Annotated in this window: 216 protein-coding genes, 3 tRNA genes and 1 pseudogene (2 of these 220 only partly in view); 144 read left to right on the top strand and 76 right to left on the bottom strand. The window is 71.2% G+C overall.

All coding sequences use genetic code 11. The annotated features are described in order from the left end of the window. The 6 genes in view from F1C12_RS05445 to F1C12_RS05420 are tightly spaced (at most 19 nt apart) and all read right to left on the bottom strand, a layout consistent with a single transcriptional unit that may run on beyond the window. Positions 1-1276 carry the 5' portion of a glycosyltransferase family 2 protein gene (locus tag F1C12_RS05445; RefSeq protein ID WP_185277794.1) on the bottom strand. Its footprint begins 116 nt before the window's first position, so 1276 of the gene's 1392 nt are visible here — the first part of the coding sequence; its start codon is at positions 1274-1276; its stop codon lies off the left edge, out of view. Beyond that, complete coding sequence (locus F1C12_RS05440; RefSeq protein ID WP_185277793.1) at positions 1273-2487, bottom strand: MFS transporter; 1215 nt, start codon at positions 2485-2487, stop codon at positions 1273-1275. The genes F1C12_RS05445 and F1C12_RS05440 overlap by 4 nt, the downstream gene beginning before the upstream one ends. Further along, positions 2484-4025, bottom strand: a complete 1542-nt coding sequence (locus tag F1C12_RS05435) for a GMC oxidoreductase (protein ID WP_185277792.1) — start codon at positions 4023-4025, stop codon at positions 2484-2486. The genes F1C12_RS05440 and F1C12_RS05435 overlap by 4 nt, the downstream gene beginning before the upstream one ends. Further along, positions 4006-4686, bottom strand: a complete 681-nt coding sequence (locus F1C12_RS05430; protein ID WP_185277791.1) for an HAD family hydrolase — start codon at positions 4684-4686, stop codon at positions 4006-4008. Before F1C12_RS05430 ends, F1C12_RS05435 begins: the two co-directional genes overlap by 20 nt. Further along, positions 4683-6092: an adenylosuccinate synthase gene (locus tag F1C12_RS05425; protein ID WP_185277790.1), complete on the bottom strand. Its 1410-nt coding sequence runs from the start codon at positions 6090-6092 to the stop codon at positions 4683-4685. Before F1C12_RS05425 ends, F1C12_RS05430 begins: the two co-directional genes overlap by 4 nt. Positions 6093-6111: 19 nt before the next feature. After that, a complete protein-coding gene (locus F1C12_RS05420) occupies positions 6112-7002 on the bottom strand; it encodes a hypothetical protein (RefSeq protein ID WP_185277789.1) in 891 nt (296 codons plus the stop codon). Between the two features lie 399 nt (positions 7003-7401). Between F1C12_RS05420 and F1C12_RS05415 the strand changes: the two genes are divergently transcribed. Beyond that, on the top strand, positions 7402-7863 hold the full coding sequence (locus tag F1C12_RS05415; RefSeq protein ID WP_185277788.1) for a ribosomal maturation YjgA family protein: 462 nt from the start codon (positions 7402-7404) through the stop codon (positions 7861-7863). Here the strand turns inward: F1C12_RS05415 and F1C12_RS05410 are convergent. The 4 genes from F1C12_RS05410 to hisN all read right to left on the bottom strand — a co-directional run bounded on the left by F1C12_RS05410 (position 7766) and on the right by hisN (position 11827). After that, positions 7766-8752 (bottom strand): NAD(P)H-quinone oxidoreductase, encoded by a 987-nt coding sequence (locus tag F1C12_RS05410; protein WP_185277787.1) that lies wholly within the window; start codon positions 8750-8752, stop codon positions 7766-7768. The genes F1C12_RS05415 and F1C12_RS05410 overlap by 98 nt on opposite strands. Continuing rightward, positions 8752-9993: an ABC transporter permease gene (locus F1C12_RS05405; protein ID WP_185277786.1), complete on the bottom strand. Its 1242-nt coding sequence runs from the start codon at positions 9991-9993 to the stop codon at positions 8752-8754. The genes F1C12_RS05410 and F1C12_RS05405 overlap by 1 nt, the downstream gene beginning before the upstream one ends. Positions 9994-9995: 2 nt before the next feature. Further along, positions 9996-10871 carry an ABC transporter ATP-binding protein gene (locus tag F1C12_RS05400; protein WP_185278802.1) on the bottom strand — a complete coding sequence of 292 codons (876 nt, stop codon included), beginning with the start codon at positions 10869-10871 and terminating at the stop codon, positions 9996-9998. Positions 10872-11023: 152 nt separating this feature from the next. Further along, positions 11024-11827 (bottom strand): histidinol-phosphatase, encoded by an 804-nt coding sequence (hisN, locus tag F1C12_RS05395; RefSeq protein WP_185277785.1) that lies wholly within the window; start codon positions 11825-11827, stop codon positions 11024-11026. A 122-nt stretch (positions 11828-11949) separates the two neighbouring features. On the opposite strand from hisN, the gene F1C12_RS05390 reads away from it, so the two are divergent. The 3 genes from F1C12_RS05390 (at position 11950) to F1C12_RS05380 (ending at position 13377) form a co-directional block, all read left to right on the top strand. Then, positions 11950-12022 (top strand) — tRNA-Lys (locus tag F1C12_RS05390). A 141-nt stretch (positions 12023-12163) separates the two neighbouring features. After that, positions 12164-12964, top strand: a complete 801-nt coding sequence (locus tag F1C12_RS05385) for an alpha/beta fold hydrolase (protein ID WP_185277784.1) — start codon at positions 12164-12166, stop codon at positions 12962-12964. Continuing rightward, the gene (locus F1C12_RS05380) at positions 12961-13377 is read left to right on the top strand and encodes a Rid family hydrolase (RefSeq protein WP_185277783.1); all 417 of its coding nucleotides are present in this window, start codon (positions 12961-12963) and stop codon (positions 13375-13377) included. The genes F1C12_RS05385 and F1C12_RS05380 overlap by 4 nt, the downstream gene beginning before the upstream one ends. Before the next feature lie 13 nt (positions 13378-13390). Here the strand turns inward: F1C12_RS05380 and F1C12_RS05375 are convergent, their stop codons facing one another. After that, on the bottom strand, positions 13391-13912 hold the full coding sequence (locus F1C12_RS05375) for a hypothetical protein (protein WP_185277782.1): 522 nt from the start codon (positions 13910-13912) through the stop codon (positions 13391-13393). 150 nt (positions 13913-14062) lie between these two features. Here F1C12_RS05375 and F1C12_RS05370 point away from each other — a divergent pair, with 150 nt between their 5' ends. The 6 genes from F1C12_RS05370 (at position 14063) to F1C12_RS05345 (ending at position 18931) form a co-directional block, all read left to right on the top strand. Further along, on the top strand, positions 14063-15274 hold the full coding sequence (locus tag F1C12_RS05370; RefSeq protein WP_185277781.1) for a sensor histidine kinase: 1212 nt from the start codon (positions 14063-14065) through the stop codon (positions 15272-15274). Then, complete coding sequence (locus F1C12_RS05365; protein WP_185277780.1) at positions 15271-15906, top strand: response regulator; 636 nt, start codon at positions 15271-15273, stop codon at positions 15904-15906. Before F1C12_RS05370 ends, F1C12_RS05365 begins: the two co-directional genes overlap by 4 nt. A 55-nt stretch (positions 15907-15961) precedes the next feature. Next, positions 15962-16453 (top strand): SRPBCC family protein, encoded by a 492-nt coding sequence (locus tag F1C12_RS05360; protein WP_185277779.1) that lies wholly within the window; start codon positions 15962-15964, stop codon positions 16451-16453. Beyond that, positions 16450-17151 carry a class I SAM-dependent methyltransferase gene (locus F1C12_RS05355; protein WP_185277778.1) on the top strand — a complete coding sequence of 234 codons (702 nt, stop codon included), beginning with the start codon at positions 16450-16452 and terminating at the stop codon, positions 17149-17151. Before F1C12_RS05360 ends, F1C12_RS05355 begins: the two co-directional genes overlap by 4 nt. A 9-nt stretch (positions 17152-17160) precedes the next feature. Then, positions 17161-17604, top strand: a complete 444-nt coding sequence (locus tag F1C12_RS05350) for a hypothetical protein (protein WP_185277777.1) — start codon at positions 17161-17163, stop codon at positions 17602-17604. Positions 17605-17704: 100 nt separating this feature from the next. Beyond that, on the top strand, positions 17705-18931 hold the full coding sequence (locus F1C12_RS05345) for an MFS transporter (RefSeq protein WP_219732685.1): 1227 nt from the start codon (positions 17705-17707) through the stop codon (positions 18929-18931). 13 nt (positions 18932-18944) lie between these two features. On the opposite strand, the gene F1C12_RS05340 is transcribed toward F1C12_RS05345, so the two are convergent. The 4 genes from F1C12_RS05340 to F1C12_RS05325 form a co-directional block, all read right to left on the bottom strand. Next, entirely contained in the window at positions 18945-19706 is a 762-nt protein-coding gene (locus tag F1C12_RS05340; RefSeq protein ID WP_185277775.1) for an SDR family oxidoreductase, read from the bottom strand. A 19-nt stretch (positions 19707-19725) separates the two neighbouring features. Beyond that, positions 19726-20844: an AI-2E family transporter gene (locus F1C12_RS05335; protein WP_258046130.1), complete on the bottom strand. Its 1119-nt coding sequence runs from the start codon at positions 20842-20844 to the stop codon at positions 19726-19728. Between the two features lie 100 nt (positions 20845-20944). Then, positions 20945-21787, bottom strand: coding sequence for an NAD(P)-dependent oxidoreductase (locus F1C12_RS05330; protein WP_185277774.1), 843 nt, complete (start codon positions 21785-21787; stop codon positions 20945-20947). Positions 21788-22107: 320 nt separating this feature from the next. Next, positions 22108-22434, bottom strand: coding sequence for a hypothetical protein (locus tag F1C12_RS05325; protein WP_185277773.1), 327 nt, complete (start codon positions 22432-22434; stop codon positions 22108-22110). A gap of 134 nt (positions 22435-22568) precedes the next feature. Between F1C12_RS05325 and F1C12_RS05320 the strand changes: the two genes are divergently transcribed. Then, positions 22569-22787, top strand: a complete 219-nt coding sequence (locus F1C12_RS05320; protein ID WP_185277772.1) for a PLDc N-terminal domain-containing protein — start codon at positions 22569-22571, stop codon at positions 22785-22787. A 46-nt stretch (positions 22788-22833) separates the two neighbouring features. Here F1C12_RS05320 and F1C12_RS05315 read toward each other — a convergent pair whose 3' ends face one another. The 9 genes from F1C12_RS05315 to F1C12_RS05275 form a co-directional block, all read right to left on the bottom strand. After that, positions 22834-24087 carry an RNA polymerase sigma factor gene (locus F1C12_RS05315; protein WP_219732684.1) on the bottom strand — a complete coding sequence of 418 codons (1254 nt, stop codon included), beginning with the start codon at positions 24085-24087 and terminating at the stop codon, positions 22834-22836. Further along, complete coding sequence (locus tag F1C12_RS05310; RefSeq protein WP_185277771.1) at positions 24084-24422, bottom strand: YciI family protein; 339 nt, start codon at positions 24420-24422, stop codon at positions 24084-24086. Before F1C12_RS05310 ends, F1C12_RS05315 begins: the two co-directional genes overlap by 4 nt. Before the next feature lie 87 nt (positions 24423-24509). Further along, positions 24510-25526, bottom strand: coding sequence for a glycoside hydrolase family 130 protein (locus F1C12_RS05305; RefSeq protein ID WP_185278799.1), 1017 nt, complete (start codon positions 25524-25526; stop codon positions 24510-24512). 41 nt (positions 25527-25567) lie between these two features. Continuing rightward, positions 25568-26590, bottom strand: a complete 1023-nt coding sequence (locus F1C12_RS05300) for a glycoside hydrolase family 130 protein (RefSeq protein WP_185277770.1) — start codon at positions 26588-26590, stop codon at positions 25568-25570. 45 nt (positions 26591-26635) lie between these two features. Further along, entirely contained in the window at positions 26636-27562 is a 927-nt protein-coding gene (locus F1C12_RS05295; protein ID WP_374939554.1) for a carbohydrate ABC transporter permease, read from the bottom strand. Then, positions 27562-28518 carry a carbohydrate ABC transporter permease gene (locus F1C12_RS05290; RefSeq protein WP_185277769.1) on the bottom strand — a complete coding sequence of 319 codons (957 nt, stop codon included), beginning with the start codon at positions 28516-28518 and terminating at the stop codon, positions 27562-27564. The genes F1C12_RS05295 and F1C12_RS05290 overlap by 1 nt, the downstream gene beginning before the upstream one ends. Before the next feature lie 2 nt (positions 28519-28520). Then, positions 28521-29828: an ABC transporter substrate-binding protein gene (locus tag F1C12_RS05285; protein WP_185277768.1), complete on the bottom strand. Its 1308-nt coding sequence runs from the start codon at positions 29826-29828 to the stop codon at positions 28521-28523. Between the two features lie 22 nt (positions 29829-29850). After that, the gene (locus F1C12_RS05280; RefSeq protein WP_185277767.1) at positions 29851-30873 is read right to left on the bottom strand and encodes a LacI family DNA-binding transcriptional regulator; all 1023 of its coding nucleotides are present in this window, start codon (positions 30871-30873) and stop codon (positions 29851-29853) included. After that, on the bottom strand, positions 30870-32957 hold the full coding sequence (locus tag F1C12_RS05275) for a hypothetical protein (RefSeq protein ID WP_258046129.1): 2088 nt from the start codon (positions 32955-32957) through the stop codon (positions 30870-30872). The genes F1C12_RS05280 and F1C12_RS05275 overlap by 4 nt, the downstream gene beginning before the upstream one ends. A 213-nt stretch (positions 32958-33170) precedes the next feature. On the opposite strand from F1C12_RS05275, the gene F1C12_RS05270 reads away from it, so the two are divergent. Next, positions 33171-34292 (top strand): baeRF8 domain-containing protein, encoded by a 1122-nt coding sequence (locus F1C12_RS05270; protein ID WP_185277766.1) that lies wholly within the window; start codon positions 33171-33173, stop codon positions 34290-34292. 72 nt (positions 34293-34364) lie between these two features. On the opposite strand, the gene F1C12_RS05265 is transcribed toward F1C12_RS05270, so the two are convergent. Genes F1C12_RS05265 through F1C12_RS05255 form a run of 3 tightly spaced genes read right to left on the bottom strand, consistent with a single transcriptional unit; the run spans position 34365 to position 36957 of the window. Next, positions 34365-34883: a DUF2017 domain-containing protein gene (locus tag F1C12_RS05265; RefSeq protein WP_185277765.1), complete on the bottom strand. Its 519-nt coding sequence runs from the start codon at positions 34881-34883 to the stop codon at positions 34365-34367. Continuing rightward, positions 34880-35182 (bottom strand): ATP-dependent Clp protease adapter ClpS, encoded by a 303-nt coding sequence (clpS, locus tag F1C12_RS05260; RefSeq protein ID WP_219732683.1) that lies wholly within the window; start codon positions 35180-35182, stop codon positions 34880-34882. Before clpS ends, F1C12_RS05265 begins: the two co-directional genes overlap by 4 nt. Further along, positions 35179-36957: a glycoside hydrolase family 15 protein gene (locus tag F1C12_RS05255; RefSeq protein WP_185277764.1), complete on the bottom strand. Its 1779-nt coding sequence runs from the start codon at positions 36955-36957 to the stop codon at positions 35179-35181. The genes clpS and F1C12_RS05255 overlap by 4 nt, the downstream gene beginning before the upstream one ends. A gap of 29 nt (positions 36958-36986) precedes the next feature. Here F1C12_RS05255 and F1C12_RS05250 point away from each other — a divergent pair, with 29 nt between their 5' ends. Continuing rightward, positions 36987-38363, top strand: coding sequence for a glucose-6-phosphate dehydrogenase (locus F1C12_RS05250; protein ID WP_185277763.1), 1377 nt, complete (start codon positions 36987-36989; stop codon positions 38361-38363). A 25-nt stretch (positions 38364-38388) separates the two neighbouring features. Here F1C12_RS05250 and F1C12_RS05245 read toward each other — a convergent pair whose 3' ends face one another. Both F1C12_RS05245 and F1C12_RS05240 read right to left on the bottom strand, forming a co-directional pair. Next, positions 38389-38856, bottom strand: coding sequence for a hypothetical protein (locus tag F1C12_RS05245; RefSeq protein WP_258046128.1), 468 nt, complete (start codon positions 38854-38856; stop codon positions 38389-38391). A 98-nt stretch (positions 38857-38954) separates the two neighbouring features. Then, complete coding sequence (locus F1C12_RS05240) at positions 38955-39152, bottom strand: hypothetical protein (protein WP_185277762.1); 198 nt, start codon at positions 39150-39152, stop codon at positions 38955-38957. 76 nt (positions 39153-39228) lie between these two features. Here F1C12_RS05240 and F1C12_RS05235 point away from each other — a divergent pair, with 76 nt between their 5' ends. After that, positions 39229-40383, top strand: a complete 1155-nt coding sequence (locus F1C12_RS05235) for an SLC13 family permease (protein WP_185277761.1) — start codon at positions 39229-39231, stop codon at positions 40381-40383. A 6-nt stretch (positions 40384-40389) separates the two neighbouring features. Here F1C12_RS05235 and F1C12_RS05230 read toward each other — a convergent pair whose 3' ends face one another. Both F1C12_RS05230 and F1C12_RS05225 read right to left on the bottom strand, forming a co-directional pair. Continuing rightward, positions 40390-42366 carry a YhgE/Pip domain-containing protein gene (locus F1C12_RS05230; protein ID WP_185277760.1) on the bottom strand — a complete coding sequence of 659 codons (1977 nt, stop codon included), beginning with the start codon at positions 42364-42366 and terminating at the stop codon, positions 40390-40392. Beyond that, complete coding sequence (locus tag F1C12_RS05225; protein ID WP_185277759.1) at positions 42363-45293, bottom strand: MMPL family transporter; 2931 nt, start codon at positions 45291-45293, stop codon at positions 42363-42365. Before F1C12_RS05225 ends, F1C12_RS05230 begins: the two co-directional genes overlap by 4 nt. Positions 45294-45431: 138 nt before the next feature. On the opposite strand from F1C12_RS05225, the gene F1C12_RS05220 reads away from it, so the two are divergent. Together F1C12_RS05220 and F1C12_RS05215 are read left to right on the top strand one after the other, a co-directional pair. Continuing rightward, positions 45432-46094, top strand: coding sequence for a TetR/AcrR family transcriptional regulator (locus F1C12_RS05220; RefSeq protein ID WP_258046127.1), 663 nt, complete (start codon positions 45432-45434; stop codon positions 46092-46094). A 69-nt stretch (positions 46095-46163) separates the two neighbouring features. Next, on the top strand, positions 46164-47036 hold the full coding sequence (locus tag F1C12_RS05215; RefSeq protein ID WP_185277758.1) for an SGNH/GDSL hydrolase family protein: 873 nt from the start codon (positions 46164-46166) through the stop codon (positions 47034-47036). On the opposite strand, the gene F1C12_RS05210 is transcribed toward F1C12_RS05215, so the two are convergent. Beyond that, positions 46948-47865: a sugar phosphate isomerase/epimerase family protein gene (locus F1C12_RS05210; RefSeq protein ID WP_308458009.1), complete on the bottom strand. Its 918-nt coding sequence runs from the start codon at positions 47863-47865 to the stop codon at positions 46948-46950. The two genes, F1C12_RS05215 and F1C12_RS05210, sit on opposite strands and share 89 nt — an antisense overlap. A gap of 180 nt (positions 47866-48045) precedes the next feature. On the opposite strand from F1C12_RS05210, the gene otsA reads away from it, so the two are divergent. The 6 genes from otsA to ilvC all read left to right on the top strand — a co-directional run bounded on the left by otsA (position 48046) and on the right by ilvC (position 55619). After that, a complete protein-coding gene (gene otsA, locus F1C12_RS05205) occupies positions 48046-49518 on the top strand; it encodes an alpha,alpha-trehalose-phosphate synthase (UDP-forming) (RefSeq protein WP_185277756.1) in 1473 nt (490 codons plus the stop codon). A 30-nt stretch (positions 49519-49548) separates the two neighbouring features. After that, complete coding sequence (gene otsB / locus F1C12_RS05200) at positions 49549-50373, top strand: trehalose-phosphatase (protein ID WP_185277755.1); 825 nt, start codon at positions 49549-49551, stop codon at positions 50371-50373. A 113-nt stretch (positions 50374-50486) separates the two neighbouring features. After that, positions 50487-52181 carry a dihydroxy-acid dehydratase gene (gene ilvD / locus F1C12_RS05195; protein WP_185277754.1) on the top strand — a complete coding sequence of 565 codons (1695 nt, stop codon included), beginning with the start codon at positions 50487-50489 and terminating at the stop codon, positions 52179-52181. A 55-nt stretch (positions 52182-52236) separates the two neighbouring features. Further along, a complete protein-coding gene (locus F1C12_RS05190; RefSeq protein WP_185277753.1) occupies positions 52237-54042 on the top strand; it encodes an acetolactate synthase large subunit in 1806 nt (601 codons plus the stop codon). Between the two features lie 5 nt (positions 54043-54047). Next, positions 54048-54557, top strand: a complete 510-nt coding sequence (gene ilvN / locus F1C12_RS05185; protein WP_185277752.1) for an acetolactate synthase small subunit — start codon at positions 54048-54050, stop codon at positions 54555-54557. 33 nt (positions 54558-54590) lie between these two features. After that, a complete protein-coding gene (ilvC, locus tag F1C12_RS05180) occupies positions 54591-55619 on the top strand; it encodes a ketol-acid reductoisomerase (protein WP_185277751.1) in 1029 nt (342 codons plus the stop codon). Positions 55620-55688: 69 nt separating this feature from the next. On the opposite strand, the gene F1C12_RS05175 is transcribed toward ilvC, so the two are convergent. Continuing rightward, complete coding sequence (locus F1C12_RS05175) at positions 55689-55877, bottom strand: DUF1918 domain-containing protein (protein WP_185277750.1); 189 nt, start codon at positions 55875-55877, stop codon at positions 55689-55691. 84 nt (positions 55878-55961) lie between these two features. Between F1C12_RS05175 and F1C12_RS05170 the strand changes: the two genes are divergently transcribed. From F1C12_RS05170 to F1C12_RS05155, 4 genes are all read left to right on the top strand, one after another. Continuing rightward, complete coding sequence (locus F1C12_RS05170; protein WP_185277749.1) at positions 55962-56708, top strand: copper homeostasis protein CutC; 747 nt, start codon at positions 55962-55964, stop codon at positions 56706-56708. A 105-nt stretch (positions 56709-56813) separates the two neighbouring features. Continuing rightward, complete coding sequence (gene serA / locus F1C12_RS05165; protein ID WP_185277748.1) at positions 56814-58406, top strand: phosphoglycerate dehydrogenase; 1593 nt, start codon at positions 56814-56816, stop codon at positions 58404-58406. Positions 58407-58568: 162 nt separating this feature from the next. Continuing rightward, the gene (locus F1C12_RS05160) at positions 58569-58934 is read left to right on the top strand and encodes a YciI family protein (RefSeq protein ID WP_185277747.1); all 366 of its coding nucleotides are present in this window, start codon (positions 58569-58571) and stop codon (positions 58932-58934) included. Between the two features lie 43 nt (positions 58935-58977). Next, positions 58978-60225 carry an RNA polymerase sigma factor gene (locus F1C12_RS05155; RefSeq protein ID WP_185277746.1) on the top strand — a complete coding sequence of 416 codons (1248 nt, stop codon included), beginning with the start codon at positions 58978-58980 and terminating at the stop codon, positions 60223-60225. Between the two features lie 6 nt (positions 60226-60231). Here the strand turns inward: F1C12_RS05155 and F1C12_RS05150 are convergent, their stop codons facing one another. Beyond that, a complete protein-coding gene (locus F1C12_RS05150) occupies positions 60232-60813 on the bottom strand; it encodes a TetR/AcrR family transcriptional regulator (RefSeq protein WP_185277745.1) in 582 nt (193 codons plus the stop codon). A 122-nt stretch (positions 60814-60935) separates the two neighbouring features. Between F1C12_RS05150 and F1C12_RS05145 the strand changes: the two genes are divergently transcribed. From F1C12_RS05145 to F1C12_RS05135, 3 genes are all read left to right on the top strand, one after another. After that, the gene (locus F1C12_RS05145) at positions 60936-62498 is read left to right on the top strand and encodes an MFS transporter (protein WP_185277744.1); all 1563 of its coding nucleotides are present in this window, start codon (positions 60936-60938) and stop codon (positions 62496-62498) included. A gap of 71 nt (positions 62499-62569) precedes the next feature. Continuing rightward, positions 62570-63625 (top strand): 3-isopropylmalate dehydrogenase, encoded by a 1056-nt coding sequence (locus tag F1C12_RS05140; RefSeq protein ID WP_185277742.1) that lies wholly within the window; start codon positions 62570-62572, stop codon positions 63623-63625. A 23-nt stretch (positions 63626-63648) separates the two neighbouring features. Beyond that, positions 63649-64779 carry a branched-chain amino acid aminotransferase gene (locus F1C12_RS05135; RefSeq protein WP_185277741.1) on the top strand — a complete coding sequence of 377 codons (1131 nt, stop codon included), beginning with the start codon at positions 63649-63651 and terminating at the stop codon, positions 64777-64779. An 87-nt stretch (positions 64780-64866) separates the two neighbouring features. Here F1C12_RS05135 and F1C12_RS05130 read toward each other — a convergent pair whose 3' ends face one another. Continuing rightward, positions 64867-65970 carry an aminotransferase class V-fold PLP-dependent enzyme gene (locus tag F1C12_RS05130; protein ID WP_185277739.1) on the bottom strand — a complete coding sequence of 368 codons (1104 nt, stop codon included), beginning with the start codon at positions 65968-65970 and terminating at the stop codon, positions 64867-64869. Positions 65971-66052: 82 nt separating this feature from the next. Here F1C12_RS05130 and F1C12_RS05125 point away from each other — a divergent pair, with 82 nt between their 5' ends. The 5 genes from F1C12_RS05125 to F1C12_RS05105 are packed head-to-tail and all read left to right on the top strand — an operon-like array spanning position 66053 to position 71152. Further along, on the top strand, positions 66053-66994 hold the full coding sequence (locus tag F1C12_RS05125; RefSeq protein ID WP_185277737.1) for a LysR family transcriptional regulator: 942 nt from the start codon (positions 66053-66055) through the stop codon (positions 66992-66994). Between the two features lie 20 nt (positions 66995-67014). Continuing rightward, on the top strand, positions 67015-67893 hold the full coding sequence (locus F1C12_RS05120) for a ketopantoate reductase family protein (RefSeq protein ID WP_185277736.1): 879 nt from the start codon (positions 67015-67017) through the stop codon (positions 67891-67893). Beyond that, positions 67890-68675: a fumarylacetoacetate hydrolase family protein gene (locus F1C12_RS05115; protein ID WP_185277734.1), complete on the top strand. Its 786-nt coding sequence runs from the start codon at positions 67890-67892 to the stop codon at positions 68673-68675. The genes F1C12_RS05120 and F1C12_RS05115 overlap by 4 nt, the downstream gene beginning before the upstream one ends. Before the next feature lie 12 nt (positions 68676-68687). Next, the gene (gene gltX / locus F1C12_RS05110; RefSeq protein ID WP_185277733.1) at positions 68688-70205 is read left to right on the top strand and encodes a glutamate--tRNA ligase; all 1518 of its coding nucleotides are present in this window, start codon (positions 68688-68690) and stop codon (positions 70203-70205) included. A gap of 8 nt (positions 70206-70213) precedes the next feature. Then, positions 70214-71152, top strand: a complete 939-nt coding sequence (locus F1C12_RS05105) for an NAD(P)/FAD-dependent oxidoreductase (RefSeq protein ID WP_185277731.1) — start codon at positions 70214-70216, stop codon at positions 71150-71152. A 76-nt stretch (positions 71153-71228) separates the two neighbouring features. On the opposite strand, the gene F1C12_RS05100 is transcribed toward F1C12_RS05105, so the two are convergent. Further along, positions 71229-71675, bottom strand: a complete 447-nt coding sequence (locus F1C12_RS05100) for a MarR family winged helix-turn-helix transcriptional regulator (protein ID WP_185277730.1) — start codon at positions 71673-71675, stop codon at positions 71229-71231. Between the two features lie 93 nt (positions 71676-71768). On the opposite strand from F1C12_RS05100, the gene F1C12_RS05095 reads away from it, so the two are divergent. The 3 genes from F1C12_RS05095 (at position 71769) to F1C12_RS05085 (ending at position 74154) form a co-directional block, all read left to right on the top strand. Further along, a complete protein-coding gene (locus F1C12_RS05095; RefSeq protein ID WP_185277728.1) occupies positions 71769-72848 on the top strand; it encodes a hypothetical protein in 1080 nt (359 codons plus the stop codon). 105 nt (positions 72849-72953) lie between these two features. Beyond that, positions 72954-73025: transfer RNA gene (locus F1C12_RS05090), tRNA-Gln, on the top strand. A 307-nt stretch (positions 73026-73332) separates the two neighbouring features. Next, positions 73333-74154: a hypothetical protein gene (locus tag F1C12_RS05085; protein ID WP_185277727.1), complete on the top strand. Its 822-nt coding sequence runs from the start codon at positions 73333-73335 to the stop codon at positions 74152-74154. A gap of 215 nt (positions 74155-74369) precedes the next feature. On the opposite strand, the gene F1C12_RS05080 is transcribed toward F1C12_RS05085, so the two are convergent. The 5 genes from F1C12_RS05080 to F1C12_RS22655 all read right to left on the bottom strand — a co-directional run bounded on the left by F1C12_RS05080 (position 74370) and on the right by F1C12_RS22655 (position 77514). Continuing rightward, positions 74370-74657: a hypothetical protein gene (locus F1C12_RS05080; RefSeq protein WP_185277725.1), complete on the bottom strand. Its 288-nt coding sequence runs from the start codon at positions 74655-74657 to the stop codon at positions 74370-74372. Positions 74658-74808: 151 nt separating this feature from the next. Beyond that, positions 74809-75258, bottom strand: coding sequence for a GNAT family N-acetyltransferase (locus tag F1C12_RS05075; protein WP_185277724.1), 450 nt, complete (start codon positions 75256-75258; stop codon positions 74809-74811). A gap of 46 nt (positions 75259-75304) precedes the next feature. Continuing rightward, on the bottom strand, positions 75305-75808 hold the full coding sequence (locus F1C12_RS05070) for a DUF7544 domain-containing protein (RefSeq protein ID WP_185277722.1): 504 nt from the start codon (positions 75806-75808) through the stop codon (positions 75305-75307). A 31-nt stretch (positions 75809-75839) separates the two neighbouring features. Then, positions 75840-76310, bottom strand: a complete 471-nt coding sequence (locus F1C12_RS22585; protein ID WP_219732682.1) for a DUF2510 domain-containing protein — start codon at positions 76308-76310, stop codon at positions 75840-75842. Between the two features lie 277 nt (positions 76311-76587). Further along, positions 76588-77514 (bottom strand): hypothetical protein, encoded by a 927-nt coding sequence (locus F1C12_RS22655; RefSeq protein ID WP_258046126.1) that lies wholly within the window; start codon positions 77512-77514, stop codon positions 76588-76590. A gap of 198 nt (positions 77515-77712) precedes the next feature. On the opposite strand from F1C12_RS22655, the gene F1C12_RS05055 reads away from it, so the two are divergent. Next, positions 77713-78180 (top strand): hypothetical protein, encoded by a 468-nt coding sequence (locus F1C12_RS05055; protein WP_185277720.1) that lies wholly within the window; start codon positions 77713-77715, stop codon positions 78178-78180. Between the two features lie 50 nt (positions 78181-78230). Here the strand turns inward: F1C12_RS05055 and F1C12_RS05050 are convergent, their stop codons facing one another. The 3 genes from F1C12_RS05050 to F1C12_RS05040 all read right to left on the bottom strand — a co-directional run bounded on the left by F1C12_RS05050 (position 78231) and on the right by F1C12_RS05040 (position 80701). Continuing rightward, complete coding sequence (locus tag F1C12_RS05050; protein ID WP_185277719.1) at positions 78231-78368, bottom strand: hypothetical protein; 138 nt, start codon at positions 78366-78368, stop codon at positions 78231-78233. Positions 78369-78459: 91 nt separating this feature from the next. Further along, entirely contained in the window at positions 78460-80415 is a 1956-nt protein-coding gene (locus tag F1C12_RS05045) for an MSCRAMM family protein (RefSeq protein ID WP_258046125.1), read from the bottom strand. 88 nt (positions 80416-80503) lie between these two features. Further along, positions 80504-80701, bottom strand: coding sequence for a hypothetical protein (locus tag F1C12_RS05040; RefSeq protein WP_185277717.1), 198 nt, complete (start codon positions 80699-80701; stop codon positions 80504-80506). A 98-nt stretch (positions 80702-80799) separates the two neighbouring features. Here F1C12_RS05040 and F1C12_RS05035 point away from each other — a divergent pair, with 98 nt between their 5' ends. Beyond that, entirely contained in the window at positions 80800-82080 is a 1281-nt protein-coding gene (locus tag F1C12_RS05035; protein ID WP_185277716.1) for a SufS family cysteine desulfurase, read from the top strand. Further along, a complete protein-coding gene (sufU, locus tag F1C12_RS05030) occupies positions 82077-82514 on the top strand; it encodes a Fe-S cluster assembly sulfur transfer protein SufU (RefSeq protein WP_185277714.1) in 438 nt (145 codons plus the stop codon). Before F1C12_RS05035 ends, sufU begins: the two co-directional genes overlap by 4 nt. Before the next feature lie 10 nt (positions 82515-82524). Here the strand turns inward: sufU and F1C12_RS05025 are convergent, their stop codons facing one another. Continuing rightward, positions 82525-82806: a hypothetical protein gene (locus tag F1C12_RS05025; protein WP_185277713.1), complete on the bottom strand. Its 282-nt coding sequence runs from the start codon at positions 82804-82806 to the stop codon at positions 82525-82527. A gap of 116 nt (positions 82807-82922) precedes the next feature. Then, positions 82923-83417 (bottom strand): MarR family winged helix-turn-helix transcriptional regulator, encoded by a 495-nt coding sequence (locus tag F1C12_RS05020; protein ID WP_185277712.1) that lies wholly within the window; start codon positions 83415-83417, stop codon positions 82923-82925. A gap of 30 nt (positions 83418-83447) precedes the next feature. On the opposite strand from F1C12_RS05020, the pseudogene F1C12_RS05015 reads away from it, so the two are divergent. Further along, a pseudogene (locus tag F1C12_RS05015) lies at positions 83448-84212 on the top strand (EamA family transporter); the annotation flags it as partial. A 101-nt stretch (positions 84213-84313) separates the two neighbouring features. Here the strand turns inward: F1C12_RS05015 and F1C12_RS05010 are convergent. Beyond that, positions 84314-85282, bottom strand: coding sequence for a Dyp-type peroxidase (locus F1C12_RS05010; protein WP_185277710.1), 969 nt, complete (start codon positions 85280-85282; stop codon positions 84314-84316). Between the two features lie 369 nt (positions 85283-85651). Between F1C12_RS05010 and F1C12_RS05005 the strand changes: the two genes are divergently transcribed. From F1C12_RS05005 to F1C12_RS04995, 3 genes are read left to right on the top strand one after another with little or no spacing between them, the layout of a single operon-like run. After that, on the top strand, positions 85652-86971 hold the full coding sequence (locus F1C12_RS05005) for a quaternary amine ABC transporter ATP-binding protein (RefSeq protein WP_185277709.1): 1320 nt from the start codon (positions 85652-85654) through the stop codon (positions 86969-86971). Beyond that, positions 86968-88683 carry an ABC transporter permease/substrate binding protein gene (locus F1C12_RS22830; protein ID WP_219732681.1) on the top strand — a complete coding sequence of 572 codons (1716 nt, stop codon included), beginning with the start codon at positions 86968-86970 and terminating at the stop codon, positions 88681-88683. The genes F1C12_RS05005 and F1C12_RS22830 overlap by 4 nt, the downstream gene beginning before the upstream one ends. 45 nt (positions 88684-88728) lie before the next feature. Further along, positions 88729-89601, top strand: coding sequence for a metal-dependent hydrolase (locus F1C12_RS04995; protein ID WP_185277708.1), 873 nt, complete (start codon positions 88729-88731; stop codon positions 89599-89601). Positions 89602-89604: 3 nt separating this feature from the next. Here F1C12_RS04995 and F1C12_RS04990 read toward each other — a convergent pair whose 3' ends face one another. The 3 genes from F1C12_RS04990 to F1C12_RS04980 form a co-directional block, all read right to left on the bottom strand. Continuing rightward, a complete protein-coding gene (locus F1C12_RS04990) occupies positions 89605-90408 on the bottom strand; it encodes a nuclease-related domain-containing protein (protein ID WP_258046124.1) in 804 nt (267 codons plus the stop codon). Positions 90409-90472: 64 nt separating this feature from the next. After that, positions 90473-90718 carry a hypothetical protein gene (locus tag F1C12_RS04985; RefSeq protein WP_185277706.1) on the bottom strand — a complete coding sequence of 82 codons (246 nt, stop codon included), beginning with the start codon at positions 90716-90718 and terminating at the stop codon, positions 90473-90475. Between the two features lie 46 nt (positions 90719-90764). After that, entirely contained in the window at positions 90765-91013 is a 249-nt protein-coding gene (locus tag F1C12_RS04980; RefSeq protein WP_185277705.1) for an SCO4226 family nickel-binding protein, read from the bottom strand. A gap of 137 nt (positions 91014-91150) precedes the next feature. On the opposite strand from F1C12_RS04980, the gene F1C12_RS04975 reads away from it, so the two are divergent. Both F1C12_RS04975 and F1C12_RS04970 read left to right on the top strand, forming a co-directional pair. Beyond that, positions 91151-93994, top strand: a complete 2844-nt coding sequence (locus F1C12_RS04975; RefSeq protein ID WP_185277703.1) for a helix-turn-helix transcriptional regulator — start codon at positions 91151-91153, stop codon at positions 93992-93994. Positions 93995-94046: 52 nt separating this feature from the next. Then, on the top strand, positions 94047-94310 hold the full coding sequence (locus tag F1C12_RS04970; RefSeq protein ID WP_258046123.1) for a hypothetical protein: 264 nt from the start codon (positions 94047-94049) through the stop codon (positions 94308-94310). On the opposite strand, the gene F1C12_RS04965 is transcribed toward F1C12_RS04970, so the two are convergent. Together F1C12_RS04965 and F1C12_RS04960 are read right to left on the bottom strand one after the other, a co-directional pair. Then, a complete protein-coding gene (locus F1C12_RS04965; RefSeq protein ID WP_185277701.1) occupies positions 94298-95692 on the bottom strand; it encodes a cryptochrome/photolyase family protein in 1395 nt (464 codons plus the stop codon). The two genes, F1C12_RS04970 and F1C12_RS04965, sit on opposite strands and share 13 nt — an antisense overlap. 49 nt (positions 95693-95741) lie before the next feature. Further along, positions 95742-96380, bottom strand: coding sequence for an MBL fold metallo-hydrolase (locus F1C12_RS04960; protein ID WP_185277700.1), 639 nt, complete (start codon positions 96378-96380; stop codon positions 95742-95744). 88 nt (positions 96381-96468) lie between these two features. Here F1C12_RS04960 and F1C12_RS04955 point away from each other — a divergent pair, with 88 nt between their 5' ends. The 3 genes from F1C12_RS04955 to F1C12_RS04945 all read left to right on the top strand — a co-directional run bounded on the left by F1C12_RS04955 (position 96469) and on the right by F1C12_RS04945 (position 98424). Then, positions 96469-97383, top strand: coding sequence for a diacylglycerol kinase family protein (locus F1C12_RS04955; RefSeq protein ID WP_185277699.1), 915 nt, complete (start codon positions 96469-96471; stop codon positions 97381-97383). An 83-nt stretch (positions 97384-97466) separates the two neighbouring features. Next, positions 97467-97542, top strand: a tRNA-Glu gene (locus F1C12_RS04950). Positions 97543-97620: 78 nt separating this feature from the next. Further along, the gene (locus F1C12_RS04945) at positions 97621-98424 is read left to right on the top strand and encodes an MBL fold metallo-hydrolase (RefSeq protein ID WP_185277697.1); all 804 of its coding nucleotides are present in this window, start codon (positions 97621-97623) and stop codon (positions 98422-98424) included. A 59-nt stretch (positions 98425-98483) separates the two neighbouring features. On the opposite strand, the gene F1C12_RS04940 is transcribed toward F1C12_RS04945, so the two are convergent. Beyond that, on the bottom strand, positions 98484-98696 hold the full coding sequence (locus F1C12_RS04940) for a KTSC domain-containing protein (protein WP_185277696.1): 213 nt from the start codon (positions 98694-98696) through the stop codon (positions 98484-98486). Positions 98697-98876: 180 nt separating this feature from the next. On the opposite strand from F1C12_RS04940, the gene F1C12_RS04935 reads away from it, so the two are divergent. From F1C12_RS04935 to F1C12_RS04860, 16 genes are all read left to right on the top strand, one after another. Continuing rightward, on the top strand, positions 98877-99947 hold the full coding sequence (locus F1C12_RS04935) for a TerC family protein (RefSeq protein WP_185277695.1): 1071 nt from the start codon (positions 98877-98879) through the stop codon (positions 99945-99947). Further along, the gene (locus F1C12_RS04930; RefSeq protein WP_185277694.1) at positions 99944-100753 is read left to right on the top strand and encodes a PP2C family protein-serine/threonine phosphatase; all 810 of its coding nucleotides are present in this window, start codon (positions 99944-99946) and stop codon (positions 100751-100753) included. The genes F1C12_RS04935 and F1C12_RS04930 overlap by 4 nt, the downstream gene beginning before the upstream one ends. A gap of 6 nt (positions 100754-100759) precedes the next feature. Continuing rightward, entirely contained in the window at positions 100760-101962 is a 1203-nt protein-coding gene (locus tag F1C12_RS04925; RefSeq protein ID WP_185277693.1) for an FHA domain-containing protein, read from the top strand. Positions 101963-101972: 10 nt separating this feature from the next. Beyond that, the gene (locus F1C12_RS04920) at positions 101973-103628 is read left to right on the top strand and encodes a serine/threonine-protein kinase (RefSeq protein ID WP_258046122.1); all 1656 of its coding nucleotides are present in this window, start codon (positions 101973-101975) and stop codon (positions 103626-103628) included. Beyond that, positions 103625-104335: a hypothetical protein gene (locus tag F1C12_RS04915; protein ID WP_374939553.1), complete on the top strand. Its 711-nt coding sequence runs from the start codon at positions 103625-103627 to the stop codon at positions 104333-104335. The genes F1C12_RS04920 and F1C12_RS04915 overlap by 4 nt, the downstream gene beginning before the upstream one ends. A 111-nt stretch (positions 104336-104446) precedes the next feature. Continuing rightward, positions 104447-109717, top strand: coding sequence for an Ig-like domain-containing protein (locus F1C12_RS04910; protein ID WP_185277691.1), 5271 nt, complete (start codon positions 104447-104449; stop codon positions 109715-109717). A gap of 55 nt (positions 109718-109772) precedes the next feature. Further along, the gene (locus F1C12_RS04905) at positions 109773-110735 is read left to right on the top strand and encodes an AAA family ATPase (protein WP_185278788.1); all 963 of its coding nucleotides are present in this window, start codon (positions 109773-109775) and stop codon (positions 110733-110735) included. Next, entirely contained in the window at positions 110732-112054 is a 1323-nt protein-coding gene (locus F1C12_RS04900; RefSeq protein WP_185277690.1) for a DUF58 domain-containing protein, read from the top strand. Before F1C12_RS04905 ends, F1C12_RS04900 begins: the two co-directional genes overlap by 4 nt. Further along, positions 112051-114345, top strand: a complete 2295-nt coding sequence (locus F1C12_RS04895; RefSeq protein ID WP_185277689.1) for a transglutaminase family protein — start codon at positions 112051-112053, stop codon at positions 114343-114345. Before F1C12_RS04900 ends, F1C12_RS04895 begins: the two co-directional genes overlap by 4 nt. Before the next feature lie 31 nt (positions 114346-114376). Further along, complete coding sequence (locus F1C12_RS04890) at positions 114377-114886, top strand: FHA domain-containing protein (protein ID WP_185277688.1); 510 nt, start codon at positions 114377-114379, stop codon at positions 114884-114886. 165 nt (positions 114887-115051) lie between these two features. Continuing rightward, positions 115052-116548 carry a 3-isopropylmalate dehydratase large subunit gene (gene leuC / locus F1C12_RS04885; protein WP_185277687.1) on the top strand — a complete coding sequence of 499 codons (1497 nt, stop codon included), beginning with the start codon at positions 115052-115054 and terminating at the stop codon, positions 116546-116548. Beyond that, entirely contained in the window at positions 116548-117147 is a 600-nt protein-coding gene (gene leuD, locus F1C12_RS04880) for a 3-isopropylmalate dehydratase small subunit (RefSeq protein WP_185277686.1), read from the top strand. The genes leuC and leuD overlap by 1 nt, the downstream gene beginning before the upstream one ends. Beyond that, positions 117144-118514, top strand: coding sequence for a UDP-N-acetylglucosamine 1-carboxyvinyltransferase (murA, locus tag F1C12_RS04875; protein ID WP_185277685.1), 1371 nt, complete (start codon positions 117144-117146; stop codon positions 118512-118514). The genes leuD and murA overlap by 4 nt, the downstream gene beginning before the upstream one ends. A gap of 16 nt (positions 118515-118530) precedes the next feature. Next, positions 118531-119334, top strand: coding sequence for a lysophospholipid acyltransferase family protein (locus tag F1C12_RS04870; RefSeq protein ID WP_185277684.1), 804 nt, complete (start codon positions 118531-118533; stop codon positions 119332-119334). Further along, complete coding sequence (locus F1C12_RS04865; RefSeq protein WP_185277683.1) at positions 119327-120484, top strand: NAD(P)H-dependent glycerol-3-phosphate dehydrogenase; 1158 nt, start codon at positions 119327-119329, stop codon at positions 120482-120484. The genes F1C12_RS04870 and F1C12_RS04865 overlap by 8 nt, the downstream gene beginning before the upstream one ends. After that, entirely contained in the window at positions 120381-121472 is a 1092-nt protein-coding gene (locus tag F1C12_RS04860; protein ID WP_185277682.1) for a D-alanine--D-alanine ligase family protein, read from the top strand. The genes F1C12_RS04865 and F1C12_RS04860 overlap by 104 nt, the downstream gene beginning before the upstream one ends. Positions 121473-121694: 222 nt before the next feature. Here the strand turns inward: F1C12_RS04860 and F1C12_RS04855 are convergent, their stop codons facing one another. After that, complete coding sequence (locus F1C12_RS04855; protein WP_185277681.1) at positions 121695-122210, bottom strand: DUF3515 family protein; 516 nt, start codon at positions 122208-122210, stop codon at positions 121695-121697. Positions 122211-122236: 26 nt separating this feature from the next. On the opposite strand from F1C12_RS04855, the gene F1C12_RS04850 reads away from it, so the two are divergent. After that, positions 122237-123232 carry a thiamine-phosphate kinase gene (locus tag F1C12_RS04850; RefSeq protein WP_185277680.1) on the top strand — a complete coding sequence of 332 codons (996 nt, stop codon included), beginning with the start codon at positions 122237-122239 and terminating at the stop codon, positions 123230-123232. 90 nt (positions 123233-123322) lie between these two features. Here F1C12_RS04850 and rsmD read toward each other — a convergent pair whose 3' ends face one another. Continuing rightward, the gene (gene rsmD, locus F1C12_RS04845; protein WP_185277679.1) at positions 123323-123898 is read right to left on the bottom strand and encodes a 16S rRNA (guanine(966)-N(2))-methyltransferase RsmD; all 576 of its coding nucleotides are present in this window, start codon (positions 123896-123898) and stop codon (positions 123323-123325) included. A 48-nt stretch (positions 123899-123946) separates the two neighbouring features. Here rsmD and F1C12_RS04840 point away from each other — a divergent pair, with 48 nt between their 5' ends. The 10 genes from F1C12_RS04840 (at position 123947) to mutM (ending at position 134703) form a co-directional block, all read left to right on the top strand. Then, positions 123947-124720 carry a tetratricopeptide repeat protein gene (locus F1C12_RS04840; protein WP_185277678.1) on the top strand — a complete coding sequence of 258 codons (774 nt, stop codon included), beginning with the start codon at positions 123947-123949 and terminating at the stop codon, positions 124718-124720. Further along, a complete protein-coding gene (locus F1C12_RS04835) occupies positions 124717-126930 on the top strand; it encodes an ATP-dependent DNA helicase RecG (protein WP_185277677.1) in 2214 nt (737 codons plus the stop codon). Before F1C12_RS04840 ends, F1C12_RS04835 begins: the two co-directional genes overlap by 4 nt. Before the next feature lie 89 nt (positions 126931-127019). Next, positions 127020-127502, top strand: a complete 483-nt coding sequence (gene coaD / locus F1C12_RS04830; RefSeq protein WP_185277676.1) for a pantetheine-phosphate adenylyltransferase — start codon at positions 127020-127022, stop codon at positions 127500-127502. 13 nt (positions 127503-127515) lie between these two features. After that, a complete protein-coding gene (locus F1C12_RS04825; RefSeq protein WP_258046120.1) occupies positions 127516-128631 on the top strand; it encodes an AAA family ATPase in 1116 nt (371 codons plus the stop codon). Between the two features lie 3 nt (positions 128632-128634). Continuing rightward, positions 128635-129987, top strand: a complete 1353-nt coding sequence (locus tag F1C12_RS04820) for a DUF58 domain-containing protein (RefSeq protein ID WP_185277675.1) — start codon at positions 128635-128637, stop codon at positions 129985-129987. Next, positions 129980-132244, top strand: coding sequence for a transglutaminase family protein (locus tag F1C12_RS04815; protein ID WP_185277674.1), 2265 nt, complete (start codon positions 129980-129982; stop codon positions 132242-132244). Before F1C12_RS04820 ends, F1C12_RS04815 begins: the two co-directional genes overlap by 8 nt. A 77-nt stretch (positions 132245-132321) precedes the next feature. Continuing rightward, the gene (locus tag F1C12_RS04810; protein ID WP_374939574.1) at positions 132322-132828 is read left to right on the top strand and encodes a YceD family protein; all 507 of its coding nucleotides are present in this window, start codon (positions 132322-132324) and stop codon (positions 132826-132828) included. A 2-nt stretch (positions 132829-132830) separates the two neighbouring features. Beyond that, complete coding sequence (gene rpmF, locus F1C12_RS04805) at positions 132831-133034, top strand: 50S ribosomal protein L32 (RefSeq protein ID WP_055919953.1); 204 nt, start codon at positions 132831-132833, stop codon at positions 133032-133034. Between the two features lie 54 nt (positions 133035-133088). After that, positions 133089-133802 (top strand): ribonuclease III, encoded by a 714-nt coding sequence (gene rnc, locus F1C12_RS04800; protein WP_185277673.1) that lies wholly within the window; start codon positions 133089-133091, stop codon positions 133800-133802. Beyond that, positions 133780-134703: a bifunctional DNA-formamidopyrimidine glycosylase/DNA-(apurinic or apyrimidinic site) lyase gene (mutM, locus tag F1C12_RS04795; protein ID WP_185277672.1), complete on the top strand. Its 924-nt coding sequence runs from the start codon at positions 133780-133782 to the stop codon at positions 134701-134703. The genes rnc and mutM overlap by 23 nt, the downstream gene beginning before the upstream one ends. 192 nt (positions 134704-134895) lie before the next feature. Here mutM and F1C12_RS04790 read toward each other — a convergent pair whose 3' ends face one another. Then, positions 134896-135381: an SRPBCC family protein gene (locus F1C12_RS04790; RefSeq protein WP_185277671.1), complete on the bottom strand. Its 486-nt coding sequence runs from the start codon at positions 135379-135381 to the stop codon at positions 134896-134898. A 408-nt stretch (positions 135382-135789) separates the two neighbouring features. On the opposite strand from F1C12_RS04790, the gene F1C12_RS04785 reads away from it, so the two are divergent. From F1C12_RS04785 to F1C12_RS04775, 3 genes are all read left to right on the top strand, one after another. Then, the gene (locus F1C12_RS04785; protein WP_185277670.1) at positions 135790-136260 is read left to right on the top strand and encodes a DUF2867 domain-containing protein; all 471 of its coding nucleotides are present in this window, start codon (positions 135790-135792) and stop codon (positions 136258-136260) included. 133 nt (positions 136261-136393) lie between these two features. Further along, positions 136394-136627, top strand: a complete 234-nt coding sequence (locus F1C12_RS04780) for a type II toxin-antitoxin system ParD family antitoxin (RefSeq protein WP_185277669.1) — start codon at positions 136394-136396, stop codon at positions 136625-136627. Then, on the top strand, positions 136624-136914 hold the full coding sequence (locus F1C12_RS04775; protein WP_185277668.1) for a type II toxin-antitoxin system RelE/ParE family toxin: 291 nt from the start codon (positions 136624-136626) through the stop codon (positions 136912-136914). The genes F1C12_RS04780 and F1C12_RS04775 overlap by 4 nt, the downstream gene beginning before the upstream one ends. Before the next feature lie 13 nt (positions 136915-136927). On the opposite strand, the gene F1C12_RS04770 is transcribed toward F1C12_RS04775, so the two are convergent. Continuing rightward, positions 136928-137998, bottom strand: a complete 1071-nt coding sequence (locus F1C12_RS04770) for a GNAT family N-acetyltransferase (RefSeq protein ID WP_258046119.1) — start codon at positions 137996-137998, stop codon at positions 136928-136930. A gap of 341 nt (positions 137999-138339) precedes the next feature. On the opposite strand from F1C12_RS04770, the gene F1C12_RS04765 reads away from it, so the two are divergent. The 6 genes from F1C12_RS04765 to smc all read left to right on the top strand — a co-directional run bounded on the left by F1C12_RS04765 (position 138340) and on the right by smc (position 147048). Beyond that, on the top strand, positions 138340-139446 hold the full coding sequence (locus F1C12_RS04765) for a branched-chain amino acid ABC transporter substrate-binding protein (RefSeq protein WP_258046118.1): 1107 nt from the start codon (positions 138340-138342) through the stop codon (positions 139444-139446). Positions 139447-139570: 124 nt separating this feature from the next. After that, positions 139571-140581 carry a branched-chain amino acid ABC transporter permease gene (locus tag F1C12_RS04760; protein WP_185277666.1) on the top strand — a complete coding sequence of 337 codons (1011 nt, stop codon included), beginning with the start codon at positions 139571-139573 and terminating at the stop codon, positions 140579-140581. Further along, a complete protein-coding gene (locus F1C12_RS04755) occupies positions 140578-141738 on the top strand; it encodes a branched-chain amino acid ABC transporter permease (protein ID WP_258046117.1) in 1161 nt (386 codons plus the stop codon). Before F1C12_RS04760 ends, F1C12_RS04755 begins: the two co-directional genes overlap by 4 nt. Next, on the top strand, positions 141735-142661 hold the full coding sequence (locus tag F1C12_RS04750) for an ABC transporter ATP-binding protein (protein WP_185277665.1): 927 nt from the start codon (positions 141735-141737) through the stop codon (positions 142659-142661). The genes F1C12_RS04755 and F1C12_RS04750 overlap by 4 nt, the downstream gene beginning before the upstream one ends. Continuing rightward, on the top strand, positions 142648-143361 hold the full coding sequence (locus F1C12_RS04745) for an ABC transporter ATP-binding protein (protein WP_185277664.1): 714 nt from the start codon (positions 142648-142650) through the stop codon (positions 143359-143361). The genes F1C12_RS04750 and F1C12_RS04745 overlap by 14 nt, the downstream gene beginning before the upstream one ends. 120 nt (positions 143362-143481) lie before the next feature. Then, positions 143482-147048, top strand: a complete 3567-nt coding sequence (gene smc / locus F1C12_RS04740) for a chromosome segregation protein SMC (protein WP_185277663.1) — start codon at positions 143482-143484, stop codon at positions 147046-147048. Here the strand turns inward: smc and F1C12_RS04735 are convergent. Beyond that, positions 147045-147830 (bottom strand): CHAD domain-containing protein, encoded by a 786-nt coding sequence (locus tag F1C12_RS04735; protein WP_185277662.1) that lies wholly within the window; start codon positions 147828-147830, stop codon positions 147045-147047. The two genes, smc and F1C12_RS04735, sit on opposite strands and share 4 nt — an antisense overlap. A 29-nt stretch (positions 147831-147859) precedes the next feature. Between F1C12_RS04735 and ftsY the strand changes: the two genes are divergently transcribed. The 3 genes from ftsY to ffh are packed head-to-tail and all read left to right on the top strand — an operon-like array spanning position 147860 to position 150861. After that, on the top strand, positions 147860-148735 hold the full coding sequence (ftsY, locus tag F1C12_RS04730; RefSeq protein WP_185277661.1) for a signal recognition particle-docking protein FtsY: 876 nt from the start codon (positions 147860-147862) through the stop codon (positions 148733-148735). Between the two features lie 13 nt (positions 148736-148748). Further along, positions 148749-149249 (top strand): DUF2004 domain-containing protein, encoded by a 501-nt coding sequence (locus F1C12_RS04725; RefSeq protein ID WP_185277660.1) that lies wholly within the window; start codon positions 148749-148751, stop codon positions 149247-149249. A 43-nt stretch (positions 149250-149292) separates the two neighbouring features. Next, positions 149293-150861 carry a signal recognition particle protein gene (ffh, locus tag F1C12_RS04720; RefSeq protein ID WP_185277659.1) on the top strand — a complete coding sequence of 523 codons (1569 nt, stop codon included), beginning with the start codon at positions 149293-149295 and terminating at the stop codon, positions 150859-150861. A 49-nt stretch (positions 150862-150910) separates the two neighbouring features. Here the strand turns inward: ffh and F1C12_RS04715 are convergent, their stop codons facing one another. From F1C12_RS04715 to F1C12_RS04705, 3 genes are all read right to left on the bottom strand, one after another. Then, entirely contained in the window at positions 150911-151603 is a 693-nt protein-coding gene (locus F1C12_RS04715) for an SGNH/GDSL hydrolase family protein (RefSeq protein WP_258046116.1), read from the bottom strand. A gap of 70 nt (positions 151604-151673) precedes the next feature. Next, the gene (locus F1C12_RS04710; RefSeq protein WP_185277658.1) at positions 151674-152348 is read right to left on the bottom strand and encodes an SGNH/GDSL hydrolase family protein; all 675 of its coding nucleotides are present in this window, start codon (positions 152346-152348) and stop codon (positions 151674-151676) included. Between the two features lie 44 nt (positions 152349-152392). Beyond that, positions 152393-153565, bottom strand: coding sequence for a glutamate--cysteine ligase (locus F1C12_RS04705; protein WP_185277657.1), 1173 nt, complete (start codon positions 153563-153565; stop codon positions 152393-152395). A gap of 206 nt (positions 153566-153771) precedes the next feature. Here F1C12_RS04705 and rpsP point away from each other — a divergent pair, with 206 nt between their 5' ends. From rpsP to F1C12_RS04685, 4 genes are read left to right on the top strand one after another with little or no spacing between them, the layout of a single operon-like run. Further along, positions 153772-154245, top strand: coding sequence for a 30S ribosomal protein S16 (gene rpsP / locus F1C12_RS04700; RefSeq protein ID WP_185277656.1), 474 nt, complete (start codon positions 153772-153774; stop codon positions 154243-154245). A gap of 4 nt (positions 154246-154249) precedes the next feature. Continuing rightward, positions 154250-154480, top strand: coding sequence for an RNA-binding protein (locus tag F1C12_RS04695; protein WP_179606430.1), 231 nt, complete (start codon positions 154250-154252; stop codon positions 154478-154480). 1 nt (position 154481) lies between these two features. Beyond that, the gene (gene rimM / locus F1C12_RS04690) at positions 154482-155156 is read left to right on the top strand and encodes a ribosome maturation factor RimM (protein ID WP_258046115.1); all 675 of its coding nucleotides are present in this window, start codon (positions 154482-154484) and stop codon (positions 155154-155156) included. Between the two features lies 1 nt (position 155157). Beyond that, on the top strand, positions 155158-155553 hold the full coding sequence (locus F1C12_RS04685; protein WP_185277655.1) for a type II toxin-antitoxin system VapC family toxin: 396 nt from the start codon (positions 155158-155160) through the stop codon (positions 155551-155553). On the opposite strand, the gene F1C12_RS04680 is transcribed toward F1C12_RS04685, so the two are convergent. Next, positions 155550-156212: a GntR family transcriptional regulator gene (locus F1C12_RS04680; protein WP_185277654.1), complete on the bottom strand. Its 663-nt coding sequence runs from the start codon at positions 156210-156212 to the stop codon at positions 155550-155552. The genes F1C12_RS04685 and F1C12_RS04680 overlap by 4 nt on opposite strands. A gap of 50 nt (positions 156213-156262) precedes the next feature. On the opposite strand from F1C12_RS04680, the gene F1C12_RS04675 reads away from it, so the two are divergent. Then, positions 156263-157495 (top strand): MFS transporter, encoded by a 1233-nt coding sequence (locus F1C12_RS04675; protein WP_185277653.1) that lies wholly within the window; start codon positions 156263-156265, stop codon positions 157493-157495. Between the two features lie 10 nt (positions 157496-157505). After that, the gene (trmD, locus tag F1C12_RS04670) at positions 157506-158189 is read left to right on the top strand and encodes a tRNA (guanosine(37)-N1)-methyltransferase TrmD (RefSeq protein WP_185277652.1); all 684 of its coding nucleotides are present in this window, start codon (positions 157506-157508) and stop codon (positions 158187-158189) included. A gap of 3 nt (positions 158190-158192) precedes the next feature. Here the strand turns inward: trmD and map are convergent, their stop codons facing one another. Then, positions 158193-158957 (bottom strand): type I methionyl aminopeptidase, encoded by a 765-nt coding sequence (map, locus tag F1C12_RS04665; RefSeq protein WP_185277651.1) that lies wholly within the window; start codon positions 158955-158957, stop codon positions 158193-158195. 116 nt (positions 158958-159073) lie between these two features. On the opposite strand from map, the gene F1C12_RS04660 reads away from it, so the two are divergent. The 8 genes from F1C12_RS04660 to dprA all read left to right on the top strand — a co-directional run bounded on the left by F1C12_RS04660 (position 159074) and on the right by dprA (position 165292). Next, positions 159074-159568, top strand: coding sequence for a hypothetical protein (locus F1C12_RS04660; RefSeq protein ID WP_185277650.1), 495 nt, complete (start codon positions 159074-159076; stop codon positions 159566-159568). A gap of 215 nt (positions 159569-159783) precedes the next feature. Continuing rightward, entirely contained in the window at positions 159784-160131 is a 348-nt protein-coding gene (gene rplS / locus F1C12_RS04655) for a 50S ribosomal protein L19 (protein ID WP_179606412.1), read from the top strand. An 82-nt stretch (positions 160132-160213) separates the two neighbouring features. After that, positions 160214-160957 carry a signal peptidase I gene (gene lepB / locus F1C12_RS04650; RefSeq protein WP_185277649.1) on the top strand — a complete coding sequence of 248 codons (744 nt, stop codon included), beginning with the start codon at positions 160214-160216 and terminating at the stop codon, positions 160955-160957. Next, positions 160957-161619, top strand: a complete 663-nt coding sequence (locus tag F1C12_RS04645; RefSeq protein ID WP_185278783.1) for a ribonuclease HII — start codon at positions 160957-160959, stop codon at positions 161617-161619. Before lepB ends, F1C12_RS04645 begins: the two co-directional genes overlap by 1 nt. Before the next feature lie 26 nt (positions 161620-161645). Then, a complete protein-coding gene (locus F1C12_RS04640; RefSeq protein ID WP_018190696.1) occupies positions 161646-161969 on the top strand; it encodes a DUF2469 family protein in 324 nt (107 codons plus the stop codon). A 122-nt stretch (positions 161970-162091) separates the two neighbouring features. Next, the gene (locus F1C12_RS04635) at positions 162092-162448 is read left to right on the top strand and encodes a YraN family protein (RefSeq protein ID WP_185277648.1); all 357 of its coding nucleotides are present in this window, start codon (positions 162092-162094) and stop codon (positions 162446-162448) included. Further along, a complete protein-coding gene (locus F1C12_RS04630; RefSeq protein ID WP_185277647.1) occupies positions 162448-163989 on the top strand; it encodes a YifB family Mg chelatase-like AAA ATPase in 1542 nt (513 codons plus the stop codon). Before F1C12_RS04635 ends, F1C12_RS04630 begins: the two co-directional genes overlap by 1 nt. A 238-nt stretch (positions 163990-164227) precedes the next feature. Further along, complete coding sequence (gene dprA / locus F1C12_RS04625; protein ID WP_185277646.1) at positions 164228-165292, top strand: DNA-processing protein DprA; 1065 nt, start codon at positions 164228-164230, stop codon at positions 165290-165292. Positions 165293-165660: 368 nt separating this feature from the next. Here dprA and F1C12_RS04620 read toward each other — a convergent pair whose 3' ends face one another. Further along, positions 165661-166458, bottom strand: a complete 798-nt coding sequence (locus tag F1C12_RS04620; protein WP_185277645.1) for a class I SAM-dependent methyltransferase — start codon at positions 166456-166458, stop codon at positions 165661-165663. A 128-nt stretch (positions 166459-166586) separates the two neighbouring features. Between F1C12_RS04620 and F1C12_RS04615 the strand changes: the two genes are divergently transcribed. Then, a complete protein-coding gene (locus F1C12_RS04615) occupies positions 166587-167564 on the top strand; it encodes a tyrosine recombinase XerC (RefSeq protein WP_185278782.1) in 978 nt (325 codons plus the stop codon). On the opposite strand, the gene F1C12_RS04610 is transcribed toward F1C12_RS04615, so the two are convergent. After that, positions 167537-168292, bottom strand: coding sequence for a murein hydrolase activator EnvC family protein (locus tag F1C12_RS04610; protein WP_258046113.1), 756 nt, complete (start codon positions 168290-168292; stop codon positions 167537-167539). The two genes, F1C12_RS04615 and F1C12_RS04610, sit on opposite strands and share 28 nt — an antisense overlap. A 298-nt stretch (positions 168293-168590) precedes the next feature. Here F1C12_RS04610 and F1C12_RS04605 point away from each other — a divergent pair, with 298 nt between their 5' ends. The 8 genes from F1C12_RS04605 to F1C12_RS04570 all read left to right on the top strand — a co-directional run bounded on the left by F1C12_RS04605 (position 168591) and on the right by F1C12_RS04570 (position 175879). Beyond that, the gene (locus F1C12_RS04605) at positions 168591-170033 is read left to right on the top strand and encodes a sugar porter family MFS transporter (protein ID WP_258046234.1); all 1443 of its coding nucleotides are present in this window, start codon (positions 168591-168593) and stop codon (positions 170031-170033) included. Positions 170034-170296: 263 nt separating this feature from the next. Further along, positions 170297-171187: a 30S ribosomal protein S2 gene (gene rpsB / locus F1C12_RS04600; protein ID WP_185277643.1), complete on the top strand. Its 891-nt coding sequence runs from the start codon at positions 170297-170299 to the stop codon at positions 171185-171187. 42 nt (positions 171188-171229) lie between these two features. Beyond that, on the top strand, positions 171230-172060 hold the full coding sequence (gene tsf, locus F1C12_RS04595) for a translation elongation factor Ts (RefSeq protein ID WP_185277642.1): 831 nt from the start codon (positions 171230-171232) through the stop codon (positions 172058-172060). A 125-nt stretch (positions 172061-172185) separates the two neighbouring features. Further along, entirely contained in the window at positions 172186-172899 is a 714-nt protein-coding gene (gene pyrH, locus F1C12_RS04590) for a UMP kinase (protein WP_185277641.1), read from the top strand. An 89-nt stretch (positions 172900-172988) separates the two neighbouring features. Further along, positions 172989-173543 (top strand): ribosome recycling factor, encoded by a 555-nt coding sequence (frr, locus tag F1C12_RS04585; protein ID WP_185277640.1) that lies wholly within the window; start codon positions 172989-172991, stop codon positions 173541-173543. Further along, a complete protein-coding gene (locus F1C12_RS04580) occupies positions 173544-174545 on the top strand; it encodes a phosphatidate cytidylyltransferase (RefSeq protein ID WP_185277639.1) in 1002 nt (333 codons plus the stop codon). Positions 174546-174557: 12 nt separating this feature from the next. Next, a complete protein-coding gene (locus F1C12_RS04575; protein WP_185277638.1) occupies positions 174558-175106 on the top strand; it encodes a DivIVA domain-containing protein in 549 nt (182 codons plus the stop codon). A 71-nt stretch (positions 175107-175177) separates the two neighbouring features. Next, a complete protein-coding gene (locus tag F1C12_RS04570; RefSeq protein WP_185277637.1) occupies positions 175178-175879 on the top strand; it encodes a lytic transglycosylase domain-containing protein in 702 nt (233 codons plus the stop codon). A gap of 10 nt (positions 175880-175889) precedes the next feature. Here F1C12_RS04570 and F1C12_RS04565 read toward each other — a convergent pair whose 3' ends face one another. Continuing rightward, on the bottom strand, positions 175890-176579 hold the full coding sequence (locus F1C12_RS04565) for a hypothetical protein (RefSeq protein WP_185277636.1): 690 nt from the start codon (positions 176577-176579) through the stop codon (positions 175890-175892). Between the two features lie 62 nt (positions 176580-176641). On the opposite strand from F1C12_RS04565, the gene F1C12_RS04560 reads away from it, so the two are divergent. Both F1C12_RS04560 and F1C12_RS04555 read left to right on the top strand, forming a co-directional pair. Next, on the top strand, positions 176642-176941 hold the full coding sequence (locus F1C12_RS04560) for a hypothetical protein (protein WP_185277635.1): 300 nt from the start codon (positions 176642-176644) through the stop codon (positions 176939-176941). 17 nt (positions 176942-176958) lie between these two features. After that, on the top strand, positions 176959-177696 hold the full coding sequence (locus F1C12_RS04555) for an alpha/beta hydrolase (RefSeq protein ID WP_185277634.1): 738 nt from the start codon (positions 176959-176961) through the stop codon (positions 177694-177696). 34 nt (positions 177697-177730) lie between these two features. Here F1C12_RS04555 and F1C12_RS04550 read toward each other — a convergent pair whose 3' ends face one another. Continuing rightward, on the bottom strand, positions 177731-178768 hold the full coding sequence (locus tag F1C12_RS04550) for an AI-2E family transporter (RefSeq protein WP_185277633.1): 1038 nt from the start codon (positions 178766-178768) through the stop codon (positions 177731-177733). A gap of 38 nt (positions 178769-178806) precedes the next feature. Next, the gene (locus F1C12_RS04545; RefSeq protein WP_258046112.1) at positions 178807-182067 is read right to left on the bottom strand and encodes an apolipoprotein A-IV repeat region-like domain-containing protein; all 3261 of its coding nucleotides are present in this window, start codon (positions 182065-182067) and stop codon (positions 178807-178809) included. A gap of 183 nt (positions 182068-182250) precedes the next feature. Here F1C12_RS04545 and F1C12_RS04540 point away from each other — a divergent pair, with 183 nt between their 5' ends. From F1C12_RS04540 to F1C12_RS04530, 3 genes are all read left to right on the top strand, one after another. Beyond that, complete coding sequence (locus tag F1C12_RS04540; RefSeq protein ID WP_185277631.1) at positions 182251-184131, top strand: hypothetical protein; 1881 nt, start codon at positions 182251-182253, stop codon at positions 184129-184131. A gap of 54 nt (positions 184132-184185) precedes the next feature. Then, positions 184186-185154: a tetratricopeptide repeat protein gene (locus F1C12_RS04535; RefSeq protein ID WP_185277630.1), complete on the top strand. Its 969-nt coding sequence runs from the start codon at positions 184186-184188 to the stop codon at positions 185152-185154. Between the two features lie 72 nt (positions 185155-185226). Beyond that, entirely contained in the window at positions 185227-186012 is a 786-nt protein-coding gene (locus F1C12_RS04530; protein WP_185277629.1) for an SDR family oxidoreductase, read from the top strand. Between the two features lie 3 nt (positions 186013-186015). Here F1C12_RS04530 and glgB read toward each other — a convergent pair whose 3' ends face one another. Next, on the bottom strand, positions 186016-188223 hold the full coding sequence (gene glgB / locus F1C12_RS04525) for a 1,4-alpha-glucan branching protein GlgB (RefSeq protein WP_185277628.1): 2208 nt from the start codon (positions 188221-188223) through the stop codon (positions 186016-186018). Beyond that, entirely contained in the window at positions 188220-190298 is a 2079-nt protein-coding gene (locus F1C12_RS04520) for an alpha-1,4-glucan--maltose-1-phosphate maltosyltransferase (RefSeq protein WP_185277627.1), read from the bottom strand. Before F1C12_RS04520 ends, glgB begins: the two co-directional genes overlap by 4 nt. Before the next feature lie 82 nt (positions 190299-190380). Between F1C12_RS04520 and glgP the strand changes: the two genes are divergently transcribed. Then, complete coding sequence (gene glgP / locus F1C12_RS04515) at positions 190381-192948, top strand: alpha-glucan family phosphorylase (RefSeq protein WP_185278780.1); 2568 nt, start codon at positions 190381-190383, stop codon at positions 192946-192948. 24 nt (positions 192949-192972) lie between these two features. Here glgP and ybaK read toward each other — a convergent pair whose 3' ends face one another. Both ybaK and glgX read right to left on the bottom strand, forming a co-directional pair. Further along, positions 192973-193461 carry a Cys-tRNA(Pro) deacylase gene (gene ybaK / locus F1C12_RS04510; RefSeq protein WP_185277626.1) on the bottom strand — a complete coding sequence of 163 codons (489 nt, stop codon included), beginning with the start codon at positions 193459-193461 and terminating at the stop codon, positions 192973-192975. Further along, complete coding sequence (gene glgX, locus F1C12_RS04505; RefSeq protein WP_185277625.1) at positions 193461-195587, bottom strand: glycogen debranching protein GlgX; 2127 nt, start codon at positions 195585-195587, stop codon at positions 193461-193463. The genes ybaK and glgX overlap by 1 nt, the downstream gene beginning before the upstream one ends. 48 nt (positions 195588-195635) lie before the next feature. Between glgX and F1C12_RS04500 the strand changes: the two genes are divergently transcribed. The 14 genes from F1C12_RS04500 (at position 195636) to F1C12_RS04435 (ending at position 211852) form a co-directional block, all read left to right on the top strand. Beyond that, positions 195636-196835: a cysteine desulfurase family protein gene (locus F1C12_RS04500; RefSeq protein WP_185277624.1), complete on the top strand. Its 1200-nt coding sequence runs from the start codon at positions 195636-195638 to the stop codon at positions 196833-196835. Between the two features lie 12 nt (positions 196836-196847). Continuing rightward, a complete protein-coding gene (locus tag F1C12_RS04495; RefSeq protein ID WP_185277623.1) occupies positions 196848-197033 on the top strand; it encodes a hypothetical protein in 186 nt (61 codons plus the stop codon). Positions 197034-197077: 44 nt separating this feature from the next. Continuing rightward, positions 197078-198178, top strand: coding sequence for a tRNA 2-thiouridine(34) synthase MnmA (mnmA, locus tag F1C12_RS04490; protein WP_219732680.1), 1101 nt, complete (start codon positions 197078-197080; stop codon positions 198176-198178). 237 nt (positions 198179-198415) lie between these two features. Next, positions 198416-200656, top strand: a complete 2241-nt coding sequence (gene ligA / locus F1C12_RS04485) for an NAD-dependent DNA ligase LigA (protein WP_185277622.1) — start codon at positions 198416-198418, stop codon at positions 200654-200656. Between the two features lie 223 nt (positions 200657-200879). Next, complete coding sequence (locus tag F1C12_RS04480; protein WP_185277621.1) at positions 200880-202139, top strand: alpha/beta hydrolase; 1260 nt, start codon at positions 200880-200882, stop codon at positions 202137-202139. A 39-nt stretch (positions 202140-202178) separates the two neighbouring features. After that, entirely contained in the window at positions 202179-203948 is a 1770-nt protein-coding gene (locus F1C12_RS04475) for an alkaline phosphatase family protein (RefSeq protein ID WP_185277620.1), read from the top strand. 38 nt (positions 203949-203986) lie between these two features. Further along, on the top strand, positions 203987-204283 hold the full coding sequence (gene gatC, locus F1C12_RS04470; RefSeq protein ID WP_185277619.1) for an Asp-tRNA(Asn)/Glu-tRNA(Gln) amidotransferase subunit GatC: 297 nt from the start codon (positions 203987-203989) through the stop codon (positions 204281-204283). A gap of 2 nt (positions 204284-204285) precedes the next feature. Further along, the gene (gatA, locus tag F1C12_RS04465; RefSeq protein WP_185277618.1) at positions 204286-205833 is read left to right on the top strand and encodes an Asp-tRNA(Asn)/Glu-tRNA(Gln) amidotransferase subunit GatA; all 1548 of its coding nucleotides are present in this window, start codon (positions 204286-204288) and stop codon (positions 205831-205833) included. Beyond that, a complete protein-coding gene (gatB, locus tag F1C12_RS04460) occupies positions 205833-207332 on the top strand; it encodes an Asp-tRNA(Asn)/Glu-tRNA(Gln) amidotransferase subunit GatB (RefSeq protein WP_185277617.1) in 1500 nt (499 codons plus the stop codon). The genes gatA and gatB overlap by 1 nt, the downstream gene beginning before the upstream one ends. Then, complete coding sequence (locus tag F1C12_RS04455; protein ID WP_258046111.1) at positions 207329-207865, top strand: GNAT family N-acetyltransferase; 537 nt, start codon at positions 207329-207331, stop codon at positions 207863-207865. The genes gatB and F1C12_RS04455 overlap by 4 nt, the downstream gene beginning before the upstream one ends. 134 nt (positions 207866-207999) lie before the next feature. Then, a complete protein-coding gene (locus F1C12_RS04450; RefSeq protein WP_185277616.1) occupies positions 208000-208575 on the top strand; it encodes a YbaK/EbsC family protein in 576 nt (191 codons plus the stop codon). Continuing rightward, positions 208572-209492, top strand: coding sequence for an oxygenase MpaB family protein (locus F1C12_RS04445; protein ID WP_185277615.1), 921 nt, complete (start codon positions 208572-208574; stop codon positions 209490-209492). The genes F1C12_RS04450 and F1C12_RS04445 overlap by 4 nt, the downstream gene beginning before the upstream one ends. Before the next feature lie 114 nt (positions 209493-209606). Beyond that, on the top strand, positions 209607-211364 hold the full coding sequence (locus F1C12_RS04440) for an APC family permease (protein ID WP_185277614.1): 1758 nt from the start codon (positions 209607-209609) through the stop codon (positions 211362-211364). Between the two features lie 53 nt (positions 211365-211417). Then, on the top strand, positions 211418-211852 hold the full coding sequence (locus tag F1C12_RS04435; protein WP_185278777.1) for a PaaI family thioesterase: 435 nt from the start codon (positions 211418-211420) through the stop codon (positions 211850-211852). Positions 211853-211871: 19 nt separating this feature from the next. On the opposite strand, the gene F1C12_RS04430 is transcribed toward F1C12_RS04435, so the two are convergent. Next, positions 211872-213575, bottom strand: coding sequence for a long-chain-fatty-acid--CoA ligase (locus F1C12_RS04430; RefSeq protein WP_258046110.1), 1704 nt, complete (start codon positions 213573-213575; stop codon positions 211872-211874). 10 nt (positions 213576-213585) lie between these two features. After that, positions 213586-214251, bottom strand: coding sequence for an SDR family oxidoreductase (locus F1C12_RS04425; RefSeq protein ID WP_185277612.1), 666 nt, complete (start codon positions 214249-214251; stop codon positions 213586-213588). An 86-nt stretch (positions 214252-214337) separates the two neighbouring features. Between F1C12_RS04425 and F1C12_RS04420 the strand changes: the two genes are divergently transcribed. The 6 genes from F1C12_RS04420 (at position 214338) to F1C12_RS04395 (ending at position 217569) form a co-directional block, all read left to right on the top strand. Then, positions 214338-214661 carry a DUF6412 domain-containing protein gene (locus F1C12_RS04420; protein WP_185277611.1) on the top strand — a complete coding sequence of 108 codons (324 nt, stop codon included), beginning with the start codon at positions 214338-214340 and terminating at the stop codon, positions 214659-214661. Positions 214662-214746: 85 nt separating this feature from the next. Next, complete coding sequence (locus F1C12_RS04415) at positions 214747-215508, top strand: YidC/Oxa1 family membrane protein insertase (RefSeq protein WP_185277610.1); 762 nt, start codon at positions 214747-214749, stop codon at positions 215506-215508. Beyond that, positions 215427-216041, top strand: a complete 615-nt coding sequence (locus F1C12_RS04410; protein WP_258046109.1) for a GNAT family N-acetyltransferase — start codon at positions 215427-215429, stop codon at positions 216039-216041. Before F1C12_RS04415 ends, F1C12_RS04410 begins: the two co-directional genes overlap by 82 nt. Next, positions 216028-216339, top strand: coding sequence for a hypothetical protein (locus F1C12_RS04405; RefSeq protein ID WP_258046108.1), 312 nt, complete (start codon positions 216028-216030; stop codon positions 216337-216339). Before F1C12_RS04410 ends, F1C12_RS04405 begins: the two co-directional genes overlap by 14 nt. A gap of 2 nt (positions 216340-216341) precedes the next feature. Beyond that, entirely contained in the window at positions 216342-216878 is a 537-nt protein-coding gene (locus tag F1C12_RS04400; protein WP_185277609.1) for a DUF1697 domain-containing protein, read from the top strand. Between the two features lie 64 nt (positions 216879-216942). After that, positions 216943-217569: a hypothetical protein gene (locus F1C12_RS04395; RefSeq protein WP_185277608.1), complete on the top strand. Its 627-nt coding sequence runs from the start codon at positions 216943-216945 to the stop codon at positions 217567-217569. Between the two features lie 9 nt (positions 217570-217578). Here F1C12_RS04395 and F1C12_RS04390 read toward each other — a convergent pair whose 3' ends face one another. After that, complete coding sequence (locus F1C12_RS04390) at positions 217579-218583, bottom strand: aldo/keto reductase family protein (RefSeq protein ID WP_185277607.1); 1005 nt, start codon at positions 218581-218583, stop codon at positions 217579-217581. 104 nt (positions 218584-218687) lie between these two features. On the opposite strand from F1C12_RS04390, the gene F1C12_RS04385 reads away from it, so the two are divergent. From F1C12_RS04385 to F1C12_RS04355, 7 genes are all read left to right on the top strand, one after another. Continuing rightward, positions 218688-219962, top strand: coding sequence for a DNA polymerase IV (locus F1C12_RS04385; protein ID WP_258046107.1), 1275 nt, complete (start codon positions 218688-218690; stop codon positions 219960-219962). 63 nt (positions 219963-220025) lie between these two features. Beyond that, positions 220026-220355 carry a GerW family sporulation protein gene (locus tag F1C12_RS04380; RefSeq protein WP_185277606.1) on the top strand — a complete coding sequence of 110 codons (330 nt, stop codon included), beginning with the start codon at positions 220026-220028 and terminating at the stop codon, positions 220353-220355. A gap of 179 nt (positions 220356-220534) precedes the next feature. Next, positions 220535-221155: an ECF transporter S component gene (locus F1C12_RS04375; protein WP_185277605.1), complete on the top strand. Its 621-nt coding sequence runs from the start codon at positions 220535-220537 to the stop codon at positions 221153-221155. A gap of 19 nt (positions 221156-221174) precedes the next feature. Next, on the top strand, positions 221175-222707 hold the full coding sequence (locus F1C12_RS04370) for an ABC transporter ATP-binding protein (protein ID WP_185277604.1): 1533 nt from the start codon (positions 221175-221177) through the stop codon (positions 222705-222707). Then, positions 222704-223483: an energy-coupling factor transporter transmembrane component T family protein gene (locus F1C12_RS04365; RefSeq protein ID WP_185277603.1), complete on the top strand. Its 780-nt coding sequence runs from the start codon at positions 222704-222706 to the stop codon at positions 223481-223483. Before F1C12_RS04370 ends, F1C12_RS04365 begins: the two co-directional genes overlap by 4 nt. Beyond that, the gene (locus F1C12_RS04360) at positions 223467-224099 is read left to right on the top strand and encodes an ATP-binding protein (RefSeq protein WP_258046106.1); all 633 of its coding nucleotides are present in this window, start codon (positions 223467-223469) and stop codon (positions 224097-224099) included. Before F1C12_RS04365 ends, F1C12_RS04360 begins: the two co-directional genes overlap by 17 nt. Further along, positions 224096-224362, top strand: a complete 267-nt coding sequence (locus tag F1C12_RS04355) for a hypothetical protein (RefSeq protein WP_185277602.1) — start codon at positions 224096-224098, stop codon at positions 224360-224362. Before F1C12_RS04360 ends, F1C12_RS04355 begins: the two co-directional genes overlap by 4 nt. Positions 224363-224441: 79 nt before the next feature. Here the strand turns inward: F1C12_RS04355 and F1C12_RS04350 are convergent, their stop codons facing one another. Continuing rightward, positions 224442-224949 carry the final stretch of a DUF7507 domain-containing protein gene (locus tag F1C12_RS04350; RefSeq protein WP_185277601.1) on the bottom strand. 1700 nt of this gene lie beyond the right edge of the window, so the window shows 508 of its 2208 coding nt (coding positions 1701-2208); its start codon lies beyond the right edge, outside the window; the stop codon is at positions 224442-224444.

Below are 224949 nucleotides of genomic sequence, written 5' to 3'. Positions count from 1 at the left end.
TGTTGCGCGTCATCGACCACACGAGCACCGCGCACGGCAACGAGAAGATCTCGCCGAAGCGAAGCCGGGAGTGGCCGGTGCCGAGAAGGCGGAGGGCTCTCCGGATGAACAGAACGCTGAGACCGGCAGAAACGATGGGAATCGCGGCGAGCCATAGCTGACCAAGCAGGATCCCACAGAGAGCGAGAAACCAATACGGTGCCGGAGCCAGGAGGAAGCAGCCTGCACTGCGATAGAGCGATGCTGCTCGCTGAAGCTCATATCGGAAGACGCCGCGTGCCCGGAAACGCGGATGAAGTCGGTGGAAATTGACGACATCCGCCATTCCCGAGAACCAATAGCGCTTCTGGGCTGTGACCGCGACGGCCGTCGAGGGTGATTCGGTGTCTTCCATGATCGTGACGGGGACGACCGGCACCCTCAGGAGGGAGAGCCGAAAGCCGAGCTCGAGATCCTCGCACGGAGTTCGAGTGCTCAAACCCTCGAGAGTGAGAGCTCGATCGAGGCGCAGGACGAGCCCGTGGCCCTTCAGATGATAGGAATGGCCGAGCGGTTGGGGGCGAGAACGAGCACTGTTCCTACGATGGAGGTCGAACTCGAAGCCCAGGGCCCAGCGGGTCTGATAATAGGCGGCTCCGAGCGCGTACCAACCGGACGCGCCGCGCATGAGATCGGCATTCCGGAGCGACGTGTAATTCAGCTGGAGGACCTCGGGCAGGTCCCGCGCCACGATCGTGTCGCCGAGGGCACACACGGTGTCCGGCGACGCCGTCGAGTCGGCGTTGTAGGCGACGACGTATGCCTGAGCTTCGCTTCCTACCACTTCGGCCGCGATTCTGCGCATCCCGTAATTGAAAGCCGATGCCATGCTCGGCACTGGGGACGGATCCACAAGGACGCGTGAACCCGCGACGTCAGCGCAGAGTCGTTCGGCGATGGTCCGCGTGCAGTCTTGGTCGGAGGCCTTCGGCTCGTCGGTGATGGAGGTGACCACGGTGATCTGGGCCCGATAGGGCGAACGCTCGATCGAGCGCTGAAGGGCTGCGAAGGTCGCGGGAAGCGCATCGACCTCCTGGTACGCAGGAATGACGAAATGAAGGTCGACTGCTCGATCGGATTCCTTCGCACGAGCGGCGACCGCAGCCCGCTCGGACGTGAATAGGTGAGGCAGCCTCCACATTCTGACCAGATAGGCGCTGTTTCGCACCAAGGTCAACGCAGCTACGAGCACTGCCGCAACGAGCAGCGGAATGTGCAGTTGTGGGTCGTCGATCACGTCGTTCCTTGATTCGCACTTCGGGATGCCGATCGCGTCACCGCGGCAAGAGTCCCGACGGATCCGAGCAGGGCGACTAACACGCCGGCGGACCATGCCACAGCAGATGTGAGGCCGAGCGCTTGCCAAAGCTGCCCCATGAGCCCGTTCGTGATGGCCATGGTGACCCCCGTCGCCGAGCCGACAAGGGAGGTGGCGGTGGCGCGAATGGAGTCGGGAAACGTGGCCTGCGCCCAGACCGCCAGGGTCGTGAGCGCTATTCCGATCAGGAATTCGGCGAGAACATACGCCACGATCGCACCGACCGCGCCCAGCAGCACGAGGGCGAGGGAGGCGTTCACAATCGACAGCGTCGCGCCCACCACCACCTCGGGCGAGCATCGACGTGTCCATCGGGTCGTCCACGCTCCTGCGGCTGTGGACAGAGTGAGGACAAGGAGCACAATTCCCAGAAGGCCGGCATCGAAGCCGACGACGTCGACCGTCATCGGTTGCCACGTGAGGATGACGATGGCCAGATCGATCGCCGCGAGCACGCTGAGGGCCAGGAGGAGCCGCCCTTTGCGAGAAAGAATGTAGCGGACTCCCCGCTGCATCGAACGACCGATGGGTGACCCGGAACGACGAGGAGAGTCAGGCCAGGTGAAGGTTACCCAGACCGCGGCGGTGACGAGCAGGCCTCCAGAAATCGCAATGGAGACTCCATCGGCCATCGCCCACCCTGCGAGAGCCACGAGGACCGCCCCCAGCGCAGCCGAGGCCCAGCGGATTGTCTCAGAGCCTCGGATGGCGTGTTCGCCGTGATGCGACAGCCCTTCCGAGTTCAAAGTGTTGACCAGCAGTGCTGTGGATGCTCCGCTGTAGAGGGCAAGCCCACCCGACCAGAGCAGGATCGCCGCTGCGAACACCGCGGGATTCGACGCCACGGAGAAGACGAGCAACCCGGCCCCCCACAGGGCGAGGCCGCAGCTCACGAGTCGCTTGTGTCCGAATCGATCCCCCCAAGCGCCGCTCGGAGTCTCGATGAGCAGCGCCGTCACGGCGGTCAGCGACAACAAGCCGCCAACCAGTGCAGCGCCGAGGCCGCGCTGTCCCATGAGCGTGACAAAGGTCGCACCGAAGATGAAGTCGGCGACCGCGACAGTGCCAGTGAGAACCCATACTTTGACGATCAGCGATCTGGTGGTGCGATGCTTCAGACGCTCGCTCATCCGGAGACCATGTGGGACTGCTCCAGGGTCCGGGAGAGGCGACGAGAGAGCGCAACCATCGTAAGGAAGGGATTCCAAGAACCGCGTGTGGGAAATGCCGCGCCTCCGAGAACGTAGACATTGGAGGACCCGCGAAGTCGCCCGTCTTCGTCGGTCACGGCGCCGGACGATTCGTTGCCCATCCAGAGTGTTCCCGTTTCATGGAAGGCGAAGGGCATCCGTCGGGATTCAAGCCGCGACACCCACGTTCGGCTGGTTCTCTCCCAGTATTCGATGCTCGCTCCTCCGGACAGGCGGTCGAGAATCTGATCAGCGCATTCGTCTAGCGAATCCCACGCTTCACTATCGGCGGTGTCCAAATGGAAGCGACCGACGGTGATGTCACTATCGATTTCGATGCGGCTGGCGTCGGGAGCGCTGCCCTTGCCCGCGATCTCCGCGAGTCCGTGGACTATCAGAACCACATGGTTCTCATCGGTCACCAATGCGGGGGTTTCGTCGCCGAACATGTCCGGCATCAGCCGGTAGACGCGCTCGAGGTCGCGATCGCGATCGGTTGTCGCAACGGCCGAGACATGAAGATGAAACTCACGTTGTTCTGTGCGACCGTCGACGTAGAGCGCCGCCAGCTCTGGGCCTTCGGTCGAGAGACCCGCAAACGCATCACGCGGGATCCTGCACATGAAGAAACTCGCCGAGTTGGCCGCGAGGTTCCTCCCGGCGTGCCCCGCGTCCACCGTGTTCTGGGAACGGAGGACGAGTCCGGTCGCCTCCGACGTGCCGAGCGCGAGAATTAGCGCCGCGTCCCCGATATCGAGCGATCCCAAGGACGTGGATACGTGCGTGATGGACCCGTGGTGCCCCACGAGTTGCTCGACGAAGCACGAGGTGACGATGTCGAACGCAGGAGCCTCGGACGCGGCGCGGAGCAGCGGTCCGATCGCGCTGAACTTGGACGTCATCCCACTCGCATCCTCAGGATGCGCCAATGGCGCATCGAGTTCCTCCGGTCGGCGTGGGGTGAGTAGATGAGGGTTCCGTCGACTGACATCGAAGACACGATCCCGAAGCTGCTCATGAAGGCTGCCGAACTCTGCTGCGAGCGAAGTCGCGGGTCGTGCGCCCAACCACGATCGTGCTTCCTCCCAGTGATCGTCCAAGTCGTCGACGATCGATTCTGGCCAACGCCGGAGGTGATCGCGGGAAGGCTCCGGGACGGAGCCGCTCCAAACGAGCGTCCGCCCACCAAGAAATGGCACTTGCGAAACCAAGTCAAGCTCTCCCTCCGACCGCCACGGTGTCGCCGCGGCGGCAGACATGAGCGGCTGGAAAGCAACCCCGAGATTCTGTACATGGCTCGGCAGCAGAAACGAGCCTTGTTCCAGGACCAGAATCCGCGCTGTCGGGCGCCGAGCCAGGACCCCGGTGACGAAGGCCGCCGCAGTACCTCCTCCGCCGAGGACGACGTAGTCGTAACGACGTTTGCACGCTACGTCGAACGAGACAGTGAGATGTGAATCAGCGGTCAGGCGAGTCATGCATGCTCCTTTCGTCGCGAAATGCAGTGTCGGCCAGCTCGAGGATTGCGGTCGCGTCGAGTCGGGGGAGACGTACGTGAGCTGCCTTTGCGGCCGCCTGGCTGGTGGCCCCGACGGCGACGGCGAGATCCGCTTCACGAAACATGGGGACGTCAGCGGTGCCATCGCCCACGGCAAGCGTGTGCTCGCTTCCGAACTTCTGGATCAGTTCGCGTGCACGGCATCCTTTGTCGCTCTCATGGACCTCGAGAATCGCACCGCCTGTGCAGATGCCGTCTTCAGTCGACAGGTCGTTCGCTATGCAGGCGTCGATCGGAAACCGTTGTTCGATCGTGTTCGTCAACACGCGCAGCCCCGTCGAGATCAGAGCGATGCGATAGCCCCGTTCCCGAAGTCCGTCGAACAGTTCTGGCACCCCGTCGCTCAGCGGGATGTCTTCTGCGATGCTTGCCAGCTCCGGATAGCTGACTCCAGCAAGCAGCTGTGCGTCGAGCTGACAGAACTCGTCGTAGCCGATTTCGCCCGCGACGAACCTCTTGAGGTTGTCGGCTCCCTGTGGCGACCAGCGGTTCTTCGCTTCGAGGAGGTGCTGCCAAATGGACCGGATGGGAGTCAGCGTTCCATCGACGTCGAAGAGTGCGAGGCGGCTCTTGGCGGTCATTGCGCGACGAGCCCGTCGATCGAGGTGCCCGTTCGGACGAGCATGTCGGTGTCACGCGGACCGACCGTGACCGCTCCAACCTCCACGGAGAGCTGCTCCTCGACGAAAGCGACGAACTCCCGTGCCTTGACAGGCAGTCCCTCGAACGACTGCGTGCCGGTGGTTGGTTGAAGCCATCCGTCGAAGTACCGGAAGATCGGCCGACAGCGCTCGAGGGACTCGTGTTCTGCGTCGAATTCGATCACTGTGTCACCATCACGCTCGTATCCGACGCACACGCCGATCTTCTCGAAGGTGTCGAGAACGTCGAGCTTCGTGATCGCCACGCTCGTGAATCGGTTCACCTCAATGGCCCAGCGAGCCTGGACCAGATCCAGCCAGCCGCATCGTCGTTGGCGCCCGGTGGTCGTTCCGAATTCGTCACCTTCCAAGCGAAGGCGGTCCCCCAGGTCGGAAAGGTCCTCGGAGACGAACGCGCCGTTCCCGACCATGGTCTGGTATGCCTTGAGCACTCCGATTCGATGATCGATCTGATGCGGGTGGAATCCTGCTCCTGACCCAACCGAGTGAACCGCGGTCGGAGAAGTCGTGACGTAAGGGTAGATCCCGTGTTCCAGATCGATCAGAGGACCTTGCGCTCCCTCGAACAGGACCGAATGATCCGTAGCGACGAGATCTTCGATGAGTCGAGCAGAGTCGACTTCTCTTGTGAGCGCCACATCGCGGTAGCGGCGAACCCACTCGACATTTCGCTCGACCTCGTACTCGGGCAGGTCGAAGAACTGGACCGCTTCGCGGATCCTCTTCTCGATGAGCTTCGGATCGGCGAGGTCGTGGACCCGTAGACCGATCCGGTTCACCTTGCAGACGTTCGCTGGGCCGATCCCTCTCCGCGTGGTCCCGATCGCGGACCCAGTGCCCTCACGCGCGGCTTCCTGGCGGTCGTCGACCGATCGGTGAAGGGGCAAGATGAGGTGAGCGCGCCCACTCACGAAGACGCGGCCGCCTATACCCGGCGCGAACTCCTCGAAGCTCGTCAACTCGGACGCGAGACGTTCGAGGTTGATCAGGACTCCGTTGGCCAGAACGCCGATCACATTCGGGTGCCGCATTCCCGACGGTAGGAGGTGATTCTTCACCACCGTTTCTGAGCCGTCGGAGGCTTGGAAGACCGTAGTGTGGCCGGCGTTGTCGCCGCCTTGCACCCGGACGACCACGCCGTGCTGCGCGGCGAGGCGGTCTGTCATCGCCCCTTTGCCGCCATCCCCTTGTTGCAGGTCGCCGATCCAGGTGGCGGCCGGCGCGCTACTGGGCCGGAGGCCTTGCCTTCGGAGACGTCCAAGTCTCTCCTCTCGCCGCTGTGCAAGCTGTGCGCTCACGTACTGCGCGTCGATGACGGTCTCCATCTGTTCCCCCTTGTGTCCGTTATCGCTGAGCCGGTTCCAACCGAGCCATGCCGGCCTCGAGGCCCGCGTGCGTTCCCGCCGCCACCAATGGCTGAAGTAGCGACGTCACAGCGTCCAACCGGTGGACTGGCACGATTCGTCGGAGCCCACCCGGCCCGAGGGTGCGGAGAGCTTCGCCGACACGCACCGACTCGAGAGCGCGAGGGACCGGCGAGAGGCCGCCGAGAGCGACGCCGATGAGGTACGCGGTCCGCCAGAGTTCGCGTTGGATAATCGCGCTCACTGTGTCGGAGAGTTCGTCTCGATCGACGAGCGCGCGAGACCAGTCTTCGAATGTGCGGTCAGCGACGTCCCTGGAGATCTCAAGCAACGCGAACGCCGGCTCCGATCGCAACCGACGCCAGCCGTCGGCGCTCGCTGAGTCCGGGACGAAGAGCGCGGCCTGTTGATCCCACCAGTCGTAGTACGGGACGACAGTGGGTCTGAAAACAAAACCGCCCACTGGTCGGTCAAGGCGATCGGTGAAACGCACAGCTCGTCGGATTCCCATGATGGAGTTGCCGACCAGGCTGTCCTCGCTGTCGTGTTGCAGAGGGCCGTCAACAGGAGCGATGGTCTCGATGCCTGCCGACCGCAGATACTCGAACAGCACCACGTCGTCCGGTACGTCGGTCGTCGATCGACTCGCCGCGAATTCGTCGAGGCCACGGGCGACATCGGCGGGGACGACGAGTCCGACCGTCGGTACGTAGTCATCGACAACCGCGGTCCAGTCAGCATCAGTGGCAGCAGCGAGGCGCGCGGCGGTCGCCGTGCGTGAGCCCCATTCGACGAAGAGGGAGATCGCGTCCTTCGGTCTAGCGGCGACCAGTTTCAGGACTCGCTCCTCGAAGTCTCCGGCTGTCGCCACGTCATCCTGGAGGACCAAGTGATGCGTCGCCCGCGGCGACACCGCCGCCCAAGCAACGCGCGCTGTACGCCAAGCGGAAGGAGGTCCTTCGGGATCGGGATCCATCACAATGCGGAGATCGAGCCCCGGGTGGCGCGATTGGAGAGCCAGTGCCGCGTCGAGTCGACGTGGATGGGTCATAATCACGGCCGAAAGGATCACGGATGGTGCTCGTGTCACTGCGTCCTCGTTGTGCTCATTCGACCGAAGGTCGAGTTGGTTCTAGCTCAAATTTAGAGTGTAACAAGGTGAACATACAAATTGGAGTGTTATCAACGTGTCGGCCTCGTCACTGCGACGTACTCCGAACTCCATCGCACGCCGGACGCGAGTAGGGTGGGACGCCAATACGCTCAGGTTGTGCCCTCCGTCTCCCGCCGCCGCATCTTCCTGATCGTGGCCGCGGTCGCCACCATCGCAGCCGGCCTGACCGTCCACGAGACGGTCGACAGCTGGGCCGGCGCGTTCGCGGGAGACGCGCTTTACGCGGTGCTGCTGTTCGTGCTGGTCGCCGTCGCGGCGCCGCGGGCGCCGAGTGCGGTCGTGGGTGGGGTCGCGTTCGCGCTCAGCGCTGTCGTCGAGTTCACGCAGCTCACGGGCGTGCCCGCGCATCTGTCCGCGACGGTCCCCGGCGTCGAGCTGGTGCTCGGCTCGACCTTCCAGCGGAGCGATCTGCTCGCCTACGCGATCGGCGCCGCGCTAGCGGCCGCGGTCGACGCGGCGGTCAGGAGACGCGCAGCAGGATCTTCCCGAGGTGCGCGGACGACTCCATCCTCCGATGCGCCTGCGCCGCGTCCGCCAGCGGGAACACCGAGTCGATGACCGGGCGCACGTCGCCGGACGCCAGCAGCGGCCAGACGTGCTCGCGCACGGCGGCGACGATCCCGACCCGTTCGGCGAGCGGACGGGCGCGCATCGTCGTGCCCTGGAGGCGGGCGCGCTTGCTCATCAGGAGGCCCATGTCCACGGCGGCCGGGGTGCGGTCGCGGACCGCGATCGACATGATGCGGCCTCCGGTGGCGAGGGCGTCCAGGTCGCGGGCGATGTACGCGCCGCCGACGATGTCGAGCACGACGTCCGTCCCGCGGCCGTCGGTGAAGGCGCGCACGGCCGCCACGAAGTCGTCGGTGCGGTAGTCGACGGCGGCGTCCGCGCCGAGGCCGCGGCAGAAGGCGGCCTTCTCGGGGCTGCCGGCGGTCGCGATGACGGGCGAGCCGAGCGCGTGGGCGAGCTGGATGGCCATGCTGCCGATTCCGCTGGAGCCGCCGTGCACCAGCAGCGTCTCGCCGGGCGCGAGCGCGCCGAGGTCGAACACGTTCGACCAGACGGTGGCGGCGACCTCCGGGAGACCGGCGGCCTCCACCGGGTCCACGCCGGGCGGGACCGGGAGGACCAGTCCGGCGTCGACCGTGACGTACTCGGCGTAGCCGCCGCCGGGGAGCAGTGCGCAGACGAGGTCGCCCTCGCTCCAACGGCCGGGTTCGACGTCAGGGCCGACCGCGTCGATGACGCCGGAGGCCTCCAGGCCGGGCCACTCCGGGGCGCCGGGCGGCGGCGGGTAGAAGCCGCGGCGCTGACTGAGGTCGGCGCCGTTCAGCCCGGCCGCGATCACGCGGATCCGGACCTCGCCGGGGCCGGGCTGCGGCTCGGGGACGTCGGCGACGGTCAGGACCTCCGCGTCACCGGGCTGCGGCACGACCACGGCGCGCATCAGCGTGCCGCCGATCCGGTGGCCGCCTTGCGCCCCAGCACGTCCGTGATGCGCACCTTGCTGGAGTACTCGATCGACCCGTAGCGGAACAGCCGCACGGCCAGCCGGAGCACGATGAGCGCGAGGATGAACAGCTCGGCGATGATGATGATCGCCTGCCAGAGCGGCAGCGACCCGAACGCGTTGAGGATGAGCGCGGTGATCGGAGCCGTGAACGGGAAGTAGGCCAGGACCTGCAAGATCGGCGCCTCGGGCGTGCTGACCGCGTAGCTGGCTGCATAGATCGGGATGACGACCGCGAAGATCACGACCGAGAAGAACGGCGCGGCGTCCTTCGCGGTCGGCATGACCGCGCCGACGGCGACGAGCGTCCCGGTGAACAGCGCGAATCCGCCGATCGTGATGAGAGCGCCGACGATCATCTTCTGCGGGTCGAACACCAGCGAGCTCAGGTCGAGGTTCGGGATGGAGAGCTGGTCGCGGAAGAACAGATAGCCGATCACGACCGGCAGGGCGAACACCGCTATCTGGATGATCCCGACCGCGAACAGTGAGATCACTTTGCCGACGAGCAGATTCGTCGGGTTGATCGTCGTCAGAATCATCTCGGTGACCCGGTTCTCCTTCTCCTCCAGCGTGGAGTTCAGCATCTGGTTGCCGAGGAAGACGATCACGACGAAGAACGCGGCCAAAAAGATCAGCGGCGGGAGGATGCCCTCGAAGCCCGGGGCGACCGCGCCGTCCTTGAACGTGGTGGTGGCGGTGTTCGTCTCGCCGCGCAGGATCGCGACGTCCACCGGGCTGTCCAGCTTCTTCTCCACGCTGGTCGACAGCAGCGACTGGGCGACGGCGGAGTACTTGTTGTTCGCGAAGACGCCGGCGTCGGCGCCGTAGACCTTGATGGTCTGCTTCGACGGGTCGGCCGGGTAGTCGAAGAAGGCCGGGGTGCCGCCGATCTGCACCTCCTCGACGCCCTCGGAGCTGCTCGCGATCTGCTTGCCGCCGTACTCCTGCGCGGTCGCAGGGTCGACCAGCCCGGACGCGTCGACGTAGAGGAAGTCGAAGCGCTGGTTCTTCTGCTGGTCGGCGGTGTTGGCGCTGGAGGCGTTCGCTGAGATGACGAGCGCTCCGAGTCCGAAGATGAGCAGCGGCATGATCAGCGTCACCGCCCAGAAGCTGCGCTTCTTGATCGTGCGGGTGAACTCGAACCCGATGACGGTGGAGAGGTTGTGGCGGGCCATGGTCAGTCCTCCTGGCGGCTCTCGGCGCCGTAGACCTCGACGAAGATGTCGTCCAGGGATTTGCGGGTGGGAGCGAAGCGCGTGATGTGGAGGCCGGCCTCCACGAGGCCGCGCAGGATCGCCGCGGTGTCGGCGTCGTTCGCGACCTCCAGCTCGGCGTGCCCGTTCTCGTCCTTCGCGACGCGGTAGGCCGCGGAGGCGGGGATCGTGCCGTCGTGATCGACGTGGACGAGGGTGCCGCCGAACTGCTCCTGCACCTCCGAGACGGTGCCGTAGGCGCGCGAGACGCCGTCTTTCAGGAGGATGACACGGTCGCAGAGCCGCTCGACCTCCTCCATCTGGTGGGTCACCATCATCACCGTCGATCCGGCGCGCTTCTGGTCGTCGATGATGTCCATGAGCAGGCGCCGGTTGACAGGGTCGAAGCCCTTCGTCGGCTCGTCCAGGATCAGCAGTTCGGGCTGGTTCATGATCGTGACGCCGAGCTGGACCTTCTGCTGCTGACCGCCGGAGAGCTTGTCGAGCCGGACCTTCTCCTTGTCGCCGATGCCCACGCGCTCCAGGTACTCGCTCGACCAGCGCCGCGCCTTCTCGGCGCCGAGACCCTTCAGCCGGCCGAAGTAGACCATCACGTCGATGACGGACTCCTTCTTGTAGAGGCCGCGCTCCTCCGGCAAGTAGCCGAGCCGTTCGCCGGCCTCCGGGGAGAAGTCCTTGCCGTCGATGTGCAGGACGCCGGCGGTCGGCTGGTAGATGCCGAGCAACGCGCGGATGGTCGTGGTCTTGCCCGACCCGTTGCTGCCGAGGAAGCCGAACGTCTCACCGCGGACGATGTCGAAGGAGAGGTCGCGGATGACGGTGGTCCGCCCGAAGTCCATGCGGAAGCCGGCGATGTGCACGAGGGGCTCGTCGGTGTGGGTGCTCACAGGGTCGAGCCTATTGGGTGGAGTGCGGCGCGGTCGCGGGATGCGGAGGCTATGAAAGTGTTTGCGGGCGTTCGCCGCTCTGCGCGGCGGGGCCGGCGGCGGCGCTACGCGAGCGCGTCGAGCAGGGCCCGGTGCAGCAGCCCGTTCGAGGCGAGCGACGACCCGTGCGACGGCCCCGGCTCGCCGGTCACGGAGGTGAACGTGCCGCCGGCCTCCTCCACGATCGGGATGAGCGCGGCCAGGTCGTAGGTCTTCACGTCGAACTCGCCCACGGCGTCCAGCAGCCCCTCGGCCAGCAGCATGTACGACCACATGTCGCCGTACGCGCGGTCCCGCCACACCCGGCGGGTGAGGGCGACGAGCCGGTCGAGGTAGCCGGCCTGATCCCACTGGGCTATGCTCTGGAAGCTGATCGACGCGTTCGCGAGGTCGTCGACGGCGGACACCCGGATCCGCCGCGGCTCGGCGCCCGGCGCGTCGGTCGTCCACGCGCCGCCGCCCGCCGCAGCCCACCAGCGCTTGCCGAGGGCGGGGGAGCTGACGACGCCGAGGACGGGTGTGCCGTTCTCGGCGAGCGCGATGAGCGTGCCCCAGACCGGCACGCCGCGCAGGTAGTTGGAGGTCCCGTCGATCGGGTCGAGGATCCACTGCCGTGCGGTGTCGCCCTCCGTGCCGTACTCCTCGCCGAGGATCCCGTCGCCCGGGCGCTCGGCGGCCAGCGCCTCCCGGACGGCCCGCTCGACGGCCAGGTCGGCCTCCGTGACGAACGTGCGGTCGGGCTTGGTGTCGACGTGGAGACCGCGCTCGCGGAAATGCGCGGAGGAGATCGAGTCGGCGAGATCGGCGAGCCGCTGCGCGAGCGCCAGGTCGTCGGAGTGGAGCGGAGCGGTGTCGCGAGCGTCGGTCACGCCAGGAGCCTAGCGGGCCGCCGCGGGGACACGCCCGGGCTGCCATGGGTGCTGCACTCGATTGGCGTCGCGCCCGGCGCGGATGCTAGTGTTGAGCCTCGGTCCGGGAAACCGGAACGAATGCGCCTCTAGCTCAATCGGCAGAGCAATTGACTCTTAATCAATGGGTTCAGGGTTCAAGTCCCTGGGGGCGCACCCAACACCGCAGGTGGCGAGAAGCCCCCGATTCCGTGGAGACACCGGTCGGGGGCTTTTTCGTTTCATCGATTGGATCGGCGACTCGGACGAGCATCCTCGCCCTCCCCGCTCACGATCCCCGCGCGGCATAATGCCCGCATGCGGCGCATCCCGCTCTCCACCGGTGTCACCCTGGCCGTGCAGGAGTCCGGCCGGGGCGCGCCGGTCGTGCTGCTTCATGCTTGGGGCGAGACGCACCGCTCGTTCGACCGGCTCGTGCCGCTGCTCCCGGGGGACCTCCGGCTCGTCGTGCCCGATCTGCGCGGCGTCGGTGAGAGCGACAAGCCGGACGGCGGGTACTCGGTGGAGGATGCTGCTGGGGATGTCGTCGCCCTCCTGGACGAGCTTGGCCTTCACGACGGCTGGCTGCTCGGCACCTCCAGCGGCGGCTACCTCGCGCAACAGGTCGCGGTCCAGCATCCCGAACGCGTGCGCGGGCTGGTGCTGGTCGGGGCGCCGAGCGATCTGCGCGGGCAGGTCCCGCGGGCGCTCGCGGGTGAGCTCGCGGCGTTCCACGATCCCGTCACCCCGGACGACATCCGCGCCGTCAACCAAGCGCTTCCGCTGCATGCGCCGGTTCCGGACGGCTTCCTCGCCGATCAGGCCGACGCGGCGCTGACCATTCCGCGCGCGGTGTGGCTCGCGGGGATCGAAGGGCTCGTCACCGCCGAGCCGCCGCTGCGGCGCGGGACGATCGTCGCTCCGGCGCTGGTCCTGTGGGGTGCGGAGGACGACATCCTCCCGGAAACGCAAGCGCACGAGCTGGCCGCGGCGATCGGCGGCAGCCGGCTGGTGATCTACGAAGCGACCGGGCACCTCGTGCTCTGGGAGCGGCCCGGGAGGGTCGCGGAGGATGCGGCGGCGTTCATCGCCGCGCACGAGGGAGGGAGCCCACCATGACGACGCTCAGTATCGGCCCGCACCGCGACGCGATCGTGCCCGCGTTCTGGCGGCCGTTCTTCGAGAGCTCCGGCGTGCCCGCCGCCCTCCGCGACGGCGACACCCTCCACGTCACCGGCCACACCGGCGAGGACGAGGACCTGTCGTTCTCCCCGGACAGTGCCCACCAGATCCGCCGCACGTTCCTGAACCTCGACGCGACGCTCCGGGAGGCCGGGTTCGGCTGGGCGGACGTCGTCGAGCTCCGGTCGTTCCACGTCGGGATCCGTGGTCAGGGGGAGGCGCTGCTCGCGATCGCCGGGGAATTCCTGCCGCGACCGTTCCCGGCCTGGACCGCCGTCGGCGTGGCCGAGCTCTGGGACGAGGGGTCGGTCGTCGAAGTGGCGTGCACGGCGGTGCGGCGGGCGCGGTGATCCGCCGCGGAGACTAGGACCAGGTCAGCGGAGCCACTGCCACCACCGGCTCGGTGCAGTCCGGGTCGCCGTCGCGGTGCTGACGCACGACCACGACGGCCGCGAAACGCGGGACGGTGGAGCCGAGCTCCGACGCCGACGCGAACGGGAAGCGGGAGGCCGGACCGCCGGGCGTTCCTCCGACGCTCGCCGTGGCGGCGGCCTCCGGGACGCAGGAGGCCAGCTCGGCGGGGTCCGCGTCCACCAGGAGGAGCCGGAGCTGGTCCGCACCCGAGTGGAAGGAGTCGAGTGTCAGCACGAGGGCGCCGTCGGCGCTCTCCACGGCGACGCGACCGGACACCCCGTTCGCCGGGGTGAAGGCGCCGACGGCCAGGTCACGTGACGCGGGCGCGGTCGCGCCGGGCGACCCTGATGCGGCCGGTGGCGCGCCGGAGGGCTGCCCGCCCGTCGGCGCGCTCGCCGCAGCGGAGCACCCGCTCAACAGAAGCGCTGCGGCCGTCGTCGCGATCCAGGCGCGCGCGAACTTCGAACTCATGGTTCCCCCCATCCGCCGCATCACCGCGACGTCCCCGCAGCCTAGCGGCTGAGCGGGGCGTCCGCCCTCCCGTTCCGCCCGCTCCGCCCCAGGGCTGATTTCCGCGCGGAGATCCGCCGGCTCACCCCCCGGTCGCCCTAGCGTGTCGGTATGAGTTCGCTTCTGCAACGCAGCCGCTGGCTGTTCGAGCCGGCGCTCGCCGTGGTCTTCTTCGTCTTCTGGGCGATCGACCTCGTCGGACGGCATCAGCTCGGGCCGGGGATGCTCCGCAACGAGGTGCCGTTCTGGGGCGCCCTCCTCCTGCTGGCCGTCGCGATCGGGGTCTCGCACCTCCAGCCCATCCTCGCGATGGCGATCGGGACGGCGATCCTGCTCGGCCAGCTGCTCTTCCCGCAAGCGATCTTCGAAGAGCCGCTGGCCTACCTCGGTTACGCGTTCGTCATCCTCGTCGTCGCCGCGGAGGTCCACGGCCGGATGCGCGTGGGCGCCCTCGTCTTCGCGATCGGGAGCGGCCTCTCCGCGGCCGGGCTGCTCGCCTGGTGGCTGGGTGTCGGCCGGGGCGATGCGGCGGCGCGCGCCATGTTCTTCGTCCTGTGCGCCTCCGCCGCGGCGATCGCCTGGCTGATCGGCACACTGATCGGTGTCTGGCTCCGCAAGCGGAACAGCGAGCTCGAGCTCGAACGCGCGACGGTCGAGCTGCGCGCGGCCGAGACCGAGGCGTTCGTGTCGGGCGAGCGCGAGCGCATCGCGCAGGACGTCCACGACATCATGGCGCACTCGCTGTCGGTGATCCTCGCCCAGGCCGACGGCGCACGCCTGCTGGCCGAGGAGCGTCCCGCGGCGGTGGCCCCGTCCCTGGCGACCATCGCCTCCACGGCTCGCTCGTCGCTGACGGAGGTCCGGGTGCTGATCGAGACGCTGGTGGGCTCGCCGGACGGTCCGGAGCATCCCGGGATGGCCGACCTGGACGAGCTGGTGGCCCGGCTCGGCGGCGCGGGACTGACCGTCACGCTCGAACGCTTCGGGGAGCGCGGGGACCTCACGGCCGCGCAGGAGCTCGCGGTCTACCGGATCGTCCAGGAGGGCCTGACGAACGCGCTCAAGCACGCCGGCCCCGGGGCGGCGGCACGTCTCGCTCTCGACGAGCGCGACGACGGCGTGTCCCTCTCGCTCGCCTCCCGGCCCGGGGTCGCGCGGGGTCCCGCGCCCCAGAACGCCTCGGGTCGCGGACTGATCGGGATGCGCGAACGGGCCAGGCTCGCCGGCGGCTGGCTGGACGCGGGACCGGACGACGACGTCCCAGGCGGCTTCCTCGTGACCGCCTACATCCCGGCGGCCGGCCGGGTGGAGGCGACCGCATGATCCGGGTGGCCGTGGCCGACGATCAGCCGCTGTTCTGCGCGGGCCTCCAGATGATGATCGAGTCGCAGCAGGACCTCGCGTTCGCCGGGGCGGCGCCGGACGGCCTCCAGGCGGTCGAGCTGGCGCGCTCCGGCCGTCCGGACGTGATGCTCATGGACATCCGGATGCCGGTCATGGACGGCATCGCGGCCACGCGCGCGATCCGCGGCGGAGCGTCGTCGGAGCGGCCCCGGATCGTCGTCCTCACGACCTTCGACCGCGACGAGGCGGTGGCGTCCGCGCTCCGGGCCGGAGCCGACGGGTTCCTGCTCAAGGACGCGACGCCCGACTTCATCCTCGCCGCGATCCGCACCGTCCACGAAGGCCACTCGGTCATCGCCCCGAAGTCGACGAGCGAGCTGCTGCGCACGCTCGCGCGCCGGCGGCCGGAGGCGATCGAGCCGCTGTCCGTGCGGGAGAAGGAGGTGTTCCTGCTCGCGGCGCGGGGCCTCAGCAACGGCGAGATCGGCCGGACGGCGTTCATCTCCGACGCGACGGTGAAGTCGCACATCCGGAGCATCCTCGCCAAGCTGGCGCTCACCTCCCGGGTGCAGCTCGTCGCCTTCGCGTACGAGAACGGCCTCGTGCGCTGAGGTGTGAACCGTTCGCCCCTCCCATCCCGTGTACTCCACAGGAGGGACGCACGCCGTGACGACCCCGCGGCCCCGCACCATGACGATCCGCACCGAGAGCCGTATCGTCGTCGCCGGCAGCGTCCGGGACGTGTGGGACTACCTGTGCGACGTCGGGCGCTGGGCGGAGTGGGCGCCGACCGTGCTCGAGTGCCGGGTCCGCGGCGGCAGGCCGCTCGAGACCGGCGCGATCATCGAGCAGCGGGCGCGCGACTTCCGGACGGAGCATCGCCGCATCGAGCGGGTGACCGTCGTGGAGGCGCCGCACGCGATGGCGTTCGCCGGGACCATCGGGTCGTCCCCCGCGCGGTGGGGGATGGAGGTGCTGCCGGCGGGCGAGGACAGCACCGACGCCATCATGTGGGTGGAGGCAGATCTCAGGAACGTCATGCGCGTCATCCCCGGCGGCATCCTCCGGCGCCGGATCCAGCGCACCAGCGACATCGAGATGGCCGCGATCAAGGCCGCCGTTGAGGCCGATGTGCAGGCGGGCGCGGGGTCGCCGTGACGCGGGTGGACGGCGCAGAGCGACTGATCGCGGTGTACCGGCGGAAGGCCGCGCACTACGACGTCACGTCGCGGCTGTACCCGGTGCCGGGCTACCCGCAGCGGTCGCAGCGGCTGCGGGCCGTGCGGGCGCTCGGCCTCCGCCCCGGCGCGACCGTGGTCGAGATCGCGTGCGGCACCGGACTGAACTTCCCGCTGCTGGAGGACGCGATCGGCCCGGGCGGGCGGCTCATCGGCGTGGACCTGACCGATGCGATGCTCGAGCGCGCGCGGCGGCGGGTCGCCGAGCACGGCTGGCGGAACGTCGAGCTGGTGCAGGCCGACGCCGCTGCGTTCGCGTTCCCGGCCGGGGTGGACGCGATCCTGTCGACGTACGCGCTCACGCAGGTCCCCGAGTGCGGCACCGTGGTCGCACACGGTGCGGAGGCGCTCGTGCCCGGCGGCCGCTGGGCGGTGCTCGACCTGAAGACGCCGGACCGGACGCCCGCCTGGCTGGCGCGGGTCGGGGTCGCCGCCGTGGGGAGGTCTGCCTCGCTCGACGAATGGATGCGGCGGCGGCCGTGGGAGGCGATCCGGGCGGCGATGCGGGCGGGGCTGGACGACGCGGCGTGGGAGGAACTGTGCTTCGGGACGGCGTTCCTGGCGGCCGGGGAGGCAGGGCCGGCCGGGGAGGCAGGGCCGGGCGGCCCGGCACGCTAGATTCGCAGCATGCCGACTCCGCGCGCCGCCAGCCGACGGATCCGCGTGCGCCCGAGGGTCATCGTCGCCGGGCTCGCGATCCTGGCGGTGGCCGGCGCGCTCGCCGTGGCGTACGTCCTCCTGAACCCGTCGGTCCTCCCGCCGCGCAGCCCCGTCCCGGTCGCGACCGCGCCGATGTCGACCGTCGCCCGCACCTACATGGCGGCCGCGCAGAGTCAGGACTGCGGGATGACCCGGGCGCTCACCACCTCCAACACCTGGTCGTGGTGCGGGAACCCGCGGCTGCTCGCTTATCGCTTCGTCGCCCGCACCGGCGCGGACGGCGAATGCATGGCCTACGACGTCACTATCGACAGCAGCAACCCGTCCATGGCGAGCGGCACCGAGCCCTGGTCGCTGTGCTTCCGGCAGACGAAGGACGGCTGGCGGCTGTGGGATCAAGGCCAGGGATAGGCGCGACCCGCGCGGTTGCGCCGGCGGCGTTCAGCGCCTACCATCGCAAAAACCGTCCGAAAGACGGTTTCATGCCCGTTCGATGGAGACCCCGGCCCCGATGACCGATCAGCTCACCCGCACCCCGTCCGTTCTGCGGGTCGTGCTGGCCTCCCCGCTCTACCGCGGCGCGACCATAGCCCTGTTCCTCTCGGGGCTCGGCTTCTCGGCTGCGGCTCCGCAGATCGCGCAATTCCTGGTCAAGGATCTCGGCGCCTCGCTCACCACGGCGGGGCTCTACTACCTCACCAACCTCACCGCGCCGGTCGCGGGATATCTGATCGGGCGGCGGTCCGATCGCACCGGCCGCCGGCTCGGCCTGTTCCGGATCTGCGCGGTGGCCGGGTTCCTCGGCTGGCTCGCGATCGCCTTCTCCGGCGCGCTGTGGCTGCCGTTCGTGATCAGCGCGGTCGTGCTCGGGTTCGCGGGGGCGGCGACCTCCCAGCTGTTCGCGGCGATCCACGACGAGCTCGCGGCTGCGCCGACCTCCGCGGCGGACGGCGTGGTGTCCGTCGTCCGGATGGCGCTCACGCTCGGCTGGGTCGTCGGCCCGGTCGCGGGCGCCTTCCTCGCGGCGCAGGCGGGGCTGCGCGCGATGCTGGTGGCGACCGCCGTCTGCACGCTCGCCCAGATCCTCCCGCTCGGGACGCTGCGCGAGCGGGTGGACACGGCGGCCGATACCGGCGAGAACGGTGTCACACGCTCCGCGCACGTGCCGCTGCGGGCGATGGCCGCCCTGCTCGCGTTCACGGGGCTGTTCATCCTGGTCTACGCGGGCGAGCCCATCAAGTACGCGTACCTGCCGATCTACATGAACGACCAGCTGCACTTCCCGGCGGCGCTCAGCGGCGCGATCATCGGCATCCAGCCGCTGGTGGAACTGGCGTTGATGCCGCTGGCGGTGGTGGTCGCGCGCCGGATGGGGATGCTGCCGCTGATGGTGCTCGGCGCGCTTTTCGGCGTCGGCGCGAACCTCCTGTTCGCCACGACGGGGACCGCGCTCGGCCTGTTCGCCGGCCAGATCCTGATGGGCGGCGTCTGGGGCGTCTTCGCCGGCCTCGGGATCATCGTCGCGCAGCGGCTCCTGCCGACCGCGATCGCGACGGCCTCCGCGATCTACCTGAGCGCGCCGGCGCTCAGCTCGGCGCTGGGCGGCCTTGCGGGCGGGCTGGGAGCTGGAGCACTCGGGCTGCCGCTGGTGTTCGTCATCCCGGCCGGCCTGGCGCTGGCGGCGGCGGTGGGACTCCTGGCGCTGAACCGGCGCGTAGGGGAGCGCGTGCGAGGCTGAGCGCCCGCTCCGGCTACCAGGGCAGCACGCCGTAGCCGCCCTCGCCCTCCCGCAGCCAGAGGTGTCCCCACAGCACACCGGACGGCCCGTCGTCGGGCAGGGTCGCCAGGTGGACGCTCGGCTCGGCGCCGTCCTCGACCGAGCGGATGCCGCGGTGGTCGTTGAAGTCGGTGGCCGTGAAGCCGGGGTTGGCGGCGTTCACCTTGATCCGGGTGTCCTTCAGCTCCTTGGCGTACATCGCGGTGAGCATGTTGACCGCCGCCTTGGACGACGGGTACTGCGCGGACGCCGGCATGTCGTAGAGCGGGCTGGCCGGGTCCGACTGGGAGCCGATCGAGCCGACCTCGCTCGACACATTGACGATGCGTCCCGCCTCGGAGCGGCGCAGCAGCGGCAGCATCGCGTTGGTGACGGCGACCAGGCCGAAGACGTTGATGTCGTAGATCGCCCGCATGTCCTCCAGGGACGTCGCGCTGGCGAGCGCGCGCTGCCGGGAGACGGTGGCGCTGCCCGCATTGTTGACCAGCACGTCGAGACGGCCGAACTCCGCGCCGATCCACTCGGCGGCGCGTGCGATCGAGTCGCCCTCCGTCACGTCCAGCTGCACGAATCGCGCGTCCGCGCCGCCGTCGCGCAGTGCGGCCTCCGCCTCCAGCCCGCGCTGCTCGTCCCGCGCTCCGACGAGCACGGTCATCCCGAGCTCGCCGAGCCGCCGGGCCGTCTCGAAGCCGATTCCTTTGTTCGCGCCCGTGATGAGGGCGATCGTCGTGGTCACCCGGTGGACTCTACGCCTGTCACGAGCGGTCCTTCCGCGGCATCACGACCTCCTTGATGATCAGGATGATTCCGGCGGAGATCGGGATGGCGACCAGCGCGCCGGGGAGGCCGAACAGCGTCGAGCCGGCGAGCGCCGAGATGAGGACGACCGATCCGGGCACCTGCACCGCCTTGCCCATCACCTTCGGAGTGAGGATGTATGCCTCCACCTGCATGTAGATCAGCATGAAGACCAGCACGACGATCGCGCTCACCGGCGAGTGGATCAGCGCGAGCACAGTCATCAGGATCGTGGTGAGCACGGTGCCGATCAGGGGGATGAGCGTGATGAAGAACGCCGCGAGCGCGATCAGGAACGCGCCGGGCACCCCGGTGACCAGCAGCAGGATGAGGCTGTAGGTCGCGTTGAAGAACGCGAGGATCACCATCCCGCTCAGGTACTTGCCGAAGTTCTGCAGGATCCGCTCGGTGTAGCCCTCGAACTGCTCCCGGTGCGACTTGCGCACCAGGTGGTAGAGCGAGGCCTTGGTGGAGTCGTAGGAGGCGATGAAGTAGATCGTCAGGATGGCGATGAAGAAGCCGGTCGTGAAGCCGTTCAGCACCGAGAGGCCGACGCCGACCAGGCCGTTGCCGATGTTCGCCCAGGTCTGCGGGTTCTTCACCTGGTCGGAGACCCAGGTGAGGGCCTGGCCGAGGACGCCGTTGCTGGCTTCGTTCGTGCTGTCGAACCAGCCTTCGGCGCGCAGCTTCTCGACCTCCGCCGGGATGGCCGTCGCGAGGTTCGTGATCTGCTGCACGATCAGCGGGACGACCACCCAGATGATGGCGACGAGCACGCCGACGATGAGCAGGATGACGGTGACGATCGCCCAGGCCCGCTTCATCCCGTGCCGCTGGAACCAGCGGATCAGCGGGTCGAGGCCGACGGTCGCGAAGGCGGCGAGGAACACCGAGAAGATGATCGAGCGGAGGCCGTAGAGCATGTAGCCGGTGGCGACCGCGCCGAGCGCGCCGAGGGTGACCACGAAGCCGAACAGCAGCGGGCTGCGCTTCAGGAGCGGCGCGCTGCCGGTGTCGCTGCCTGCGCCCGCGTCGTGCACGTGCATGCGCCGCTCCGGCGACTGGATGAAACGCATGGCCCCCGCCTCTCGGTCCCGGCGTATATTTCACGCCTTGCGCCGAGCGTAGGGGGCCGGGAGTCGGGGTCACAAGCCGACTCGCTCTGCGGAGGCGTGCTCAGCGGTCGCGCGCGATGACCGAGAAGTCCATCCCGCCCTGACCGGCGTCGATCGCGCGCTGCAGCTCGGCGGCGACCAGGGCGACAGCCGGGAGCGGCACGTCGGCGGTCGCGAGCATGAGGCGGGCGTCCTTCGCGAGGGCGTCGGCCGTGAACTGGGCGTCGTCGTAGTCGCCCGCGGTCACGAGCGGTCCCTTCATCGCGGCGAGCGGCGCGATGGCGGTCAGCGAGAGCGTCGCGAGGACGTCGTCGTCGCTGAGGCCGGCGGCGCGGCCGAGACGGAAAGCCTCCGACAGCCCCTCCATCGCGATCGCGAGGGCGAGGTTGGCGACGAGCTTTGCGCCGGTGGCCGCGGCCGGGGAGTCGAAGGTGCGCAGCTTCTCTTGGTCGGCCCACAGCCCGACGATCCGCTTCGCGTCGCGCACCGCGTCGTGCTCGCCGCCGACCAGCACCGCGAGCGCTCCGGCGCGGGCGGGCGCGAGCGACCCGACGACGGGGGAGGCGACGTAGCGGACGCCGAGGGCGGCGGCGCGGTCGGCGAACCCGGCCGCGTCGTCCGGCGAGACGGTCGTCACGTCGATCCAGAGCGTGCCGGGCCGCCAGGGGAGTCCGGAGTCCAGCAGCGTCTCGCGCACCGCCTCCGGCCCGAACAGCACGCTCACGACGGTGTCCGCGCTGCCGACGGCGTCCCCGGCCGAGGCGGCGACGTGCGCGCCACGGCGGCCGATGGTCTCGGCGGGCTCGGGGGAGCGATTCCAGACGGTGACGGTGTGCCCGGCATCGATCAGATGCGGCACGAGCTCGCGGCCCATCCGGCCGAGCCCGAGGAATGCGATGTCCATGGGGCCACTCTCCACCGGTGGGGGCGTGGGCGGAAGGCGCGGGCTGGTGGAGAATCCTGAGCTGCGCAACAGAAGATCGACCTGCTGACATCGCCAGGCAGGCCGATCTTCTGTTCACGCGGAGACTATCCGACGGTGGCGCCGTAGCCGCTGATCGTGCCGTTCGCCTTAACCGTTGCGGTCATCGAGACGTTGTAAACGATCGGCGTGCCATTCGGGTTCACATCCCATGCTGAATAGAGATTGCGCGCGGCTGCGCTGCCGCTCTCATTGCAGGCAGTACCGGTGAGATTGAAGCCGACGCTGTAGTTCGTGAAGCATTAGAAGGTGCCGTTGTGGGTGCGTGTGTAAGCGGTGCCCGTGGTGAACTGGCTCCAGTGCTTCGCCGTGACAGCGCCGCGTGTTCGGCGGTTGAGGATCACGGCTTTGTCCTCGGAACTGAGGGCTGAGGCGCTGATGTCGGCCTCCGTGGCGACGAAACTGTCGTCGACCTGCAACGTCCTGGTGACCAGGCAGTCCTTCTCAGAGAGGCCTGCTTCTGGGTGAGCTTCGATCTCGGCCAGGCAGTCTGGCGCATACGACGATGTCGTAGCGATCGAAGGCGTTGCATCCTCCGCATTCGCGGGTGTGGCCATGAAGGTCAGCACTGCAGCTGCCGCAATCGAAGCGGCGATGGTTTGTCAGAAATTTAAGACGATAGATGGAGTTAGCGTAGATTTCTAAAAATGGTAGGCTCAGCGGAGCCTGGGCACTGTGGTCCAGGCGGAGGGGGGCAGAGGGTATGGAACTCGTCTTCGTTCTCGCAGGATTCGCGGCGCTCATCGTCATCGGTGTGTTCGTCGCGGTCGCCATCGTCCAAATCCTCAAGCAGCCGTTTCTGCACCCGCTGGTCCGGCTTGCATGGGTCGTTGCCGCGATCGCCTTCCCCGTCCTGGGACCGGTCGCATGGTTCGCGCTGGGCGATAGAAGGCCGCTGATGACGTGCCTTCCGCCGCGCTGACATCCCGGCGGTGCCTGGCCGTGTGGGCGGAACCCGCGGCCGCCGATCACCCCTCCGGCAGCAACGCCCGCTGCCGGGCCAGGAACTCCCGCTCGCTGTCGTTCGCGCACAGCCGCACGGCTTCGTCGTACTCCGCCGCGGCCTCCTCCGGCCTCCCCGCCCGGCGCAGCAGCCCCGCGCGGATGCCGTGCAGCAGGTAGAACGCCGTCAGGTCGGCCCGGAGCGGCTCGATCGCCGCCAGCGCCTCCACCGGACCCACGGCCTCCGCCACCGCGACCGCCCGGTTGAGGGCGACGACGGGGGAGGGCTGCACCCGCAGGAGCTGGTCGTACAGGGTCACGATCTGCCGCCAGTCGGTGTCCTCGGCGCGCGCGGCGTCGTCGTGCACGGCCTGGATCGCCGCCTGCAGCTGGTACGGTCCGGGGCGCCCGGCGACCAGGCAGCGCCGCACGATCGCGTGGCCCTCGGCGATCAGCGGGGCATCCCAGCGGGAGCGGTCCTGTTCGGGGAGGGCGACCATCGAGCCGCCGGCGTCCACGCGGGCGGCGCGGCGTGCGTCGACGAGCAGCAGCAGGGCGAGCAGGCCCTGCGCCTCCGGCTCGTCGGGCAGCAGCGCCGTCAGGAGGCGCGCCAGCCGGATCGCCTCGCCGCACAGTTCCGCGCGGAGAAGCCGGTCGCCCGCGGTCGCGGTGTAGCCCTCGCTGAAGATGAGGTACACCACGGCGAGCACGGAGCCCAGTCGCTCCGGGAGGTCGGCTGCGGCCGGGACCCGGTACGGGATCCGCGCGTCGCGGATCTTGGCCTTCGCGCGTGAGATCCGCTGCGCGAGCGTCGGCTCAGGAACCAGGAACGCGCGCGCGATCTCGGCGGTGCTGAGGCCGCCGAGCAGCCGCAGCGTCAGGGCCACCCGGGCGTGCGGGGCGAGCGCGGGGTGGCAGCAGGTGAAGATGAGCCGGAGGCGGTCGTCGGCGATGGGGCCGGCGTCGTCGGCCTCGACCGTGGCGGCCAGCGCGAGCAGCGCCGTGGCCTCGGCCTCCCGCTCGCGGCCGACCGCCTCCCGCCGCAACCGGTCGATCGCCCGGCGGCGCGCGGTCGTGATGAGCCAGCCCGCAGGCGCGGGCGGGACGCCGTCGACCGGCCACCGTGCGACGGCGACGGCGAACGCCTCCTGCACCGCGTCCTCCGCCCGATCCAGGTCGCCCAGCGCGCGGTAGAGCACGGAGACGGCGCGGCCGTATTCCTCGCGGAAGATCGAGTCGATCCGTCCGGAGGAGGCGGTCGCGCCGTCCGGGGCGCTCACGCGAACGGCCGCACCTCGATCGGCAGGGTCGTCGCGACGGCGAGGCGCCTGCCCCACTCGAGGGCGGCGTCCAGGTCGGGCACGTCGACGATGGTGAAGCCGCCGATGTGCTCCTTGCCCTCCGCGAACGGCCCGTCGGTGACGAGCACCTCGGAGCCGGACGGCCGCAGCACGGTCGCCGACGCCGGCGACAGGAGGCCGTTGGAGAACACCCAGGCGCCGGCCGCGCGCATCTCGGTGTTGAGCGCGTCGAGGTCCTCGCCGATCGCGGCGAGGACCTCCGGCTCGGGGACGGGCCCGTCGGGCTGGTAGACGCTGAGCAGGTACTGGGACATGGTCGTGATTCCTTCCTCTCACCGTCCATACGAACGGGGAGGCGTCATCTCGACATCATGCCGCGGTCCGAACCCCGCGATCCAGGCTCAGCCCACCCGCTCCAGCCGCGCGACACCGATCTTGGAGTCCGCCATCCCGTAGAACACCCAGTCGACGTCGCCCACGCGCTCGATCGCGGTCGGGAAGACGACGTTCGGCACGATGCCGCTGCGCTCCTCCTCGGTCTCGGCGCTGAGCAGCGGCTCCTCGGTGCGCCGGATCACCTTCCACGGCTCGTCGGCGTCGAGGATCATCGCCCCGGCCGCGTAGTTCACGTGCTTCTGCTGGTCGACGCCGCGCTCCAGGCGGCCGGTGACGCCGTGGTGCAGCAGGAGCCAGCCCTCCGGGACCCGGATCGGGGCGGGGCCCGCGCCGATCTTCAGCTCCTCGAACGCGTACTCGGGGCCGGCCAGGAAGCGGTTGTGCCGCCACCGGGTCAGCTCGCCGAGGTCGTCGCGCACCGCGGCCAGCGGGATGAACGCGATCCAGATGCTGGGACGCTTCTCCTCCAGCCCGGTCGGCGGATGCGCGCCCTCGCCCTCGCGGACTTCGCCGAGGTCCCACACCGGACGGTGCAGCACGGCCAGGGACTCCACGCCGTCCGGCCCAGTCACCGGCTCGGGGAAGAACACGGTGTCCTTGTTGTGGAACAGGGCCAGGTCGACGCCGAGCCCGTCGTCGTACTCGAAGCTCACCGGACCGAGGCGCTGCCACGATCGCAGGTCGGAGGACACGGCGACGGCGGTGCGCGGCCCGAGCGGACCGTACGCGACATACGTCATCAGGTGGAGGCCGAGCGCCGGCACGAACGTCGTCCGCGGGTCCTCCACGCCCGAGTTGCGGCGTCCGCGCTCGAAGTCGCGGTCCGGCGCCAGCACGACGCCCTCCCGCTCGACGCCGACGGGCACGCCGCCTTCGACCACGACGCGGGCGAGGCCCACGCGCGACACGTTGCCGTCGGCCACCAGCCGCGGAAGCAGGTACAGCTCGCCATCGCCGTCGCGGCCGGACGCGGGGTTCAGCACGCCTTCGGACTCCAGCGGCTCGGCCGGGTCGGGCGTCATCACCACGCCGGCGCGGGTGAGTGCGTACGGGAACGGTTCAGTCACTTCGTGACCTCCTTGTAGACATAGAGTTCGCGCGTCCCCCGGGGAGCGTCCCAGCCTTGCGCGAACGACCAGCGGCCGTCGAGCCTCTGCAGGCCGCCCCAGGCGAGCGAGCCGCCGCGGTGGAGGCCGGTCTGCGTGAACGGGGCGTCGACGGAGTAGTGCGCCTGGGCGGCGGCGAAGTCGCCGTTCTCGTCGGCGTAGAAGAAGTCCAGCACGAGGTCGTCGCCGCGCACCACGGCGCAGGCGACCTCGAACAGGCTGCCGGGCAGCGGCGACAGGTCGAGGTAGGGCTGCTCGGCGAAGGTCCAGGAGACCAGGTCGTCGGAGTGCCCGATCATCGGCCGGCCTCCGCAGCCCTCGGAGAGGTACATCAGGTACTCGCCGCCGATCCGTACGGCGCGGCCGTGCTCGTCGCGCGGCACCACGGCGCCCTTCGCCCAGCCCTGGGAGACCTCCAGCGGCACGGCCAGTCCGGTCTTCTCCCACGACACCAGGTCGTCGGAGACCGCGCCCATGATGTCGACCGCGGTCTCACCGTTCGCGTCGCGGCGGATCGCGTTGTAGAACAGCACGTAGCGGCCGTCGGCCTCGTAGACCTTCGGGTCCTCGACGCCGAGCGTCTCGTTGCCGAGCGTGGGGTACACGACCGGGTTGGCGGGATCGTCGTGCCAGACGCCGTCGCGGCGCACGGCGTGCCCGATCCGGCTGGCCGTCGACTCCATCCGCGGCGAGGCCCGGTAGAACAGGTGCAGCTCGCGGTGCTGATCATCCGCGCGTTCGATCATCGTCGGGTTGAAGATCGCGCGGCTCGTCCAGCCGACGCCGGTGGGGTCGTCCCACTGGCCCTCGAGCCGGAAGGTCAGCGACGGGTCCCGCTCGAACGGGCCGATCGCCCAGTCCGGCGGGTCGACGTAGTGCGCCGAGAAGTGGTCGGTCGAGATGTGGTCGGTGAGGGCGTTGGTGTGACCCAGCGCCTCCTCGTAGCTGAGGCGGAGGGCGTCGGTATCGGCGGCGTCCACGGTTCTCCTTGCGTTGCGTGTCGTGTGACGGGCGGGGTGGGCGGCTCAGCCCTTGACGGACGAGCCGATGTCGGTGGAGGTGAAGTAGCGCTGGAACACGATGAACAGCACCACGACGGGCGCGGCCAGCACCACCGCTCCGGCGAGGATCGCGCCGTACGGGTTGGACGTGGAGGCAGCGACGGTGCTGATGTAGTTCGCCAGCGAGACGGCCAGCGGCTGCAGGCTCGCCTCCTTCGTGATCAGGAACGGCCAGAGGAACTCGTTCCACGGTCCGATGAAGGTCAGCAGCAGCACCGTGACCAGCGCCGGCCGCACCAACGGGAGGGCGACCCGCCAGAGCAGGGTGAACTCCCCTGCCCCGTCCACCCGGGCGGCGTCGAACAGCTCGCGGGGGAGCTGCAGGAAGTACTGCCGGAAGATCAGCACCGCCGCCGAGTTGATGGCGAACGGCAGGATCATCCCCAGATAGTTGTCGGCCAGCCCGTAGTTGCGCGCGATGAGCACGTACAGCGGGATCATCAGGAGCTGGAAGGGGATGGTCTGCACCAGCAGCGCCAGCGCGAAGGTCACCCCGCGCCCGCGCCACTGCAGGATCGAGAGCGCGTATCCGGCGAGCACGCCGAACACCACCGTGCACAGCAGCACGCCGCCGGTGAAGATCCCCGAGTTGACGAGGCCCTGCCAGAGGTTGATCCGGGAGTCGATGGCCGCGTAGTTGTGCAGCGTGAGATTCGCCGGATTCGGGAACGCCCCGGCCACGCTCGTGTCGGGCGACGCCTGGAGCGACCCGATCAGCATGTAGTAGAAGGGGAAGAGGAAAGCGATGGCCCCGAGCGTCAGCACGACGCCCTGCAGGATCGCCTGCGGTCGGCTGAGCCTCGTGGAGGCGGCCATGTCCCTGCGTCCCCGCCGTGCGACGCGCGGGCTCCGCGGCGCCTTGTCGGCGCCGGTGGTCTTGAGCGTGGTCATCAGTCGCGTCCTCCCGCGAATCGGTTCTGCAGCCAGCCGATGATCAGCACCAGGATCACGAGCACGACGCCGATCGCGGCGGCGTAGCCGGGGTGACCCTGCTGGATGCCCTGCTGGTAGATCAGCAGCACCGGCGAGGTCGAGTGGCCGTCCGGGCCGCCGCCACCGGTGAGGAGGTACGGCTCGGTGAACAGGTTGGCGCCGGTGATGGTGGCGAGCAGCAGCACCAGCACGGTCGCGGGGCGGACACCGGGGACGGTGACGGAGAAGAACTGCCGCACCCTCCCTGCGCCGTCGGTCGCGGCCGACTCGTAGAGCTCGCGCGGCACGTTCTGCAGCGCCGCGAGGTACAGCAGGATGTAGAGGCCGAGCTGCTTCCAGGTCACGTAGATCGCGATGGTCGGCATCGCCAGCACCGGGTTCACGAACCACGACGGGTTCGGGGCGAGCGGGCCGAGGATCTGGTTGACCAGCCCGGTGCTGTTGAACAGGAACAGCCAGACGCCGATGATCGCGACGCTCGCCGTGACGTACGGGACGTAGTAGCTCACGCGCAGGAACGTCCGGAACCGGGTGATGCTGTTGAGCCCGTTCGCGAGCACCAGCGAGAGCACCACGGTGAGCGGCACGTTGATGATCAGGAAGATCCCGACATTGATGAACGACTGGATCACGGCCGGGTCGGTGAAGACCTGCACGTAGTTCTGCAGGCCCACGAAGGGCTGCGTCACCTGCGCGCCGGGGGCCGCGAAGAAGTAGTCGAAGAACGAGATGTAGACCGCGTACACCAGGGGGTACGCGAAGATCAGCAGGACGAAGACCAGGTACGGCGCGGCGAACAGCCAGCCGAGCGGGTTGCGGCCGAGGATCCGCCGCAGCAGAGGCGGCCGCCGTCCGGGGCTCGCCCCGGCGGCAGGCGTGGTGCCTGCCGCCGGGGGTGCGGAGAGGGTGCTCATGATTACTTCTGAGCCTGGAGCTGGTCGATCTTCTGCGACGCGGCCTTGAACGCGTCCTCCACCGTGCCGGTGCCGTTGATCACCGACTTGGAGTAGGCGTCGCGCAAGGCCTGGAGCTGGGCGATGGTGTTGACGCCGGTCGGGTCGTCAGCGGTCCGCTCGCTCTGGTTTCCGAACTCCTTGTACGCCGGGTGCGAGTCGAAGTAGCTCGCGTACACGCTGGACACGTTGGAGCGGATCGGCATCTGGCCGGTGACGTTCAGCAGCTTGCCGTCCTGGTCCTTCGAGGTGGCGTACTTGATGACGTCCCACGCGGTGCCCTGGTTCTTGCACGAGGTGTACATGCCGATGTTCTTCGCGTCGGGGAAGGTATAGGTCTGGTCGGCCGACTTGCCGTCCTTGGTCGGGACGGGCACCGAGCCCCACTGGACCTTGTTGTAGACCGCGATGGCCCACGGCCCGACGATGGCCATGGCCGACTTGCCGTCGGCGAACGCGTCGCCCTGGTAGGCCTCCTTGCCGGCGAGGCCGTCGGCGTAGATGCTCTTCCAGAAGTTGGCGACGTCGATCGAGTCCTGGCTGGTGATGTTCGACTTGCCGTTCTCGATGAACGTCTTGCCGCCGGTCTGCGCGGCCAGCAGGGGCAGGTAGTCGAAGTTCGGCTGGAAGAACTCGCTGGTCGGCGCCGGGTAGATGGCGTACGGCGCAGCTCCGGAGGACTTGATCTTCTGGGCGGCGGCCAGGAACTTGTCGTAGGTCGACAGGTCCGGGCTGTTCGGGTCGATGCCGGCCTTCTGGAAGATGGCCTTGTTGTAGAAGATCATCACCGGGTTCTGCTTCCACGGCATCTGGTAGAAGTCGCCGTTCGGGGACTTGTACTGGTCCGCGGTCTTGCCGCTACGGCCCTCGATGTACGAGTTGCCGTCGGAGAACTTCGACAGGTCGACCAGGCCGCCCTGCTTCTCCCACTGTCCGGTCGCGGCCGGGAGGTTGTTGAAGACGAGGCACGGCGTGGTGCCGGCCGTGATGGCGGCGCCGATGACCTCCTCGGTGCTCTTGCCGGCCGGGACCTCCTGGGCCTTGATCTGCTCCTTGGGGTGCGAGGAGTTCCAGGAGGAGACCATCGCCTTGCCCCACTGCACCTCTTGGGCGTTGTTGGAGTACCAGATGGTGATCGGGCCGTGCGCCTTCATGGCGTCGGTCTGACCGCCTCCGCCGCTGGAGCCGCACGCGGCCAGGGTGCCGGCGACAACGCCGGCGCTGATGACGGCGACCGCGAGTCTGCGGTAGCCGGTGATGCGTTTGCGCATGTTCTGTGCTCTTTCTGTGATCTCAGTGACGCGATGGCGCGGCCGTGGAGGCGCGCACCACCAGTCGGGCAGGGGGCAGGGCGACATCGGCAGGCTCGCCGTCCTCCACCAGCCGCAGCAGTGCGGTGGCGGCGGCGATGCCCCAGCCGGCCGGGTCGTTGTCCAGGGTCGTCAGGCTCGGATAGATGTAGGTCCCGATCTGGGATCCGTCGAGCCCTGTGATGGACAGGTCGTGGGGGAGGCGGAGGCCGCGCTCGTGCGCGATCCCCATGCCCGCGATCGCCATCGGGTCGTTGCCGTACACGATGGCGGTGGGCGGCTCCGCGGAGTCGAGGAGCGCCTTGGTGGCCTCCCCGCCCTGTTCGGGCGAGAAGTCGGTGGGGACGATCACCGGGCGCAACCCGGCCTCGACCATCGCCTGCTCGAAGCGCTCGCGGCGGCGGAGGCCGTGCAGCATCCGCTCGTCGCCGGACACGTGCGCGATGCGCGTGTGGCCGAGACCGAGCAGGTGGGCGACGAGCTCGTCGATGCCGGAGTCGTAGTCGCGGGTGATGACTGGGAAGGGGCTGCCGCCGACCGGCTCGCCGAGCGAGACCGCCTGCGAGCCGAACTCCTGGACGAGGCCGATGCGGTGGTCGTCGGCGAGCAGGTCGGTGAGCAGGAAGCCGTCGACCCGCTTGTCGAGCGCGAGCCGCTCGTAGGCCCTGGCCTCCGCCTCGTGGTCGGGGACGACCGTCAGCACGAGCACCTGGCCGCGCTCGGAGAGCACGGTCTCGACGCCCGCGATGAACGCCGCGAAGAACGGGTCCACCTCGATGGTGCGGGCCGCGCGGCGGAGGATGAGGCCGAGCGCGTAGGCGCGCCGGGTGGTGAGCCCGCGGGCGCTCGGGTTGGGGGTGAAGCCGAGTTCCCGCGCGGTCGCGAGGATGCGCTCGCGGGTCTCCAGCGCCACGCCGGGCTTGCCGTTGAGGGCGAGGGAGACCAGTCCCTTGCTCACGCCCGCCGCCCGAGCGACGTCGTTGATCGTGATGTCGGCCGGCGTCACCGCGCCACCACCGTGGTGAAGCCGCCGGGCACGACCGTGACGGTGCCATTGCCGTTCAGCGGGATCGGCGCGCCCACCTGGCGGCCGGAGCCGTCGTAGCGGGTCGCGAGGACCGGGCCGGACGAGCCGAGGTGCTGCGGCACGGTCGCGTTCGTGGCGTTGACGTAGACGTCGAGCCGGCCGGTGCCGGTCAGGCCGAGGTGGGAGACGACCGGCTGCACGAGCACCGCGTCGAGCCGGGCCTGGCCGTTCACCCGGGCGGTGATCGTGGCGACGTCGGCGGGAGCGGTGTTCTGCAGCGTCTGCGGCAGGAGGAACACCGGACTCGGCGCGATGCCCTGCGCGCCGGGCCGGACGTTCTGGCTGACGCCGAGCTGCACGGTGCGGTTGCCCGCGCTCGCGGTCCAGGCCGTGGTGCCTGACCCGCTGGTGGCGGTCCCGGCCGTGCTGCCGGTGGAAGTCTGGCCGAGGTCCTCGATCGGGAGGATGCGCGCGGCCGGGTGGCCGGCGGGCAGGGTCATCGTGACGGTCGCGCCGGTGGCGGCGGAGACGTACGCGCCGCCCGACCAGTTCGCCGAGCCGGTCCACGCGGACGGCGGGGTGACGACAGTGGCGGGACCGGTGAGCGTGCCCTTCTCGGCCTCGACGACCTGGATGCCGTCGACGGCGGACCGGTGCGTCAGCGCCAGCGCCTCGCGCTTGATCGCCGGGTGGGCGTCGAGCGCGAGCATGCTCAGCTCGGTGTGGATGACGGACTCGGCGCCGCAGTTGCGGTTGACACCACCGTCGCCGCCGATGCCGTCGACGCAGACGCCGGTCGCCGGGTCGTAGACCGGGACGCCCGCCGGGTTGGCCCCGAAATACCAGGCGGCCTGAGCGCCGGCGAGGGTGGCGAGGCCGGTCGAGCCGGTCGCGTCGGAGGCCGCGACCAGGCCCTCCACCCGAGAGTCGACGCCGTACGCGATCTGGGACGGGTCCGCCGGGGTCGGCGTCCAGCCGTTGTCCGGGCCGCCGCTGGCGAGCAGCTGCGGGGTGAAGCTCGCGAGATCGGTGTTCGCGGCGTTCTGCAGGCTGCCGTCGTGGAGCTGCGTCGCGGCCGCGGTCAGCGCCGCGGGCTGCATCCCGCCCCAGGCGTGCCAGAAGGTGGGGGAGTTGGCTTCGGGGAGCAGCGCGCCGAACGGCCACTGGCCGGTGCCGCCGGAGGAGAGCCCGGCGATGCCCTTCGCGTAGCGCTTCAGGTCGGTGCGCGCCTGGGCGTCGCCGGGAGCGGCCGCGGTGTACGCGCTCAGGCCGAGCACGGCCTCCGCCGTCGGGCTGGCGCTGCCGACGATGAGCCAGCCGGGCACGGTGACGCCGCTCGCCGTCTCGGTGGTGCCGTACTTCGCGAGCGACTGGCGCTCCAGCGAACGGAGCGCGAGCGACATCCGCTGCTGGAGGAACGACGCGAACGCCGGGTCGGACTTCTGGAAGCCCGCGAAGCCCTCGCCGAGCGCCCAGACCGTGCGCGCCAGCCAGAACGACTCGGCCGAGTCGCTCGGGTTCGGCTGGTCGACCGGGATGGCGGACGGGTTCAGCGTGCCGTCGTGCTGCTGCCAGAGCACGACGTTCCCGGCGTTCGGGCCGGAGTCGACCTGCAGGTAGGTCAGCTCGCGCAGCAGCTCGTAGGCCGACGCGCGGCTGGCGGCGGTGCCGTTCTGCTTCCAGTCGCGGAGGTAGACGACCGCGGCGCGCGAGATGTCGTCTGCGTCGAAGGAGCCCTGCGCGTACCAGCCCTTGGCGGCGTTCGTGATCGGGCCGCCGCCGACGCGGGTGAAGCTGCCGTCGGCGTTCCGGTTCGCGTACACCCACGGGGCGCGAGCCGTCGGCTCCTGGCTCTGCCGGTAGGTGGAGTGACCCGCGACCCCGGGAAGCAACGACACATCGTCCAGCAGGAAGTTCAGGTGGGCGAGGTTCGTCAGCGTGGGGGCGGCCGGGGCCGCGGGAGTGGGGGCTGCGCTCGCGGGGAGTGCGGCGATCGCCGGCACGAGTGCGGCGGCGGCGAGGGCTGCGCCCGTCGAGGCGGCGAGGAGTCGATTCCGCTTCATTGCGTTTCCTGTCTGAACTCGAGGTCTCTCCGGCAAGTCCCCCGAACGGGTGACGTCTAAACCGGTTTAAAGGACGGTAGCCGCGCTTTTCGGATCTGTCAACGGGACGAACGCACGGTCCACCCCCGGGGTCTTGTGCCGCTCCGGCGCCGCGACGAGACTGGGGCGACCGGCCGATGCCGTCCGGCCGGGTCAGACGACCGAGGAGGAAACGTGGAGTACAAGGACATTCCGACCAAGGCCGACATCGAGAGGATCGCGGCGCTCCGCGAGCCCGGCTGCGTGAGCATCTACCTGCCGACCGGCACGACCCCGCCGGAGGCGGACAAGGCGCGGATCGAGCTCAAGAACCACCTCGCGCTCGCGGTGAAGTCGCTGGAGGCGATGGGCGTCGACCGCCACCGGATCGCCGCCGTGCAGGCCGAAGGGGAGGGCATCCTGGAGGACCGCGACTTCTGGCGCTACCAGTCCCGCTCGCTCGCCGTGTTCCTGGACGGGGAGGTCGCCGAGACCTTCCGCCTCCCGAACCGGCTGAGCTCCGCGTGCGAGGTCGCCGACCGCTTCTACATCAAGCCGCTGCTGCGCGCGGTGACCTTCCCGCAGTCGGCGCTCATCCTCGCGCTCGCGCAGAACTCGGTGCGCCTGATCCGTGTCGACCCCGAGCTGCCGCCCGCGCTGATCGAGGTCGACGGGATGCCGAAGGACGTCGCGGCGGCGGTCGGCAAGACCTCCATCAGCGGGCGTGCCGCCGAGGGCCGCATCCAGGGCTCCGAGGGCCAGAAGGTCCGGATGCTGGAGTATGTGCAGGCCATCGAGCGTGCGCTGCACCCGCTGCTGGCGGCCTCCACCGAGCCGCTGATCCTGGCGTCGGCCGAGCCGCTGACCGGGATCTTCCGCGGAGCGACGGACTACCCGCGCCTGGTCGACGACGTGATCGCGGGCAACCCGGAGGACAAGACCGAGGACGAGCTGGCGACGGCCGCGCGCGGCGTGCTCGACCGGCTCTACGCCGGCAAGATCGACGCGCTGAAGGAGGACTTCTCCACGCGCATCGCGGGTGGCACGGCCCTGGTCGACCTGAGCGACATCGCCCGCGCCGCCACCTACGGCGCGGTGGAGACGCTGGTGTTCGACATCGACCGGCGGGTGCCGGGTTCGCTGGACGACGAGACCGGCAAGATCGCGTACCTGGACGACGACACGGCCGGCAACTACGGCGTGGTGGACGAGATCATCCGCCGCTCGCTGGCCTCCAAGGCGAAGGTCTACGCGCTGCGGGCGGAGGACGTCCCGGGCGGCGGCGCCGTCGCGGCCGCCGTCCGCTTCCCCGTCTGACCCACCGCCGAGGGGCACGTAAACGCCCCTAAAACGCGCTTTTAGGGGCGTTTACGTGCCCCTCGGCGACGGTCAGTGGCGCTCGGTGCGGGCGAGCGCCAGCACGAGGAACTCCTGGACGGCGGCGAGCCAGTCGTAGACGGCCCGGCGCGTCGCCGACTCCAGGTCGTGGATGTCGCCTTCGTCGCCGTCCTCCTCGATGCCGAGACCCGCAGCCAGCCCGAGCCGGATGTCGGTGAGCGCGCGCAGCCAGGCCTGCGCCTGCTCGGCGTCGAGGCGTACGTCGACCGCGCCGCCCGCTGGGCCGCTGAGCGACGCGATGACCACCTGCGCGTTCTGCGCCTTCGACTCCGCCAGCCGCTCGGCCGTGAACCGGCGGAACTCCGCCGACGCCTCCGGATCGTCCGGATACGCGTCGGGCAGCAGCCGCGCCAGCGCCGGGTCGGCGGAGGCCCCGTCCGGCGGCTCCGAACCGGCCCGCTCGGCGCGTTCCGCGGCCTCGGCGGCGAAGCCGATCAGGATCGCGGCCTCGTCCGCCTCGAAGCGCGCGTGCACGCCGCCGCCGTGCCGGTCGGCGCGGAACGGCCTCACGCGTCCGCCTTCGTCAGGGTCGCCCACAGCCCGTAGCCGTGCATGGCCTCCACGTGCCGCTCCATCTCCTCGCGGGTGCCCGTCGCGACGACCGCGCGGCCCTCGTTGTGCACCAGCAGCATGAGCCGTCTGGCCTCCGCCTTGGAGAACCCGAAGTAGCTCTGGAAGACGTAGGTGACGTACGACATGAGGTTCACCGGGTCGTTCCAGACGATCGTGACCCACGGCGCGCCGAGCTCCAGCCGCTCGCCGAGGTCGACCTCCTCCTCGGTGGCGGGCTCCGTGATCGCGGGCGTCACCCCGCCTGCGCCTCTGCGATCGCGTCGGCGGCGCGCACCAGCGCGAGGTGCGTGAGCGCCTGCGGGGTGTTGCCCGCCTGCGAGCGGCCGTCGACGTCGTACTCCTCCGACAGCATCCCGACGTCGTTGGCCAGCGACACCAGCCGGTCCATCAGGCGTACCGCGTCGTCCAGCCGGTGCGAGCGGGCGTACTGCTCGGCGAGCCAGAACGCACAGGCCAGGAACGGGTGCTCCCCGGGCGGGAGGCCGTCGACGCCCTTCTCGGTGCGGTAGCGCAGCGGGAGGCCGTCGCGCATCAAGTCCTCCTCGATCGCCTTCACGGTGCCGAGCATCCGCGGGTCGTCGAAGGCGCAGTAGCCGACCTGGGGGAGCAGCAGCAGGGAGGCGTCCACCTCGGTGGTGCCGAAGTACTGCACGTAGGTGCCGCGGTGCTCGTCGTAACCGTTGGCCTCCACGTCGGCGCGGATCTGGTCGCGCAGGTGCCGCCAGCGCTCGACGGGACCCTCGAGTCCGTACTGCTCGACACCCCGGATCGCGCAGTCGAAGGCCGCCCAGACGAGCACCCGGGAGTGCGTGAACATCTGCTCCTCGCCGCGGATCTCCCAGATGCCGTGATCGGCCTTGCGCCAGTTCTGCTCCAGGAACCCCATCAGTGCGCGCTGCAGTGCCCAGGAGAATCGCGTCTCCTGCACGCCGTTCGTGCGGCCGTGATCGAGCGCCAGCATCACCTCGCCGATCACGTCCGCCTGGAACTGCGTCGAGGCGTCGTTGCCGACCCGCACCGGATGCGCGCCCTGGTAGCCGGGAAGGCTGTCCAGCTCGCGCTCGGCGAGGTCGCGCTCGCCCGCGAGCCCGTACATGATCTGCACGTCGCCCGGGTCACCGGCGATCGCGCGCAGCAGCCAGTCGCGCCAGTGGTCGACCGAGTCGTCGTAGCCGTGGGCGAGCAGCACGCCGATGGTCAGCGACGCGTCGCGCAGCCACACGTAGCGGTAGTCCCAGTTGCGCTCGCCGCCGAAGTTCTCGGGGAGGGAGGTCGTCGCCGCCGCCACGATGCCGCCGGTCTCCAGGTGGGTCAGCGCGCGCAGGATGAGGAGCGAGCGCACGACCTCGTCACGGTAGGGGCCGTCGTGGTCGCAGCCTTCCGCCCACTCCGTCCACCAGCGGCGCGTCGCCTCCAGCGCCGTCTCCGGGTCGAGCGCGGGCGGCGCGTCGCGGTGCGACGGGAACCACGTCATCGAGAGGTCGACGGTCTCACCCGCGTGGACGGTGAACTTCCCCTCGTGGGCGTGGTTCGTCGCGTGCAGCGCCGAACCGCGGAACACCAGCCCGTCGGGACCGGCGACCGCCACGAGCGCTGCGGGCTTCTCGTCGGTCATCTTGCGCACCCAGGGGATGGCGCTGGCGTACCCGAACCGGATCCGCAGCTCCTCGCGCATCTCCACGTGCCCGCTGACCCCGCGCACCCGCCGCACCAGGTCGGCGCGGTGGTCTCCCATCGGCATCGCGTCCACCACCTCGACCTCACCGGTGGCGGTGCGCCAGCGGGTGACCAGGATCATGGTGTCCCGCTCGTACGCGCGCGTGCTGGTGGCCTCGGGGTCGGAGGGTGCGAGCAGCCATCGGCCGTGATCCTCGGTGCCCAGCAGGGCGCCGAACGTGGACTGCGAGTCGTACCTCGGCAGGCACAGCCAGTCGATGCTGCCGTCCCGTCCGACGAGGGCCCCGGTGAAGCAATCACTGATCAGGGCGTAATCCTCGATGGGGAGCGACATATCCCCAGTATGGCCGTACTGTGAAGCGCATGACGCAGTCCGTGGGCACTCTGGTGATTCTCGGAGCGAGTGGCGATCTGTCGTCCAGGCTCCTCCTCCCTGCGATCGGGCAGTTGCTCACCCACCACCCGGAACGGCGTTTCCACCTGGTCGGTTCGGGCGCGGAGGACTGGACGGACGCGAAGTGGCGGTCGGTGGTGAAGGCGTCGTTCAAGACCGTGAAGGCCGGCGGCCCTGCGGTCGACGAGCTGCTGAAGAGCACCGTGTACCTGTCCGCGGATGTGACCAAGCCCGACGACCTCCAGCGGATCTTCGACGCCTGCGATGGAGCGCCCGCGCTGTACTTCGCCCTGCCGCCGGCGATCACCGCGAAGGCGTGCGAGGCGCTCGGCAAGCTGACGCTGCCCGCGGGCCTGACGCTCGCGCTGGAGAAGCCGTTCGGCACCGACAAGCGCTCGGCCGTCGCGCTCAACAAGCGGCTGGCGACGCTGGTGCCGGAGGACCAGATCCACCGCGTCGACCACTTCCTCGGCAACTCCACCGTGTTGAACCTGATCGGCCTGCGCTTCGCGAACAGCATCCTGGAGCCGGTGTGGAACGGCGACCACATCCAGAGCGTCGACATCGTGTACGACGAGTCGCTGGGGCTCGAGGACCGCGCCCGCTACTACGATCACGCCGGCGCGCTGATGGACATGATCCAGAGCCATCTGCTCCAGGTGCTCGCGGTGTTCGCGATGGAGCCGCCGAGCGCGCTCGACGCCACCGACCTGCGCGATGCCAAGGCGACCGTGCTGCGCGCGACCCGGGTCTGGAAGGACGACCCGGTGGAGGCGAGCAGGCGGGCCCGCTACACCGCGGGGACCGTCGACGGGGAGAAGCTCCCGGCGTACATCAACGAGCCGGGCGTCGACCCGGCGAACGACACCGAGACGCTCGCAGAGGTCACGGTGCAGATCGACACCTGGCGCTGGGCCGGCGTTCCGTTCACGCTGCGCTCCGGCAAGGCGCTCGGCTCGCGCCGGCGCGAGATCCTGGTCACGTTCAAGCCGGCGCGGCACATCCCGCGCGGGCTGAAGGGGCACCGCGAGCCGACGATGCTGCGCATCATGCTGGCCCCGGACGCGATGTCGCTGGAGCTCAACATCAACGGCCCGGACGACCCGCACGAGATCGAGCGGGTGGCGCTCAGCGCGGACTTCGGTCCCGGGCTGCTGCTGGCCTACGCGGAGGTGCTGGAGGGCATTCTCGACGGCGACCCGTCGCTGTCGGTGCGCGGCGACACGGCGGTGGAGATGTGGCGGATCGTGGCGCCGGTGATCTCGGCGTGGAAGAAGGACGACGTGCCGTTGCAGTCCTACCGCGCGGGGTCGGACGGGCCGGCGTCGTGGAAGAAGATCGGCTGAGCCGGACGATGACCGGCGAGGCGACCTAGGCCGCCGAGCGCTCCGCGATCGTGGGGATCTCGCCGGTGACAGGCTTGCGCAGGTCGGTCCAGACCGTGATCGGGGCGGGCTCCCAGCCGAATGCGGCGGGCTCCTCGTGCTGCGGCTCCTCGTGCACCTCGGCGGCCGGAACGGCGGCCACGGCCACGACCGGTTCAGCGGGAGCGCGGTGCTGCGGCTCGGACGCGACGGCGATAGCGGTCTCTCCGGCCTCCAGGCGGCGGCGTGCCTCCACGAGGGCGGCGGTGATGCCGACCGAGACGGATTGCGAGAGGACGGAGTGGAAGATGGAGTCGGTGTCGTCTGACGAACGGCGCGACACGGTCCATTCGCCGCGCTCGCCGATCAGCTCGGCGATCTTGGTGTGCACCACTTCGAGGATCTGAGCATCCGTGAGCTGAGGAACCGGCGCCGCCTGCACCTCGGCGGCGGCGTGCCGCCTACGACCAAACATCGCGCAACCCCTTCCAGGTTCTCCGTCGAGAACAAGTTTCGGGCCGCACTCACCTCAAAACGCGCGGACACGCCGTACGATCCGCGGAAATCGTGCGGTCAGCGCCCGATTTCGCGCTCGTCGGCCTCCCGGGACTCCTCCAGGACCGTCCCGACGGCGATCACGACGCCGATCGCCGCGCTGATCCACATGAGCACCACCCGCCAGTCGCGCCGGCCCTCCCTGGTCTCCTGGATCGTGGACCAGAGTCCGATGACCGCACTGATGATCGCCCCGTTGAAGATGAACTTGCGCATCCGCGTCCTTTCGCTCGTTCGCCAGGGTACGCTGCCGGGGGCGCCGAATTGAAGGTGCCGCGTGGAGAGGAGCGGGATGCGGACGGCGATCGTCGGCGCTGCGCTGCTCGTGCTCGGAGCGATCGCGGTGCTCACCGGGCTCCTGCCCGGCGCGGACGCGCTGGCCCTGTGGGACCGGGTGTGGCCGATCCTGCTCTTCGTCGTCGCCGTGACGGTGGTGACCGAACTGGCCTCGGAGGCCGGGGTGTTCACCGTAGTGGCCCAGCAGACCGCACGCTGGGGCCGCGGACGGGCGTGGCTGCTCTGGCTGCTCGTCGCGGTCGTCGCGACGCTGAGCACGGTCTTCCTCTCGCTCGACACCACCGCCGTGCTCCTCACGCCCGTGGTGATCGTGCTCGCACGGCACTCCGGCCTGGACCCGCTGCCGTTCGCGCTGACCACGGTCTGGATCGCGAACACCGGCTCGCTGCTGCTGCCCGTGTCCAACCTCACCAACCTGCTCGCCCAGCACGCCATGGGCGACCCGTCGCCGTTCGCCTTCGCCGCACTGATGTGGGCGCCGGCGCTCGTGGCGGTCGTCATCCCGTTGGTGGTGGTGTTCGCGATCTCGCGCCGGCAGCTGCTGGTCCGCTACGAGACCGGTCAGGAGGACGGGATCGAGGATCCTGTGCTGTTCTGGATCGCGGCCGCGGTGGTGGTCGCGCTGATGCCGCTGCTGGTGTCCGGCATCCCGGTGTGGATCCCGGCCTCGTCGGCGGCTGCCGTCCTGATCGTGGTGTTCGCCGTGCGGCGGCGCTCCGTGCTGCGTTTCGGGCTGCTGCCGTGGCAGCTCGTCCTGCTGGCGTCCGGGCTGTTCCTGTTCATCGAGGCGCTGCACGCGAACGGACTGGGCACCCTGCTGGCGCGGGTGTCGGGCTCGGGGGAGTCGCCGCTCGCGCTGCTGCGGCTGTCGCTGACCGGGATGGTCGGCGCCAACGCGATCGACAACCTCCCGGCCTACCTCGCCCTGGAGCCGGCGGCGGGCAGCCCGCTGCGGCTCGCGGCGCTGCTGATCGGCGTCAACGCCGGTCCGCTGATCACGCCGTGGGCGTCCCTGGCGACGCTGCTGTGGCACCAGCGGCTCACATCGTTCGACGTCCGCATCCGCTGGGGGCGCTACATGCTGCTGGGCCTGCTGGTCGCTCCGGTCACCGTGGTGCTCGCGACGCTGGCGCTGGCGGCCACTGCCTGAGCCGGCTCACTCGGCCGGGAGCAGCTGCGCGGCGGTGACGATGCGCCGTCGTGCGACTGCGGCGAGCGCGAGTCCGAAGCCGATGGCGGTCCAGATCAGGAGGCCGCCGAGCCCGCGCCAGACGCCTGTCGACCCGTCCACCACGCCCTGCAAGGCCGTGATCGCGGGCGAGGTCGGCAGCCACGCCGTCACGCTGTCGAAGAATCCGGGGGCCGTGGACACGATTCCGGAGGCGAGCGTCACCACGACGACGAGCATCGACAGGAACCGCCCGAGGCCGCCGAACAGCGCGACGAGCCCGTGGTTGACGGCTGCGAAGCAGACCGCGACCGCTGCCGCGACGCCCGCGAACCCGAACCAGGCTCCGACGCCCAGCTGCATCGCCGGCTGCATGATCGCGGCGACGAGCAGGCCCTGGACGACGCCGATCACGGCGGCCGGCACGAGTCCGTCGGACGCGATCAGCCCGGCCGCGCGGGAGGTCAGCAGCGCGCGCCGCGAGATCGCCTGCAGCACCAGGAACGACGCGAACGCCCCGAGCCAGAGCGCGACGGATGCGAACAGCGGGACGCTGGAGGCGCCGAACGCCGTGGTGCCGGACTGCTTCTGGCCGACCGGCTGCGAGGCGACGGACGCCAGGTTGGTGCGCTGGCCGGCGTCGTAGCTCGGCAGCTTCGCGACGGCCTGGTCCAGCCCGGAGGCGAGGGACGCGGCACCCGCCGCGGACTGGTCGGCGCCGGACGCGAGCGCGGGCACGCCCGCTGCGAACTGCTGCACGCCCGCGGCGTACTGGGACGCGCCGTCCGCCGACTGCTGGACCCCGGAGGCGAGCTGCTGCGCGCCGGAGGCCGACTGGGACGCGCCGGAGGCCAGCTGCTGCGCGGCCGAGGCCGACTGGGCGAGCTGGCCGGGCAGCGGTGCGACGCTGCTCGACAAGGTCTGCGCACCGGCGGCGACCTGCGACGCGACGGGCTGCAGCCCCGTGTCCGGCTTCGTGAGCCCGGCGATGGTCGCCTGGATGCCCGCGCAGATCGGGTCCGGCGTGGTGCCGACACCCGGGTGCAAGGCCTTGCAGTTCTTCTCGAGCTCCGTCAAGGCTGTCACCGTCGCGCCGATGCCGTCGCGCACGCCGGCCGTGCCGGTCGCGAGCTGCGCCGCCCCCGCCGGAAGCTGCTGCGCCGCGGCGGCCCCCTGCGAGACCCCGTTCGCGTACTGCGTCATCCCGTCCGACAGCGTCCCGAGCCCGCTCGCCAGCCCCGACGCGCCGCCGGACAGCTGCCCGAGCCCGCTCGCGAGCGAGTCCGCGCCCGTCGAGAGCTGGGTCGCTCCGTCCGCGAGCTGGTGCGTGCCGCTCGCGAGCTGTGTGAGTCCGCTGGAGAGCGAGCCGGCGCCCGCCGCCGCTTTGGCGAGCTGGTCGTGCAGCGTGTTGAACCCGACGTAGACGTTCTCCAGGTACGTCGTCGTGAGCTGCTTGTTCAGCACGCCGGTCGCGGTCGTGGTGACCGCCTGACTTATCGCCGGGTCGACCAGTTTCGACTTCTGGCTGGTGCGCACGTCGATGGTCGCCTGCGTGGCGGCGGCGGAGGTCCCCGCGGTGGAGGTCGCCGCCTTCGAGAAGTTCTTCGGGATGGTCACCACGGCCACGTAGCTGCCGTCGGCGATGCCCGCGTTCGCGTCCTTCTGGTCGGTGAGCACCCACGTGAAGTTCTCGTTCTTCGCGCTGAGGAGGCCCGCAGCCATCTGCCGGCCGAGCGGGACGACCTGGCCGTTGACGGTGACCGGCTGGTCGAGGTTGACCACGGCCGCCTTCACCTCGCCGAGCCGGTCGGTCGGGTTCCAGAGCGCCCACACCAGCAGGCCGCCGATGACGAGCGGAACCAGGACGATGCCGACGATGGTCAGCCAGGTCACCCGCTTGTCGGAGCGCATCCGCTCCAGCGAGAACAGCGAGCGCGGGCGGCGCAGAGGGGACGGGGTGGTCATCGGGCGTTCGCCTTCTCGAGGTGGGCGGTAGGGTGGTGGTCGGCGGGCTCGTCCGGCGTTTCGGCGTGATCGTCGACGAGGACTCGGGAGGGGGTGCCGTGGGCGGCGCCGTCGGAGTCGACCGCGAGCTGCACCGCGGTGGGCTCTGCGGTGTCCGGCAGCAGGTCGTCCAATCCGGACGGGTCGACGCAGCTCACGACCAGCGCGAACGGACGGCCGGCCGCAGCGGCGTCGGCGAACGCCCGGCCGAGCTCGACCCGCACTCGGCGGCGCTCGACGGGGTCGGTCAGGCTGTCCGCGGCATCCAGTCCCAGAATGACCGGCGAGCTCGCCAGGGCGCGCCGGACGTCCTCCACCGGCGTCTCGGCGTGGTCGAGCCTGACCACGGACGTCCGCGAGCGCACGGCAGAGCCGCGGGTCGGGAGGACGAAGCCGGCGACCTTCACGGTGCCGCCGTCGATGCGTGTGCGGCCGGTGATCGCCATGAGCAGTGCGAGGGCGGCCGTGCGGTCCGGGCCGTGCACGATGAGCGCCTCGCCGTCGCCGAGCCGGAACGACACGTCGCGCAGGATCGGTGTGCGCCGGGCGCTGACCGACAGACCGTCGGCGGCCGCGATGGACCGGGAACCGGGCGCCGGCCAGTCGGCCAGCTCCAGCTCCTTCTGCAGGCCGTCGCCCTCCACGTCGAACGAGGGGAGGATCCGGTCGAGCCAGCGCGGCATCCACCAGGCCTTGTCACCGAGGAGCTGCAGCACAGCGGGCACGAGCGTCATCCGGACGATGAACGCGTCCACGAAGACGCCGACCGCGAGGCCGAGCGCGATCGGCTTGATCGACGCGTCGCCCTCCGGCACGAACGCCGCGAACACGGAGATCATGATGACGGCCGCCGCGGTGACGACCTTGGCCGACCCGACGAAGCCGCTCTGGATGGCGCGGCGCGCGTCGCCGCCGTGCACGTAGTCCTCGCGGATCCGGCTGACCAGGAAGACCTCGTAGTCCATCGCGAGGCCGAACAGCACGCCCATCAGGATGATCGGCATGAAGCTGATCACCGGCCCGGTCTTGTCCAGGTGGACGGCGTCGCCGAACCAGCCCCACTCGAACACCGCGGTCACCGCGCCGAAGGCGACGCCCACCGACAGCAGGTAGCCGAGCGCGGCCTTGATCGGCACGGCGATCGACCGGAACACCATCGTCAGCAGCACCAGCGAGAGCCCGACGACGAGGATGCCGAACGGCAGCAACGCGCCGCCGAGCCGGGTGGAGACGTCGATCTGCGCCGCGGTCGTGCCCGTCACCTTGAGGTCGACGCCGTACTCGTCGAGGAAGTGCTGGTGCTTGGAGCGCAGCTCGGCGACGAGCTGGGCGGTGCGCGGATCGTCCGGCGCCGTGGTCGGGACGACCTGGACGATGCCGGTGTCGGCGTTCTGGTTCGGCGTGGACAGCGGGACGGCCGCCACGCCGGGGAGGTCGGCGATCTCCGCCCCGAGCTTCTTCATCAGGCCGAGCGGGTCGTGGCTGGAGATGATCGAGCCGGTCACGATGAGGGGCCCGTTGTAGCCGGGGCCGAAGTGCTCCGACACCAGGTCGTACGCGATCCGCGCCGGGTCGTTCTTGGGGTGCGAGCCGGCGTCCGGGAGGGCGAGCCGCAGCTGCAGGGCGGGCACGGCCGCGATGCCGAGCGCGACGACGACGGCGAGGACCGTCGCGATGGGGAAGCGCGTGACGGCGCGCACCCAGGTGCGGAACGGCCCCCGGGGGATCTCGGCCGTGGCGGCGTGGGCGAGCGACGGGTTGCTGCGCGTGACCGGCTCGGGAACGGGCGCTGCCCCCTCCGCGGCGTCCGGGTCCGCCGCCTGAGCACGCTTCGCCGCGCGCTCGGCGCGCTTGGCAGCGCGGTGTCCCGGCGTGATACGCGCTCCCGCGAAGCCGAGGAATGCCGGTGTGAGGCTGAGCGCGACGAGCACCGCGATGCCGACCGCCACCGACGCGGCCAGTCCCATGGTCGTCAGGAACGGGATGCCCGCGACGGCCAGTCCCGCCAGCGCGATGATCACCGTTATCCCCGCGAACAGCACGGCGGAGCCCGCGGTCGCCACCGCGCGTGCGGCGGACTCCTCCGGATCGACCCCCCCCTTCAGCTGGCTCTGGTGCCGGGAGATGATGAACAGCGAGTAGTCGATCCCGACCGCGAGCCCGAGCATGAGCGCGAGCAGGGGAGTGGTCGAGGAGATCGGCCCGAACAGCGTCGCGATGAAGATCAGCGCCATCGAGAGCCCGACCCCCAGCAGGGCGGTCGCGAGCGGCATCCCGGCCGCGAGGATCGACCCAAACGTGATGATCAGCACCACGATCGCGATCAGGAGGCCGACGCCCTCGGTCGGGGAGATCGTCGGCAGGTTCTGCGAGAAGAGCTGGCCGCCGACCGCGGTCTGCGAGCCGGACGGCAGCTGCTTCTGGAGGGCGGCGCCGGCGTCCTTGATCGCGGTCTTCGTCTCCGCGGGCACGGTCGTCTGCTGGCCGTGCAGCTGCACCGTGATGATCGCGGCGCTGCGGTCGTCCGAGATGAGGTTCTTGACCGTGGTGCTGTACGGGGAGGTCGTGCCCGCGACCCCGGCGGTCTTCGCGAGGTCCGTGACGGTGCTCTCCACCGGGTCCTGGATCGCCGCCTGGTCGACCGTCTCGCCCTTCGGCGCCACGACGACGATCTGCGCGCTGGTGCCGCTGACCTGCGGGAACGTCCTGCTCAGCGTGTCGAGCGCCTCCTGGGACTCGGTGCCCGGGATGCTGAATGTGTTGTCCGTGCCCTGGTTGAAGGCGATGGCGCCACCGGCCAGGAGGACGAGCAGCAGCAGCCACATCGACAGGACCAGCTTGCGGGCGCGGAAGGCCCAGCGGCCGATCGAGTACAGGAGCGAGGACACGCGTTCTCCAGTAGTGAAAAGGGAACGACGGTCGGCGGGGACCGGCCGTCGAAGGGGTTTCGATACACCGTCGTATCCGATGCCCGACTGTATCGGATACACTCGTGTATCGGGAACTCGGCACAGGAAGGTTTCAGCTTGAACAGCACGGCTCTCAGAGACGACGCGCCTGTCGAGTCCGCGCGCCGGCAGCGCACCCGCACGCGCCTCCTCGACGCCGCCTTCGACGTCTTCGCCGAACAGGGCGTCAAGGCCGCGAGCGTGGAGACGATCGCCGAGGCGGCGGGCTTCACCCGTGGAGCGTTCTACTCCAACTTCTCCAGCAAGGAGGAGCTCTTCTTCGCTCTCATGGAGCGCGAGAAGACCATGCGCCTGGCGCAGCTCGACGCCGGTGTCGAGCAGTTCCTCCGCCCGCTGGTCGGCTCAGGCGGGGTGGAGCTCGACGACGCGGACGTCATTCGCACGATCACCCGCATCCTGGAACTGCAGTCGGATGACCGGCGCTGGTGGCTGGTGCAGTCCGAGTTCCTGCTGCTCGCGCTGCGCGACCCGGCGGTCTCCGCCGACTTCCTGCGCTACCAGGACGGCTTCTTCCAGGAGCTCACCGAGACCGTCGTCGCCGCGCTCGCCAGCGCCCGGCGCCGCTTCACCATCGACCCGGAGGAGGCGGTGCGCGTCATCGCCGAGGTGTGCGCCAACGGGGAGGCCAGGGCGCTGCTCTCCGGCGACGAGCGCAAGTTCTCCGAGCGCCTGTCGGAGTCCGTCCCCGCCATCCTGCTGGCCCTCACCGAGCGGATCTGACTTGACCGAGCGGATCCGATCCGACACGGTCTGATCGAACGCCGAGCCTCAGCGGGTAACGTGTGCTCGATGCGACGTCGTCTGCTCCGTCCGGCTCTCACGACCGCGCTGTGCGCGGCCGTGCTGCTGGCCGTGGCCGCGTGCGCCGCGCCGGCGAATCCCGAGGCGACGCCGGGTGCTGCCGCGAGCGCCACGCCCGCCCCGAAGGCGACCCACGACCCGTTCCCGAAGAAGCCGCTCACCGCGCAGACCCGGTACGTCGCGATCGGCGACTCGTTCGCCGCGGGGATGGGCGGGGGCGACGAGACCGGCAAGTGCCGCTCCAGCCCGTTCAGCTACCCGAGCGTGTTCACGCGCGCCGCCGGGGTCGACCTGGTCGTCAACGCGGCGTGCGCGGGAGCGACGACCTCCGACCTCCTCAAGCACCAGCTCATCGCGCTGGACGACCGCACCGACCTGGTGACTCTGAGCATCGGCGGCAACGACCTCGGTGTGGCCGCCATCGCGTCCGAGTGCTCGTCGGGCAAGGCGGTCGCGTGCCGCAACGGCGTCTCGTCCGCGCTGTCGCTGCTCAACGTCCTCCCGGAGCGGCTCGCGGCGGTCTACGCGGCCGTCCACCTGGCAGCCCCGAACGCCCGCATCGTCGTCACCGGCTACGCCGTCGCGTTCGACAACTACGACCCGAAGTCGCCCTCGTTCGGCACTGACACCGCCATCAACGCGGCGACGCTCGGCCTCAACCAGACCATCTCCGACGTCGTCGACACGCAGCGCGCGCAGGGCGTTCCGATGACCTACGTCGGCGTGGACTTCGCCGGGCACGGCATCGGCTCGAAGAAGCCCTGGCTGAACGTCAGCGGGATCGACGCCTTCCACCCGACCGCGACGGGCTACGCCCAGTACGCGAACGCGCTCGTGCGGCTGCTGGGCCGGGCGACGTAGCGGGGTCGTCCTCCGCGGCCTCTGCGGCGATGTGGGCGCCGCTGTCGTCGGTGTGCCTCCGCGCGAACTCCAGCGTCTCGCGGAGCATCGCCGTCCGCTCCGCCGCGTCGCGCGCCTTGCGCGTGTTCACCTCCGCGACGATCGAGCCGTCCCAGCCGGCGTCCGCGAGCGAGCGCAGCACTTCGGCGACCGGTTGGCTGCCGCGTCCCGGGATGAGGTGCTCGTCGAACACGCGCGAGTCGTCCAGCGGGCCGGAGCCGTCGCACAAGTGCACGTGCCGCAGCCGGTCGCCGAGCCGGTTCGCGAGGTCGAGCCCGTCCACCCCGCTCAGCGCGGCGTGCGAGAAGTCGAGCGTGACGGCGTCGCAGTCCATCCCGACCGGGTTCCAGTGCGGGACGTACCCCGCCATCGACCGGCCGGCGACCTTCCACGGGAACATGTTCTCGACCGCGACCGTCACGCCGGTGCGCGCGGCGGTCGAGCGGACCAGGCCGAGGAAGTCCTCCGCATATCCGGACTGCCAGCGGAACGGCGGGTGCACCACGACGGTGTCGGCGCCGAGCTCCGCGGCGAGCTCGGCCGACCGCTCCAGCTTGACGCCGGGGTCGCGCCCCCAGACGAAGTGGGTCAGCAGCAGGACGGGCGCGTGGACGCTGAGGATGCGCGTGCCGTAGCGCTCGGCGAGCCGCCGGAGGGGCTCGGCCGACTGGGTCCGGTCGTCGCGGGTGACCATGACCTCCACGCCGTCGTAGCCCAGCTCGGCGGCCGTGCGGAAGGCCGTCTCGACCCCGAGCGGGTAGACGCAGGTCGTGCCCATGCCGATGCGCATCACGACCGTCACTCTAACCACGGCGGCTGAACGAGCAGTGTCCTGCGGGGGAACGCGGGGCCCGCGCCGGGCGATGCGGGCGCTGGTACTGTGGCTGGAGACCGTTGCATCAACTGGGGGAGTTGACCCACCATCAGCCAGACGCCCGAAACCTCGACCGACCTGTACGACCTGGTGATCGTGTCCAACCGGCTGCCCGTCGACCGCGTGATCGACGAAGCCGGGCAGGCGACCTGGCGGCCATCGCCGGGCGGACTGGTCACGGCGCTGCAGCCCGTCATGCGGGCGGAGGAGGGCGTCTGGGTCGGCTGGGCCGGCGTCGCGGGCGAGGAGATCGAGCCCTTCGAGGCCGACGGCATCAGCATCCTCCCCATCGCGCTCAGCGAGCAGGAGCTGCAGGAGTACTACGAAGGCTTCTCCAACGACACGCTCTGGCCGCTCTACCACGACGTCATCGCCCAGCCGAGCTACCACCGCGAGTGGTGGGAGAGCTACGTGCGCGTCAACCGCCGGTTCGCCGACGCGGCCGCGAGCGTCGCCGCGCACGGCGCGGTCGTCTGGGTGCACGACTACCAGCTCCAGCTCGTCCCCGCGATGCTGCGGGAGGTGCGGCCGGACCTGGTCATCGGATTCTTCAACCACATCCCGTTCCCGCCGTACGGCATCTACTCGCAGCTCCCGTGGCGGCGGCAGATCATCGACGGCCTCCTCGGCGCCGACGTCATCGGCTTCCAGCGCGTGGCGGACGCGGGCAACTTCTCGCGCGCCATCCGGCGGCTGAAGGGCTACGAGACCCGTGGGCCGATCATCGAGGTGCCGATCGACAGCGACGACCCGGAGGCCGGGTCGCACCGGCACGTGACCACGAACAAGCACGGCGGGCTGGTGCGCACCGTGCTGGCCAGGGCCTTCCCGATCTCCATCGACGCCGAGGCGTACCAGGAGCTCGCCCGGCGCCCCTCCATCCAGGAGCGCGCCAAGGAGATCCGCGAGGAGCTCGGCAACCCCGACACGATCATGCTGGGCGTCGACCGCCTCGACTACACCAAGGGCATCGGCCACCGGCTGAAGGCCTACGGCGAGCTGCTGCGCGACGACCGCGTGAGCGTCGAGGATGTCACGCTGGTGCAGGTGGCCAGCCCGAGCCGCGAGCGCGTGGAGACCTACCGCCAGCTCCGCGACGAGATCGAGCTCACCGTCGGCCGGATCAACGGCGACTACGCGACGCTCGGCCACACGGCCGTCGCCTACCTCCACCACGGCTATCCCAAGGAGGAGATGGTCGCGCTGTACCTCGCCGCCGACGTCATGCTCGTGACGGCGCTGCGCGACGGCATGAACCTGGTGGCGAAGGAGTACGTGGCCACCCGCGTGGACGAGGACGGCGTGCTGGTGCTCAGCGAGTTCGCGGGCGCCTCGGACGAGCTCCGCCAGGCGCTGCTGATCAATCCGCACGACATCGAGGGGCTGAAGGACACCATCCTCCAGGCGATCGCGATGCCGAAGCGCGATCGTGTGCGCCGGATGCGCGCGCTGCGCAAGAAGGTGCTCACCAACGACGTCGCCCGCTGGTCGGCGAGTTTCCTGGAGGCGCTCACCCGCAGCGCCCACGGCGACCACCCCTTGCAGGACCCGCCGGTCAACCGGCGCTGACCCGTTCCCTTTTCGACAGACGAGAGCCGAATGAGCGACACCTCCCTCCCGAACGCCGCCTCCGACCGCCAGCCCGCCGCTATCGCCCTCGCGACCGCCGTCGCGCGCCTGGCCGGCGCCCAGCGCCTCCTGCTGGCGCTCGACTTCGACGGCACCCTCGCGCCGTTCGTCGACACGCCGAAGGCCGCCCGCATGCTCCCCGCGGCGAAGGCCGCGCTCGACCGCCTGGAAGCCCTGCCGAACACGTGGGTCGCGTACGTCTCCGGCCGTCCGCTCTCCAGCCTTGAGATCGTCACCGAGGCCGACGAGGACGCCCTCCTGCTCGGCTCCCACGGCGTCGAGGTCCGTTTCGGCCGCGACGGCGTCTCCCTCGACCTGACGCCCGAGGAGCGCGCGACGCTCGACGAGCTGGGCGAGGTCCTCGGCGCCCTGGTCGACAGCGTGCCGGGCACCCGCCTGGAAGTGAAGCCGGTCGGATTCGGCGTCCACTACCGGCTGCTGGAGGGTGATGGCGGCTCGGAGGTGGTGGCCCGCGCCTACGAGGCCGCCGCGTCGGTCAGCGACGCCCTGACGATCCGCGACGGCAAGGACATCATCGAGTTCTCGGTGCGCGGCGCGAACAAGGGCGACGGCATCGAGCGCCTGCGCGGCTACACGCACGCCACCGCGGTCCTGTTCGCGGGCGACGACGTCACCGACGAGGACGGCTTCGCCGTGCTGCGGCCGGACGAGGGCGACCTCGGCATCAAGGTCGGCGAGGGCGAGACCGCGGCGCAGTTCCGCGTGGCGGACGAGCGCGCGGTGGCGACGCTGCTGGGGCTGCTGGCGGATGCGCGGGGGGCGCAGGCGCGCTGACCCGCTCGTCGTCCTCCACAGCGTCGTCCTCCACAGCGTCGCCCGGCGCGGCCGTTCTCCACGGGTCCTGACGCATGGCCGACCGGGAATCCAAACGGTCCTAGAGTTGTCACATGCCAGAGATCGATTGGAAGCCGCGTTCGCGCGTCGTCACTGACGGAATCGAAGCCACGACCAGCCGCGGGATGCTGCGGGCAGTCGGCATGGGCGACGCTGACTGGGAGAAGCCGCAGATCGGCATCGCCAGCTCGTGGAACGAGATCACGCCCTGCAACCTCTCGCTCGACCGTCTCGCGCAGGGCGCCAAGGAGGGCGTGCACTCCGGAGGCGGCTACCCGCTCCAGTTCGGCACCATCTCCGTCTCCGACGGCATCTCGATGGGCCACGAGGGCATGCACTTCTCCCTGGTCTCCCGCGAGGTCATCGCCGACTCGGTCGAGACCGTCATGATGGCCGAGCGCCTCGACGGCACCGTGCTGCTGGCCGGCTGCGACAAGTCGCTGCCCGGCATGCTCATGGCGGCCGCGCGGCTCGACCTCTCGGCCGTCTTCCTCTACGCGGGCTCGATCGCTCCGGGCTGGGTGAAGCTCAGCGACGGCACCGAGAAGGACGTCACGATCATCGACTCGTTCGAGGCGGTCGGCGCGTGCAAGGCCGGCAAGATGAGCGAGGAAGACCTCAAGCGCATCGAGTGCGCCATCGCCCCCGGCGAGGGCGCCTGCGGCGGCATGTACACCGCCAACACGATGGCGAGCGTCGCCGAGGCGCTCGGGATGAGCCTCCCGGGCTCGGCCGCGCCGCCCTCGGCGGACCGCCGCCGCGACTACTTCGCCCACCGCTCGGGCGAGGCCGTGGTCAACCTGCTCAAGCAGGGCATCACCGCGCGCGACATCCTCACCAAGAAGGCTTTCGAGAACGCGATCGCCGTCGCCATGGCGTTCGGCGGCTCGACCAACGTCGTCCTCCACCTGCTGGCGATCGCGAACGAGGCCGAGGTCGAGCTCACGATCGACGACTTCAACCGGATCGGCGACAAGGTCCCGCACATCGGCGACCTCAAGCCGTTCGGCAAGTACGTCATGAACGACGTCGACCGGCACGGCGGCGTCCCCGTCGTCATGAAGGCCCTGCTCGACGCCGGCCTGCTGCACGGCGACTGCCTCACCGTGACCGGCAAGACCGTCGCGGAGAACCTGGCGGAGATCAACCCGCCCGCGCCGGACGGCAACGTCATGCGCTCGCTGGACAACCCCATCCACCCGACCGGCGGCCTCACCATCCTCAAGGGCTCGCTCGCCCCGGAGGGCGCTGTCGTCAAGACGGCCGGCTTCGACGCCGACGTGTTCGAGGGCCCAGCGCGGGTCTTCGAGCGCGAGCGCGCCGCGATGGACGCCCTCACCGAGGGACGCATCAGCGCCGGCGACGTCGTCATCATCCGCTACGAGGGCCCGAAGGGCGGCCCCGGCATGCGCGAGATGCTGGCGATCACCGCCGCCATCAAGGGCGCAGGCCTCGGCAAGGATGTACTACTATTGACGGACGGACGATTCTCAGGCGGCACAACCGGCCTGTGCATCGGCCACATAGCACCCGAAGCGGTGGACGCAGGTCCCATCGCCTTCGTGCGCGATGGTGATCTGATACGGGTCGATATCGCGGCTCGCTCCCTCGACCTACTTGTCGACGAGTCAGAGCTGACCGCCCGCCGTGAAGGCTGGGCACCTCTTCCTCCGCGCTATACCCGTGGCGTTCTCGCGAAGTACTCCAAGCTCGTGCGCTCCGCTGCGGAGGGCGCGGTCACGGGGTAGCCCTTCGCCCCACTCAGATTCATCAACCGCTTCGCACGTAAGGGATCGATAAGGCATGACGCCGGATGCAACCCCCAGTTCAGTGTTGCCGTCCGCGGCGCCCGGCAAGGCGTCGCCCGAACTCCTGACCGGCTCCCAGTCGGTCGTCCGCACCCTCGAGCTCCTCGGCGTCACCGACGTCTTCGGGCTGCCGGGCGGTGCGATCCTCCCCATCTACGACGCGATCATGGACTCCTCCGTGATCCGTCACATCCTGGTCCGGCACGAACAGGGCGGCGGCCACGCGGCCGAAGGCTACGCCGTCGCCGCGAACAAGGTCGGCGTCGCCATGGCGACCTCGGGCCCCGGCGCGACCAACCTCGTCACCGCGATCATGGACGCGCACATGGACTCCGTCCCCGTCGTGTTCATCACCGGCCAGGTGTTCTCCACCCTCATGGGCACGGACGCGTTCCAGGAGGCCGACATCGTGGGCATCACGATGCCGATCACCAAGCACTCGTTCCTGGTCAAGAAGGCCGAGGACATCCCGGCCACGATCGCCGCGGCGTACCACATCGCCGGGACGGGACGACCGGGACCGGTGCTCGTGGACATCACCAAGGACGCGCAGCAGAACGCCGTGCCCTTCGTCTGGCCGCCCAAGATCGACCTGCCCGGCTACCGCCCGATCACCAAGGCGCACGGCAAGCAGATCCTCGCCGCCGCCCAGCTGCTGGTGGAGTCGAAGAAGCCGGTGCTGTACGTCGGCGGCGGCGTCATCCGCTCGCGCGCCTCGCAGGAGCTCCTGGAGCTCGCCGAGGCGACCGGCATCCCCGTGGTCACCACGCTGATGGCGCGCGGGGCGTTCCCCGACACGCACAAGCAGCACCTCGGCATGCCCGGCATGCACGGCACGGTGCCGGCGGTGCTCGCCCTGCAGGAGTCCGACCTGATCGTGTCGCTCGGAGCGCGCTTCGACGACCGGGTCACCGGCAACACCTCCCTCTTCGCGCCGGACGCGAAGATCGTGCACGTCGACGTCGACCCCGCCGAGATCTCCAAGATCCGAGTCGCCGACGTCCCCATCGTCGGCGATGCCAAGGACGTCATCGTCGATCTGACCGCGGCCTACCAGGAGGCCACCCGCAGCACCGCACCCGACCTGGTCGAGTGGTGGACGTACCTCAACGGCCTCCGCGAGGAGTTCCCGCTCGGGTACACGCCCACCAGCGACGGCCTGCTCGCGCCGCAGCACGTCATCCAGCGGATCGGCGAGCTGACCGGGCCGGAGGGCATCTACACCGCCGGCGTCGGCCAGCACCAGATGTGGGCGGCGCAGTTCATCAAGTACGAGCGCCCCAACTCGTGGCTCAACTCCGGCGGAGCGGGCACGATGGGCTACTCGGTGCCGGCCGCGATGGGCGCCAAGGTCGCCCAGCCCGACCGCGTCGTGTGGGCGATCGACGGTGACGGCTGCTTCCAGATGACCAACCAGGAGCTGGCCACCTGCACGATCAACAACATCCCGATCAAGGTGGCGATCATCAACAACTCGTCGCTCGGGATGGTGCGCCAGTGGCAGACGCTGTTCTACGACGGCCGCTACTCGAACACCGACCTCAACACGGGCCACGACACCGTTCGCGTGCCCGACTTCGTGACCCTCGCCGAGGCGTACGGCGCCCTCGGCATCCGCGTCACGAAGGAAGAAGAGGTGGACGCCGCCATCAAGCTGGCCCTGGAGACGAACGACCGCCCGGTCGTCATCGACTTCGTCGTCAGCGCCGACGCCATGGTGTGGCCGATGGTGCCGCAGGGCGTCAGCAACAGCTACGTGCAGTACGCACGCGACCACAGCCCCGCCTTCGGAGAGGAGTGACCCCCATGAGCACACACGTTCTGAGCCTCCTCGTCGAGGACAAGCCCGGTCTGCTGACCCGGGTCGCCGGCCTGTTCGCGCGGCGCGGCTTCAACATCCACTCGCTCGCGGTGGGCACGAGCGAGGTCGACGGCCTCTCGCGCATCACCGTCGTGGTGGACGTCGAGGAGCTGCCGCTGGAGCAGGTCACCAAGCAGCTCAACAAGCTGATCAACGTCATCAAGATCGTCGAGCTGGATCCGGCGCAGTCGGTCCAGCGCGAGCACCTGCTCATCAAGGTGCGGGTCGACAACTCGACCCGCTCCCAGGTGCTGGAGGCGGTCAACCTCTTCCGCGCCCGCGTCGTCGACGTGGCCACCGACGCCCTCGTGATCGAGGTCACCGGCGACAGCGGCAAGACCCAGGCGCTGCTCAAGGTGCTGGAGCCCTACGGGATCAAGGAGATGGCCCAGTCGGGCCTCCTCGCGATCGGCCGCGGCGGAAAGTCCATCACCGAGCGCGTCTTCAAAAACTAGAACCGAACCACACGAACAAGGAGAACCCACACAGTGGCTGAGATCTACTACGACAACGACGCGGACCTCTCGATCATCCAGGGCAAGAAGGTCGCGGTCATCGGCTACGGCTCGCAGGGCCACGCGCACGCGCAGAACCTCCGCGACTCGGGCGTCGAGGTCGTCATCGGCCTCAAGGAAGGCTCGAAGTCCAAGCCGAAGGCCGAGGAGGCGGGCTTCCGCGTCCTCTCCGCCGCCGACGCCGCCAACTGGGCCGACGTCGTCGTCATCCTCGCGCCGGACCAGGTGCAGCGGAACCTCTACAAGGACGACATCCAGGCCAACCTCGAGGAGGGCAACGCCCTCGTCTTCGGCCACGGCTTCAACATCCGCTTCGGCTACATCGAGGCGCCGGAGGGCGTCGACGTGATCATGGTCGCCCCCAAGGGCCCCGGCCACACGGTGCGCCGCGAGTACGAGGCCGGCCGCGGCGTCCCCGTCATCGTGGCCGTCGAGAAGGACGCGACCGGCAACGCCTGGCCGCTCGTCCTCTCCTACGCGAAGGGAATCGGCGGCCTGCGCGCCGGCGGCATCAAGACCACCTTCACCGAGGAGACCGAGACCGACCTGTTCGGCGAGCAGGCCGTGCTCTGCGGCGGTGTCTCGCAGCTCGTCCAGTACGGCTTCGAGACCCTGACCGAGGCTGGCTACCAGCCGCAGGTCGCCTACTTCGAGGTCCTGCACGAGCTCAAGCTCATCGTGGACCTGATGTGGGAGGGCGGCATCGCCAAGCAGCGCTGGAGCGTCTCCGACACCGCAGAGTACGGCGACTACGTCTCCGGCCCGCGCGTCATCGACCCGCACGTGAAGGAGAACATGAAGGCGGTGCTCTCCGACATCCAGGACGGCACCTTCGCGAAGCGCTTCATCGCCGACCAGGACGCCGGCGCGCCCGAGTTCCTGGAGCTCCGCAAGAAGGGCGAGCAGCACCCCATCGAGGCGACCGGCCGCGAGCTGCGCAAGCTCTTCGCCTGGAACGCGTCCAACGACGACGACTACGTCGACGGCGAGGTCGCGCGCTGATCCAGCCGCGCTGAACCACGGCATCACGGACGGGGCCGCATCGAGATTCGGTGCGGCCCCGTCCGGCGTTCACGCCGCGCTGTGCTCGATGACGGCGTCCGTGCCCGGGTAGACCAGCGTCTCGTGCCCGTCGTCGAACCGGACCAGGTACGGCGGCGCTCCGTCGTCGCCGCGCACCTCGATCACCGAGCCGTGGCGGTCGGCGGACTCCACGTGGGTGCCCCGGATGCAGATCCGGTCTCCGATACTCGCCTGCATGACGGCCTCCTCCCGTGCCGGCTGTCTCTGCTCCCGACGCTACGCCCCGGCCCGGCTGTCGGGAATGCCGCTATCGTGGGCCGCATGCCTGAGCCCCGCCGCACCGCCGTCGAGATCGCCGTCCAGGATGTCGCGGGGGTGCGCGTCGCACTCGCGGAGGGCGCCGACCGGGTCGAGCTGTGCGTCGCGCTCGGACTCGGCGGGCTGACCCCCTCCGCGGGGCTGGTCCGTGCCGCGGTCGAAGAGGCGAATGAGGACGGCCGCGCGGGCTTCGTCCACGTGCTCGTGCGGCCACGCGGTGGCGGATTCGTGTACGACTCCGACGAACTGGACACCATCGCAGCCGACATCCGCTTCGCGCGGGAGGCCGGCGCGGCCGGGGTGGTCGTGGGCGCGCTGGACGAAGCCGGCCGGATCGACCGGGACGCGGTCAGCCGGTTCGAGGCCGAGGCAGGCGGCCTCGATGTGACCTTCCACCGGGCCTTCGACACCCTGCGTGATCCGCTCGCGGCGGCCGACACGCTCGCGGATCTCGGCGTGACGCGCATCCTCACCTCCGGCGGAGCAGCGCGCAGCGTCGACGGCGTCGACGGGCTGCGGGCGCTGGCCCAGCGGGTCGGCGGCCGGCTCCAGGTGATGGCGGGCGGGGGAGTGCGCGTGCAGGACATCCACGCGCTCATCGCCGCAGGCGTCGACGCGGTGCATCTCTCGGCCCGTGAGTCGGTGTCGGGCGCGCCGAGCGGACCGGGCGGCGGCGACGCGGCGTACGACATCACCGACCCGATCACGGTGCGCGAGGCGGTCGCCGCTGCGGAGGTCAGGGCTTCGTAACGCGGCGAAAGGCAGCGTTGCGCTCCCGCTAGAGTTAAGCAACCCGCGCACCGACGACTGCTGCGCATCTTCTCCCAAGCCAGCCTCCCTGTAAGGAACTGCCACGTGACAAAGCCGGTCGTGCTGATCGCCGAAGAACTTTCGCCCGCCACCGTCGACGCCCTCGGGCCGGACTTCGAGATCCGAAGCGTCGACGGAACCGATCGGCCCGCCCTCCTCTCCGCCGTCTCCGACGCGGACGCCATCCTGGTGCGCTCCGCCACCAAGGTCGACGCCGAGGTCATCGCTGCCGCCCCGAAGCTGCGCGTCATCGCCCGCGCGGGCGTCGGGCTCGACAACGTCGACATCAAGACCGCGACCAACGCGGGCGTCATGGTCGTCAACGCGCCGACCTCCAACATCATCTCGGCCGCTGAGCTCACCGTCGGCCACATCCTGAGCCTCGCCCGGCACATCCCCGCCGCGCACAGCGCCCTCGCGCAGGGGCAGTGGAAGCGGTCCAAGTACACCGGCGTGGAGCTCTACGAGAAGACGGTCGGCATCATCGGCCTCGGCCGCATCGGCGCGCTGATCACCGCCCGCCTGCAGGCGTTCGGCACCAAGGTGATCGCGTACGACCCGTACGTCACGAGCGCTCGCGCGCAGCAGCTGGGCGTGCAGCTCGTCAGCCTGGATGAGCTCCTCACCGACGCGGACTTCATCACCATCCACATGCCGAAGACCCCGGAGACCACCGGGATGATCTCCGACGACCAGCTCGCGCAGATGAAGCCGACGGCGTTCGTCGTCAACGTCGCCCGCGGCGGCCTGATCGACGAGGACGCGCTCTACCGCGCTCTGAGCACGAAGACCATCGCCGGAGCCGGCCTCGACGTCTTCGTGAGCGAGCCTCCGACGGACTCGCCGCTGCTGGAGCTCGAGAACGTCGTCGTCACGCCGCACCTCGGCGCGTCGACCGACGAGGCGCAGGAGAAGGCGGGCGTCTCCGTCGCGAAGTCGGTGCGACTCGCGCTGTCCGGTGAGCTGGTGCCCGACGCGGTCAACGTCGCCGGCGGCGTCATCGACCCGTACGTGCGGCCCGGCATCCCGCTGGTCGAGAAGCTCGGCCAGGTGTTCTCCGGCCTCGCGCACAGCCCGCTGACCAGCATCGACGTCGAGGTCCGCGGCGAGCTCGTCGACTACGACGTCAGCGTCCTGAAGCTCGCGGCCCTCAAGGGCATCTTCACCAACATCGTCTCGGAGACGGTGTCGTACGTGAACGCGCCACTGCTCGCCGAGCAGCGCGGTATCGAGGTCCGCCTGATCACCGACTCGGTCAGCGAGGAGTACCGCAACCTGATCACCCTGCGCGGCGCGCTCAGCGACGGCTCGCAGGTGTCGGTCTCCGGCACGCTCACCGGCACGAAGCAGATCGAGAAGGTCGTGGAGATCAACGGCTACGACGTGGAGGTGCCGATCGCCGAGCACCTGATCGTCATGGTCTACGACGACCGCCCCGGCATCGTCGCGGTCTACGGCCACGAGTTCGGCGAGGCGAAGATCAACATCGCCGGCATGCAGATCGCGCGGACCTCCGCCGGCGGCAAGGCGCTGAGCGTGCTCACCGTCGACTCGCGCGTGCCGGAGGGCCTGCTCGAGACGGTCCGCGTCGCGATCCACGCCGACCTGATGCAGGAGATCGACATCACCGAGTCCTGATCTCCGTCGAGGGGCACCTAAACGCCCCTACAACCGCGTTTTAGGGGCGTTTACGTGCCCCTCGACGAAAAGGTTGTCGCGCTGTCGATTTCGGCAGTTGACTTGCGTCGTAAGGGTGTCGTCCCAGACGGGACGGCATCCTGATGACGTGAGGAGACCACGATGTCCGACGAGTACGTTCTGCTCATCCGCGAGCCGGACTGGGACCCAGAGGCGATGACGGCGGAGGAGTGGCAGGCGGGCATGGCCGGCCACAAGGCGTTCCAGGACGCCGTTGTCGCCGCCGGTGAGCGGGTCGTCGCCACCGGCGCCCTGCAGCCGATCACCAAGGCGACGAAGATCACGCCCCGCGAGGGCGGTTCCCCGCTCATCACGGACGGACCGTTCGGCGAGACCCGGGAGGTCGTCACCGGCTTCTACAGCTTCACGGCGTCGACGCCCGAGCAGGCGAGGGAGCTGGCCGCGATGGTGCCGACCGGAGGCTGGGTGGAGCTGTACCCGGTGCTGGTGCTCGACACGGTGCGCTGAGGGCGGCCGCGCACGATGGGGCCGGCCACGTGAAGGCGGGGCCGTGACCGCGGCCGGCCGGATCGAGCGCGCCTACCGCGAGGACGCCGCCCGCATCCTCGGCGCGGTCGCGCGCACGACGGGCGACCTCCTGCTCGCGGAGGACGCGGTGCAGGAGGCATTCGCGCGCGCCGTCGCCGAGGCGGCGCGCGGCCGCGAGCCGCGGAATCCCGCGGCCTGGATCACGACGGTCGCGCGCCGGGTCGCGCTCGACGCGCTGCGGCGCGAATGGACCGCCCGTCGCGTGGCGCCGATGCTGGCCGCGGAGGCCGAGCGCGCCCAGGGAGCGGCCGTCGCCGCTGCGGAGGAGAGGGGAGGTGCAGCCGTGTTCACCGGCGATGAGCGACTGGACCTCATCCTGCTCGTGGCGCATCCCGACCTCGCACCGGAGACGCGCGTCGCCCTGGCGCTGCGGCACGTCTGCGGCGTGCCGACCGCGCGGATCGCGGACGCCTTCCTCATCTCCGAGCCGACGATGGCAGCCCGGCTCACCCGTGCCAAGAAGCGCGTCCACGACTCCGGCCTCCGGTTCGCCCTCGACGACCCGGCTGCCGTCGCCGTCCGGATGCCCGACGCGCTGACGACGATCTACCTGCTGTACACGGTGGGGCACGCGACCGCGGACGACCGGCTGCGCGCTGACGCGATCGCCCTCGCGCGCGACGCGCACCGGGTCGCAGGCGACGCCGAGAGCGCCGGGCTGCTCGGCCTCCTGCTGCTCACCGAGGCGCGCCAGGCGACCCGGCTGACCGCAGACGACGAATTCGCGACGCTGCGCGAGGCCGACCGGACCCGGTGGGATGTGCCGATGATGGTCGAGGGGGAGCGGCTGGCGACCGTCGCACTCGACGGCATGGCCGACGGGGACGGCCGCTACGGCCTCCAGGCGGGCATCGCCGGGCTGCACGCGATCGCGCCGACCTGGGGGGACACCGACTGGCCCGCGATCGTCCGGCTCTACGACGGGCTGGTACGGATCTGGCCGAGCGCGTCGGCGCGCCTCGGACGCCTGGTCGCGCTCGCGCACAGTCCGGACGCCGGACCAGAGGTCGCCCTCGCTGCGCTGGACGGCGAGCCCGACCTGTTCGCCGGCCCGTTGTCCTCCCGGACGCACGCCGCGCGAGCCGAGTTGCTGCGGCTCGCCGGGGACCGAGCGGGGTCGGAGGCCGAACTGCGCCGCGCGATCGGCACCGCGGGCGACGACCGGACCCGGCGGTCGCTGCTGCGGCTGCTCGCCGCGGGCGGCGCCTGAGCGCCCTCAGTCCCGCGCGCTGAGCCGCTCGACCAGCCCGATCAGCTCCTGGAGGTCGGTCTCGTCGCGCAGCACGGTGTTCGCCGCCGGAAGCAGCGCGGTGTTGTAGTACATCCCGTCGCCGATCAGCATGATCGTGCGCGCCACCATCCGGTCGCCGACGACGGCCTCCAGCTCGCTGAGCCACTGCCGTTGCGCGTCGGCGAGCGCGTCGCTCGCACGGGCGTCCGACGCCTGGGCGAGCCGGGCGATGGCGACGATCACGCGCTCCAGCCGGTTGTCGGAGGGGATGGAAGTGCGCAGGAAGTAGGCCACCGGGCCGTCGGGAGCCGCCCGCATGTGCTCGATGTCCTCCGCCAGGTCGGCCGCGAACCGCTCCAGGACGCCGTCGACCAGGGCGTCCTTCGACGCGAAGTGGTAGAGCAGTCCGCCCTTGGAGACGCCGGCCCGCGCGGCCACGGCCTCCAGCGTCGCCGCCCGCTCGCTCTGCTCGGCGAGCAGGTCCTCGAAGGAGTCGAGGATGCGATCGCGCGCGGAGCGAGAGGTGGGGGCGGAAGAAGTGGACGCCGGTGAGGCGGGGGAGGACATGGGGCCATGCTAGCCGCGACGACCAGCGCGACCGTGTCATCGTCTCCCGCGGTCATCGTCTCCAGCGGTCATCGTCTCGCTCGTCGTTGACTACTGTACCGTCCGGACGGTACAGTAATCTCATGACCTCGACCACCCGCCCCGACCGCACTCCGGCCGCCGAGCAGACGGCGCAGCCCCCTGCGCCCACGCCGGCCCGCGCCGGTGCGCGCGCCTGGGTTGCCCTGGTCGTCCTCATGCTCCCCGTCCTGCTGGTGTCGGTCGACAACACCGTCCTCGGCTTCGCCCTCCCGGCCATCACCGAGGCGCTGCGGCCGTCCTCCACGCAGATGCTCTGGATCGTGGACGTCTACCCGCTCGTGCTCGCCGGCCTCCTGGTCGCGATGGGCAGCCTCGGCGACCGCATCGGCCGCCGCACGGTACTGCTGATCGGCGCGACCGGGTTCGCCGCCGTCTCCGCCGCCGCCGCGTTCGCGCCGACGGCCGAGCTGCTGATCGGCGCGCGGGCGCTGCTCGGCGTGTTCGGCGCGATGCTGATGCCCTCCACGCTGTCGCTGTTGCGCAGCGTGTTCCAGGACCGCGAGCAGCGCCGCGTCGCCATCGCGATCTGGGCGGCGGGCTTCGCGGCAGGCTCCGCGCTCGGCCCGATCGTCGGAGGCCTCCTGATCGAGCACTTCTGGTGGGGCTCGGTCTTCCTGCTCGCCGTGCCCGTGCTCATCCCGCTGCTGGTGCTCACGCCGCTGCTCGTGCGCGAGTCGCGCGATCCTTCGCCGGGGCCGGTGGATGTGGTGTCCATCCTGCTGTCGCTCGTGACGATGGCGCCGATCGTGTACGGGATCAAGGAGTTCGCGGTGCACGGCTTCGCGCTCGTGCCGGTGCTCGCCGTGCTCGTCGGGGTGAGCGCCGGGGTGCTGTTCGTCCGGCGTCAGCTCCGGCGGCCGGTGCCGATGCTCGACATGCGACTGTTCCGGGTGCCCGCGTTCACCGGGGCCGTGCTGATCAACCTGCTCAGCGTGATCGCGCTGGTCGGCTTCCTGTTCTTCGTGTCGCAGCACCTCCAGCTGGTGCTCGGGATGCCGCCGATGCGCGCGGGGATGGTACTGCTGCCGGGGCTCGCGACCATGATCGTGTCCGGTCTCCTCGTCGTGCCGGTGGCGCGGCGGCTGCGGCCCGGCCTCGTGATCGCGGGCGGCCTCTGCGTCTCGGCCGCGGGCTACCTGCTCGTCGCCGTGAGCGGCGGGGACGCGTCGTGGGGGATCCTGCTCGCGGCGTTCGTGCTGCTCGGCGCGGGGATCGGCGCGGCGGAGACCGTGTCGAACGAGCTCATCGTCTCGACCGCTCCGGCGGACAAGGCGGGCGCGGCGTCGGCGGTGTCCGAGACGGCGTACGAGCTGGGCGCGGTGCTCGGCACGGCGACGCTCGGCAGCATCATCATCGCGTCGTACCGCGCCGCGATCGTGCTTCCCGCCGGGCTGAGCCCGGCCGACGCGACGGCCGCCGCGGACACGCTCGGCGGTGCGGTGACGGTCGCCCACGGCCTCCCGGGTACGACGGCGGCCGAGCTGCTGGCGTCGGCGCGCCACGCGTTCGACAGCGGCATCGCGCTGACGGCCTCCATCGGCGCCGGGCTCATGCTGACGGCCGCCGTGCTGGCGCTCGTCACGCTGCGGCGCGTGCGCGGCTGACGGGCGCGGGGGCGGCCGGCACGGCGATAGTGTAGGGGGACCGTCCGCCCACCGATCAGTGCAGGAGCGTCATGAGCACAACCGTCAAACTCGCCGTCATCCCCGGGGACGGAATCGGTCCGGAGGTGGTCGCGGAGGCGGTCAAGGTGCTCGACGCGGTCACGGCGGGCAGCGACCTCGCGTTCGCGAAGACGCACTTCTCGCTCGGCGCCGACCGTTATCTGGCGACCGGCGACGTGCTCACCGACGACGACCTCGCCGCGATCGCGGGTCACGACGCCATCCTGCTCGGCGCGGTCGGCGGCAAGCCGGGCGACCCGCGGCTGGCCGGCGCCAACATCGAGCGCGGGCTGCTCCTGAAACTGCGCTTCTCGCTCGACCACTACGTCAACCTGCGGCCGACCACCCTGTTCCCCGGCATCGCGAGCCCGCTGGCGAACCCCGGGGAGGTCGACTTCGTCGTCGTCCGTGAGGGGACCGAGGGCCCGTACGTCGGCAACGGCGGTGCGATCCGCCAGGGCACACCGCACGAGATCGCCAACGAGGTCTCGGTCAACACCGCCTACGGCGTGGAGCGCGTCGTGCGCTACGCCTTCGAGCAGGCGGAGAAGCGCCGCAAGAAGCTGACCCTGGTGCACAAGACCAACGTGCTCACGTTCGCGGGTGGGCTCTGGAAGCGGATCGTGGATGCGGTGGCGGCCGAGCACCCCGACGTGGCCGTGGACTACCTCCACGTCGACGCGGCAACCATCTTCCTGGTGACGGATCCTGCTAGATTCGATGTGATCGTCACGGACAACCTCTTCGGCGACATCCTCACCGACCTCGCGGCCGCGATCAGCGGCGGCATCGGACTGGCCGCCTCGGGCAACATCAACCCCGCGGGCGAATTCCCGAGCATGTTCGAACCGGTTCACGGATCGGCCCCCGACATCGCCGGCCAGCAGAAGGCCGACCCCACCGCCGCGATCCTCTCCGTCGCGCTCCTCCTCCGCCACCTCGGCGCCCAGGAGTTCGCCGAGCGGGTCGAGCAGGCGGTGACGTCCGACCTCGCCGCCCGCAGCGGCGCCGCGCGCACGACCTCCGAAGTGGGCGACGCGATCGCGGCCCGCGTGGCGCAGAATTGACGCATCGCACAAAAGGACACCCAATGACCTCCACCAGCATCAACCTCACCTCCGGACCCACCGAGACGGCCGGCCTCCTCTGGAACGTCACGCGCAACGAGTCGTCGCGCAGTGCGGCCGAGCGCGAGGAGATCCTCGCGAACCCCGGCTTCGGCAACTACTTCACCGACCACATGGTCGACCTGTGCTGGTCGGCCAAGGGCGGCTGGCACCGGCCGCGGGTCTCTCCGTACGGGCCCATCCAGCTCGACCCGTCGGCCGCCGTGCTGCACTACGCGCAGGAGATCTTCGAGGGCCTGAAGGCCTACCGTCACGAGGACGGCTCGATCTGGAGCTTCCGCCCGGAGGCGAACGCGGCGCGCATGCAGCGCTCGGCCTACCGCCTGGCGCTGCCCGAGCTGCCGGTCGAGCACTTCCTCGACGCGCTCAAGCAGCTCGTCGCGGTCGACGGCGACTGGGTGCCGGGGCGCGAGGAGACGAGCCTTTACCTGCGCCCGTTCATGTTCGCCAAGGAGGCCTTCCTCGGTGTGCGGCCGGCGAACAAGGTGGCGTTCTACCTGATCGCCTCGCCGGCGGGCGCGTACTTCCCGAGCGGCGTCGCCCCGGTCTCCATCTGGCTGTCCGACCACTGGTCGCGCGCGGGCAAGGGCGGCACCGGAGCGGCGAAGACCGGCGGCAACTACGCGTCGAGCCTGCTGCCGCAGGCCGAGGCATACGAGCACGGCTGTGCGCAGGTGCTGTTCCTCGACTCCGTCGAGGGGAAGTACATCGAGGAGCTCGGCGGGATGAACGTCGTGCTCGTGTACAAGGACGGCACGCTGGTGACGCCCGAGTCGGACAGCATCCTCGAAGGCATCACGCTCGACTCGGTGCTGCAGCTCGCGCGCGACCGCGGCCACACGGTGGAGCGTCGCCGGGTGACGATCGACGAGTGGCGCGACGGCGTGGAGTCCGGCGACATCGTCGAGGTGTTCGCCTGCGGCACCGCCGCGGTCATCACGCCGATCGGCGAGCTGAAGTCCGACACGTTCACCGTCGGCGACATCACCGCCGCCCCGGGCGAGCTGACGATGTCGCTGCGCAAGGAGCTGACGGACATCCAGTACGGCCGCGAGCGCGACCGTCACGGCTGGATGATGCGCCTCGACGCGTAGTCTCCCGCACTCGAAGGGCACGTAAACGCCCCTAAAACCACGTTTTAGGGGCGTTTACGTGCCCTTCGGTGGTTGCGGGACGCGCGGTCAGTGGGCGAGGGAGGCGAGGACGCGGTCGACGTCGTCGTGGGTGTTCCAGAGGTGGAAGGCGACGCGGGCGCGGCCGGCGCGGCCGGAGGCGCGGAGGCCGGCGGCGGTGAGCGCGGCGAGGTCCGCGCCGTCCGCGTCCGGCCAGGTGAGGATGGCGCGGCCGCGGACGGCGTCGCCGCGCGCGTCGGTCAGGTCGAGCGCAGCCGCGAGCCGGTCTGCGAGCCCGGTCGCGTGCGCGCGCACCACGGCCGGGTCGAGCGACGCGAAGAACTCCAGCGCCGCGGCCGTCCCCGGCCACACCGGCCACGCGGGCGACACGTCGAAGCGCCGCGCGGAGGATGCGGCCGACAGCAGTGGTCCGTAACAGGAGGTCCACGGGTCCTCGCCCGCGTACCAGCCCGCGTGCACCGGGGTGAGGGCGTCCCGCAGCGCGGGCCGCACGGTGAGGAAGGCGCTGCCGCGCGGCGCGCACAGCCACTTGTAGGCGTGCGTGATGGTGAAGTCGAACCGGGAGGCGTCCACCGGCAGCCAGCCGAGCGCCTGGGTGAGGTCGGCGAGGCTCAGCGTGCCGGTGCGGGCGCAGGCGGCGAGGATCGCGTCGGCGTCGGCATGCTCGCCGATCGCGGATTGCACGAGGGAAAAGGCCACCAGCCAGGTGTCGCCGTCGATGGCGTCCGCGAGGCCGGCCAGGGCGACCTCCCTGACCTGGACGCCGCGGTGCGCCTGGGCCTGGAACGGGGCGACGATGGAGGCGAAGTCGCCCTCGGGGCAGACCACCACGGCGCCGTCCGGGGCGGAGGCCGCGATGAGGGAGGCCAGCACCGACGCCTGCGACCCGATCGCCACATCCTCCACCGTCACGCCGGCCAGGCGGGCGAACGCGGAGCGTGCGCGGGCGATGGCGGCGTCGTAGTCGCCGGGCGTGGCCTCGCCGCGTGCCCAGCGCTCCAGGTCGATGCGTGTGGCCTCCACCGTTGCGCGGGTGGGGAGGCCCTGCGTGCAGGCGGCGAGGTAGCCGGCGCCGGAGGCGAAGGCGTCGCGGAAGACCGGGGCGGCTGCTGCGGCGGCCGCGGGCGCGCGCAGGGTCGGGGATTCGGGCATGGCATCCATCCTGAGCGACCCTCACACATCACACCAGAACAGGTGTTGAATCGCATCCATCACCCGGAGTTATGATTCCTGCATGCTGCTCGACGACCTCGACTCCCACAGCCTCCGCGTGGTGCGCGCGATCGCCGACCACGGCTCGATCACCCGCGCCGCCGAGTCGCTCGGCTACAGCCAGCCCGCGATCAGCCAGCACCTGCGACGCCTGGAGGGCCGCATCGGGATGCCGCTGGTCGCCCGCGCCGGCCGCGGCGTCCGGCTCACCGAGGCCGGTCGCGTCCTCGCCCGGCATGCCCGCGCGGTCACGACGGCCCTGGACGCCGCCGCCGGCGAGCTCGCCGACCTGCGCGGCCTGCGCACCGGCCGGGTCCGGCTGGCCGGGTTCCCGTCGGCGTCGTCCTCCCTCGTCCCGCGGCTGCTCAACACGATGGAGGCCGAGCACCCGGGCGTCCGGATCACCTACCTGGAGGCCGAGCCTCCGGAGGCCGTCGCCGCCGTGCGCGACCAGACGGCCGACCTCGCCATCACGTTCAGCTACCCGGGCGACCGCGTCGACCCGCACCGGGAGAGCGCCCGCGGGCTCGCCGTCGTCCCGCTCTGGAAGGACGAGATGCTGGTCGCCCTGCGCGCCGACCACCCGCTCGCGGCGGGAAAGCGCGTCGACCTCGCCGAACTGGCGTCGGCCTCCTGGATCGGCGGCTGCCCGCGCTGCCGCGGCCACCTGCTGGAGCTCACCGACGCCTGCGGCTACGCGCCGCGGATCGCCTACGAGACGGACAACTTCATCGCCGTGCTGCGGATGGTCGCCGAGGGCGTCGGCGTGGCTCTGCTCCCGGCGCTCGCGGTCGGCTCGGCGGGAGCGGTGGAGGGCGTCGTCCTGCGCCCGACCGCGAACCGCGACCACCGCACGATCAACCTGGTCGCCGCCGCGGGCTCCGACGCCGTCCCCGCGATCGCCGCCACCGCGGACGTGCTGCTCGCCCTCGACGGCGCGCCCTGGGGGCTGTCCGCGCTCTGACGGCTGGCTACGATCGAGCCATGAGCGCTGCTGAACCCGTCTTCGCCGTCGTCGGTCCCGGAGCCGTCGGCGGCCTGTTCGCCTGGCTGCTGTCGCGCGCGGGGCACGATGTCGTCGCGGTCGGCCGTCCCGCGACGGTCGAGGCCATCCGTGCGGACGGCATCGAGGTGCGCAGCGCCACGTTCGGCGACGGCGTCGAGCGCGTCTCGGCGGCGACCGAGGTGCCGGAAGGCGCGAGCGTCATCGTCGCCACCAAGGCGTACGGGCTGGAGGACGTCCTCCCCGGCATCGCGGCCGCCCGGCCGAGCGAGGTGGTGTCGTTCCTCAACGGCGTCGAGCACATGGGGCCGCTGCGGGAGGCGCTGCCCGGCGTCCCGGTCGCCGGCGCGTCCGTCGCGGTGTCCGCCCTGCGGGCCTCCACGACGGTGATCGACCACCGCAGCCCGTTCGTGAACATCGAGGCGCCGGAGGCCGCGGGCGGCTTCGCCTCGATCCGCGGCCTCGCCGGCGCCGGGCCGCGGGTGAAGGTCGGCGGCACGGAGGCGGAGGTGCTGTGGGCGAAGTTCCGGCTGCTGTCCTCGCTCGCTCTGCTGACCTCCTACTGGCGGCAGTCGGCGGGACCGGCGCTCAGCGAAGACCCGGAGCTGACCGAGGCGGTCGTCTCCGAGATCGTCGCGTGCTCGACGGCGGAAGGCGTGCCTGCCTCCGCGCTCGACCTCGTCCGCGTCCTGCACAGCGTCCCGGGCGGGATGCGCACCTCGCTGCAGGAGGACCTCGCCGACGGCCACCCGACCGAGCTGGACGCGATCGGCGGCGCGCTGCTGCGCATCGGCGCCCGGGACGGTGTCCCCACCCCGGCCGTCGCCCGCATCGTCGCGGCGCTAGGCTCGAACGCGTGAAGATCGCACGGTTCAGCCACACCCGTCCCTCCGAGCAGACCCCGGTGATCGACTACGGCATCGTCGACGACGACGCCCTGGTCGTCCTCGCCGGCGATCCGCTGTTCTCCGGCTTCGACACGACGGGGGAGCGCGTGCCGCTCGGCCAGGTCGGCTCGCTGCTGGCGCCGGTCATCCCGCGGTCGAAGGTCGTCGCGGTCGGCAAGAACTACCGCGAGCACGCCGCCGAGATGGGCGGGGAGGCTCCGGGCGAGCCGCTGCTGTTCCTCAAGCCCAACACGGCCGTGATCGGCCTCGGCGACGCCATCCTGCTGCCTCCGCAGTCGCAGCAGGTCGAGTACGAGGGCGAGCTGGCCGTCGTGATCGGCAAGATCGCCCGGCATGTGCCGGAGGAGAAGGCCGCCGAGCACATCTTCGGCTACACGGTGGCCAACGACGTGACCGCCCGCGACCTGCAGAAGTCGGACGGCCAGTGGACCCGCGCGAAGGGCTTCGACACCTTCTGCCCGCTCGGGCCGGTGATCGAGACCGAGCTGAACCCGGAGGCGTTCCTGCGTACCCGGGTCAACGGCGAACTCAAGCAGGAGGCGCGCATCTCCGAGATGGTGCACGACATCCCCTCGATCATCGCGTACGCGTCGAGCGTCTTCACGCTGCTGCCCGGCGACGTCATCCTCACCGGGACCCCGGCCGGCGTCGGGCCGATCGTCGCGGGCGACACCGTCGAGGTGGAGGTCGAAGGCGTCGGCTCGCTGGTGAATCCGGTGCGCGCTCCCAAGTAGGATTCCAAAGGTATGTCTGACAACGTTTCGCACCCCTTCTCGACCGCGACCGGCGCGGATGTCCGCGTCCGGTTCTGCCCGTCGCCCACCGGCACCCCGCACGTCGGCCTGATCCGCACCGCCCTGTTCAACTGGGCGTACGCGCGGCACACCGGCGGCAAGCTGATCTTCCGCATCGAGGACACCGACGCCGCGCGCGACAGCGAGGAGTCGTACGCGATGATCATCGACGCGCTTCGCTGGCTGCGCCTCGACTGGGACGAGGGCATCGACGTCGGCGGGCCGAACGAGCCCTACCGGCAGTCGCAGCGGTACGACATCTACCGCGACCTGATCGAGCGGCTGAAGGCCTCCGGCCACATCTACGAGAGCTTCGCCACGGGCGAGGAGATCGAGGCGCGCAACGTCTCGCTCGGCCGCGACCCGAAGCTCGGCTACGACAACTTCGAGCGCGACCTCACCGAGGACCAGAAGGCCGCCTATCGCGCGGAGGGCCGCGAGCCGGCGCTGCGCCTGCGGGTGCCGGACGACGACCTCAGCTTCGACGACCTGGTGCGCGGCGAGATCACCTTCCCGGCCGGCTCGTTCAGCGATTTCGTCGTGGTGCGGCCGAACGGTCACCCGCTCTACACCTTCGTGAACCCGGTGGACGACGCGCTCATGGGCGTGACGCACGTGCTCCGCGGCGAGGACCTGCTGTCGTCCACGCCGCGCCAGATCGCGCTCTACCACGCGCTCATCGACGCCGGCGTGACCACCTTCGTGCCGCGCTTCGGGCACCTCCCGTACGTGATGGGCGAGGGCAACAAGAAGCTCTCCAAGCGCGACCCGGAGTCGAACCTGTTCCACCACCGCGACCGCGGCTTCATCCCGGAGGGCCTGGTCAACTACCTGGCGCTCCTCGGCTGGTCGCTGACCCACGACCGCGACGTGTTCTCGATCGACGAGCTGGTCGCGGCGTTCGACGTCGCCGACGTGAACCCCAACCCGGCTCGCTTCGACCAGAAGAAGGCCGAGTCGATCAACGGCGACCACATCCGGCTGCTGGAGGTCGGGGACTTCGCCGATCGGACCATCCCGTACCTGGTCGCGGCCGGTGTGCTCAGCGAGCCGCTGACGGACGCGCAGCGCGCGGTGCTGGCGGAGGCTGCGCCGCTGGTCCAGGAGCGGGTGCAGCTCCTCGGCGAGACGCCTGGCATGCTCGGCTTCCTGTTCACCGACTCCGCGTCGCTGACGATCGAGGACGACGCCAGGAAGTCGCTGCCCGACAACGCCGGCGAGGTGCTGGCCGCGTCGATCGGCGCCCTGGAGGTCGTGCCGGAGTCGTCGTGGACCCACGACGAGATCGAGGCCGCCCTCCGCGACGCCCTGGTGGAGGCCCTGGGCCTGAAGCCGCGCGTCGCCTTCGGGCCGCTGCGCGTCGCCGTCTCGGGCCGCCGGGTGTCGCCTCCGCTCTTCGAGTCGATGGAGATCCTGGGCAAGGCCGAGTCGCTCGCCCGGCTGGACGCGCTGTCGGCGAGCCTGGGCTAGGACGCCCCGTGGCGGTCAGCGTCGAAGTCATCGTCGTCGGGGGCGGCCCGGCCGGCCTCAGTGCCGCGCTGAACCTCGCGCGCGCCCGCCGGCGGGTGCTGGTCGTCGACGGCAACCGGCCGCGGCACGCGGCGACGCTGCAGGCGCACGGCTTCCTCAGCCGCGACGGCGTGCCTCCCGCGGAGCTGCGCCGCCTCGGCCGCGAGGAGGTTTCCGGCTACGACGACGCGGACGTCGTGTTCGCGCAGGTGGGCTCGGTGACCGTGGACGCGGACGGTTTCCGTGTGCGCGGCGCCGGGGTGCGCGGCGGCGCCGACGTGGACGCTGTGGCGCAGACCGTGGTCATCGCCACCGGCGTGACCGAGACGATGCCCGCCCTCCCGAGCCTGCGCGCGTTCTACGGCACCCAGCTGCACAGCTGCCTCGAGTGCGACGGCTACGAGAAGGCCGGCGAACCGCTCGCGCTGATCGGCGAGACGACGGACCTGGCCGAGCGCGCGCTGCTGCTCACCCAGTGGACGGACGACCTGATCGTCTTCACCAACGGCGTCGCGCCCATCGGCGACGACGAGGAGCGCGCGCTCGCCCGGCTCGGTGTGGGCGTCGAGCGCCGGCCGATCGAGGACGTCGTGGGGGAGAAGGGCGTCATGACCGGCGTCCGGCTGACGGACGGCACCGTCGTGCCGCGCGCGGGCGGCTTCGTGCGGCCGGTGTGGACTCCCGCGTTGTCGTTCGCGGACGGGCTCGACCTCGACAGGGACACCGACGGCTACCTGGTGACGGACGCGCACGGGCGCACGTCGCTGCCGGGGGTGTACGCGGCGGGGGAGACGACGGCGCCGGGGCCGCAGCAGTTGATCGTGGCGGCGGGCTCGGGGGCCGTGGTCGCGGCCGCCGTGAACCGCGACCTCATCGGCATCGCGGTCGACGAGAACGCGGTCCTCTAGCCGCCGCGACATTCGTCACGAATCGCGCGTCTCGCACCGCGATTCGCGACATTCGGCACGAATCGCGGCGCGCGGGTCACTCGTCGGGGGCCGCGTTGTAGCGCTCCAGCATGCGCGCGAAGGCCTCCAGGTCGGCCTCCGACCAGCCCTCGAGCCGGCGCGCGACCGAGTCCAGCACTGTGCGCGTGCTCTGATCGAAGGCCCGGCTGCCGGCGGGGGTGAGCCGGAGGGCGATGCCGCGTGAGCCTCCCGACGCCTCCTCGTCGGCCGCGACGTAGCCGTGCTCCAGGAGGCCGGCGAGCTGCCGCGAGACGGTGGAGCGGTTCAGCTGGAAGTGCGTCGCGATGTCGATCGCGCGGCAGCCCGGGTTGTCCTGGATGAACGTCAGCAGCGACCGGTCCACGACGGAGAGCGCCTCGTCCTCACGGCGCACGCGCGCGGTGCCGCGGCGGCCGACGGTGAGCAGTTCGCGCTGCACGCGGGCGATCGGGTCGCGGGGGTCCGGCGCTGTCGGAGGCGTCATCTTCTCAGCCTATCGGCGGCGAGTTGCACAATACAACGAATTATCGTACGTTGCTCTCTGCAACTTAGCTGTCGAGAGGATCCCGCTCACCCCATGTCCGCGCACCGCATCACCCCTGTCCCCGCCGTCGCCCGGCCTCCGCGCTTCTGGCCGCCCGCCGCCTTCTGGAAGACACTCGGCTCGCACATCGTCATCCCGCTGTTCCTCGCGGCAGGGATGGCGCTGGCGTACCTCGGCGCGTTCCACGCCGCTCAGCCCGACAGCATCCCGGTCGGGATCGTCGGCCAGGGTCCCGCGGCCGACGTCTTCGCGCAGGCCCTCAACGACAAGGCGCCCTCTGCGCTCGATGTGAGCACCGTCACGACACTCGCGAAGGCCAAGGCGGAGGTCGCCGACGGGACGCTCTCGGCCGCCTACGCGACGGACGCCGGCCACGCGACGATCGTCGTCTCCACCGCGGCGTCCCCGGCGGAGGCCTCCGCCGCGCAGGAGCTGCTGCTCCCGATCGCGTACCAGCAGCATCTGCCCGTCGCCATCGACGATGTGCGCCCGGTCCCGGCGAACGACATGACGGGGCAGGGCCTGTTCTTCATGATGGTCGCGATGAGCGTCGGCGGCTATTCGAGCGCCATCGCCATCGCCGCCGTCGCAGCCCGCCTCGGCATCGGCTGGCGGATCGCGGTGTCTGCCGCGACCGCCGTCGTCGTCTCGGCGATCACCACCGTCGTCGCCGGCCCGATCTTCCACGTACTCGCCGGCAACGAGTGGAGCATCGGCCTCCTCGGGGCCCTCTACACGTTCGGGATCATCACCATCGGTGTCGGCCTTCACCCCATGCTCGGCCGCTGGACCACCCCGGTCCTCACCCTGCTGTTCGTCATGCTCAACGTCACGACCTCCGGCGGCATCTTCCCGCAGAACATGCAGCCCCCGTTCTTCGCCGGCCTCAGCACGTTCTGGACAGGTGCGGCCTGGCTGGACTCCGCGCGGGCGCTGACCTACCTGCCGGGCCAGCAGTTCGGCTTCGACGGCCTCCGCCTCGCACTCTGGGCGACCGCGGGCTTGGCGCTGATCGGCATCAGCCACCTGCTCACGGTGCGTCGCCGCCGGGCCGCGGACGACACGATCGCGGCGACGGCGGAGGAGGAGGAGACGGCCGCCGTCGCAGCCTGACGTGCCAGGGCCGGGCGCGGCTCGCCCGGCCCTCCCGCGTTTTGTGGAAGCGACGGAGCATAGGCTATTGTTGTATCTCGTGCCCGGGCCATGGCCCGAAGCCCTTGGGGTATGGTGTAATTGGCAACACGGCTGATTCTGGTTCAGTTGTTCTTGGTTCGAGTCCAGGTACCCCAGCGAAAAAGTGACCCTCACATCCGCACGATGTGGGGGTTTTTCGTGCCTATGAGGCCGAGGTCGTTGGCGCAGCCGGGGGACACGCCGGATTCGTTCTGTGAGGTAGCGCACTGGCCACCGGTGGGGTTACCGGCCGGCTGTCAGGTCTGAGTTGAAGTAGTCGGCCGGGGTATGTGTGCGACGGTGTGAAACGCGGTTCACTCAGTGCCGCCCACGACGGGCGTCGATGGGCTCGGCGCCGGTCGTCTTCCCGATGTGGCGTAAGCGAATCCCGGGGCGTAGACCTGTTAGTCAGGGGAGGCACGCGATGAAGATCAGGGATCGCGAGCGGATGCTGGAAGCGGTGCAGCGGGCGCAGTTCGAAGCACGCACCAACTACGTGGACGCCGCGCGAGTGCTCGCTCGTTCGAACGTGCGCACTGGGATGGAACTCATCTCCGTCCTGGACGAAGAGGCCAAGCCGGCCAAGCTCATCGGTAAGCGAGATGGCTTGCGGGCCGCTCTCTCCGTCATCCGTTCCACAGAGTTCTTGGAGCAGCCGACGTCGAGGTTCCGCAACGAGCACGGCGGGACTTACGTTCTTTCGGTGGGCGACCCCGGATGGGATTTTTGGATGGGCGACGACGCGGATGGCTTCTTCAGTGGCCTGGTCGAGCCGGTCAGACACGCAACCAATTACCTCGTGGAGGCGATGATCCCCGAATGGAACGCGGAGCGGACCCCCGTTCTGTGGGCGCTCGATTTCGGCAAACTCTCGTCGGAAACCGTCTACTTCGCGATGAACGACCGGGGCTACGCGTACATGGCTCTCGGGGCGGCGAAACCAGTTGCGAAGAAAGGGTGGGAGCCGCGACTCGGCGATTTCACCGTCGCACTGGATCGGACCCGGAGATCGTTGACCGAGGCGATCGCGGCGGTGGCTCCGATGCTGGATGCGCCTGCTCTTGCGGGCGTGTGCTGGCACTACTTCACTGAGGCGCACGGACTTCGAGGTGATGGGACAGATCCTCGGTGGGACGCGATCCGGGAGGGGGCTCCGGGCCTTCCTCAACGTCTGCCTGATCGCGTTCGTGTCCTGCCGGCTGAGGCTGAGCCCGGAGTTGCGGAGGACGAGAACTTACCCGGGTGACGCACTCGCTCGAACGACGCTCCGCCAGCACCCAGGTTCGCCAGCACCCAGAGTCGCCAGCACGGCGATCCACGGGATCGCTGCCGACACGACGCCGAGGGACCGTTCCGGGTCGGTGAGCATGACAGACAGGATCATCGCCAGGAGCCCGGGCACCGGAAGAAGGCCCCGGCGACGGGCCGGGGCCTCTTGTCGTGCGGAACGTGAGCGCCGGGCTACATCGCGATGACTTCGCCCACCTCGACGCTGCCGCCGTAGGAGAGGCCCGGGCATCCCTCGGCCAGCGCGGTCGCCGCGGTCAGGTCGGGTGCGTCGACGAGAGCGTACCCGGAAAGGGCGTTGGCTCCCGCGGACGTTCCCAGCAGGCTGGTGGCGCCGACACGGCTGCCCATGTCGGTCACCGCTGGGCCGAGCTTCTGGAACCAGGACCCCCAGGCGGCGATCTCCTCCTCGGTGGCGTTCACAGCGGGGTCGTTGCGGAAAGCGAAGACGAAAGCGGACATGATGTGCTCCTTCTGACTCTGGCCGGCGTCAGGTGCCGGCTCAGCAGTACGACGGGGGAGGGGGTCGGAAATCGACAGGGCCTGCCGTTTCCGGAGTCCGCCACTCATCCCGGAGCGTGGTGCCGGGTCGCCCGCTGTCCCGTGTGACTGGTCACCCCAGCCGGCGCGACCACGCGACTTCGTGCGCGAGCTGACCTGTCCGCCGGAACAACGCCACCTGGTGCGTCGAAGAGAGCGCGGCCGCGAGCTCGTCGCGGTCGGCGCGGACGAAGTCCAGCGACTCCCAGAACGGCCCGGAGCGGTGGCTGAACAGCCATGCCCGTGTCGCGCCCTCGCGCGTCGCCTGACCGAGCGCGTACCGAGCGAGCCTCGTCCCGCGGCCCCCCGATCGGTGATCGGCGCCCACCGCGACGCTCCGGATGAGGGCGTGCGCGCCGTCCGCGCTCAGCTCGTACCCGGTGCTGCCGACGATCGACCCGTCCTCGGCGCGCTCCACCCAGAGGCGCACGCCAGGGGAGTCCAGCCCGCTGAGGGTGAGGTCCGCCTGGCGGAGGAACGCCGTCAGCGAGTCGACGTCTCCGGGGGAGCAGCGCTCGAGCATGGCTCCCATTCAAGCAGGGCTGTCGTCGCAGGCGGGAGCGCGGCACTCACCCCTGCACGTGCTGCCCGAACGCGAACCCCAGTGCCATCCACACGATGAGGCTGACGATCGGGGCGGCGGCCGCGAGGACGATCGCGACGATACCGTTGCGGCGGCCGCGGTTCTGGGCGACGGCCACGATGCCCTGGGTCAGAGCCCAGATGCCGAAGATCGAGCCGACGAGCATCTGGAAGCCGAACCAGCCCTGGTCGGGGTGCATGTTGAAGCCGGCGCCCGCGTTCGTGCTGTAGGTGCGCAGGGTCGTCGCGAACACGCCCTGCAGCACGGAGACCAGCACGGACAGGCTGATCACGCAGACGGCCATGATCATCGCGACGCGGCCGAGCTTCGGCGACTTCTCGGCGGGGACGGGCACAGGCGCGGCGGCCGGCGGCTGGGTCTGCCACGTGCCGGCCTGCGGCGCGCTCGCCCACTCGGGCGCGACAGGCGCAATAGGCGGGACGGGCGGAACCCCCTGCGTCGGCACAGGAGCCACAGAGTCGTCGGTCATTTCATCCTCCACATCGAGGTCCATCAACAGGTCAGGCCGCGGCAGCCGCCGGACACTCTTCCGCGCCCAGCGCGTTCGTCCCGCCGTCCACTCCCGTGCCGCCGAACACCAGCGCCACCGCGAGCACGCAGCCCAGCAGCGCGCCGGCGCCGAGGCAGATCCCCCAGACGGCGCGCGCCCTCCCGAGGTGCTGCGGCAGGACTCCAGCGCGGATCAGCGCCGGGATGCCGAGCCCGACGGACAGGCCGACGCCGACCAGGATCAGCAGGGCGAGCAGCGGGTCGACGCCGCCTCCGAGGGTGAGCGCCAGCACGACGACCGCCGCGGCGACGACGCCGGCGGCGAGCGACGCCGTGGCGAGGCCGTTGGTCGGGGGAGGGCCGGCGACCGGCAGCGAGGGGGCGAGCGGGCGCACGGCGTCGGTCCAGCGGAGGCCGTCCCACCAGCGCTGGAACCGGGTGTCGGCGTCGGGGTACCAGCCGGGCGGCGGCAACTGGCTCATCGGGCTCCTCGTTCGGGTGCCCCGACCCTATCGGTCGGCGGCCCCGCATCGGAGGATCCTCAGCGTGAAGCACCCTTTCTGGGGGTAGTCACAGGCTGCAGTTCACCTTCCGGTAACCCCCGGCAGGCATGATCATTCGACCGGGATAGCGGCACGGGGGTTCCGCGACCGAAGGTCACTCCATGATGCGGGTGACGGTGCGGCCGATCTCATCCACAGGACGGGGTGAGACCGGCTGCACCTCTCTGTTCGAGACCCGAGACGAAGTGCCGGTCGATCAGCTCCCCAGCCCGACCCGGTCGACCCGGCGGTGGTAGCGCATGCCGGCCACTCCGCCGAGCACGGCGCCCGCGAGGCTGACGATGGCCACGGCCACCGCGGTGATGATGCCGGTCACCGTGACGCTGCCCTCGTCCAGCGGGATGCGCGGGAACCCGTTGATGTTGCCGAGGATGTTGTACTGCGCGCCGAGGATGAGGGTCAGGACGGCGACCACGACCGCGATGATGATCGCCCAGATCCACACCGCCAGCCCCTGGCGGGCGCCGTCGAACCGGGCCATCCGGCCGGCGACGTAGCCGCCGCAGTAGTAGGCCACGAACGCGATCACGACGAGTGCGATCGCGCCGGCGATGCCGATCGTGGCGGCGTTCTTGTTCGCGGCGTTCGCGGCCGCGTTGCCGCCGCCGGTCGCGCCGAAGCCGACGGCCGCGCCCGCCGCGGCGACCAGCGCCGTCAGCAGGACCGCCATCCCGGTCGCGGTCAGCCAGCCGAAGAACGCGGAGCCGAACTTCATGCCGCCGAACTCGCTGCGCTCGCGGGCGACCACGTTCTCGCGCAGCGTCCGGTTGCCGTCGACCCGGACCGCCTCGTCCGTCTCCTCGCGGGTGTCGCTCGGGTAGCGGGCGGCGCGCGGGTACTCGTCCACCGGCTCCTCGTCGAGGGAGCGGTCGTCCACGCGGCGCGTGCCGGCCGGGTCGTCCACCGCGTCGTCCACCGGCTCGCCCGCGGCCCGCGCGGACACCGGGCGCGCGGCGACCGGCTCGACCGGCTCACCCGCCGCCCTGTGCGCTCCGGCGGCCGGCACGGTCGCCGTGCCGTCGGCGAGGGCCTCGTCGCGGGGCGCCGCGTCGTACGCCCGCGTCTCCGGCTCGTACGCCCGGGTCCCGGTCGGTTCGTCTGCTGGGGGCCTACGGTCCGTCATCTCGGTGCCTCCTCCTTCACCCGCCTCTGCGACGGGAGGGTCGTTGGAACTGCCGGAGCGGACGCTAGACGCGTTCCGGCCCCCGAGGAAGGACCTTGTTCAGGTCGGACATCGGGGGTAAAGGGCGAGCCTGCCCCCGGCGCGCGAGCGTACAATCGGACCACTTCAGCAGGACACCGGCAGGAGGGAGGCGCCTCGATGGGCTGGTTCTCCCGAGCACGCGACGCCGACCCGGCGGCCCTGGCGGAAGACGGTTTGAGCGCGCTGACGCTGCTCGCCGTGCTGGACGAAGCCGTGTCGCACCTGTCCGCCGCGGAGAGCCTCCTGGAACGGTGCGCAGTGGCGGGGGAGCCCGGCCACCCGGTCGGGGTCCGGCCCGCGGACCGCCGTCTCGGTGTGGCCGACGCGCGCCAGGGCCTCCGGCTGCGGATCGCCTTCACCCAGCTCTCGCGCTGGCTCGACGGGATGACGTGCGAGCCGGAGCAGGAGCAGCTGCGGGCGGACGCGTCCCGGCTGCTGCGGTTCTACCTGCTGATGGTGACCTACGCGCTGGACGCCGCGTTCACGCCGTCGGCGCGGCAGCACATCGCGATCCGCGGCGGCCGCGGTGGCGCGGCGGGGCGGCTGGTCGAGCTGCGGGACCTGGCGCGGGCGGCGGTGGAGTAAGGCGCCGTCGAGTCGGGTCGGCCGCGGGACGCCAGGAGAGACGAGCCCGGCTACGGAGTCCGGTGCACCGTCGGAGTGGGTCCCGCGCCCGTGAGCGAGTCGAGCACGGCCGCCGAGCCGAATCCGACCAGCGCGGCGGCGACGACGGACAGCAGGACAGCGGCCAGCACGGCCTGACGACGATTCATGTTCCCCCCACGAGCGAGACCGCTGCGCAGTCCCCCCGGATGCGCGAGGTCAGGCTAGCAGGTGGAGGCGGCCGACATGCCGTCGGCACCGTCACCGCATCGGGGTGCTGCTCCGCATCCTCCGCGCCCGGCCCGCGATCGTCAGCGCCGCACCGCCGGCGATCGCCAGCAGGCCGGCCGCCGCGGCGGGCGCGGCGTCCGAGCCCGTGTCCGCGAGCTCACCGGTGGGCACGGTGGACGCTCCGGTGCCCGACGGACCACCACCCGATGCAGGCGGAGCAGGCGGAGGAGGCGGAGTCGCCGCCGCAGCCAGGGCGAAGTCCTGTCCGGTGACGGACTCGCCGGCGGCGGTGATCGTGACGGTCCGCTGCGACGCCCCGGCGTCGACGTACCCGGCGGGCGGAGTCACGGTGATCGTGTAGACGCCCGCGGCGAGGCCTCCCGTCGCATACGTCCCGTCGGCCCCGGTCGTCAGCGCGATCGTGCCGGACATCCCCTGGACGATCACCTCCGCACCCGCGACGGGTCCGGCCGGGGAGGCGACCGTGCCCTCGACCGCCCCGGAGCGGGTGAGCGCGAAGTCCACGCCGGTCACGTCGGCCGTCGCCACGGTCTCGGCGCGGCTCGCGGGGCCGCTGACGCTGTAGCCGGGCGGCGCTGCGACGGTCACGGTGTAGCCGCCTGCGGCGAGCCCGGGCAGCCGGTACGAGCCGTCGGCCTCCGTGACCGCGCTGACCGAACCGCCGGCGGAGGTCGCGGTCACGACGACGCCGGCGACCCCGCCGCCCGCGTCCGCCACCGTGCCGGTGAGGTCGGGGCTCGCGCGCAGGGTGAAGTCCACTCCGCCGATGGGTGTCTCGGATCCGGGAGGGACGGTGACCGCGACCGGTCCGCCCAGCACCGTGTAGCCGGCGGGGACGCCGACGACCTGCACCTGGTACGTGCCCACTGCCGCGGTGTCGAACAGATAACCGCCGTCCGGTCCCGTCGTGGTCGTGAGGCCGGGCGCCAGCTGGACGGTCGCGTTCGGAACGGGGGCGCCGTCGGTGTCGCGCACGGTGCCGCCGACGGCGACCGGGACGATGACGTGCGTCGCGAAGTCCACGACTGCGTCGGCGGCCGAGAGGTCCGCCGGCTTCGTGCGCGCCCCGTCGGCGATGGAGCCCGCCGGCGGCGCGAAGGTCACCGTGTAGCCGGCGCTCGCCTGCACGCCCGCGAAGGAGTAGCTGCCGTCCGCGGCGGAGGTCGTGGTGGCGACGACCGCGCCGTCCGCGTCACGCAGGGTCAGGGTGGCCCCGGCCGCCGAGCCGGTCGTCGCTGTGACGGTCCCGGTGATGTCGCGCGCGAGCGAGGCGAACCAGGTCTGGTAGACGGGGAGTCCGGACCGCTGCCGGAAGAGGAAGGTCAGCGCCGAGATCGGGGCGTTCGGTTCGAACCAGCCGGCGGAGCCGTTCGTGTCGGTCGCCGCCGCATTGCCGGTGAGGGTGAGCGTCGCCGGATCCCAGCTCGGGATGTCGGTGGCGGACCCCGTGCACGACGGCTTCCCGGCGACTCCGGGAGCGCAGTAGTTGAAGCCGCCGCGGTAGCCGAGCTGCGCAGCCGTGAGCAGTGCGCCGTCGGGGCCGATCGCGCGCACCTGCACGGCGTCCGCGTCGATGTCGCCGAGCACGAACGTCCAGCCGGAGGTCGGGGTGGGCGCGGCGAACGAGTATGTCGTGGTCGACGGCGCGCTCGGGGAGTCGGCCTTGGGCCGGAGGTTGAGGTAGGGCTTCCCCTGGCTGGAACCGTATTTCGCACCGACCGGTGTGCCCGCGCCGAGCCACGTCGACGCTCCGCTGATCACCCCGATCTGGCCCTGGCGCGAGTCCGTCGTCACGGTCGCGCTGATCGCCGGCGTGTTCGCGACCTGGACCGTGAAGGAGTTCGTGCCGGTCGTGCTCCAGCCCGCCCAGAGTCCCGTCGTCGCCGCCGACGCGGGCGACGCGAGCAGCGTGGGGAGCGCGATCGCCGCGACGATCGCCGCCGGCACCAGCAGCCGAGAGCGCACGCGGCGAATTTACGCCGCATCCGCGGGCGCGTCCAGCGCCGTTCGCCGCGGCTGCGCCGTTCGCCGCGCCTGCGTCGGGGCGGCGGTCTCAGCGCCCCCGGCGCCTCCGCAGACCGAACCCGATCAGCACGCCGCCGCCGATCGCGACGAGCACCCCGATCCCGCGCACGACCCACTGGACGTCGCCCGTCGCGGCGTCGACGAGGAGCGGACCGGCCAGCCCCACCACGACGAGCAGGATGCCGCCGATGAAGAACCACGGGGAGCCGTTCGTCCGTTCGACCATGCCCCGAGCCTACTGGCGAGCCGCGCGCCCGGACCCGTAGCACCGGCGCCGTCACGCACGGCGGGATTGCAGCGAACCCCGGTAGCGTTGAGCACAGTATGCGCACCGACACCCTCGACCCGGTCCGGCTCCGCTCGGACTTCCCGATCCTCTCCCGCGAGGTGAACGGCCACCCCTTCGTCTACCTGGACTCCGGCGCCACGTCGCAGAAGCCCCGGCAGGTGCTGGACGCCGAACGCGACTTCGCCGAGCGGTTCACGTCCGCCGTGCACCGCGGCGCCCACACCGTCGCGGGGGAGGCCACCGAGCTGTTCGAGGACGCCCGCGCGCGGGTCGCGCGCTTCGTCGGAGCCCGCCCAGAGCAGCTGGTCTGGACCTCCAACGCCACCGAGGGCCTCAACCTCCTCGCCTACGGGATGTCGAACGCGTCCGCCGGCCGCGGCGGCGAGGCCGCCGAGCGGTTCCGGGTGGGCCCGGGCGACGAGCTCGTCGTCACGGAGGCGGAGCACCACGCCAACCTCATCCCGTGGCAGGAGCTGGCGGCGCGCACCGGCGCGACCCTGCGGGTCATCGGGCTGACCGACGACGGCCTGCTGCGGCTCGACCAGGCGGCCGAGCTGATCGGGCCGCGCACGAGGGTCGTCGCCTTCACGCACGTCTCCAACGTGCTCGGCGCGATCAACCCGGTCGCGGAACTGGTGGCGCTGGCGCACGCGCACGGCGCGCTCGCCGTGCTGGACGCCTGCCAGTCCGTGCCGCACCTCGCCGTCGACCTCCCGGCGCTCGGCGTCGACTTCGCGGTCTTCTCCGGCCACAAGATGCTCGGCCCGACCGGCGTCGGCGGCCTGTACGGCCGCACCGAGCTGCTGGATGCGCTGCCCCCGTTCCTCACCGGAGGCTCCATGATCACGACCGTGACGCTCGACCACGCCGAGTACCTGCCGGCGCCGCAGCGCTTCGAGGCCGGCACCCAGCGGGTGTCGCAGGCGGTCGCGCTCGCCGCGGCGGTCGACTACCTCGAAGCGGTCGGGATGCCGGCGATCGAGGCGCACGAGGCGGAGCTGGGCGCGCGGATGCTCGCCGGGCTGGCGGGGATCCCCGGCGTGCGCGTCCTCGGCCCGGGCGCCGACGTCGAGCGCGTCGGACTGGCGAGCTTCGTCGTGGACGGCATCCACGCGCATGATGTCGGGCAGTTCCTGGATGATCGCGGCATCGCGGTCCGGGTCGGCCACCACTGCGCGCAGCCGGTGCACCGCCGGTTCGGCGCCACGGCCTCCACCCGGATCAGCGCGTACCTCTACAACACGGCCGACGAGGTGGACGCCGCCGTCGCGGCCGTCGCGGACGCGCGCGACTTCTTCGGGGTGAGCGGCCGATGAGTGACCTGCAGAACCTGTACCAGCAGGTCATCCTCGACCACGCGCGGGAGAAGCACGGCTACGGCCTGCGGGAGGACGCCGCCGCCAGCTCGCACCAGTTCAACCCGACCTGCGGCGACGAGGTGACCGTCGGCGTGCATCCGGACGCGGACGGCCGGATCCACGCGATCAGCTGGGAGGGCCACGGCTGCTCGATCTCGACCGCCTCGGCCTCCCTGCTCAGCGACCTCGTGCACGACACCGACCGTGCGGAACTGGCGGCGTCGATCGCGGCGTTCCGCGAGCTGATGCAGTCGAAGGGTGCTCTGGAGGGCGACGAGGAGCTGCTGGGCGACGCGGTCGCGCTGGCCGGCGTCTCCCGCTACGTGACCCGCGTGAAGTGCGCGATGCTCCCGTGGGTGGCGCTGGAGGATGCGCTGCTGAAGTCGGCCTAGCCGTCGCTCATCAGGGCACCGGCGCGAGGTCGACTTCGTCGGCGATGGCTTCCAGGGCGGAGGGCAGCGTCGGGAAGGTCGTGCCGTAGACGAGCCCGGAGGGCCCGGCCGCTGTCCACGTCTCCTGCCGCTTCGCGACCTTGCCGACCAGGTACCGCCGGTGGCCGCCGAGCACCTGCCGCTGCGCGATCGGCAGCGTGAGCGGGAACGCGTAGACGTCGCCGCGCGGGCTGACCACCAGCTCCCAGCGGGCGCGGCCCGGGTTGAACTTGCTCGTGAAGATGCGCGACATGATGGCCTTTTGTACCCTGCCGCCGCCACCCGTCGCCACGAAGATGACGACCTGTTGCGGGCGCGCGCGTCATGCGGCGTCACGTGGCCGACGGCCGGCGCCGCGCCGCGGATCGGTCAGCCGCCGAGCCGCCCCAGCCAGCCGGTCAGAATGCGCTCCAGCGCGCGTGCGTCGGCGGGGGAGAGCTCGTCCACCAGCCGCCGCTCGTTGGCCAGGTGCGCGGTGACCGCGGCGTCGATCCGCTCGAGCCCGTCCGGGGTGAGGGCGACCACCCGGCCGCGGCCGTCCGTGGAGGAGGCGCGCCGCGAGACCAGCCCGGCGCCCTCCAGCCGGTCGATGCGCTTGCTCATACCCCCGGAGGTGACCATCGTGTGTTCGGCGAGCTCGCCCGGGGTGCGCTCGTAGGGGGCTCCCGCGCGCCGAAGCGTCGCGAGCACGTCGAAGTCGCCCTCGGTCAGCCCGTGCTGCGCGTAGACGGCGACCAGCTCGTCGGTCAGCAGCCCGGCGACCAGGTGCAGGCGGCCGATCACGCCCTGCGGGGACGGGTCGAGGTCGGGACGCTCGCGGCGCCACTCCTCCTGGATGCGGGCGACATGATCGGGTGAGCTCACGGTTCCATAATAGCTTCCGCGGAAGCTATTATGTCTTCCATGGAAGGTAAATTCCGCTGGATCGCTGTCACAGCGATCGCGCCCATCGCCTGGGGCTCGACCTACGTCGTCACCCGCGCCGTCCTCCCGGACGCGCCGCTGTGGGGCGCGGTGCTGCGCGCGCTGCCCGCCGGGCTCCTGCTGCTCGCGGTCGTCAGGAGACTGCCGCGCGGGTCGTGGTGGTGGCGTGCTCCGCTGCTCGGAACGCTCAACGCGGGCGGGTTCTTCGTGCTGGTCTACGCCGTCGCGAAGCTGCTGCCGTCGTCGGTCGCCTCGACGGTCATGGCGACCTCGCCGCTGGCCATGATGGGCTTCGGCTGGATGCTGCTGGGCCAGCGGCCTCGGCTGCTCTCGCTGGCCGGTGCGCTCGCGGGAGTCGCCGGCGTCGCGGTGATGCTGCTCGGGGGCGCAGCGCCGGTGGACCCGCTCGGCGTCGCCGCGGCCATCGCGGCCATGCTGCTCTCGGCGGCGGGCTACGTGCTCGCCGCGCGCTGGAGCGACGTCGACGTGCTCTCCTCGACCGCCTGGCAGCTCGTCGCGGGCGGCCTGCTCGTCGTGCCGTTCGCCGTCGCGTTCGAGGGCGCGCCTCCCGGGCTCGACGGGCCCGCCATCGCCGGCTTCGCCTACGTCTCGCTCGTCGCGACGGCGCTGGCGTTCCTGGCCTGGTTCGCGGGCATCCGGCGGCTCGGTCCGGCCGTCGCCGGGCTGGTCGGCCTGCTCAACCCGATCACCGGCGTCGCCCTGGGCGCGCTCGTGGCGGGCGAGTCGCTCAGCGGGCGTCAGCTCCTCGGCGTCGCGATCGTCGTCGCCGGGATCGGCGTGGGGCAAGTCGCGAAGCGCCAGGGCACGCCCCGGGCTCAGTCGCCCAGCGACTCGAGGAACCCGCGCGTCGGGACGAAGAACGTCGTTCCGGTCGCGGCGGTGGAGAAGTCCAGGATGCGGTCGTGGCTGCCGGGCGGGTCCCCGATGAACATCCGCTCCAGCATCCGCTCGATCACCCACAGCTCGCGCGAGTAGCCGATGAAGTACGTGCCGAACTCGCCGTGGCCCGGCCTGCCGAACGGCATGTTGTCGCGCAGGATGTCGTGCTCGACACCGTTCTCGTCGGTGATCGTCGTCAGCTGCTTGTGGGCCTTCTGGCCGTGCTCGACGTCCGGCAGCTCGATGTTCTCCACCTTCGTGCGGCCGATCACGCCCTCCTGCGACGGCACGGGGAGGCGGTCCCAGGAGGCGAGGTCGTGCAGGTACTTCTGCACGACGACGTAGCTGCCGCCGGCGTACGCGGCGTCCTCGTCGCCGACGATCGCGGAGCCCGCCATGTCGCCGCCGGTCGGGTTCGCCGTGCCGTCGACGAAGCCGAGGAGGTCGCGGGAGTCGAAGTACCGGAAGCCGACCACCTCGTCCACCACGGTCACCGCGTCGCCGAGGTTGTCCAGCAGCTGCCGCTCGAACTCGAAGCAGAAGTCGCCGCGCTCGGCCCGGATGTGGAACAGCAGGTCGCCCGGTGTCGCGACGGCCGTGTGGACCGCTCCGCGGATCTCCTGGAACGGGCGCAGCTCCTTCGGCGGCGCGGCGTCGGTCAGCCTGCTCCAGAACGCCGCCCCGACGCCGATGTTGCACGACAGGTGGGCGTTCAGATCGCGGAAGCCGACCGTCTTCACCAGGTCGGAGATGTTCGCCACGACATCCCGCGCGGTCGCGACGGCGTCGGGGGAGTCCGCGACCGTCACGACGAGGAAGACGGCCGCGCGCGAGAGCGGCGCGTCGACGCTCTGCGGCTCGATCGGGACGCGGTGCCAGGCGTGGTCGCCCGTGGAGTTGGCCATGCGCACACTCTGCCGGAATCGCGCGGCGCGCGGAAGGTCCGCCGGCTCCCCGCACCCGGTTTCACCCGCTCTCGATTCGCGGTCGCTGCGAGAACCCTGATAGCGTCGAGGGGCCTCGTGCGCCGGACGACTCGGCGCGGGCGAGGTGAACCAGCCCGCGATCCCGGGCCGTGCGGCCGCACCGGTGGCCCCGCTCGGATCGTACGGTCGGCTGGCGTGGGCGCACCCCGATGGTCGCGCCAGCGATGGCGATTCGCGCGGAAGGCCCGCGCTCGAGTCGTGCTGCCGTCGCCGCATGCCGTCGGCCCGGGCGTGACCAGAGTGCGCGCGTCCACCAGACGCGAGCGCGCACCGCGGAGAGAACACGTTTTGAGCAACACGATCGCCGTCGAGGCGAGGAACATCTTCAAAGTCTTCGGACGCAAACCCCAGGAGTCCGTGCGCCGGCTGCGGGAGGGCGCGAGCCGGAAGGACGTCGCCGGGCTCGGCACGGCCGCCGTCATCGACGCGAGTCTGACCGTGAAGCGCGGCGAGATCTTCGTCGTGATGGGCCTGTCCGGCTCGGGCAAGTCCACCCTGATCCGGCTCCTCAACGGGCTGCTGGAGCCCACGGCGGGCGACGTGGAGGTCATGGGCACCACGATCACTGGCCTCGCTGGCGCGAAGCTCCGCGCCGTCCGCCAGCAGCACATCTCGATGGTGTTCCAGCACTTCGCTCTGCTTCCGCACCGCACCGTCCTCGACAACATCGCCTACGGCCTGGAGGTGCGCGGGATGTCCGCCGCCGAGCGCCGCGAGCGCGCGGCCGAGGTGCTCGAGCTGGTCGGCCTCGGCGGCTGGGGCGACAAGCTCCCCGGCGAGCTCTCCGGCGGGATGCAACAGCGCGTCGGCCTCGGCCGTGCGCTGGCCGCCGACACCGACGTCCTGCTGATGGACGAGGCGTTCTCCGCGCTCGACCCGCTCATCCGCCGCGAGATGCAGGAGCAGCTGCTCGAACTGCAGAGCACGCTCGGCAAGACCATCGTCTTCATCACGCACGACCTCAACGAGGCGATGTTCCTCGGCGACCGGATCGCTGTCATGCGCGACGGCCGGATCGTCCAGACCGGCACGCCGGAGGAGATCCTCACCGACCCCGCGAACGACTACGTCGCCAGCTTCGTGCAGGACGTCGACCGCGCCCGCGTGCTCACCGCCGCGAGCGTGATGGAGCCGGCCCGCGCGCTGGTCACCGTGGCGGGCGGGCCGCGCGCCGCGATGCGGACCATGCGCGACCTCCAGACCTCCGCCGCGTTCGTCGTCGGCCAGGGCCGGCGACTGCTCGGCGCCGTGCGCGACCGCGACGTGATGCGCCAGGTCCGCGACGGCCAGGGCGACCTGACCGAGGCGATCGACGAGGACATCGCGACGGTGTCGCGGGACGAGGTGCTGAGCGAGCTGGTGGAGCCTGCCGTCGGCAGCGCCCTGCCGCTGGCCGTCGTCGACGACCAGCGCCGCCTGCTCGGCGTCATCCCGCGGGTCACCCTGCTCGCGGCGCTCGGGAACGTCTCCAGCGACACCACCGAGATCCCGGTCGTCGTCGAGCCGCCCGCGACCGTGCCGGTGGACGCGATGACGCTGGCCCTGCGGGAGAGCGCCGGCGGCGACCCCATCCCGGTCGGGGCGGACGAGGCGGAGGTGGTCGCGTGAACACGGCGCACCTGATCCCGCTCGGCCAGTGGGCGACCGCGGTCGTCGACTTCGTCACCACCACCTTCGGCGGCCTGTTCGACGTCATCCGCGTGGTCTTCACCGGGATGTACGACGGCGTCGACTGGGCGCTGCAGACGCCGCCGTTCTGGGGCGTCATCCTCATCCTCGCGATCCTCGCGGTCTGGCTGCGCGGCTGGGTGTTCGGCGCGGGCGCCGTGCTCGGGCCCCTGCTCATCGCCGGGATCGGCCAGTGGCCGAACGCGATGGACACCCTCGCGCTCGTGCTGGTCTCCTCGGCCATCGCGATCGCGCTGAGCGTGCCGCTCGGCATCCTGGCCGCCCGGTCGAGGACGGCGTCGGCGATCATCCGGCCGGTGCTCGACTTCATGCAGACGATGCCCGCGTTCGTGTACCTGATCCCGGCGCTCATCCTGTTCCGGGTGGGCGTGGTGCCCGGCATGGTCGCCACCATCGTGTTCGCGATGGCGCCGGGCGTGCGGCTCACCGAGCTCGGCATCCGCGGCGTCGACACCGAGCTGGTGGAGGCTGGCCGTGCGTTCGGCTCGCCGCCGCGCCGCATCCTCCGTCAGATCCAGCTGCCGCTCGCGATGCCGTCGATCCTCGCCGGCGTCAACCAGGTCATCATGCTGTCGCTCTCCATGGTCGTCATCGCGGGCATGGTCGGCGGTGGCGGCCTCGGCCGCGACATCGTCCAGGCGCTCAGCCGGGTGGACGTCGGGCTCGGCTTCGAGGCGGGCATCGCCGTCGTCATCCTGGCGATCATCCTCGACCGCCTCACCGCCTCGGTCGGAAAGGCGCGGCTGCGGATGCCGAAGCGCGCGCTCGCGGTGCTCGGCGCCGGCCTCCTGGTCGTCATCGGCGGGACGGCCGTGAGCGCGGCCTCCACCGCGGGCGGCGACAAGGGCGACGTGAAGGTCGCCGTGTTCAACGGCTGGCCGGAGGGCGAGGCGGCCTCCTACCTGTGGAAGCACGTGCTGGAGCGCGAGGGCTACCGGGTGCAGTTCGAGTACGCCGACGCGGGCCCGGCCTTCGCCGGGCTCAGCACGGGGGACTACGACGTGGCGTTCGACGGCTGGCTGCCGACCACGCACGCGCAGTACATGAAGACGTACGGCGCGCACCTCACCGACCTGGGGGCGTGGAACGACGAGGCCAAGCTGACCATCGCGGTCAACAAGGACGCCCCGATCGACTCGCTCGACCAGCTCGCGTCGCACGCCTCGGACTTCGGCAACCGGCTGGTCGGCATCGAGCCGGGCGCCGGGCTCACCGAGGCGACCCAGAAGAAGGTCATCCCGGAGTACGGGCTCGGGAAGATGGACTACGTCACATCCTCCACGCCCGCCATGCTCGCCGAGCTGTCCAGCGCGATGCAGAAGCACGACAACATCGCGGTCACGCTGTGGCGCCCGCACTGGGCCTACGACCAGTGGCAGCTGAAGGACCTCAAGGACCCGAAGAACACCCTGGGAGCGGCCGAGTCCATCCACTCCATCGCGAGCAAGGACTTCCCGCGGAAGTTCCCGCAGATCGCGACGTGGGTGAAGAAGTTCCACATGAAGTCCGACATGCTCTACTCGCTCGAGAATGCGATGTACAACGGCAAGGCGGACGCCAGCCAGTACGACGGCATCGTCGAGAAGTGGATGAAGGCGCACTCCGCGTACGTGGACTCGCTCACGAAGTAGCCCGCGCCGGGAGGCCGCGGTGGGAGGGTCCCCTACGCTGGAGGGATGACCCTCCCCACCGCGGACACCGCCGTCACCTACCCCGACGGCGACCTCGCCTCCACCGGAACGGTCCTGCACGTCGAGCCGCTCGCAGACGGCCGCAGCGCCGTGATCCTCGACCGCACGGCCTTCCACCCGGTCGACCCGGTCTGGCCCGACCAGCCCGCAGACACGGGCACGCTGACCGTGGGCGGCCGGGTCGTCCCGGTGGTCGCCGCGGTCGTCGGCGCGACGGACGGCACCACGCTGCACGTCGGCGACGCCCCGGTCCGCACCGGCACCGAGGGCTGGGCGTTCCTGGTCTGCCACCTCGTGGACGACGCGACCGGCGTCGAGCCGGGCGCCGCCGTCGAGGTGGCGGTCGACGCGGAGGCCCGCGACGGACTCTCGACCGGCCACACCGCGTGCCACCTGGCCTCGCTCGCGCTGGACGAGGCGCTCTCCGGCCTCTGGACGAAGGAGGTCCCGGTCGACGGCCGCGGCAAGCCGGCGTTCGACCAGCTCGCCATCGCCTCCTCGCGCATCCTCCCGGACGGCTCGGTGGACGAGTACCGCATCGGCAAGAGCCTGCGGAAGAAGGGCTTCGCCGCTGCGGAGCTGCCCGGCGCGCTCGCCGCGGTGACCGACGCCGCCAATGCGCGGCTCGCCGGCTGGGTGGCGGCAGGGGCGGACGTCGCCATCTCGATCGAGCGCGACGGCGACGGGCTGGGGGAGCGGCGGCGCTGGCGGGCCGGGCTCCCGGACGGCGTGGTCGAGATCCCGTGCGGCGGCACTCATCTGCGCTCGCTCGCGGAGGTCGCGGCCATCCGCGTGGAGCTCGACTACGACGTGGAGGCGGCCTCGCTCACGATGCGGACGGCGGCGGTCCCGGTCTAGCGATCAGCGGGTCAGCGCGGGGATCAGGGGGAGCGCGACGGCGACCACGCCGAGCGCCGCCGCGAGGCCCCAGCCGAAGCGCACGAGCTGTGCGTTCCTGACCTCGCGCTCGATCACCGCGAACCGCTCCAGCGTGTCGGAGGAGGAGTCCACCGTACGCCAGGTCGCCGGGTCGTCGAACAGGCGTGCCACGGCGGACGTCGTGGCGGCGTCCAGCACGGCAGGACGTCGCGTCAGCCAGCGCACGAGCCCTTCGGCCCGCAGCACCATCACGCGGCGCGGCTGCTGCCGCACGGTGACCTCTTTGGTCCCGACGAGCGCGACCACGGCCGTCACGGGCGCCACGATGCCCGCCTGGGCGAGCACGCCGCGGACGCGGGAGGCCTCCAGGTCGGAGTTGCGGAGGTACGGCTGCTTCTGACCGGCGACCAGCACCGCGCGCTCGCCCACCCACACGCGTTGTCCACGGTGGTGCTTGGTGTTGACGACGAACACGCCGGCCGGCCCGGCCACGATGTGGTCGACGTCGGCGACCGCTCCGGAGGCGTCAGGGCGTGTGCCGACCGGGATGGCGTGGAAGACGCTCCAGCCCTCGGGCAGCCGGTCGAGCAGCGCGCCCACCTCCCGCTCGCCGAGCGCGCCGGCGAACCAGGGCGCCGTGTCCGCACCGATCGGCGGAGCGCCGAGAGCGCGGGCCAGGGCGGATCGCGGCGGCGACTGCGTGTGCAGACGGACCACCTGCTCCATCACCGCGGCGCCTGCGGCGCGGTCGCGCATGCGCTTCGTGCGCCGTCCGTCGTCGTTCATCCCCGCCAGCGTACGGACGTGCGGGACGGCCTCCCAGTCCCCAGTGAGGGACGACCGCGGCGGCCTACCCCTGGCCGGGTGCCCCCTCGGCGCGGGGCACGTCGGGATCCTCCTCGTCGTCGTGCTCGGAGGAACCGCGCCCGCTGACGCTCAGCTCCTCGTCCGGCAGCCGCTCCTCGAGCGAGTCGTTGCGGCTCGCCACCTCCTCCAGGGCGTCCTCCGGCGTGTCCCCGAGCCCGGAGACCTTGTCCCTCAGCTCGTGTTCGCGGTACTCGGCAGGCTCGGGCGCCTCGTCGTGTCGATCCGTCATGCGGCGCACTCTACGCCGCGTGGGCCTGACCCGCGTGGACCGGGTGTCAGACCATGATGTCGACGGCGTAGACCTGATCGGTGGGGTGGCCGGCCTTCTCGTGCACGCGCATGACCGCCTCCTTGGACGGCCCGGTCGACAGGCAGAACACCTTGCCGCTCTCCGGGTCGAGCCAGGCGGTCTCGAAGTGCACGCCCTCCTCGCCCTCGACCGCCAGGTCGGCGGCGTGGGCTTCGGCGAGCTGGTCCTCCGTGACGCCGACGAATCCATCGTGGATGTCCATGAATCGTGCCATGATCGGCTCCTTCTCCTCGTGCCGCCGGGGATCCTCCCCGCGACGAGAAGGAGTCTCGTCGCGCGCCCGCTTGCGCGGCATCGGTCATCCGACCGATCCCGGTGCTGCGCGGCCGCGCGCGGCGCTATGCTTCGCGCATGGATGCGGCGCCGGCATCGTTCCGGGGCGCCGAACGCGTGTGCCCGGTGTTCGTGGGCAGGCTGGACCTGCTCGCGCTGGCGCGCCGTCGTCAGGCCGCCGCGCTGGAGGGCCGGGGCGGCCTCCTGCTGATCGCAGGCGAGGCCGGGATCGGCAAGTCGAGGCTGATGGAGGAGGTCGTCGCACTCAGCGACGTGCGCCGCGTGCACGCCGACGCGTACGCGGACGACCGCGAGACGCCGGGGATGCTGCTGCTCGGCGTCGCCGCCTCGCTGGCCGAGGCGGGCGACGCACCGGCGGCCGAACGGATCAGGGGACTGGTGCTGCACGGCGACCCGGCGGACGCCGCCGATCCGGCAGCGCGCACCGCCCGGCGCCGTCTCCTGGTCGCCGAGCTGGCCACCACGCTCGCGACCGCGCTCACGCTGCCGACCATTCTGGCTCTGGAGGACGTGCACTGGGCCGACCAACTCGGGCTCGATGTCCTGCGCAGGGTCGCGGTCGCCGTGCGCGAGCGGCCGAGCCTCGTGGTCGCGACGTTCCGCACCGAGGACCCGGAGGTCGCGGCGGAGGCGACCTCCTGGCGGCTCGACCTGGTGGGGCACCGGCTGGCGGAGGAGGTGCGGCCCGAGCGGCTCGGCGCCGACGGGGTCGCGCGCATGCTCGCCGCGATCCGGGGGACCGAGCCGTCCGCCGAGGAGGCCGAGCGGCTGCACGCCGTGAGCGACGGCATCCCGCTGCACGTGGAGGAGCTGCTCGCGGACGGCTTGGGCGGCTTCGGCGGCTCCGACGACCCCGGCGGCGCGCCGGAGACCGTGGCCGCTGCCGTCCTCTCCCGGACGCGCGCGCTGACACCGGCGTCGGCGGCGGTGCTGGACGCGGCGGCGGTGATCGGACGCGAGTTCGACGTGCGGCTGCTCGCGGTGGTCGTCGGCGACGAGCTGGACCGGGCCGCGCGGGAGGCCGCCCTCGACGACCTCGCGGCGCAGCACCTCCTGGTCCGCGCGACGGCGGGCGGCTACGACTTCCGGCACGCCCTCATCCGCGACGCCGTGTACTCGGCCGTCCCGTCCGCGCGCCGGCGCACCCTGCACGGTCGCGTGGTGGACGCCGGCGCCGGCCTGTCCGACGCGCTGCTGTCGCTGCACGCCGAACGGGCAGGGCGCGCGCGCACGGCCTACGCGCTGGCCCGGCGTGCGGCCGAGCGCGCCTCCATGCTGTCGGCGCACCGCGAGGCCGCCGACCTCTACCGTCGCGCCCAGCGGACGATGCCGCTCGCCGTGGAGGGCCGCGACCGCGCCGACCTCCTGCGCAGGCTCGGGGCCGAGCTCGCCGCCGTCGACGCGAACCGGGAGGCCGAGGCCGAGTTCGCCCGCGCCATCGAGCTCTACCGGGCGGCAGGCGTCGCACGGGAGGCCGCCGCGGTCGCGCCGGCGCTCGTCGCCGCCCGGCACCTCCTCGGCGCGGACTGCCCCTCGCGGGTGGCCGACCTCCGCGCCGCGCTCGGCTGGATCGACGGCGACGACGACGCGGAGGCCGTCCAGGTGCGCGGCCGGCTGCTCGCCGCGCAGGCCGCGGCCGCCATGCTCGAGCGGCGGCTGGACGACGCCAGGCGGGTAGCGGAGGAGGCCCGCCCGCTCCTCACCGCGGAGGCCGACCAGATCGGCGTCGACGCCACCCTCGGGTCCGTCCTGGTGTTCGCGGGCGACGGCGACCCGGCCTGGGACCTGCTGCGCACTGCGGCGGAGGAGGGCGCGGCGCACGGCCGGGAGGAGGCGGCGGCCCGCGCGTACCGGATGCTCGGCTCGTCGGCGTCCGTGCTGCTCCAGTACGGGCGCGGCGTGGGGTGGCTGGCCGACGGGATTGCCTACGCCGAGCGCATCGAGCGCTGGAACGACGCCCACTATCTGACCGCGCACCTGGCGCACGTCCGCTGGGCCACCGGCGACCTGCGTGCCGCCGCGGAGCTCGCCGGGCACGCCCTCGCGGACGGCCGCGGCGGCATCACCACCGAGGTCACCGCCCTGCACGTGCTCGGCTATTGCGCGCTGTCGTCCGGTGACCTCGGCCGGGCAGGCGAGCTGCTGCGCCGGGCGGAGGCGATCGGCGAGCGGATGCAGGAGCTGCAGCGGCTGTCACCGGCGCTCTGGGGCCTGGCCGAGACGGCGCTGCTCGCGGGCGACGCCGCCGAGGCCGTCCGGCAGTGCGAGCGCGGCGCGGTCGAGTCGCACCGGGTCGAGGACTCCGCCTACGCCTTCCCGTTCGCGGTCACCGGCGTGCGGGCGTACCTGGCGGCGGGCGACGTCGCCGGAGCGCAGTCCTGGCTGGAGCGGGTCGGCGCCCTGGTCGAGCGACGGCGGATCCCCGGGACGGAGTTCGCCCTGCAGCACGCCGCCGGCCTCCTCGCCCTCCGCGAGCGGCGCCCCTCCGACGCCCGGGAGCTGCTCGGCTCGGCCTCCGCCGGCTGGGACGCGCTCGGCCGCTGGTGGGAGGGGACGCAGGCGATCCTGGACCGCGCCGAGTGCGCCCGGCGCACCCGGAGCCCGGTGGAGGCCGCCGCCCTCGTCGCCGAGGCCCGCACGCGAGCGCCGGGGACGGTGATCGCACGCCGTGCCGACGAACTGGCCGCACGGCTCGCCGAGGGCGTCGTGCCGTCCACGCTCAGCGCACGGGAGGAGGAGGTCGCCGCTCAGATCGCGGGAGGCGCGACGAACCGGGAGATCGCCGCTGTCCTCCACATCGCCCCGAAGACCGTGTCGACGCACGTCGAGCACATCCTCGCGAAGCTCGGCGCCTCCCGGCGGGCGGAGATCGCGGCGTGGGCGGCCGAGCGCAGGGCGTGACGGGGGCGCAGGGCTTGACGGGTGTCGTGCCCGTCGGTCTACCATGCCGCACATGAGCCAGATCGAGACCGGGATCGTCTCCTACACGCTGTCCTCCGACTACTACGCGCAGGTCGGCGCCGACTTCGACACCGAGGCGGTGGACGACGCCATCCTGGCCGAGCTGAACCGCAAGCTTCCGAAGGGGATCGTCGTGGAGCGCAGCGGCAAAGTGCTGGCCGACGAGGAGCTGGCCGACGTCGCGCGCGGGCTGGACTGGCCGGCGCTGCTGCAGCAGATCGACGTGGACCAGATCCTCGCCGATCACGCCCGCTGAGAGCGTTTCACCGTGTCGTAGGCGGCCAGCGCCGCGCGCCGGGACTCGGCCAGGTCCACGACCGGCTCGGGGTAGTCGCCGGTGTCCCAGTCCGGCGCCCAGCGCCGCACATAGTCGCCGTGCCGGTCGAACTTGGTGCGCTGCAGCTCGGGGTTGAAGACCCGGAAGTAGGGCGCGGCGTCGGCTCCTGAGCCGGCGACCCACTGCCAATTGAACGGATTGCTCGCGGGGTCGGCGTCCACCAGGGTGTCCCAGAACCACTGCTCGCCGCGCCGCCAGTCGATCAGCAGGTTCTTGGTGAGGAACGATGCGACCACCATCCGCACCCGGTTGTGCATGACTCCGGTTGTCCACAGTTCTCGCATCCCGGCGTCCACGAGCGGGACGCCGGTGCGACCCTGTTGCCAGGCGCGCAGCACGGACGGGTGCAGGCGCGGCCAGGGGAAGGAGTCGTACTCGCGATGGATGTTGACGGTGGCCAGGTCGGGATGCTCGAAGAGCGTGTGATAGGCGAACTCGCGCCAGCCGAGCTCGGAGAGGAAGGTGGTCGCGGCCTCTGCCACGGCGGCGCCCCGCCTGCCGTCGTCGCGCGCGACCGTGACCGCGTGCCAGACCTGGTGCGGGCTCAGCTCGCCCCAGCGCAGGCGCGGGGACAGCCGGGAGGTGCCGTCGACGCCCGGAACGTCCCGCTGCTCGCGGTAACCGGCCAGGCCGTCGGAGACGAAGGCGTCGAGGTCGGCGTGGGCGTGGCGTTCGCCGGGCTCCCAGGTGTCGCGCAGGCCGGCCGCCCAGTCGGGGTGCGTCGGCAGGAGCCCGAGGTCGTCGATCGGGAGGCCGTCGAGAGCGGGGCCGGGAGTCAGCCGCTCGGGCGCGGGCAGCGGCTTGCGCGGCGCCGGGACGGACTGGCACGCCCGCCAGAACGGCGTGAAGACCGAGAACGGGGTGCCGGACCCGGTGCGGATGGTCCACGGCTCGAAGAGCAGGCTCGCGCCGAAGCTCTCCGCCTCGATCCCGGCCTCCCGCGCGGCGGACTTCACCGCGGTGTCGATCCGCCGCTCCGCGCCGCCGTAGCGGCGGTTCCAGGAGACGGCCGCGGCATCCACGTCGGCGAGGAGCGCGGCGATGGTTTGCTCTGCCGGGCCGCGCAGAACGGTGAGCCGGGCGCCCCGCTCGCAGAGGTCGGCGTCGAGGGAGGTGAGGCTGTGGTGCAGCCACCACCGGGCTGCGCCGCCGGGTGCGCGCAGGCCGGGGGACTCGTCGTCCCAGACATAGACGCAGACGACCGGGCGGCCCGTGCGCGCGGCGGCGTCGAGGGCCGGGTTGTCGGCCACCCGGAGGTCGTCGCGGAACCAGACGACCGCCGGGCGGGAGTCGGCGGTCATCGGCGGGCGCCCACGGGCCGGGTCACTCGGGCGCGTGCGTCGTTCCCACTCACAGGTCGAGCGTGTCGCCCGGCTCGAGGGCGAAGAACTCTCCGCCGTTCTGCTCCGTCGCCCACGCGATCCGGGCGTTCGAGAGGTCCTTGCCCGCGCGCGACAGCACCATCTCGTGGGTGGGGAAGCTGCGCTTCGGCTTCGCCGCCAGCACGTAGTCCATCGTCTCCGCGACCTTCATCCACGGAGCGCCGGCGGGCACCGCCAGCACGTCGAGCTCGACGCCCTCCGGGATGACGAACGAGTCGCCCGCGTAGTAGAGCTCGTCGTTGACCAGCACGCCGAGGTTGTCGACCACCGGGATGCTCTCGTGGATGACGGCGTGCCGCCCGCCGAAGAAGCGGAGCGTGAACGGGTCGGCCTCCACGGTGTCGCCCGCGTGCACAACCGTGATGTCGAAGTCCGCCGCCGCTTTGGCCACGCCTTCCGGGGCGAAGATCTGCACCTCGGCGTTCATCTCGACGACGCGCTTCAGCTGCTCCGGGGTCCAGTGATCGGCGTGCTCGTGCGTGATCACCACGGCCACCGTGTTCGCGGTGTCCGTCAGCGGCGAGGTGAAGCTGCCCGGATCGATGAAGAGCTTCTTCCCGGACTCCTCCAGGAGCAGGGCGGCGTGTTCGAACTTCGTCAGTCTCATGGCTTCATCCAACCTCCACCGGGGACCGCGCGCCAGTTCCGGTCGTGTCGCGCTTCGCCGGACGGCGGCTATGCCATAGTCGTGGTCTATGCCTGTCACCCCTCGGACCGTGGTCGTCGCGGTCAACCCGATGGCGTCGTTCGGACGGCGCCGCGAGGTCGGGCCGCGCGTCGTCGAGCGGCTGCGCGCCGCCGGCCACACCGTGATCCCGGTGGACGAGGCCAACATCGAGCTGCTGCGCCGGGAGACGATCCGCGCCGTGGAGGCCGGCGCCGACGCGCTTGTCGTGGTCGGGGGAGACGGCATGGCGAACCTCGGCATCAACATCGTCGCGCAGACGGAGGTCCCGCTGGGCATCGTGCCGAGCGGCACCGGCAACGACCTCGCCGACGGCCTCGGCATCCCCACCGACGACGCCGACGCCGCGACCGATCAGCTCCTGGAGGCGCTGGGACGCCCGCCGCGCACGATCGACGCCGGGATCATCCGGCACGGCGACAAGCACAGCGAGCTCAGCACCTGGTTCGGCTGCGTCCTCTCGGCCGGCTTCGACGCGACCGTGAACGAGCGCGCCAACCTGATGACGCGCCCGCGCGGCCGCAGCCGCTACGTGTTCGCGCTGCTGCGCGAGCTGGCCGTTTTGCACGCCCGCCCATACCGCATCGTGGCGGACGGCGAGCCGATCGTCACCGAGGCGATGCTCGTCTCGGTCGCCAACAATCGCTCGCTCGGCGGCGGCATGCGGATCGTCCCGCACGCCGACCTCGGCGACGGCCGCCTCGACCTCTTCGTGGTGACGAAGATGTCCCGCCCGCGCTTCCTCCGCCTCTTCCCGAAGGTCTTCCGCGGCGAGCACACCGGCCTGCCGGAGGTCTCCTTCCGCGGACTCAGCACGGTCCGCATCGAGGCGGAGGGCGTCATCGCCTACGCAGACGGCGAGCGGATCGGGCCGCTGCCGGTCGAGGTCGCGGTCGTGCCCGGCGCGTTGCGCGTCCTGGTCTGACGGCCGGTGCGACACTCCCGGGATGACGGCCCCGTTTTGGAGGAAGGCCGCCATCTGTGGCATTATCAATGAGTTGCAAAAACGGCCCCATCGTTTAGCGGCCTAGGACGTCGCCCTCTCACGGCGGTAACGCGGGTTCAAATCCCGCTGGGGTCACCAACACCGAAAGCCCTCCCGGACACTCGTCCGGGAGGGCTTTTCGCATGCGCGCGCCGGCCGTCTGCTACGGTCGCCACCATGCTGAATCCGGTCGCCGAGGGCGTGCGCGTCCACCAGAGCCAGTTCTGCCAGACCAACACCATCGTGGTCGACGGGGGCGCGGGCGCGCTGCTGGTCGATCCGGGGATCCTCGACGCGGAGCTGGGCGGCATCGCGGCCGAGCTGCGGGCGTCCGGCACGCCGGTCGTGGCCGGGTTCGCCACCCATCCGCACTGGGACCACGTGCTCTGGCATCCCGCCTTCGGCACGGCTCCGCGCTTCGCGACGGCGCGCGCTGCGGGCGCGATCGAGGCCTTCCTCGCGAACGACTCCTGGCGGGAGCGGGTCGCCCCGATGATCCCGGCCGACATCGCGGAGGAGGTGCCGCTGACCCTGTTCGGCGAGCTCACCGCGCTCCCGGAGGGCGCCGAGTGGGTCCCGTGGGACGGCCCGCGCGTCCGGGTCGTCGAGCACCGCGCCCACGCGGCCGGCCACGCCGCGCTCCTGATCGAGGAGAGCGGGGTCCTCGTCGCCGGCGACCTCCTGTCGGATGTGCTCGTGCCGCTGCTCGACCACAGCGCGGAGGACCCCGTCGAGGACTACCTCGCCGCCCTGACCCTCCTGGAGGGCATCTCGGACGGCGTCGAGACGGTCGTCCCCGGCCACGGCTCGGTCACCGGAGCCGACGGCCTCCGGGAGCGCATCGACCTCGACCGGGCGTACCTGCTGGCGCTCCGGGCCGGCGAGGACCCCGCAGACGACCCGCGGCTCGGGCCGGACGCCGTCTACGACTGGGTGGCCGGAGTGCACGAGCGCCAGGCGGGTCTGCTCGCGCAGCGGTAAGCCGCACGGCGCTCAGAGCACCCATCCGCAGGGCTCCCGGCGCTCCGGGCACCCACCCGTCAGGGCACCCACTCCTCGGGGAACCGATCCCGCACGCTCTCCGCGAAGTACCTCCCCGGCGAGTCCGCCTCCTGCAACTCCCGCCAGACCCGCGGCGGCACGAGCAGGTAGCGGTAGACGCCGCCCGAGCCGAACTCGATCTCCAGGACCGCCGTGTCCGCGTCGTAGCCCGCAGAGGCGATCGCCGTGCTGTCGAAGAGCTCTCGCCGCATGGTGGGGACGATACACGCCGACCCGGTAGACTGGGTGCTCGCGAAGGGGAGTATCCCGAAGAGGCCGAGCGGCCTCGCGCTGCGCACGTCATCACGGTCCGTTCGGGCCCGGGCGCAGCGGCACGGATGTGCGGGAGAGACTTTCGGGTTCATCCCGCACACCCTTCGAAAGGTCTCCCGTTGGAACTCGCCCTCCCGCTCTGGTTCGAGGTCGGCAGCTTCGTCGTCCTGCTGCTCGTCCTCGCCTTCGACCTCCTGATCGTCTACAAGCGGCCGCACATCCCGAGCCCGAAGGAGTCCGCGCTCTGGGTGGCGTTCTACGTCGGCCTGGCGCTGGTGTTTGCGCTGCTCATGCTGCTGATCGGCGACGCCGAGCACGCCGGGCAGTTCCTCGCCGGCTGGCTCACCGAGTACAGCCTGAGCATCGACAACCTGTTCGTGTTCGTGATCATCATGGGCCGGTTCGCCGTGCCCAGGAAGTACCAGCAGGAGGTGCTCATGGTGGGCATCATCCTGGCGCTGGTGTTCCGCGGCGTGTTCATCCTGCTCGGCGCCGGCCTCATCGCCAGCTTCAGCGCGATCTTCTACCTGTTCGGCGCCTTCCTGCTCTGGACGGCGTTCAACCAGGCGTTCGGGAAGCACGACGACGAGGGCGCGCAGGACAGCTGGTTCATCCGCTTCGCCCGGCGCAGGCTCCAGGTCTCCGACCAGTACGAGGGCAACAAGCTGCGCACCACGGTGAACGGCCGGCGGATGTTCACGCCGCTGATCATCGTGTTCCTGGCGCTCGGGACGACCGACCTGCTGTTCGCGCTCGACTCCATCCCGGCGATCTTCGGCATCACGCAGAGCGCGTTCATCGTGTTCACCGCCAACGTGTTCGCCCTGATGGGGCTGCGGCAGCTGTACTTCCTGCTGGGTCACCTGCTGGAGAAGCTCGTCTACCTCAAGTACGGGATCGCGTTCATTCTCGCCTTCATCGGCGTCAAGCTGGTCTTCCACGCCATGCACGAGAACACGCTGCCGTTCGTCAACGGCGGCGAGCACATCGAGTGGGCCCCCGATATCAGCACCTGGACCTCCCTCGCGGTGATCGTCGGTGCGATGGTGGTCGCGACCGTCGCTAGTCTGGTGAGGCTGCACCTGAGCGGCACCACCGTCGAGCACGCCATCCAGGGGGATGACGAACCGGCGACGACGACCGCAGAGGCCGCCCAGGCCGAGAACTCCCCGGAGGACCCACGCACATGACTTCCCGCGTCGAGGTGAGCGCCCGCAGCGACACCGGAGCGGTCCGGCACGTCAACGAGGACAGCTACCTCGCGCAGGACCCGGTCTTCGTGGTCGCGGACGGGATGGGCGGTCACGCACGCGGCGACGTGGCGAGCCGGACGGCGGTTGAGAGCCTCGCCCGCACCCTCCCCGCCGGGGCCACCCCGACGCCGGAGGAGGTCATCACCGCGATCGACGAGGCGAACGCCGCGGTGCGGGCGCTGTCCGACGCCGAGGAGACCGGCGCCGCCGTCGCGGGCACCACGCTCACCGGCGTCGTGCGGGTGCGCGTGCCCGAGCGCGCCGCGGAGGAGTGGATGGTCGTCAACGTCGGCGACTCCCGCGTCTACGGGTGGGACGGACGGCAGCTCAGCCGCCTGACCGTCGACCACTCGGCGGTCCAGGAACTCGTCGACGCCGGGCTCATCAGCCCCGAGCAGGCTGCCGTGCACCCGGAGCGCAACGTGATCACGCGGGCGCTCGGCGCAGAGGACTTCGTGGACACGGACAGCGAGCTGCTGCCGGAGACCGGGCGCCAGACCTTCCTGATCTGCTCGGACGGGCTGACCAGGGAGCTCGGCGACGAGACGATCGCGGAACTGCTCGCCGGCGACCCCGACGATCCGGCCGCCGTGCTGGTGGAGGCCGCGGTCGCGGCGGGTGGCCACGACAATGTCACGGTGATCGTGGTTGAATCGAGGCCGGGGGATGACGCTCCGGCCGCTGTCGACACCCGCGACAGGCTCGCCGGCCGGGAGCTCGACGACACGCAGCCGAGGGAGTAATCGCACGTGTTCGAGGTGCAGCAGGCGACGGCAGGGGAGTGGGCGGTCGTCGCGGCGGCCGGGCGGGCGCTCCTCGTCGCGCAGGCCGGCCGCGAGCCGCTGCTGCGCTACCTGACCGCGGTGCGGACCGGCTTCGCCGAGACCTTGGACGCGCTGATCGCGGACGGCCTGAGCCGGACCCCGGCGTTCGGGCTCCTCGACACGAGCGGGGAGGCCGTGCTGCTCGCGGTCCGCGGGCTGCCGGCGACGGTGACGGACGACGGCGGCCCCCGCGAACTGCGCGCGGCGGTGTCGTCCTGGCTGGAGACGCAGGTGGAGGCCGCGTCGGCGGTGACCCTGGGGGAGCCGGGCGGCGCGACGCTGCCGGTGGCCGAGGGCATCGTGCGCGGCACGGCGCTGGTGTGGACGGCGTCGGGGGACGCTGCGGCGCCGCCACGGGACGGTGGGGAGCCGGCGAAGCTGTCGCGGATCACCGAGCCGGTGGTGCTGGAGGACGGGGCGCTGGAGCCGGTGGCCCTGGAGCCGGGGACGCTGGAGCCGGTGGCTCCGGAGCCCGCACCCGTCGACCAGCCCACCCGCGTCCCCGAGTCCACCATCGCAGAGCCCCCCGAGCGTGAACCCTCCGGTTACGACCACCTCTTCGGCGCGACGATGATGCGCGGAATCGAGGAGGCCGCCGTCCGGGCCGAGCAGGCGCAGGAGCCCGCCCGGATCGACCTCCCCGGCTTCATCACCGACTCCTTCCCGTCCGCCGCGGCGGTCGGCGACCACGACGGCCTGACCGTGCTGAGCGGCGACCTCCCCGCGCGCACCCCGGTCGAAGCAGCAGCGGAGCCACCCGCCGAACCGGCCGAGCCCCCTGCTGCCGCAGGCTACCGGCTGATCCTCCCGGACGGCCGCAGCGAGCCGCTGGCCGGCGCCGTGATCGTCGGCCGCGCTCCGAGCGCCTCCGCCTTCCGGACGCTGCGCGGCGCCCGCCCGCTGACCCTGACCGGCGTCGAGGAGGACATCTCGCGCTCGCACGTCGCGGTCGCCGTCGAGGGCGACACCGTCGTCGTCACCGACCTCCACTCGCGCAACGGCACCCTGATCGTCCTGCCGGGCAAGTCCCCGCAGAAGCTGCGCGCCGGAGAGCCCACGACCGTGGTCGCCGGCACCGTGGTCGACCTCGGCAGCGGCGCGACGCTCACGGTCGAGGCCGGCCGATGAGGAGCGGCGCATGAGGAGGATGGCGTCGACGCCTCCCGAGTTGGCCGGGCTGCATTTCATCCGGCTGCTCGGCTCCGGGGGCTTCTCCGACGTCTTCCTCTACGAGCAGGAGCTGCCCAAGCGCAGCGTCGCCGTGAAGGTGCTGCTGACCGACAGCGTGGACGAGGCGGCGCGCGCCCGGTTCGTGACCGAGGCGAACGTGATGGCGCGGCTGTCCGCGCACCCGTTCATCGCGACGATCTTCGACGCGGGGGTCTCCGGCGACGACCGGCCGTACCTGGTGATGGAGTACTGCTCCGGCCCGTCGCTCGCCGACCGGCTCAAGCGCGAGCGCATCCCGGTGGAGGACGCGCTGCGGACCGGCGTGCGGCTCTCGAGCGCCGTCGCGACCGCGCACGACGCCGGCATCCTGCATCGCGACATCAAGCCGGCCAACGTGCTGACGAACGCGTTCGGCTGGCCGGCGCTGACCGACTTCGGCATCGCCTCCGCTCTGGAGGAGCTGCCGGTGCACACGGCGACGCTGTCCGAGCTGCGCCGGGCGGGGTCGGACACGGCCACGAGCGGGAGCCGGTCCGTCGGGCTCAGCGTGCCGTGGTCGCCGCCGGAGATGTTCGCCGACGACCCGGACCCGGATGTCCGCAGCGACATCTTCTCGCTCGCTGCGACGCTCCACACGCTGCTCGCCGGGCGCACGCCGTTCGAGGTGCCCGGCCGCTCCAACGGGACGCTCGACCTGATCGGCCGCATCGAGCGCGGGATGATCACCCCGCTCGACCGGCCCGACCTCCCGCCGTCGCTGACCGCGGTGCTGCGGACGGGGATGGCCCCGCGCCGGGAGAACCGCTACGGCTCGGCGGTCGAGTTCGCCCGCGCGCTGCAGCGGGTGGAGCTGGAGCTCGGTCTCTCGCCGACGAGCATCGACGTGCCCAACCTCCACATCGCGACCGACCACGTCGGTGTGGCGGAAGGCGCGGGGGAGGCCGGCGACGCGGGGGCGACCCGCGCGCGGTCCGTCGCGACCGTCGTGGCGCAGCCGGTGCGGCCGAAGGCGGCGCCGGAGCCCGACCCGCAGGCGCAGCCCGCTCCGGAGGCCGCGCCGACCGCCGAGCCGACCCGCATCCGCGGCATCGCCCCCGTCTCTCCGGTGGCCGGGGTCCCTGCCCCGGTCGAGAGCACGGTCCTGCGCCCCGCTCCCGTCGCCGTCGCCCCGGAGGCCGAGCCCGAGAGTGACCGCGGCCGGCAGCCCGAGAACGCCCCACGCCGCCGCCTCCTCACCTGGATCGCCGCCGGCGCAGCGGCGGTCGTGGTGATCGCCGTGGGCGCCGCGATCGTCTCCAACGCCCTCACGCCCGCCGCCCCGGCCACGAACCGGCAGGGCGGCGACGACGGCGTCGTCCCGGTCACGGTCGTCCCGCAGCCCACGCTGGTCTCCGCCAAGCGCGACGCCGCGGCCACCTCGGCCACCATCGTCTGGAAGACCGCCCAGCCGAAGTCCGGCGACCAGTACTCCTGGGTGCGCGAGGGCACCACCGACGCGCCCGCCGTCACGTCCGACACGACGGTCACCCTCACCGGCCTCACGCCCGGCGTGCCGGTCTGCGTCGACGTCACCACCATCCGCGCCGGCCGCACGTCCCAGCCGCTGAAGGCGTGCTCCTCGTGAGCCTCACGGTCGAGTTCTGCGGCGAGGAGTATCCGGTCGCCGCCGACGCGGAGTTCGGCATCGGCCGGGAGGCCGACCTGTCGATCGACGACAACCCGTACCTGCACCGGCGGTTCCTCAGCATCAGCAACGACTTCGGGATGTGGTGGCTGAACAACGTCGGCACGCTGCTCACCGCGACGGTCACCGACGCCTCCGGCACGATGCAGGCCTGGCTCGCGCCAGGGGCGAAGCTGCCGATCGTGTTCCAGACCCTGCACGTCATGTTCAGCGCGGGCGCGACGACCTACGACTTCACGATCTCCAGCGACGCGGACTACTTCAACACCTCGGTCGCGGTGGACGGCACGGGAGGCTCGACGACGGTCCTCCCCGTGACACTGACCACCAGCCAGCGGCAGCTCATCGTGGCGCTCGCCGAGGGTGTGCTGACCCAGTCGCTGCCCGGCCGGGGCAGCATTCCGAGCTCCGCGGAGGCGGCGGAGCGGCTCGGCTGGAGCATGACGACCTTCAACCGCAAGCTCGACAACGTCTGCGACAAGCTCGACCGGCTCGGCGTCGCCGGGCTGCGCGGAGGCCGCGGAAAGCTGGCGACGAACCGCCGCGCACGCCTGGTGGAGTACGCGGTGACGACGCGGCTCGTCGGGATCGAAGACCTCCCGCTGCTTGACGCGGCCGCCGGCCCGGCGGATTCTGGCAGCGACTGAGCTGGGCGCGCTGTGCGGCGGATGGGGAGTCCTCCCCATCCGATCCCGTTCAGGGGCCGTGTTAGCGTACTTGTGTTTCCAGTCCCGGGGGATATCAGAGTCTTGGCATCGTTGAGCAAGTGGATCCGCGAGCGCAAGACGCTCGCCATCGCCACTGCTCTCGCCGTCGTCGCAGGGGTCCCGCTCACGGTCGCGGTGCTGCACCGCGGATTCCCGGTCAACGCCGTCCAGCTCGACACCCGCGACGTCTGGGTGACGAACGGCGAGCGGCTGCTCGGCGGCCGCCTCAACCATCAGATCGACGAGCTCGACGCCGCGGTCACCGGGTCCTCCGCCGACCTGGACGTGCTGCAGGACGGCTCGTCGTACTTCCTCACCGACCTCCCGCACGGGACCGTCGACCGCATCGACCCGGCGTTCGTGTCGCTCGGCGGCCGCATCCAGGTGCCGGACGGCTCCCAGGTCGGCTACGGCGGGTCGACGCTCTCCGTGCTCTCGCCGACTGGCTCGCTGTGGGTGCTCGACGCCACCGGACGGCTCGACTTCGACAAATCGAAGACGACGCCGACGGCTTCGGTGGGCGCTGGCGCGAAGCTGGTGGTCGCGAAGTCGGGGAAGACGTTCGTCGCCGCGCCGAAGGGCAAGCGGCTCGTCACGGTCGACCATCCCGGCGCGGCGGCGTCCTCGGCGTCGTTCCCGGTGCCGGGCTCCTTCCAGCTTTCCGCGGTCGGCGACCATGCGGTGCTGCTCGACACGCAGGCGGACAAGCTGGTCACCGACTCGGGCACGACCGTCGCCCTCCCGGCGAAGGGCCTGCGGATCCAGCAGCCCGGCCCCGACGACCCGGCCGCGCTCGTCGCGACGGCGAACAGCCTGCTGAGCGTCCCGCTCGCCGGGGGCACGGTGACCTCGGCACCCGCCGGCGCGACCTCCAGCGGAGGAGCGAGCGCGGTCTCCGCACCGGTCCGGCTCGGCACCTGCTCGTACGGGGCCTGGGCCGGGTCCGCCCGCTACCTCTACGCCTGCGACGGCACGAAGCCGGTCGGGCTGGACATCGACCAGCAGGTGACCGGCGACGACCTGGAGTTCCGGGTCAACCACGGCGTCATCGCCCTCAACAACCTGCGCGACGGGAACGCCTGGGTGGTGTCCTCCAACATGCGCCTGGTGCAGAACTGGGCGCAGCTCAAGCCCAACGACACGACCGTCCAGGGCGACACCGGCGAGGAGAAGCCGGTCGTGCAGTCCTTCGCGGACACCCTCGCGCAGCGCACCTCGGTGAACCGCCCGCCCACCGCGGTGGACGACAGCTTCGGCGTGCGGCCGGGCCGCTCGACCGTGCTGCACGTGCTGGCGAACGACACCGATCCCGACGGGGACGTGCTCACCATCACGCAGGTCTCGCCGATCCCGGCCGATCAGGGGCAGCTCGCGCTGGTGGAGGGCGGGCGCGCCATCCAGTTCACGCCGAAGGACGGCGTGACCGGGACGGTGACCTTCCGCTACTCCATCGACGACGGCCGGGGCGGGACGGCGTCCGCGAACGTCAACGCGACCATCCACCTGGACGCCCAGAACGACCCGCCGGCGTCGACCCGGCCGAGCGCGGCCCAGACGGAGGTCGGCCAGTCGGTGACCTACAACGTGCTCAACGACTGGCTGGACCCCGACGGCGACGACCTCTCGCTCGTCTCCGCGTCCGCCACGACCGAGGACGACGTGCGGTTCAAGCCGGACGGCGACGTGACGTTCACGAGCAAGACCGGCCAGGCGGGATCGAAGGAGGTCCGCGTCACGGTCTCCGATGGCCGGAAGTCCACGACCGGGAGCCTGATCGTCACGGTGAAGCCCTCCGGCACGCTCGACCCGGTGGCCGTGCCGGACTTCGGCTCGGGGTTCACCGGGCAGCCCGTCGTCGTCCACCCGCTGGACAACGACCAGTCGCCGTCGGGGGAGCCGCTCACCCTGGTGGGCGCGACGCTGACGGGACCGGGGTCCGGGCGGGTGACGGCCGATCCGGCGCACGGCACGCTCACGCTCACGACCAGCGCGGCCGGCGAGTACTACGCCGAGTACACGCTCGGCGCCGGGCCCAAGAGCACGACCGGGATCGTGCGCTTCGACGTCGCGCAGCAAGGCGCCACCGACGCGCCGCCGATCGCGGTCGCGGACCGCGCGTACGTCCGGCCGGGCGAGCCGACCTCGGTCGCCGTGCTCGACAACGACGTCTCGCCGTCGGGGCGCGTCCTCGTCGTGCGGCAGGTGACGCCAGGGCCGGGAGCCCAGGACCTCGACGTGGAGGTCCTGGACAACGCGGTGGTCAAGATCACCGCGCCGACCGTGCTGACCCAGCAGGTGCAGCTCCAGTACACGGTGTCGGACGGGACGCACGAGGCGACGGCCGGGATCACCGTCATCCCGGTGCCGCCGCTGGTCGTGCACCAGCCTCCCGTCGCGGTGGACGACACCGTGACCGTCCGGGCGGGGGACGTCGCGACCGCCTCCGTGCTCGACAACGACTCGTCGCCCGACAACGCGCCGTTCTCGCTCGACCCGCAGCTGCGCGACGCCTCCGCGGCCGGCAAGGGGGCCACGGCGTTCGTGAGCGGCAAGACCGTGCGCTACCAGGCTCCGACAACGCCCGGCCAGTACAGCGTCGTCTACGGGATCACCGACAAGTACGGGCAGAAGGCGCAGGCCACCGTCACCTTCGTGGTGACCGCCCCGGACAAGGGGAGCGACCGCGCCCCGCAGCCGCAGCCGCTGACCGTGCGCGCCTTCGCCGGCTCGTCCGTCCCGATCGAGGTCCCGCTCGACGGCATCGACCCGGACGGCGACTCCGTCGTGCTCGCCGGGCTCGGCAGTCAGCCGACCCTCGGCCGGATCTCCGGCACGACCAGCACGGCGTTCACGTACGAGGCGTACCCGGACTCCGCGGGCACCGACACGTTCACGTACACGGTGAAGGACACCTACGGGAAGACCGCGACCGGCACCGTGAACGTCGGCGTCATCCCGCGGCCGAGCCAGGTGCGGCCTCCCGTAGCCGTCAACGACCCGGTGCAGGTCAAGCCCGGCCGGACCATCGCGGTCCCGGTGCTCGACAACGACTCGGACCCGAACGGCTATGCCATCGCTCTGCAGAAGAAGCTGCTGCACGTGGACCAGGGCCTCACCGCGTCCGTGCACGGCAAGATCGTGCTGGTGAAGGCGCCGGACCGCGAGGGCTCCTACGTCGTGCGGTACCAGATCACGAACGGCCAGGGCGGGGTCGCGAGCGCGTTCATCCAGCTCACCGTGACCCCGGACGCCAAAGACGTGCCGCCGTCCGCCGTCGACCACGTGCTGGAGGCCGACGCCGTCTCGAACAAGTCGAGCGTGAAGGTGAACGCGCTGGAAGGCGCGGTCAACCCGTCCGGCCTCGTCGGGGACCTCCAGGTCGCGGTGCTCGGCCCGAACGCGTCCGCGGCCGACGTCGGGAGCGACGGCACGGTGACCGTGCGCCCGGGCGACCGCCGGACCGCGATCGCGTACTCGGTGACCGACCGGGTCACCGGGCTCAGCGGCGACGCCTTCATTGTCGTTCCGCCCAAGGGCGACGCGACCGCCCCGCCGCGGATCAAGGACGGCCTCCCGCAGCAGATCGTGCCCATGAACGGCAGCAAGAGCTGGAAGCTGTCGGACATCCTCACCGTGCCGTCCGGCCGGAGCGTGAAGCTCACCGGCGCGTCGGGCGTCAGCGCGACGAACAGCTCGGGCGCGTCGTCGTTCGGCGGCGACGACACGCTGACCTTCAGCGCGCTGAAGGACTACCGGGGTCCGGCCGCGATCACCTTCAAGGTCGACGACGGCCGGGACGCCGGGGCGACCTCCGACCGCATCACCACGCTCGTCCTCCCACTCACCGTGGGCGACCCGGAGCAGGCGGATGTCGCGCCGACGTTCACGTCGCCGACCGAGAAGATCGAGCCGGGGGAGGCTCCGCTCGCGGTCGACCTGCGGGCGTCGAGCTACCACCCGAACCCGGCCATCCTCGCGAAGCTCAGCTACTCGAACCCGCAGTGGCCGAACCAGAAGATCGCCGTCTCGCTGAGCGGCTCGACGCTGTCGCTCTCCGCGCCGCTCGGCGTCCAGCCGGGGGAGTCCACCGCCGTGACGGTGACGATCAGCTCGGGCACGCACACGATCACCGGCACCGTGAACGTACAGGTGGTGAGTTCGTCGCGGCCGGTGGCCACCCAGAAGAACCCGCCGCAGACCTCCGAGCTGAAACGCGGGTCGAGCGGCACGCTGCAGGGCGCGTCCTCGGACTCGGCGTGGGTGAACCCGTTCCCCGGCACACCTCTGACCATCACCGACGCGCAGGCGCAGAGCGCGCCCTCCGGCGTCACCGTCACCCACACGGCGAGCTCCATCACGGTCAGCGCTGCCTCCGGTGCGGCGATCGGCGCGGTCAACATCGTGTACCACGTGGAGGACGCGACGAAGGATCCGCAGCGCACGGCCGCGGCGATCGGGCAGTACCGGGTCACCATCCACGACGTCCCGGCGCAGCCGCCCGCGCCGTCGAACCCGTCGGCGGGCGACGGCCGCGCGAGCGTGACCATCGCCGCCCCGGCCGACAACGGCAAGCCGATCGACTCCTATGAGGTCAGCGGCGGCGAGAGCACCGTCACCGTCGGCGCGATCGGCCGGGTGGACATCACCGGGCTGACCAACGGCAAGTCGTACCGGTTCGCCGTCCGCGCGCACAACGCCGACGGCTGGGGCCCGGTGTCCGCGCAGAGCGCGGCGGTCACGCCCTACGGGACGCCCAGCAAGGTCGGCGGTCTCACCATCACGGCCGACCAGTACGCGCCGGCCACGGTGCGCATGAGCTGGAACGCGCTGCGCGACCCGGACGGCACCGGCGGCGGGGCGGTGACCTACCACTACCGGCTCAACAACGGCGCCTGGCAGACGACATCGGGCACGAGCGCGTCCGAGGGCGGCAAGGGCGCAGGCAGCTACTCGTTCGACGTATACGCCACGAACGACCACAGCGGCAAAGCCGGGCCGACGGCGTCCTCCGGCTCGGTCCAGGTCGCGAACAAGCCGGCGCCGCAGCCGTCGATCGACCTCGCCAAGGGCAACCCGGAGCCGGGCTACGCGCACAGCTACACCTACGACGTGACGCTGAACAACTTCCCGGCCAACCGCACCTTCCCGATGCAGGTGCACTGCAATGGGAGCACACTCTGGTCGCCGTCCATCTCCACCGACGGCACCGGGCACGCCCACTACCGCGGCGCGCCGGACGGCCAGCAGCCGTACTGCGGGTACCCCGGCGCGTACGTCGTCGTGAACGGCGTGCAGAGCAGCGTCCAGAACTGGGCGCAGTGAGCCCGGCCCCCGACCAGACCCGACCGACAACCGACAAGAAGGATCAACCGTGGCAGTGACCCAGGAACAGGCGGACTGGTTCGCCGGCGCGTTCGCGCAGCTCGTCGCGAACGTCGACAAGGCGATCCTCGGCAAGGAGCACACCATCCGGCTCGTGGTCGCCGCGATGCTCTCCGGCGGCCACGTGCTGCTGGAGGACGTGCCGGGCACCGGCAAGACGGTGCTGGCCAAGGCGCTTGCGAACACGGTCGAGGGCACCCAATCCCGCATCCAGTTCACCCCCGACCTGCTGCCCTCCGACGTCACCGGCGTCACCATCTACGACCAGTCGACGGGCCGGTTCGAGTTCCACCCCGGCCCGATCTTCGCCTCCGTCGTGCTGGCCGACGAGATCAACCGCGCGAGCCCGAAGACCCAGTCGGCGCTGCTGGAGGTCATGGAGGAGGGCGTCGTCACCGTGGACGGCGTCGGCCATCCGGTCGGCGCGCCGTTCCTGGTGATCGCGACGCAGAACCCGGTCGAGCAGTCCGGCACCTACTCGCTGCCGGAGGCCCAGCTCGACCGGTTCCTGATCAAGACCTCGCTCGGCTACCCGGACCACGCGACGACCGTCGACCTCCTGCTCGACTCCTCGAACCGGTCGCGGGCGTCGGGCGTGCGGCCGATCATCGCCGCCGACTCGGTGACGACGCTGGCGCAGCTCGCCTCCGAGGTCCACGCCGACGCCTCGGTGATGGGCTACCTGAGCGAGATCGTCACCGCCACCCGCGACGACAGGGACTCCGCGCTCGGCGTCAGCATCCGCGGCGCCCTGGCCCTCGCGCGGGCCGCGAAGACCTGGGCCATCGCGGCCGGCCGCAGCTACGTGACGCCCGACGACATCCGGGAGCTGGCTCAGCCGGTGCTCGCGCACCGCATCATCGTCGACGCCGAGTCGGAGTTCGCCGGGGTCACCGCCGCCGAGATCGTGGCGCGGGCTGTCGCCGCCGCGACGCCGCCCGCCTACCGGGCCGCATGACCGCATCCACCACGACCGAGACGGGCGCACGCGGGCGACGCCGCGCCGCCCCGCTGCGGCGAGGCACGGCGCAGGCGCGGATCGCCGGCGCCCAGCTCGCCGCGACCGGTCGGCGCCTCGTCGCGCGTGGCGCGCCTGCGGGCCGCGCCGTCGTCGCGCGCGTCTCGCCGGTCGTGCGGACTGTCAGCGCGCTCGGCTGGGTGGTGCTGGTCTCCGGCGTGCTGGCGCTGACGCTCGTGCTCGTGTTCGGCTGGGCGGAGTTCGCCTTCCTCGGCGCGACGCTGCTCGCCGCCCTCGTGCTCGCGGTCGGCTTCGTGATCGGCCGCTCGACCTATGCGGTGGGCGTCGAGCTCACGCCGCGCCGCGTGGTCGCCGGCGACCGGGCGTACGGGCGGCTGACCGTCCGCAACAGCGGGCAGCGGCCGGTCCTCCCGACCCGGCTGGAGCTGCCGGTCGGGGAGGGCGTCGCCGGGTTCACCGTGCCCCGCCTCGTCCCGGGAGCGGAGGTCGAGGAGCTGTTCGCCGTCCCGACCGCCCGTCGCGCCCTCATCCTCGCCGGCCCCGCGATCTCGGTCCGCGGCGATCAGCTCGGGCTGCTGCGGCGCACGACGCGCTGGACCGACCAGGTCGAGCTGTTCGTCCACCCGCGCACCGTCCGGCTCGCCGCGACCGCCCGCGGGCTCGTCCGCGACCTCGAAGGCCAGACCACCAAGGTGATCACCGACTCCGACCTCGCCTTCCACGCACTGCGCACGTACGAGGCGGGCGACGACATCCGCAACGTGCACTGGCGCACGTCCGCGCGCACCGGCCAGCTGATGGTGCGGCAGTACCAGGAGACCCGGCGGTCCCAGCTGCTGCTCGCGCTGGACGCGGAGCGCGCCCGGTTCGCGTCCGACGACGAGTTCGAGCTGGCGGTCTCGGTGTTCGCCTCGATCGGCTGCCATGTCATCCGGGAGGACACCGGCATCGACGCGCTCTGGCAGGGCGGCGGCCTGCGCGTCTCCACGCCGACGGCGTTCCTGGACGACTCGTGCCGCCTCCAGCCGTCGGGCTCCGGCGCGGGCGTGCGGGAGTTCCTCCGTCAGGCGACGCTCCGGATGGGCGCGCCCAGCCTCGCGGTGACGGTCGTCGGCTCGCAGGCGACGCCCGCAGAGCTCCGCGCGGCCGCCGCGCTCTGGACCTCCGACACCGAGACCATCACGGTCCGGGTGGACGAGACGGCCGAGCCGCGCGTCGCCCGCCTGGGCCGCACCATCCTGATCGTGCTCGGGCGCCTGGACGAGCTGCCCGCGCTGCTGAAGCGGGCCGGCCGATGAACGCCGACCGGCTCTCGCGGACCACGTGGATCGACATCGCGGTCGTCACCGCACTCAGCCTCGTCGCCGTGGCCGGGTTCGAGCCCGCCTTCGGCCACTACGCGTTCCTCTCCGCCGCGCTCGGCGGGGTCGTCGTCGGGGGAGCGGTCGCCGTGCTGGGGAGGCTGTTCCGGCTGTCCGTGCCGCTGACGGTCGTGATCGCGCTGGCGGCGTACTTCCTGCTCGGCACGCCGCTCGCGCTGCCGGGTCTCGCGCTCTCCGGGGTGCTGCCCTCGCTCGACAGCCTGTCCGGGCTCGCCGTCGGCGCGGTGTTCGGCTGGAGCGACGCCGTCACCCTCCGCGCGCCGCTGGAGGCGCCGCCGTACGTCGCGGTCGTGCCGTTCGTCGCCGGCTGGCTGGTCGCCCTGGTGTCGATCACGCTCGCGGTGCGGTGGCTCCCGCGGGCGAAGGCGGGCGCGTCCGTGGGCCGCGCCGCGGTGCTCCTGATCGGGCCGGTGCTGCTCTTCGTCGCCGGCATCCTGCTCGGCACCAGGGACGCCTACTTCGCGGGTGTCCGCGGCGTGGTCTTCGCCGGCGTCGCCCTGGTCTGGCTCGCCTGGCGTCGCGGCGCGGCGAACCGCGCGCTCAACGTCGGCGCCGGCGTGCGCCGCACCCGGCTGGTGAGCGGCGTCGCGGTCGTCGTCGGCGCGCTGCTGGTCGGCGCCGTCGCGGGCTCGCTGCTCACGCCGGCCGCGGCCTCCCGGCTGGTCGTCCGCGACGAGGTCACGCCGCCGTTCGACCCGCTGGACTACCCGAGCCCGCTCGCCGGGTTCCGCAAGTACACGAAGGACCTGGAGAAGACCACGCTCTTCACCGTGCAGGGATTGAAGCAGGGCCAGGTCATCCGGCTCGCCACCATGGACAGCTACGACGGCGTGGTCTGGACCGTCAGCGCGCCCGGCACGCAGTCCGGGGCATCCGGCGCCTTCGAACTGCTCGGCAGCTCCATCCCGCGCCCGGCGCTCTTCACCCCGGGGCCGACCAGCACCGCGACGATCGACATCCGCGGCTACTCCGACGTCTGGCTGCCGACCCTCGGCTATGTGGACAGGCTCGGCTTCGACGCGCACACCGGCCAGGACCCGTCTGCGACCGTGCGCGTGAACACCGCCACCGGCACCAGCGCCGTCACCAGCGGCGTCCGCGACGGACTGCGCTACACGGTGGAGGCGACGGCGCAGCGCGTCCCGAACGACCAGCAGCTCGCGAAGGCGGCCCCGGCCCACGTCGTGCTGCCGCCCGTCGACAACGTGCCGGACGTGGTGGCCTCGAAGGCCGAGGAGTATGCGGGCTCGGCGAACACGGCGATCCAGAAGCTCCGCAACATCGAGCGCTCGCTGAAGTCGCTCGGCTACCTCAGCCACGGCCGCGCGTCCGACCCGGTCCCGTCGCGGGCGGGCGAGGGCGCCGACCGGATGACGGACCTGCTCAGCACGTCCCCGATGGTGGGCGACCAGGAGCAGTACGCGAGCGCCTTCGCCCTGATGGCCCGGCACCTCGGCTACCCGGCGCGCGTGGTGATGGGCTTCGCGCCGAAGGCCGGCTCCGGCACGACGACCGTGACGGGCAACGACGTCACGGCCTGGGTCGAAGTCCCGTTCGAAGGCGTCGGCTGGGTGCCGTTCTTCCCGACGCCGACCAAGACGGACGCGCCGAAGAACCAGACCACGAAGCCCAAGCTGGAGCCGCAGCCGCAGGTGCGCCAACCTCCGCCGGTCGACCCGCGCTCCGACGAGCTGCTGACCCCGGTCAAGACCAAGGACACCGAGAAGAAGCAGCCGGGCCCGGCCTTCCAGGTGCCGGCCTGGGCGTGGGTGGTGCTCGGCGTGGTGGGCGTCCCGCTGCTGCTCTACTTCGTGCCGCTGCTGATCGTCGCCTGGCTGAAGCGACGGAGGCGGCGGCTCCGCGAGACGACGGGACCGCCGGATCGCCGGGCCGCCGGGGCGTGGGAGGAGCTGTCCGACCGCTACGGCGAGCTCGGCCTCGTGCCGCCGCCCCGCGCCACCCGGCTGCAGACGGCGGCGGCGCTGGAGCAGCAGTCGGAGGCGCAGGGGCTGACCGTCCCCGCGGCGGGGCTCGCGACCCTCGCCCGCCACGTCGACGCGGCCGTGTTCGACGGCAGCGACGTCTCCGACGAGCGCGCCGCCGAGGCGTGGACCGCCGCGGACGAGGCCATCGCGGGCGCCATGACCGCGGCCGGACGGCTCCGCGCCCGGCTGGCGGCGTTCCGCTACCGGAGGCGTGCCGGGTAGCGCGGACGGACGCAGTCCGTAGAGTGGGCGCGTGGGGACAGACGACACGCGCGCCGAGCGGCCGGGCTTCATCGTGCCTCCGCCTGGGCTCATCCCGTCCCGCGGCGGCCCGGCCGAGCCCGAGGAGGCCGTGGAACCGCCCGCGCACATCAGCCTGCCGTCGTTCCGCCCCGCCGCGGCCGGCGCTCCCGCCCCCGCGGCCGTGCGGGCCCCGGTCTGGCGGCTCACCGCGCCCGGCGGACGGAGCATCCCGGTCACGGCGACCGTGCTGCTGGGACGCAACCCGTCGTCCGCCGCGCACGCGGGCCCGGCGGAGCTGGTCGCGCTGGAGGACCCGACCTCGACCGTCTCGAAGACCCACGCGGCCGTCGCCCCGGCGGGCGACGCCCTCCAGGTGACCGATCTGCACTCCACCAACGGTGTGACCGTCGTGACGCCGGACGGCCAGGCGCTGCGGGTCGTCCCCGGCACCGCCGGCACCGTGGAGAGCGGCGGGAGACTGCTGCTGGGCGAGCTGGGCCTGCGGGTCGAGCGGTCCTGACGGCCGGTGCGCCTGCAGTCCTGCCCCCAGCACGGGTGATAGCCTGAGAGCGTGTTCGCGGGTCTGCTCCTCCTTAGCCGCCGCGGCGAGTCCTAGTCCTCAGGCCACCCTCGCCGCGGAGTCCGTCGACGGCTGATCCGTAAACGAAGCTCAAGGAGTACCGAGATGACGACGCAGCACAGTCCGCTGACCCCGCACAGTCCGTTGACCCCGCACAGGCCGCTGACTTTGGCGGAGAAGGTGTGGCGAGACCACCTGGTCGTGAAGGGTGAGGACGGCTCGCCCGACCTGATCTACATCGACCTCCACCTCGTCCACGAGGTGACCAGCCCACAGGCGTTCGACGGCCTGCGCATGGCAGGGCGCCCGGTCCGCCGCCCCGACCTCACCATCGCGACCGAGGACCACAACACGCCGACCATCGGCATCGACCGGCCCATCGCCGACCTGACCAGCCGCACGCAGATCGAGACGCTGCGCCGCAACGCCGAGGAGTTCGGCGTCCGGCTGCACTCGCTCGGCGACGTCGAGCAGGGCATCGTGCACGTCGTCGGCCCGCAGCTCGGCCTCACCATGCCGGGCATCACGGTCGTCTGCGGCGACTCGCACACCTCCACGCACGGCGCGTTCGGCGCGATGGCGTTCGGGATCGGCACCAGCGAGGTCGAGCACGTGCTCGCCACGCAGACGCTGCCGCTCAAGCCGTTCAAGACCATGGCCATCACGGTCGAGGGCGAGCTGCGCCCCGGCGTGACGGCGAAGGACATCATCCTCGCGGTCATCGCGAAGATCGGCACCGGCGGCGGGCAGGGCTACGTGCTCGAGTACCGCGGCAGCGCCATCCGCGCGCTCTCCATGGAGGGCCGCATGACGATCTGCAACATGTCGATCGAGGCGGGCGCACGCGCCGGCATGGTCGCGCCCGACGAGACCACCTACGCGTACCTGAAGGGCCGTCCGCACGCGCCGGAGGGCGCCGACTGGGACGACGCTGTCGCCTACTGGGACACGCTCGCCACGGACGACGACGCGGTCTTCGACGCCGAGGTCTACCTCGACGCCGCCGCGATCGAGCCGTTCGTGACCTGGGGCACCAACCCCGGCCAGGGCGTCTCGCTCAGCCAGGCCGTCCCCGACCCCGCCGCGATCGCCGAGCCGAACGCCCGCGCCGCCGCCGAGCGCGCGCTGGAGTACATGGACCTGGCCCCGGGCACGCCGATGAAGAGCATCCCGGTCGACGCCGTGTTCATGGGCTCGTGCACCAACAGCCGCATCGAGGACCTCCGCGCCTTCGCCTCCGTCATCAAGGGGCAGAAGAAGGCGGACGGCGTCCGCGTCATGGTCGTGCCGGGCAGTGCCCGCGTGCGCATCGAGGCCGAGGCCGAGGGCATCGACAAGATCGTCGAGGAGTTCGGCGCCGAGTGGCGGTTCGCCGGCTGCTCGATGTGCCTGGGCATGAACCCCGACCAGCTCGCGCCGGGGGAGCGCTGCGCCTCCACCTCCAACCGGAACTTCGAGGGCAGGCAGGGCAAGGGCGGCCGCACCCACCTGGTGTCGCCGCTGGTCGCGGCGGCCACGGCCATCCGCGGCACGCTCTCCAGCCCGTGGGACCTGGAGCACGACGATGTCGATACGTCGACCGGAGAGAAGGTGGGCGCCTGATGGAGAAGTTCGAGACCGTCACCGGTGTGGCCGTGCCCTTCCGCCGCTCCAACGTCGACACCGACCAGATCATCCCGGCCGTCTTCCTCAAGCGGGTCACCAAGACCGGCTTCGACGACGCGCTCTTCCACGAGTGGCGCAAGGATCCTGAGTTCATCCTCAACCAGGAGGCCTACCAGGGCGCGCGCGTCCTCGTGGCCGGCCCCGACTTCGGCACAGGCTCCTCGCGGGAGCACGCCGTCTGGGCGCTGCGCGACTACGGCTTCCAGGTCGTCCTGAGCCCCCGGTTCGCGGACATCTTCCGGGGCAACTCGGGCAAGCAGGGCCTGCTCACCGGCATCATCACGGAGGAGGACGCCGAGCGTCTCTGGGCGGCCATCGAGGCCGAGCCGGGAATATCCGCGACGGTGGATCTGGTTGCCAAGACTGCGATCGTCGGTGGGGTCCAGGTGTCTTTCGACATCGACGACTACACTCGCTGGCGTTTGCTCGAAGGGTTGGACGACATCGCTCTGACCCTGCGCGACGAGGCGCGCATCTCCGAATACGAAGCCGCTCGCGCAAGCTGGCGGCCCAAGACACTCCCGGTGAAAATTTGAACTCGCTTCTTCAGGACTCCCAGGCGGCAGGCGCCCACGTCGGCCTCACGGCCGACCGCATCACGATCAACGGCGGCATCCCTCTGCGGGGCCGCATCGAGGTGCGCGGAGCCAAGAACTTCGTCACCAAGGCGATGGTCGCCGCCATCCTGGGCGAGGGCCCGAGCGTGCTGCGGAACGTCCCGAACATCAGCGATGTCCGGGTCGTCCGCGGCCTCCTCGAGGTCCACGGCGTCAAGGTCACCGACGGCGCGGAGGAGGGCGAGCTCCTGCTCGACCCCAGCGCGGTCGAGTCGGCGCACATGGCCGACATCGACGCGCACGCCGGGTCCAGCCGCATCCCGATCCTGTTCTGCGGGCCGCTGCTGCACCGCCTGGGCGAGGCGTTCATCCCCGACCTCGGCGGCTGCCGCATCGGCGACCGTCCGATCGACTACCACCTCGAGGTGCTGCGCAAGTTCGGCGCCGTGGTCGACAAGCTCCCGAGCGGCATCCGGATGTCGGCCCCCGAGGGCCTGCATGGCGCCAAGCTGGAGCTGCCGTACCCGAGCGTCGGCGCGACCGAGCAGGTGCTGCTCACCGCGGTCCGCGCGGAGGGCATCACCGAGCTCAAGGGCGCGGCGATCGAGCCCGAGATCATGGACCTGATCAACGTCCTGCAGAAGATGGGCGCGATCATCTCGGTCGACACCGACCGCGTGATCCGTATCGAGGGCGTCGACAAGCTGGTCGGCTACAGCCACACCGCGCTGTTCGACCGCAACGAGGCCGCGAGCTGGGCCGCTGCCGCCCTCGCCACCAACGGCGACATCTACGTCGGCGGCGCCCGCCAGCCCGAGATGCTGACCTTCCTCAACGTCTTCCGCAAGGTCGGCGGCGCGTTCGAGATCCACGACGACGGCATCCGCTTCTTCCACCCGGGAGGCGAGCTCAAGCCCGTCGTGATCGAGACCGACGTGCACCCCGGCTTCATGACCGACTGGCAGCAGCCGCTGGTGGTCGCCCTCGCCAAGGCGAACGGCGTGTCCATCGTGCACGAGACGGTGTACGAGCAGCGGTTCGGCTTCACGGACGCCCTGATCGACATGGGCGCGAAGATCCAGGTGCACAAGGAGTGCCTCGGTGGTCACGCCTGCCGGTTCGGCCAGCGCAACTTTAACCACTCCGCGGTGATCATGGGGCCGGTCGAGCTGAAGGGCGCCGACATCGAGATCCCCGACCTGCGCGGCGGCTTCAGCCACCTCATCGCGGCCCTGACCGCTGAGGGACGCTCGACCGTCAGCAACGTCGGCATCATCAGCCGCGGGTACGAGAAGTTCATCACCAAGCTCGAACTGCTCGGAGCGGACTTCGTCCTCGAGGGCTGAGGCCCTGGATAATGGGATGGTGCCCCATCCCGATGAACCCGTGAACCCGTCTGCGTCCGCGCCCGCGAAGCCCGCTCGTCAGCGCTCCGAGAAGAGCAGGCCCACCATCTTCTGGGTGCTGGCCGGCCTCATCGTCCCGCTGGGGAGCCTGCTCGCCCGGTTCCGGATCACCGACGGCCAGAAACTGCCGAAGCACGGCGCCTACATCATCTCGCCGAACCACTACAGCGAGATCGACCCGGTGATGATCGGCATGGTGGTGTGGAAACTCGGGCGGCTGCCGCGGTTCCTCGCCAAGGAGAGCCTGTTCCGCGTCCCCGTCGCCGGGTGGTTCCTGCGCAAGTCCGGGCAGGTCCCGGTCGCGCGCGGCGGGTCGGGGCGCGGCGCGGCCCCGCTGGCCGAGGCGCAGAAGATCGTGGACGACGGCAAGGTCGTCGTCATCTACCCGGAGGGCTCGCTGACCCGCGACCCCGACATGTGGCCGATGCGCGGCAAGACCGGCGCGGCCCGCATGGCGCTGGAGCACGACCTCCCCGTCATCCCGATCGCGCACTGGGGCACCCAACAGGTCATGGCGCGCTACGCCAAGAAGATCAGCTTCTTCCCGCGCAAGACCATCGCGGTCAAGGTCGGCGACCCGGTCGACCTGTCCGCGTTCCGGGGCCGCAACCTGGACCAGGCGACCCTCACCGAGGCGACCGAGGTCATCATGAACGCCATCACCGCGCTGCTGGAGGACCTGCGCGGCGAGAAGGCGCCCGAGACCCGCTGGGACCCGGCGGCGCACAACCAGAAGGAGACCGGCCGCTTCGATGGCTGACAGGAAAGGCCGGACGGCCGCACGACCGACTACGCCTCCCCGCCGCATCGCCGTCCTCGGCGCCGGAAGCTGGGGGACGACCTTCGCGAAGATCCTGGCCGACGGCGGAAACGACGTCGTGCTCTGGTCGCGCCGCCCGGAGGTGGCGCGCGAGATCAACGAGGTCAAGCGCAACAGCGACTACCTGGAGGGCATCAACCTCCCGCGCAACCTGCGGGCGACCTCCCACATCGGCGAGGCGATGCGCGGCGCCGAGCAGGTGTTCGTGTCGATCCCGAGCCAGACGCTGCGCTCGAATCTGGACGCCATCGCGCCGCACCTCGGCCCGTCGACCATCCTCGTGAGCCTGATGAAGGGCGTGGAGAAGGGCACCGGCCTGCGGATGAGCGAGGTGATCGCGCAGGGCCTCCCGATCGAGGCCGAGCGGATCGCGGTGGCGTCCGGGCCGAACCTCGCGCTGGAGATCGCGCGCGAGCAGCCGACCGCCGCGGTGGTGTCCTCGGAGAGCCTGGAGACCGCGCAGGCCGTGGCGATGGCCGCCACCAACCGCTACTTCCGCAGCTTCGTGAACACCGACGTCATCGGCACGGAGTTCGGCGGCGTCCTGAAGAACCTCATCGCGGTGGCGATCGGCATCGTGGACGGCGTCGGCTACGGCGAGAACACCAAGGCGTCCATCATCACCCGCGGCCTGGTCGAGATGACCGACTTCGCCGTAGCGTACGGCGCGGAAGCCGTGACGCTCTCCGGCCTCGCGGGCCTCGGCGACCTGATCGCCACGTGCGAGTCGCCGCTCAGCCGCAACAACACCGCCGGGCGCCTGCTCGGGCAGGGCTACAGCTTCAACGACGTCGTCAAGCAGATGAACCAGACCGCGGAGGGCCTTGCGTCAGTGGCGCCGATCCTCCGCCTCGCGGAGGAGCGCGGCGTGGACATGCCGATCGTCCGCCAGGTGAGCCAGGTGCTCGCCGGGACGCTCGACCCGAAGGATATCGCGCCCCATCTGACCACCGAGGACGACGAACCCCAGGGAGAGAGGACAACGGATGACGGACAAGGTCGCAGTCGCACTTCTGTTTGGAGGTCGCTCAAGCGAGCATTCGATCAGCTGCGCGACGGCGGCGGGAGTCCTGGCGGCGATCGACCGTGACCGCTACGACGTCATCCCCGTCGGCATCACCCACGAGGGCGCCTTCACGCTGCAGCCGGACGACGCGGCGCGCTTCGCGCTGAACGCGGACGCCCTCCCGGAGGTGGAGGACAACGGTTCGCGCATCGTCTGGCCGGAGTCGTCGACCTCGCGCGAGCTGTCCGTGGTCGCGGCCGACGGCACCCGGTCGGCGCTCGGCGCGGTAGATGTCGTGTTCCCGATCCTGCACGGCCCGTGGGGCGAGGACGGCACGGTCCAGGGCATGCTCGAGCTCGTCGGCCTCCCGTACGTCGGCAGTGGCGTGCTCGCGAGCGCGCTCGGCATGGACAAGCACTTCACCAAGACCGTGCTGCAGCAGGCGGGCATCCCCGTCGCGCCGTGGCAGACCGTGACCGCCTACCAGTGGGCGACCGACCGCGAGTCCGTACGCGGCGAGGCCGAGCTGCTCGGACTCCCGGCGTTCGTGAAGCCCGCCCGGGCCGGCTCCAGCGTCGGGGTGTCCAAGGTCACCTCGTGGGACGACCTGGGAGCGGCGATCGACACCGCCCTCGCCGAGGACGACCGCGTGCTGATCGAGTCCGCGGTGGTCGGACGCGAGGTGGAGATCGCGGTGCTGGGCGGCCGTCCGGGCCAGCCGGCGCGTGCGTCGGTGGCAGGCGAGATCGTCATCACCGGCCGGGACTTCTACGACTTCGCGGCCAAGTACCTGGACGCTCCGGGCATCGACCTGGTCTGCCCGGCCGAACTGACCGACGCCGAGCTGGCCGAGATGCGCGACCTGGGCGTGCGGGCGTTCGACGCCATCGGCGCGGAGGGCCTGTCCCGGGTGGACTTCTTCCTCACCGAAGACGGCTTCGTGGTCAACGAGATCAACACGATGCCGGGCTTCACGCCGATCTCGATGTTCCCGCGCTGCTGGCAGGAGTCGGGGCTGGCCTACCCGGAGCTGATCGACGAGCTCCTGCAGGTGGCCATCGCGCGCGCGTAGCCCCCCCACATTCGTGCCGAATGTCGCGAATGCGCGCGCGAAACGCGACATTCAGCACGAATGTGAGCTGCCCTGCGCCTCGCGATTCGTGCCGAATGTCGCGAATGCGCGCGCGAAACGCGACATTCGTGCCGAATGTGAGCGGTGACTGCGCGGGGGCCATTCGTGCCGAATGTCGTGAATCGCAGCGCGTAACGCGAGATTCGGCACGAATGTGCGGCGTCAGCGCGAGGGCGTCGGGCTCGGCGTCGCCGACGGCGGCGTGAGCGTCGTGTCGAGCGTGGAGAGACACTTCTCGGTCTGCTTGACGCTCGAGATCGCCGAGGCGAACTCCGGCAGCACGGCGGCGTCGGAGGCTCCGGAGACGTGGTCGATGATGACCTCCGTCGCCGGCGTCCGGCCGAAGGTCTGGTAGACGACCTGCTTCGCGGCGGGGTCGGACATCAGCACCCAGTCGACGCCGCTGACATCCACGCACGGCTTCGTCGTCGGCCCGATCGGCGGGACGCCGCAGCGCAGCAGCACGGCGGCGGGGTCGCCCCAGGCGCCTGTCGCCTGCGCGTCGGTCTGGCGGCGGTCCTTGTCGGCCACCGAGTCGGGGAGCCGGACGGAGATCTCGGCGCAGCCGGGGTTGTTCGCGTCCGCCCCCGGGTCGAGGGAGACCGTGGGCGCGCACCCGGCGAGGGCGAGCGCGGCGGCGGCGAGCACGAGGGCGAGGGCGGAGCGGCGAGCGGACATCAGGATTCAGGCTACCGTTGTGAGTCATGGTGGATTCTGGGAGCGCGGCCGACACCGTCGCGGGTGCGTCCGAGCGGGAGGCGCTGAAGCGGATCTTCCCGCGTCTGCCGGAGTCGGCGGCGACGCTCGTCGGCCCCGGTGACGACGCCGCGGTGCTCGCGGCGCCGGACGGCCGGTTCGTGGTGACCACCGACATGATGGTGCACGGCCCCGACTTCCGGCTGGCCTGGTCGTCCCCGGAGGACCTGGGCTGGAAGGCCGCGGCGACCAACCTGTCGGACGTGGCCGCCATGGGCGCGGTGCCGACGGCGCTCGTGGTCGCGATCGCGGCGCCGCAGACGCTCCCGGTGTCGGCGCTGGAGCACATCGCGGACGGCTTCCGCGCGGCGTGCGCCGAGCTCGCGCCGGGCTGCGGCGTGGTCGGCGGCGACCTGTCGGCCTCGGACACGCTGACGCTCGCGGTGACCGCGTTCGGCGACCTCCGGGGCCGCGGCCCTGTGCTGCGGAGCGGCGCTCGTCCTGGCGACGTGGTGGCGGTCTCCGGTCGGCTCGGCGCCGCGGCGGCGGGACTCCGGCTGCTGTTCGCGGAGGCCGTCGACGTGGACGGCGTGCCCGACCGCGAGCGCTTCGCGGCCGTCGCCGCCGCGCATCCCGACCTGGTCGGCGCCCAGCTGCGGCCGCGGCCTCCCGTCGCCGACGGCCCCCTGGCCGCGGACGCCGGCGCGACCGCGATGCTCGACCTGAGCGACGGCCTCGCGCTCGACGCCCGCCGGGTGGCCGAAGCGAGCAGCGTCGCCATCGACCTCGATCGCGCCGCCCTCGGCGACGACCCGCTCACCGCGCTGACCGGGGGAGAGGACCACGGCCTCCTCGCCTGCTTCCCGCCGGACACGGAGCTGCCCGGCGGCTTCCGGCGCGTCGGCACGGTCCGCAAGGGCGCCGGCCTCCTGGTCGACGGCCACCCCTTCGACGAGCGCGGCGGCTGGGACCCCTATCTGGAGTGGGACGGCCACAGCGGCTGACGGAGGAGATCCGGCCCGACACGCCGGGTGCGATCAGCCGGCGGAGGAGATCGACGGCCGGGGAGGGCGGGAGTCCTCCGGTGGCGGTGGTCAGGCGGGGGACAGGTAGTGGACGGCGGTTTCGCCGTAGGTGCGGGTGCGGTCCAGGGTGAGGGGGCCGGGGAGGGTGGGGGCGCCGTCGCGGGTGCTGCGCTCGACGCAGACGAGCGCGTCCTCGGTCAGCAGTGGGACGAGCGCGGTGAGCACGGCAAGCAGGTCGGCGTCGGGGAGGTCGTAGGGCGGGTCGACGAACACCAGATCGAAGCGCGCCGCGGACGATCCGGCGGCCGCCAGGTACGGCAGGACCGCCGTCGCCCGCACGTCCACCTCGGGCCGGGCGTCCTTCGGCGCCGCGCGCACCACGGCCTGCGCGTTCCGCCGGCAGATCGCCGCGGCCGCCGCCGACTTCTCGACCAGCAGCACGCGGGACGCCCCGCGGCTGGCGGCCTCCAGCCCGAGCGCGCCGGAGCCGGCGAACAGGTCGAGCACGTGCGCCCCGCGGACCGCGTCGCGCGCGTCCAGCCCGGAGAACACCGCTTCGCGCACGCGGTCGCTGGTGGGGCGTGTGCCCGACTTCGGCACCTGGAGCGTCAGCGAGCCGGCGAAGCCGGAGACGATTCGGGTCATAGCCATCCGAGCCTAGCGGTGCCGCCGCGGCGTCAGCAGAATAGGAGGATGGACGAACGCCTCCAGCAGGCGGAACTCGACGCCCTATGGCGGTATGACGACCCCATCGCCTCCGCCGAACGCTTCGCGATCGCTGCCGCAGAGCCGGACCGCCCCGAACTGGTGCGGGCCGAGCTGGAGACCCAGCGCGCCCGCGCCCTCGGCCTGCAAGGCCGGTACGCCGAGGCGGACGGACTGCTCGACTCCCTGGAGCCCGCGCTCGGCACGCTCGCCGTGCGCATCCTGCTCGAGCGCGGCCGCCTCCGCAACACAGAGGGGCTGCGGGCGGAGGCCGTCCGGCTGTTCGAGAGCGCCCTGCTGGCGGCGCGGCGCGACGACGACGCGTTCCTCGCGGTCGACGCCGCCCACATGCTCGCCATCGCGGACCCCGCCCGCTCCGAGCAGTGGACCGAGGAGGGTCTGGCCGAGCTCGCGGCGGTCACGGACCCCCGGACGCTGCGCTGGGGCGTCGCCCTGCACAACAACCGCGGCTGGGCGCTGTTCGAAGCCGGTCGACCGCAGGAGGCGCTGGGCTCGTTCGAGGCCGCCCTGGAGGCCGCGGAGCGCTACGGCACGCTCGACCAGCAGTTCGCCGCGCGCTGGTCGCTCGCCCGCTGCCTGCGCGAGGTCGGCCGCTGGCAGGAGGCCCTCGACATCCAGGCCAGGCTCGCGGCCGAGCGCCCGGGGGAGAGCGACGTGGCGGACGAGCTCGCCGCCCTCGCCGAGGTCGAGGCGCATGTGCGCGACGCGGCGACGGAGGCGGCCCCTACGATCGAACCATGACCTCCAGCACCGCCCCGGCCTCCGGCGGCTCCGTCGCGCTCGAGACCCGGCTGACCGGCGTGCTGGGCGGGCGCACGGCCTCCGCGTTCGAGAAGGCCTTCGGGATGCGCACCGTCGCCGATCTGCTCGCCCACTACCCGCGCCGCTACGCCAGCCGCGGCGAGCTGACCGCGCTGGCGAACCTGCCGCTGGACGAGCACGTGACGATCGTCGCCGAGGTGCTGCGGGTGCAGGAGCGGCCGATGCGCGCCAGGCGCGGGTCCATCCTGGAGGTCAAGATCTCCGACGGCGAAGGCATCCTGACCCTCACGTTCTTCAACCAGGCCTGGCGCTCCAAGGAGCTCGCCCCTGGCGTGCGGGGCATCTTCGCCGGCAAGGTCTCCGCGTACCGCGGCGCCCTGCAACTCGCGCACCCCGACTACGAGCTCTTCGCCGAAGACTCGGAGAACGCCGTCGCCCCGGGCAGCGCCGCGGCCAAGGAGTGGGCGCAGACCCCGATCCCGATCTACCCGGCGACCGGGACGGTGGCGAGCTGGCAGGTGCAGAAGGCCGTCGGCCTCGCGCTCGACGCGCTCGGGCCGTGCCCCGACCCGGTGCCGGCCTCGATCGCGACGGAGCGCGGGCTGCTGCCGTTCCGCGAGGCGCTGGAGGGCATCCACCGGCCGCAGAAGAACCCCGAGTGGCAGCGGGCGCGCGATGCGCTGCGTTTCCAGGAGGCGTTCGTGCTGCAGGCCGCGCTCCTCCAGCAGCGCGCGGAGAACCGCTCGGTCGCGGCGACCCCGCGGCAGGCGACGCCGGGCGGGCTCCTGGAGCGGTTCGACGCCGTCCTGCCGTTCACCCTGACCGGCGACCAGGCCGACGTCGGCCGGGAGATCGCGCACGACCTCGGCTCGGCCGAGCCGATGCACCGCCTGGTGCAGGGCGAGGTCGGCTCGGGCAAGACCCTGGTCGCGCTGCGGGCGATGCTCGCCGTGGCCGACAGCGGCGGCCAGTCCGCGCTGCTCGCGCCGACGGAGGTCCTGGCCGCCCAGCACCTGCGCTCGATCGCCGACATGCTCGGCCCCGACCTCTCCGCCGAGGTGATGCCGACGCTCCTCACCGGCCAGCTCTCGACCGCCGAGCGCAAGCGGGCGCTGCTGCGGACGGTGAGCGGGCAGTCCCGGATCGTGGTCGGCACCCACGCCCTGCTCGGTGACGCCGTCACGTTCTTCGACCTCGGCCTGGTGGTCGTGGACGAGCAGCACCGCTTCGGCGTCGAGCAGCGGGAGGCGCTGCGCGCGAAGGGCGGCACGCCGCCGCACGTGCTCGTGCTCACCGCGACGCCCATCCCGCGCACGGTCGCGATGACGGTGTTCGGCGACCTGGAGGTCTCCACCATCGCCCAGCTGCCCGCGGGACGCCAGGGGATCGAGAGCTTCGTCGTCCCGCTCGCCGACCGGCCGGGCTGGGAGCGCCGGATCTGGGAGCGCGCGTCCGAGGAGATCGGGCGCGGCCGGCAGGTCTTCGTCGTCTGCCCGGCGATCAGCGCCAAGGAGGCCGAGGACGACGGCGAGGAGCCGCAGCCGGACGACGCGGACGAGGCGGCAGGCCCGCCCCGCGTCCCCGCGAACGTCGAGTCGGTCGCAGCCCAGGTGCGCGCCGACCCGCTGTTCGCCGGGACGCGCGTCGGCGTGCTGCACGGGAGGCTGTCGTCCGACGAGAAGGACACGGTCATGCGGGCGTTCGCCGCCGGCGACCTCGACCTCCTGATCGCCACGACGGTGATCGAGGTCGGCGTCAACGTGCCGAACGCGTCCGCCATGATCGTGCTGGACGCCGACCGGTTCGGCGTCTCCCAGCTCCACCAGCTCCGCGGCCGGGTGGGCCGGGGCGACATCCCCGGGCTCTGCCTGCTCGTCACCTACGCCGAAGAGGGCTCGCTCGCCCGCGAGCGCGTCGACGCCGTCGCCGCCACCCTGGACGGGTTCGAGCTGGCCAACGTCGACCTGGAGCTGCGCCGCGAGGGCGACGTGCTCGGCAGCCGCCAGTCCGGCGGCCGGTCGTCGCTGAAGCTGCTGCGCGTGGTGTCCGACGGCGAGCTGATCTCGGAGGCCAGGGTCGCAGCGGCGGAGACCCTCGACGACGGCGGCCTGGCCGCGCATCCCGCCCTCGCCGCGGCGCTCGCCCGGCGGCTCGACGAGTCGGAGCGGGCCTTCCTCGGCAAGTCCTGACGCAGCCGCCGGGCCACGCGACACTCTGCTCTGTGAAGATAACGGATTCACAACGAAATGCCGGGTACTGCGTAATAGTCTGGTGCCCTATGAACAGGATCGCCGTAGTCCCTGGATCGTTCGACCCGGTCACTCTCGGGCATCTCGATGTCATCGAGCGGGCCGCTCGGCTGTGGGACGAGGTCCATGTCCTGGTGGTGCACAACCCGGACAAGTCGGCCCTGCTGCCCATCGCGCAGCGCGTGGCGCTGATCGAGCGCTCGATCGAGGACGCCGGGATCCAGGGGCGCATCGTCGTGGCCTCCTGGTCGGTCGGCCTCCTGGTCGACTACTGCACCGATGTCGGAGCCGATGTGCTGGTCAAGGGCATCCGCTCCCAGGTCGACGTCGCCTACGAGACCCCGATGGCGATCGTGAACCGCCACCTCGCCGACGTCGAGACGGTCTTCCTGCTTCCCGATCCGGCGAACGCGCACGTGTCGAGCTCCCTCGTGCGCCAGGTCGCCAACCTCGGCGGGGACGTGAGCCCCTACGTGCCTCCCGCCGTATCCGAGCTGCTGTCAACCACATGACCCGGGTGGAGAGATGAACAGTTACGCGACGCGCCAGCCCACGGAATCCTCTGTCGCCCCGGAGGAGGTGGGCCTGCCCGCGCCGGGGATGGACCTGGACGAGCTGCGGCGCGCCGCGGAGCAGATCACCGCAAACGTGGAGTCCGTCATCGACGGCAAGCACGACGCGGTCCAGACGGCGCTCGTCGTCCTGCTCGCCGAGGGCCACCTCCTGATCGAGGACGTGCCGGGCGTCGGCAAGACCATGCTGGCCAAGTCGCTGGCGAAGTCGGTGGACTGCTCGGTCAGCCGCATCCAGTTCACGCCCGACCTGCTGCCGAGCGACGTCACCGGCGTCTCGGTCTACAACCAGGCGGAGCGGCGCTTCGAGTTCAAGCCGGGCGCGGTGTTCGCGAACATCGTGATCGGCGACGAGATCAACCGGGCCAGCCCCAAGACACAGTCCGCCCTCCTGGAGTGCATGGAGGAGCGGCAGGTCACGGTCGACGGCTCGACGTATCCGCTGGCCGCGCCGTTCATCGTCGTGGCGACGCAGAACCCGGTCGAGATGGAGGGCACCTACGCCCTCCCGGAGGCGCAGCGCGACCGCTTCATGGCCCGCATCGCGATGGGCTACCCGGACGACGACTCCGAGCTCGCGATGCTGACCACGCGCGACACCTCCAGCCCGCTGTCCCGGATCGGGCCGGTGGTCACCTCGGAGGAGCTGCGCTCCATGATGACGACGGCCCGTGCGGTGTTCGCGTCGACGCCGGTCAAGCAGTACGCGGTCGACCTGGTGCGCGCGACGCGCGAGGACCGCGACCTCCGGCTGGGCGGGAGCCCCCGCGCCACGCTGCAGCTCGTGCGCGCGGCCAAGGCGATGGCGGCGCTCGACGGCCGCGACTTCGTGCTGCCCGACGACATCGACGCCCTGGCGGTCCCGGTGCTCGGCCACCGGCTGCTGCCGACCAGCCGCGCGCTCGGCCACCACCATGAGAGCGCCCCGGTGATCGCGGACATCGTCCGCCGGATCGTCGCCGCGACGCCCGTCCCGGTCGGCTCCGGCGCGATCGGCGGCGGGAGCGAGACGGCGGGCGCCGGCAGAGGCCGGGCCGCCTCCGGAGCGGCGCGCACAGGCGGGGAGTAGGCCATGGCAGGGCGCTGGGGGCCGTCGCCCCTGAAGAAGCCGCGCCCCACCGCGCGCGGCTGGACCTTCGGCGCCGTCGGCGTCGTCGCGCTGGCCGCCTCCGCGCTCTTCGGCCGGACGGACGTGCTCTTCATCGGCGTCTTCCTCACGGTGCTGCCGCTCGCGGCGATGATCTCGGTGACCCTCGACCGGCCGCGGCTCACCGTCGCCCGTACCTTCCATCCCGACATCGTCGCGGTGGGGGAGCAGGCGACCATCGTCACCACGGCGCGCAACCAGTCCACCCGGCCGAGCCCTCCGGCCCGCTGGCGCGAGTATGCCCCGGCCGGGGTCGAGGTGCAGAGGTCTGCGCCGTTCCCGCGGCTCGGCGCCCACCAGGTCAACGTGACGCACGGACGGGACACGGTCGTGCTGCGGCAGGACGTGGTCGCCTACAAGCGCGGCTCGCACCCGGTGGGGCCCCTGATCGTGAGCCGCACCGACCCGTTCGGCGTGGCGTACGCGGAGTACGCGCTCGGGCAGCCCCGGCAGCTCCTGGTGACGCCGCGGGTCGTGCCGCTGACCAGCGGCGAGCTGGACGTGGCGCACAGCGAGGGCGCGGAACACGAGCTGCAGCGGCACAGCATCCCGAGCGCCGACGAGCTGATCGCGCGCGAGTACCGGCCGGGCGACCCGCTGCGCCGGGTGCACTGGCGGGCGACGGCGCGGCACGACAAGCTGATGGTCCGGCAGGAGGAGCAGCGCAGCAATCCGGAGGCCTGGATCCTGATGGACACCCGGCCGGCGCCGACACCGCCCGGCGTCATCCGGCCCGCCACCCGCAGCGCGTACGAGCCGGAGGACGAACTGTTCGAGACGCTGATCGAGCTGGTGGCGTCGGTCGGCGTCCACCTCCTCGACGAGGGGTTCGTGCTCAGCGTGGTCGAGACCGCGCCGCGGCAGCTCTCCGGCCGCAGCGGGGCGGGGAGGACCGGCACGCTCGGGTCGGTGACGCCCACCTACGACCGCGGCGCCGCCGACCGGCTGCTGCTCGCGGACCTCGCCGCGGTCGACGCGACCGCCGACACGCGCGACGACGCGGTCGCCGAGCTGGCCTCCGGGCTGCGCCGGGCCGGCCGCTCCGTCCCGATCTTCGCGGCGCTGCTCGACGGCTCGCCGGAGCTCGGGTCGCTCGCGGGCCTCCGCGGGATGGGCGACCCGGCGGTCGCCTTCATCGGCGAGACGGCGGGCGCAGAGGTGGAGGAGGTGCTCGCCGACGCCGGCTGGCTGTGCGTGCCGTTCTCCGTCGGCGACGACCCCGCCGAGTGCTGGCAGCGTGCCCTCGACCGGCAGCGGGCGGTGGTGGGCCATGGTTAGCGAGGCCGTCCCGCTCGGGCTGACCGGCGTCCGGCGCCGGCGCCAGGCCTACTGGCGGATCACCGGAGCGCTCGTCCTGCAGATGCTCGCGCTCAGCTTCGCGCTCGGTGGGCTCATCCAAGGGCCGACGTGGTGGTTCGCGCTCATGCTGACCAGCGCGTTCCTGCTGGTGAGCGGCGCGGGCCTCCGCACGATCGGGGTGCACCGCGGACTGGTCCCCGTGCTCGAAGTCGTGCTCGCCGCGATCGTCATGACCGTGACCTTCGGAAATGGCACCGGGCTGCTCGGGCTCATCCCGACGCCGGCGACCGTGCAGCGCTGGGGCGTGTACCTGCAGCAGGCGATGCTCTCGATCTACCAGCAGGGGACGCCCGCGGAGAGCCTTCCCGAGTTCATCTTCCTGGTCGTGGCCGGCGCCTGCCTGATCGCGATCGTGCTCGACATCCTGGCCATCGCGATCCGCGCGCCCGCCTTCACCGCCATCGGGGTCGCGGCGGTGCTCGTCGTGCCGGGCGCGCTGCTGGGCGACGGGCTGGACCCGATCGCGCTGGCGGCTTCCGCCGCGGCGTTCCTCTGGCTGCTGCGCTCCGACGTCCGCACCAGGCGCCCGGGAGCAGGACGACCCGGCGCCGCGCTGTCCGTCGGGGCCGCGGCGGTCGTCGTGGCGATGCTGCTGTCCGGGACGGCTCCTGGATTCGACAAGGGCGGAGCGACCTCCTTCACCGCAGGCGGCATCTCGATCGGCGGCACTGTGACGCCGCTGATCGACCTCGGCAAGGACCTCCGCAGGCCCGCCGCGGTCCGCGCGCTGACCTACACGACCACCGCCTCCGCCGGCCAGTACCTCAAGCTCGCCTCGCTCGACCAGTTCACCGGCTCGGTCTGGAAGCACCGCGAGCGGGACACCAAGCGGCTCTCCGACGGCGTCGCCGTCGGGCCGGTCCCCGGGCTGTCGGACACCGTGAAGCGGAGCAAGATCAGCACGACGGTGGAGATCGACGACATGACCAGCCGCTGGCTGCCGGTCCCGGCGCCCGTGCAGTCGGTGAAGGGCCTGAACGGCACCTGGTCGTGGGATCCGGACGACCTCACCCTCGGCGGCATCAACGTGACGACGCAGGGCCAGAAGTACACCGCGACCAGCCTCGTGCTGGCGCCGACGGCCGACCAGCTGAAGGCGGCGGGAGGCTTCGTCCCCGCCGACATCCAGCGCGACCTCTTCCTGCCGTCCAACATGCCCGCGATCGTGGGGCAGACCGCGCTGGCCGCGACGGCGGGGGCGGTCTCGGAGTACGACAAGGCGGTGGCGCTGCAGGACTACTTCCGCGACAACGGCTTCGTGTACTCCACGCAGACGCCGCTGAAGCAGGGCTACGACGGAGACGGCGCGCGTGTGATCGCGAAGTTCCTGGAGGTCAAGAGCGGCTACTGCGTCCACTTCGCCTCGGCGATGGCGCTGATGGCCCGCAGCCTCGGCATCCCGGCGCGGGTGGCGGAGGGCTACCTGCCCGGCACATCGAGCGGCGGGACCGCGAACAGCCCCGGCACCTACACGGTGACCAGCGACGACCTGCACGCCTGGCCCGAGCTGTACTTCGCGGGCGTCGGCTGGGTGCCGTTCGAGCCGACGGTCGGCCGCGGCACCATCCCGAGCTATACGCGCCCGAACGCGACCCCGGACCAGGTGGCCCCGACCTCGGCGCCCGGCTCGTCCGCCGCGCCGAAGCGCCTCGTCCCGACCGACCAGCCGAACGTCGCGGGCGCGGCCGGGACCACCCCGCCGTCGCCGCTGCAGCCGGTGCTCTCCGGGCTCGGCGTGGCGCTGCTGGTGCTGGCGGTGCTCCTGACCCCCGCCGTGCTGCGCCGGATGCGCAGACGGGCCAGGCTGAGACGGCTCTCCGAGTCGTGGGGCGGCGCGTCGATCGTCTGGGACGAGCTGCGCGACACCGCGCGCGACCTGGGCTGGTCGGCCCCTGACACCGAGACGCCGCGCGTCTTCGCGCGCCGGATCGCCGCCGCGGTCGAAGGCACGCCGGGGGAGGAGGCCGTGCTGCGCCTGCTGGACGTGCGCGAGCGCGACGCCTTCGGGCCGCCGACGCGCGCCGTCGCGGTGGGTCTCGCGGACGACCTCCAGCGCGTGATCGCCGCGCTCGAGGCGCAGGCGGGCCGCGGGGTACGGCTGAAGGCGGCGCTCATTCCTGTGTCGTTGCTGCCAGCCGGCTGGCGGTCGCCTGCGAGCGTCGGCGGCCCCGCGTAAAATAGTCGACCGTGAGCACGTTCAGAAAGAGCCCGTACATCGTCAACGTGTACGACCTGATGCGGCGTCCCGGCGAGATGCGGGAGCAGCACGTCAGCATCCCGGTCGACGCGAGACTCGGCGAGGGACTCCTGTCCGTCCCCGAGGGCGAGACCATCGAACTCGACCTCCGGCTGGAGTCGATGCACGAGGGGATCCTGGTCACGGCGGAGGCCGAGACCACCGCCACCGGCGTCTGCGGACGCTGCCTGATCGACATCGCCCAGCCTGTCGAAGTCGATTTCCAGGAACTTTTCGCGTATCCTTCTACGGAAGCTTTTGATTATGAGGTTCACGACGACCACGTGGATCTTGAACCTCTGATCAGGGATGCGGTGGTGTTGTCACTGCCGTTTCAGCCGGTGTGCCGGCCGGACTGCCCGGGTCTCGATCCAGAGACCGGGGAGAGGCTGGCGGATGTACCGGACCGCAAGCCGAACGAGACCATCGCTCCTCGCTGGTCCGCGCTCGCGGCGTTCCAGGCTTCCGACACCGAGTCCACCAGCAACAACGCCCCGGCCGCCGGGGCTGGAGAAGAGAGATAGTCATGGCCGTTCCGAAGCGGAAGCAGTCTCGCGCCAACACCCACGCCCGCCGTTCGCAGTGGAAGGCCGAGGTCCCCACGCTCGTCAAGTCGATCGAGAACGGCAAGGTCGTCTACAGCCTCCCGCACCGCGCCAAGGTCGTCGAGGACTCCGCGGGCACCGCGCTCTTCATGGAGTACAAGGGCCGCAAGGTCGCCGACGTCTGATCCGCCCACAGGGCTGAACAGCGCAGGACGCAACAAGTAGGGGGCAGGGAGCACGTGGTCGGGGAGAACACTGACCGCTCCGCCCTCATCGAGAAGCTCGGGGTCGACATCGACCCCGAGCTTCTCGTGCTTGCGCTGACCCACCGGTCGTTCGCGTACGAGAACGGCGGCATCCCGAACAACGAGCGCCTGGAGTTCCTCGGCGACTCGATCCTCGGGCAGGCCGTCACCGTCAAGCTGTTCCGGGAGAACCCGGACCTCGACGAGGGCGAGCTCGCCAAGCGCCGGGCCAGCCTGGTCAGCTCGGTCGCGCTGGCGGAGGTCGCGCGCAGCATCGACCTGGGCCAGTATCTGCGCCTCGGCCGCGGCGAGAACCAGAGCGGCGGCCGCGACAAGGCGTCCATCCTGGCCGACACGGTGGAGGCGCTGATCGGCGCCGCCTACCTCGACGCCGGAGGGGATGAGGCGACGGCACTCGTGCTGCGTCTGGTCGACCCGCTGCTGGCGGACCCGGATCGGTTCGGGGCGGCGATGGACCCCAAGACGAGCCTCCAGGAGGCCGCGGCCCACCGCGGCGCCGGCCTCCCGGTCTACACCGTCACCAACACCGGCCCCGATCACTCCAAGACCTTCCACGCCACCGTCTCGGTCGGCGACCTCGTCACCGCGACGGGGGAGGGCACGAGCAAGAAGCAGGCCGAGATGGCCGCCGCGCTCAGCGCCTGGACCGAGCTGAACCGCCGCCGTGCCAGAGCTCCCCGAGGTTGAGGTCGTCCGCGCCGGACTGGCGCCGGCGGTCACGGGTGCGACCATCCTCGGGGTCGAGGTCTTCGAGCCGCGTTCGCTGAAACGCCACGACCCGGTCGCGGGCGCCTTCGAGACGCTGCTGACCGGCCGCGTGATGGAGGAGCCGGCCCGCCGCGGCAAGTTCCTCTGGATCCCGCTGCAGGGCTCGCCGCGCCGCGCGATCGTCGCGCACCTCGGGATGAGCGGCCAGATCCTGCTGCGCGAGCCCGGCTGGGACGAGGCGGGCCTCCTGCGCATCCGCCTCCACATCGAGACCGCAGCGACCCTACCCGGCGACCACCGCGAGCTGTGGGTGCACTTCGTGGACCAGCGCATCTTCGGCTCGATGGCAGTGGACTCGCTCGTCCCGACCACCGACGGCGCTCCGGCCGGCCTCGGCACCGACGAGCCGCTGATCCCGACCCAGGTCTCCCACATCGCCCGCGACCCGCTCGACCCGGCGTTCGACGACGCCGGGTTCTTCGCCGCGCTGGCCCGCAAGAACAGCGGCATCAAGCGCGTCCTCCTCGACCAGACGGTGATCAGCGGCGTCGGCAACATCTACGCGGACGAAGCGCTCTGGGCGGCCCGCATCCACTACGAGCAGCCGGCGTCGTCGCTGAGCCGCGCTCGGGCACGTGCGCTGCTGGCGGAGGTGCGGCACGTGCTCGAGAAGGCGCTGGCGGAGGGCGGCACGAGCTTCGACGCGCAGTACGTGAACGTGAACGGCAACTCGGGCTACTTCGCGCACAGCCTGAACGCGTACGGGCAGGACGGGAAGCCGTGCCCGCGATGCGGGACGCCGATCGTGCGCGAGCGGTTCATTAACCGGTCGTCGCACTTCTGCCCGCGGTGCCAGCGGCTGCGGGCGCCGCGCCCGTAACTCCGGAACCCCGCCCGAATCCGCCGCGGATGTCCGGAGTTACGGCATCCCGCGCGGCGTGTCCACCGATTCCTCCGGAGTTGCTGCAACTCCGGAGACCCAGCTCGACACACCGGGGAACTGTCCGTTCGTCCGGCGAAACGGCCGCGAGGGGGCGGGATCTCCGGAGTTGTGAACGGGACTACTCCCGTGTCATGGGTGAGCGTCGCTTTGTACTTTCGCCAGCAGCGCCTCGTCCGCGCAGCCGGCAGCGAAACTGGTCACGCGCGCTTGGATTTCTCGTCGCAGCACCAGGGTTCCGATCCGCTCTGCGATCGGCGCGAGCCAACGAGGTCTGCACGAGAAGCTGTACCGCCACATCACTCGTGTGCCGCCGCCCTCTGCGTGCCTGAACTGCCATCCACCCGCGAAACGTTCGAAAAACCACGGCCCCTCGGTCATGCGCATTCCAGTGTTCGACGGGGGATTGAATGAGACGCATTCACTGACCATCGCCATGCCCCTCCTGTGCCGTGTCCAGGTGCGTACCCCGCGATCCTGCGCGGTGGCACCGTCGAGCAGTCGCTCGGCGCGGATGAACCGATCCCAGCGCAGCCGTAGATCCCCGTGAGTCTGGGAGACCGCGAACGCCACGTCAGGCTCTACGGGAACGGTCGTGCTGGCTTCGATCGTCGGCATTGGGGCTCCCCGAGGTGGAATCGGTTGTTTCCTCCCAAATCTACATCTTGTGCTGACAACTGAAATCACCACATGAAGCATGTTACTGTCGTGCCATCGCGTTTCGACGGCTGTCCTTTCACCCGAGGCAAGTCGGCTCCGCCACTTGACACCTGAAGCAAGAAATAGAAGCATGGAATTAAGAGTGAAACGCCACACCATATCGGGCATTGTCATCCGTGCGCTCCTCGTGCCGTCGTTGCCTCCACCTCGCGGATTATTCGAACCAGTGGTTGTCGGCATGACTGGATGGAGCGTTGCTCGTTTTCGGCGAGACCGCGTGTCTCCCGGAGAAACGCTGTCTATCGAACGTACGAGCCTTCGACCGCGGGTCGGGCGGCATCGAGGCAGATAGAGCTGGGGATTCACATGAGGCAGATCACACGCACGATCGAGTGGCTGGAAAGCGTCGACCTGGGATCGGTGGCCCCTGCCACCGCCCGGGAGTGGGGTGAACGACTATTCGGGGCTCGCCCCGCGCCCATCCAGGCGGCCATCGCTGTCAGGAACGTCGTCGTGCGTCCCTTCGGCGTGGAGTCGTTCGCCTCCCGGGCTGGGGAAGGGGAGCGCACCGGACCGAAGTTCCTCGGGCCTTTCCCGGTCATCGCGGAATCGTTAGACCGGATCGAATTCGGGATCGCGGACAGACATTTATCCTTTCGCAGCTCACTGACGGCGAATGAGACTAGGAATGGCACCCGGATCGAGGTGACGACCACAGTGACAACACACAATGTCTTCGGGCGGATCTACGCGCGAGGGCTCCGCCTCGGGCATCCGCTCGTTATGAGGGTGTTCTTCGGCCGCCTCGCACGAAGTCACGGAAACAGAGGGCAGTGAGAGGTCTGTGCCTCGGCGCGCGGAGAGCAATGAGTGCTGACACTCGAAAAGTGGCATCAGGAGGGTGCTAATAACGGGGCACGAACCGAGTCAGGGGCTGCGTCGATTACCAAAGATTGGTAATGTGGCCCGCATGGCCATGAACACGTCGATCAGCCTCGACGACCACTTCGCCGGTTTCCTCGCGCACGAAGTGGCGACGGGCCGCTACCGCTCCGCAAGCGAAGTCGTGCGCGCCGGGCTGCGCCTGCTCGAGGACCAGGAGACGCAGATGTCCGCGCTTCGAGCCGCGCTGGTAGCAGGCGAGGAGAGTGGCGAACCGGAGGCGTTCGACTTCGACGCGTTCATCGCCGCGAAGAAGTCGTGACCCGGTTCCGGTTCACTCCGGCCGCGCGGCGCGATCTCTCCTCGATCTGGGACTTCACACAGGAGACCTCGGATGTGCGTCAGGCCGAGACGTATGTGACCGAGATCCGCGCGGCCATCGAGCGCATTGCGGCTGACCCGGAACGCGGGCGCGCCTGTGACGACATTCGGACCGGCTACCGGCGTTACGCGATCGGGAGCCATCTGCTCTTCTACGTCGCGAACGGCGACGGTGTCGATGTCATTCGCATCCTGCATCAGCGGATGGATCCGACCAGGCACCTGTAGAGGCTGCCGCCGTTCACCCCAGCGTCTTCTGCCAGTGCCCCGTCAGCGCGTGCAGCTGGAACCCGAACGCCCGGTTGATCGCGAGCATCGGCGCGTTCTCGTCGGCGTTCCAGGTGAGCAGGCGGTGGATGTGCGGAGCGTGGTGCGCCAACTCGTGGATGTTCTGGAGCTTGACCAGGGTGCCGAGGCGGTGGCCGCGGTGGGGGAGGGCGACCAGGGTGTCGTACTGCTCGGCCTTGTCGCCGTCGGCCGGGACCGCGATCTCGGTGTACGCCGCCAGCTCGCCCGTGGCGATGTGCTCGGCGGCGGTGACCAGCAGCGGCTCGCCGCGTTCGGCCAGCTCGCGCTCCTGCGCGCGCACCCGCTCGCCCGTCCACTCCTCGCGGTCGACCGCGATGCCGCTCTGCGGGATGTCGGTCGACATCCGCGCCTTCAGCGCCGCGAACGGCTCCAGCAGCTCGTCGGGCGCGTGGCCCAGCCAGGAGACCGCGCGGTAGCCCGTGGCGGAGGCCGCCGTGCTGGCCAGGCCGGCCTCCCGCGCCCGGGGGAGCGGCAGCAGCAGCTCGCTGGAGCGCTCCACTTGGCCAAGCCGGTAGCCGTGGCGGAGGGCGAAGCGGACGTCCCGCGACTCGGCGGGCAGCCCGGCGGAGCCGGCGCGCGCCCGGATGACCGACACGCTGTCGCCGAGGGTGGCGGCCGGGTGCTCGGTGTACGCGCTGACGACACGCCGGCCGCCCTCGGCCGCGAGCTCTTCGCCGGCGGCGAGCAGCGCCGAGCCGATGCCGCGGCCGCGGGCGGCGGGGGCGACGTCCACCAGGAGGCTCATCGTCTCGGCCTCCTCGTCCAGCGGGAAGTCCGCCTGGACGCGGCCGACGACGACGCCGTCCTCGATCGCGACGAGCACGATCTTCTCCTGGTAGTCCTGCGCTCGGAAGGCGGCCAGCGCCTCCTCCGCCGTCTCCACGAAGTCGTCGGCCCGCCACAGCGCCACGCTGATGCCGTTGAGGACGCCGACGAGTTCCTCGAACAGCAGCGACTCCGCGGTGCCGAGAGCCGGGGGAGGTGAGAGCCGCTCGATGCGCACCGCTGCCTCCCGCTGTCGTCGAATCGTCAATATGCGGCCAACCGCCCACACTAACCCCGGTTCGGATCGCTGTGAAGAGCATCGAACCGTTTGGTTTCGATCGTGTAAATCTGCGCGCAAATGGCGGGTGCAAATGCTTGCATTACAGGTAGTCTCAGCACACATATTCGTGGTGCGACGAGGCAAACACGCCGCGTTCGACACGGATTCACGTCGAGAGGCAGAAGATGCTAGGAAAGAAAGTCACGATCGGTGCGGCTGTTGCAGCGTCAGTCGCACTGCTCCTCGTTGGCTGTGCCAACCAGCCGTCAACTGGTGGCTCCACCAACACCAACTCGAAGGTGAACATCCCCGCTATCACCTCGGTTTCCACCCCGAAGGACGCGGTGCTCCCCGCGGGTGATGGCAAGGCCACCTGCCCCTCCGGGCTCACCATCGCGTACGTCGGAGCCGAGACCGGCCCGAACGCCCAGCTGGGCATCAACATCTTCAACGGCATCCAGCTGGCCATCAACCAGCACAACAAGGCCAACGCGGGATGCCAGGTCGGCTTCAAGAAGTTCGACACCGAGGGCGACCCGAACAAGGCGACCGGCCCGGTCACCCAGGCGGTCAACGAGGCCGACATCGTCGGTGTCGTGGGCCTGCCGTTCTCCGGTGAGTCCAAGGCGACCGGAAACATCTTCGAGCAGCAGGGCCTGGTGCACATCACCCCGTCCGCGACCAACCCGGCGCTGACCCAGAACGGCTGGAAGACCTTCTTCCGCGGCCTCGGCAACGACGCCGTGCAGGGCCCGGCAGCGGCGAAGTTCCTGACCGACAAGCTGCAGGCCAAGAAGGTCTACCTGGTCCAGGACGACTCCGACTACGGAATCGGCCTCGGCACCACGACCTCCAAGGCGCTCGGCAGCGCGCTCGTCGGCACCGACAAGGTGACGACCGGCCAGAAGGACTTCTCCGCGGTGATCTCCAAGATCATCAACGCGAAGCCGGACGCCGTGTACTACTCGGGCTACTACGCCGAGGGCGCTCCCTTCGACCAGCAGCTGGTCAACAAGGGCTACACGGGCACGTTCGTCGGCCCCGACGGTGTGAAGGACGACCAGTTCATCAAGCTGGCCGGCGACGCGTCCAGCAACGCGTACTTCACCTGCCCCTGCATCCCGGGTGAGCTGATCCCGTCGTTCGAGTCGGCCTACAAGTCGCTCGCCAACGCCGAGCCCGGCACCTACTCGATCGAGGGCTACGACGCCACGACCGTGCTGCTCGCCGGCATCGACAAGGGCAACACGACCCGCCCGAAGCTCGTCGACTGGGTGAAGAACTACGACGCGGACGGCCTGAGCAAGCACTACAAGTGGGACTCCACCGGTGAGCTCCAGGCGCCGACCGTCTACGGGTACAAGGTCGAGGGCGGCAAGATCGTCCCGATCGGAACCATCGGATAACGCGACACGCGAAGGTGCCGCGGGCCACCGTGGCCCGCGGCACCTTTGTTTCGACTCTCGCTCGTACGCTCGTAAGAACTGAGCCGGACCAACGACGATCCGGCACTGACACCTGGAAGCTCGAATGCTCGAAACCCTCCTCCTCGTCCATCCCGTCCTCGACAACTCCTGGATCAACTTCGATGTCGGCGCCCTCATCCAGAACTTCTGGAGCGCCACCTTCGACGGCCTCACCTTCGGCGCCATCTACGGCCTGATCGCCGTCGGCTACACGCTCGTCTACGGCGTGCTCAATCTGATCAACTTCGCCCACTCCGAAGTGTTCATCGTCGGCGCGTACGGCGTCGTGATCACCCTCACGTCGCTCGGCTTCGGGCCGAGCGCCCCCAACCTGAGCCCGGTCGCGATCATCGGCGATCTGCTGCTCGCGCTGCTGGTCGGCATGGCGGCCTCCGCGGCGACCGCGTACGTGCTCGAACGCGTCGCGTACCGGCCGCTGCGAAAACGGAACGCGCCACGCCTCGTGTTCCTCATCACGGCGATCGGCGCCTCGTTCACGATCCAGTACCTGATCTTCCTGATCCGGGGCGCGAACGCGGAGCCGGCGGTGACGATGTTCATCCCGACGCCGATCTTCGACGTCTTCGGGACGATCGTGAACAGCCAGCAGCTCATCATCGTGATCGCCTCCGTCATCCTGATGATCGCGACGGACATGTTCATCCGCCGCACCCGCACCGGCCGCGGCATCCGAGCGGTCGCGCAGGACGCCGACACCGCGACGCTGATGGGCGTAAACAAGGAGAAGATCATCCAGATCACGTTCATCACGGGCGGCATCCTCGCGGGCGCCGCCGCGCTGTTCTACGTGATGCTGGTGCCCTCCGGCGTGATCTACAACGGCGGCTTCGTGCTCGGCGTCAAGGCGTTCGCCGCCGCCGTCCTCGGCGGCATCGGCAACGTGCGCGGCGCCCTCCTCGGCGGTCTCCTGCTCGGCGTGATCGGCAACTACGGCCAGATCCTGCTGGGCGACTCGCAGTGGACCGACGTCGTCGCGTTCGTCGTGCTCGTGCTGGTGCTGCTGGTCAAGCCGACCGGCATCCTCGGCACCTCCCTCGGAAGGAGCCGCGCATGAGCACCACCGAAGGCCCCAAGGTCCTGCCCGACGGACGTTCGGAGCAGGCCGGCGATGCCCTCGAGGCGGCGCGCGCCAACCGGAAGAAGGGCCCGCTGCAGCCGCTGCGCGACTACTGGAACGGCCTCCCGCGGGCGGTGCAGTGGGCGTGGCTGCTCATCGTCGTCGCCCTGGCGTACGCGCTGCCGTACCTGAACTTCTTCCCGCTCACGACCGAGCCCGGCAACGACTGGCCGCTCGCGTGCTTCGCGATGGCCACCTACGGCCTGATCGCGATCGGCCTGAACGTGGTGGTCGGCTACGCCGGCCTCCTCGACCTCGGCTACGTCGCGTTCTTCGCCGTCGGGTCGTACACCGCGGCGATGCTGACCAGCCCGGACTCGCCGTTCCTCAAGATCCCGTACCTCTGGACGATCCCGGTCGCGATGGCGGTCACCATGACCTTCGGTGTGATCCTGGGTGTGCCGACGCTGCGGCTCCGCGGCGACTACCTGGCGATCGTCACGCTCGGCTTCGGTGAGATCGTGCGCATCCTCGCCACGATCATCCCGGCCATGAAGGGCCAGGTCGGCTTCCAGAACGTCGGGCACCCGCCGGGGGAGACCGCCAAGGGCATCCCGATCTTCTCCAACTCGAACGGCGTGCCCTGGTACTGGCTGACGGTGACGGTCATCATCGTGATCTTGCTGCTGGTCGGCAACCTGGAGCGCAGCCGCGTGGGCCGCGCGTGGATCGCCATCCGGGAGGACGAGGACGCCGCAGAGATCATGGGCGTGCCCACCTTCAAGTACAAGGTGTGGGCGTTCGCGATCGGCGCCGGCGTCGGCGGCCTCTCCGGTGCGCTGTTCGCCGGGCAGGTCGGCTTCGTCAACAACCAGAAGTTCGACGTCCAGACGTCGATCCTGTTCCTCGCGGCCGTCGTGCTCGGCGGCGCGGGCAACAAGGTCGGCGCGATGATCGGCGGCGCGATCGTGGCGTACATCCCGCTGCGGTTCACCGCGATCGCGGACTACAAGTACCTGATCTTCGGAATCGCACTCGTGCTCATCATGATCTTCCGCTCGCAGGGCCTGTTCCCGGCGCGGCAGAAGCTCCTGGCCTACGGCCGGCACGCGTATCGACGAGTCGCCGAGGCGGCGAAGGGAGGCGCGCGATGAGCGACGGACCCACCACACCACAGAGCCAGGAGCTCCCGGAGGAGGAGCCGGTCCTCGGTCACAACGAGGACGAGCTGGAGGCGGCGGGCGTCGACCTCGACGTCGCGGAGGCCGCGGCCCCCGACCGGGACATCGCGGTCGAGGTCGGCGAGAACATCGTGGAGGTCCGCAACCTCACGGTGAAGTTCGGCGGCCTCCTGGCCCTCGACGACGTCTCGTTCGACATCCGCCGCGGCGAGATCCTCGGCCTGATCGGGCCGAACGGCGCGGGCAAGACCACCTGCTTCAACGCGATGACCGGCGTCTACAAGCCCACCAGCGGCGACGTGCTGCTGGAGGGGACGTCGATCAAGGGCCAGAAGCAGCACAGGATCACCCGGCTGGGCCTCGCCCGCACCTTCCAGAACATCCGCCTGTTCGGCGAGATGACGGCGCTGGAGAACGTGGTGGTCGGCCTCGACGCCCGGCACCGCACGTCGGTGCCCGGCGCGCTGCTGCGGCTGCCCCGGCACACGCGGGAGGAGAAGTCCTCGATCGAGCGCGGCATGGCCCTGCTCGAGTTCGTGGGCATCGCGGACCACGCCGCCGACCTCTCCCGGTCGCTGCCCTACGGGTCGCAGCGCCGCCTGGAGATCGCGCGGGCGCTGGCGACGGATCCCAAAGTGCTCTGCCTGGACGAGCCGGCCGCCGGCTTCAACCCGGCGGAGAAGGAGGACCTGATGGACCTCATCCGGACGATCCGCGCCGACGGGTACACCGTCCTCCTCATCGAACACGACATGAAGCTGGTCATGGGCGTGACGGACCGCATCGTGGTGCTGGAGTTCGGCCGCAAGCTGGCCGACGACGTGCCCGACGCCATCCGGAACGACCCGCGCGTGATCGCCGCCTACCTCGGGGAGCCCGAAGATGACGTTGCTTGAACTGAAGAACATCAGCGTCGCGTACGGGCGCATCGAGGCCATCCACGACATGTCGTTCTCCGTCGAGGAGGGCGAGATCGTCAGCCTGATCGGCGCGAACGGCGCGGGCAAGTCGACCACCATGAAGACCATCTCGGGCATCTTGAACCCGTCGAAGGGCTCCATCCTGTTCGACGGCCAGGACATCACCAAGATGAAGGCGCACATCCGCGTCGTCCGCGGCATCTCCCAGGCGCCGGAGGGCCGGGGGATCTTCCCGGGCATGACGGTGATGGAGAACCTCGACATGGGCGCGTTCGGCCGCAAGGACCGGTCCAACATGGGTCCGGACTTCGAGCGGGTGTTCTCGCTGTTCCCGCGCCTGGCCGAACGCAAGACGCAGGTCGGCGGCACGATGTCCGGAGGCGAGCAGCAGATGCTTGCGATCGGGCGCGCGCTGATGTCGAACCCGCGGCTGCTGCTGCTGGACGAGCCCTCGATGGGGCTGGCCCCGCAGTTCATCCGGCAGATCTTCTCGATCATCACCGAGATCAACAAGCAGGGCACCACCGTCCTGCTGGTGGAGCAGAACGCCAACCAGGCGCTCGCGCGCGCCAACCGCGCGTTCGTGCTGGAGACCGGGAGCATCACGCGCTCGGGCACCGGCCGCGAACTGCTCGCCGATCCCGCCATCAAGGAGGCCTACCTCGGCGTCGGCTGACGCCCGGCAGCCCCTGAACGCACGGAAAGTGCGCCGTCTCCGCCCGGAACGGCGCACTTTTCGCGTCCTCGGCGGCAGGGGGGACGGGGGAGAGCGCGGGGGTCGGGTAGATTCACCTGCGTGTATCTGAAGAGTCTGACGCTCAAGGGCTTCAAGTCGTTCGCCACGCCGACGACTTTCGCCTTCGAGCCGGGCGTCACCTGCGTCGTCGGGCCCAACGGCTCCGGCAAGTCGAACGTGGTCGACGCTCTCGCCTGGGTGATGGGCGAGCAGGGCGCCAAGACGCTTCGCGGCGGCAAGATGGAGGACGTCATCTTCGCCGGCACCTCCACCCGCGGTCCGCTCGGCCGCGCCGAGGTCCAGCTCACGATCGACAACACCGACGGCGCCCTCCCGATCGACTACACCGAGGTCACCATCTCGCGCACCCTGTTCCGCAACGGCGGCAGCGAGTACGCGATCAACGGCCAGTCCTGCCGGCTGCTCGATGTGCAGGAGCTGCTGAGTGACTCCGGCCTCGGCCGCGAGATGCACGTCATCGTCGGCCAGGGCCAGCTCGACGCCGTGCTGCGCGCCACCCCGGAGGAGCGCCGCGGCTTCATCGAGGAGGCCGCCGGCATCCTCAAGCACCGCCGCCGCAAGGAGAAGACCCTCCGCAAGCTGGAGGCCATGCAGACCAACCTGACCCGGCTGAGCGACCTCGCCGGGGAGGTCCGCCGACAGTTGAAGCCGCTCGGCCACCAGGCCGAGATCGCCCGCGAGGCGCAGTCCATCGCCGCGATCGTCCGCGACGCCCGCGCCCGCCTGCTGGCCGACGACGTCGTCGGGCTGCGCCGGTCGCTGGACGACCACACCCGCACGGAGGCCGAGCGGCACAGCGAGCAGATCGTCCTCCAGGAGCAGCTGGAGCAGAAGCAGCTGCGCCGCACCCGGCTGGAGCAAGCGCAGATCGGCGACGCCGTCGACGTCGCCCGCAGCACCGCGTTCGCGCTGGAGCAGGCCCAGGACCGCCTCCGCGGCCTCTACACCCTCGCCACCCAGCGGCTCGCGCTGCTCGGCAGCCAGGCGGAGACGACCGACGACGGGCCGCGGGTCAGCCCCCAGATGGTGCAGGACGCCGCCGACGAGGTCGAGCGACTGCGCGGCGCGGTCGTGGAGGCCGAGACCGCGTGGCAGGCAGCGCAGTCCGCGTCCCGCGCCGCGCGCGCCCGGCTGGACTCGGTGGACGACGAGATCGCCGCGCAGAGTGCGCTCGTCTCCAAGCACGACCTGGAGATCAGCAAGCTGAACGGCCAGGCCGAGGCCGCCGCCCAGCGCCTCGCGGCCGTGCGCGGCGAGGTCCTGCGCCAGCAGAACGCGCTGGACGCCGCCGCCGAGCGGCTGGAGAAGGCTCGCGCCGAGTTCGCCGCCCGGGAGGCCGAGGCGGCGACCACCGACCTCGGCGAGGGCGCGCTCGACGAGGCGTACGAGCTGGCTCAGGCCGATGTCTTCGAGGCCGAAGGGCTCATCGAGAAGCTGCGCGACGACCTGCACACCCTGGAGCGCGAGCGCGACGCCCTCGCAGCCCGCACCTCCGCCCTGTCGCTGGCCCTCGACCAGAAGGACGGCTCGGCCGCGCTCGTGGCCGCCCGCCTCCCCGGAGTCCGCGGGCTCGTCGCCGAGCACATCCGCGTCCACCCCGGCAACGAGGCGGCCGTCGCCGCCGCGCTCGGCACGCTGGCCGACGCCGTGCTCGCCGAGAGCAGGGACACCGCGTTCGACGCGGTCGCGCACGCCGCCGCCGACGACCTCGGCCGGGTGGAGGTCGTGGTGGCCGACGCCGCCGCGCCGGAGGTCGACCTGACCGGTGTCGCCGGCGTCGTTGCAGCGCGCTCGGTCGTCGAAGCGCCGAGCGGTGTGCTCGGCCTGCTCGCCTTCACCGCTATCGCGGACGACGTGGAGAGTGCTCGCGCGGCGGCCGACGCCTTCCGCGCACGCAAGCTCGGCGGTCCCGTCACCCTGATCACCCGCACCGGCGAGGTGCTGACCGACTTCGTGCTCCGCGGCGGCTCCGGCGCGAAGCAGAGCCGCATCGAGCTGATCGCCGACCGCGACGCCGCGGAGGACCGCCTCGGCGAGGTGACATCCCTCATCGACCGCGCCCGGTTCGCCCTCGCCGAGCAGCGCGGCGTGCTCCAGGTCGCCAAGGAGCAGTCCCAGACCGCCCTGACGGCGCTGCGCGAGTTCGACGCCCAGCTCGCCGCGCAGACCGAGGGCCTGAACCGGGTCAAGGTGCAGTTCGAGGCCTCCGTCGCGGAGTCCGACCGACTGAGCCGCGCGCTGGAGCAGGCCGCCGAGCGCGTTGCCGAGGCCGAGTCCGCGGCCGAGACCGCGAAGTCCGAGCTGGAGGTCGCGCGCTCGCGGCCGCGGCCGATCCTCGACGTCTCGGCCCGCGACGCCCTCTCCGCCGAGCTGGACGCCGCCCGCGAGTCCGAGGTCGAGGCGCGCCTGGCCGTCGAGACCGCGAAGGAGCGCGTGCGGGCCGAGCAGGCGAGGGGAGAAGCACTCGCCCGGCAGCTGGAGGCCGAGCGCGCCGCCGCGGAGGAGGCCGCCCGCCGCGCCGTCATCCGCCGCCGCCAGCTGGAGGCCGCGCAGGGCGTCGTGGATGTCCTCCCGGCCGTGCTGGCCTCCGCCGACCGTTCGGTGTCGCAGGCGCGTCTGGAGCTCGCCGCCGCCGAGGCCCGGCGCGCGAGCCAGAACGAGGAGCTCGCCACCGTGCGGCGCGAGGAGGCCGCGCTGCGCGAGCGGCTGCACGGCATTACGGAGTCGGTGCACGGCCTGGAGCTGCAGATCTACGAGAAGAAGCTGCACCTGTCGAGCCTGCTGGAGCGCGCGGGCAGCGAGCTCGGCCTCGTGGAGGACGTGCTGGTGGCGGAGTACGGGCCGGACGTGCCGGTGCCGCCGGACACGCGCGACGAGGACGAGACGTCCGACACGCCGGACGAGAGCGGGGACGCCGACGAGCGCCCCGGCACCCCCTACGTCCGCGAACAGCAGCAGAAGCGCCTCGCGACCGCCGAGCGCAAGCTCGGCCAGCTCGGCCGGGTGAACCCGCTCGCCCTGGAGGAGTTCGCCGCCCTGGAGCAGCGGCACAAGTTCCTCACCGAGCAGCTCACCGACCTCACGAATACACGCAAGGACCTCGTCACGATCATCGAGGAGATCGACGAGAAGATGCAGACCATCTTCGAGTCGGCCTTCGCGGACACCGAGGCCGCCTTCGAGCGCGTGTTCCCGATCCTGTTCCCGGGCGGCTCCGGCCACATCGCGCTGACGAACCCGGACGACCTGCTCACCACCGGCATCGAGGTGTCGGTCAAGCCGGCGGGCAAGAAGATCGAACGGCTGTCGCTGCTCTCCGGCGGCGAGCGGTCGCTGGCCGCCGTGGCGCTGCTGATCGCGATCTTCAAGGCCCGCCCCAGCCCGTTCTACATCATGGACGAGGTGGAGGCCGCGCTCGACGACGCCAACCTCGGCCGCCTGCTGACGATCTTCGAGGACCTGCGCGAGAACAGCCAGCTCATCGTGATCACCCACCAGAAGCGCACGATGGAGATCGCCGACGCCCTCTACGGCGTCTCGATGCGCCAGGACGGCGTCTCGGCCGTCGTCGGCCAGCGCGTCGCGCAGGAGAAGGCCTCCGCCTAAGCGTTCGCCCCCTCGAACGCGATCGCCGCGAGCTTGCCGTCGAGGCCGTCCAGCGCCTCCGCCGCTCGACGCTCGCAGCGCATGGCGAGGCCGATGTGCCCGCGCTCGCGCAGCTCGTGCGCCAGCAGGAGATCGTCCCGGTTGTCGCCCAGGGCGTCCTGCACCGCCTTCGCCGCCGACGACAGCCGCACGGCCTCCCTGCCGAGGTCGTCTGCGACCGCGTCGGCCGCGTACCGCACCTTCCTCGCCGCCTTCCGGGTGGCGTGCCGTTCCTCCAGGGTGTCGCCGCGCTCCCGGTGCACCCTCTCCACGGCCTTCTGGAGGCCGCGCGTCGTGACGCGGCCGGGATTCTCCCGCCCCTTCCGGGACAGCGGCGGCTCCGCCGCGAACATCTGCAGGTCGGCCAGCAGGGCGCGCACCGTCGCGCCGTGCAGGAAGCGCAGCAGCGAGGCCAGCGCCGCGTCGTGCTCGGCGCGGGTCTCCCTCGCCTCGGCGGTGACCGCGTCGACCAGCTCCGGCGGGTCCCCGGCCTCCAGCAGGTCCTCCAGCGTCGCCGCCTTCACCTCCAGGTCGCGCACGGTGCCCAGCCGGTCGCCGAGGGTCTTCAGCCGGGTGCGCATGTCGAGTGCGGCATCCGACTCGAACGCGGCCCGGTAGACCCGCAGGATGCTCCGCAGCCGGCGCACCCGGATGCGCGCCTGATGGACCGCGTCCTCCCCGTCGGTCTCGATCGCGACGAGCTGCTCGGCGAGCTCGGCCGACACCGCCACGAGGGAGAACATGGCGACACCGTACCAACTAGTCTGAGTGCATGGCAGACCGCACCCCCTGGTCCTTGTCGGGCGCCCTCCGTGGGATGTTCGCCAAGAAGACCATCGACGACACCACCTGGGACGATCTGGAGGCGGCGCTCATCACCGCCGACTTCGGCCCCGATGTCACCGAGGCGGTCGTCGACGACCTGCGCGCCAAGGTCGAGCGCTACCACACCACCGACCCGAGGGACCTCCAGCGCATGCTGCGCGAGACGATGGAGGAGCGGCTGTCGAAGCTCGACACCACGCTCAAGCTGAGCGAGCGTCCCGCGATCGTGCTCGTGGTCGGCGTGAACGGCGTCGGCAAGACCACCACCATCGGCAAGTTCGCCAAGTTCCTGCGCACCTACGACCGCTCGGTGGTCGTGGGCGCGGCCGACACCTTCCGCGCCGCCGCGGTGGAGCAGCTCGCCACCTGGGCGGAGCGCGCGGGAGCGGAGATCGTCCGCCCGCAGCAGCAGGGCCAGGACCCGGCCTCCGTCGCCTTCCAGACCGTCGAGAAGGCCAAGCGCGACGGTACCGAGATCGTCATCATCGACACCGCGGGCCGCCTGCAGACCAAGGGCGGCCTGATGGACGAGCTGTCCAAGATCAAGCGCGTGGTCGAGAAGCAGGCGCCGATCGCCGAGGTGCTGCTTGTGCTCGACGCGACCACCGGCCAGAACGGCCTGGCGCAGGCGGAGGCGTTCCTGGAGCACGCCGGCGTGACCGGGCTCGTGCTCACCAAGCTCGACGGCTCGGCGAAGGGCGGCTTCGTGCTCGCCGTGCAGGAGCGCACCGGCCTCCCGATCAAGCTCATCGGCCAGGGCGAGGGGATCAACGACCTCACCGGCTTCACCCCGCACGTCTTCGCGCAGCAGCTCGTCGGATAGGAGGCGGGTCGCCATGGCCATCGAGCACGACTACTTCGGCGTCATCGACGAGACCGCCTCGGGCGGCCTCGCCTGGAACGACACGGTCGACCTGGCCGACCAGGCGGTGGAGGTGGAGCTCCGCGCCGACGACGAGCGGGCCGTGGGGGAGTACGCCCTCGACGCGGCCGCCGCGCTCATCCAGGCGCTGGAGGGCTTCGACGCCCGGGCGAGGGACGCGCTGGTCGCCGAGCTGAGCTCGCGGCAGTCGGCCACGACGAGCTACATCGACGAGCACGTCGACAAGCTGGGGGAGTCGCTGCTCGACCTGCTGGTCTACAACTCCGGCGACATCGCCATCGACGTCCTGCGCTCGCTGCAGCTGCTCACCGTGACGGTGCAGGCCGACCAGGCCGGCGAGGACGAGGTCTTCGCGACCTTCGACTACTCGATCAGCCCGGACGAGACCGACGCGATCCTCACCGTGTCGTTCGACGTCCGCGGCGACGTGGTCGCGGTCGACACCCAGGGCTGAGGCTCGGCGGGCGGCCAGTCTCGCCCGGTAGACTTGTCCGATCATGGCTACTTTCGGCTCGCTGTCCGACCGGTTGACAGACACCTTCAAGAACCTGCGCACCAAGGGCAAGCTCTCCCCGTCCGACGTCGACGGCACCGTGCGCGAGATCCGCCGCGCGCTGCTCGACGCCGACGTGGCGCTCGACGTCGTCAAGGAGTTCACCGGCAAGGTGCGCGAGCGCGCCCTGTCCGACGAGGTCAACAAGGCGCTGAACCCGGCGCAGCAGGTCGTCCAGATCGTCAACGAGGAGCTGGTGGCCATCCTCGGCGGCCAGCAGCGCCGCCTCCAGTTCGCCAAGCGCCCGCCGACGGTGATCATGCTCGCCGGCCTCCAGGGTGCGGGCAAGACCACCCTCGCGGGCAAGCTCGGCAAGTGGCTGGTCAAGGACGGCCACACGCCGCTCCTCGTCGCCGCCGACCTCCAGCGGCCCAACGCCGTCACCCAGCTCCAGATCGTCGGCGAGCAGGCCGGCGTCCCTGTCTACGCGCCGGAGCCCGGCAACGGCGTCGGCAACCCGGTGAAGGTCGCCAAGGACGCCATGAAGTTCGCCGAGACCAAGCAGTACGACACGGTCGTCATCGACACCGCCGGACGCCTCGGCGTCGACGCCGAGCTGATGAAGCAGGCCGCCGACATCCGCAAGGCCACCGATCCGGACGAAGTGCTGTTCGTGATCGACGCCATGATCGGTCAGGACGCGGTGGCCACCGCCAAGGCGTTCCAGGACGGCGTCGACTTCACCGGCGTGGTGCTCTCCAAGCTCGACGGCGACGCGCGCGGCGGCGCGGCCCTCTCGGTCGCCTCGGTCACCGGCCGCCCGATCATCTTCGCCTCCACCGGCGAGGGACTGGACGACTTCGAGCCGTTCCACCCCGACCGCATGGCGTCGCGCATCCTCGACCTCGGCGACATCCTGACCCTCATCGAGCAGGCCCAGGAGGCCTTCGACGAGGAGGAGGCGCGCAAGGTCGCCGAGAAGTTCGCGACCGACAGCTTCACGCTCGACGACTTCCTCAAGCAGATGCAGCAGTTGCGCAACATGGGCTCCATCAAGAAGATGATGGGCATGCTCCCCGGCGCCGGCCAGATGAAGCAGCAGCTGGACAACTTCGACGAGCGCGAGATCGTGCGCACCGAGGCCATCATCCAGTCCATGACGACGGCCGAGCGCACCACCCCGAAGCTGCTCAACGGCTCCCGCCGACTGCGCATCGCCAAGGGCTCCGGCACGACCGTCACCGAGGTGAACCAGCTCGTCAACCGCTTCGAGCAGGCCGCCAAGATGATGAAGACCGTCGCCAAGGGCGGCGTGCCGCAGGTCCCCGGCATGGGGCCGATCCCCGGCGCCGGCTACGCGGGCCGTGGCAAGCAGCAGCCGAAGAAGAAGGGCTCCCGCTCGGGCAACCCGGCCAAGCGCGCCGCGGAGAACGCGGCCCTGGCGTCTGGCGTCAAGCCGGCGACGGGCGCGCCGGCGGGCACCGGCTTCGGACTCGGCTCGGGCAACAAGGCGAAGGCCGGAGGCCCGACCGAGGAGGAGCTGGCCGCCCTGCAGAAGTTCATGGGGCGCTAGAAGTTCATGGTGCGCTGAGGCCCGGCTGCTGCCGCGGTTCCGGCGACCGCTAGGAGGTCACGCCGAGCGGCGCGAGCCGGTCCTCGATGACCTTCGCGACCGCGCGCTCACCGGCCGCGTTCGGGTGGATGCCGTCCGCCTGCACCAGCTCCGGGTGATCGGCCAGCGGGTAGCCGATGTCGAGGAAGGTTCCGCCGACACCGGTCACGGCCTTCTCGACGATCCCGTTGACGGTCGCGACGGTCGCCGGCGGCGCGTCGGCGCCCCAGACGGTCGTGATGCCGATGATGCGCGCCCGCGGGAACGTGTCGCGCAACTCGCCCAGCAGTTCATCCGCCGAGGAGGCCACGAGCGCCGGGTCCTGCGTGCGGTCGTTACGGGTGGCCGCGATCAGGATGTAGTCGGGGTGCAGGCCGAGCGCGGTGGCGACCTGCTCACGGTAGGTGTCGCCGTTCCAGCCGGGCTTGACGAACCCGGAGCCGGAGACCGCGAGGTCGGTGAGCGTCCAGCCGTGCTGCGCCGCGACGAGCGCCGGCCAGGCCTGATCCGGGCGGACGCCCTTGCCGAACGCGATCGAGTCGCCGATGGCGACGACCTGCGGTTTGGCGTGCTCCGCGGGGGCCGCAACAGCGGTGCCGTCTGCGGCGACCGGGCGCGCGGTGACGGCGGAGGAGCAGCCGGCGAGAGCGGCCGCGGCGAGGGCGATCGCGGCGAACGCGATCAGGCGGAAACGGATGGGCACGGAGTGAGGGTAGACCGCCGAGACTGACAGATCGCTGTGTGCGCCGCCCGGGCGTGTCGGCGTCTTAGCGTCAGACGATTCCGTCGAGCTTGGACAGCACCACCGACGCGATCGCCTGCTGGCCTTCGAGCGTGGGATGCTCGCCGTCGTCCTGCACCAGACCGACCTGGCCGCGGTACGGCTGGCCGAGGTCGATCCACTTGCCGCCCGCCGCGGTCACGGCCTGCTTCAGTGCGTCGTTCAGGGGAGCGAGGTCGCTGTCGCTGGCTTCTCCGGTGAGCGCGTTGTAGCCGATCAGGTGGGCTTTCGGCAGCGCGTCGCTCAGGCGCTCCACCGCCGCCGCCATCGCCTTGGAGACGGAGGCGGTGTCCTGGCCGAGGTCGTTGTCGGACGCGCCGATCAGCACGACGTTCGCCTTCGCGGCGATCGCCTGGTCGATCTGGGCGTTGAAGTCGGAGTTGCTCGCCCCGATCGCGACGAAACCGGCGCCCGGCTCGCTGAAGTTCTGCAGGCCCCAGCGCCGGTCGACGGCGACGAGGGCGGGCCAGGATTCGAACGGCTCCAGTCCCATGCCCGATTCGATGGAGTCGCCGACGATCGCGACCACCGGGTGCTTCCCCGCCGGCACCGTCGCGCCGACGGCGAGCTGGGAGGAGACGGAGGCGCATCCGCTCAGGGCGACCGTCCCGAGCAGCAGCGCTGCCAGCGCCGTTGCGACGGTTGCGAGAGGCCGATGGCGGAACATGTCTCCGAGCCTAGGCGAAGAGTCTATGGATGCCCTATGCGCGATTATGAGCCTCCTGTGCCGGCCGAGGTCTCCCGCGGCGTCCGGTCCAGTCCGCTGCGGAGCTCGTGCGTGAGCGAGCTCACGACGGCCTGCAGGCTGCCGCCGTTGGCCTCCGCGACGGCGAGCTGGCGCTGGTAGCTGGCGCCGGTCCCGAGCACGTCGGCGACCGTCGCGAGCTCGGCGGAGCAGCCCAGCCGCTCGGCCGTGCCGCCGAGCTCGTCCACGAGCTGGAGGAGCTGATCGCGCACCAGGCGCTCGGTGCCGTCCGGCGCCACGATGATCTCGGCGTCCAGCCCGTACCTGGCCGCACGCCACTTGTTCTCACGCACGAACCACGGCTGGAGCGTGACCGGCTCGACGCCGTCGTCCAGGTCGCCGGACATCCGGTCGGTGAGGCAGTGGATGAGCGCGCCGACCGCGCCCACCTCGTCCGCGGTCGAGAGCCCGTCGCACGCGCGCATCTCGACAGTGCCCCAGCGCGGCGACGGCCGGATGTCCCAGCGGACCTCGCTGTGGTCCTCCACGACGCCGGTCGTCACGAGGTCCTGCACGTACTCCTCGTAGTTCGCCCAGGTCCCGAACTGCCAGGGCAGCCCGGCCGTCGGCAGCTGCTGGAACATCAGCGCCCTGTTCGACGCGTAGCCGGTGCGGGCTCCGGCCCAGAACGGGCTCGACGCGCTCAGCGCCTGAAGGTGCGGGTAGTAGGTGAGCAGCCCGTTGACGATCGGGAGGGCCTTGTCGCGGTCGTCGATGCCGACGTGCACATGGATGCCCCAGATCATCATCTGCCTGCCCCACCACTGCGTGCGGTCGAGCAGCCGGTCGTAGCGCTCGTTCGGGGTGATCTTCTGGTCGTACCACTGGGCGAAGGGATGCGTGCCGGCGCACATCAACTCGACGCCGAGCGGATCGATGACCTCCCGGGTCAGCGCTATCAGCTCCTGGAGGTCGGCGATCGCCGCGGGCACGGTGTGGTGGACCCGGCTGACCAGCTCGATCGTGTTCATCAGCAGCTCGTGCGTGATCTGCGGATGCTCCCGCCCGTCCGGCGTGCCGAGCTCGCGCAGCACCTCGTCGGCGAGCTGCACCAGGTCGCCCGTCGAGCCGTCGACGAGCGCCAGCTCCCACTCGATCCCGACCGTGGAGCGTTCCGACTCTGCGAATTCGATCTGCATCGAGGGTGACCCCGTCCGTCCGATTGTTCATTGGGCGCGCTTTTCTGACAGAATATCTAGTTGAGTTCGACGTGCCCGACCCTCTATCCGGCACATCGGACGAACAATAGACCTCCTGCCGCGTGTGCCCCCACGCCCACGGCAGTCAGTTCGACAACGAATCCACCGGAACCTCTGCGGGTTCCGGACGTCAACACAGGAGAATTGTGGCTGTCAAAATCCGTCTGAAGCGCCTGGGCAAGATCCGCGCTCCGTACTACCGCATCGTCGTCGCCGACTCGCGCACCAAGCGCGACGGCCGCGTCATCGAGGAGATCGGTCTGTACCACCCGACCGAGGAGCCCTCGCGCATCGAGGTCGACTCCGAGCGTGCGCAGTACTGGCTCGGCGTCGGCGCTCAGCCGTCCGAGCAGGTGCTGGTGCTCCTCAAGCTCACCGGTGACTGGGGCAAGTTCAAGGGCGACAAGGACGCCGTCTCGACCGTGAAGACGGCCGAGGCCAAGGAGTCCTTCGTCGCCGACGAGAAGAAGAAGCCGGTCCTGAAGCCGAAGAAGGACGAGACCGTCGCGAAGGCGGAGGCCGTCGTCGAGGCCGAGGTCGAAGCCGAGGAGGCCGCTGAGGCCGAGGTCGTCGCCGAGGCTGAAGAGATCACCGAAGCCGCTGACGGCGAGAAGGCGTAACACCTTGCTCGCTCCCGCTCTCACGCACCTGGTCAAGGGCATCGTCGACCACCCGGACGACGTGCACGTCGTGGCCAAGGGTTCGCCGCGTGGCGAGGTCCTCGAGGTTCGAGTGAACCCCGAGGACCTCGGGCGGGTCATCGGCCGTTCCGGCCGGACCGCCAAGGCCCTCCGCACCATCGTGGCCGCACTGGCCGACGGCCGCCGCGTCCGCGTCGACGTCGTCGACGACTGAGGTGGCGGACCACAAGCTGCCCCGCAAGGAGGTCGCTCCGCGACCGGGTCAGACCGAGCTGCGCGTCGGCCGGCTGACCAAGGCGCACGGACTGAAGGGCGCTCTCAAGCTCGAGCTGTTCACGGACGAGCCCGAGCGTCGCTTCGTGCCTGGCGCCGTCTTCACGCTGCAGGTGCCCACGGCCTCCAAGTGGCACGGCAGGACCATCGAGCTCACGGAGCTGCGCTGGTATAACGGTCACCCGGTCGGCTTCTTCGCCGGCGTGGACGACCGGACCGAGGCGGAGACGCTGGTGAAGGCCATCCTCTGGGTGAGCCAGGACGCCAAGCAGCTCCCCGCCGAGGAGGACGCCTGGTACGACCACCAGCTGGTCGGGCTGAGCGCCCGCCGCGACGGCGTGGAGGTCGGCACCGTGGCCCGGGTCGACCACCTGCCCGCGCAGGATCTGCTGGTCGTCCGCACGGCGGACGGCGAGGTCCTGGTGCCGTTCGTGAAGGCGATCGTCCCCGAGGTGGACATCGCCGCGGGCACCGTGACGCTGACGCCGCCGGCCGGGCTCTTCGAGGAGCTTCCGGACGACGACGAGGCCGAGGGCGCTGAGACCGCCGACGAGCCAGCGGGCGACACGGCCGAGCCGGAGGCCGAAGCCACCGAACCGGAGAACCCCGAGGACTGACGTGGCCCATTACGTGATCGACGCCTCCGCCGCCATCGAGCTGGCGGAGGCCGGTTACGTCCCGGCCACCGGCGACTCCCTGCTCGCTCCCACACTGCTGCGCTGCGAGGTGCTCGCGCTGCTGCGCCGCTCCGTCGTGGCGGGCGAGCGGGACGACCTCGCCGCCCGCACGCTGATCGCCGCCGTCGACCGGCTGCCGATCCGGCTGCTCGGCGACCGCGTGCTGCGGAAGACCGCCTGGCGTCTCGCCACGGAGCTCGGCCTGCCCGACACGTTCGCGGCCGAGTACGTCGCGCTCACCGTCCTGCACGGCGACGCGCTCGTCACCGACATGCCGGACGTCTACGTCGGCGCGTCCGTCCCGCTGCGCACCGGCGCCGACCTGCTGCGCTCCTAGCGCACGATCGCGAGTCCGCGCGCCCGCAGGTGCCGCGCGTCCGCGTCCAGCGCCGCGAGCAGTCGCTCGTGCGTCCCCACGATGTGCCGGTGGATGCTGTCCGCCGCCGCGTTCGCGTCCCGCGCCGCGAGCTGGTCGACGATCGCGCGGTGCTCCTCCCAGGCCGTCCGCCGCGCGTCGGCCGTGCGGACCTCCAGCCAGCGGGTGCGGGCCAGCCGGGTCATCGCCGAGGAGACCGAGTCGGCGAAGAAGTGGTTGCCGCTGAGCGCTGCGAGCCGCACGTGGAAGCTCGCGCCGGCGCCGACGGCGTCCTCGTCCCGCCGGTCAGGGTCGTAGGCGCCGAGGTCGTCGCGCAGCGCACGCAGGTCGTCGTCCGTGGCACGTGCTGCGCTGAGCCGGGCGGCGGCGGTCTCGAGGGCGTCACGGAGCTCGCTGAGCCGCGCGATCTCGCCCAGGTCGATGGGGGAGACCTCCCAGCCCCGGCCGTCGCGCCTCACCAGCCCCTCCGCCTCCAAGCGCATCAGGGCCGTACGCAGCGGCGTGCGCGACGCGCCGAGCTCGGCTTCGAGCCCGCGCTCGGTGATGCGGGAGCCCGGCACGCGGTCCAGGTCGAGGATCGCGGAGCGCAGGCGCTCGTACACGTGGGGCTGCTCGGGCATCAGGCTCCTTCGTTGGTATACCAAGTCGGTATACCGCTAGGGTATACCGCATGAGCCGAGAAACACGAGCGGACACCGAGCAGGCGACGAGAACACCGCGGCCGTGGCTCATGCTCGCGCTGGGCGTCGTCGGCCAGGCCAGCTCGACCGTCTTCGTCTCGACCCCGGCCTTCCTCATCCCGCTGCTGCACACCGAGCGCGGCCTGAGCCTCGCCCAGGCCGGCCTGCTCGCCTCCGCGCCGACGCTCGGGCTGGTGCTCGCGCTGATCGCCTGGGGAGCCCTGAGCGACCGGATCGGCGAGCGCTGGGTCATCGCCTCCGGACTGGCGCTCACGGCGGCCGCCGCGATCGGCGCCATGTTCGTCTCGTCGTACGTCGCGCTCGGCGCGCTGTTCCTGGTCGGCGGGATGGCCGCCGCGAGCCCCAACGCCGCGAGCGGCCGGGTGGTGATCGGCTGGTTCGCCAAGGAACGGCGCGGCCTCGCCATGGGCATCCGGCAGATGTGCCAGCCGCTCGGCGTCGCGATCGCCGCGATCAGCGTCCCGCTGCTGGCGGCCTCCGGAGGAATCTCCGCGGCCCTGGCCGTGCCCGCGGTGCTCTGCGGCGTCTCGGCCGTGCTGTGCGCCGTCGGGATCGTCGACCCGCCGCGTCCGCCGCGCCGCTCCGCCGACGGGGAGGACACCCACCCGCAGGCGACCTGGCGCCCGTACCGGGAGACCTCCCTGCTCTGGCGCATCCACGCCGTGTCGATGCTGCTGGTGGTGCCGCAGTTCACCGTGTCCACGTTCGGGCTGGTCTGGCTGGTCACGGAGCTGCATTTCACGTCGCTCGCCGCGGGAGTCGTGATCGCGGTCAGCCAGTTCGCCGGAGCGATCGGCCGGATCGGCGTCGGCGTGCTGAGCGACCGCGTCGGCAGCCACCTGGTGCCGCTGCGCTGGGTGTCGCTGGCCGCGGTCGTCGTCATGCTGCTGATGGGCGCGGCGTCCGCGCTGGGCTCGGTCGCCGCGGCCGTGATCCTCATCGTCGCCGCGATCGTGACCGTCGCCGACAACGGCCTCGCCTACACGTCGGTCGCCGAGATCGCCGGACCGTTCTGGTCGGGCCGGGCGCTCGGCGCGCAGAACACCGGTCAGTTCCTGGCCGCGTCGGTCGTCGGGCCGGCCGTCGGCGCGCTCATCGGCTGGGTCGGCTTCCCGCTCGCGTTCGCGGCCGTGGCGATCTGCCCGGCCGTGGCGACGCCGCTGGTGCCGCGCGACCGGGAGCTCGCCGTCGTCCCCGAATAGAATTCCCCCTATGCGCATCGACATCGTCACGATCTTCCCGACCTTCTTCGATGTGCTCGACATCTCCCTGCTCGGCAAGGCGCGGCAGGCGGGCATCATCCAGCTCGGCGTCCACGACCTCCGCGACCACACCCATGACCGGCACCGCACGGTGGACGACACCCCCTACGGCGGCGGCGCCGGGATGGTGATGAAGCCGGAGCCGTGGGGGGAGGCGCTGGACGCGGTGGTGGACGGCTCGGACGACCCGGTACTGCTGTTCCCGTCGCCCGCCGGCGAGGTGTTCACCCAGGCGATGGCCCGCGAGCTCGCGACCGAGTCGCACCTGGTGTTCGGCTGCGGCCGCTACGAGGGCATCGACCAGCGCGTGTTCGACGAGTACGCCTCCCGCGCCCGCGTGCGGCTGGTGAGCATCGGCGACTACGTGCTCAACGGCGGCGAGGTCGCCACGATGGCGATGATCGAGGCGATCGGCCGGCTGATCCCCGGCGTCGTCGGCAACCCGGAGAGCCTGGTCCAGGAGTCGCACGAGGACGGCCTCCTGGAGTACCCGTCGTACACGAAGCCGGCCGAGTGGCGCGGCCACGACGTGCCGCCGATCCTGCTCTCCGGCAACCACGGCGCGATCGAGAACTGGCGCCGGGAGCAGTCCCTCGCCCGCACTGCGCGGGTGCGGCCCGACCTGCTGCCGTAACCGCTACGGCGCGCTGAGGACGAGGGGGCCGTCCTCCGTGATGGCGACGGTGTGCTCGGAATGCGCGCCGCGCGAGCCGTCGGCCGACCGCAGCGTCCAGCCGTCCGGGTCGGTGAAGATCCGGTCGGTGGTCTCCAGGAACCACGGCTCGATCGCGACGACGAGCCCCGGCCGCAGCGGGAAACCGCGTCCGGCGCGGCCGTCGTTCGGGATGTGCGGGTCGCCGTGCATCGTCCGCCCGACCCCGTGGCCGCCGAACTGCGTGTTCACCGAGTAGCCCTCGGCGTGCGCCACGGCGGCGATCGCCGCGGAGATGTCGCCGACGCGGCCTCCCGGCTGGGCTGCGGCGATCCCCGCGGTCAGCGCCCGACGGGTCGTGTCGATGAGCCGGACGTCCTCGTCGCGCGCCGTGCCGACCACGAGGCTGACCGCCGAGTCGGCCACCCAGCCGTCGACGCTCGCGGCGAAGTCGAGGCTGAGCAGGTCGCTGTCGCGCAGCCGGTAGTCGTGGGGGAGGCCGTGCAGGACGGCGTCGTTGACGGAGGTGCAGATCACCTTGCCGAACGGGCTCGCCCCGAACGACGGGTGGTAGTCGATGTAGCAGGACTCCGCCCCGCGGCGGCGGATCAGGTCGTGCGCGATCCGGTCCAGCTCCAGGAGATTCACGCCCACCTTCGCGGCGGCGGCGGTCTCGGCGAGGACCTCGGCGACGAACCGGCCGGCCGGCCGCATCTGCTCGATCTCGGCGGGGGTCCTCAGCTCGATCACGGGGTGTCCTCTTTCTGTGGTGGGGCTGCGTCCAGTCTTCCATGCGCCCGTCGCGTTCAGTCCGCCGTGGGCGAACCCCTAGCCACCGCACAGCCGCGCGACGTTACGCTGGTCGCGTGTTCATCCGCAAGGCGTTCTACTGGTGGCTCTTCCCGTCCGCCGTGGTGCTGCCCGTCTGGCTGCTGATCGGCTGGGCCGCATTCCACCAGGGCAGCGGCTGGACGTTCCTCGGGCTGCTCGTGCTGTGCCCGATCCTCTTCGTCGCGCTGCTCGCGATCGGCGGCATCGTCATGGCCCGCAGGAGCGTCAGGGAGACCCGGGCTGTCTCCTGGTACGACACCGGCCTGCTCGCCGGCTGGAGCGCCTCCATCGTCGCGTTCGGCTTCTTCCCGCCCGGCGCCACCGGCTGGCTCGCCGTGCTCGGCGTGTTGTTCTTCCTGGCGATGTTCTGGGTCGGGCTCTGGGAGCTCGTGACCGAGACGCGTGAGCGGATGTCGGTCACCTTCGCCGCGTACCAGCAGGCCGCGCAGCCGCAGCAGGTGCCGCGGCCGTCCAGCCCGGTGGTGGACGACGCGGACGTCATCATCATCGAAGAGCACCGCGAAGACTGAGGCTTCCCACCCGTCCGGCGCCGCGCTTTGGCAATAGGGCCTCGCGCGTGGCAGAATAGTTGTTCGTGCCGCCGCCAGGCTCTGCCGCAGGGGAGCCAGCAATTCGAGCGTGCACACCCAATCGAATCCCGGCCGTCCGCCCGCGCGCAGTGCGCATCCGGCAGCGGCCCCGAATCCGTCCCCGACCTGCCGGCGGGTACAGAGAGCGAACAGCAATGCACATCCTCGATCAGGTGGACGCCGCGTCCCTCAAGTCGGACATCCCCGCGTTCCGTGCCGGCGACACCGTCAAGGTGCACGTCAACATCATCGAGGGCAGCCGCTCTCGTATCCAGGTCTTCCAGGGCGTCGTGATCGGCCGCTCGGGCGAAGGCGTCCGCGAGACCTTCACGGTCCGCAAGGTCAGCTTCCAGGTCGGCGTCGAGCGCACCTTCCCGGTGCACTCGCCGGTCATCGACCACATCGAGGTCGTCACCCGCGGTGACGTCCGTCGCGCCAAGCTGTACTACCTCCGCGAGCTGCGCGGCAAGAAGGCGAAGATCAAGGAGAAGCGCGAGAACTGAGCGTTTCGCGCGCGACTCATCCTGAGCTCCCGGTCCTACACTGGACCGGGAGCTCAGGCGGTTAACGAGCCAGGCAGGGTGGATGACGGACGAGACACTGCCCACGCGACCCGAGCGCGTGGCGCGGCGAGAGCGTGGCAGGCGCAGCGGCCTGCTGTTCCTGCGGGATGTGCTGATCGTCGTGGTGATCGCGCTGCTCGTGGCCTTCCTGGTGAAGACGTTCGTGGTGCGGTCCTTCTACATCCCTTCCGGGTCGATGGAGAACACCCTCCAGATCAACGACAAGATCCTCGTGAACGAGCTGCAGCCGTCGCTGTTCCCGCTCAGCCGCGGTGACGTCGTGGTGTTCCGGGACCCGGGAGGCTGGCTCCCCAAGACGCCGCCGGCGCCCCGCAACCCGCTGGCCCAGGCGGCGGACACCGCCCTCACCTTCGTCGGCCTGTCGGCCTCCGACAGCGACGACCACCTCGTGAAGCGGCTCATCGGCCTTCCCGGGGACCACGTGGTCTGCTGCGACGCGGCCGGGCGGATCACCGTCAACGGCGTCGCCATCCGCGAGCCGTACATCGAGATCCCGGCCGGCCAGACCAACGCGGCCACCCTCGCCTTCGACGTCACCGTGCCGAAGGGCCACATCTGGGTGATGGGGGACAACCGCTACGACTCCCAGGACTCCTCGCGCAACCAGGCGCTGCCCGGACACGGCTTCGTGCCGCTCGACCATGTCGTCGGGCGGGCGGCCGTGATCAGCTGGCCGGTCAGCAGATGGACGTGGTTGGACGACTATCCTGAAGTCTTCCGAGGCGTGGAGGAGAAGAAGGAATGATGACCCCGGTCTCGCCGTCGCTGCGCTTCGAGAAGGCGCTCTACCGCGACGGCGTCACCTCGATCGTGGCCGTCGACGAGGTCGGCCGCGGGGCCCTCGCCGGCCCGGTGGCCGTCGGCATGGTGGTCATCGACACCGCGGTCAAGCGCATCCCGCCTGGGCTGCGCGACTCCAAGCTGCTGCCGGAGCCGGTGCGCGAGGCGCTCGAACCCGCCTGCCGGCGCTGGTCCCTGTTCCACGCCGTCGGGATGGCCTCAGCCGCCGAGGTGGACTCGCTCGGCATCATGCGCTGCCTCGGTCTCGCCGGGGCCCGCGCGGTCGCGATGCTGGAGGATCAGGGCGCGCAGGTGCGCGAGAGCACGATGATCCTCGACGGCAACTACGACTACCTCAGTCCGGCGCTGATGCGTCCGGCACGGGTGGTCACCCGGATCAAGGCCGACCGCGACTGCGCGTCGGTGGCGGCGGCCTCCGTCATCGCGAAGGTCCACCGCGACCGGCTGATGATCGGCCACGACGTGGACTATCCCGGCTACGGCTGGGTGAGCAACAAGGGCTATTCGACCCCGGAGCACTTCGCCGCGATCGCCGAGCTCGGCCCGAGCGCGCTGCACCGGCTGACCTGGCTGAAGGACCTCGCGACGCTCGATATGCCGAGCTAGGCGCGCGCGGCTAGACTTGTCGAACGATGGATGAGGACGAGTTCGACGACTACGACCGCGAGGTCGAGCTGGCTTTGTATCGCGAATACCGGGACGTCGTCTCCCAGTTCAAGTACGTGATCGAGACCGAGCGCCGCTTCTACCTCGCGAACGAGGTGGAGTTCGTGCGCAGGGACACCGAGCACGACTTCTACTTCGAGCTGACGATGAACGACGTCTGGGTGTGGGATGTCTACCGCGCCGACCGGTTCGTGAAGTCCGTTCGCGTGCTGACGTTCAAGGACGTGAACATCGAGGAGCTCTCGAGCAAGGAGTTCGAGCTCCCGAAGGAGCTGGCGCTCGACGAGTGAGGTCGGTCTTCGGCTCTGCTGCGTCTTCCTCCACAGCGTGCTGAGCTGACGACTTCTCCACGGATCTTCCTCCGCCCGGTTCTGCCCGGCCCCCACCGACCACGCTGGTCGTGGGAGGACACATGGCTGAGAAGGATGTTCTGGGCAGACGCGGCGAGGCCGTGGCGGCCGGCTGGCTCGAGGATCGGGGCTACACGATCGTGGCCCGCAACTGGCGCTGCGCGCACGGCGAGCTCGATCTGATCGCGCGCCGCGGATGCGTGACCGCGTTCGTGGAGGTCAAGACCCGCAGCTCGATCGAGTACGGGCACCCGTTCGAGGCGATCACGCCGGAGAAGGCGGCCCGAGTGCGCCGCCTGGCCGCGGAGTGGTGCCGGGCGCATGGACCCGTCCGCGGCGAGACGCGCATCGACGCGATCGCCGTGCTGGACGCGTGGAGCGGGAAGCCGTCGGTCGAGCACCTGCCGGGGGTGGCGTGATGGCCGTCGCACGCACGTTCGCCGTCGCGCTGACCGGGGTCAGGGGCGACATCGTGGAGGTGGAGGCCGACATCTCGGCCGGCCTGCCCGCCTTCGTCCTCATCGGGCTGCCCGACGCGGCGCTCGGCGAGTCCCGCAAGCGCGTCGCCGCGGCCGCCGCCAACGCCGGCTGCGCTCTCACCCAGCGCAAGCTCACCGTGAACCTGTCGCCTGCGTCGCTGCGCAAGCAGGGGTCGGGCTTCGACCTGGCGATCGCGGTGGCCGCGCTGGCGGCCTCCGGGGAGATCCCCGCCGAGTCGCCGTCCCTGGCCGTCCACATCGGCGAGCTCGGCCTCGACGGCCGGCTGCGGCCGGTTCCGGGGGTGCTGCCCGCCGTCCTGGCCGCCCGGGAGGCCGGCTTCGCGCGGGTCCTCGTCCCGACGGCGAATGCCGAGGAGGCCTCCCTCGTCGACGGCATCGACGTCGTCCCGGTGGTCGGCCTGCGCGCCGCCGCCATCGCCCACGGCGCCGAGCTGGACCCCGTCGACGAGACCCCGGTGGCGGTTCCCGACGACGCCGGCCCGGTCGACGACGAGCCGGACATGGCCGACGTCGCCGGCAACGACGACGCGGTCGACGCGTTCGTCGCCGCAGCGGCGGGACGCCACAACGTCTCGATGATCGGGCCGCCGGGCGCGGGCAAGACGATGCTGGCGCGCCGCCTCCCGTCGCTGCTGCCCGATCTCACCCCCGAGCAGGCGCTGGAGACGACCTCGATCCGCTCCTTGGCGGGCCGTGGCCTGGGCGGGGGTCTGGTCCTGCGCCCGCCGTTCGAGGCCCCGCACCACACCGCGTCCTCCGCCGCCCTCGTCGGCGGAGGCAGTGGACGCCTCGTCCCGGGAGCCGTCGCGCGGGCGTCGAACGGCGTGCTGTTCCTGGACGAGGCCGCCGAGTTCCAGCCCAACGTGCTCGACGCCCTCCGCCAGCCACTGGAGTCCGGCCGGATCGTCGTCGACCGCGCCGCCGGAAGCGCGTCGTTCCCTGCGCGCTTCCAACTCGTGCTCGCCTCCAACCCGTGCCCGTGCGGCCGCTACGGCTCGGCCGACGCGGAGTGTTCCTGCACCCCGGCCGGCCGCCGCCGCTACCTCGCACGGCTCTCCGGCCCCCTGCTCGACCGCGTGGACATCCGTCTCACCGTGCGCCGCCTCGGCCTCGGCGCGCTCCGCACGGCCTCCGACGGCACGGCCCGGACCCGCACGAGCCAGGACCTCCGGCTGGCCGTCGAGAGCGCCAGGGCGGCCGCCCGCGACCGCCTCAGCGGCACGGGCTGGACGACGAACTCCCAGGCCGCCGGAACGTGGCTGAGAGCCCCCGAACGCCGGCTCGCCGCCTCCGCCCGCGCCACCCTCGACCGCTCCCTGGAGCGCGGCGCCCTCACGATGCGCGGCTACGACCGCACCCTGCGCCTGGCCTGGACCCTGGCGGACGTCGACGGCACCGCGAGCCCCACCGCGGACCATGTCGCTCGGGCGCTCTACCTGAGACGAGGTGTGAGCGCATGAGCGCGTCGGAGGGCCTGGGCGCTGGCGACCTCGACGGCCGCCGCCGGCCAGGTGGCTGGAGTGTTCGAGAGGAGCTGGGGCATGGCCGCATGAGCACGACAGCGGGCATGGTCCGCGAAGTCCGGGAGGAACGCGAACGCGAACTCTGGTGCGGCAGCTGTGCGCTCTGGCAGTTGGCGTCCGGCCGAGGCGAGGCTTCGGAAGGAGAACGAGCCGGGGATGTCCGCGGAGGCCCGCGATGACGCGCGAGACGTTCCCCGGCCTCACATCCCAGGAGGTCGCATCCCTTGTGCGCGACGTCTCCACCGGCATCCCCTACCCGGACGAGTCCGCGGTGGTCGCGGCGGCGACGCGCGCAGCGCTCTCGGCCGCGTGCGAACCGGGCGACACCGACGCCGCGCTCCTGGTCGGGTCCATCGGCGCGCCGGCGACCCTCCGCTCCGTGATCGGCGACACGTCGCCGCAGTCCGTCCGCGCAGCGCTGAGCGACGCCGGCGCCCCCGCGCTCCCGCCGATCGACAGACTGCGCGACGCGCTCGACCGGTGGCGGTCGCGACTCCCGCGCGCCGCGCTGCATGCCCCGCTGGAACGCGCCGCCCGCCTCGGCGCCCGCCTCGTGTCGCCCGAGCACCCACTGTGGCCGACCGCGCTCGACGGCCTGGAGCTCGGCGCGCCCCTGACCCTCTGGGTCCGCGGCGACCCCGCCCGGCTGCCTCTGTTGAAGCACTCGGTCGCCCTGGTCGGCGCACGCGCCGCCAGCGGCTACGGCGAGCACGTCGCGCTGGAGTGCGCGGCCGGCCTGAGCGACCGAGGCTTCGCCATCGTCTCGGGAGGCGCCTACGGTGTCGACGCCGCGGCCCACCGCGCCGCCCTGTCCAGCGACCAGGTCACCGTCGCCTTCCTGGCCGGAGGCGTCGACCGTCTCTACCCGGCAGGCAACGACGACCTCCTCCAGCGGATCGCCCGCTCCGGCCTGCTGATCGCCGAGCTCCCACCGGGCTCCACCCCCACGCGCTGGCGCTTCCTGATGCGCAACCGCCTGATCGCCGCCGCCAGCACCGCGACCATCGTGGTGGAGGCCGGCGCCCGCTCCGGTTCCCTGAACACCGCCGGCCACGCCGCCCAGCTCGGCCGCCCTTTGGGAGCCGTGCCCGGCCCCATCACGTCCCCGACCTCGGAAGGCTGCCACCGCCTCATCCGCGAGTACGGCGCGATCTGTGTCACCACCCCCGACGAGATGGCGGAGCTGGCCGAACCGATGGGCGCACGCCTCGGTGCGTACGAGAACGGAGGCCGATCATGACGTGAGTTTCAGCGCGAAGCTCGGGACTTTGCGGAGCCGAGGGGGAGCATCAACGGGCGCTTACTCGCCTGCCCGGCGCGGCTCTGCGCCGGAGCGGAACAGGATGGACCGAGTCGCACGGCTCCACGTGGCGGGGTCGAGCAGGAGTGTCAGTAGGCAACGCCTTTCCGCCTGCCGGGAGTGGCTCTGCTGCCTAGTGGAACAGGCCGGACCGCGTCGCACGGCTCCACGTGGCGGGGTCGCGTCGGAGTCGGAGTGTCAGTAGGCAACGCCTTCCCGCCGGCCGGGAGTGGCTCTGCTGCCTAGTGGAACAGGCCGGACCGAATCGTGCGGCTCCGGGGACGTGTCGCGAGCGGACGAGGAGCCGGTCAGGGCCGCCCGACGATGAGCCGGAGGGACCCGTCGAACGTCGGCTGCGTTCTCAGGTGCCCGTATCGTTCGTCCCACGCGCCGGACGCGAGGTCCGCACGGAGGGTGTGCTCGAATCGGGTAGCGATCTCGTTGCTCACGAAGCTCCACGCGGAGTTCGCACGGCGCGCACCCCGGTCGAGCAGCGATTCGGGTCGGCCGTAATAGGCCTCGGAGAACCCGTCGACGCACGCCAGCGGGATGGGCAACCGCTCCACCGTCACGTCGCCGCCCAGTCCCGACCGTACAGCCGCGATCGTGGGATAACGGCCGGCCTCTGTCGCGATCACTTCGGGAGCGTAGTCGTTGATCCAGGACCGCTCGAGGGCGGTGGGGTCGCAGGTGAGGATCACAATCGGTCCGCGGGTCACCCGACGGATCTCGCGCAGTCCTGCGTGCAGGTCCCGCCACTGGTGGACGGTGAACGATGCCAGCGCGGCGTCGAACGACCCGTCCGCGAACGGCAGGTCCTCCGCGACGGCGTCCACGACGGTCGCCGTCCCAGCGGGACGTTGCGCCCGCATCGCCGCGCTGGGTTCGACCGCGGTGACCGCGAGGTGATCCGGTTCGTACGAGCCGGCGCCGGCGCCGACGTTCACCAGGGTCCGTGCGCTGCCCAGCGCCGCGCGGACGGCGGCGGCGAACGCCGGCTCGGGGCGCCGATACCGCGCGTACCGCTCGCCGATGACGCCGTAGTCCGCGTCGCCGGCACTTCCATCGTCATGCCGGCTGGCGGCGGTTGATCGTTCAGAGGTCATGGACCCACACGATCGCGATCGGCCCGGCGGCGCCAGCCGCGGTGCGGACTCCCATCGCAAGGTTCACGCCACACCGCGGCCGCCGGAATCGGCGCCTCCGGTGCGTCCCCGACGGTGTCGCGGTGTCGATGGCGGATGCTGGGGGAGTGAACCTCCGGCTCGCCGTCGACGGCTACCTGCGCCACCTGGAGGTGGAGCGCGGCTACTCGGCGCAGACGGTGCGCGCGTACCGGTCCGATCTCGCGCTGTTCGAGCGGTTCGCCCAAGGGCGCGGGGCGACCAGCACCGAGGCGCTCACGCTCGATCTGTTCCGAGACTGGCTGTGGCAGGGGTCGCAGCAGCAGCTCGCGAAGTCCACGCTGGCGCGACGATCGGCCGCGGTGCGCGGGTTCAGCGGGTGGAATGCGCGGAACGGCAGCTCTACGGAGTCCGCGACAGAGTCGACGCCCTCGACAGGCGCAGCGTCCGTGTCCGCCTCGCCAGACCCCGCCGAGCGGCTGCGCGCGCCGAAGGCCGACAAGCATCTCCCGCGCGTGATCACCCGGGCTCAGATCGACGGGCTGCTCGATGCGCTCGCGGCTCAGGCCGAGAGCGGTGAGCCGGGGGCGATCCGAGATGTCGCCGTCATCGAGCTCCTGTACGCGGCCGGCATCCGCGTGAGCGAGCTCACCGGGCTCGACGTCGACGACGTGGATGTCGAGCGGCTGACGCTCCGCGTCGTCGGGAAGGGGAACAAGCAGCGGGTGGTCCCGTTCGGTGTCCCTGCTCTGCGGGCGATCCGTCGCTACCTCCAGGTCGCACGGCCGGCGCTCGCCGCAGACGGCTCGGGACCGGCGTTGCTGCTCGGGGCTCGCGGCGGCCGGCTCGGGACGCGCGCGGTGTACCAGCTCGTGGCGTCGCTGCTCGCCGACCTCCCCGGCGGTGGTCCCGCCGGTCCGCACACGCTGCGGCACACGGCGGCGACGCATCTGCTCGACGGGGGAGCGGACCTGCGCGCGGTCCAGGAGATCCTCGGGCACGCCAGCCTCGGGACCACGCAGATCTACACCCACGTCTCCAGCGAACGGCTCAAAGAGACCTACCGCATCGCCCATCCCCGCGCCTGACGGCACGGCCCCGCGGGACGGCCCCGCGGCGCTGCCGGACGGCCGCCCGCCGACGCGGGGGACGCTCGGCCGGCGTGAAGCGGCAGCAGCACCGACCGCGGGAGCCGTTCGAAGAACAGCAGCGGCGACGCGTACTCGCCGTCCACCCGGACGCCGACGTGCAGACAGGCGCCGGAGCAGTGCGCGCCCTCGCCCACGACTCCGAGCGGCATCCCCCGCGTCACCCGGTCGCCCACGGCGAGGCCGGCCGCCGCGAGCGGTTCGTACGACGACAGCACGCCAGAGCCGTGGTCCAGGGTGAGCACCGGCCGATCCACGACGACCCCGACGAAGTGGACCGTCGCGTCGGATGGCGCGGTCACGGTCGCACCGGGCCGCGCCGCGAGGTCGATCCCGCGGTGCCCCGCGGCGTACGGCGACGGCGGCGCCGCATACGCCCCGACGACCCGGGGCGGGGAGAGCGGCCACGACCAGCGAGCCGAGGCGCGAGGGCGGGCGAGCGCGGTGTCGCCGGGAATGGGGGAGGCCGCGGCGTCCGCAACTCCACTCGCCGCACGTCCACCGACCGTGTAGCCACCGCTCTCCGCAGCAGCAGGCGCAAGAGCGCCCGTCGCCACCACAACGCCCATCGCCACCACAGCGATCGCCCCCACCCCACGCAGCACCCGCCGCACCACCTCACCGAACGCCGCCCTCCACCGCATCCCCACCCCGATCACCTGAACCATCCGACCACCTCAACCATCCCGACCACCCCACCCGCCCCGATCACTCCCACCCCCACCCTCCCGCCACCACCCCCTCCCCGCACCCCGACCACCGCCGATCCGTGCACAACCTGCTCACCCACCGGCTCTGTGCAGGACTCTTATGCACACGTACGAGTCGGCGTACCGTGACCAGCGCACGTTCCGCCGATCCTCCCCGAGAGGGCGGCGACCCACATCGAGGAGGGGTCTCATGTCCGATCAGCGCAGTACCGGATCCGAGCGGGAGGACGAGCACGTTCCTCAGCCCACCGCGGCGATGCGGCGGAAAGTCGTCGGGCTCGCGACCGCAGCGGCGGTCGGCGGGTTCCTGTTCGGTTTCGACTCCTCCGTCATCAACGGGGCCGTCGACTCCATCCAGCACCACTTCGCGCTCAACGCGTTCGTCACCGGGTTCATCGTCGCCATCGCGCTGCTCGGCTGCGCGGTCGGCGCCTACTTCGCCGGCCGCCTCGCCGACCGCTGGGGCCGCATCCGGGTGATGCTGATCGGCGCCGTCCTGTTCCTCGCCAGCTCCATCGGCGCCGGGCTCTCGTTCTCCGTCTGGGACCTCGGCTTCTGGCGCGTCATCGGTGGTCTCGGCATCGGCATCGCGTCCGTGGTCGCTCCGGCGTACATCGCGGAGATCGCGCCCAAGCAGCGCCGTGGCGGCCTCGCCTCGCTGCAGCAGCTCGCCATCACGATCGGTATCTTCGTGGCGCTGCTCTCCGACGCCTTGCTCGCCGGAGCCGCGGGCGCCGCGGCCAACCAGCTCTGGTTCGGGCTGGAGGCGTGGCGGTGGATGTTCCTGGTCGGCGTGATCCCGTCCGTCGTCTACGGCATCCTGGCGCTGATCCTGCCGGAGTCGCCGCGCTACCTGCTGTCCAGTGGGCGGCACGACGAGGCGCGGGCGATCTTCGCGACCCTCGTCCCGGAGGAGGACGTCGATCGGCAGGTCCGCGACATCGAGCACGCCATCGAGGAGGACAAGGACGCCGCGAAGGGCACGCTCCGCGGCAACCGCTTCGGCCTGAAACCGATCGTCTGGATCGGCATCATCCTGTCCGTGTTCCAGCAGTTCGTCGGCATCAACGTGATCTTCTACTACTCGACGACGCTCTGGAAGGCCGTCGGATTCACCGAGAGCAACTCGCTGCTCATCACCGTCATCACCTCCATCACCAACGTGGTCGTCACCATCGTGGCGATCCTGCTGGTCGACCGCGTCGGCCGGCGCCCCATTCTGCTCACCGGCTCGGTGGGCATGGCGATCTCGCTGGCGGTGATGGCGCTGTCGTTCAGCTTCGCGCACAAGTCGGCCGGCGCCGTCACTCTCCCGAACCCGTGGGGGCCGATCGCGCTGATCGCGGCGAACGTCTTCGTGATCTGCTTCGGCGCCTCCTGGGGGCCGCTGGTCTGGGTGCTGCTGGGCGAGATCTTCCCTCCGCGCATCCGCGGCGCCGCACTCGGTGTCGCCGCCTCCGCGCAGTGGATCGCGAACTTCCTGGTCACGGTCTCCTTCCCGCCGATGTCCGACTTCTCGCTGCCGTTCACGTACGGGATGTACGCGGTCTTCGCGGCGCTCTCCTTCTTCTTCGTCTTCTTCAAGGTGCCGGAGACGAACGGGATGGCGCTGGAGCACGCCGAGACGCTGTTCGCCAACGCCGGGCGCGGCCGCGGGCCGCAGGTGCGGTCGTCGGGGGACACCGTCCCGCGCTCGTGAGGCGGCGGCGGCCGGCCCCCGGTTCCTGATAGGATGTCCACTGCACTCCGCATGCCGGGGTGACTACGCGTGTCCGGAACATCCTCACTCGAGGGTGTGCGCTTCTCCACCGGTCTCCTGCTCCTCCACCACGATCAACCGTGCGGAGGCGCGGGTGCGGGGAGGCGCGGGGCACCAGGAGCGGCGGCCGACCGGCTGCCGCTGGACAACCGAGAGTCGTGTCCCCGCCGTGAGGCCGGGCGCGCAAGAACAGGAGAACGGCAATGGCCGTCGTCACCATGCGCCAGCTGCTCGACAGCGGCGTCCACTTCGGACACCAGACCCGCCGCTGGAACCCGAAGATGAAGCGCTTCATCCTCACCGAGCGCTCGGGCAGCTACATCATCGACCTGCAGCAGTCGCTCGCCTACATCGACAAGACGTACGAGTTCGTGCGCGAGACGGTCGCCCACGGCGGCACCATCCTCTTCGTCGGCACCAAGAAGCAGGCGCAGCAGGCGATCGCCGAGCAGGCGACCCGCGTGGGCCAGCCCTACGTGAACCAGCGCTGGCTGGGCGGTCTGCTGACCAACTTCCAGACCGTGTCCAAGCGCCTCGCGCGCATGAAGGAGCTCGAGGAGCTCGACTTCGAGGGCACCACCAGCGGCTTCACCAAGAAGGAGCTGCTGATCAAGAAGCGCGAGCTCGACAAGCTCCACAAGTCGCTCGGCGGCATCCGCAACCTGGCCAAGACCCCGAGCGCCATCTGGGTCGTGGACACCAAGAAGGAGCACCTCGCGATCGACGAGGCGAAGAAGCTGGGCATCCCGGTCATCGCCATCCTCGACACGAACTGCGACCCGGACGAGGTCCAGTACCCGATCCCGGGCAACGACGACGCCATCCGCTCCGTCACCCTCCTCACCCGCATCGTCGCCGACGCCGCGGCCGAGGGCCTCATCCAGCGTCACCAGAAGCCGGAAGAGGGCTCCGAGCAGGCCGAGCCGCTCGCCGAGTGGGAGCAGGAGCTCCTCGCGCAGTCGCAGGACGAGGTCCAGTCGTCCGCCGAGACCGAGAAGGCGGCCGACGCCGACCTCGCCGAGGCCAAGGCGGACTCCGCCGAGGTCGTGGCCGAGGGCGAGGCGGACGCGGACGCCGACGCCGAGGCCAAGTAACCACCCTCACCAAACTTCGAGTCAGAAGGTTCCAGTCAGAACATGGCAAACATCAGCATCGCTGACATCAAGGCCCTGCGCGAGCAGCTCGGCACCGGAATGGTCGACACCAAGAAGGCCCTCGAGGAGGCCGGTGGCGACATCGAGAAGGCGACCGAGATCCTCCGCCTCAAGGGCGCCAAGGGCAACGCGAAGCGTGCCGACCGTTCCACTTCCGAGGGCCTCGTGGCCGCGAAGGAGAACGGCAACGGCACCGCGACGATGATCGAGCTCGCCTGCGAGACCGACTTCGTCGCGAAGGGCGAGAAGTTCATCGCCCTCGCCGACAAGGTGCTCGACGCGGCCGCCGCCGCGGGCGCCACCACCGTCGAGGAGGCGCTGGCCGCCCCCGCCGGGTCGCAGACCGTCGCCGAGCTCATCGGTGACGAGGCCGCGATCCTCGGCGAGAAGGTGGAGCTCCGCCGCATCGCCGTCGTCTCGGGCGAGAACTTCGCGATCTACCTGCACAAGACCTCCAAGGACCTGCCCCCGCAGGTCGGCGTGGTCGTCGGCTACGCCGGCGCCGACGCGGAGACCGCCCGCAGCATCGCGCAGCACATCTCGTTCGCCAACCCGACCTACCTCACCCGCGAGGACGTCCCGGCCGAAGAGGTCGAGAACGAGCGTCGCATCGTCGAGGAGATCTCGCGCAACGAGGGCAAGCCGGAGGCCGCGCTCCCGAAGATCATCGAGGGCCGCCTCGGCGCCTACTTCAAGCAGGTCGCCCTGCTCGAGCAGGAGTACGCCCGCGACAACAAGCAGAACATCGCCCAGGTCCTCAAGGACTCGGGTCTGACCGTCTCGGGCTTCGCCCGCTTCAAGGTCGGCGCCTGACCCAGGCATGAAGGAGTCCGGATCGTGAACCACGATCCGGACTCCTTTTCTGTGCCCGCCGTCCCTGTTCAGGGGGTGGGCCACGCATTAGCGTTAACGAAACACACGGAAGGACTCGTACACACATGACGGCAGCCACTCACAGACGCAGGGTCCTTCTGAAACTCTCCGGCGAGGCCTTCGGCGGCGGTCAGCTCGGGGTGAACCCCGACATCGTCAGCAGCATCGCCCGCGAGATCGCGCAGGCGGCGGAGGACGTCGAGATCGCCATCGTCGTCGGCGGGGGCAACTTCTTCCGCGGAGCCGAACTCTCGCAGCGCGGGATGGACCGCGGACGCGCCGACTACATGGGTATGCTCGGCACCGTGATGAACTCGCTCGCCCTGCAGGACTTCCTGGAGCAGGCCGGTGCGGAGACGCGCGTGCAGTCCGCTATCGCGATGACCCAGGTGGCCGAGCCGTACATCCCGCGCCGCGCGGAGCGCCACCTCGAGAAGGGCCGCGTCGTCATCTTCGGCGCCGGCGCCGGCCTCCCGTACTTCTCCACCGACACCGTCGCAGCGCAGCGCGCGCTGGAGATCAGCGCCGACGTCGTGCTGGTCGCCAAGAACGGCGTGGACGGCATGTACGACTCCGACCCGCGCATCAACCCGGACGCGCGCAAGATCGACCAGATCAGCCACCAGGACGCGCTGACGCAGGGCCTCAAGGCCGTCGACTCCACTGCGCTGAGCCTCTGCATGGACAACGGGATGCCGATGCGCATCTTCGGCATCGAGCCGGCGGGCAACGTCACCGCCGCGCTGCTCGGCGCCGAGATCGGCACCCTGCTCGGCTGACCCGTCCGGCGGGGCGCTCCGCCGTGCGCAGGGCGCTCCGGGGCCTGGCCCTAGACTAGACAACGACTCACCGATCTGAAGGAGAAACCGTGATCGCCGATGTGATTACCGACGCCCGCCAGCGCATGGCCAAGACCGTGGACGCGGCGAGGGACGACTTCGGCACGGTGAGCGCGGGGCGCGCCAACCCCGCCCTCTTCCAGAAGGTGCTCGTCGACTACTACGGCTCGCCGACGCCGCTCGCCCAGCTCGCCGGCCTCCAGAACCCGGAGGCCCGGGTCCTGCTGGTGACGCCCTACGACAAGTCCGCCCTCAAGGACATCGAGAAGGCGATCGTCAACATGCCGAACCTGTCGGCCAACGTCGGCAACGACGGCGAGATCGTGCGCGTCACCCTCCCCGAGCTGACCGAGGACCGCCGCAAGGAGTTCGTCAAGATCGTCCGCGGCAAGGGCGAGGACGCCAAGGTCGCCATCCGCAACATCCGCCGCAAGGCGAAGGACGACCTCGACGCCCTGAAGGGCGAGGTCGGCGACGACGAGGTGGCCCGTGGCGAGAAGGAGCTCGAGGCCCTCACGCGCACGAACGTCGACGCAGTCGACGAGGCTCTCAAGCGCAAGGAAGCCGAGCTCCTCGAGGTCTAGATGAGCGAGGGGAGCAGCCCCGGCGCGCCTCGCACGCCGGCGTCGGGCAGAAGGGGGAAGGCCGCGGCCCGGGCCGAGTTGCGGCGTGCGCAGGTGCAGGCCACCCGCGCGGACTTCGAGCGCCAGGTGCTCGCACGCAAGGCCCAGCTCGACGCGACCAATGAGCGGATCGCCGCACGGACCGGCCGCAACCTGATCCTGGCGATCCTGATCGGTCTCGGCGGCGGAGCCCTGCTCGTGCTGAGCCTGGTCTTCGTCAAGGAGCTGTTCCTGGTCTTCGGAGCGGCGATGATCGGGTTCGCCGCGTTCGAGCTCACCCAGGCCTTCCGCGCGGCAGGGAGGCGCGTGCCGCGCACGCCGTCGCTGATCGCCTCGCTCGCGATCGTGCCGGCGACCTTCTGGTTCCACGCGGGCGGTCAGCTCGTGGCGCTGGCGTCCGGCATCGTCCTGGTCGTGGTCTGGCGGCTGATCGAGGAGGCCGCGCTCCCGGCCAAGCGCGCCGGGGGAGTGGCGCTCGCCCGCGACCTGGCGTGGAGCGTGCTCGTGCAGATGTACGTGACCCTGCTCGGCTCGTTCGCCATCCTGCTGCTGGCGGAGAACGGCGGCGAGTGGTGGGTGCTCGGCTTCTTGATCGTGGTCGTCGCGGTCGACACCGGCGCGTACGCGAGCGGGCTGTCCTGGGGCCGGCATCCGATGGCGCCGAGCATCAGCCCCAAGAAGACCTGGGAGGGCTTCGCCGGGGCCGCGGTGGCGGCGATCGTCGCGGGCGTCCTGATCTCGGTCTTCATGATCCACGAGCCCTGGTGGTTCGGCGTGATCTTCGGCGTCGTGGCGCTGCTCACGGCGACGGCGGGCGACCTCGCCGAGTCGCTCATCAAGCGCGATCTGGGCATCAAGGACATGAGTTCGTGGCTGCCCGGCCACGGCGGCTTCCTCGACCGGCTGGACTCGATCCTTCCGTCCGCGGCGGCCACCTACGTGCTGTTCCTCATCTTCTCCTGACAGAATGTGCTGGTGAGCACCTTTCCCCGGAGCCCCAAGTCGAAGCCAGGCTACGACGTGGCACAGGTCGACGAGTTCCTCGTCGCCGCCCGTCGCGCCTACGACTCCGACCCCTCGACCCCTGGCGGCCTGTCGGCCTCCGACATCCGCCACACGGCGTTCTCGATGGCCAAAGGCGGCTACTCGACCTCGCACGTGGACGCGGCCCTGGAGCGCCTGGAGGACGCCTTCGCGGCCCGTGAGCGCGACTACGCCCGTGGCGGCGGCCGCGACTCGTCGTGGTTCGAGGACGCCCGCACGTCGGCCCAGGCGATCCTGGACCGGCTGGAGCGCCCGGTCGGCAACCGCTTCCAGCGGGTGAGCTTCCTGACCCTCGGCTACAACCGCCAGGACGTCGACCGCTTCGCCGGACGGCTCGTGAAGTACTTCCAGGACGGCCGCCCGATGAGTGTCGAAGAAGTTCGCACGGTCACTTTCCGTGAGCAACGAGGGGGGTACCGTGAGGCCCAAGTGGACCTCCTCCTGGACAGCGTCACGGACGTGATGCTCGCGGTCCGCTGATCCTGGCCGTTACCTGAATAGGGGAGCTCCGTGTTGGAATCCGCTGAAATGTTCGTTATGGTTCTGTGATCGTGGGTAGACAAGAAGCAGCAGAGCTCGTTCCGCTGACCCCTGCCAACCCGGTCGGAGTCGCATTCCGCCGTTCGCGACGGCCTCATGTCCGTTCGCGCGCCGTCATCTGGGGGTTCGCCTTCACGGCCGCCGTCGGATTCGCGCTGGTCAACGTCGTCGACCCGTATTCGGGCTCCGCGGCGACGCCGGCCTACGCGGACACGATCCAGAGCATCCAGCAGGACTCGCGCTACGGCGCCGTCCCCGTGCAGAGCCTCACCGCGCCGAACGCGTCGGAGACGGCCGTCACGCGCGACACGCTGGGGGTCAAGCCGACGCCCACGCCGACACCGACGCCCACGCCGACGAAGTCGTCGTCCTCGTCTTCCTCCTCCGGCGGTTCGAGCGCCCCGTCCGCTCCCATCCCGTCGCCGGGCACTGCTCAGGCGATCGCGTACCAGATGGTGCAGTCCCGCGGCTGGGGCGACGACCAGTACAGCTGCCTCGTCTCGCTCTGGAACCGGGAGTCCGGCTGGCGCGTGAACGCGTCCAACCCGAGCGGGGCCTACGGCATCCCGCAGGCCCTCCCCGGCAGCAAGATGGGCCCGGGCTGGCAGACGGACGCCTCCGTGCAGATCTCGTGGGGCCTGGGCTACATCGCCGGCCGCTACACGAACCCGTGCGGCGCCTGGGCGCACTCGCAGTCCACCGGCTGGTACTGAGCGGACTCGATCACTCGCCGGTCGACGGCGGACGGCTCGCACCGGGCGACGTCGGCGTGTATGCGCGCCAGAATCGGTAGTAGAGCCGCATGTCGATCCACACGGAGACGATGAGGTAGCCGACAGCGCCGGCGACGCCGACGATCCACGCCGCCGTGATGTCGACGCCGCTCGTCGCCAGCACGACGCCGAGGAACAGGCCGACGAGCGCGCCGTTCACGACGAACGTGAACATCATGCTGCTGCCGAACACCGGGCTCTGCCCGCGGCGGCCCAGGAAATAGTAGGTGCGTGTGACGCCCTCCCGGTCGTCGTGCCACGACGTGGAGAGCGCCCGTGCGACGTCAGGGGCCAGCCGCACGTATTCGGCGCGGAGGCGGTTCATGGCGAGCACGTACATGAGGTCCTCCATGGACACGTTCGTGACGCGCACCTGTGTGAGCACCCCCACCACCACGACGAGTCCGAGCAGCGCGTCCGCGAAGGTCGGGAAGATGCCGGCGAAGTCCGTGGCCTGGCCGACCAGCGCGATGCTCACCAGAGCGGCCGACATCAGCGTCAGGAGCATGCTGATCCGCGTCAGCACCTCGCTCTGCGTCGTGCTGCGCGAAGCGAGGAGGCTCCAGTGCTCGGTGGCCAGGAATTGCGCGGTCAGAGCATCCGTGTTGCGGGCGTCGCGATCTCGAGCGTCGTCGCTCATGCCGCCGATGGTACTGCGCGTGGGTCGGCGGGGGACAGCCGCGTCCTGCATAGACTGGAGCGGTGCCCCGCAGCAATCGTCCCCGCCGCCGCCACGGCGAGCAGCGTGAAGAGGAGCAGGACGGCTTGGACCGGCTCCTCGCGGGCTGGCGGCGCACGGAGGTGCGGCGCGGCGTCGAATGGAACGTGCAGCCCGTGTCGGCCGTGCAGGCGCAGAAGAGCTATGTGTGCCCCGGTTGCGGCCGCGAGATCGGTCCTGGCGTCGCCCACCTGGTCGCGTGGCGCGCCGACGGTGTGATGGGCGACGCGGCGGACCTCGCCGCGCGCCGGCACTGGCACCCGTCGTGCTGGCGGGTCGCGTGAGTGAGGGAGACAGTGGAATGACGGACAGCGCTCCGGGGCCGATCGAGATCCGCGGCGGCGTCGAGCTGCCCGCCCGGCGCGAGGACATCGAACTCCGCACCAGGGACGGGCTGACCCTCGTCGGCGAGCTGGCGTCCCCGCTCGACCGGGAACCGGTCGCGACCCTCGTCACGCTGCACCCGCTCCCGACCGGCGGCGGCTTCATGGACTCCCACATCCTGCGGAAGGCGGCGGGCCGGCTTCCTGCGCTGGCCGACATCGCCGTGCTGCGGTTCAACACGCGGGGCACCGCGTCGCCGCGCGGGCGCAGCCAGGGCGAGTTCGGCCACGGGGTGGACGAGCGCTACGACGTGGAGGCGGCCATGGCCTTCGTCGCCGAGCGCGGCCTCCCGCACCCGTGGCTGCTCGGCTGGTCGTTCGGCACCGAGCTCGCGCTCATGTACGGACGGGAGTGCCCGGTGGACGGGATCATCCTGCTCTCGCCTCCGCTGCACCGTGCCAAGCCGGAGCACCTGGCCGCCTGGGCGGGGGACCACCGGCCGATCGTGGCGCTGATCCCCGAGCACGACGACTACCTGCAGCCGGCGGAGGCGGCGGAGCGGTTCAAGCCGCTGCCGCAGATCGAGCTGGTCGACGTCGAGGGCGGCAAGCACCTCTGGGTGGGGGAGAACCAGACCCGCCGCGTGCTGGACGAGATCGTGGAGCGGATGAACCCCGCCGCGGCGCCGCTGCCGACGCAGTGGCCGCCGGCGTGACGCGGCCACCGGCCTGAGGTGCCGTGGCGGCGGGTTAGAGCTCGTTCTGCCGCGGGATGACGACCTGCTTGATGATGAGCAGGATCGCCGCGGCGAACGGGATGGCGACCAGCGCGCCGAGGATGCCCAGCAGCGTCCCGCCCGCGAGGGCCGCGACCACCACGAGCGCGCCCGGCACCGACACCGCGCGGTTCATGATCCGCGGGCTCAGGACGTATGCCTCCACCTGCATGTACACGATGTAGTAGATCGCCGCGGCGATGGCGGTCGGGGGGCCGGAGAAGAAGCAGACCGCGACGATGATGACCGAGCCGGTGATCGTGCCGACGAGCGGGATCAGCGAGAAGAAGAACGCGATCGACGCGAGCAGGATCGGGAACTTCGCGCCGATGATCGTCAGGAAGATCGCGCTGAGCACGCCGTTGACGAGCGCGAGCGAGACCTGGCCGCCGACGTACTTGCCGACCGAGTCCGTGATCTGGTCGCCCAGATCGGCGAAGCGCGAGCGGCGGGAGGCCGGCACGAGCTGGTAGGCCGCGCGCTTGATGCTCGGCAGCGACGCCGTGAAGTAGATCGTCAGGATCACGACGATGATGACGCCGAACGCGCCCTGCACGATCCCGATGCCGGTCTGCAGGACCTTGGACGTGATGTCCGGGAGGTTCTTCTGCAGCCACTGGGTGACCGCGTCGATGTTCTGCTGGTTGACGATGGTCGGGAACTGATGCTGGAGGCTGAGGAACCACTTCTCGGCTCCGCCGTTGTTGACCCAGTTGATCGTGTTCTGGACGAGCTGCGACGCCTGGCCGACCGCGACGGGGACGATCGCCCAGATCAGGCCGACGAAGGCGCCGACGATGACCACGAGCGTGACGACCAAGGCGGCCCAGCGCGGGAACTTCCGTCGCTCCAGGAAGGAGATGAGCGGCTCGATCCCGAGCGCCAGGAACAGCGCGGCACCGATGTAGGTGATGATCGTGGCCAGGCTCACGATCGAGGTCAGGATCAGGACGCCCAGGCCGACGCCGAGGGTGCCGATCAGGCCGACTCGGAACGCGTTCTGGATCTTCACTCAGTCCCCCTCTGGGCGGTCCGCCCGGAAGGCGGAACTCAGTCGTCGGCCGAAACCGTGTCCGCCTGCTGCAGCATACCCCTGAGGTTCTCGAAGTACCCGGCCACGGCCTCTCGCTCGATCCTAATCTGGGAGAGGCGGTCCTCCGCGTCGGACACCAGGCGTTGCGTGCGCTGCTCGGCGTCCTCCACCAGGGCGTCCGCGCGCTCCTGGGCCTCGCGGACGATATCCGCGGCGACCTTCTCGGCGTCCTTGCGGGCCTTCTTGACCGTCTCGCGGGCCTCGGTGTCGTACGTCTCGGCCTCGGTGCGGGCCTGCGAGGTGCGCTTGACCGCGTCGGCAAGCTGGACGTTGGCCTCGTCCAGGTACTTCTGGGTCTGGGCGACGGCCTCCTGGTGCCGGCTCAGGTACTCCTTCTCGGCCTCGTCGCGACGGGCGCGGAGCTCGACGTCGAGGTCGATCCTGGCCTGCTCGATCTCGCGGGTGCGCTTGTCCAGCTCGGCGAGGGTGGAGGTGCGGAGGGCGACGAGCTCGGCGTCGAGGTCGGCGCGCGCGGTCGTGGCCTCCTGGTCGAACGCGGCCTGGCGCTCGGCCAGCTCGGCGTCGAGAGCGGTGCCCGCCTCGGCGGCCTCACGAGCGACCTCCGCACGGGCCTTCGCGGTCTCGGCGTCGAGCGTGACGCGGGCACGCTCGGTCTCCTCGGCGAGCGTCAGCCGGGTCTGGTCGGCCTCGCGCTCCAGTTCGAGGCGCTGCTGCTCGCGATCGTTCTTCAGCTCCTGGGCGGTCCTGGCGCGCTGATCGGCGAGGTCGGCGGTGGTGCGCTTCACGTCGGCGGCGAGCGTGCTGCGGGTCTGCTCGGTCTCGTCGGCGAGGCGGGAGCGGGTCTCCTCGGCCTCCGCCGCCAGCGCCGACTTCGTCTGCTCGACCTCGGCGGCCAGGGCGGACTTCGTGGTGGTGACCTCGGTCTCCAGGGCGGACTTCGTCTGCTCGACCTCGGCAGCGAGGTTGGAGGTCGTGGTGGTGACCTCGGTCTCCAGGGCGGACTTCGTCTGCTCGACCTCGGCGGCCAGGGCGGACTTCGTCTGCTCGACCTCCGCCGCCAGCGCGGCCTTGGTGGTGACGACCTCGGTCTCCAGTGCGGAGAGGGTCTGCTCCTTCTCCGCGGCCAGGCGGGCGGCGGTCTGCTCGACGTCGGCTGCGAGCTGAGCGCGGGTGGAGGTCACCTCGGCCGTCAGGGCGCTGCGCTCGGTCGCGAGCTCCTCGGCCAGGGCGGTGCGCGCCTCGCCGACCTCGGCGGCCAGCTCGGCGCGCAGCTCAGCAGCCTCGGCCTCGAGTTCGCGACGCTGGCGCTCGGCGTCTGCGGCCAGCTCGGCGCGGGTGGTCCTCACCTCGTCCGCGAGCGCCGCCTGCGTGGTCCGGACCTCGTCCGCGAGGTCGGCCTTGGTGGTCTCGACTTCCTCGGCCAGGGCGGCCTGGGTGGTCTCTACCTCCTCGGCCAGGGCGGCCCGGGTGGTCTGCACCTCGTCGGCCAGCTCGGCGCGGGCGGTCTCCAGCTCGGCGGCGAGGGCGGCCTGGGTGGTCTCGACCTCCGTGGCGAGGTCGGACTGGGTGGTCTCGACCTCCTTGGCCAGGGCCGCCTTGGTGCTGTCGACCTCCTTGGTGAGGGCGGAACGGGTGCTCTTGACCTCCTTGGCGAGGTCGGCCTTGGTCGTCTGGACGTCCTTCGCGAGGGCCGCACGCGCGGTGTCGACCTCGGTGGCGAGGTCGGTGCGCGTGGTCTCGACCTCGGCGGCCAGATCCGCGCGGGTGTCCTTGACCTCCGTGGCGAGCTCGGCCGCGGTGCGCTCGCGCAGCGCGGTGACGCGGGCCCGGGTGGTCTCCTCCTCGGCCGCGAGCTCGTTGGCGACGCGCTCGCGGTCGGCGGTGAGCTGCGCGGCGGTCGCGGTTCGGTCGGCTTCGAGGCCGCTGCGGGTCTCGGTGGTCTCGCGCTCCAGGGTCGCGCGGGTCTGCAGGACCTCGTCCGCGAGCTCCTTCTTCGTGCGCTCGACCTCCTCGGCCAGCGCGGAGCGGGTGGTGGTCACGTCGGTCTCGAGGGCCGAGCGCGTGGTGGTGACCTCCGACTCCAGCGCGGCCTTCGTGCTGGAGACCTCGTCGGCGAGCGCAGCCTTCGTGCGTGCCACCTCGTCGGCGAGCTCGGTCTTGGTGCGGGTGACCTCGTCGGCCAGGGCGGAGGTGGTGGTCGTGACCTCGTCGGCCAGCCGGGCCTTGGTCTGCTCGACCTCGGCGGCGAGGGAGCTCCTGGTCTGCTCGACCTCGGCGGCGAGGGAGGTCGTGGTCTGCTCGACGTCGGCGGCGAGCGCCTGGCGCTTGGTGGTGTCCTCGTGATCCAGGTCGGCGCGGGTCTGCGCGGCGAGAGCGGCCAGTGTCGCGCGCTGCTGCTCGACCTCGTCCGCGAGCTCGGCGCGCGCCTGGGCGACCTCTGCGGCGACCGCGTCGCGCGCCGCGGTCTGCTCGGCGGCGAGCCGGTCAGCGGTCTCGGCGACGCGCTTGTCGAGCTCGAGGCGGGTCTGCGCCGCCTCCCGTTCGAAGGCGGCGCGGTCGGCGGCGAGCGCGTTCTCCAGCTCCGCACGGCGCGCGGCGATGGTGCGGTCGAGCTCGGCGGCCTCGGTGCGCGCCGCCTCCGCTTCGCGCAGCGCGACGGCCTTCAGCTCCGCCGCCTCGCGGTCGGCCTCGGCGCGCAGGGCGGACGCCTCGCGCTTGCTCGTCGCGCGCAGCTCGGCGGCCTCGGTGGCGACGGCGCCGCGGATGGCCGCTGCCTCCCTGATCGCGTCGTTGAGGAGGGTCTCCTTGTCGGCACGGGTGCGCGCGAGCAGCTCCGACGACTCGATCTGGGCGTCTTCGAGGGCCGTCGTCGCGCGCGCCTGCGCGTCGGCGAGGACGCGCTCGGCCTGCTGCGCCGCCGTCTTCTTGATCTTGTCGATCTCGGCGGTGACTCCGGCGCGCAGCTTCTCCGCGTCGATGTCGGCCTGCGCGATGAGCCGGGTGGACTGCTCCTCGGCGACGCGGAGGGTGTTCTCCAGCTTGGTGCCGAGCCCGGAGTAGGTCGGGCTGCCGACCTCCTCGATCTCCGCGTTCAGCTCGTCGATGCGCAGCTGGAGGCGCTTGAGCTCCTTGGCCTGGTCGGCCGATTGGGTGTTGGACTTGATCAGCTCGCGGCGGAGGTCCTGGATGGCCTGGTCGACTTCGTCCTTGTCGTATCCGCGAAAGACCTGGGTGAAGTTGGATTCGTCGGTGGCCACCGTGTTACTCCTGTGGGATCGAGTGAGCGAGCAGCGCGCGCGCCGCATCGATCTTACATTTCGAGGCCCGTACCCGCATGGGGGACTGCGTGACCGTGCAGACAACGGTTAGATGCCTCTCAGGGTGCTCCATTATCGTTGTGTGACTGTGCCCGCCCCCCGTCCGGCACTGAGGAGTTCTGTTTGCGTTTCGTACTGGCCATCGTCGCGTTCGTGGTCGCTGCCGTCATGATCGTGGCCGGCATCGCCCAGCGCACGATCTTCGCACCCCCGTCGCAGGTGAACGCCTCGGCGACCGTCCCCGGCGACGCGCGCTACGTCGTGATCGACAGCGCCGTGCTGAACGCCCATCCCGGGCAGCAGACGCTGTCCATCTCGGGCTCGAAGAACGCCAAGACGCAGATGGTCGCCTACGGCCGCACCGCCGACGTGAAGTCGTGGCTCGACGACCAGAAGTATGCGACGATCTCCTACCGCCCGGGCGACAGCGCGCTGACGGTGAAGACCGTGACCCCGAAGGCGGCCGACTCGACCGGCTCCGGCTCCGCGTCCACCGCGACCCCGACCGCGACACCGACCCCGGCGCCCACCGGCTCGTCCACGTCGCAGACCGCGGCACCCGGCCCGAACCCGGCCGGCTCCGATCTCTGGCTGGAGGAGTACGACGGCCAGGACGCCCAGGTCACCAAGATGAACCTCCCGTCCGGCGTGAGTGTGATCGTCGCCGGAGACGGGACCACCCCCGCCCCGAACAAGATCCTCCTGACCTGGCCGGTCGACACCAGCACGCCGTGGGCGTTCCCGCTCATCATCGGCGGTCTCGTGCTCCTGGTGATCGGCATCGCGCTCTACCTGTGGGGGCTCTACACCCACCGCAAGTCGCGCGGGCCACGGCGCAAGAGCGGACCCAAGATGCCGAAGCTGCCCAAAGCCCCCAAGTACAAGCCCACCGCCTCCATCGAGGCCACCCCGCGCGGCCGCCGCTCCAGCCGGCGCACGCGAGTGATGGTCCCGGCCCTCCTGGCCGGCGTCCTCGCGCTGACCGGCGCCGGCGCCGGGGCGGCCTTCGCGGACACGTCGACGCCCACCCCGACGCCGACGCCCACGTCCACGAGCGCGCCGAAGGGCGACAACAACTCTCCGGCTCCCGCCGTGACGGCGCCGCAGCTGGAGCGCATCATCAAGCGGATCTCGGTCGCAGCGGCCAATGCGGACGCCAAGAACGACGCCGACCTGGCCAAGCTGCGCTTCGCCGGCCCCGCCCTCCAGCTCCGGGACGCGAACTACGCGATCCGCGCGAAGAAGGCCGACCAGCCCGCTCTCCCCGCCATTCCGGCGGGACCGCTGGAGCTCTCGCTCCCGCAGGCGACCGACAGCTGGCCGCGCACGGTCACGGCCGTCGTGAAGATGCCGAACGACTCCACCGGCAAGGCGCAGGCCCCGCTCGCGCTCGCCCTCGTGCAGCAGACGCCGCGCGACAACTACATGGTCGAGTACGCGATCGCGCTCGAGCCGAACGTCAAGGTGCCGAACCTGGCCCCGGCGAGCATCGGCGCCGCGGTGGTCCCGCCGGACTCCAAGCTGCTCAAGGTGCAGCCCGACCAGGTGGCGGCCGCCTACGGCGACATCCTGCTGAACGGCGACAAGAGCAAGTGGTACTCCAGCTTCGACCTCACCGACGACAAGCTCGTCGCGCAGGTCGGCGCCTCCTGGAAGCAGCAGGAGCAGGCCAGGCTCGCCCAGCAGTTCGGCCAGACCTCCTCGCTCACCTTCTCCAGCCGGCTCGGCTCCGGCCCGGTCATCTCCATGGCGACCAACGACTCCGGCGCCATCGTCTGGGTGAACCCGGAGGAGGTCCAGCTCCACAAGGTGACGGAGGCCGGCGCCCAGGTCATCGCGGGCGCCACGACCGCCGCGCTCAGCGGGGTCGCGCAGTCCAACACCGGCATCGAGTCGGTGTACGGCTACCAGCTCGCGTTCTACGTGCCGCCCGCGGGGTCGAACGAGAAGGTGCGCCTGCTCGGCTTCGCGCAGGGTCTGGTCTCCGCACGCGAGGTGCAGTGACCCGCACAGTGCTGAGCCGTGATGGGCTCGGGACCGCGCAGTAGGCTTGACCGCATGAGTCAGCTTCCGCCCAATCCGACCAATCTCCGCGGCGCCGTGGACCTGAGCGGCCTCGTGAACCGGCCGCAGCCCGGCCAGGGCGACGCGGGAGCAGGCGGCGCGGCGGGTGAGCCCGTCGAGCTGCCCAGCCTGTTCTTCCAGGGCACCGACGCGAACTTCAACGACTTCATCGACCTGTCGATGCGGATCCCCGTCGTGGTCGCGCTCACGGCCTCCTGGGCCGACCCGGACCGCGCCCTGGCGACGGTCCTCGACCGGGTCACCAACGACCTCGCCGGCCGTATCGTGCTCGTGCAGGTCGACGTGGACGCGAACCCGCAGCTCGTGCAGGCCTTCCAGGCGCAGTCGGCGCCCGCCGTGGCCGGCATCGTCTCCGGCCGGCCCGTCCAGCTCTTCACCGGAGCGCTGCCGGAGGACCAGGTCCGCGACGTGTTCGCCCAGCTGCTGGAGCTCGCCGCGCAGAACGGCGTCACCGGCACCGCGCAGGTCGACGCCGCGGCGGGGGAGACCCCGGGCGAGCAGGCCGACGAGCCCGCACCCGAGCCGCCGCTGCCCCCGCTGCACGCCGAGGCGTACGATGCGATCGACCGCGGCGACTACCCGGCCGCGATCGCCGCATACAAGACCGCGATCGCGCAGGATCCGCGCGACCAGATGGCGATCGCCGGGCTGGCCCAGGTGAGCCTGCTGTCGCGCCTGGCCGGCCGCACGCTGGACGAGATCCGCAACGCCGCCGCCACGGCTCCCGAGGACACGGAGGCGCAGCTCGCGGTCGCGGACCTCGACCTGTCCGGCGGCCACGTCGACGACGCCTTCGACCGGCTGCTGACCCTGTTCCCGACGCTCGACGCGGAGGGCAAGGAGGCCGTGCGCGCCCGCATCCTGGAGTACTTCGAGATCGTCGGCGTGGACGACCCCCGCGTCGGCAAGGCCAGGGCTAGGCTGGCGTCGCTGCTCTACTGACGCGCCTCCTCCGCCCCACGAGGATCGGCGCGCAGAGCGGCTGACACCCCCTCTCGCCCGGAAGGCTCGCGCATGTCCCGTGTGCTCGTCGTCGGTGGGACCGGTCTCGCCGGTCGCGCCGTCACCGCTGAGGCCGTCGCACGCGGCCACCAGGTCGTGGTCGCGGCCCGGCGCATCCCCGACGACGACTCGCCCGCCTACGTCGACGGCGTCGCGTACGTGACGGCCGACCTCGTCACCGGTGCCGGGCTGGAGGAGGCGGTCGACGGCGTCGACGTGCTGATCGACGCGAGCAACGCCGGAGGCCGGCGCGCGTCGCACGTGTTCGCACACGGCTCCCGCAACCTCCTGCACACCGCTGCGCGCTACGGCGTCGGCCACGCGGTTCTGCTCTCCATCGCGGGCATCGACGGCGCCCGCTACCCGTACTACCGGTCGAAGCTGGCGCAGGAGCGCACCTATCTGGACTCCCCGCTGGAGGTCCGGATCGTGCGCACGACGCAGTTCCACGACTTCGTCACGTCGGTGTTCGAGCGCGGACGCCGGTTCGGGACGGTGACGGCGCCCTCCTCGACCCGGGTCCAGCCGATCGCGCTCACCGATGTCGCGCGGGTCCTGGTCGACGCGGCCGAGGGCTCTGGCGAGCCGGGGACGCGCACGGTCGGCGGCCCGCGGGTCGAGAGCGCGCGCTCGCTCGCTCGGCAGTGGAAGGACGCCACCGGCACGCGCCGGCCGATCCTGTCGGTCCGCCTGGGCGGCCCGCTCGGCTCGGCCTGGCGCGCGGGACGTCACCTCGCGCCGGAGCACGCCGTGGACGGCGGCACCGGCTACGCGGCGTGGCTCACCGAATCTGCCTGAACGTCAGCGACGCGGCCTCAAATACAGCGCCCCCAACGGCGGCAGGGTCAGCACCGCGGAGGCCGGCCGGCCCATCCACGGTTCGTCGTGCGCCGTGACGCCGCCGAAGTTGCCGACGCCCGAGCCGCCGAAGTCCTCGGCGTCCGTGTTGAGGAGCTCCTCCCACTCGCCGGCGAACGGCAGCCCCACCCGGTAGTCGCTGTGCGGCATGCCGGAGAAGTTCAGCAGCACCGCGACCGGCGAGCCGTCCTTGTCCTTGCGCAGGAACGCGAGCACGTTGCCGGCCGCGTCCGAGCCGTCCAGCCACTCGAAGCCGCCCGGGTCGTTGTCGAGCGCCCAGAACTGCGGGTTGTCGCGGTAGACGGCGTTCAGCTGGGCCACGAGGTTCCAGAGCCCGCGGTGGCTCGGCTGGTCGAGCATCCACCAGTCCAGGCCGCGCTCCTCGCTCCACTCGGAGTACTGCCCGAACTCCTGGCCCATGAACAGCAGCTGCTTGCCGGGGTGCGCCCACATGAACGACAGGAAGGCGCGCACGTTCGCCAGTTGCTGCCAGTGGTCGCCCGGCATCTTGCCGATCAGCGAGCCCTTGCCGTGCACGACCTCGTCGTGGCTGATCGGCAGCAGGAAGTTCTCGCTCCAGGCGTAGACGAAAGAGAACGTGATCTCGCTGTGGTGGTAGCTGCGCCACATCGGGTTCTCCTTGATGTACTGGAGCGCGTCGTGCATCCAGCCCATGTTCCACTTCAGCCCGAAGCCGAGCCCGCCCGAGGAGGTCGGCGCGGTCACTCCGGCGTAGCTCGTGGACTCCTCGGCGATCATCACCGTGCCGGGGTTGCGCTTGTAGGAGGTCGCGGTGACCTCCTGCAGGAAGCCGATCGCCTCCAGGTTCTCCCGGCCGCCGTGGATGTTCGGTTCCCACTCGCCCTGGTTGCGCGAGTAGTCGAGGTAGAGCATCGAGGCGACGGCGTCGACCCGGAGACCGTCGACGTGGAACTCCTCCAGCCAGTAGAGGGCGTTGGCGACCAGGAAGTTGCGCACCTGGGAGTTGCCGTAGTCGAAGATGTAGGTGCCCCAGTCCTTGTGCTCTCCGCGGCGGGGGTCGGAGTGCTCGTAGAGCGGCTGGCCATCGAAGCGGGCGAGCGCCCAGTCGTCCTTCGGGAAGTGGCCGGGCACCCAGTCGAGCAGGACGCCGATGCCGGCCTGGTGGAGGCGGTCGATCAGGTACTTGAGGTCGTCGGGCGAGCCGAACCGGCTGGTCGGGGCGTAGTAGCCGGTCACCTGGTAGCCCCACGAGCCGCCGAACGGGTGCTCGGCAAGCGGCAGGAACTCGACGTGCGTGTAGCCGAGGGCGCCGAGGTAGTCGATGAGCTGGTCGGCGGCCTCCCGGTAGCCGAGGCCGGGCCGCCAGCTGCCGAAGTGGAGCTCGTAGACGCTCATCGGGCCGGAGTGCGGGTCGGTGGCGGCGCGGCGCGTCATCCACTCGCCGTCCTCCCACTCGTGCCGGCTGACCGTGACGACGGACGCGGTGTTCGGCGGGGTCTCGGCGTACTGCGCCATCGGGTCGATCTTGCGCACCCACTCGCCGCCGGCGCCGAGCAGGTCGAACTTGTAGATCGAGCCCTCGCCGAGGCCGGGGACGAAGAGCTCCCAGACGCCGGAGGCGCCCATGTTGCGCATCGCGTGCAGGGTGCCGTCCCACCCGTTGAAGTCGCCGACGACGCGGACCGCGCGGGCGTGCGGAGCCCAGACCGTGAACGACGTGCCGACGACGCCGCCGAGGTCGCGGACGTGGGCGCCGAGCGCGGTCCAGAGCGTCTCGTGCCTGCCCTCCCGGATCAGGTGGAGGTCGAGCTCGCCGATCGTCGGCAGGAAGCGGTACGGGTCGTCGGTGGTCCAGGTGCTGCCGCCGGCGTAGCGCGCCTCCAGCTCGTACGCGCCAGGGCCGACGATGTCGACGCCCTGCCAGATGCCGTGGCCGAGGTGGGCGAGCTCGAGGTGCGCGCCGGTCGGCAGGATGGCGAAGACCGACTCGGCGAGCGGGCGAAGCGCCCGGATGACCGTGATCGGGTCTTCGACACCCGCAGCGGCGACCTGGTGCTGGCCGAGCACGGAGTGCGGGTCGTGGTAGCTCCCTGCGGCGACGGCGCGCAGGACGCCGTCGTCGATGGCGGGCAGGTCGACGGCGGCGGCGCCCTCGGGGATCGGGGTCATCGGGTGGCCTCCAACGGCTTGACGGTCAGGATGTGCACGGGCTCGGTGAACGCGTCGAGGCGCACGTAGGCGTCCGAGCCCCAGGTCCAGCGCTGGCCGGTGACCAGGTCGCGCACCTCGAACTGCGATCCAGGCTCGATGCCGAACGCGGCGACGTCGAGGTGGACCATCGTCTCGCGCACCGAGTGCGGGTCGACGTTGGCGACGACGAGGACGGCGTCGGGCTTGCCGCTGCGGGTGAACTCGCCGGCCAGGTACTTCGAGTAGACGAGGATCGCGTCGTCCTCGCTGGAGTGGACGTGCAGGTTGCGCAGCTGGCGGAGCGCCGGGTGCTCGCTGCGGGCGCGGTTGAGCATGGTCAGGTACGGCGCGAGGGACCGGCCGAGCGCGACCGCCCTGGCGTAGTCGCGCGGCCGGTACTCGTACTTCTCGTTGTCGATGTACTCCTCGGCCCCGGGCCGGGCGACGTTCTCGTAGAGCTCGAAGCCGGAGTAGACGCCCCAGGACGGCGCACCGGTCGCCGCGATCGCCGCGCGGATCTTGAAGGCCGCCGGTCCGCCGAACTGGAGGTACTCGGTGAGGATGTCCGGAGTGTTCACGAACAGGTTCGGCCGCAGGAAGTCGGCCGTCTCGCTCGCGAGCCCGGTCAGGAACTCCTCCAGCTCCTCCTTGGTGTTGCGCCAGGTGAAGTAGGTATACGACTGCTGGAACCCGGCCTTGGCCAGTGTGTGCAGCAGCGCCGGCCGGGTGAAGGCCTCGGCCAGGAACACCACGTCCGGGTCGGTGGCGTTGACGGTGTGGATCAGCCACTCCCAGAAGTGCAGCGGCTTGGTGTGCGGGTTGTCGACGCGGAAGATCCGCACGCCGAGCGACATCCAGTGGTGGACGATCCGCAGCACCTCGGCGCGGAGGCCGTCGTAGTCGTTGTCGAAGTTGATCGGGTAGATGTCCTGATACTTCTTCGGCGGGTTCTCCGCGTACGCGATGGTGCCGTCGGGGAGCGTGGTGAACCACTCCGGGTGCGTCGTGACCCACGGGTGGTCGGGCGAGGCCTGCAAGGCGAGGTCGAGGGCGATCTCCAGCCCGGCCTGCTTGGCCTTCCCCACGAAGAACGTGAAGTCCTTCTCGGTGCCGAGGTCGGGGTGGATGGCGTCGTGACCACCGTCCGGCCCGCCGATCGCCCAGGGCGAGCCCGGGTCGTTCGGGCCGGCGTCCAGGGTGTTGTTCGGCCCCTTGCGGAAGGTGCGGCCGATCGGGTGGATCGGCGGCAGATAGACGACGTCGAAGCCCATCGCCGCGACCTCCGGGAGGCGCTTGGCCGCGGTGCGGAACGTGCCGGACTGCCAGGACCCGTCGGCGGAGCGCTTGGCGCCCTCCGACCGCGGGAAGAACTCGTACCAGCTGCCGACCCCGGCGCGTGTGCGCTCCACGAGGATCGCGCGGGTCGGAGAGAGCGACGGCAGCGCGACCACGGGCCGCTCGGTGAGGATGCGGCGGATGCGGTCGTCGACCGCGGCCTGGAACCGCTCGTCCACACCGCGCGCGGTGTCGCCGACGATGCGGGCGGCCTCGGACAGGTGGCGGCGCTCCGCGGTGCTGCGGCGCTTGTCGGTGGCGGCCTTCTCCAGCAGTTCGCGGCCCATGGTGAGCATCAGCTCGACGTCGACGCCGGCCGGGACCTTCACTTCGGCGTTGTGCCGCCAGGTCGCGTACTCGTCGGCGTAGGCCTGCACGCGGTAGCGCCAGAGCCCCTCCTCCTCGAGCTGCACCTCCACGCCCCACCGGTCGGTGCCGGGGGCCAGCGGCCGCATGTGGTGCTCGGTCTGGTTGCCGGAGGGATCCAGCAGGATCAGATCCACGCCGATCCGGTCGTGCCCCTCGCGGAAGGCGGTGACCTGGAACGGGACGACCTCGCCGCTGAACGCGGACGCCGCCCAGTGGCCCTCATCCACCTGGGGGGAGAGCCCGAGGATCGGGATCCGGGGGAGGAGCGGATCGTACTCGGCCGGTGCGGAGGCCGCCGGCGCCTCAGGTGCTGCGGCGGCTGATGGTTTGGTCGCTGCGCTCTTTGCCACATGCCGACCGTACACTCATTCGCACTTTGGTCAGGAGGCTTGATTAACGCTCCCGTCACAAGGCGCGTCTATGCTCGTGCGAGTGAAGGCCATCCGTAGATTCACCGTCCGCGCAGTCCTCCCCGACACCCTCTCCGCTCTGGAGGAGATCGCCGGCAACCTCCGCTGGTCCTGGCACGAGCCGACCAAGGAGCTGTTCGCCCGCATCTCGCCGGAGCTCTGGCAGGAGGTGGAACACGATCCCATTGCGCTGCTCGGCTCCGTCGACCCGGCGAGGCTCGCCGAGCTCGCCGTCGACCAGGGCTACGTCGACTGGGCGAACCACGTCCGGGACGAGCTGCGCGCCTACATCCACGACCCGCGCTGGTACCAGTCGCTCGACGGCTCGGCTCCCGCCTCCATCGCCTACTTCTCGCCCGAGTTTGGCATCGCGGCCACGCTGCCGCAGTACTCCGGCGGCCTCGGCATCCTCGCCGGCGACCACCTCAAGGCGGCCAGCGACCTGGGAGCGCCCCTGGTCGCGGTCGGGCTGTTCTACCGCTCCGGCTATTTCGCGCAGGCGATCACGCCGGACGGCTGGCAGCTGGAGAGCTACCCGGCGCTCGACCCGGACGGGCTGCCGCTCAGCGTGCTCCGCGATCCCGACGGCGCGCCCGTGCAGATCACGCTCGCGCTCCCGGCCGGCGAGCTGCGCGCCAGGGTCTGGCAGGCCGCGGTCGGCCGCGTCACCCTCCTGCTGCTGGACACCGACATCCCCGAGAACGACGAGAGCCTGCGCTCGGTGACCGACCGGCTCTACGGCGGAGGCGGCGAGCACCGCCTGCTGCAGGAGCTGCTGCTCGGCATCGGCGGCGTGCGCGCCGTCAAGGCCTGGGCGGAGCTCACCGGCGCGCCCGAGGCGGAGGTGTTCCACACCAACGAGGGCCACGCCGGCTTCCTCGGCCTGGAGCGGATCTCCGACCTGATCGGCGAGGGGCTCAGCTTCGACGAGGCGCTCCAGGTGGTGCGCGCCGGCACGGTGTTCACCACCCACACGCCCGTCCCCGCCGGCATCGACCGCTTCGACCGGCCGCTGGTCGAGCGGTACTTCTCCACCTCACTGCTGCCGGGCGTCGAGCCGGAGCAGGTGCTCGCGCTCGGCGCGGAGGACTACCCGGGCGGCTCGGACGCGGTGTTCAACATGGCCGTCATGGGCCTCCGGCTCGGCCAGCACGCCAACGGCGTCTCGCGCCTGCACGGCGAGGTCAGCCGGCAGATGTTCGGCGGCCTGTTCCCGGGCTTCGACAGCCCGGAGGTGCCGATCGACTCCGTCACCAACGGCGTCCACGCCCAGACGTGGACCGACCCGATGCTGCGCGCGCTCGCCGTGGAGCGGCTGGGCACCGACGACACCACGCACGCCGACTGGGCGAACTCCGGCGCCGTGAGCGACCTCGACCTGTGGAGCGTGCGCACCCGCATGCGCGAGCAGCTCGTCAAGGACGCCAGGCACCGGGTCGCCGCGGCCTGGGAAGCGCAGAACCCCGGCGGGATCGCGCCGGTCTGGATCGGCGACCTCCTCGACCCGAACGTGCTCACCATCGGCTTCGCCCGGCGCGTGCCGACCTACAAGCGGCTGACGCTGATGCTGCACGACCCCGAGCGGCTGAAGAACATCCTGCTGCACGCCGAGCGCCCGGTGCAGTTCGTGATCGCCGGCAAGTCGCACCCGGCCGACGACGAGGGCAAGCGCCTCATCCAGAAGCTGGTGCAGTTCGCCTCGGAGCCCGAGATCCGCTCGCGGATGGTGTTCCTGCCGGACTACGACATCGGGATGGCGCAGCTGCTCTACCCGGGCACCGACGTCTGGCTGAACAACCCGCTGCGGCCGCTGGAGGCCTGCGGCACCTCCGGCATGAAGGCGGCGCTGAACGGCGCGCTCAACCTGTCGATCCTCGACGGCTGGTGGAACGAGTTCTACGACGGCGAGAACGGCTGGGCGATCCCGTCGGCCGACGCAGCGGGCGACGGCGCCGAGCGCGACGCGCTGGAGGCCGAGGCGATGTACGACCTGATCGAGCACCAGATCGCACCGCGGTTCTACGACCGCGACGGCGACGGTGTGCCCACGAACTGGGTCGGCCAGATCCGGCACACGCTCGCGACGCTGTCCTCGCCGCTGAGCGCGGAGCGGATGGTGCGCGAGTACGTGGAGCGGCTCTACATCCCGGCCGCGGCCAACGAGAAGCGGCTCAGCGCCGACGACTACCGCGACGCCCGCGAGCTCGCCGCTTGGAAGGACCGCGTGCGATCCGCGTGGCCCGGCGTGAACGTCGCGCACGTCGATGCCGGCGGCCTCGACGCCGTGCCGCAGGTGGGCGACCAGCTGCGGGTGCGCGCGCTCGTGCACCTGAACGGCCTCCGCCCGGAGGACGTGGAGGTGCAGCTCGTCTACGGCCGCAGCTACGACGGCGAGGACCTGACCGGCGTGCACTACGAGCGCCTGACGCTGGACCACGCCATCCCCGGCGCGGACCCGTCGGTCGCGCACGAGTTCTCCGGCGGGGTGACGCTGACCTGGGCCGGCTCGTTCGGATACACCGTGCGAGTCGTGCCGGTCAACGACCTGCTGCTGTCGTCGGCCGAGCTGGGGCTGGTCGCGGCGGCCTGAGCCGCAACGGTTTCGCGGCGGTCGCTACCGGGCGATCGCCGCGAAGCGCGCGTCCGTCGCCGCCAGGAGGTCGGCCGGAGCGAGTTCCAGGTCGAGGCCGCGGCGGCCTCCCGACACGAACACCGTGTCGAAGAGCTGCGCCGTCTCGTCCACGACCGTGAGGTGCCGGGTCTTCTGGCCGATCGGGGAGATGCCGCCCACGACGTAGCCGGTGCGGCGCTCGGCGACGGCGGGGTCGGCCATGACCGCACGCTTCGCGCCGACCGCTGCGGCGAGCGCCTTGAGGTCGAGCATCCCGGTCACCGGCACGACGCCGACGACGAGCCCGAGCTCGGTGTCGGCCAGCAGCGTCTTGAACACCCGGTCCGACTCCACCCCCAGCGCGTCGGCGGCCTCCAGCCCGTAGGAGGGCGCGGCGGGGTCGTGCTCGTAGGCGTGCACGGCGAAGGGGATCGCCGCGGCGCCGAGCGCGACCGTGGCGGGCGTGCCGGCCGAGGCGGGACGTTTCGCCATCAGGCGGCGCCCGTCGCCGTGTCCACGCGCGGCCCGTTCGCCCGGTAGAGCTGCATCGAGGCGCCGCCGACCAGCCGTGCGCTGCCCGGCGCCAGCTCGATGCCGTCCTCCAGGATGGGCACCTCGGTCGCGCTGTCCCAGAGCAGCTGGTACGACTCCACGCCGGGGGCGACCGGGAGGGAGACCTGCACGTCGTCCTCCACGCCGTGCACGATGAGGAGGACGCGGTTGAACTCCTCCTTGTCGGGCGTGGAGGCCGCCAGGTACTGCAGGGTGCGGTTCTCCGGGGAGTTCCAGTCGTCGTCGTCCATGAGCGCGCCGGTGGCGTCGTACCAGTCCATGTGGCTGGCGTTGGGCGTGGTCTGCCCGTAGACGGCGAACCGGCTGGGACGCAACGCAGGGTTGTCGCGACGCAGCTCCAGGAGCCGGCGGGTGGTGTCGAGCATCTCGCGTTGCTCCCTGGTGCGCAGCCAGCTCATCCAGGTGAGCTCGCTGTCCTGGCAGTAGGCGTTGTTGTTGCCGCGCTGGCTGCGGCCGAACTCGTCGCCCGCGGTGATCATCGGGACGCCCGCCGACAGCAGCAGCGTGCCCATCAGGTTGCGCATGGCCTTGTGCCGGTCGAGCAGCACGCGCTCGTCCAGGGTGGGGCCTTCCGCGCCGTGGTTGAACGACCGGTTGTTGTCGGTGCCGTCGCGGTTGTCCTCGCCGTTGCCGAGGTTGTGCTTGACGTTGTAGACGGTGAGGTCGGCCATGGTGAAGCCGTCGTGCGCCGTGACGAAGTTGATGGAGGCCAGCGGGCCGCGCTCGGGCGAGAACGTGTTGGACGAGCCGGCGAGCCGGGTGGCGAAGCCGCCGATTCCGATGGGGGCCTGGCCGTTGCGGCGGGCCTCGGCGATGTCGGCCAGCCAGAAGTTGCGGACCCTGTCGCGGTAGCGGTCGTTCCACTCCGACCAGCCGTCCCGGCCGTCGATCCCACCCGGTCCCGCCGGCCCGGCCGGGCCACCCGGGAAGTTGCCGGTCTGCCAGCCGCCGATCCCGACATCCCACGGTTCGGCGATGAGCTTGACGCTCGAGAGCACCGGGTCCGCGAGCATGTCGTTGAGGAGGGGATGGTCGCGGCTGTACGAGGCGTCCTCGCCGCGGCCGAGCGTCACGGCGAGGTCGAACCGGAACCCGTCGATCTGCACCTCCTGCGCCCAGTAGCGCAGCGAGTCGAGCACCAGTCGCTGCGGGACGGGATGCCCGAAGTTCACGGTGTTGCCGCAGCCGGTGACGTCGATGTAGACGCCGTTCGCGTCCTGCCGGTAGTAGGTGGCGTTGTCGATGCCGCGCAGGCTGGTGCGCGGGCCGCCGATGCCTTCCTCGGCGGTGTGGTTGTAGACCACGTCGAGAATCACCTCGATGCCCGCCTCGTGCAGGAGCTTCACCATCCCCTTGAACTCCACGAGGACCGCCTCGGGGCCGGCGGCCTGGGCGGCACGCGTGGCGTACGGAGCGTGCGGGCTGAAGAAGTTGAGGGTGTTGTAGCCCCAGTAGTTGGTCAGGCCCTCCCGGATGAGGCGCTGCTCGGACGTGAACGCGTGGACGGGCAGCAGCTCCACAGCGGTGACCCCGAGGTGCTTGAGGTAGCCGATCGTGGACTCGTGCGCCAGGCCGGCGTACGTGCCGCGCAGCTCCTCGGGCACGTCCGGGTTCTGCCGGCTGATGCCGCGCACGTGCGCCTCGTAGACGACGGTGTGGTCGAGGGGAGTGCCGGGCTTGGCTGAGCCGCCCCAGTCGAAGCCGTCGGAGACGACCGTCGAGCGCCACTCCTCCGGACCCACTCGGGTGAGGCCCTTGGCGTACGGGTCCATCAGCAGGGTCTCCGGATTGAACATGTTCTGCGGGCCGGACGGACCGGAGACGTTGATCGCGTACAGACTGCCGACCTGGAGGCTGCGGGAGCGGCCCATCCAGACGTCGTTGGCGTCGCGGTGCATCTCGACGGTCTTCACCCGCCAGTCCGGGTCCTTCGGATCGAACAGGCAGAACTGCATGGCGTCGGCGTTCGCGGAGTAGACCCGCAGCTCGCCGCCGTGCGGACCGATGCGTACACCCAGGTTGCGCAGAGGATCGGGGGACGTCATGCGATCTAGAGTAGTGACCACACCGCGCCACACTCCGAGGAGGCCTCGGTGCCCGTCTATCTCGACCACGCCGCCACCACCCCGATGCGCCCGGAGGCGATCGCCGCCTTCACGGACGCGCTGGGGCTCGTCGGCAACCCGTCGAGCATCCACAGCCAGGGCCAGCGGGCCAAGCGGATGCTGGAGGAGGCCAGGGAGGCCGTCGCCTCGACCCTCGGCTGCGACCCGATCGAGGTCGTCTTCACCTCCGGCGGCACGGAGGCGATCAACCTCGCGATCAAGGGGATGTACTGGGCGCGCAACAGCGGGGCCGCTCATCCGCGCATCCTCGTCCCGGGCGGCGAGCACCACGCGACCGTAGACGCGGTGGAGTGGCTGGAGCGCGCGGAGGGAGCGCGGCCGGAGTGGCTGGCGCTCGACCCGGAGGGGCGGATCCTGCCCTCGGTCGTCGCGGACGCGCTGGGCTCGGCGTCGGACGTGGCGCTGCTGACTTTCCTGGCCGTGAACAACGAGGTGGGGACGATCCAGCCGGTCGCCTCGCTCGCGGCGCTCGCGCGCGCTGCCGGGGTGCCGGTGCACGTGGACGCCGTCGCGGCCTACGGCCACGTGCCGCTGTCCTTCGCCTCGCTGGGCGTCGACGCGCTGAGCGTCTCGGCGCACAAGATCGGGGGACCGGTCGGGATCGGCGCCCTCGTCCTCGGCCGGCGCTCGGCGGTCGTGCCGCTGATCCACGGCGGAGGCCAGCAGCGCCAGGTGCGCAGCGGCACCCAGGACGTCGCGGCGGCCGTCGCGTTCGCGGCGGCGGCGCTCGCCGCGGAGGCCGAGCGGGTATCCGAGGCGCAGCGGCTCGCCGCGCTGCGCGACCGGCTGATCCGCGGCGTGCGGGTGGCCGTGCCCGAGGCGGTGCTGAGCGGGCCGGAGCCGGAGCAGGCAGGTGGCGAGCGGGTCGCCTCCAATGTCCATTTCGTCTTCCCCGGCGCGCAGGGCGATTCGCTGCTGTTCCTGCTCGACCTCGCCGGACTGTCGGTCTCCACCGGCGCGGCCTGCACGGCGGGCATCCCGGAGCCGTCGCACGTGCTGCTCGCGATGGGCCGCAGCGAGCCGGAGGCCCGCAGCGCGCTGAGGTTCACGCTCGGCCGCACCTCCACCGAGGCGGATGTCGACGCGCTGCTCGCGGCGCTGCCGGGCGCGTACGCGCAGGCGGAGCGGGCGGGGCTGGCGGAGCGCGAGACACGCAGTCGAAATTGATATGATAGATGTATGCCGCGTGAACTCATCACCGTCGACGTCGCGACAACGGACCTCGTCAAGGTCGAGCATGCACTCCGTCAGCGACTCGCACCGTATCGGAATGCCCGGATCGTCACGTTGACGTCTGTCCCTCCGAACCTCTGGCAGTGGAGGGCGCACACCCAGATCCTCGCGGCCATCGAATACGACGAGTGACGCGATTGAGCCGAACCCAGGAGGCGCGGCGTAAGATTCCTCGGGTGCGAGTTCTGGCAGCGATGAGCGGTGGCGTCGATTCCGCCGTGGCGGCCGCGCGCGCCGTGGAGGCCGGGCACGACGTCGTCGGCGTCCACCTGGCGCTCAGCCGGATGCCGGGCACCCTTCGCACCGGGAGCCGCGGCTGCTGCACCATCGAGGACTCGATGGACGCCCAGCGCGCCGCGAACATCATCGGCATCCCGTACTACGTCTGGGACTTCTCCGAGCGCTTCAAGCTCGACGTTGTGGACGACTTCATCGCCGAGTACTCGGCCGGCCGCACGCCCAACCCGTGCATGCGCTGCAACGAGCGGATCAAGTTCGCCGCGCTGCTGGAGAAGGCGCTCGACCTCGGCTTCGACGCCGTCTGCACCGGGCACTACGCGAGCATCGTCACCGATGCCGACGGCAACCGGGAGCTGCACCGCGCGAGCGCCTGGGCCAAGGACCAGTCGTACGTGCTGGGCGTGCTCACCGCCGACCAGCTCGCGCACGCGATGTTCCCGCTCGGCGCCACGCCCTCCAAGGCGGAGGTCCGCGCCGAGGCCGCAGCACGCGGGCTGAGCGTAGCCAACAAGCCGGACTCGCACGACATCTGCTTCATCCCCGACGGCGACACGCGCGGCTGGCTGACCGAGCACGTCGGCGCCGCGGAGGGCGACATCCTCGACCGCGAGGGCAACCGGCTCGGCTCGCACGAGGGCGCGCACGCCTACACGGTCGGCCAGCGCAAGGGCCTCAACATCGGCTACCCCTCGCCGGACGGCCGCCCGCGCTTCGTGCTGGAGGTCCGCCCGAAGGACAACACGGTGGTCGTCGGCCCGAAGGAGGCGCTCGACATCGCCGAGATCGCGGGCGCCCGGTTCACCTGGGCCGGACAGCCTCCCGCGTCGCCGGAGAGCCCGTTCGCGTGCGACGTCCAGATCCGCGCCCACGCCGACCCGGTGCCCGCCGTGGCCCAGGTTCGCGACGGCGAACTGGTCGTCCGCCCCGACGAGCCGCTGAACGGCGTGGCCCCCGGCCAGACCGCCGTCGTCTACGTCGGCACCCGCGTCCTCGGCCAGACCACCATCGACCGCACCGTCTCCGCCGTCCCGGTCTGACGGTCGGAAACGGAGGACATCCGCTCCCGCCCCCGGCGTGTCGGCAGCCACCGGAGGACATCCGGCCCGGCTGATCCCGCACCTCCTCCGTTCGCCACAGTGGAGCCGCGTCGGGAACGGAGGAGATGCGGGTGGTACGGGGGCTGTAGTCCTCCGTTGGCCGACTCTGCGCGGCGTGTCGGAGCGGATGTCCTCCGTTGCCGACGCGGCGTCGGTGGGGGTGAATATGCTTGCTGGGTGACTGACGAGCAAGCCGCACGCGCGGAGGCCCAGGACCTGACCACGCGCATCCTCGAGCTGCGCGACGCGTACTACGAGCGCGACACCGTGCTCGTCAGCGACGAGGAGTACGACCGCATGCTGCGGCGCCTCGAGGAGCTGGAGCGCCTGCATCCCGAGCTGCAGAGCCAGGACAGCCCCACCCAGACGGTCGGCGGCCGCGCGCAGACCACGCTCTTCGCGCCGGTGCAGCACGCCGAGCGCATGCTCAGCCTCGACAACGTGTTCTCCCTGGAGGAGTTCGAGGCCTGGGCCGCGCGCGTCGAGCGCGACGCCGGACGCCGCGTCGACTACCTCTGCGAGCTGAAGATCGACGGCCTCGCGATCAACCTCCGCTACGAGAACGGCGTCCTCGTCACGGCGGCCACCCGCGGCGACGGCGTCGTAGGGGAGGACGTCACCGAGAACATCCGGCAGATCCCCGCCATCCCGCAGCGGCTCGCCGGCGACGGCCCGTTCCCTCCGCTGGTGGAGGTCCGCGGCGAGGTGTTCTTCCCCGTCGCCCAGTTCGACGAGCTCAACGCCCACCAGCAGGAGGCCGGCGAGCGCGTGTTCGCGAACGCCCGCAACGCCGCCAGCGGCTCGCTCCGGCAGAAGGCCGAGGGCAAGAACGCCGCCCAGCTCGCCCTCATGCGCGACCGGCTGCGCCGCCTGCACATGCTCGTGCACGGCATCGGCGCGTGGGCGAACCCGCCGGTCGACGCCCAGTCCAAGGTCTACGAGCTGCTGCAGTCGTGGGGCCTGCCGACGTCCACCCACTACCGCGTGCTCGGCACCATCGCCGAGGTGGACGACTTCATCCGCTACTTCGGCGAGCACCGCGGCAGCGTCGAGCACGAGATCGACGGCATCGTCATCAAGGTGGACGAGCTGGCCCTGCACGACGAGCTGGGCGCGACCTCCCGTGCGCCGCGCTGGGCGATCGCGTACAAGTACCCGCCGGAGCAGGTGAACACCAAGCTGCTCGACATCGTCGTCAGCGTCGGCCGGACCGGCCGGGCGACGCCGTTCGCCGTCATGGAGAAGGTGCGCGTCGCCGGCTCCGAGGTGCGCCAGGCGACACTGCACAACCAGGACGTCGTCAAGGCGAAGGGCGTGCTGATCGGCGACACCGTCGTCCTGCGCAAGGCGGGCGACGTCATCCCCGAGGTGCTCGGCCCGGTGGTCGAGCTGCGCGACGGCACCGAGCGTGCCTTCGTGATGCCGGAGAACTGCCCGGAGTGCGGCACCAAGCTGGCGCCGGCCAAGGAGGGCGACATCGACCTCCGCTGCCCTAACTCCGAGTTCTGCCCGGCGCAGGTGCGCGGCCGCGTGGAGCACATCGGGTCCCGCGGCGGCCTCGACATCGAGGCGCTGGGGGAGGTCGCGGCCGCGGCGCTCACGCAGCCGCGGTTCCCGGAGACGGCTCCGCTGCCGACCGAGGCCGGGCTGTTCGGGCTGACCGTACGGGAGCTGTTCCCGATCGAGGTGGTCGTCCGCGACTCCGAGACGGGGCTGCCGAAGCTCACCGAGTCGGGAGCCGAGAAGGTGGACACACCGTTCCGCCGCCGGCGGCAGAAGAAGGACGGACCGTTCGTCCCCGATGCCGACGAGTTCGGCGGCGACGAGCTCCACGTCCCCTCGAAGAACGCCCTGGAGCTCGTCGCCAACCTCGCAGCCGCGCGTACGAAGCCGCTCTGGCGCATCCTCGTCTCGCTCAACATCCGGCACGTCGGCCCGGTCGCCGCACGCGCGCTGGCCGACCACTTCGGGTCGCTCGACGCGATCCGGGGCGCCTCGCGCGAGGAGCTCGCCGCGGTCGACGGCGTCGGCGGCATCATCGCCGACGCGGTGCTCGCCTGGTTCGAGGTCGACTGGCACCGGGAGATCGTCGAGCGCTGGGCCGCCGACGGCGTCCAGTTCGCGACCCCCGGCCACGCCGGCCCCGGCGCACAGGCCGAAACCGGCGGCGTCCTCGCCGGGCTGACCGTCGTCGCCACCGGCTCGCTGGAGGGCTTCACCCGCGAGGGTGCGCAGGAGGCGATCATCGCCGCGGGCGGCAAAGCGGCCTCCAGCGTGTCCAAGAAGACCGACTTCGTCGCGGCCGGACCCGGCGCAGGGTCTAAGCTCGCCAAGGCGGAAGAGCTCGGCGTCCGCGTCATCGACGCCGCCCAGTTCGCGATCCTTGTCGAAAAGGGCCCTTCGGGGCTGGAGGATTAGTCGGCCAATTTGTGGACAGACCACAAGTTATCCCCCTGAATCGGGGGTAGAACGTCCATCCGTCCACCCCCCGGATGCGGCTAGAGTCGTGGTGTGCGCTCGCCCGGTGCACGCAAGGGCTTAGCTCGCTCGCTCTCGGAGGGACCCGGACGGAGTGCTGGTCAGCTTTGCAGCAGCTTCCATCGTCACCTCGGTCGTCACAGGACTGACCGGGGCCTTCGTCATGCCTGCCGACGCTGCGCAGGCGGCGCCGCGTGTCGAGCACGTGGCCCAGCTCTCCGGAGCAGCGGCCCCTGCGGCGATCGGGGATGCGCCGGCCAGCTCCGGCCCGGCCGGAGCCGGAGCATCCGGCGCGAGCGCCGCCGCCGTCTTCGGCGCGATCCGCGCGGTCGACCCGGCCGCGCTGCCGGGCTTCCTCGGCGCGCACGCGTCCGACCTCGACCGGCTCCTGACCAGCCCGCCCGCGGCCAGCGACGTCAGCCAGCTCTGGAAGCTGCTCGACCCCGCCCGCCAGGCGGCGCTCGTGAAGCTCGCGCCGCACGTGATCGGCAACCTGGAGGGCGTCCCGTACGACATCCGCGGCAAGGCCAACGTGCTCGACCTGGACCGCACCATCGCCGCCGCCAAGGGCGACCTGCGCACCGAGCGCGGCAAGACCGAGCGCGTCGCCCTCAAACGGCAGCTCACCACGCTCGGCAACGTGGAGACCGCGCTGAAGAAGAAGGACGGCGTCACGCGCACCCTCGTCTCGCTGGACACGTCGGCCGACGCCCGGGCCGCGATCGTCGTGGGCGACCTCCGGACGGCGCGCTACGTGAGCGTCCTGGTGCCCGGCATGTACATGTCGGTGGGGGAGCAGGTGGAGGGCTGGGCCGGCGTCGCCCAGAACCTCTACTCCCAGGAGACCGGGTTCCTGAAGCGCTTCCTCGGCTCCCGCGCGAACACCGCGGCCCCCGGCGTCGCGGTCGTCGCCTGGATCGGCTACCAGACGCCGGTGCTGACCAACATCGGTGGCATGGACCTCGCGCGGCAGGGCGCCGACAGCCTGGAGCGCACGCTGATCGGCCTCCAGTCGCTCCGCGCGGCCGACCCGCCCTACCTGAGCGTGTTCGCCCACTCCTACGGCTCGACCGCCGCGCTGCTGGCGCTGGAGAAGGGCACCGTCACGGTCGACGCGCTGGCCCTGATGGGTTCGCCGGGCTCCGACGCCCAGTCGGTCGACCAGCTCGGCGTGCGAAACGGCAACGTGTACGTCGGCAAGGCGTCGATGGACCCCATCGTCAACAGCGCGTTCTTCGGCAGCGACCCGGGGGCGCCCTCCTACGGCGCGAAGACCATGGGCGTCGGCGGCGCGACCGACCCGATCACCCACAAGAGCCTCTCCGGTTCGAGCGGCCACAACGAGTACTTCACCGCAGGCACCGAGTGCATGCGCAACCTCGCGCTGATCGGAATCGACAAGGGCGACCTGGTCCTCGGCTGAGGCGGGCGGCACGGGCCGGGCCTGCGCATAATGGGACCGATGGATCCGGACCGGAACGACCAGAACGCTCAGGACGGCACCACGGGGCGTCCCGCCGCGTCGTCCCGGCGCGCCTTCCTGCGCGGGGCCGGGATCGCGGCGGCCGGCGCCGTCGTCGGGGGAGCGGCGGGCGCCGCCATCGGCGCGGGCGCGGCCTCCCGTAACCCGCCGGGCGCCATCGCCGAGGAGGGCGAGGAGTACCCGACGCTGCCGCCGCCTGCGCAGGCGGGCTTCGACCACCTGGTGGTGCTCATGTACGAGAACCGGTCGTTCGACAACCTGCTCGGCTACCTCTACGACGCGAAGACGCTGCCGAAGGGAGCGCGCTTCGACGGCCTGGCGTTCGGGGAGTACAGCAACCCGGACCCGGCGGGCGGCGAGATCCCGGCGCATCCCTACACCGGGGCGACGGACGTCATCATGCGCCAGCCGTCTCCCGACCCCGGGGAGGTGTACCCGCACGTCAACACGCAGCTCTTCGGCACGGTCGATCCGCCCTCCAACGCGGACGCCCTCGTGCGCGACATGAAGCCGCCGTACAACGCCCCGCCCGCGGGGACGAAGCCCACGATGACGGGCTTCGTGCGCGACTACATCGGCGTGCTGCGCAAGGACACCGGCGCCGAGCCAGCGCCCGACGACTACCGGCGGATCATGGGCGCGTTCACGCCGGACATGCTCCCGGTCTTCTCGACGCTCGCGCGTCAGTTCGCCGTGTACGACGACTGGCACTGCGCCGTGCCGTCGCAGACGTTCTGCAACCGGTCGTTCTTCCACGCCTCCACCTCGCACGGGTACGTCGACAACGGCGGTGACGGCGGGCTGCGCAAGTGGTTCGACCCGGCGAACGACGCGCCAACGATCTTCAACCGGCTCCAGGAGGCCGGGCGAAGCTGGCGCGTCTACTTCGACGACCGGCAGCTCATCTCGCTGACCGGCTTCATCCACGCCCCTGTGCTGGAGCCGTACTGGAGGACGCACTTCCGCACGATGACCCAGTTCTACGCAGACGTGGCGGAGGGTACCCTCCCGGACTACGCGTTCCTCGAGCCGCGCCTGCTCTACGACCACAACGACATGCACCCGCCGGGCGGCCCGATGACGGAGGAGGACGTCGACGGCACCCTGATCGCCGGCGGCGGCATCTCGGACGTGCGGGCGGGCGAGTTGCTGCTGCACCAGGTGTACTCGGCGATCCGCGGATCGCGCAGCGCGAACGGCTCGAACGCGCTCAACACGATGCTGCTGGTGACCTTCGACGAGCACGGCGGGACGTACGACCACGTCGCGCCCGGCCCGGCGACGCCTCCCGAACCGGCCGCCGGCCCGGGGGAGAACGGCTTCACGTTCGACCGGCTCGGGCTCCGTGTGCCCGCCCTCGCCATCTCGGCGTACACCGAGCGCGGCAGCATCCTCCACGAGGAGATGAGCCATGCGGCGGTCATCGCCACGCTCTGCGAGGCGTACGGGCTCCCGCACCTCACCGAGCGCGACCGCGGCGCGCGCACGATCCAGAACGCCGTGAACCGGACCTCTCCGCGCCAGCCCGGCACGTGGCCGGACACGCACCCGCAGTACCTGCCGCCGAACCCGGAGGCCGGACCGCCCGCGCCCGGCGACGAGGACCGCCCGCTCAGCCCGCCCGGCGTCGGCCTGGTCGGCCTCCTGACAGCCCGGTACGGCGCTCCGGACGACCCGGTGCCGCGCACCTACCGGGAGGCCTACGAGACCGTCGATCGGCTGGGGCGCGGGCTGTTCGGCTCACCCTAGAATTGACTCAGCCCACTGACGACACATCACGGAGACGCATGTCCGAAATCAGCGCAGAACAGGTCGCGCACCTGGCGAACCTCGCCAGGATCGACCTCAGCCCGGAAGAGATCGAGAGCCTCACCAGCGAGCTCGGCCAGATCGTCGAGGCGGTCGCGAAGGTGCAGGAGGTCGCCGGGCCCGACGTCCCCGCGACCAGCCACCCGCTCCCGCTCACCAACGTGTTCCGGTCCGACGAGGTCCGCCCGTCGCTGACCGTCGAGCAGGCGCTCTCCGGCGCCCCCGAGCGCGAGGGCGACCGTTTCAAGGTCGCCACCATCCTGGACGAGGAGTAAGAATGACGGACCTGACCAGGCTCTCCGCCGCCGCCCTCGCCGACCTCCTCGCCGCGCGCGAGGTGTCCTCGGTGGAAGCCACCCGCGCCCACCTCGACCGCATCGAGTCGGTCGACGCCGACGTGCACGCGTTCCTGCACGTCGCGGGCGAGAACGCCGTTCGCACCGCCGCCGAGATCGACGGCCGCCGGGCTGCGGGCGACCCGCTCGGCCCGCTCGCCGGCGTCCCGGTCGCGATCAAGGACGTGCTCGCCACCCACGACATGCCGTCGACCTCCGGCTCGCGCATCCTCGAGGGCTGGATCCCGCCGTACGACGCCACGGTCGTCCGCAAGCTGCGCGACGCCGATCTGGTGCCGCTCGGCAAGACCAACATGGACGAGTTCGCGATGGGGTCCTCCACCGAGCACTCGGCCTACGGCCCCACCCGCAACCCGTGGGACCTGGAGCGCATCCCCGGCGGCTCCGGCGGCGGCTCGGCCGCGGCCGTCGCCGCGTTCGAGGCGCCGTTCGCGCTCGGCTCCGACACCGGCGGCTCGATCCGTCAGCCGGCCGCCGTCACCGGCTCGGTTGGCGTCAAGCCGACCTACGGCGGGGTGAGCCGCTACGGTGCGATCGCGCTGGCGAGCTCGCTCGACCAGGTCGGCCCGGTCTCCCGCAGCGTGCTCGACGCGGGCCTGCTGCACGACGTGATCGCCGGGCACGACCCGTTCGACTCCACCTCGCTGACCGACAGCTGGCCGTCGATGGCGGAGGCCGCGCGTGCCGGCCTGCGCGAGGGCGCCCTGAAGGGCGTGCGCGTCGGCGTCGTCCGCGAGCTGAACGGCGAAGGCTTCCAGGCGGGCGTCAAGCAGCGCTTCGTGGAGGCGCTGGCCCTGCTCGAGGGCGCTGGCGCCGAGATCGTGGAGGTCGACGCCCCGAGCTTCGAGTACGCGGTCGCCGCCTACTACCTGATCCTCCCGGCCGAGGCGTCCAGCAACCTGGCCCGCTTCGACTCCGTGCGCTTCGGCCTCCGGGTGAACCCGGAGGACGGCCCCGTCACCGTCGAGCGCGTGATGGCCGCGACCCGCGACGCAGGCTTCGGCACCGAGGTCAAGCGCCGCATCATCCTCGGCACCTATGCGCTGAGCGCCGGCTACTACGACGCCTACTACGGCTCGGCCCAGAAGGTCCGCACGCTCATCCAGCGCGACTTCTCCGCCGCGTTCGAGAAGGTGGATGTGCTGGTCAGCCCGAGCGCGCCGACCACGGCGTTCAAGTTCGGCGAGAAGCTGGCCGACCCGATGGCGATGTACCTCAACGACATCACCACCATCCCCGCGAACCTCGCGGGCGTGCCCGGCATGGGCCTCCCGATCGGCCTCGCGCCGGAGGACGGCCTCCCTGTCGGCATGCAGCTGATGACGCCGGCGCGCGCCGACGCCCGGCTGTACACCATCGGCGCCGCCCTGGAGCGGCTGCTGGAGGAGCAGTGGGGCGGCAGCCTGCTGAGCCAGGCGCCGGATCTGTCGGCCACCGAGATGTTCGCGAGCGAGGAGGGAGCGGTCTGATGGCCAAAGCTGACCTGATGGATTACGACAAGGCCCTCGAGCTCTTCGAGCCGGTGCTCGGCTTCGAGGTGCACGTCGAGCTGAACACCGCGACCAAGATGTTCTGCGGCTGCGCCAACGAGTTCGGCTCCGGCGCCAACACGAACACCTGCCCGACCTGCCTCGGCCTTCCCGGCGGCCTCCCGCAGGTCAACGAGAAGGCGATCGAGTCGAGCATCCGCCTCGGCCTCGCGCTCGGCTGCGACATCGCCGAGTCCAGCCGGTTCGCACGGAAGAACTACTTCTACCCGGACCTCGCGAAGGACTTCCAGACCTCCCAGTACGACGAGCCGATCGCGCACGACGGCGTCGTCAGCATCGAGCTGGAGAACGGCCGCGAGCTGCGCATCGAGATCGAGCGCGCGCACATGGAGGAGGACGCGGGCAAGCTGACCCACGTCGGCGGCGCCACCGGCCGCATCCAGGGCGCCGACTACTCGCTGGTCGACTTCAACCGCGGCGGCGTGCCGCTGGTCGAGATCGTCACCAAGATGATCGAGGGAGCGGAGGGCGACGCGCCGGAGGTCGGTCGCACCTACGTGCGGGCGATCCGCGACCTGGTCAAGGCGCTCGGCGTCTCGAACGCGCGGATGGAGGAGGGCAACGTCCGCTGCGACGCGAACGTCTCGCTCCGCCGCCGCGGCTCGTCCGAGCTCGGCACGCGCACCGAGACGAAGAACGTCAACTCGCTGCGCTCCATCGAGCGCGCCGTGCGCTACGAGATCCAGCGCCAGGCCGCGATCCTCGACGCCGGCGGCACCATCACGCAGGAGACCCGGCACTGGCACGAGGACACCGGCACCACCTCCGCCGGCCGCCCGAAGTCGGACGCCGACGACTACCGCTACTTCCCGGAGCCCGACCTCGTCCCCGTCGCGCCCAGCCGCGAGTGGGTCGAGGAGCTGCGCGGCACCCTGCCGGAGGCGCCGGCCGCCCGCCGCAAGCGCCTGACGGCGGAGTGGGGCTTCACCGCTCTGGAGTTCCAGGACGTCGACAACGCCGAGCTGCTGGACGAGCTGGAGGCGACCATCGCCGCCGGCGCCACCCCCGCCGCCGCCCGCAAGTGGTGGACGGGTGAGATCGCGCGCCTCGCGAACGCGCAGGGCGTCCCGGCCGGCACCCTGGTCAGCCCGCAGCACGTCGCCGAGCTCGCCGCTCTGGTCGACGCGGGCACCCTCACCGACCGCCTGGCCCGCCAGGTGCTGGAGGGCGTCATCGCCGGCGAGGGCGCGCCGCAGCAGGTCGTGGACGCCCGCGGGCTCGCTGTGGTCTCCGACGACGGCGCGCTGATCGCGGCCATCGACGAGGCGCTGGCGGCGCAGCCGGACGTGCTGGAGAAGATCCGCGACGGCAAGGTGCAGGCCGCCGGCGCGGTCATCGGCGCCGTCATGAAGGCGATGAGGGGCCAGGCGGACGCGGCACGCGTGCGGGAGCTGGTGCTGGAGCGCGCCTCGCAGTGACCGGTGCCGCCACGACGCTGATCGAGCAGGTCACGGAGACGAGCGCCGCAGCCACGGCTGCGGCGCTCGCTCCCGTCCTGATCGACACCGTGGAGTCGGGCGCGAGCGTCGGCTGGATCGAGCCGCCCACCCCGGACGAGGCGATCCTGTGGTGGAGCGCCCTCTTCGCCGACCCGGACGCCACGACCTGGATCGCCAGGGACGGCGACCGCGCGCTCGGCACCATCACCCTGGTGCGCGCGGCCAAGCGCAACGGGCCGCACCGCGCCGAGGTGATCAAGCTCATGGTCCACCGGGAGGCCAGGGGCCGCGGCATCGCGCCGGCCCTTCTCGCGGCGCTGGAGCAGCACGCGGCCGCGACCGGGCTCACCCTGCTCGTCCTCGACACCGAGACCGGCAGCCTCGCCGAGTCGCTCTACGCCCGCTGGGGCTGGCAGACCGTGGGCGGCATCCCCGGCTACGCCGTCTCACCCTCCGGCGCCCTCGGCGGCACCACCATCATGTACAAGCGCCTCACCCTTCGCGATTCGTGACGAATGTCGCGAATCGCGACCCCAAAACGCACATTCGTCACGAATCGCGACCTGGCGATTCGTGACGAATGTCGGGAATGGGCGTGGCAAAGGCGACATTCGGCAGGAATCGTCGGGCGCGCTAGCGTAGGCGCATGGGCGTCTTCACTCTCGGCGGGCTGACCACGGCCCCCGCCTCCTCCCGCACGGACCTGCTGGCCCCGGCCACCCTCGCGACTCTGACCGCCCTCGGCTGGCTGGACGAGGTCGGCGTGGTCGAGATCGACCCGGACGTCTCCGACACCGCGGCCACTCAGGAGGAGTTCGGCCTGACCGCCGACACGCTCGCCAACTGCGTCGTCGTCGGCGGCAAGCGCGAGGGCGTCGAGCGGATCGCCGCGTGCGTCGTGCTCGCCACCACGCGCGCCGACGTCAACAACACGGTCAAGCGGCTGCTGGACGTCCGCAAGGCGTCCTTCCTGCCGATGGAGCGCGCCGTCGAGCTGACCGGGATGGAGTACGGCGGGATCACGCCGATCGGGCTGCCGCCGGAGTGGCCGCTGCTGGTCGACGCGCGCGTCGTGGCCGACGGCGTCGTCGTCATCATCGGCTCGGGCGTGCGGCGTTCCAAGATCCTGCTGCCGGGCCGGCTGCTCGGCGGGCTGCCGTCCGCGCAGGTCATCGACGGCCTCGGGATGCCTGTGTCATCCGAGTCCGGCGCGCCACGATGACCGGCGCCGGCGTCGACCGCCTCCTCGGCCCGGTGCGCTCGCGCCTGATCGAGACGCTGTCCGGGCGCTCCGACCGCATCCCGAGCTGGGTGCTGCGGCTCGAGGAGGGCGAGGACGAGGGCTACTTCCCGGCCGGCGGCGCGGCGTGGACGGTGCACGGCGGGATGCCGACGCTCGTCGCGGGGGTGCGCGCCCTCCTGCTGCAGGCACTGCACCCGGGAGCCCTGGCGGGCGTCCGCGAGCACTCCCGCTACCGCGAGGACCCGCTGGGCCGGCTGGCGGGCACGATCCAGTGGATCCACACGGTCACGTTCGGCAGCCGCGGGCATGCCGTCGCCGGCTCGGACATGGTGAGGACGCTGCACGAGCGTGTGCACGGCACCTTCGTCGACGGCTACGGCGTCACCCGGCCGTACACGGCGAACGATCCCGACCTCGCCGAGTGGGTGCACCTGGCGTTCACGGACGCGTTCCTCACCGCCCACGAGCGCTGGGGGTCGCCCATCCCGGGCGGCGCGGACGGCTACGTGGGGGAGTGGGCGACCGCGGCGGAGCTGATGGGCGTCGCCGATCCGCCGCGCACCGCTGCTGAGCTGCGCGCCAGGATCGACGCGGTCACCGATGCGGGGGAGCTGCGCGGCGGCCCGGAGGTGGAGGAGATCGTGCGCTTCATCCGGCGGGCGCCGCTGCGCCGGACGCTGCGGCCGTCGTACCGGGTGCTGTTCCGCGCGGCGGTGTCGACGCTCGAGCCGCGGCACCGCGCCATGCTCGGGCTCCCTGTGGCAGACCGGCTGCCGATCCATGGCGCGACGGCCGTCGTGCTGAGCGGGGCGCAGGTGCTGCTCGGGCCGCAGACGCAGGCGGAATTGGCGGCGCGCCGGCGGCTGGCACGGCTGGCGGCGGCGACGGGAGGCTGAGCGCGGGTACGGCGTCTGTGAGAACGTGCAACCCCGCGATGCCCTCTGGGAGCTACGCTGTGCTCCGGTGGCCCGCTCACCGGTGAGCGGACCCGAGTCACCGGAGGTGTTGCCATGACATCCACCAGCTCATCCGCGACCGACGAGGCCGGGAACAAGGGCCTCAAAGGGGGCGCGCTCGGCCTCGTGTCGGGCGTCGTCGTCGGTGTGGCCTCCACAGCGCCCGCCTACAGCCTCGCCGCGAGCCTCGGCTTCATCGTCGTCGGCGGCACGCTCGCCGCCGGCGTGAAGGCGCCCGGCATCGTGCTGCTCGCGTTCATCCCGATGTACCTGATCGCTGTCGCCTACCAGGAGCTCAACAAGGCCGAGCCGGACTGCGGCACGACCTTCACCTGGGCGGCGCGCGCGTTCGGGCCGATCACCGGCTGGATGGGCGGCTGGGGCATCATCATCGCCGACGTGATCGTGATGTCCAACCTGGCGCAGATCGCCGGGCAGTACTCCTTCACGTTCGTCGGCGGCTTCGGCCTGCCCGGCGTCGCTGCGCTCGCGAGCAACAACTTCGCCGTGACGATCGCCGGCCTGGTCTGGATCGCCCTGATGACCTGGATCTGCTACCGCGGCATCGAGGTATCGGCCCGGTTGCAGTACGTCCTGCTCGGCTTCGAGGTCGTCATCCTGATATTCTTCGCCGCGTTCGCCCTCGTGAAGGTGTACACCGGCAACGCCGAGCCGTACTCGCTGATCCCGCAGTGGTCCTGGTTCAACCCGTTCACCCTCGACTTCGGGCAGACCATCGCCCCGGCGCTGCTGACCGCGATCTTCATCTACTGGGGCTGGGACACGGCGGTCTCCATCAACGAGGAGACCAAGAACCCGGAGAAGACCCCGGGCCGCGCCGCCATCATCAGCACGCTCCTGCTGCTGGGCACCTACGCCATCGTGACCGTCGCCACCGTCGCCTTCGCGGGCGTCGGCACGAAGGGCATCGGGCTGGCGAACCCGGCGAACTCGGGCGACGTGTTCTCGGCGATCGGGCCGACGCTGTTCGGCAGCGGGCCGATCGGCGCGATCCTGATGACGCTGCTCGGCTTCTCCATCCTCACCTCGGCCTCCGCCTCCACGCAGACGACCATCCTGCCGACCGCGCGGACGACCCTGTCGATGGCGGTCTACAAGGCGATCCCCGAGAAGTTCGCGCGCATCCACCCGAAGTTCCTGACGCCCACCTGGTCGACGATCGGAATGGGGATCGTCTCCGCGGCCTTCTACCTGGTGTTCACCGCGATCAGCGTCACCCTGCTCACCGCCCTGATCGGGTCGATCGGCTTGATGATCGCGTTCTACTACGGCCTGACCGGCTTCGCGTGCGTCTGGTACTACCGCCGGACCCTGTTCACGAGCTTCCGGCACGCGATCATGCGCGGGCTGTTCCCGCTGGTCGGCGGGCTCATGCTGCTGGCGGTGTTCATCTACGGCGTGATCAGCTTCTCGGCGCCCGACTGGCTCACCGACGAAAACGGCAAGAACGTCACCATCTTCGGGATCGGCGCGGAGGCCGTCGTCGGAATCGGCGGCATCCTGATCGGCGTCGTGCTCATGATCATCTGGCGGATCATCCGGCCCGACTACTTCAAGGGCCGCACCCTCCCGCGGCAGAGCGACGACATCATCCTGGAGCCGGTCGCCGTGGGCGACGAGCTGCCGTTCGGCACGGCGGCCTCGCGCATCCCGGCCACGGTGATCGCGCCCGACTTCTCCAACCTCCCCGAGGGGCAGACCCCGGTCAATGCGGATACGCTCGAAGCGGTCGACGAGCCGGCGGACCTGCCGCCGGCCGATCCCGACCTCCCGCGGAAGGGGAGTGAGTGAGCCAGCGCACGAGAACCGTCCACTGGGAGGACCCGGCCCCGGGCGTCGCCGTCATGCCGACGGTGAGCGGCCTGGAGTACCTGCAGAAGATGATCGCGGGGGAGCTGCCTCCTCCGCCCATCGCGAACCTGATGGGGATGACACTGACGGAGGCCGAGACCGGCCGCGCGGTGTTCGTCTGCGAGCCGGACGAGTCGCACTACAACCCGATCGGGACGGTGCACGGCGGCCTGGTCTGCACCCTGCTGGACTCGGCGATCGGCTGCGCGGTGCAGTCGACGCTCGCGCAGGGTCAGGGTTACACGTCGATCGAGATCAAGGTGAACTACCTCCGCCCGGTGTTCGCCGGCAGCGGCCCGCTCACCTGCAGCGCGACGGTGACCAAGCCGGGCAACCGGGTGGCCTTCGCGGACGGAGTGGTGACCGACGGGAGCGGGAAGACGGTCGCGACGGCGACGGGGTCGTTGCTTGTGTTCCCGATCGGGTGATGGCAGGGCGATCGGGTGCTCAGGCCCCCGCCGCCTCCTGCTGCGCGACGAGCTGGTCGCGCACCTTCCGGCGGATCACCTTGCCGACGATGCTGCGCGGCAGCTCGTCCACCTGCACGACGTGCTTCGGCACCTTGTACGCGGTGAGGCAGTCGCGGCCGTAGGCGCGGATGGCCGCCTCGTCGAACGACGCCCCCGGCTCCATCACGACCGCGGCGACCACGTCCTCGCCGCCGCGGCGGTGCGGGAGGCCGACCACGGCCACGTCCGCGACGCCCTCGAAGCTGCGCAGCGCGTCCTCCACTTCGGTCGGTGAGACGTTGAAGCCGCCGGTGACGATGAGCTCCTTGATCCGGTCCACGATGCGGACGAAGCCGTCCTCGTCCATCGTGACGATGTCGCCGGTGCGGAACCAGCCGTCGGCGGTGAGCACCTTGGCCGACTCGTCGGCGTTGCGCCAGTAGCCGGAGAACACCTGGGGTCCGCGGGCGAGCAGCTCGCCCTCCTCGCCGAACGCCCGGTCGACCGACGGGTCCTCCGGGTCCGCCACGCGCAGCTCGGTGCCTGGCAGCGGGAGGCCGACCGTGCCCGCCTTGCGGGTCGCGCCGACCGGGTTCGCCATCAGGACGGGGGAGCACTCGGACAGGCCGTAGCCCTCCACGAGGTAGCCGCCGGTCTTCGACTCCCACAGGTCGACGATGCTCTGCGGGAGGCTCATCGCCCCGGAGATCGCGATGTCGATGCCCGAGAGCGAGACCTTCCGCTTCTCCGCGGCCTGCACCAGCCGCTCGTAGATCGGCGGCACGGCCGGCAAGAAGGTCGCCGGCCGCTTCTTCACGACGTCCAGCACCAGGTCGGGGTCGAACTTGGGGAACAGCACCAGCCGCGCGCCCATGCTCATCGCGAAGGTCAGGCAGAGCGTGAGGCCGTAGGCGTGGAACAGCGGCAGGACCGCGTACACCACGGACGCGCCGCGCTCGATCGTGGGAACCCACGCGCGCGCTTGCGCCGCGTTGACCGCGAGGTTGAGGTGGCTGAGCATGACGCCTTTCGGCCGCCCCGTGGTCCCGCTCGTGTACTGGATGAGCGCGAGGTCGTCGCGTTCCGGCCGCGGCACGGAGGCCTTCAGCCGGCGGGAGGACACCAGCGACTCCCACGTGACGGCGCCGGACACCTTCGCGGTCAGCTGCTCGCGCGCTTTGCGGGCGGCGGGGACCGGCAGACGCAGCGCGAAGCGCTTGGTCGCGGGCATCCCGCGCGTGATGTCGACCGCGATGACCGTCGAGACGCCGAGGTCGGCCGGCAGGTCCTGCACCATCGGCACGACCTTGTCCCAGACGATCGCCACGGTCGCGCCGTGGTCCTCGAACTGGTGGCGCAGCTCGCGCGGCGTGTAGAGCGGGTTGTGCTCCACCACGACCGCGCCCAGCCGCAACGCTGCGTAGAACGCGACGACGTGCTGCGGGCAGTTCGGCAGCACGAGCGCGACCCGGTCGCCCTTGCGGACGCCGCGCTTGCGCAGACCCTCCGCGGCGCGCGCGATCTGGTCGCCGAGCTCCGCGTAGGTCGTCGTCGCACCGAAGAACTCCAGGGCGACGTGCTTGCCGTAGGTCGCGACCGAGCCGTCGATCAGGTGGGCAAGGGAGCCCTCCGGCAGCTCGATGTCGGCGGGGACGTCCGGCGCGTAGGCGGAGACCCAGGGGCGATCGCTGTAACCACTCACGGACACGAGCCTATTGGGCCGTGGTCGCCGCGTGCACGGCCTCCTCGATCGGGACATCGCCGGAGACGACCTCCCAGGTGCGGCCGATCGTGGCGGGGTCGGCCAGGCAGACGGCGATCAGCCGGGCGACGTCCTCACGCGCGATGGTGCCGCGCGGGACGCTCTCGCCGAGCTGGATCGAGCCCGTGCCCTCGTCGAAGGTGAGGCCGCCCGGACGCAGGATCGTCCAGTCCAGTCCGGAGGCGCGCAACGCCTCGTCGGCCTCGCGCTTGGCCTCCACGTACGCGCGCCACTGCGGGTCGGCGTCCTCGGCCACCGGGGCGTCGACGCCCCACGCGCTCACCTGCACGAACCGGCGGACGCCGGCGGAGGCCGCGGCCTCGGCGGACTTCACCGAGCCGGCGTAGTCGACCGTGCGCTTGCGGGCGACCCCGGAGCCCGCCCCGGCGCCCGCGGTGAAGACGACCGCGTCGCAGCCGACGAAGGCCATGGCGATGGCGCCGGAGTCCGCCTGCTCGATGTCGAGCACGTGGCCCTCCCCGCCGAGACGGTAGACGTCCTCGGCGTGCTCGTCGCTGCGGACGACGCCGACGAACTCGTCCCCCCGGTCGTAGAGCACCCGCATGAGCTGCTGGGCGACTTTTCCGTGGGCACCGACGATCGCGATTCGACTCATGCCTCCATCTTGCTCCTGTTCGGGTCCGCTCCGCTCACGGCGAACGTGCAAGCGGCCCGGCGGGCGGATGCGTTACGGTCGTGCTCATGACCGGTCTGCTGGAGTTCCTGGCGCGCTTCTTCGCGCCCGGCTCCGGTCTGTCGGTGCTGTGGCACTCCGCGGCGTGGCCCGGAGGCGTCTCCGGTCTCATCGCCCTTGCCGGCCTGGCCGGCGCGATCGGGATCGTCGCGGTCGCGGCGACCGCGGCCGTGCGCTCCGTCGCCGCGCTCGCGGCCTCCCTGCGGGTCCGCGCCGTCTGGTCGAACCCGCTGCAGCCCACCGCAGGCTGGCTCCTGGAGAGCCAGTCCGACCCGGACGCCGACGGCCGTCCGCGCCCGAGAGCACCGGGCATCCTCCTGCCGGTCGCGTAGCCGGGCGCTTCCCGCTCGCTGCGTCTCTTCGCTTCTGCGCGGCCAGACGACGTCTTCGTTCGTTCCGACAGCAGGGATATCACCCATGGACTTCTTCTCGTGGCCGCCGATCGCGGCCGTCCTCGACGCGGCCTACGGCTTCGTCACCGCCCTCTCCGCCGCCGCAGAGCCCATCGCGGGCGCAGCGGCGGGAATCGTCGCGATCGTCGTCCTGACGATGATCGTGCGCGCCATCCTCCTCCCCGTCGGCGTCAGCCAGGTGCGCGCCGAGTACACCCGCCGCCGGCTCGCCCCGGCACTCGCCGAGCTCCAGCGGAAGCACGGCACAGACCGCGAACTGCTCGCCCGCAAGACGATGGAGCTCTACCAGGCGGAGCGGACCTCCCCGTTCGCCGGGATGCTGCCGCTGCTCGCGCAGCTCCCGGTCATCTCGCTGGTCTACGCGCTCTTCACCCATGCGACCGTCGCAGGCCACGCGAACGCGCTGCTCGACGTGCACGTGCTCGGCGCGCCGCTCGGCACCAGCTTCGTCGGACTCGCCGGCGCCGGATCGGTGTGGCCGGGATTCCTGGTCTACGCGGCCGTGCTCCTGCTGATCGCCGCGGTGACCACGGTGTCTCGGCGTGTGCTCGCCCTCCCGCAGCCGGACGGCTCGCCGGCGCCCACCGGCGTGGTCCGCGCGCTGTCGTTCCTGCCGTACGTCACCGTGGTCTTCGCGGCGTTCGTGCCGCTGGCAGCCGCCGTGTACATTCTGACGACGACGGCGTGGACCGTCGTCGAGCGCGCGACGCTGCGCCGCCTGCTCGACCCGGAACGAGGGAGGACCGAGCCATCGACGTCGCACTGAAGCCCGTCCCGACGCTGACGACGGAGCGGCTGACGCTCGTCCCGCTCGGTCCCGCGCACTTCGACGGCACCTGGGCGTCCCTCCACGAGCCCGAGGTGATGCGGCTGACCGGCACGCACACCGCATTCACCGAGGAGGGCGTCCGCGACTGGCTCGCCGGCCTCGCCCGGCTGGAGGGCCGGGCGGACTGGGCGATCCTGCGCACGGCCGACGGCGCCCACCTCGGCGAGGTCGTCCTCAACGACGTGGACGCGGACAACCGGTCGGCGGGCTTCCGGATCATGCTCGGCTCGCCGCAGTGGTTCGGGGCCGGCTACGGCACGGAGGCGACCAGGGCGGTGCTGCAGCACGCTTTCGCCACAGTCGGCCTGCATCGGGTCGAGCTGGAGGTCTTCGCCTTCAATCCGCGCGCGCAGCGCGCCTACGAGAAGGCTGGCTTCGTCGTGGAGGGCCGCAGGCGCGACGCGCTCCGCTGGGACGGTGAGTGGGTCGACGCGATCGTGATGGGATGCTTGAACCATGTGGAAGCGTGATCGTCCCCGCCCGCCCCGCGACCCCCGCGAGGCGATGCCCGGGCTCGGCGTCGGCGTGCAGGTGTACGTCGTCGAGCAGGAGCCGCCGTCGTCCGACGACTGGCCGGGCGAGCCGACCGGGGTGATCATCGCCTCCGGCGACCGCAGCCTCCGGCACGTGTCGCTGCCGAACGACGGCTTCACGACGTGGGTGGTCGCGTTCAGCGAGCCGCAGCGCCGCCGCGACGGCACCGGCCCCTACGAGCACGCGACCATCCCGTCCACACTGCTGGTCGCGGCCGAGCCTGCGGAGGCCTGAGCGTGCTCGGGGTCGGCCTCGTCCGCGGCATCAACGTCGGCGGGAACGCGCGCGTCGCGAAGGCCGACCTGGCCGCCGCGTTCGAGGCGGCCGGCTTCGAGGAGGTGGGGACGCTGCTGCAGAGCGGGAACGCCGTCTTCCGCGGATCGGGCGCGCCGACGGCCGCTCAGGCCGAGGCGGTGGTCGCTGCGCTGGCGGAGTCCTCCGGGGTATCGGTCGGCGTCGTCCTGCTGCCGGAGGACCGCTTCCGCCGGATCGCGGCCGACAACCCGCTGCTGGAGGCCTCCGACGACGACTCCCGGCTCGTCGTCACCTTCCTCGACCACGACGTGCCGTCCGGGGTGACCGCGCCAGAGGACGCCGATCTCGCCCCGGAGGTGGTCCGGCTGGGCGACCGCGCGATCTACCAGTGGAGCCCGCTCGGCGTCTCCAAGTCGGTCGTCCCCGCCGCGTTCTGGCGCAGCCTCGGGCCGGTCGCGACGGGCCGCAACCAGCGCACCGTCCTGCGGCTGCTCGCCGAGCTCGACCGGCGCGGCTGAACGCGCCCTGAGCGGACTCCGGAACGCACTGCTGGAGGTCACCGGCTGCTCTTACAATGACTGCATGTTCGTCGAGGGCACTCTTCGATGGCAGGTCACCGAGGACTGTCCCTGGGATCTGCTGATCGCGCTCGCCCTGCGCGACCTCGTCGGCCTCGACAACACCCTCGAACCCGCCCTCCCTCGGGTGTCGCCGGCCGTCGTGCCGGCGCTGCACGGCGCTCCCGAACGCGGTGGCGGAGCCGCGACCCTGGCCGCGAGGGACGTCCTGGAGACGCAGTGGCACGCCCTCTTCGAGCGTGCAGCCGACCGGGAGCACCGTCCGCTCACACCGCTGCTGCAGCCCCCGCACTTCACCGCGCTCGACCGCGCGATCGAGCTGCAGGACATCGTTCTCGCACAGCACGAGACGGCGGCGCGCTGGGCCCGCGAGCGCCGAGCCGAGTACGCGCGGGCGAGCATCGAGCACCACGCGACGCGCGCCGCCGACATCGTGGACGTGGTCCACGAGCGGGAGCACGACCTGCGCCGCCAGGCCGGGTACTTCCGGCTCGACATCGATGTGCTCCCGCTCGCGGAGCGCGGGGCGTGGATCGTCGGACCGCACACCGTCGTCGTCAGCGCCTCGCTGCGCGACGACTCGCGGGCGTTCCGCGACTGGTTCCGCCCGCTCGTCGCCGCGCTGGTCTGAGCGAGCCGGCTACGCCACCCGCTGCGCCGGGGAGGTCGTCTCCGCCGGGTCGGTCACCGCGACGTCCCCGACCGCTTCGTCGATGCGCGCCATCACGTCGCCGCTGAGCCGCACTCCCGCCGCCTTCACGTTGGAGGCCACCTGCTCCGGCCGGGACGCGCCGACGATCGCGCCGGACACGTTCGGGTTCTGCAGCACCCACGCGATCGCGAGCTGCGCCATCGTCGCGCCGAGCTCGTCCGCGATCGGCTTCAGCCGCTGCACCGAGGTCAGCACGTCGTCGCGGAGGAATCCCTTGATCGCGTTCGCACCACCCTTGTCGTCGGCGGCGCGGCTGCCCTCGGGGAGCGGCGCGCCCGGCAGGTACTTGCCGGTCAGCACGCCCTGCGCTACCGGGGACCAGACGATCTGCGAGATGCCGAGCTCGGCGGAGGCCGGGACCACCTGCTTCTCGATCACCCGCCAGAGCATCGAGTACTGCGGCTGGTTCGAGATGAGCTGGAAGCCGAGCTCCTTCGCCAGCGCGTGCCCGGCGCGGAGCTGGTCGGCCGTCCACTCGCTGACGCCGATGTAGAGCGCCTTGCCCTGCCGGACGATGTCGGCGAAGGCCTGCATCGTCTCCTCCAGCGGCGTCTCGTAGTCGTAGCGGTGCGCCTGGTAGAGGTCGACGTAGTCGGTGCCGAGCCGGGTGAGCGAGCCGTCGATGGACTCGAGGATGTGCTTGCGCGAGAGGCCGGTGTCGTTGTGGCCCTTCGGGCCGGTCGGCCAGTAGACCTTGGTGAAGATCTCCAGCGACTGGCGGCGCTGGCCCTTCAGGGCGTCGCCGAGCACCTGCTCCGCGGCCGTGTTCGCGTACGCGTCCGCGGTGTCGAACGTGCTGATGCCGGCGTCGAGGGCGGCGTGGACGCACTGCGTCGCCGTCTCGTTCTCGACCTGGGAAGCGTGCGTGAGCCAGTTGCCGTAGATGATCTCCGAGATCTTGAGACCGCTGTCGCCGAGGTATCTGAATTCCATGGCTCAACGCTAGCGCTGCGATCGCACGGCGACAGGCCGGATGTCGTGCCCGGATGCGAGGATTGACCCATGGCGGGAGGTGGGATCTTTGGGAGGTGTGATCGGTGGGTAAGGCGGACGGCAGCGACCGGCGGGTGACGACCGCTGACGTCGACGACTCCGACGCCACGATCCTGCACGTCGACATGGACGCCTTCTTCGCCTCGGTCGAGCTCCTGGACCGCCCGGACGCCCGCGGCAAGCCCGCGATCGTCGGCCACGCAGGCGGCCGCGGGGTCGTCACCAGCGCGACCTATGAGGCGCGCCGGTTCGGCGTCCGCAGCGCCATGCCGGTCTCCCAGGCGCTGCGGCTGTGCCCGACCGCGATCATCCTGCCGCCGCACTACGAGAAGTACACCGAGTACTCCGGCAAGGTGATGGACATCTTCCACGAGGTGACGCCGCTGGTCGAGCCGCTCAGCATCGACGAGGCGTTCCTCGACGTCGCGGGCACGCGCCGGCTGCTCGGCTCGCCGCGGCGCATCGCCGAGCTGATCCGCTCGCGCGTGAAGGAGGAGACCGGGCTCACCTGCTCGGTCGGCGTCGCCGGCACGAAGTTCATGGCCAAACTCGCCTCCGGCCACGCCAAGCCCGACGGCCTTCTCGTCATCCCGCCCGCCGACACGGTGTCCTACCTGCGTCCGCTGCCGGTCGGCGCGCTCTGGGGCGTCGGCGCCAGCACGCAGGCGTCGCTGGAGCGGATGGGGATGAAGACCGTCGCCGACCTCGCCGACGCTCCGCTGACCGTCCTGCAGCGCGCCGTCGGCGACGCGAGCGCGCACCGGCTGCACGAACTCGCCAACGGCCGCGACCCACGCCGGATCGTCACCGCCTCCCGCGAGAAGAGCATCGGCCACGAGAACACGTTCTCCGTCGACGTGACCGACGCCGACACCCTGCGCCGCGAGCTGCTTCGGCTCTCCGGCCGGGTCGGGGAGCGCCTGCGCAAGCACGGGATGGTCGGCAGGACCATCGCGATCAAGGTGCGGTTCTCCGACTTCCGCACGATCACCCGCTCGCGCACCCTCGCCGAGCCGACCAACGTCGGCCGGCGGCTGTTCGAGGAGGCCTGGGACGTCTTCGAGGCGCTCGACCTCCACCTGAAGGACACCCCGATCCGGCTGATCGGCGTGCGGGCCGAGCAGCTCGCCGACGCCGGCGGCGACGCGCTCGCGCTCTGGGACCCGGACGAGGAGTGGCGGGAGGCGGAACGCACACTGGACGCGGTGAGCGCGCGCTTCGGTCGCGGCACCATCGGGCCGGCCTCCCTGGTGCGCAGGTCGCGCGACGCCGAGCAGGCCGAGCGGGACGGCCGCAACCCGCGCTGGCTGAGCGACTGACGAGCACGGGCCTCCGGCAGAACCGCCCTGGTCACGCCGGGAGCCGCCGGGTACGGTGAACCCATGAGTAACCTCAGCCTCAAGCTCGCCGAGACGATGAGCTCCTCCGGAATCAAGTCGGTCTACGGCGAGCCGATCGTCGTCGACGGCACCACGATCGTCCCCGTCGCCGCGGTGCAGTTCGGCTTCGGCGCCGGCGAAGGCCCCGGCGAGGACTCCGCGCCGGGCGGAGCGGGAGGCGGCGGCGCCGCTGTCCCGTTCGGCGCCTACATCAGCGACGAGACGGGCGTGCGGTTCCGGCCGAACTTGATCACGCTGCTCGCGGTCGCCATCCCGTTCGTGTGGGTGGCCGGCCACGCCTGGGCGCGGGTCATCCGCGCGCTCAAGCGATAACGCGCGCTCGCGCAGGCGCCCGGCGGTCTACACTGAACTCCTGAACACGGGAGTCCGGTGAGCCGGGCTGAGAGGAAGCTTCTCCAAGTTTCGACCGTCGAACCTGATCTGGGTCATGCCAGCGCAGGGAGGCATCTCACATCCCGTGCCCTCATTTCTGAACAGAAAGGGCACGAACAGTGCACGCAACCATTTCGTCCGTCTCCGCGCCGACCAGGCGCGTCCTCCGCTGGCGGGTCGTCGACATCGTCGTCGCCAGCGTCGTCGCCGTCGCAGCCGGCGTCGTCTTCTGGGTCTGGGGTCAGGCCTACAACCCGATCTCGGGGCCGGTGACCGCCGTCCTCCCGGGCTTCCAGGGCATCCTCAACGGCCCGTGGCTGTTCGCCGGGGTCCTCGTCGCGCTGATCGTCCGCAAGCCCGGAGCGGCGCTCTACGGCGAGATCGTCGCCGCGGTCGTCTCCATGCTGATCGGCACGCAGTGGGGCTTCGCCACGCTGCTGTCCGGTGTGGTCCAGGGCCTCGGCGCGGAGATCGTCTTCGCGATCTTCCTCTACGCGCGCTGGAACCTGGTGACGGCGCTGCTCGCGGGCGCGGGCACCGGCATCGCCGAGTCGATCCTCGACCTGCTGTACTCCTACCCGGGCGCGAAGCCGGAGTTCGCGATCGTCTACACGATCACGACGACGATCTCCGGCGTCATCGTCGCGGGCCTGGGCTCGTGGCTGCTGGTCAAAGCGATCGCCCGTACCGGGGCGCTGAGCCGGTTCGCGGCCGGTCGCGAGGTCACGGGACGGGTCTAGGCGCGGCAGGGACGCTGTCATGCCGGAACTGAGTCCGGCCGGCCCGCAGCCGGCCCCGGTCGCCGTCCACGTCGGCGACTGGGGCTGGCGGCACGCCGGCAGAAACGCCTGGGCGGTGCGCGGGCTGAGCCTGTCGATCGAGCCGGGAGAGCGGGTGCTGCTGCTCGGCGCGTCCGGCGCGGGCAAGTCGACCCTCCTGGCCGGGCTCGCCGGTGTGCTCGGCGGCGACGACGACGGCGAGGCGGAGGGCGACCTCCGCGTCGACGGCCGGTCTCCGGCGGAGGCGCGCGGCCGGTCCGGGCTGCTGCTGCAGGACCCGGACGCGCAGGTCATCCTCGCGCGCGTCGGCGACGACGTGGCGTTCGCCTGCGAGAACCTCGGCGTCCCGCGCGACGAGCTCTGGTCGCGGGTGCGCTGGTCGCTGGGTGCGGTCGGTCTCGGTCTCCCGCTCGACCGCTCGACCGCGCAGCTCTCCGGCGGGCAGAAGCAGCGGCTCGCGCTGGCGGGCCTGCTCGCGATGCGGCCGGGCCTGCTGCTGCTGGACGAGCCGACCGCCAACCTCGACCCGGAGGGTGCGCGGGAGGTCAGGGACGCCGTGTCCGCTGTCCTCGAGCGGACCGGTGCGACGCTGATCGTCGTGGAGCACCGGGTCGCCGTCTGGCGGGACCTGGTGGACCGGGTGATCGTGCTCGACTCCGCGGGCGGCGTACTGGCCGACGGCGCTCCGGAGGCGGTGCTCGCCGACACGGCGGGCCGGTTGCGGGAGGCCGGTGTGTGGCTGCCGGACGAGCCGGTTCCGGCGGCGCGTCCGGTCGCGCCGGGCGCTCCGCTGCTGGAGGCCCGGTCGCTCGCCGTCGGCAGGCCGCCGCTGTTCGCGGGCCGTCGGGCACGGCGTTCCCGGGTGAGCGCCAACCTCCTGGCGCACGCCCTCCCGTTCCGCGCGGACGTGTCCGTCGCCGAGGGCTCCGCCCTGGCGCTCACCGGCCCGAGCGGCGTCGGCAAGTCGACGCTGGCCCTGACACTGGGCGGCCTGATGCCGGCCCTGGGCGGCGCCCTCGCCGCCGCACCCGCGCTCGCGGGCGACGCCGACACCGATCCCGGCGGCTGGCGCTCACGCGAGCTGCTGACCCGGATCGGCACGGTCTTCCAGAACCCCGAGCACCAGTTCATCGCCTCCACCGTTCGCGACGAGCTCGCCGCGGGTCCCCGCGCACTCGGCCTCCCGGCGGAGGAGATCGCGGAGCGCACCGAGCAGCTGCTGGAGGCGCTCGCACTTCTCGCCCTCGCGGACGCGAACCCGTTCACGCTCTCCGGCGGCCAGAAGCGCCGCCTGTCGGTCGCGACCGCACTGGCGACGCGCCCGCGCCTCCTGATCCTCGACGAGCCGACCTACGGCCAGGACGCGAACACCTGGCGGCGCCTCGTCGACCTGATCGCCGGCCTGCGCGGGGAGGGCCACGCCGTCGTCGCCGCGACGCACGACGCCGAGTTCGCCGCGGCCATCGGCGCCGGCGAACTGCGGCTCGACGCCGCACGGGAGGCCGTGGCATGACCATCGCCGAACCCGTCCGCAGCGGCCCGCTCGCCACGCTCAACCCGGTGTCGAAGCTCGGGGCGGCGATGATCGTCACCGCCGTGCTGCTGGTCTCCATCGACCCGGTGTCCGCGGGCGTCGCCCTCGGCCTCGAGCTCGTCCTGCTCTGCTTCGCGGCCATCCCGGTGCGCGTGCTGCTGGTCCGCACGTCGCCGATCCTGATCGCGGCGCCGCTCGCGGGGCTCACCACCGTGCTTTACGGGCGGACCTCCGGAAGCGTCCACCTGCATTGGTGGGCGATCGAGGTCAGCGACGGCTCCCTCCAGCTCGGGCTCGCGACCCTCCTGCGCGTGCTCGCGATCGGACTGCCGGCCGTGCTGCTGTTCGTGACCATCGACCCGACCGACCTCGCCGACGGGCTCGCGCAGCTGCTGCGGCTGCCCGCGCGGTTCGTCCTCGGCGGCCTCGCCGGTCTCCGGCTGGTGGGGCTGTTCGTGGACGATTGGCGCGCGCTCACTCTCGCGCGCCGGGCCCGCGGGGTCGCGGAGTCCGGGGCGCTGCGGCGCTTCCTCGGCCAGTCGTTCTCGCTGTTCGTGCTGTCCATCCGGCGCGGATCGAAGCTCGCGACGGCGATGGAGGCCCGCGGCTTCGGCGCGTCCGTCGCCCGCACCTGGGCGCGCCCGTCGGTGTTCCGCGGGCGGGACTGGGCGACGCTGGTCGTGGCGCTCGCGGTCGCCGGCACAGCGGCGGCGGTGGCGATCGCAGTGGGGAGTTGGAATGTCCTGGGATCCTGACGAGCTGCCCGAGCTGTGCGAGTTGCTCGGCGCGGTCGTGGACGCGATGGAGGCGACCGGGGGAGAGGCGGCGACCGTCGTGCTGATCGACGGCCCGAGCGGCGCAGGGAAGAGCTCCCTCGCCGACCTGCTCGTCCGGCACTGGCCGGGGAGCGCAGCGCCGCGCCTGGTCCGGATGGACGACCTCTACCCGGGCTGGGACGGACTGCTCGCCGCCAGCGGCGCGCTGGCCGGCGACCTCCTCGAACCGCTCGCCGTCACCGGCCGCGGCCGCTGGCGGCGGTGGGACTGGGCGGGGGAGCGCCCGGCCGAATGGCACGACGTGTCCGGCCACGCTCCCGTGATCGTGGAGGGCTGCGGCACGCTCGCCGCGGCCAACGTCCGCTGGGCGCACCTCGCGGTCTGGCTCGACGCGGACGACACCCTCCGCAAGACCCGGGCGCTCGACCGCGACGGCGCGACGTTCGCGTCGCACTGGGACCAGTGGCAGTCCGAGTTCGAGGAGTACGTAGCCAGGGAGGATCCGCGGGCGCGCGCCGATGTGGTGCTGGACGTCACCGACTGGCCGATCGGATCTGCACCCCGTCATCCCTCGGGGTCTACGGTGGTGCCATGAGCGCGACACCACACCCGGATCCTGAATACATCGTCGAATACGCGGACGGCCCCCTGGTCGGGACGGCCGAACGCCGCTACCTGGTCGACGGGAAGGTGGACGAGCGGATCGGTGCGGTGGCCGCGGTCGAAGGCCTCGAGTCGCTGTTCTGGTACGTCGCCGGCGAGGAGCGCGAAGTGAACGGCGAGCGCTACGTCTCGTACCATTTCGACGCTCCGGACAGCGACCCGGTCGAGGCCGAGAAGGACGAGGAGTCGCTCTAGCGGCTCGCCGCTGACGACGACGCAACAGTGCCCCGGGAGTCCGAGACTCCCGGGGCACTGCGTGTGCGGCGCGAACGCGTCAGCCCTGTTCAGAGGCCTTCCTGCGTCGGGCGGCCAGCATCGCGATCCCGGTCCCGGCGAGCGCGAGCAGACCGGCGAGCGGCGCCAGCCAGCTCAGCACCTGGAGGCCGGTGTCGGCCAGCGGCGGGCTGGCGGGCGGCGCGTCCGCCAGCGGCGGGTTCGGGCCCGGTGCGTCCGGCGCCGGCGGGTTCTCGACCGGAACCTGGACGGCCTCCACGACGGCGGTGGACGCCGCCGACGTGATGCTCGCCCCGGTGGGGTCGGTCCCGTCCGCCGTCGCGGTGTTGGTGACGCCGCCCGAGGCGTAGTCGGCGTCGGTCGACTCGTAGTCCGCGGTGCAGGTCAGCGACGCCCCGGCGGCCAGAGTCGTGTCCGCCGGGCAGGTCACGGTGAGCGGTCCGCCGCTCCCGGTGAAGCTCTGCTCGGTGATGCCGACCTCCGTCAGCGTGACGTTGCCGGTGTTGGTGACCAGGAACGAGTAGGCGATCGGCTCTCCGGCGCCGGTG

The sequence above is a fragment of the Leifsonia shinshuensis genome (assembly GCF_014217625.1).
Lineage (GTDB): Bacteria > Actinomycetota > Actinomycetes > Actinomycetales > Microbacteriaceae > Leifsonia > Leifsonia shinshuensis_A.
This window is presented reverse-complemented; position numbering and strand designations above follow the sequence as displayed.

Bases quoted from the DNA above. Each gene is read 5' to 3' on its own strand.
- F1C12_RS05440 (WP_185277793.1), bottom strand. From the start codon at position 2,487: ATGAGCGAGCGTCTGAAGCATCGCACCACCAGATCGCTGATCGTCAAA.
- F1C12_RS05435 (WP_185277792.1), bottom strand. From the start codon at position 4,025: ATGACTCGCCTGACCGCTGATTCACATCTCACTGTCTCGTTCGACGTA.
- F1C12_RS05430 (WP_185277791.1), bottom strand. From the start codon at position 4,686: ATGACCGCCAAGAGCCGCCTCGCACTCTTCGACGTCGATGGAACGCTG.
- F1C12_RS05425 (WP_185277790.1), bottom strand. From the start codon at position 6,092: ATGGAGACCGTCATCGACGCGCAGTACGTGAGCGCACAGCTTGCACAG.
- F1C12_RS05410 (WP_185277787.1), bottom strand. From the start codon at position 8,752: ATGCGCGCCGTGGTCGTGCCGCAGCCCGGTGACGCGGAGGTCCTGACC.
- F1C12_RS05405 (WP_185277786.1), bottom strand. From the start codon at position 9,993: ATGGCCCGCCACAACCTCTCCACCGTCATCGGGTTCGAGTTCACCCGC.
- F1C12_RS05400 (WP_185278802.1), bottom strand. From the start codon at position 10,871: ATGGACTTCGGGCGGACCACCGTCATCCGCGACCTCTCCTTCGACATC.
- F1C12_RS05385 (WP_185277784.1), top strand. From the start codon at position 12,164: ATGCGGCGCATCCCGCTCTCCACCGGTGTCACCCTGGCCGTGCAGGAG.
- F1C12_RS05380 (WP_185277783.1), top strand. From the start codon at position 12,961: ATGACGACGCTCAGTATCGGCCCGCACCGCGACGCGATCGTGCCCGCG.
- F1C12_RS05375 (WP_185277782.1), bottom strand. From the start codon at position 13,912: ATGAGTTCGAAGTTCGCGCGCGCCTGGATCGCGACGACGGCCGCAGCG.
- F1C12_RS05370 (WP_185277781.1), top strand. From the start codon at position 14,063: ATGAGTTCGCTTCTGCAACGCAGCCGCTGGCTGTTCGAGCCGGCGCTC.
- F1C12_RS05365 (WP_185277780.1), top strand. From the start codon at position 15,271: ATGATCCGGGTGGCCGTGGCCGACGATCAGCCGCTGTTCTGCGCGGGC.
- F1C12_RS05350 (WP_185277777.1), top strand. From the start codon at position 17,161: ATGCCGACTCCGCGCGCCGCCAGCCGACGGATCCGCGTGCGCCCGAGG.
- F1C12_RS05345 (WP_219732685.1), top strand. From the start codon at position 17,705: ATGACCGATCAGCTCACCCGCACCCCGTCCGTTCTGCGGGTCGTGCTG.
- F1C12_RS05335 (WP_258046130.1), bottom strand. From the start codon at position 20,844: ATGCGTTTCATCCAGTCGCCGGAGCGGCGCATGCACGTGCACGACGCG.
- F1C12_RS05330 (WP_185277774.1), bottom strand. From the start codon at position 21,787: ATGGACATCGCATTCCTCGGGCTCGGCCGGATGGGCCGCGAGCTCGTG.
- F1C12_RS05320 (WP_185277772.1), top strand. From the start codon at position 22,569: ATGGAACTCGTCTTCGTTCTCGCAGGATTCGCGGCGCTCATCGTCATC.
- F1C12_RS05310 (WP_185277771.1), bottom strand. From the start codon at position 24,422: ATGTCCCAGTACCTGCTCAGCGTCTACCAGCCCGACGGGCCCGTCCCC.
- F1C12_RS05305 (WP_185278799.1), bottom strand. From the start codon at position 25,526: ATGACGCCCGACCCGGCCGAGCCGCTGGAGTCCGAAGGCGTGCTGAAC.
- F1C12_RS05295 (WP_374939554.1), bottom strand. From the start codon at position 27,562: ATGACCACGCTCAAGACCACCGGCGCCGACAAGGCGCCGCGGAGCCCG.
- F1C12_RS05290 (WP_185277769.1), bottom strand. From the start codon at position 28,518: ATGAGCACCCTCTCCGCACCCCCGGCGGCAGGCACCACGCCTGCCGCC.
- F1C12_RS05285 (WP_185277768.1), bottom strand. From the start codon at position 29,828: ATGCGCAAACGCATCACCGGCTACCGCAGACTCGCGGTCGCCGTCATC.
- F1C12_RS05275 (WP_258046129.1), bottom strand. From the start codon at position 32,957: ATGAAGCGGAATCGACTCCTCGCCGCCTCGACGGGCGCAGCCCTCGCC.
- F1C12_RS05255 (WP_185277764.1), bottom strand. From the start codon at position 36,957: ATGTCGCTCCCCATCGAGGATTACGCCCTGATCAGTGATTGCTTCACC.
- F1C12_RS05250 (WP_185277763.1), top strand. From the start codon at position 36,987: ATGACGCAGTCCGTGGGCACTCTGGTGATTCTCGGAGCGAGTGGCGAT.
- F1C12_RS05245 (WP_258046128.1), bottom strand. From the start codon at position 38,856: ATGTTTGGTCGTAGGCGGCACGCCGCCGCCGAGGTGCAGGCGGCGCCG.
- F1C12_RS05240 (WP_185277762.1), bottom strand. From the start codon at position 39,152: ATGCGCAAGTTCATCTTCAACGGGGCGATCATCAGTGCGGTCATCGGA.
- F1C12_RS05235 (WP_185277761.1), top strand. From the start codon at position 39,229: ATGCGGACGGCGATCGTCGGCGCTGCGCTGCTCGTGCTCGGAGCGATC.
- F1C12_RS05230 (WP_185277760.1), bottom strand. From the start codon at position 42,366: ATGACCACCCCGTCCCCTCTGCGCCGCCCGCGCTCGCTGTTCTCGCTG.
- F1C12_RS05215 (WP_185277758.1), top strand. From the start codon at position 46,164: ATGCGACGTCGTCTGCTCCGTCCGGCTCTCACGACCGCGCTGTGCGCG.
- F1C12_RS05210 (WP_308458009.1), bottom strand. From the start codon at position 47,865: ATGCGCATCGGCATGGGCACGACCTGCGTCTACCCGCTCGGGGTCGAG.
- otsB (WP_185277755.1), top strand. From the start codon at position 49,549: ATGAGCGACACCTCCCTCCCGAACGCCGCCTCCGACCGCCAGCCCGCC.
- ilvD (WP_185277754.1), top strand. From the start codon at position 50,487: ATGCCAGAGATCGATTGGAAGCCGCGTTCGCGCGTCGTCACTGACGGA.
- F1C12_RS05190 (WP_185277753.1), top strand. From the start codon at position 52,237: ATGACGCCGGATGCAACCCCCAGTTCAGTGTTGCCGTCCGCGGCGCCC.
- ilvN (WP_185277752.1), top strand. From the start codon at position 54,048: ATGAGCACACACGTTCTGAGCCTCCTCGTCGAGGACAAGCCCGGTCTG.
- F1C12_RS05175 (WP_185277750.1), bottom strand. From the start codon at position 55,877: ATGCAGGCGAGTATCGGAGACCGGATCTGCATCCGGGGCACCCACGTG.
- F1C12_RS05170 (WP_185277749.1), top strand. From the start codon at position 55,962: ATGCCTGAGCCCCGCCGCACCGCCGTCGAGATCGCCGTCCAGGATGTC.
- F1C12_RS05160 (WP_185277747.1), top strand. From the start codon at position 58,569: ATGTCCGACGAGTACGTTCTGCTCATCCGCGAGCCGGACTGGGACCCA.
- F1C12_RS05150 (WP_185277745.1), bottom strand. From the start codon at position 60,813: ATGTCCTCCCCCGCCTCACCGGCGTCCACTTCTTCCGCCCCCACCTCT.
- F1C12_RS05145 (WP_185277744.1), top strand. From the start codon at position 60,936: ATGACCTCGACCACCCGCCCCGACCGCACTCCGGCCGCCGAGCAGACG.
- F1C12_RS05140 (WP_185277742.1), top strand. From the start codon at position 62,570: ATGAGCACAACCGTCAAACTCGCCGTCATCCCCGGGGACGGAATCGGT.
- F1C12_RS05135 (WP_185277741.1), top strand. From the start codon at position 63,649: ATGACCTCCACCAGCATCAACCTCACCTCCGGACCCACCGAGACGGCC.
- F1C12_RS05130 (WP_185277739.1), bottom strand. From the start codon at position 65,970: ATGCCCGAATCCCCGACCCTGCGCGCGCCCGCGGCCGCCGCAGCAGCC.
- F1C12_RS05125 (WP_185277737.1), top strand. From the start codon at position 66,053: ATGCTGCTCGACGACCTCGACTCCCACAGCCTCCGCGTGGTGCGCGCG.
- F1C12_RS05120 (WP_185277736.1), top strand. From the start codon at position 67,015: ATGAGCGCTGCTGAACCCGTCTTCGCCGTCGTCGGTCCCGGAGCCGTC.
- gltX (WP_185277733.1), top strand. From the start codon at position 68,688: ATGTCTGACAACGTTTCGCACCCCTTCTCGACCGCGACCGGCGCGGAT.
- F1C12_RS05100 (WP_185277730.1), bottom strand. From the start codon at position 71,675: ATGACGCCTCCGACAGCGCCGGACCCCCGCGACCCGATCGCCCGCGTG.
- F1C12_RS05095 (WP_185277728.1), top strand. From the start codon at position 71,769: ATGTCCGCGCACCGCATCACCCCTGTCCCCGCCGTCGCCCGGCCTCCG.
- F1C12_RS05085 (WP_185277727.1), top strand. From the start codon at position 73,333: ATGAAGATCAGGGATCGCGAGCGGATGCTGGAAGCGGTGCAGCGGGCG.
- F1C12_RS05080 (WP_185277725.1), bottom strand. From the start codon at position 74,657: ATGTCCGCTTTCGTCTTCGCTTTCCGCAACGACCCCGCTGTGAACGCC.
- F1C12_RS05075 (WP_185277724.1), bottom strand. From the start codon at position 75,258: ATGCTCGAGCGCTGCTCCCCCGGAGACGTCGACTCGCTGACGGCGTTC.
- F1C12_RS05070 (WP_185277722.1), bottom strand. From the start codon at position 75,808: ATGACCGACGACTCTGTGGCTCCTGTGCCGACGCAGGGGGTTCCGCCC.
- F1C12_RS22585 (WP_219732682.1), bottom strand. From the start codon at position 76,310: ATGAGCCAGTTGCCGCCGCCCGGCTGGTACCCCGACGCCGACACCCGG.
- F1C12_RS22655 (WP_258046126.1), bottom strand. From the start codon at position 77,514: ATGACGGACCGTAGGCCCCCAGCAGACGAACCGACCGGGACCCGGGCG.
- F1C12_RS05055 (WP_185277720.1), top strand. From the start codon at position 77,713: ATGGGCTGGTTCTCCCGAGCACGCGACGCCGACCCGGCGGCCCTGGCG.
- F1C12_RS05050 (WP_185277719.1), bottom strand. From the start codon at position 78,368: ATGAATCGTCGTCAGGCCGTGCTGGCCGCTGTCCTGCTGTCCGTCGTC.
- F1C12_RS05040 (WP_185277717.1), bottom strand. From the start codon at position 80,701: ATGGTCGAACGGACGAACGGCTCCCCGTGGTTCTTCATCGGCGGCATC.
- F1C12_RS05035 (WP_185277716.1), top strand. From the start codon at position 80,800: ATGCGCACCGACACCCTCGACCCGGTCCGGCTCCGCTCGGACTTCCCG.
- sufU (WP_185277714.1), top strand. From the start codon at position 82,077: ATGAGTGACCTGCAGAACCTGTACCAGCAGGTCATCCTCGACCACGCG.
- F1C12_RS05025 (WP_185277713.1), bottom strand. From the start codon at position 82,806: ATGTCGCGCATCTTCACGAGCAAGTTCAACCCGGGCCGCGCCCGCTGG.
- F1C12_RS05010 (WP_185277710.1), bottom strand. From the start codon at position 85,282: ATGGCCAACTCCACGGGCGACCACGCCTGGCACCGCGTCCCGATCGAG.
- F1C12_RS04995 (WP_185277708.1), top strand. From the start codon at position 88,729: ATGACCCTCCCCACCGCGGACACCGCCGTCACCTACCCCGACGGCGAC.
- F1C12_RS04990 (WP_258046124.1), bottom strand. From the start codon at position 90,408: ATGAACGACGACGGACGGCGCACGAAGCGCATGCGCGACCGCGCCGCA.
- F1C12_RS04985 (WP_185277706.1), bottom strand. From the start codon at position 90,718: ATGACGGATCGACACGACGAGGCGCCCGAGCCTGCCGAGTACCGCGAA.
- F1C12_RS04980 (WP_185277705.1), bottom strand. From the start codon at position 91,013: ATGGCACGATTCATGGACATCCACGATGGATTCGTCGGCGTCACGGAG.
- F1C12_RS04975 (WP_185277703.1), top strand. From the start codon at position 91,151: ATGGATGCGGCGCCGGCATCGTTCCGGGGCGCCGAACGCGTGTGCCCG.
- F1C12_RS04970 (WP_258046123.1), top strand. From the start codon at position 94,047: ATGAGCCAGATCGAGACCGGGATCGTCTCCTACACGCTGTCCTCCGAC.
- F1C12_RS04965 (WP_185277701.1), bottom strand. From the start codon at position 95,692: ATGACCGCCGACTCCCGCCCGGCGGTCGTCTGGTTCCGCGACGACCTC.
- F1C12_RS04960 (WP_185277700.1), bottom strand. From the start codon at position 96,380: ATGAGACTGACGAAGTTCGAACACGCCGCCCTGCTCCTGGAGGAGTCC.
- F1C12_RS04955 (WP_185277699.1), top strand. From the start codon at position 96,469: ATGCCTGTCACCCCTCGGACCGTGGTCGTCGCGGTCAACCCGATGGCG.
- F1C12_RS04945 (WP_185277697.1), top strand. From the start codon at position 97,621: ATGCTGAATCCGGTCGCCGAGGGCGTGCGCGTCCACCAGAGCCAGTTC.
- F1C12_RS04940 (WP_185277696.1), bottom strand. From the start codon at position 98,696: ATGCGGCGAGAGCTCTTCGACAGCACGGCGATCGCCTCTGCGGGCTAC.
- F1C12_RS04930 (WP_185277694.1), top strand. From the start codon at position 99,944: ATGACTTCCCGCGTCGAGGTGAGCGCCCGCAGCGACACCGGAGCGGTC.
- F1C12_RS04920 (WP_258046122.1), top strand. From the start codon at position 101,973: ATGAGGAGGATGGCGTCGACGCCTCCCGAGTTGGCCGGGCTGCATTTC.
- F1C12_RS04900 (WP_185277690.1), top strand. From the start codon at position 110,732: ATGACCGCATCCACCACGACCGAGACGGGCGCACGCGGGCGACGCCGC.
- F1C12_RS04895 (WP_185277689.1), top strand. From the start codon at position 112,051: ATGAACGCCGACCGGCTCTCGCGGACCACGTGGATCGACATCGCGGTC.
- leuC (WP_185277687.1), top strand. From the start codon at position 115,052: ATGACGACGCAGCACAGTCCGCTGACCCCGCACAGTCCGTTGACCCCG.
- leuD (WP_185277686.1), top strand. From the start codon at position 116,548: ATGGAGAAGTTCGAGACCGTCACCGGTGTGGCCGTGCCCTTCCGCCGC.
- F1C12_RS04870 (WP_185277684.1), top strand. From the start codon at position 118,531: ATGGTGCCCCATCCCGATGAACCCGTGAACCCGTCTGCGTCCGCGCCC.
- F1C12_RS04865 (WP_185277683.1), top strand. From the start codon at position 119,327: ATGGCTGACAGGAAAGGCCGGACGGCCGCACGACCGACTACGCCTCCC.
- F1C12_RS04860 (WP_185277682.1), top strand. From the start codon at position 120,381: ATGACGGACAAGGTCGCAGTCGCACTTCTGTTTGGAGGTCGCTCAAGC.
- F1C12_RS04855 (WP_185277681.1), bottom strand. From the start codon at position 122,210: ATGTCCGCTCGCCGCTCCGCCCTCGCCCTCGTGCTCGCCGCCGCCGCG.
- F1C12_RS04850 (WP_185277680.1), top strand. From the start codon at position 122,237: ATGGTGGATTCTGGGAGCGCGGCCGACACCGTCGCGGGTGCGTCCGAG.
- rsmD (WP_185277679.1), bottom strand. From the start codon at position 123,898: ATGACCCGAATCGTCTCCGGCTTCGCCGGCTCGCTGACGCTCCAGGTG.
- F1C12_RS04840 (WP_185277678.1), top strand. From the start codon at position 123,947: ATGGACGAACGCCTCCAGCAGGCGGAACTCGACGCCCTATGGCGGTAT.
- F1C12_RS04835 (WP_185277677.1), top strand. From the start codon at position 124,717: ATGACCTCCAGCACCGCCCCGGCCTCCGGCGGCTCCGTCGCGCTCGAG.
- coaD (WP_185277676.1), top strand. From the start codon at position 127,020: ATGAACAGGATCGCCGTAGTCCCTGGATCGTTCGACCCGGTCACTCTC.
- F1C12_RS04825 (WP_258046120.1), top strand. From the start codon at position 127,516: ATGAACAGTTACGCGACGCGCCAGCCCACGGAATCCTCTGTCGCCCCG.
- F1C12_RS04820 (WP_185277675.1), top strand. From the start codon at position 128,635: ATGGCAGGGCGCTGGGGGCCGTCGCCCCTGAAGAAGCCGCGCCCCACC.
- F1C12_RS04815 (WP_185277674.1), top strand. From the start codon at position 129,980: ATGGTTAGCGAGGCCGTCCCGCTCGGGCTGACCGGCGTCCGGCGCCGG.
- F1C12_RS04810 (WP_374939574.1), top strand. From the start codon at position 132,322: ATGCGGGAGCAGCACGTCAGCATCCCGGTCGACGCGAGACTCGGCGAG.
- rpmF (WP_055919953.1), top strand. From the start codon at position 132,831: ATGGCCGTTCCGAAGCGGAAGCAGTCTCGCGCCAACACCCACGCCCGC.
- F1C12_RS04790 (WP_185277671.1), bottom strand. From the start codon at position 135,381: ATGCCGACGATCGAAGCCAGCACGACCGTTCCCGTAGAGCCTGACGTG.
- F1C12_RS04785 (WP_185277670.1), top strand. From the start codon at position 135,790: ATGAGGCAGATCACACGCACGATCGAGTGGCTGGAAAGCGTCGACCTG.
- F1C12_RS04780 (WP_185277669.1), top strand. From the start codon at position 136,394: ATGGCCATGAACACGTCGATCAGCCTCGACGACCACTTCGCCGGTTTC.
- F1C12_RS04760 (WP_185277666.1), top strand. From the start codon at position 139,571: ATGCTCGAAACCCTCCTCCTCGTCCATCCCGTCCTCGACAACTCCTGG.
- F1C12_RS04755 (WP_258046117.1), top strand. From the start codon at position 140,578: ATGAGCACCACCGAAGGCCCCAAGGTCCTGCCCGACGGACGTTCGGAG.
- F1C12_RS04750 (WP_185277665.1), top strand. From the start codon at position 141,735: ATGAGCGACGGACCCACCACACCACAGAGCCAGGAGCTCCCGGAGGAG.
- F1C12_RS04745 (WP_185277664.1), top strand. From the start codon at position 142,648: ATGACGTTGCTTGAACTGAAGAACATCAGCGTCGCGTACGGGCGCATC.
- F1C12_RS04735 (WP_185277662.1), bottom strand. From the start codon at position 147,830: ATGTTCTCCCTCGTGGCGGTGTCGGCCGAGCTCGCCGAGCAGCTCGTC.
- ftsY (WP_185277661.1), top strand. From the start codon at position 147,860: ATGGCAGACCGCACCCCCTGGTCCTTGTCGGGCGCCCTCCGTGGGATG.
- F1C12_RS04725 (WP_185277660.1), top strand. From the start codon at position 148,749: ATGGCCATCGAGCACGACTACTTCGGCGTCATCGACGAGACCGCCTCG.
- ffh (WP_185277659.1), top strand. From the start codon at position 149,293: ATGGCTACTTTCGGCTCGCTGTCCGACCGGTTGACAGACACCTTCAAG.
- F1C12_RS04710 (WP_185277658.1), bottom strand. From the start codon at position 152,348: ATGTTCCGCCATCGGCCTCTCGCAACCGTCGCAACGGCGCTGGCAGCG.
- F1C12_RS04705 (WP_185277657.1), bottom strand. From the start codon at position 153,565: ATGCAGATCGAATTCGCAGAGTCGGAACGCTCCACGGTCGGGATCGAG.
- F1C12_RS04680 (WP_185277654.1), bottom strand. From the start codon at position 156,212: ATGCCCGAGCAGCCCCACGTGTACGAGCGCCTGCGCTCCGCGATCCTC.
- F1C12_RS04675 (WP_185277653.1), top strand. From the start codon at position 156,263: ATGAGCCGAGAAACACGAGCGGACACCGAGCAGGCGACGAGAACACCG.
- trmD (WP_185277652.1), top strand. From the start codon at position 157,506: ATGCGCATCGACATCGTCACGATCTTCCCGACCTTCTTCGATGTGCTC.
- rplS (WP_179606412.1), top strand. From the start codon at position 159,784: ATGCACATCCTCGATCAGGTGGACGCCGCGTCCCTCAAGTCGGACATC.
- lepB (WP_185277649.1), top strand. From the start codon at position 160,214: ATGACGGACGAGACACTGCCCACGCGACCCGAGCGCGTGGCGCGGCGA.
- F1C12_RS04645 (WP_185278783.1), top strand. From the start codon at position 160,957: ATGACCCCGGTCTCGCCGTCGCTGCGCTTCGAGAAGGCGCTCTACCGC.
- F1C12_RS04640 (WP_018190696.1), top strand. From the start codon at position 161,646: ATGGATGAGGACGAGTTCGACGACTACGACCGCGAGGTCGAGCTGGCT.
- F1C12_RS04635 (WP_185277648.1), top strand. From the start codon at position 162,092: ATGGCTGAGAAGGATGTTCTGGGCAGACGCGGCGAGGCCGTGGCGGCC.
- F1C12_RS04630 (WP_185277647.1), top strand. From the start codon at position 162,448: ATGGCCGTCGCACGCACGTTCGCCGTCGCGCTGACCGGGGTCAGGGGC.
- dprA (WP_185277646.1), top strand. From the start codon at position 164,228: ATGACGCGCGAGACGTTCCCCGGCCTCACATCCCAGGAGGTCGCATCC.
- F1C12_RS04620 (WP_185277645.1), bottom strand. From the start codon at position 166,458: ATGACCTCTGAACGATCAACCGCCGCCAGCCGGCATGACGATGGAAGT.
- F1C12_RS04615 (WP_185278782.1), top strand. From the start codon at position 166,587: ATGGCGGATGCTGGGGGAGTGAACCTCCGGCTCGCCGTCGACGGCTAC.
- F1C12_RS04610 (WP_258046113.1), bottom strand. From the start codon at position 168,292: ATGGTTCAGGTGATCGGGGTGGGGATGCGGTGGAGGGCGGCGTTCGGT.
- F1C12_RS04605 (WP_258046234.1), top strand. From the start codon at position 168,591: ATGCGGCGGAAAGTCGTCGGGCTCGCGACCGCAGCGGCGGTCGGCGGG.
- rpsB (WP_185277643.1), top strand. From the start codon at position 170,297: ATGGCCGTCGTCACCATGCGCCAGCTGCTCGACAGCGGCGTCCACTTC.
- tsf (WP_185277642.1), top strand. From the start codon at position 171,230: ATGGCAAACATCAGCATCGCTGACATCAAGGCCCTGCGCGAGCAGCTC.
- pyrH (WP_185277641.1), top strand. From the start codon at position 172,186: ATGACGGCAGCCACTCACAGACGCAGGGTCCTTCTGAAACTCTCCGGC.
- F1C12_RS04580 (WP_185277639.1), top strand. From the start codon at position 173,544: ATGAGCGAGGGGAGCAGCCCCGGCGCGCCTCGCACGCCGGCGTCGGGC.
- F1C12_RS04565 (WP_185277636.1), bottom strand. From the start codon at position 176,579: ATGAGCGACGACGCTCGAGATCGCGACGCCCGCAACACGGATGCTCTG.
- F1C12_RS04555 (WP_185277634.1), top strand. From the start codon at position 176,959: ATGACGGACAGCGCTCCGGGGCCGATCGAGATCCGCGGCGGCGTCGAG.
- F1C12_RS04535 (WP_185277630.1), top strand. From the start codon at position 184,186: ATGAGTCAGCTTCCGCCCAATCCGACCAATCTCCGCGGCGCCGTGGAC.
- F1C12_RS04530 (WP_185277629.1), top strand. From the start codon at position 185,227: ATGTCCCGTGTGCTCGTCGTCGGTGGGACCGGTCTCGCCGGTCGCGCC.
- glgB (WP_185277628.1), bottom strand. From the start codon at position 188,223: ATGACCCCGATCCCCGAGGGCGCCGCCGCCGTCGACCTGCCCGCCATC.
- ybaK (WP_185277626.1), bottom strand. From the start codon at position 193,461: ATGGCGAAACGTCCCGCCTCGGCCGGCACGCCCGCCACGGTCGCGCTC.
- glgX (WP_185277625.1), bottom strand. From the start codon at position 195,587: ATGACGTCCCCCGATCCTCTGCGCAACCTGGGTGTACGCATCGGTCCG.
- F1C12_RS04495 (WP_185277623.1), top strand. From the start codon at position 196,848: ATGCCGCGTGAACTCATCACCGTCGACGTCGCGACAACGGACCTCGTC.
- F1C12_RS04480 (WP_185277621.1), top strand. From the start codon at position 200,880: ATGCCTGCCGACGCTGCGCAGGCGGCGCCGCGTGTCGAGCACGTGGCC.
- F1C12_RS04475 (WP_185277620.1), top strand. From the start codon at position 202,179: ATGGATCCGGACCGGAACGACCAGAACGCTCAGGACGGCACCACGGGG.
- gatC (WP_185277619.1), top strand. From the start codon at position 203,987: ATGTCCGAAATCAGCGCAGAACAGGTCGCGCACCTGGCGAACCTCGCC.
- gatA (WP_185277618.1), top strand. From the start codon at position 204,286: ATGACGGACCTGACCAGGCTCTCCGCCGCCGCCCTCGCCGACCTCCTC.
- gatB (WP_185277617.1), top strand. From the start codon at position 205,833: ATGGCCAAAGCTGACCTGATGGATTACGACAAGGCCCTCGAGCTCTTC.
- F1C12_RS04450 (WP_185277616.1), top strand. From the start codon at position 208,000: ATGGGCGTCTTCACTCTCGGCGGGCTGACCACGGCCCCCGCCTCCTCC.
- F1C12_RS04445 (WP_185277615.1), top strand. From the start codon at position 208,572: ATGACCGGCGCCGGCGTCGACCGCCTCCTCGGCCCGGTGCGCTCGCGC.
- F1C12_RS04440 (WP_185277614.1), top strand. From the start codon at position 209,607: ATGACATCCACCAGCTCATCCGCGACCGACGAGGCCGGGAACAAGGGC.
- F1C12_RS04435 (WP_185278777.1), top strand. From the start codon at position 211,418: ATGCCGACGGTGAGCGGCCTGGAGTACCTGCAGAAGATGATCGCGGGG.
- F1C12_RS04425 (WP_185277612.1), bottom strand. From the start codon at position 214,251: ATGAGTCGAATCGCGATCGTCGGTGCCCACGGAAAAGTCGCCCAGCAG.
- F1C12_RS04420 (WP_185277611.1), top strand. From the start codon at position 214,338: ATGACCGGTCTGCTGGAGTTCCTGGCGCGCTTCTTCGCGCCCGGCTCC.
- F1C12_RS04415 (WP_185277610.1), top strand. From the start codon at position 214,747: ATGGACTTCTTCTCGTGGCCGCCGATCGCGGCCGTCCTCGACGCGGCC.
- F1C12_RS04405 (WP_258046108.1), top strand. From the start codon at position 216,028: ATGTGGAAGCGTGATCGTCCCCGCCCGCCCCGCGACCCCCGCGAGGCG.
- F1C12_RS04395 (WP_185277608.1), top strand. From the start codon at position 216,943: ATGTTCGTCGAGGGCACTCTTCGATGGCAGGTCACCGAGGACTGTCCC.
- F1C12_RS04390 (WP_185277607.1), bottom strand. From the start codon at position 218,583: ATGGAATTCAGATACCTCGGCGACAGCGGTCTCAAGATCTCGGAGATC.
- F1C12_RS04380 (WP_185277606.1), top strand. From the start codon at position 220,026: ATGAGTAACCTCAGCCTCAAGCTCGCCGAGACGATGAGCTCCTCCGGA.
- F1C12_RS04370 (WP_185277604.1), top strand. From the start codon at position 221,175: ATGCCGGAACTGAGTCCGGCCGGCCCGCAGCCGGCCCCGGTCGCCGTC.
- F1C12_RS04365 (WP_185277603.1), top strand. From the start codon at position 222,704: ATGACCATCGCCGAACCCGTCCGCAGCGGCCCGCTCGCCACGCTCAAC.
- F1C12_RS04360 (WP_258046106.1), top strand. From the start codon at position 223,467: ATGTCCTGGGATCCTGACGAGCTGCCCGAGCTGTGCGAGTTGCTCGGC.
- F1C12_RS04355 (WP_185277602.1), top strand. From the start codon at position 224,096: ATGAGCGCGACACCACACCCGGATCCTGAATACATCGTCGAATACGCG.